Annotated in this window: 224 protein-coding genes, 23 tRNA genes, 3 rRNA genes, 2 pseudogenes, 1 riboswitch and 1 other annotated feature (3 of these 254 running past the window's edge); of the genes and pseudogenes, 216 read left to right on the top strand and 36 right to left on the bottom strand. The window is 47.0% G+C overall.

What is annotated here, in order from left to right; translation table 11 throughout:
* Both M8332_RS04900 and M8332_RS04895 read left to right on the top strand, forming a co-directional pair.
* Nucleotides 1-383 carry the end of a DEAD/DEAH box helicase gene (locus tag M8332_RS04900; RefSeq protein ID WP_252779720.1) on the top strand. It extends 907 nt beyond the left edge of the window, so only the last 383 of its 1,290 coding nucleotides appear in the window; its start codon lies beyond the left edge, outside the window; its stop codon occupies nt 381-383.
* A 46-nt stretch (nt 384-429) separates the two neighbouring features.
* Nucleotides 430-502 (top strand) — tRNA-Arg (locus M8332_RS04895).
* 79 nt (nt 503-581) lie between these two features.
* On the opposite strand, the gene M8332_RS04890 is transcribed toward M8332_RS04895, so the two are convergent.
* Nucleotides 582-1,514 (bottom strand): phosphoglycerate dehydrogenase, encoded by a 933-nt coding sequence (locus tag M8332_RS04890; protein ID WP_252779719.1) that lies wholly within the window; start codon nt 1,512-1,514, stop codon nt 582-584.
* Between the two features lie 162 nt (nt 1,515-1,676).
* On the opposite strand from M8332_RS04890, the gene M8332_RS04885 reads away from it, so the two are divergent.
* From M8332_RS04885 to M8332_RS07195, 6 genes are all read left to right on the top strand, one after another.
* The gene (locus M8332_RS04885; protein WP_252779718.1) at nt 1,677-2,282 is read left to right on the top strand and encodes a hypothetical protein; all 606 of its coding nucleotides are present in this window, start codon (nt 1,677-1,679) and stop codon (nt 2,280-2,282) included.
* Nucleotides 2,279-2,536 (top strand): hypothetical protein, encoded by a 258-nt coding sequence (locus M8332_RS04880; protein ID WP_252779717.1) that lies wholly within the window; start codon nt 2,279-2,281, stop codon nt 2,534-2,536. Before M8332_RS04885 ends, M8332_RS04880 begins: the two co-directional genes overlap by 4 nt.
* Before the next feature lie 463 nt (nt 2,537-2,999).
* Nucleotides 3,000-3,821, top strand: a complete 822-nt coding sequence (locus M8332_RS04875; protein WP_252779716.1) for a MetQ/NlpA family ABC transporter substrate-binding protein — start codon at nt 3,000-3,002, stop codon at nt 3,819-3,821.
* A 208-nt stretch (nt 3,822-4,029) separates the two neighbouring features.
* Nucleotides 4,030-4,368 carry a helix-turn-helix domain-containing protein gene (locus M8332_RS04870; protein ID WP_252779715.1) on the top strand — a complete coding sequence of 113 codons (339 nt, stop codon included), beginning with the start codon at nt 4,030-4,032 and terminating at the stop codon, nt 4,366-4,368.
* A 145-nt stretch (nt 4,369-4,513) separates the two neighbouring features.
* A complete protein-coding gene (locus M8332_RS04865; protein ID WP_252779714.1) occupies nt 4,514-5,038 on the top strand; it encodes a PadR family transcriptional regulator in 525 nt (174 codons plus the stop codon).
* 99 nt (nt 5,039-5,137) lie between these two features.
* Entirely contained in the window at nt 5,138-5,269 is a 132-nt protein-coding gene (locus M8332_RS07195; protein ID WP_289847008.1) for a hypothetical protein, read from the top strand.
* A gap of 86 nt (nt 5,270-5,355) precedes the next feature.
* On the opposite strand, the gene M8332_RS04860 is transcribed toward M8332_RS07195, so the two are convergent.
* Nucleotides 5,356-5,772: an iron chaperone gene (locus tag M8332_RS04860; protein WP_252779713.1), complete on the bottom strand. Its 417-nt coding sequence runs from the start codon at nt 5,770-5,772 to the stop codon at nt 5,356-5,358.
* 76 nt (nt 5,773-5,848) lie between these two features.
* On the bottom strand, nt 5,849-6,649 hold the full coding sequence (locus tag M8332_RS04855) for a zinc ribbon domain-containing protein (RefSeq protein ID WP_252779712.1): 801 nt from the start codon (nt 6,647-6,649) through the stop codon (nt 5,849-5,851).
* A 153-nt stretch (nt 6,650-6,802) separates the two neighbouring features.
* On the opposite strand from M8332_RS04855, the gene M8332_RS04850 reads away from it, so the two are divergent.
* Together M8332_RS04850 and M8332_RS04845 are read left to right on the top strand one after the other, a co-directional pair.
* Nucleotides 6,803-8,158 (top strand): gluconate:H+ symporter, encoded by a 1,356-nt coding sequence (locus tag M8332_RS04850; RefSeq protein ID WP_289847007.1) that lies wholly within the window; start codon nt 6,803-6,805, stop codon nt 8,156-8,158.
* 77 nt (nt 8,159-8,235) lie between these two features.
* Nucleotides 8,236-9,528 (top strand): AbiH family protein, encoded by a 1,293-nt coding sequence (locus M8332_RS04845; RefSeq protein WP_252779711.1) that lies wholly within the window; start codon nt 8,236-8,238, stop codon nt 9,526-9,528.
* On the opposite strand, the gene M8332_RS04840 is transcribed toward M8332_RS04845, so the two are convergent.
* The 3 genes from M8332_RS04840 to M8332_RS04830 form a co-directional block, all read right to left on the bottom strand.
* On the bottom strand, nt 9,525-10,724 hold the full coding sequence (locus M8332_RS04840; RefSeq protein ID WP_252779710.1) for an arginine deiminase: 1,200 nt from the start codon (nt 10,722-10,724) through the stop codon (nt 9,525-9,527). The genes M8332_RS04845 and M8332_RS04840 overlap by 4 nt on opposite strands.
* Nucleotides 10,725-10,882: 158 nt before the next feature.
* Nucleotides 10,883-11,632 (bottom strand): SDR family oxidoreductase, encoded by a 750-nt coding sequence (locus M8332_RS04835; protein WP_252779709.1) that lies wholly within the window; start codon nt 11,630-11,632, stop codon nt 10,883-10,885.
* A gap of 81 nt (nt 11,633-11,713) precedes the next feature.
* Complete coding sequence (locus M8332_RS04830) at nt 11,714-12,307, bottom strand: TetR/AcrR family transcriptional regulator (RefSeq protein ID WP_252779707.1); 594 nt, start codon at nt 12,305-12,307, stop codon at nt 11,714-11,716.
* Nucleotides 12,308-12,397: 90 nt separating this feature from the next.
* Between M8332_RS04830 and M8332_RS04825 the strand changes: the two genes are divergently transcribed.
* A complete protein-coding gene (locus M8332_RS04825; protein ID WP_252779705.1) occupies nt 12,398-12,688 on the top strand; it encodes a YciI family protein in 291 nt (96 codons plus the stop codon).
* A 69-nt stretch (nt 12,689-12,757) separates the two neighbouring features.
* On the opposite strand, the gene M8332_RS04820 is transcribed toward M8332_RS04825, so the two are convergent.
* Both M8332_RS04820 and M8332_RS04815 read right to left on the bottom strand, forming a co-directional pair.
* Nucleotides 12,758-13,186, bottom strand: coding sequence for a GtrA family protein (locus tag M8332_RS04820; protein WP_252779704.1), 429 nt, complete (start codon nt 13,184-13,186; stop codon nt 12,758-12,760).
* Nucleotides 13,186-14,124 (bottom strand): glycosyltransferase family 2 protein, encoded by a 939-nt coding sequence (locus M8332_RS04815; RefSeq protein WP_252779703.1) that lies wholly within the window; start codon nt 14,122-14,124, stop codon nt 13,186-13,188. Before M8332_RS04815 ends, M8332_RS04820 begins: the two co-directional genes overlap by 1 nt.
* Before the next feature lie 159 nt (nt 14,125-14,283).
* On the opposite strand from M8332_RS04815, the gene M8332_RS04810 reads away from it, so the two are divergent.
* Nucleotides 14,284-15,177, top strand: coding sequence for a YihY/virulence factor BrkB family protein (locus tag M8332_RS04810; RefSeq protein WP_252779702.1), 894 nt, complete (start codon nt 14,284-14,286; stop codon nt 15,175-15,177).
* A 19-nt stretch (nt 15,178-15,196) separates the two neighbouring features.
* Here M8332_RS04810 and M8332_RS04805 read toward each other — a convergent pair whose 3' ends face one another.
* Nucleotides 15,197-15,652 carry a flavodoxin gene (locus tag M8332_RS04805; RefSeq protein WP_252779701.1) on the bottom strand — a complete coding sequence of 152 codons (456 nt, stop codon included), beginning with the start codon at nt 15,650-15,652 and terminating at the stop codon, nt 15,197-15,199.
* A gap of 90 nt (nt 15,653-15,742) precedes the next feature.
* Here M8332_RS04805 and M8332_RS04800 point away from each other — a divergent pair, with 90 nt between their 5' ends.
* The 4 genes from M8332_RS04800 to M8332_RS04785 all read left to right on the top strand — a co-directional run bounded on the left by M8332_RS04800 (nt 15,743) and on the right by M8332_RS04785 (nt 20,749).
* Nucleotides 15,743-16,546: a RecX family transcriptional regulator gene (locus M8332_RS04800; RefSeq protein ID WP_252779700.1), complete on the top strand. Its 804-nt coding sequence runs from the start codon at nt 15,743-15,745 to the stop codon at nt 16,544-16,546.
* Complete coding sequence (locus M8332_RS04795) at nt 16,543-17,661, top strand: AI-2E family transporter (RefSeq protein ID WP_252779699.1); 1,119 nt, start codon at nt 16,543-16,545, stop codon at nt 17,659-17,661. Before M8332_RS04800 ends, M8332_RS04795 begins: the two co-directional genes overlap by 4 nt.
* 67 nt (nt 17,662-17,728) lie before the next feature.
* Complete coding sequence (locus M8332_RS04790) at nt 17,729-19,306, top strand: peptide chain release factor 3 (protein ID WP_252779698.1); 1,578 nt, start codon at nt 17,729-17,731, stop codon at nt 19,304-19,306.
* A gap of 18 nt (nt 19,307-19,324) precedes the next feature.
* The gene (locus tag M8332_RS04785) at nt 19,325-20,749 is read left to right on the top strand and encodes a C69 family dipeptidase (protein ID WP_252779697.1); all 1,425 of its coding nucleotides are present in this window, start codon (nt 19,325-19,327) and stop codon (nt 20,747-20,749) included.
* A 46-nt stretch (nt 20,750-20,795) separates the two neighbouring features.
* Here M8332_RS04785 and M8332_RS04780 read toward each other — a convergent pair whose 3' ends face one another.
* Together M8332_RS04780 and M8332_RS04775 are read right to left on the bottom strand one after the other, a co-directional pair.
* Nucleotides 20,796-21,575 carry a MucBP domain-containing protein gene (locus M8332_RS04780; RefSeq protein WP_252779696.1) on the bottom strand — a complete coding sequence of 260 codons (780 nt, stop codon included), beginning with the start codon at nt 21,573-21,575 and terminating at the stop codon, nt 20,796-20,798.
* Nucleotides 21,576-21,666: 91 nt separating this feature from the next.
* Nucleotides 21,667-23,682 (bottom strand): ATP-dependent Clp protease ATP-binding subunit, encoded by a 2,016-nt coding sequence (locus tag M8332_RS04775; RefSeq protein WP_252779695.1) that lies wholly within the window; start codon nt 23,680-23,682, stop codon nt 21,667-21,669.
* A gap of 166 nt (nt 23,683-23,848) precedes the next feature.
* On the opposite strand from M8332_RS04775, the gene ykzS reads away from it, so the two are divergent.
* The 30 genes from ykzS (at nt 23,849) to M8332_RS04625 (ending at nt 36,978) form a co-directional block, all read left to right on the top strand.
* Entirely contained in the window at nt 23,849-24,043 is a 195-nt protein-coding gene (gene ykzS / locus M8332_RS04770; protein WP_252779694.1) for a protein YkzS, read from the top strand.
* Between the two features lie 89 nt (nt 24,044-24,132).
* Nucleotides 24,133-24,399 (top strand): phosphocarrier protein HPr, encoded by a 267-nt coding sequence (locus tag M8332_RS04765; protein ID WP_252750443.1) that lies wholly within the window; start codon nt 24,133-24,135, stop codon nt 24,397-24,399.
* A 127-nt stretch (nt 24,400-24,526) separates the two neighbouring features.
* The gene (locus tag M8332_RS04760; RefSeq protein ID WP_252779693.1) at nt 24,527-25,690 is read left to right on the top strand and encodes a glycosyltransferase family 4 protein; all 1,164 of its coding nucleotides are present in this window, start codon (nt 24,527-24,529) and stop codon (nt 25,688-25,690) included.
* 7 nt (nt 25,691-25,697) lie between these two features.
* The gene (locus M8332_RS04755) at nt 25,698-26,747 is read left to right on the top strand and encodes a glycosyltransferase family 4 protein (RefSeq protein ID WP_252779692.1); all 1,050 of its coding nucleotides are present in this window, start codon (nt 25,698-25,700) and stop codon (nt 26,745-26,747) included.
* Complete coding sequence (locus tag M8332_RS04750) at nt 26,734-27,756, top strand: lysylphosphatidylglycerol synthase transmembrane domain-containing protein (protein ID WP_252779691.1); 1,023 nt, start codon at nt 26,734-26,736, stop codon at nt 27,754-27,756. The genes M8332_RS04755 and M8332_RS04750 overlap by 14 nt, the downstream gene beginning before the upstream one ends.
* Nucleotides 27,757-27,780: 24 nt before the next feature.
* A complete protein-coding gene (locus M8332_RS04745; RefSeq protein WP_252779690.1) occupies nt 27,781-29,841 on the top strand; it encodes an LTA synthase family protein in 2,061 nt (686 codons plus the stop codon).
* Between the two features lie 328 nt (nt 29,842-30,169).
* Nucleotides 30,170-31,745, top strand: a 16S ribosomal RNA gene (locus tag M8332_RS04740).
* Nucleotides 31,746-31,829: 84 nt separating this feature from the next.
* Nucleotides 31,830-31,904 (top strand) — tRNA-Ile (locus M8332_RS04735).
* A gap of 35 nt (nt 31,905-31,939) precedes the next feature.
* Nucleotides 31,940-32,012: transfer RNA gene (locus M8332_RS04730), tRNA-Ala, on the top strand.
* A 167-nt stretch (nt 32,013-32,179) separates the two neighbouring features.
* Nucleotides 32,180-35,095 (top strand): 23S ribosomal RNA (locus tag M8332_RS04725).
* Between the two features lie 69 nt (nt 35,096-35,164).
* Nucleotides 35,165-35,281 (top strand): 5S ribosomal RNA (gene rrf / locus M8332_RS04720).
* The 16S, 23S and 5S rRNA genes sit together here with 21 tRNA genes alongside, the layout of an rRNA operon.
* 6 nt (nt 35,282-35,287) lie before the next feature.
* Nucleotides 35,288-35,360 (top strand) — tRNA-Val (locus M8332_RS04715).
* Between the two features lie 4 nt (nt 35,361-35,364).
* A tRNA-Lys gene (locus tag M8332_RS04710) sits at nt 35,365-35,437 on the top strand.
* 22 nt (nt 35,438-35,459) lie between these two features.
* A tRNA-Thr gene (locus M8332_RS04705) sits at nt 35,460-35,532 on the top strand.
* A 4-nt stretch (nt 35,533-35,536) separates the two neighbouring features.
* A tRNA-Gly gene (locus M8332_RS04700) sits at nt 35,537-35,608 on the top strand.
* 14 nt (nt 35,609-35,622) lie between these two features.
* Nucleotides 35,623-35,708, top strand: a tRNA-Leu gene (locus M8332_RS04695).
* A 5-nt stretch (nt 35,709-35,713) separates the two neighbouring features.
* Nucleotides 35,714-35,787 (top strand) — tRNA-Arg (locus M8332_RS04690).
* 5 nt (nt 35,788-35,792) lie between these two features.
* A tRNA-Pro gene (locus M8332_RS04685) sits at nt 35,793-35,866 on the top strand.
* Nucleotides 35,867-35,910: 44 nt separating this feature from the next.
* Nucleotides 35,911-35,984, top strand: a tRNA-Met gene (locus M8332_RS04680).
* A 9-nt stretch (nt 35,985-35,993) separates the two neighbouring features.
* A tRNA-Ile gene (locus M8332_RS04675) sits at nt 35,994-36,068 on the top strand.
* Between the two features lie 59 nt (nt 36,069-36,127).
* Nucleotides 36,128-36,217, top strand: a tRNA-Ser gene (locus M8332_RS04670).
* Between the two features lie 10 nt (nt 36,218-36,227).
* Nucleotides 36,228-36,301 (top strand) — tRNA-Met (locus M8332_RS04665).
* A 4-nt stretch (nt 36,302-36,305) separates the two neighbouring features.
* Nucleotides 36,306-36,380 (top strand) — tRNA-Asp (locus M8332_RS04660).
* Between the two features lie 8 nt (nt 36,381-36,388).
* A tRNA-Phe gene (locus tag M8332_RS04655) sits at nt 36,389-36,461 on the top strand.
* Nucleotides 36,462-36,487: 26 nt separating this feature from the next.
* A tRNA-Gly gene (locus M8332_RS04650) sits at nt 36,488-36,558 on the top strand.
* A gap of 8 nt (nt 36,559-36,566) precedes the next feature.
* Nucleotides 36,567-36,641 (top strand) — tRNA-Ile (locus tag M8332_RS04645).
* Between the two features lie 3 nt (nt 36,642-36,644).
* Nucleotides 36,645-36,732 (top strand) — tRNA-Ser (locus M8332_RS04640).
* An 8-nt stretch (nt 36,733-36,740) separates the two neighbouring features.
* Nucleotides 36,741-36,812: transfer RNA gene (locus tag M8332_RS04635), tRNA-Glu, on the top strand.
* 13 nt (nt 36,813-36,825) lie between these two features.
* A tRNA-Met gene (locus tag M8332_RS04630) sits at nt 36,826-36,899 on the top strand.
* Between the two features lie 4 nt (nt 36,900-36,903).
* Nucleotides 36,904-36,978 (top strand) — tRNA-Asp (locus M8332_RS04625).
* Nucleotides 36,979-37,014: 36 nt separating this feature from the next.
* On the opposite strand, the gene M8332_RS04620 is transcribed toward M8332_RS04625, so the two are convergent.
* Nucleotides 37,015-37,524 (bottom strand): hypothetical protein, encoded by a 510-nt coding sequence (locus M8332_RS04620; RefSeq protein ID WP_252779689.1) that lies wholly within the window; start codon nt 37,522-37,524, stop codon nt 37,015-37,017.
* Between the two features lie 85 nt (nt 37,525-37,609).
* On the opposite strand from M8332_RS04620, the gene M8332_RS04615 reads away from it, so the two are divergent.
* From M8332_RS04615 to M8332_RS04600, 4 genes are all read left to right on the top strand, one after another.
* The gene (locus M8332_RS04615) at nt 37,610-38,350 is read left to right on the top strand and encodes an MBL fold metallo-hydrolase (RefSeq protein WP_252779688.1); all 741 of its coding nucleotides are present in this window, start codon (nt 37,610-37,612) and stop codon (nt 38,348-38,350) included.
* A gap of 77 nt (nt 38,351-38,427) precedes the next feature.
* Complete coding sequence (locus M8332_RS04610) at nt 38,428-39,066, top strand: adaptor protein MecA (protein ID WP_435370803.1); 639 nt, start codon at nt 38,428-38,430, stop codon at nt 39,064-39,066.
* A gap of 51 nt (nt 39,067-39,117) precedes the next feature.
* Entirely contained in the window at nt 39,118-39,663 is a 546-nt protein-coding gene (locus M8332_RS04605; RefSeq protein WP_252779686.1) for a competence protein CoiA, read from the top strand.
* Entirely contained in the window at nt 39,660-40,187 is a 528-nt protein-coding gene (locus tag M8332_RS04600; protein ID WP_252779685.1) for a hypothetical protein, read from the top strand. Before M8332_RS04605 ends, M8332_RS04600 begins: the two co-directional genes overlap by 4 nt.
* A 15-nt stretch (nt 40,188-40,202) precedes the next feature.
* Here the strand turns inward: M8332_RS04600 and M8332_RS04595 are convergent, their stop codons facing one another.
* The gene (locus M8332_RS04595) at nt 40,203-40,760 is read right to left on the bottom strand and encodes a DsbA family protein (protein ID WP_252779684.1); all 558 of its coding nucleotides are present in this window, start codon (nt 40,758-40,760) and stop codon (nt 40,203-40,205) included.
* A gap of 173 nt (nt 40,761-40,933) precedes the next feature.
* Here M8332_RS04595 and M8332_RS04590 point away from each other — a divergent pair, with 173 nt between their 5' ends.
* The 3 genes from M8332_RS04590 to M8332_RS04580 are packed head-to-tail and all read left to right on the top strand — an operon-like array spanning nt 40,934 to nt 43,276.
* A complete protein-coding gene (locus M8332_RS04590) occupies nt 40,934-41,572 on the top strand; it encodes a GTP pyrophosphokinase (RefSeq protein ID WP_252779683.1) in 639 nt (212 codons plus the stop codon).
* Nucleotides 41,572-42,381 carry an NAD kinase gene (locus M8332_RS04585; protein ID WP_252750432.1) on the top strand — a complete coding sequence of 270 codons (810 nt, stop codon included), beginning with the start codon at nt 41,572-41,574 and terminating at the stop codon, nt 42,379-42,381. Before M8332_RS04590 ends, M8332_RS04585 begins: the two co-directional genes overlap by 1 nt.
* Nucleotides 42,374-43,276 (top strand): RluA family pseudouridine synthase, encoded by a 903-nt coding sequence (locus M8332_RS04580; RefSeq protein WP_252779682.1) that lies wholly within the window; start codon nt 42,374-42,376, stop codon nt 43,274-43,276. Before M8332_RS04585 ends, M8332_RS04580 begins: the two co-directional genes overlap by 8 nt.
* 18 nt (nt 43,277-43,294) lie before the next feature.
* Here M8332_RS04580 and M8332_RS04575 read toward each other — a convergent pair whose 3' ends face one another.
* Nucleotides 43,295-43,876: a copper homeostasis protein CutC gene (locus M8332_RS04575; RefSeq protein WP_252779681.1), complete on the bottom strand. Its 582-nt coding sequence runs from the start codon at nt 43,874-43,876 to the stop codon at nt 43,295-43,297.
* Nucleotides 43,877-43,996: 120 nt separating this feature from the next.
* On the opposite strand from M8332_RS04575, the gene M8332_RS04570 reads away from it, so the two are divergent.
* Complete coding sequence (locus M8332_RS04570) at nt 43,997-44,521, top strand: tRNA (cytidine(34)-2'-O)-methyltransferase (protein ID WP_252779680.1); 525 nt, start codon at nt 43,997-43,999, stop codon at nt 44,519-44,521.
* A gap of 13 nt (nt 44,522-44,534) precedes the next feature.
* Nucleotides 44,535-46,874 carry a DNA translocase FtsK gene (locus M8332_RS04565; protein WP_252779679.1) on the top strand — a complete coding sequence of 780 codons (2,340 nt, stop codon included), beginning with the start codon at nt 44,535-44,537 and terminating at the stop codon, nt 46,872-46,874.
* A gap of 51 nt (nt 46,875-46,925) precedes the next feature.
* Here the strand turns inward: M8332_RS04565 and M8332_RS04560 are convergent, their stop codons facing one another.
* Entirely contained in the window at nt 46,926-47,048 is a 123-nt protein-coding gene (locus M8332_RS04560; protein WP_252750427.1) for a DUF4044 domain-containing protein, read from the bottom strand.
* Between the two features lie 89 nt (nt 47,049-47,137).
* Between M8332_RS04560 and M8332_RS04555 the strand changes: the two genes are divergently transcribed.
* The 28 genes from M8332_RS04555 to M8332_RS04420 all read left to right on the top strand — a co-directional run bounded on the left by M8332_RS04555 (nt 47,138) and on the right by M8332_RS04420 (nt 74,320).
* Nucleotides 47,138-47,533, top strand: a complete 396-nt coding sequence (locus tag M8332_RS04555) for a DUF3397 family protein (RefSeq protein WP_252779678.1) — start codon at nt 47,138-47,140, stop codon at nt 47,531-47,533.
* Nucleotides 47,534-47,654: 121 nt separating this feature from the next.
* Nucleotides 47,655-48,080, top strand: a complete 426-nt coding sequence (gene mraZ, locus M8332_RS04550) for a division/cell wall cluster transcriptional repressor MraZ (RefSeq protein WP_252779677.1) — start codon at nt 47,655-47,657, stop codon at nt 48,078-48,080.
* Between the two features lie 18 nt (nt 48,081-48,098).
* Nucleotides 48,099-49,043 (top strand): 16S rRNA (cytosine(1402)-N(4))-methyltransferase RsmH, encoded by a 945-nt coding sequence (gene rsmH, locus M8332_RS04545; protein WP_252779676.1) that lies wholly within the window; start codon nt 48,099-48,101, stop codon nt 49,041-49,043.
* Nucleotides 49,044-49,054: 11 nt separating this feature from the next.
* A complete protein-coding gene (locus M8332_RS04540; protein ID WP_252779675.1) occupies nt 49,055-49,429 on the top strand; it encodes a hypothetical protein in 375 nt (124 codons plus the stop codon).
* Nucleotides 49,426-51,573 carry a penicillin-binding transpeptidase domain-containing protein gene (locus tag M8332_RS04535; RefSeq protein ID WP_252779673.1) on the top strand — a complete coding sequence of 716 codons (2,148 nt, stop codon included), beginning with the start codon at nt 49,426-49,428 and terminating at the stop codon, nt 51,571-51,573. The genes M8332_RS04540 and M8332_RS04535 overlap by 4 nt, the downstream gene beginning before the upstream one ends.
* A 38-nt stretch (nt 51,574-51,611) precedes the next feature.
* Nucleotides 51,612-52,577, top strand: coding sequence for a phospho-N-acetylmuramoyl-pentapeptide-transferase (mraY, locus tag M8332_RS04530; protein ID WP_435370788.1), 966 nt, complete (start codon nt 51,612-51,614; stop codon nt 52,575-52,577).
* Between the two features lie 13 nt (nt 52,578-52,590).
* On the top strand, nt 52,591-53,967 hold the full coding sequence (gene murD, locus M8332_RS04525) for a UDP-N-acetylmuramoyl-L-alanine--D-glutamate ligase (RefSeq protein ID WP_252779672.1): 1,377 nt from the start codon (nt 52,591-52,593) through the stop codon (nt 53,965-53,967).
* A 2-nt stretch (nt 53,968-53,969) separates the two neighbouring features.
* A complete protein-coding gene (murG, locus tag M8332_RS04520; protein ID WP_252779671.1) occupies nt 53,970-55,076 on the top strand; it encodes an undecaprenyldiphospho-muramoylpentapeptide beta-N-acetylglucosaminyltransferase in 1,107 nt (368 codons plus the stop codon).
* 15 nt (nt 55,077-55,091) lie between these two features.
* On the top strand, nt 55,092-55,892 hold the full coding sequence (locus M8332_RS04515) for a cell division protein FtsQ/DivIB (protein WP_252779670.1): 801 nt from the start codon (nt 55,092-55,094) through the stop codon (nt 55,890-55,892).
* 96 nt (nt 55,893-55,988) lie between these two features.
* On the top strand, nt 55,989-57,335 hold the full coding sequence (gene ftsA / locus M8332_RS04510; RefSeq protein WP_252779669.1) for a cell division protein FtsA: 1,347 nt from the start codon (nt 55,989-55,991) through the stop codon (nt 57,333-57,335).
* 18 nt (nt 57,336-57,353) lie between these two features.
* Nucleotides 57,354-58,577, top strand: coding sequence for a cell division protein FtsZ (ftsZ, locus tag M8332_RS04505; RefSeq protein ID WP_252750417.1), 1,224 nt, complete (start codon nt 57,354-57,356; stop codon nt 58,575-58,577).
* A 19-nt stretch (nt 58,578-58,596) separates the two neighbouring features.
* Entirely contained in the window at nt 58,597-59,007 is a 411-nt protein-coding gene (locus M8332_RS04500; protein WP_252779668.1) for a cell division protein SepF, read from the top strand.
* On the top strand, nt 59,007-59,288 hold the full coding sequence (locus M8332_RS04495; protein ID WP_252779667.1) for a YggT family protein: 282 nt from the start codon (nt 59,007-59,009) through the stop codon (nt 59,286-59,288). Before M8332_RS04500 ends, M8332_RS04495 begins: the two co-directional genes overlap by 1 nt.
* Nucleotide 59,289: 1 nt before the next feature.
* Nucleotides 59,290-60,081, top strand: coding sequence for a YlmH family RNA-binding protein (locus M8332_RS04490; RefSeq protein ID WP_252779666.1), 792 nt, complete (start codon nt 59,290-59,292; stop codon nt 60,079-60,081).
* Between the two features lie 12 nt (nt 60,082-60,093).
* Nucleotides 60,094-60,750 carry a DivIVA domain-containing protein gene (locus tag M8332_RS04485; protein WP_252779665.1) on the top strand — a complete coding sequence of 219 codons (657 nt, stop codon included), beginning with the start codon at nt 60,094-60,096 and terminating at the stop codon, nt 60,748-60,750.
* A 220-nt stretch (nt 60,751-60,970) separates the two neighbouring features.
* Complete coding sequence (ileS, locus tag M8332_RS04480; protein ID WP_252779664.1) at nt 60,971-63,772, top strand: isoleucine--tRNA ligase; 2,802 nt, start codon at nt 60,971-60,973, stop codon at nt 63,770-63,772.
* Between the two features lie 79 nt (nt 63,773-63,851).
* Nucleotides 63,852-64,052, top strand: coding sequence for a cold-shock protein (locus M8332_RS04475; RefSeq protein ID WP_252779662.1), 201 nt, complete (start codon nt 63,852-63,854; stop codon nt 64,050-64,052).
* 53 nt (nt 64,053-64,105) lie between these two features.
* Nucleotides 64,106-64,660, top strand: coding sequence for an NUDIX hydrolase (locus tag M8332_RS04470; protein WP_252779661.1), 555 nt, complete (start codon nt 64,106-64,108; stop codon nt 64,658-64,660).
* A gap of 9 nt (nt 64,661-64,669) precedes the next feature.
* Nucleotides 64,670-64,927, top strand: coding sequence for a hypothetical protein (locus M8332_RS04465; RefSeq protein ID WP_252779660.1), 258 nt, complete (start codon nt 64,670-64,672; stop codon nt 64,925-64,927).
* A 24-nt stretch (nt 64,928-64,951) separates the two neighbouring features.
* Nucleotides 64,952-65,653, top strand: coding sequence for a 5'-methylthioadenosine/adenosylhomocysteine nucleosidase (locus M8332_RS04460; protein WP_252779659.1), 702 nt, complete (start codon nt 64,952-64,954; stop codon nt 65,651-65,653).
* Between the two features lie 12 nt (nt 65,654-65,665).
* Entirely contained in the window at nt 65,666-66,826 is a 1,161-nt protein-coding gene (locus tag M8332_RS04455) for a cysteine desulfurase family protein (RefSeq protein WP_252779658.1), read from the top strand.
* Nucleotides 66,826-67,170 carry a DUF1831 domain-containing protein gene (locus tag M8332_RS04450; RefSeq protein WP_252779657.1) on the top strand — a complete coding sequence of 115 codons (345 nt, stop codon included), beginning with the start codon at nt 66,826-66,828 and terminating at the stop codon, nt 67,168-67,170. The genes M8332_RS04455 and M8332_RS04450 overlap by 1 nt, the downstream gene beginning before the upstream one ends.
* A gap of 113 nt (nt 67,171-67,283) precedes the next feature.
* A complete protein-coding gene (gene mnmA / locus M8332_RS04445; protein WP_252779656.1) occupies nt 67,284-68,408 on the top strand; it encodes a tRNA 2-thiouridine(34) synthase MnmA in 1,125 nt (374 codons plus the stop codon).
* An 87-nt stretch (nt 68,409-68,495) separates the two neighbouring features.
* Complete coding sequence (locus M8332_RS04440; protein ID WP_252779655.1) at nt 68,496-69,152, top strand: histidine phosphatase family protein; 657 nt, start codon at nt 68,496-68,498, stop codon at nt 69,150-69,152.
* Nucleotides 69,153-69,162: 10 nt separating this feature from the next.
* Nucleotides 69,163-69,843, top strand: a complete 681-nt coding sequence (locus tag M8332_RS04435; RefSeq protein ID WP_252779654.1) for a tetratricopeptide repeat protein — start codon at nt 69,163-69,165, stop codon at nt 69,841-69,843.
* A 4-nt stretch (nt 69,844-69,847) separates the two neighbouring features.
* A complete protein-coding gene (recD2, locus tag M8332_RS04430; protein WP_252779653.1) occupies nt 69,848-72,316 on the top strand; it encodes an SF1B family DNA helicase RecD2 in 2,469 nt (822 codons plus the stop codon).
* Between the two features lie 53 nt (nt 72,317-72,369).
* Nucleotides 72,370-73,338 carry a ribose-phosphate diphosphokinase gene (locus tag M8332_RS04425; protein ID WP_252779652.1) on the top strand — a complete coding sequence of 323 codons (969 nt, stop codon included), beginning with the start codon at nt 72,370-72,372 and terminating at the stop codon, nt 73,336-73,338.
* Nucleotides 73,328-74,320 carry an aldo/keto reductase gene (locus M8332_RS04420; protein WP_252779651.1) on the top strand — a complete coding sequence of 331 codons (993 nt, stop codon included), beginning with the start codon at nt 73,328-73,330 and terminating at the stop codon, nt 74,318-74,320. The genes M8332_RS04425 and M8332_RS04420 overlap by 11 nt, the downstream gene beginning before the upstream one ends.
* An 85-nt stretch (nt 74,321-74,405) precedes the next feature.
* Here M8332_RS04420 and rnjA read toward each other — a convergent pair whose 3' ends face one another.
* Both rnjA and M8332_RS04410 read right to left on the bottom strand, forming a co-directional pair.
* Nucleotides 74,406-76,091 carry a ribonuclease J1 gene (gene rnjA, locus M8332_RS04415; protein WP_252779650.1) on the bottom strand — a complete coding sequence of 562 codons (1,686 nt, stop codon included), beginning with the start codon at nt 76,089-76,091 and terminating at the stop codon, nt 74,406-74,408.
* Entirely contained in the window at nt 76,091-76,309 is a 219-nt protein-coding gene (locus tag M8332_RS04410) for a DNA-directed RNA polymerase subunit epsilon (RefSeq protein WP_252779648.1), read from the bottom strand. Before M8332_RS04410 ends, rnjA begins: the two co-directional genes overlap by 1 nt.
* Before the next feature lie 155 nt (nt 76,310-76,464).
* Here M8332_RS04410 and M8332_RS04405 point away from each other — a divergent pair, with 155 nt between their 5' ends.
* Complete coding sequence (locus tag M8332_RS04405; RefSeq protein ID WP_252779647.1) at nt 76,465-76,941, top strand: hypothetical protein; 477 nt, start codon at nt 76,465-76,467, stop codon at nt 76,939-76,941.
* 35 nt (nt 76,942-76,976) lie between these two features.
* On the opposite strand, the gene def is transcribed toward M8332_RS04405, so the two are convergent.
* Nucleotides 76,977-77,537 (bottom strand): peptide deformylase, encoded by a 561-nt coding sequence (gene def / locus M8332_RS04400; RefSeq protein WP_252779645.1) that lies wholly within the window; start codon nt 77,535-77,537, stop codon nt 76,977-76,979.
* Nucleotides 77,538-77,713: 176 nt separating this feature from the next.
* Between def and M8332_RS04395 the strand changes: the two genes are divergently transcribed.
* From M8332_RS04395 to holA, 12 genes are all read left to right on the top strand, one after another.
* On the top strand, nt 77,714-78,646 hold the full coding sequence (locus M8332_RS04395) for a Rossmann-fold NAD(P)-binding domain-containing protein (RefSeq protein WP_252779644.1): 933 nt from the start codon (nt 77,714-77,716) through the stop codon (nt 78,644-78,646).
* Nucleotides 78,630-78,926 (top strand): UPF0223 family protein, encoded by a 297-nt coding sequence (locus tag M8332_RS04390; RefSeq protein WP_252779642.1) that lies wholly within the window; start codon nt 78,630-78,632, stop codon nt 78,924-78,926. Before M8332_RS04395 ends, M8332_RS04390 begins: the two co-directional genes overlap by 17 nt.
* Nucleotides 78,927-79,113: 187 nt before the next feature.
* A complete protein-coding gene (gene typA / locus M8332_RS04385; RefSeq protein ID WP_252779640.1) occupies nt 79,114-80,952 on the top strand; it encodes a translational GTPase TypA in 1,839 nt (612 codons plus the stop codon).
* A gap of 142 nt (nt 80,953-81,094) precedes the next feature.
* Nucleotides 81,095-82,288: an FtsW/RodA/SpoVE family cell cycle protein gene (locus M8332_RS04380; RefSeq protein WP_252779639.1), complete on the top strand. Its 1,194-nt coding sequence runs from the start codon at nt 81,095-81,097 to the stop codon at nt 82,286-82,288.
* Between the two features lie 14 nt (nt 82,289-82,302).
* A complete protein-coding gene (locus M8332_RS04375) occupies nt 82,303-82,554 on the top strand; it encodes a YlbG family protein (RefSeq protein ID WP_252779637.1) in 252 nt (83 codons plus the stop codon).
* Nucleotides 82,555-82,559: 5 nt separating this feature from the next.
* Complete coding sequence (rsmD, locus tag M8332_RS04370; RefSeq protein WP_252779635.1) at nt 82,560-83,123, top strand: 16S rRNA (guanine(966)-N(2))-methyltransferase RsmD; 564 nt, start codon at nt 82,560-82,562, stop codon at nt 83,121-83,123.
* Complete coding sequence (coaD, locus tag M8332_RS04365) at nt 83,120-83,602, top strand: pantetheine-phosphate adenylyltransferase (protein WP_252779633.1); 483 nt, start codon at nt 83,120-83,122, stop codon at nt 83,600-83,602. Before rsmD ends, coaD begins: the two co-directional genes overlap by 4 nt.
* Nucleotides 83,595-84,647, top strand: a complete 1,053-nt coding sequence (locus M8332_RS04360) for a SepM family pheromone-processing serine protease (RefSeq protein ID WP_252779632.1) — start codon at nt 83,595-83,597, stop codon at nt 84,645-84,647. Before coaD ends, M8332_RS04360 begins: the two co-directional genes overlap by 8 nt.
* 69 nt (nt 84,648-84,716) lie before the next feature.
* Nucleotides 84,717-85,382: a helix-hairpin-helix domain-containing protein gene (locus M8332_RS04355; RefSeq protein ID WP_252779631.1), complete on the top strand. Its 666-nt coding sequence runs from the start codon at nt 84,717-84,719 to the stop codon at nt 85,380-85,382.
* Between the two features lie 60 nt (nt 85,383-85,442).
* The gene (locus tag M8332_RS04350) at nt 85,443-85,925 is read left to right on the top strand and encodes a ComE operon protein 2 (protein WP_252779630.1); all 483 of its coding nucleotides are present in this window, start codon (nt 85,443-85,445) and stop codon (nt 85,923-85,925) included.
* A 50-nt stretch (nt 85,926-85,975) separates the two neighbouring features.
* A complete protein-coding gene (locus tag M8332_RS04345) occupies nt 85,976-88,189 on the top strand; it encodes a DNA internalization-related competence protein ComEC/Rec2 (RefSeq protein WP_252779629.1) in 2,214 nt (737 codons plus the stop codon).
* A complete protein-coding gene (holA, locus tag M8332_RS04340) occupies nt 88,167-89,201 on the top strand; it encodes a DNA polymerase III subunit delta (protein WP_252779628.1) in 1,035 nt (344 codons plus the stop codon). The genes M8332_RS04345 and holA overlap by 23 nt, the downstream gene beginning before the upstream one ends.
* A 23-nt stretch (nt 89,202-89,224) precedes the next feature.
* On the opposite strand, the gene rpsT is transcribed toward holA, so the two are convergent.
* Nucleotides 89,225-89,482 carry a 30S ribosomal protein S20 gene (gene rpsT / locus M8332_RS04335; protein WP_252750383.1) on the bottom strand — a complete coding sequence of 86 codons (258 nt, stop codon included), beginning with the start codon at nt 89,480-89,482 and terminating at the stop codon, nt 89,225-89,227.
* Between the two features lie 231 nt (nt 89,483-89,713).
* On the opposite strand from rpsT, the gene rpsO reads away from it, so the two are divergent.
* From rpsO to M8332_RS04295, 8 genes are all read left to right on the top strand, one after another.
* On the top strand, nt 89,714-89,983 hold the full coding sequence (gene rpsO / locus M8332_RS04330) for a 30S ribosomal protein S15 (RefSeq protein WP_252750382.1): 270 nt from the start codon (nt 89,714-89,716) through the stop codon (nt 89,981-89,983).
* A gap of 157 nt (nt 89,984-90,140) precedes the next feature.
* Nucleotides 90,141-91,847 carry a ribonuclease J gene (locus tag M8332_RS04325; RefSeq protein ID WP_252779627.1) on the top strand — a complete coding sequence of 569 codons (1,707 nt, stop codon included), beginning with the start codon at nt 90,141-90,143 and terminating at the stop codon, nt 91,845-91,847.
* A 69-nt stretch (nt 91,848-91,916) separates the two neighbouring features.
* A complete protein-coding gene (locus M8332_RS04320; RefSeq protein WP_252779626.1) occupies nt 91,917-92,816 on the top strand; it encodes a hypothetical protein in 900 nt (299 codons plus the stop codon).
* Between the two features lie 153 nt (nt 92,817-92,969).
* Nucleotides 92,970-94,157 (top strand): elongation factor Tu, encoded by a 1,188-nt coding sequence (gene tuf / locus M8332_RS04315; RefSeq protein WP_252779625.1) that lies wholly within the window; start codon nt 92,970-92,972, stop codon nt 94,155-94,157.
* A gap of 148 nt (nt 94,158-94,305) precedes the next feature.
* Nucleotides 94,306-95,622, top strand: coding sequence for a trigger factor (gene tig / locus M8332_RS04310; protein WP_252779624.1), 1,317 nt, complete (start codon nt 94,306-94,308; stop codon nt 95,620-95,622).
* 159 nt (nt 95,623-95,781) lie between these two features.
* Nucleotides 95,782-97,107 carry an ATP-dependent Clp protease ATP-binding subunit ClpX gene (gene clpX, locus M8332_RS04305; protein WP_252779623.1) on the top strand — a complete coding sequence of 442 codons (1,326 nt, stop codon included), beginning with the start codon at nt 95,782-95,784 and terminating at the stop codon, nt 97,105-97,107.
* Nucleotides 97,094-97,690, top strand: coding sequence for a ribosome biogenesis GTP-binding protein YihA/YsxC (gene yihA, locus M8332_RS04300; protein ID WP_252779622.1), 597 nt, complete (start codon nt 97,094-97,096; stop codon nt 97,688-97,690). The genes clpX and yihA overlap by 14 nt, the downstream gene beginning before the upstream one ends.
* Nucleotides 97,691-97,968: 278 nt before the next feature.
* Entirely contained in the window at nt 97,969-98,487 is a 519-nt protein-coding gene (locus tag M8332_RS04295; protein WP_252779621.1) for a TetR/AcrR family transcriptional regulator, read from the top strand.
* A gap of 123 nt (nt 98,488-98,610) precedes the next feature.
* Here the strand turns inward: M8332_RS04295 and M8332_RS04290 are convergent, their stop codons facing one another.
* On the bottom strand, nt 98,611-98,781 hold the full coding sequence (locus tag M8332_RS04290; protein WP_252779620.1) for an SPJ_0845 family protein: 171 nt from the start codon (nt 98,779-98,781) through the stop codon (nt 98,611-98,613).
* A 149-nt stretch (nt 98,782-98,930) separates the two neighbouring features.
* Between M8332_RS04290 and uvrC the strand changes: the two genes are divergently transcribed.
* From uvrC to M8332_RS04235, 12 genes and pseudogenes are all read left to right on the top strand, one after another.
* Nucleotides 98,931-100,739: an excinuclease ABC subunit UvrC gene (gene uvrC / locus M8332_RS04285; RefSeq protein ID WP_252779619.1), complete on the top strand. Its 1,809-nt coding sequence runs from the start codon at nt 98,931-98,933 to the stop codon at nt 100,737-100,739.
* A gap of 22 nt (nt 100,740-100,761) precedes the next feature.
* A complete protein-coding gene (gene obgE / locus M8332_RS04280; RefSeq protein WP_252779617.1) occupies nt 100,762-102,069 on the top strand; it encodes a GTPase ObgE in 1,308 nt (435 codons plus the stop codon).
* Nucleotides 102,070-102,592: 523 nt separating this feature from the next.
* Nucleotides 102,593-103,528 (top strand): ribonuclease Z, encoded by a 936-nt coding sequence (rnz, locus tag M8332_RS04275; RefSeq protein ID WP_252779616.1) that lies wholly within the window; start codon nt 102,593-102,595, stop codon nt 103,526-103,528.
* A gap of 6 nt (nt 103,529-103,534) precedes the next feature.
* A complete protein-coding gene (locus M8332_RS04270; RefSeq protein WP_252779615.1) occupies nt 103,535-103,909 on the top strand; it encodes a LapA family protein in 375 nt (124 codons plus the stop codon).
* A gap of 18 nt (nt 103,910-103,927) precedes the next feature.
* The gene (recJ, locus tag M8332_RS04265; protein ID WP_252779614.1) at nt 103,928-106,246 is read left to right on the top strand and encodes a single-stranded-DNA-specific exonuclease RecJ; all 2,319 of its coding nucleotides are present in this window, start codon (nt 103,928-103,930) and stop codon (nt 106,244-106,246) included.
* A gap of 15 nt (nt 106,247-106,261) precedes the next feature.
* On the top strand, nt 106,262-106,780 hold the full coding sequence (locus tag M8332_RS04260) for an adenine phosphoribosyltransferase (RefSeq protein WP_252779613.1): 519 nt from the start codon (nt 106,262-106,264) through the stop codon (nt 106,778-106,780).
* Between the two features lie 65 nt (nt 106,781-106,845).
* A tRNA-Ser gene (locus M8332_RS04255) sits at nt 106,846-106,935 on the top strand.
* Between the two features lie 290 nt (nt 106,936-107,225).
* Nucleotides 107,226-109,223: pseudogene (locus tag M8332_RS04250) on the top strand (HsdM family class I SAM-dependent methyltransferase).
* Entirely contained in the window at nt 109,210-110,301 is a 1,092-nt protein-coding gene (locus tag M8332_RS04245) for a restriction endonuclease subunit S (protein ID WP_252779612.1), read from the top strand. The pseudogene M8332_RS04250 and the gene M8332_RS04245 overlap by 14 nt, the downstream one beginning before the upstream one ends.
* Nucleotides 110,302-110,391: 90 nt before the next feature.
* Nucleotides 110,392-110,514: pseudogene (locus tag M8332_RS07225) on the top strand (helix-turn-helix domain-containing protein); the annotation flags it as partial.
* 57 nt (nt 110,515-110,571) lie between these two features.
* The gene (locus tag M8332_RS04240; protein ID WP_252779611.1) at nt 110,572-110,850 is read left to right on the top strand and encodes a helix-turn-helix domain-containing protein; all 279 of its coding nucleotides are present in this window, start codon (nt 110,572-110,574) and stop codon (nt 110,848-110,850) included.
* A gap of 37 nt (nt 110,851-110,887) precedes the next feature.
* The gene (locus M8332_RS04235; protein WP_252779610.1) at nt 110,888-111,709 is read left to right on the top strand and encodes an IS3 family transposase; all 822 of its coding nucleotides are present in this window, start codon (nt 110,888-110,890) and stop codon (nt 111,707-111,709) included.
* Nucleotides 111,710-111,809: 100 nt separating this feature from the next.
* On the opposite strand, the gene M8332_RS04230 is transcribed toward M8332_RS04235, so the two are convergent.
* Together M8332_RS04230 and M8332_RS04225 are read right to left on the bottom strand one after the other, a co-directional pair.
* Complete coding sequence (locus M8332_RS04230) at nt 111,810-112,163, bottom strand: DUF1516 family protein (protein WP_252779609.1); 354 nt, start codon at nt 112,161-112,163, stop codon at nt 111,810-111,812.
* 47 nt (nt 112,164-112,210) lie between these two features.
* Entirely contained in the window at nt 112,211-112,858 is a 648-nt protein-coding gene (locus tag M8332_RS04225) for a LexA family protein (RefSeq protein WP_252779608.1), read from the bottom strand.
* A gap of 154 nt (nt 112,859-113,012) precedes the next feature.
* On the opposite strand from M8332_RS04225, the gene M8332_RS04220 reads away from it, so the two are divergent.
* Both M8332_RS04220 and M8332_RS04215 read left to right on the top strand, forming a co-directional pair.
* Complete coding sequence (locus M8332_RS04220; protein ID WP_252779607.1) at nt 113,013-113,249, top strand: helix-turn-helix transcriptional regulator; 237 nt, start codon at nt 113,013-113,015, stop codon at nt 113,247-113,249.
* Nucleotides 113,250-113,492: 243 nt separating this feature from the next.
* The gene (locus M8332_RS04215) at nt 113,493-114,794 is read left to right on the top strand and encodes a 2-hydroxycarboxylate transporter family protein (protein ID WP_252779605.1); all 1,302 of its coding nucleotides are present in this window, start codon (nt 113,493-113,495) and stop codon (nt 114,792-114,794) included.
* 110 nt (nt 114,795-114,904) lie between these two features.
* Here M8332_RS04215 and M8332_RS04210 read toward each other — a convergent pair whose 3' ends face one another.
* Nucleotides 114,905-115,456 (bottom strand): DUF5067 domain-containing protein, encoded by a 552-nt coding sequence (locus tag M8332_RS04210; RefSeq protein ID WP_252779604.1) that lies wholly within the window; start codon nt 115,454-115,456, stop codon nt 114,905-114,907.
* Between the two features lie 183 nt (nt 115,457-115,639).
* On the opposite strand from M8332_RS04210, the gene M8332_RS04205 reads away from it, so the two are divergent.
* The 7 genes from M8332_RS04205 (at nt 115,640) to M8332_RS04175 (ending at nt 123,401) form a co-directional block, all read left to right on the top strand.
* Nucleotides 115,640-117,001, top strand: coding sequence for an FAD-dependent oxidoreductase (locus M8332_RS04205; protein WP_252779602.1), 1,362 nt, complete (start codon nt 115,640-115,642; stop codon nt 116,999-117,001).
* Between the two features lie 136 nt (nt 117,002-117,137).
* On the top strand, nt 117,138-118,322 hold the full coding sequence (locus M8332_RS04200) for an aminotransferase class I/II-fold pyridoxal phosphate-dependent enzyme (RefSeq protein ID WP_252779600.1): 1,185 nt from the start codon (nt 117,138-117,140) through the stop codon (nt 118,320-118,322).
* Nucleotides 118,323-118,446: 124 nt separating this feature from the next.
* Complete coding sequence (locus M8332_RS04195; protein ID WP_252779599.1) at nt 118,447-119,628, top strand: hydroxymethylglutaryl-CoA synthase; 1,182 nt, start codon at nt 118,447-118,449, stop codon at nt 119,626-119,628.
* A gap of 153 nt (nt 119,629-119,781) precedes the next feature.
* Nucleotides 119,782-121,071, top strand: coding sequence for a solute carrier family 23 protein (locus M8332_RS04190; protein WP_252779598.1), 1,290 nt, complete (start codon nt 119,782-119,784; stop codon nt 121,069-121,071).
* A gap of 110 nt (nt 121,072-121,181) precedes the next feature.
* Nucleotides 121,182-121,955, top strand: coding sequence for a transporter substrate-binding domain-containing protein (locus M8332_RS04185; RefSeq protein ID WP_252779597.1), 774 nt, complete (start codon nt 121,182-121,184; stop codon nt 121,953-121,955).
* A gap of 13 nt (nt 121,956-121,968) precedes the next feature.
* Entirely contained in the window at nt 121,969-122,664 is a 696-nt protein-coding gene (locus M8332_RS04180; protein ID WP_252779596.1) for an amino acid ABC transporter permease, read from the top strand.
* The gene (locus M8332_RS04175; protein ID WP_252779595.1) at nt 122,664-123,401 is read left to right on the top strand and encodes an amino acid ABC transporter ATP-binding protein; all 738 of its coding nucleotides are present in this window, start codon (nt 122,664-122,666) and stop codon (nt 123,399-123,401) included. Before M8332_RS04180 ends, M8332_RS04175 begins: the two co-directional genes overlap by 1 nt.
* 57 nt (nt 123,402-123,458) lie before the next feature.
* Here M8332_RS04175 and M8332_RS04170 read toward each other — a convergent pair whose 3' ends face one another.
* A complete protein-coding gene (locus M8332_RS04170; protein ID WP_252779594.1) occupies nt 123,459-124,154 on the bottom strand; it encodes a hypothetical protein in 696 nt (231 codons plus the stop codon).
* An 82-nt stretch (nt 124,155-124,236) separates the two neighbouring features.
* Nucleotides 124,237-124,319: riboswitch (SMK box riboswitch) on the top strand.
* Here M8332_RS04170 and metK point away from each other — a divergent pair.
* Both metK and M8332_RS04160 read left to right on the top strand, forming a co-directional pair.
* Nucleotides 124,317-125,510 (top strand): methionine adenosyltransferase, encoded by a 1,194-nt coding sequence (gene metK / locus M8332_RS04165; RefSeq protein ID WP_252779593.1) that lies wholly within the window; start codon nt 124,317-124,319, stop codon nt 125,508-125,510. (Overlaps the previous riboswitch by 3 nt.)
* A gap of 64 nt (nt 125,511-125,574) precedes the next feature.
* Nucleotides 125,575-127,035: an MDR family MFS transporter gene (locus M8332_RS04160; RefSeq protein WP_252779592.1), complete on the top strand. Its 1,461-nt coding sequence runs from the start codon at nt 125,575-125,577 to the stop codon at nt 127,033-127,035.
* Here M8332_RS04160 and mnmM read toward each other — a convergent pair.
* A complete protein-coding gene (gene mnmM / locus M8332_RS04155) occupies nt 127,032-127,589 on the bottom strand; it encodes a tRNA 5-(aminomethyl)-2-thiouridylate-methyltransferase MnmM (protein ID WP_252779591.1) in 558 nt (185 codons plus the stop codon). The two genes, M8332_RS04160 and mnmM, sit on opposite strands and share 4 nt — an antisense overlap.
* Before the next feature lie 84 nt (nt 127,590-127,673).
* Nucleotides 127,674-127,872, top strand: a binding site (T-box leader).
* A 70-nt stretch (nt 127,873-127,942) separates the two neighbouring features.
* On the opposite strand from mnmM, the gene leuS reads away from it, so the two are divergent.
* Together leuS and M8332_RS04145 are read left to right on the top strand one after the other, a co-directional pair.
* Entirely contained in the window at nt 127,943-130,363 is a 2,421-nt protein-coding gene (gene leuS, locus M8332_RS04150) for a leucine--tRNA ligase (RefSeq protein WP_252779590.1), read from the top strand.
* Nucleotides 130,364-130,420: 57 nt separating this feature from the next.
* On the top strand, nt 130,421-132,103 hold the full coding sequence (locus M8332_RS04145) for a putative polysaccharide biosynthesis protein (RefSeq protein ID WP_435370787.1): 1,683 nt from the start codon (nt 130,421-130,423) through the stop codon (nt 132,101-132,103).
* Between the two features lie 36 nt (nt 132,104-132,139).
* On the opposite strand, the gene M8332_RS04140 is transcribed toward M8332_RS04145, so the two are convergent.
* The gene (locus M8332_RS04140; protein ID WP_252779588.1) at nt 132,140-132,745 is read right to left on the bottom strand and encodes a TMEM175 family protein; all 606 of its coding nucleotides are present in this window, start codon (nt 132,743-132,745) and stop codon (nt 132,140-132,142) included.
* A gap of 201 nt (nt 132,746-132,946) precedes the next feature.
* Here M8332_RS04140 and M8332_RS04135 point away from each other — a divergent pair, with 201 nt between their 5' ends.
* Both M8332_RS04135 and M8332_RS04130 read left to right on the top strand, forming a co-directional pair.
* Entirely contained in the window at nt 132,947-133,381 is a 435-nt protein-coding gene (locus M8332_RS04135) for an ACT domain-containing protein (protein ID WP_252780806.1), read from the top strand.
* 29 nt (nt 133,382-133,410) lie between these two features.
* Complete coding sequence (locus M8332_RS04130; RefSeq protein ID WP_252779587.1) at nt 133,411-135,111, top strand: alpha-keto acid decarboxylase family protein; 1,701 nt, start codon at nt 133,411-133,413, stop codon at nt 135,109-135,111.
* An 84-nt stretch (nt 135,112-135,195) separates the two neighbouring features.
* Here the strand turns inward: M8332_RS04130 and M8332_RS04125 are convergent, their stop codons facing one another.
* The gene (locus tag M8332_RS04125; protein ID WP_252779586.1) at nt 135,196-136,236 is read right to left on the bottom strand and encodes a zinc-dependent alcohol dehydrogenase family protein; all 1,041 of its coding nucleotides are present in this window, start codon (nt 136,234-136,236) and stop codon (nt 135,196-135,198) included.
* A gap of 767 nt (nt 136,237-137,003) precedes the next feature.
* On the opposite strand from M8332_RS04125, the gene M8332_RS04120 reads away from it, so the two are divergent.
* Nucleotides 137,004-138,218, top strand: a complete 1,215-nt coding sequence (locus M8332_RS04120; protein ID WP_252779584.1) for an MFS transporter — start codon at nt 137,004-137,006, stop codon at nt 138,216-138,218.
* A gap of 61 nt (nt 138,219-138,279) precedes the next feature.
* Here the strand turns inward: M8332_RS04120 and M8332_RS04115 are convergent, their stop codons facing one another.
* Complete coding sequence (locus M8332_RS04115) at nt 138,280-139,122, bottom strand: NAD(P)H-hydrate dehydratase (protein WP_252779583.1); 843 nt, start codon at nt 139,120-139,122, stop codon at nt 138,280-138,282.
* Nucleotides 139,123-139,209: 87 nt separating this feature from the next.
* On the opposite strand from M8332_RS04115, the gene pepV reads away from it, so the two are divergent.
* The 3 genes from pepV (at nt 139,210) to M8332_RS04100 (ending at nt 142,991) form a co-directional block, all read left to right on the top strand.
* Entirely contained in the window at nt 139,210-140,610 is a 1,401-nt protein-coding gene (pepV, locus tag M8332_RS04110; protein WP_252779582.1) for a dipeptidase PepV, read from the top strand.
* Between the two features lie 365 nt (nt 140,611-140,975).
* Nucleotides 140,976-141,818, top strand: a complete 843-nt coding sequence (locus tag M8332_RS04105) for a MetQ/NlpA family ABC transporter substrate-binding protein (protein ID WP_252779581.1) — start codon at nt 140,976-140,978, stop codon at nt 141,816-141,818.
* Between the two features lie 15 nt (nt 141,819-141,833).
* Nucleotides 141,834-142,991 (top strand): ArgE/DapE family deacylase, encoded by a 1,158-nt coding sequence (locus M8332_RS04100; protein ID WP_252779580.1) that lies wholly within the window; start codon nt 141,834-141,836, stop codon nt 142,989-142,991.
* Between the two features lie 43 nt (nt 142,992-143,034).
* On the opposite strand, the gene M8332_RS04095 is transcribed toward M8332_RS04100, so the two are convergent.
* On the bottom strand, nt 143,035-143,670 hold the full coding sequence (locus tag M8332_RS04095; RefSeq protein WP_252779579.1) for a deoxynucleoside kinase: 636 nt from the start codon (nt 143,668-143,670) through the stop codon (nt 143,035-143,037).
* Nucleotides 143,671-143,787: 117 nt separating this feature from the next.
* On the opposite strand from M8332_RS04095, the gene M8332_RS04090 reads away from it, so the two are divergent.
* From M8332_RS04090 to M8332_RS04075, 4 genes are read left to right on the top strand one after another with little or no spacing between them, the layout of a single operon-like run.
* A complete protein-coding gene (locus tag M8332_RS04090; RefSeq protein WP_252779578.1) occupies nt 143,788-144,000 on the top strand; it encodes a hypothetical protein in 213 nt (70 codons plus the stop codon).
* Nucleotides 143,990-144,685: a CPBP family intramembrane glutamic endopeptidase gene (locus M8332_RS04085; RefSeq protein WP_252779577.1), complete on the top strand. Its 696-nt coding sequence runs from the start codon at nt 143,990-143,992 to the stop codon at nt 144,683-144,685. Before M8332_RS04090 ends, M8332_RS04085 begins: the two co-directional genes overlap by 11 nt.
* Before the next feature lie 17 nt (nt 144,686-144,702).
* Nucleotides 144,703-145,341, top strand: a complete 639-nt coding sequence (locus M8332_RS04080; protein WP_252779576.1) for a hypothetical protein — start codon at nt 144,703-144,705, stop codon at nt 145,339-145,341.
* On the top strand, nt 145,331-145,831 hold the full coding sequence (locus tag M8332_RS04075) for a phosphatidylglycerophosphatase A family protein (RefSeq protein ID WP_252779575.1): 501 nt from the start codon (nt 145,331-145,333) through the stop codon (nt 145,829-145,831). The genes M8332_RS04080 and M8332_RS04075 overlap by 11 nt, the downstream gene beginning before the upstream one ends.
* 356 nt (nt 145,832-146,187) lie before the next feature.
* Here M8332_RS04075 and lexA read toward each other — a convergent pair whose 3' ends face one another.
* On the bottom strand, nt 146,188-146,823 hold the full coding sequence (lexA, locus tag M8332_RS04070) for a transcriptional repressor LexA (protein ID WP_252779574.1): 636 nt from the start codon (nt 146,821-146,823) through the stop codon (nt 146,188-146,190).
* A 105-nt stretch (nt 146,824-146,928) separates the two neighbouring features.
* Here lexA and M8332_RS04065 point away from each other — a divergent pair, with 105 nt between their 5' ends.
* Both M8332_RS04065 and M8332_RS04060 read left to right on the top strand, forming a co-directional pair.
* On the top strand, nt 146,929-147,219 hold the full coding sequence (locus M8332_RS04065; RefSeq protein WP_252779573.1) for a DUF896 domain-containing protein: 291 nt from the start codon (nt 146,929-146,931) through the stop codon (nt 147,217-147,219).
* A 26-nt stretch (nt 147,220-147,245) separates the two neighbouring features.
* Nucleotides 147,246-147,464: a YneF family protein gene (locus M8332_RS04060; RefSeq protein ID WP_252750336.1), complete on the top strand. Its 219-nt coding sequence runs from the start codon at nt 147,246-147,248 to the stop codon at nt 147,462-147,464.
* A gap of 16 nt (nt 147,465-147,480) precedes the next feature.
* Here M8332_RS04060 and M8332_RS04055 read toward each other — a convergent pair whose 3' ends face one another.
* Nucleotides 147,481-148,116: a lysophospholipid acyltransferase family protein gene (locus tag M8332_RS04055; protein WP_289847006.1), complete on the bottom strand. Its 636-nt coding sequence runs from the start codon at nt 148,114-148,116 to the stop codon at nt 147,481-147,483.
* A 91-nt stretch (nt 148,117-148,207) separates the two neighbouring features.
* On the opposite strand from M8332_RS04055, the gene M8332_RS04050 reads away from it, so the two are divergent.
* From M8332_RS04050 to M8332_RS03920, 27 genes are all read left to right on the top strand, one after another.
* Nucleotides 148,208-148,957 (top strand): tRNA1(Val) (adenine(37)-N6)-methyltransferase, encoded by a 750-nt coding sequence (locus M8332_RS04050; RefSeq protein WP_252779571.1) that lies wholly within the window; start codon nt 148,208-148,210, stop codon nt 148,955-148,957.
* Complete coding sequence (locus M8332_RS04045) at nt 148,947-149,228, top strand: GIY-YIG nuclease family protein (protein ID WP_252779570.1); 282 nt, start codon at nt 148,947-148,949, stop codon at nt 149,226-149,228. The genes M8332_RS04050 and M8332_RS04045 overlap by 11 nt, the downstream gene beginning before the upstream one ends.
* A gap of 151 nt (nt 149,229-149,379) precedes the next feature.
* Nucleotides 149,380-150,129 (top strand): 30S ribosomal protein S2, encoded by a 750-nt coding sequence (rpsB, locus tag M8332_RS04040; RefSeq protein WP_252779569.1) that lies wholly within the window; start codon nt 149,380-149,382, stop codon nt 150,127-150,129.
* Nucleotides 150,130-150,212: 83 nt separating this feature from the next.
* The gene (tsf, locus tag M8332_RS04035; protein WP_252780805.1) at nt 150,213-151,070 is read left to right on the top strand and encodes a translation elongation factor Ts; all 858 of its coding nucleotides are present in this window, start codon (nt 150,213-150,215) and stop codon (nt 151,068-151,070) included.
* Nucleotides 151,071-151,191: 121 nt separating this feature from the next.
* Nucleotides 151,192-151,914, top strand: a complete 723-nt coding sequence (gene pyrH, locus M8332_RS04030) for a UMP kinase (protein WP_252779568.1) — start codon at nt 151,192-151,194, stop codon at nt 151,912-151,914.
* A 5-nt stretch (nt 151,915-151,919) separates the two neighbouring features.
* Nucleotides 151,920-152,480, top strand: a complete 561-nt coding sequence (frr, locus tag M8332_RS04025; RefSeq protein WP_252779567.1) for a ribosome recycling factor — start codon at nt 151,920-151,922, stop codon at nt 152,478-152,480.
* 14 nt (nt 152,481-152,494) lie between these two features.
* Nucleotides 152,495-152,893, top strand: a complete 399-nt coding sequence (locus M8332_RS04020; protein ID WP_252779566.1) for a hypothetical protein — start codon at nt 152,495-152,497, stop codon at nt 152,891-152,893.
* A 49-nt stretch (nt 152,894-152,942) separates the two neighbouring features.
* Nucleotides 152,943-153,683 carry an undecaprenyl pyrophosphate synthase gene (gene uppS, locus M8332_RS04015; protein WP_252779565.1) on the top strand — a complete coding sequence of 247 codons (741 nt, stop codon included), beginning with the start codon at nt 152,943-152,945 and terminating at the stop codon, nt 153,681-153,683.
* A 13-nt stretch (nt 153,684-153,696) separates the two neighbouring features.
* Nucleotides 153,697-154,485 carry a phosphatidate cytidylyltransferase gene (locus M8332_RS04010; RefSeq protein WP_252779564.1) on the top strand — a complete coding sequence of 263 codons (789 nt, stop codon included), beginning with the start codon at nt 153,697-153,699 and terminating at the stop codon, nt 154,483-154,485.
* Between the two features lie 19 nt (nt 154,486-154,504).
* Entirely contained in the window at nt 154,505-155,782 is a 1,278-nt protein-coding gene (rseP, locus tag M8332_RS04005; RefSeq protein ID WP_252779563.1) for an RIP metalloprotease RseP, read from the top strand.
* Nucleotides 155,783-155,802: 20 nt separating this feature from the next.
* Nucleotides 155,803-157,509: a proline--tRNA ligase gene (locus M8332_RS04000; RefSeq protein ID WP_252779562.1), complete on the top strand. Its 1,707-nt coding sequence runs from the start codon at nt 155,803-155,805 to the stop codon at nt 157,507-157,509.
* Between the two features lie 51 nt (nt 157,510-157,560).
* Complete coding sequence (locus tag M8332_RS03995) at nt 157,561-161,874, top strand: PolC-type DNA polymerase III (protein WP_435370786.1); 4,314 nt, start codon at nt 157,561-157,563, stop codon at nt 161,872-161,874.
* 114 nt (nt 161,875-161,988) lie between these two features.
* The gene (gene rimP, locus M8332_RS03990; protein WP_252779560.1) at nt 161,989-162,471 is read left to right on the top strand and encodes a ribosome maturation factor RimP; all 483 of its coding nucleotides are present in this window, start codon (nt 161,989-161,991) and stop codon (nt 162,469-162,471) included.
* An 18-nt stretch (nt 162,472-162,489) separates the two neighbouring features.
* On the top strand, nt 162,490-163,590 hold the full coding sequence (gene nusA, locus M8332_RS03985; protein ID WP_252779559.1) for a transcription termination factor NusA: 1,101 nt from the start codon (nt 162,490-162,492) through the stop codon (nt 163,588-163,590).
* Nucleotides 163,591-163,648: 58 nt separating this feature from the next.
* Nucleotides 163,649-163,930, top strand: coding sequence for an RNase P modulator RnpM (gene rnpM / locus M8332_RS03980; protein ID WP_252780804.1), 282 nt, complete (start codon nt 163,649-163,651; stop codon nt 163,928-163,930).
* A complete protein-coding gene (locus M8332_RS03975; RefSeq protein WP_252750321.1) occupies nt 163,917-164,219 on the top strand; it encodes a L7Ae/L30e/S12e/Gadd45 family ribosomal protein in 303 nt (100 codons plus the stop codon). The genes rnpM and M8332_RS03975 overlap by 14 nt, the downstream gene beginning before the upstream one ends.
* A gap of 13 nt (nt 164,220-164,232) precedes the next feature.
* On the top strand, nt 164,233-166,569 hold the full coding sequence (infB, locus tag M8332_RS03970; protein WP_252779558.1) for a translation initiation factor IF-2: 2,337 nt from the start codon (nt 164,233-164,235) through the stop codon (nt 166,567-166,569).
* Nucleotides 166,570-166,580: 11 nt separating this feature from the next.
* A complete protein-coding gene (rbfA, locus tag M8332_RS03965; protein ID WP_252750319.1) occupies nt 166,581-166,931 on the top strand; it encodes a 30S ribosome-binding factor RbfA in 351 nt (116 codons plus the stop codon).
* A 66-nt stretch (nt 166,932-166,997) separates the two neighbouring features.
* The gene (gene truB / locus M8332_RS03960) at nt 166,998-167,909 is read left to right on the top strand and encodes a tRNA pseudouridine(55) synthase TruB (RefSeq protein ID WP_252779557.1); all 912 of its coding nucleotides are present in this window, start codon (nt 166,998-167,000) and stop codon (nt 167,907-167,909) included.
* 6 nt (nt 167,910-167,915) lie between these two features.
* Nucleotides 167,916-168,863, top strand: coding sequence for a riboflavin biosynthesis protein RibF (ribF, locus tag M8332_RS03955; RefSeq protein WP_252779556.1), 948 nt, complete (start codon nt 167,916-167,918; stop codon nt 168,861-168,863).
* A 78-nt stretch (nt 168,864-168,941) separates the two neighbouring features.
* On the top strand, nt 168,942-169,979 hold the full coding sequence (gene hrcA, locus M8332_RS03950; protein ID WP_252779555.1) for a heat-inducible transcriptional repressor HrcA: 1,038 nt from the start codon (nt 168,942-168,944) through the stop codon (nt 169,977-169,979).
* 12 nt (nt 169,980-169,991) lie between these two features.
* Nucleotides 169,992-170,558, top strand: a complete 567-nt coding sequence (gene grpE, locus M8332_RS03945) for a nucleotide exchange factor GrpE (RefSeq protein WP_252779554.1) — start codon at nt 169,992-169,994, stop codon at nt 170,556-170,558.
* Between the two features lie 24 nt (nt 170,559-170,582).
* Entirely contained in the window at nt 170,583-172,430 is a 1,848-nt protein-coding gene (gene dnaK / locus M8332_RS03940; RefSeq protein ID WP_252779553.1) for a molecular chaperone DnaK, read from the top strand.
* Between the two features lie 131 nt (nt 172,431-172,561).
* The gene (dnaJ, locus tag M8332_RS03935) at nt 172,562-173,695 is read left to right on the top strand and encodes a molecular chaperone DnaJ (protein ID WP_252779552.1); all 1,134 of its coding nucleotides are present in this window, start codon (nt 172,562-172,564) and stop codon (nt 173,693-173,695) included.
* 113 nt (nt 173,696-173,808) lie between these two features.
* A complete protein-coding gene (lepA, locus tag M8332_RS03930; protein ID WP_435370802.1) occupies nt 173,809-175,629 on the top strand; it encodes a translation elongation factor 4 in 1,821 nt (606 codons plus the stop codon).
* Between the two features lie 197 nt (nt 175,630-175,826).
* Nucleotides 175,827-177,914: a DUF5978 domain-containing protein gene (locus M8332_RS03925; RefSeq protein WP_252779550.1), complete on the top strand. Its 2,088-nt coding sequence runs from the start codon at nt 175,827-175,829 to the stop codon at nt 177,912-177,914.
* Between the two features lie 168 nt (nt 177,915-178,082).
* Nucleotides 178,083-178,853 carry a (S)-acetoin forming diacetyl reductase gene (locus M8332_RS03920; RefSeq protein ID WP_252779549.1) on the top strand — a complete coding sequence of 257 codons (771 nt, stop codon included), beginning with the start codon at nt 178,083-178,085 and terminating at the stop codon, nt 178,851-178,853.
* Between the two features lie 111 nt (nt 178,854-178,964).
* On the opposite strand, the gene M8332_RS07220 is transcribed toward M8332_RS03920, so the two are convergent.
* Nucleotides 178,965-179,177, bottom strand: coding sequence for a DUF805 domain-containing protein (locus M8332_RS07220; RefSeq protein ID WP_353937861.1), 213 nt, complete (start codon nt 179,175-179,177; stop codon nt 178,965-178,967).
* 269 nt (nt 179,178-179,446) lie between these two features.
* Here M8332_RS07220 and M8332_RS03915 point away from each other — a divergent pair, with 269 nt between their 5' ends.
* The 10 genes from M8332_RS03915 to M8332_RS03870 all read left to right on the top strand — a co-directional run bounded on the left by M8332_RS03915 (nt 179,447) and on the right by M8332_RS03870 (nt 187,457).
* Entirely contained in the window at nt 179,447-180,745 is a 1,299-nt protein-coding gene (locus M8332_RS03915) for a Y-family DNA polymerase (protein ID WP_252779548.1), read from the top strand.
* Nucleotides 180,738-181,064, top strand: coding sequence for a hypothetical protein (locus M8332_RS03910; protein ID WP_252779547.1), 327 nt, complete (start codon nt 180,738-180,740; stop codon nt 181,062-181,064). Before M8332_RS03915 ends, M8332_RS03910 begins: the two co-directional genes overlap by 8 nt.
* Before the next feature lie 5 nt (nt 181,065-181,069).
* Nucleotides 181,070-181,438 (top strand): hypothetical protein, encoded by a 369-nt coding sequence (locus M8332_RS03905; RefSeq protein WP_252779546.1) that lies wholly within the window; start codon nt 181,070-181,072, stop codon nt 181,436-181,438.
* 96 nt (nt 181,439-181,534) lie between these two features.
* On the top strand, nt 181,535-181,924 hold the full coding sequence (locus M8332_RS03900) for a VOC family protein (RefSeq protein ID WP_252779545.1): 390 nt from the start codon (nt 181,535-181,537) through the stop codon (nt 181,922-181,924).
* 169 nt (nt 181,925-182,093) lie between these two features.
* The gene (locus M8332_RS03895) at nt 182,094-182,402 is read left to right on the top strand and encodes a hypothetical protein (RefSeq protein WP_252779544.1); all 309 of its coding nucleotides are present in this window, start codon (nt 182,094-182,096) and stop codon (nt 182,400-182,402) included.
* Between the two features lie 52 nt (nt 182,403-182,454).
* Nucleotides 182,455-183,333, top strand: coding sequence for a 50S ribosomal protein L11 methyltransferase (prmA, locus tag M8332_RS03890; RefSeq protein ID WP_252779543.1), 879 nt, complete (start codon nt 182,455-182,457; stop codon nt 183,331-183,333).
* Nucleotide 183,334: 1 nt separating this feature from the next.
* Nucleotides 183,335-184,075 (top strand): RsmE family RNA methyltransferase, encoded by a 741-nt coding sequence (locus tag M8332_RS03885; protein ID WP_252779541.1) that lies wholly within the window; start codon nt 183,335-183,337, stop codon nt 184,073-184,075.
* Between the two features lie 62 nt (nt 184,076-184,137).
* Nucleotides 184,138-186,360, top strand: coding sequence for a RelA/SpoT family protein (locus M8332_RS03880; RefSeq protein WP_252779540.1), 2,223 nt, complete (start codon nt 184,138-184,140; stop codon nt 186,358-186,360).
* A 15-nt stretch (nt 186,361-186,375) separates the two neighbouring features.
* Nucleotides 186,376-186,828, top strand: coding sequence for a D-aminoacyl-tRNA deacylase (gene dtd / locus M8332_RS03875; RefSeq protein ID WP_252779538.1), 453 nt, complete (start codon nt 186,376-186,378; stop codon nt 186,826-186,828).
* On the top strand, nt 186,825-187,457 hold the full coding sequence (locus M8332_RS03870; protein ID WP_252779536.1) for an HAD-IA family hydrolase: 633 nt from the start codon (nt 186,825-186,827) through the stop codon (nt 187,455-187,457). Before dtd ends, M8332_RS03870 begins: the two co-directional genes overlap by 4 nt.
* Here the strand turns inward: M8332_RS03870 and M8332_RS03865 are convergent.
* Together M8332_RS03865 and M8332_RS03860 are read right to left on the bottom strand one after the other, a co-directional pair.
* Nucleotides 187,428-188,300: a fructosamine kinase family protein gene (locus M8332_RS03865; protein ID WP_252779535.1), complete on the bottom strand. Its 873-nt coding sequence runs from the start codon at nt 188,298-188,300 to the stop codon at nt 187,428-187,430. The two genes, M8332_RS03870 and M8332_RS03865, sit on opposite strands and share 30 nt — an antisense overlap.
* Nucleotides 188,301-188,321: 21 nt before the next feature.
* Nucleotides 188,322-189,170, bottom strand: a complete 849-nt coding sequence (locus M8332_RS03860; RefSeq protein WP_252779533.1) for an N-acetylmuramoyl-L-alanine amidase family protein — start codon at nt 189,168-189,170, stop codon at nt 188,322-188,324.
* A gap of 394 nt (nt 189,171-189,564) precedes the next feature.
* Between M8332_RS03860 and aspS the strand changes: the two genes are divergently transcribed.
* From aspS to M8332_RS03840, 4 genes are all read left to right on the top strand, one after another.
* Entirely contained in the window at nt 189,565-191,346 is a 1,782-nt protein-coding gene (gene aspS / locus M8332_RS03855; protein ID WP_252780803.1) for an aspartate--tRNA ligase, read from the top strand.
* 95 nt (nt 191,347-191,441) lie between these two features.
* A complete protein-coding gene (locus tag M8332_RS03850; RefSeq protein ID WP_252779531.1) occupies nt 191,442-192,320 on the top strand; it encodes a YitT family protein in 879 nt (292 codons plus the stop codon).
* 41 nt (nt 192,321-192,361) lie between these two features.
* A complete protein-coding gene (locus M8332_RS03845; RefSeq protein ID WP_252779530.1) occupies nt 192,362-193,534 on the top strand; it encodes a CDP-glycerol glycerophosphotransferase family protein in 1,173 nt (390 codons plus the stop codon).
* Nucleotides 193,527-194,441, top strand: a complete 915-nt coding sequence (locus M8332_RS03840) for a deoxyribonuclease IV (RefSeq protein ID WP_252780802.1) — start codon at nt 193,527-193,529, stop codon at nt 194,439-194,441. The genes M8332_RS03845 and M8332_RS03840 overlap by 8 nt, the downstream gene beginning before the upstream one ends.
* On the opposite strand, the gene M8332_RS03835 is transcribed toward M8332_RS03840, so the two are convergent.
* On the bottom strand, nt 194,416-195,243 hold the full coding sequence (locus M8332_RS03835) for a pyruvate, water dikinase regulatory protein (protein ID WP_252779529.1): 828 nt from the start codon (nt 195,241-195,243) through the stop codon (nt 194,416-194,418). The genes M8332_RS03840 and M8332_RS03835 overlap by 26 nt on opposite strands.
* A 172-nt stretch (nt 195,244-195,415) precedes the next feature.
* Between M8332_RS03835 and rpsU the strand changes: the two genes are divergently transcribed.
* The 12 genes from rpsU (at nt 195,416) to M8332_RS03775 (ending at nt 207,264) form a co-directional block, all read left to right on the top strand.
* Nucleotides 195,416-195,616, top strand: coding sequence for a 30S ribosomal protein S21 (gene rpsU, locus M8332_RS03830; RefSeq protein WP_252750292.1), 201 nt, complete (start codon nt 195,416-195,418; stop codon nt 195,614-195,616).
* A 135-nt stretch (nt 195,617-195,751) separates the two neighbouring features.
* Complete coding sequence (locus M8332_RS03825; protein ID WP_252779528.1) at nt 195,752-196,714, top strand: PhoH family protein; 963 nt, start codon at nt 195,752-195,754, stop codon at nt 196,712-196,714.
* 9 nt (nt 196,715-196,723) lie between these two features.
* Nucleotides 196,724-197,206, top strand: coding sequence for an rRNA maturation RNase YbeY (gene ybeY / locus M8332_RS03820; protein ID WP_252780801.1), 483 nt, complete (start codon nt 196,724-196,726; stop codon nt 197,204-197,206).
* Nucleotides 197,190-197,588 carry a diacylglycerol kinase family protein gene (locus tag M8332_RS03815; RefSeq protein ID WP_252779527.1) on the top strand — a complete coding sequence of 133 codons (399 nt, stop codon included), beginning with the start codon at nt 197,190-197,192 and terminating at the stop codon, nt 197,586-197,588. The genes ybeY and M8332_RS03815 overlap by 17 nt, the downstream gene beginning before the upstream one ends.
* Before the next feature lie 16 nt (nt 197,589-197,604).
* Nucleotides 197,605-198,510: a GTPase Era gene (gene era, locus M8332_RS03810; RefSeq protein WP_252779526.1), complete on the top strand. Its 906-nt coding sequence runs from the start codon at nt 197,605-197,607 to the stop codon at nt 198,508-198,510.
* A gap of 27 nt (nt 198,511-198,537) precedes the next feature.
* Nucleotides 198,538-199,308, top strand: coding sequence for a DNA repair protein RecO (gene recO, locus M8332_RS03805; protein WP_289847005.1), 771 nt, complete (start codon nt 198,538-198,540; stop codon nt 199,306-199,308).
* A gap of 272 nt (nt 199,309-199,580) precedes the next feature.
* A complete protein-coding gene (gene glyQ / locus M8332_RS03800; RefSeq protein WP_252779525.1) occupies nt 199,581-200,552 on the top strand; it encodes a glycine--tRNA ligase subunit alpha in 972 nt (323 codons plus the stop codon).
* Nucleotides 200,552-202,630 carry a glycine--tRNA ligase subunit beta gene (gene glyS, locus M8332_RS03795; RefSeq protein WP_252779524.1) on the top strand — a complete coding sequence of 693 codons (2,079 nt, stop codon included), beginning with the start codon at nt 200,552-200,554 and terminating at the stop codon, nt 202,628-202,630. The genes glyQ and glyS overlap by 1 nt, the downstream gene beginning before the upstream one ends.
* A 27-nt stretch (nt 202,631-202,657) precedes the next feature.
* Nucleotides 202,658-204,490, top strand: a complete 1,833-nt coding sequence (gene dnaG, locus M8332_RS03790; protein ID WP_252779523.1) for a DNA primase — start codon at nt 202,658-202,660, stop codon at nt 204,488-204,490.
* Between the two features lie 17 nt (nt 204,491-204,507).
* Complete coding sequence (rpoD, locus tag M8332_RS03785) at nt 204,508-205,713, top strand: RNA polymerase sigma factor RpoD (RefSeq protein ID WP_252779522.1); 1,206 nt, start codon at nt 204,508-204,510, stop codon at nt 205,711-205,713.
* Between the two features lie 50 nt (nt 205,714-205,763).
* The gene (locus M8332_RS03780; RefSeq protein ID WP_252779521.1) at nt 205,764-206,468 is read left to right on the top strand and encodes a tRNA (adenine(22)-N(1))-methyltransferase; all 705 of its coding nucleotides are present in this window, start codon (nt 205,764-205,766) and stop codon (nt 206,466-206,468) included.
* Nucleotides 206,455-207,264 (top strand): Nif3-like dinuclear metal center hexameric protein, encoded by an 810-nt coding sequence (locus tag M8332_RS03775; RefSeq protein ID WP_252779520.1) that lies wholly within the window; start codon nt 206,455-206,457, stop codon nt 207,262-207,264. The genes M8332_RS03780 and M8332_RS03775 overlap by 14 nt, the downstream gene beginning before the upstream one ends.
* Before the next feature lie 37 nt (nt 207,265-207,301).
* On the opposite strand, the gene M8332_RS03770 is transcribed toward M8332_RS03775, so the two are convergent.
* Complete coding sequence (locus M8332_RS03770) at nt 207,302-207,490, bottom strand: DUF2929 family protein (protein ID WP_252779519.1); 189 nt, start codon at nt 207,488-207,490, stop codon at nt 207,302-207,304.
* Between the two features lie 134 nt (nt 207,491-207,624).
* On the opposite strand from M8332_RS03770, the gene dnaE reads away from it, so the two are divergent.
* Nucleotides 207,625-210,957 carry a DNA polymerase III subunit alpha gene (gene dnaE, locus M8332_RS03765; RefSeq protein ID WP_252779517.1) on the top strand — a complete coding sequence of 1,111 codons (3,333 nt, stop codon included), beginning with the start codon at nt 207,625-207,627 and terminating at the stop codon, nt 210,955-210,957.
* A gap of 113 nt (nt 210,958-211,070) precedes the next feature.
* Nucleotides 211,071-212,831 carry a pyruvate kinase gene (gene pyk, locus M8332_RS03760; RefSeq protein ID WP_252779515.1) on the top strand — a complete coding sequence of 587 codons (1,761 nt, stop codon included), beginning with the start codon at nt 211,071-211,073 and terminating at the stop codon, nt 212,829-212,831.
* A 112-nt stretch (nt 212,832-212,943) separates the two neighbouring features.
* The gene (locus M8332_RS03755; RefSeq protein WP_252779514.1) at nt 212,944-213,819 is read left to right on the top strand and encodes a CvfB family protein; all 876 of its coding nucleotides are present in this window, start codon (nt 212,944-212,946) and stop codon (nt 213,817-213,819) included.
* Nucleotides 213,812-214,699, top strand: a complete 888-nt coding sequence (xerD, locus tag M8332_RS03750) for a site-specific tyrosine recombinase XerD (RefSeq protein ID WP_252779512.1) — start codon at nt 213,812-213,814, stop codon at nt 214,697-214,699. Before M8332_RS03755 ends, xerD begins: the two co-directional genes overlap by 8 nt.
* A 15-nt stretch (nt 214,700-214,714) precedes the next feature.
* Nucleotides 214,715-215,074 (top strand): riboflavin biosynthesis protein RibT, encoded by a 360-nt coding sequence (locus tag M8332_RS03745; RefSeq protein WP_252779510.1) that lies wholly within the window; start codon nt 214,715-214,717, stop codon nt 215,072-215,074.
* Nucleotides 215,067-215,807, top strand: a complete 741-nt coding sequence (locus M8332_RS03740) for a segregation and condensation protein A (protein ID WP_252779509.1) — start codon at nt 215,067-215,069, stop codon at nt 215,805-215,807. Before M8332_RS03745 ends, M8332_RS03740 begins: the two co-directional genes overlap by 8 nt.
* Nucleotides 215,797-216,357, top strand: coding sequence for an SMC-Scp complex subunit ScpB (gene scpB / locus M8332_RS03735; RefSeq protein WP_252779507.1), 561 nt, complete (start codon nt 215,797-215,799; stop codon nt 216,355-216,357). Before M8332_RS03740 ends, scpB begins: the two co-directional genes overlap by 11 nt.
* Entirely contained in the window at nt 216,354-217,103 is a 750-nt protein-coding gene (locus M8332_RS03730; protein WP_252779506.1) for a pseudouridine synthase, read from the top strand. Before scpB ends, M8332_RS03730 begins: the two co-directional genes overlap by 4 nt.
* Nucleotides 217,093-217,659: an ECF transporter S component gene (locus M8332_RS03725; RefSeq protein WP_252779504.1), complete on the top strand. Its 567-nt coding sequence runs from the start codon at nt 217,093-217,095 to the stop codon at nt 217,657-217,659. The genes M8332_RS03730 and M8332_RS03725 overlap by 11 nt, the downstream gene beginning before the upstream one ends.
* Entirely contained in the window at nt 217,659-218,729 is a 1,071-nt protein-coding gene (locus M8332_RS03720; RefSeq protein WP_252779502.1) for a helix-turn-helix domain-containing protein, read from the top strand. Before M8332_RS03725 ends, M8332_RS03720 begins: the two co-directional genes overlap by 1 nt.
* Complete coding sequence (locus M8332_RS03715; RefSeq protein WP_252779501.1) at nt 218,698-220,110, top strand: RecQ family ATP-dependent DNA helicase; 1,413 nt, start codon at nt 218,698-218,700, stop codon at nt 220,108-220,110. Before M8332_RS03720 ends, M8332_RS03715 begins: the two co-directional genes overlap by 32 nt.
* Before the next feature lie 52 nt (nt 220,111-220,162).
* Nucleotides 220,163-220,825: a LysM peptidoglycan-binding domain-containing protein gene (locus tag M8332_RS03710; protein WP_252779499.1), complete on the top strand. Its 663-nt coding sequence runs from the start codon at nt 220,163-220,165 to the stop codon at nt 220,823-220,825.
* Nucleotides 220,826-220,838: 13 nt separating this feature from the next.
* Nucleotides 220,839-221,528, top strand: a complete 690-nt coding sequence (gene cmk, locus M8332_RS03705) for a (d)CMP kinase (protein ID WP_252779497.1) — start codon at nt 220,839-220,841, stop codon at nt 221,526-221,528.
* 83 nt (nt 221,529-221,611) lie between these two features.
* Nucleotides 221,612-222,820 carry a 30S ribosomal protein S1 gene (gene rpsA, locus M8332_RS03700; protein ID WP_252779495.1) on the top strand — a complete coding sequence of 403 codons (1,209 nt, stop codon included), beginning with the start codon at nt 221,612-221,614 and terminating at the stop codon, nt 222,818-222,820.
* A gap of 64 nt (nt 222,821-222,884) precedes the next feature.
* Nucleotides 222,885-224,192, top strand: a complete 1,308-nt coding sequence (der, locus tag M8332_RS03695) for a ribosome biogenesis GTPase Der (protein ID WP_252779493.1) — start codon at nt 222,885-222,887, stop codon at nt 224,190-224,192.
* Nucleotides 224,193-224,372: 180 nt separating this feature from the next.
* Complete coding sequence (locus tag M8332_RS03690; RefSeq protein WP_252750266.1) at nt 224,373-224,648, top strand: HU family DNA-binding protein; 276 nt, start codon at nt 224,373-224,375, stop codon at nt 224,646-224,648.
* A gap of 69 nt (nt 224,649-224,717) precedes the next feature.
* Nucleotides 224,718-225,983: a tetratricopeptide repeat protein gene (locus tag M8332_RS03685; RefSeq protein WP_252779492.1), complete on the top strand. Its 1,266-nt coding sequence runs from the start codon at nt 224,718-224,720 to the stop codon at nt 225,981-225,983.
* A gap of 94 nt (nt 225,984-226,077) precedes the next feature.
* Nucleotides 226,078-227,319, top strand: a complete 1,242-nt coding sequence (locus M8332_RS03680) for a CCA tRNA nucleotidyltransferase (protein ID WP_353937845.1) — start codon at nt 226,078-226,080, stop codon at nt 227,317-227,319.
* The gene (locus M8332_RS03675; protein WP_252779490.1) at nt 227,313-229,214 is read left to right on the top strand and encodes an ABC-F family ATP-binding cassette domain-containing protein; all 1,902 of its coding nucleotides are present in this window, start codon (nt 227,313-227,315) and stop codon (nt 229,212-229,214) included. The genes M8332_RS03680 and M8332_RS03675 overlap by 7 nt, the downstream gene beginning before the upstream one ends.
* Before the next feature lie 15 nt (nt 229,215-229,229).
* Complete coding sequence (locus M8332_RS03670; RefSeq protein WP_252779489.1) at nt 229,230-230,180, top strand: thymidylate synthase; 951 nt, start codon at nt 229,230-229,232, stop codon at nt 230,178-230,180.
* Between the two features lie 12 nt (nt 230,181-230,192).
* Nucleotides 230,193-230,686 carry the 5' portion of a dihydrofolate reductase gene (locus M8332_RS03665; protein ID WP_252779488.1) on the top strand. It continues 19 nt past the right edge of the window, so 494 of the gene's 513 nt are visible here — the first part of the coding sequence; its start codon is at nt 230,193-230,195; the stop codon falls past the right edge of the window.
* On the top strand, nt 230,686 holds a 1-nt sliver of the coding sequence (locus M8332_RS03660) for a YozE family protein (RefSeq protein WP_252779487.1). The gene runs 221 nt beyond the window's last position; a 1-nt sliver of its 222-nt coding sequence is all that appears in the window; the start codon is cut by the window's right edge — 1 of its three bases falls inside, at nt 230,686; the stop codon falls past the right edge of the window. Before M8332_RS03665 ends, M8332_RS03660 begins: the two co-directional genes overlap by 20 nt.

Genomic DNA, 230,686 nt, shown 5'->3' with positions numbered 1-230,686 from the left:
CCGTGATTAACTATGATTTACCGGGTGACGCGACGACCTACATTCACCGGGTCGGTCGGACCGGTCGGATGGGTGAACCCGGCTTAGTGATTAACTTTGGCGACGACCACGACCTGCGCGATCTAAAGAAGTGTTTGCGGGACACGGATTATGACTTACAACCGATTTACTACTACCGGGGGAAACTAGTCGATCACGTTGAGGCGCCGGCCGGAGCGAATCCGGCCCAGCCGAAACCAACTACCACCGCCACGCAACCGGCTTCGACCACGCGACCAGGAACACCTACTCAACCGGTGGTAAGTAACCCGCCTAAGCAACGGAAACGAAAGAAAAACCGGCGCCGGGACCAGAAGAACAAGGGTAAGCACTGGCCAAAGTAACCTTTACGAAATGTAGCTTTCGTGAGAAAATAGCAGGGAGTGACTTGGCCCCATAGCACAACTGGATAGGGCATCCGCCTCCTAAGCGGCAGATCTCAGTTCGAGTCTGAGTGGGGTCATCAACGAACCGCGTTCTCCGGTTAAAAAAATTAGCCCAACAAAAAGTCCGAAGCATCATGCTTCGGACTTTTTGTTGGGCTAATGGACGGGCCACTGGGGCTCCGCTCCTTCAGCGACGCGAATGATTTCACTGGCGGCGTCGGTCGCCATCCGGTTCGTACATTCAACTGTGTTGGATGCAATGTGGGGCGTTAATAACACGTTCTCGAGCTGATAGAGGGGGCTGGATTTGGGCAGTGGTTCTTGATCAAACACGTCTAAGGCGGCTCCTTGAATGACGCCGGTTTGCAGGGCGGTCACTAAATCAGCCGTATTAACGACCGCCCCGCGGGCAAAGTTAATTAAGACCGCGGAGGGTTTCATTAACTGAAATTCACGGGTGGCAATCGAATTTTTAGTGTCCGGACGAACCGGTAGGTGCAGGGTTACCACGTCTGATTCGCGTAGGAGCGTGTCGCGATCCACGATTGTTCCGTAGGCCGCAGTTGTGGCGTGGGGTGAGTTAATCAGGATGCGCATGTCAAGGGCGCTCATTTTTTGCTCGACCATTTTACCAATCCGACCATAACCAATGATACCAACGGTTTTACCGGCTAGGTCAAAGCCCAAGTGGGTTCGGGCTGCTGCCCACTCTCCGGCGCGCATGGCATTGGTAGCGGGAACTATGTGCTTGGAAAGGGCAAGCATCGCCGTTAGCGTGGTTTCTGCGACCGTTCCAGCGTTTGCAAGCGGCGTAATCGTGACTAACACCCCGTGTTGCTTTAGATACGGGACATCGAGATTATCGTAACCCACGCCATTTCTGGCGATGATCTTAAGGTTGGGCATCTGGTGAATGGTTTCCTTTGGGAAGGGGGCCGTTGCTAAAATAATTCCAAACGCATCGGGAGCAAGGTTGAGCAACGTGCTGACCTGTTGATCCGGGAGCTCAACGACGGTAAACCCGTGCTCGCGTAACTGTTGTTTGCCAGCCACAGCCAGGGTCTGGGGTACGGCAATTTTATAATCCATGGGAATCTCCTTTACCTAGTAACTTAGTGAACTTACTAGGTTTATTTTACTATTTTTTGTGACCGGAGGCGGGTTCACGGAGCCCGGGTTCGGCAACTTCCAGTACGCAATTAAGGGAACTGGTGCTATACTAGGGAAAAAACGGTAAAGAAGGTTAAGAACGTGCAGAAGTTAAACCAATATCGCAAGCCGATTGGCCTTGCAATCTTAGGGCTAATCGTCGTCGTGGTCGCTATTTTAACGGGGGTCAATCAGTATCAGTTGCACAAGACCCAAACGAAAGCTAGTAACTTACAGGTTAAGTACAAGATGCTGAAAAAATCGTACGATGAAATGGAGCCAGATGACGTTACGTACCAAGAAAACATTACGTACGAAAACATGAAAACGATTGCGAAGACCAATAACCAGGCGCTGACGGAAGCAATGCAGCTTACGTTTGGGAACTATCCGACGGTGGCGGCCAAGCAACAAGCAATCACAAAGTTACAGAAGCACTATCTGACCAAAACAGATGCCACCACCTTGGTAAATTCAGTGTTAGGTCCAACCCAATTGAATAACGTAGGGATTTACAATTACACTAGTTCAGAGGCGCGCAACGGCCATTACTACTATGCTAACGTGACCGTCACGTACTATGGCCGACACCATCGGCGGTTGCACACGAATCGCTACCTGTTTAAGGTGGATCTTAATCATGGAGATTTAAACTCGAAGCAGGTTCGGTTTCACTTAATTCAAGTTTTTAGGGAGGTAAAACGATGATGCAGCAACTAAAACACTTGCTCACTCCGACCAAACTAGTGGTGAGCGCCGCTGTCTTGATTCTTGCCGGGTTAATAACCTGGAATGTTTCCATTTTTTCACAGCGCCAGACGGCTGAAAAAAAGGTCCGAGCCACCCAACAAAAAATCGATAAGGTCAGTAAGGAATTTGTGCCCAAGTATAAGCAAACTGAGAAAAAAGCCAAACAGGAATTTCAAGCGACCCACCAGGATCCTTTGAATGCTAATGATTAAACAACCGAATTCCCCTCGTGGGGAAGTCGGTTTTTTTGTAAATTACTGCAATAATGGTGTGAAAATAAAAAAATGTTTGTGGTTTGCTGGCCAAGTGGTATACTTATTAAAAATTAGTAAAGGAGTGCCACGAATGCTATCGATGCGCCGAGCTTGTTGTTCAAAATGAGCATGATTAATGCGGAAATGAGGGAACTTTCGGATTGCTGTAGCTCGTAAGCGAATTTTTGGAGAAAATTCATATTGAACAATTACACGGGTTTCGTGGAGAGCACTACTGGTCACTACAAAACGGGTCACTGTCGGTATGAATTGATGGTGGTCCGTTTTTAGGTTGTAAAGGAGGGAAACATGAACCAGCGGTTAGTGGCACTACGCGGGAAGTACCGTGGTGGTCGCAGTTGTTAGGAGCAGTAATAGGAGTGGATAGTTAGAATGCAACTAACAAAGGAGCAGGACGATTATGAAGAAAAAGTACATTATTAGTGGCATCGTGGTGGTGTTTGCCATTCTCTTTATCGTTACGTTTATCATCAAACCCAAGCAGGATGACGGAAAAACGATTCGTCTAGCTTCGTCACCGGGTCCTTACAGTGAACTTTTCTTAAAGGGCGTGAAGCCGATTCTGGAGCAGGAGGGCTATCGGGTAAAAAACCAGTCCTTTAGCGATTTATCCCTAGCGGATGTTGCCATCAATAACGGCGAAGCGGACTTGAATGTGGATCAGCATACCGCGTACATGAACAACTTTAACCACGAAAAACACGCCCACTTAACGGCACTAACGAAGATTCCGACGGTGCCGACCGGGATCTATCCTGCCCAAAAGCACAGTTTGAAGGAAGTTGCGAAGGGGGATTCCGTGGCCATTCCGAATGACCCCTCGAACATGGCGCGGGCCTACAACGTGCTGGTTAAGGCCGGGTGGATCACGCTAAAACCGGGAGTTGATCCGATTAAAGCCACCAGTAAGGATATTGCTACCAACAAATATGATTTAAAGATTAAAGAAATGCAGGACGTGCAGATTCCGCGGTCGCGATCGGACTTTGCGTACGTAATCTTGCCGGGGTCGACGGCTTATCCAGCCAAGATTTCGACGAAGACGATGTTATTAGCAGAAGACATCAAACCAGATTACTACCTCGTTGTGGCAGTGGATCAGAAGAGCGCCAAGCAGAAGTGGGCGAAGGCAGTTAGCAAGGCTTACCACTCCAAGAAATTCAAACAATACCTGCAGGATCATAACAAGCAAAGCTTCTGGAAGCTTCCAGCTGGTTATTAAGGTACGCATAACAAGCATCGCAACCAATCGTTGCGGTGCTTGTTTCGTTGGGAGTAATTGAACTAGTTTGAGGGCACCTCAGCGGTGCGGGGTGGCAACTGAAACGGGCGGGGTTGCCCGGATTGGATGCGGAGCCCGGTCAAAGTTTGCTTTGCAAATTAGATTAGATTTGGTAATAATAAAACTAACCATGAAAGGAAGGATGCTCATGAAAAATAAATTTGCACAGCAATTAAAAAAATTACGGAGCAACCGGGGATTATCGCAGGCGGAATTAGCCGAGCAACTGTTTATTTCGCGCCAAGCAGTCTCCAAGTGGGAAGCTGGAACGGCAACTCCGGATCTTAACACGTTAATTAAATTAACGGAGTTGTTGGAGTGCTCGCTCGACGAGTTGGTGTCTGCCCAACCAAGCCCAGGTGAGCAACCTGTCCCAAGCCACCAGATGAACGGGTGGGAATTTCTCCACCGAGATTGGTGGTTGATTTTTCCGGTGGGTGGCTTTTTAGTCTGGGCGCTGAAAACCCTGGTGCCGTTTTTTTCGTAAGGGTGGTCATGAAGAAAAGGTGCGAATGGATTAGCCAATGGTGAGATTGAAATGTTTTTAAAAGTTCTAAGTTAAGAAAAAAGTTTCCCTTTTCTACGCAAAGTCGCTTATAATGACAGCAACGATAGTTATAGGAGGGCGAAGGATGAAGGGGAAAGAAATTATTTTGGGTCTACTAGAAACCCGGGGACCACTGACGGGCTATGAGATCAACGAAATTATTCAAAACCAGTTGAGTCATTTCTATGATGGCAGCTACGGGATGATTTATCCGACGTTACGGAAGCTTGAACAGGATGCTCTGGTGACCAAGCGCCAGGTTAACCAAACGGAAAAGCCCAATAAAAACGTGTTTTCAATCTTACCCGCCGGTCAAACTGCATTTCGCCAGGCGCTAACGTCAGAGCTTGCGACGGACACCTTTAAATCAGATTTCTTATTAAAAATGTACTTTGGGGATCAACTGACGCCAGCGCAAAAACGTACCTTAGTGCAACAAGAGTTGGATCTGAAGCAGTTAAAGTTAGATGCACTCCACGCTAATTTGACTGATTGGCAAGCCCGGGGGATGACGGAAAACCAACGCTTGACTGCCAACTATGGGATTGCAACGTACACGGCGCAAATTAAGGTTTTAAAGGAAGCATTACAGCAATTAACGAGAAGCTAACCAACGCCAAAGAGCCCCTCATCGGAATCGATGGGGGGCTTCTTGACAGTCATGATACAGGTTTAGTGGGGCATAGTTAGCTAACGGTGAATCCATTCGATGGCCATTTTTAAACTAGCCATTGAGGTGGTGAAGTTTCGGGTTGGAAAAATCCACGAGGGAGGCAAAGTCATTGCCAAAAATGGGATGTTCGGCAACGACCACGTCTGCATCAATCCGGGCTCAGGTTGAGGTCATAATGGTTTTGATTTAACTTATGAAAGTACGAAATTTCTACGGGACGAACTCCATTGGCGGTAATTTTAAACATGAGAGTGTTAAACCGAGCCGGAATCCGAGCCGGGTTGAAAGCGCTCCTTGGCAGGCAACCAAAAGGTGGTAACGTCTCGTTTTTGTTCCAACTGGTGTGTGATAATTGCCCGCAGGAGTTCAGTGGGAAGCGGATGGTCGTAAGGAACCCGGATGGTTTTATGGCCATATTGCAGTCCCAGTTGTTTTGCCAAGGGTAGAAAACGCCGGGTGATGGCCTGCCCTTCGAGACCAATTGAATAGTGCTGGGTGGCAGCGCTCAAGCCAATGATGTAGGTCCCATGGGCTAAAAACATCGGTTGGTTATATTTGATGACCAGGTCGAGTTGCGGAAAGTTAGTTGTGATCCACTGCAACACGGCTTGAAAGCTGGTCCGGTGAGCGGGATTAGAAATGTGCTTGAGGTATGCGGAAATGGTTTTCATGAAGGGCTCCTTCCTAATGAGTGGTGATAGAAAAACCTACTTCTCGGGATGAAAAAGTAGGTTTTGGATAAATGATTTATTGATCGCGACTATTTAACGACACGTTTCCCTTGTCGACCTGCAGAATTGGTTGATTGGTGTCGTTACGAACCACGCGAATGTTGGAGTAGTCATCTTGATTCTTGGAGTTACTATCGATGTCTTTGGAGATGGTTTGTAACGCTTTAACCAGCGCGTTCCAAACCTGTGGGGAACCGGATTCCGCACTCTTCACAATTGGAGAAGAGGCGGGCAGGTTCACGTTAACCGTTTGTGAGTTTGGATCCCACTTAACGTCTGAGCCTTTACTGTGTGGCACCTTTGCAACGATTTTTTCGACACCCTGGGCGGCATCCTGACCGGATTCATATTTGTTTGATTGAAAGTTAAAGAAGGCAAAGATTCGTTCAATTCCCTGGGGCTGTTTCTGGCCGGCTTGCGCAGCCTGATTTGCCTGCGAATTTTGGTAAGTGAAGAAGGCAATGATGGCCAACAAAATGATAATCAATAAAACGATCACATTACGCCAAAAGTGTGATTTTTTTCGCCGGGGACGTGGGCTAGTTGGATTAGTAGCAGCCGGTTTCGTGGGTGCTGGTTGTGACTGTGTAGCGTTAGCGCTGACCCGGGTTTGGGGTTCATCACAGTATGGACAGTAAGAAATGTCGTTGGGGAGAATATTTTCACAGCGTGGACAAAAGTGGGAACTAACGTCACTTCGCTTTAAATAGGTCGGATTGAGGGTGGGTTGCTTGGTATTGCAGTAGGGACAATACTGCGCGGTATTCGGGATCCCTTTCCCACAGTTAGTACAAAATTTGTTGTTTTCGTTATTCATAAAGAAACTCCTTTAGGTCTTTACCCTTATTCTACCATATTAACAATTTGCACAAAATTAGAAATAAAAGGCTTGAAATAAGCAATGAAAACGCATACAATGGTTTTTGTACTAAAAAAGTAACGATTAAATTAGAGAGAAGAGGAACTAAAGATGATGCCGTTTGTCGTTTTAATTTTAGGAATCATGTTGTTACTATTTTTAATCATCAAACTCAAGCTCAATACGTTTGTATCATTAATTGTGGTAGCAATTTTAGTGGCATTGGGACTCGGAATGAACCCGGCCTCAATCGCCAACTCCATCAAGTTAGGGATTGGAAACACGCTAGGAGAACTAGCGGTCGTCTTCGGGTTTGGAGCCATGATCGGACGCCTGGTTTCTGATGCCGGGGGTTCGTATCGAATCGCCCAGACGTTGATTCGTCGGTTCGGAAAGAAGCGGTTGCAGTTAGCAATCGTGGTGGCGTCCTTCATTATTGGGATGTCGCTCTTCTTTGAAGTTGGGCTGGTGCTCTTGACGCCCATCGTATTTGCGGTGGCCTTAGAAGCCGACGTTCCGTTCCTATACCTCGGCATTCCGATGGCTGCTGCCTTGTCAGCCACCCAGGGATTCTTGCCCCCTCAACCAGCTCCAACGGCCGTCGCAACGGCCTTGGGCGCTAACATCGGGCAAGTGCTCCTGTTTGGGATTATCGTGGCCATTCCATGTGTGATCGTGGCTGGTCCGCTATGGACGAAAGTAGTTCGGAAGTTTTTCCCGGATGCCTTTGTGGTAAAGAAGAGTTTGCCAGCCTTTGGGGAAGTGAAGGAATACGACTTAAAGGACACCCCAAGCTTTGGATTGTCGGCCTTGACTTCATTACTTCCAGCGATTTTCATGGCATTGAACACCATTTACCAATTGACGGTTAATGGTGGAAAAGAAATTAAGAATCCCCATGGTTTTGATGCCGTCATTTCCATGCTCGGGAATCCGATGATTGCGATGGTAATTGCCTTGCTCTTCGCTATCTGGTCCATGGGCTTTCACCGTGGTCGCGATATGAAACAAATCTCTGCAAGTATCTCCGAAGCCGTAAAATCAATCGCCATGCTCCTGCTTGTCATTGCCGGTGGAGGGGCTTTCAAACAAGTCCTGATTGACGGAGGCGTTGGTAACGCCGTTAAAGACATGATGATGCACTCGAACCTGTCACCCATCCTCTTAGGTTGGTTAGTGGCTGTAATCTTGCGGGTTTCCTTGGGATCAGCAACGGTGGCCGGAATGACGGCTGCTGGATTGGTAATGCCATTGATGTCCTCCTTGAACGTCAACCCCGTAATGATGGCCTTAGCCATTGGAGCTGGTTCCCTGGCGGCTTCCCACGTTAACGATGCGGGCTTCTGGATGTTTAAAGAATACTTTGACTTAGACGTTAAGCAGACGTTAGGAATTTGGACGAGTCTAGAAACCGTGATCTCGGTAACGGGACTGATTGTCGTGTTACTGCTAAATCTGGTAGTTTAGATTTAAAATAAAACAAGCAATCATAATTATGATTGCTTGTTTTTTATATCATTATCTTTAATTTTTAGGAGCATAAAATGAATAAGGAAAAAAATATTGTTATTATTGGTAACGGATTTGATTTGATGCACGACTTAGATACTTCATTTAAGAGTTTTGTTAAAACAACTTTTGATGATCATGATAAGTATATTTTAGAAAAAATTAGGCGTGAAGCAATTATCTTTAGAATAAAAATGTTAACTAAACTAAAAAGTCAAAAAAATCAAGAAAATCTTATTAAAAAAATTGATGATTATACTACTCAAATCCAAGGTGGAGATGATTGGTACGACCTAGAAACCATTCTTAGAGATTCAATGTTTTATGAATATCAATATATTGATGATAAATATGATAAAGATGGTAAAAAGAAAACTTTATCCTACGACAAAATAATAGATCAATGGAGAGAAAAGCTGAGGAAGTATCTAAAAGAACAAGAAAATGATAGAAAGTTTGAAAAAGTTGATAAAATTTTGCAAAATGCGGATAACATCCTCACATTTAATTATACAGATACTTTAGAAAAAAATTATGATGTTCCAAGTGAAAAGATTAATTATTTTCACGGTTCTATCGATGAGGAATTTGTTTTTGGATATTCACCGGATAAAATTCCTAGAAGTAACGGACGCAATTTAGATAAATTAAACGAAAATGATGATTATCAATATGAAAGTGTTAATTTATCGTCAGCTTTTAAATATGAAAATCCTGAGGAGATAAACATAGAAATGATATCTCCAATGAAAGCAGTCCAAAGATTTATTTTATGGGCAAAACGGAGTGAACAGTATAAAAATTTACTCAAAGAAGAACTAATTGAAATATTTTTCCCAGATGTTAATAATTCTGATAAGGGATATCGATATTTTTTAGAATCGATTAATAACGCCTTTATGATGGAAAACCCTTTCGAAATAAAACCTAGAACTTTGAATTATAATTTGGTTGAGACCTCTGATCAAATTACCAACAATAATATTGAAGAGCTTAAAAGCAAATTAAAAAAGGATAATAGAAATCTTGATATTTTGGATGCTTATTTTAAGGATAAACAAAGTTTAAACTTTGATAATGGAGATAATGTTACTATCACTATCATCGGACACGATTATGCCTCAGATGGTGATATAAAGATGTTCATTACTGAAGCAGTTAACCCTAATAGTATTAAGCGAATAGATTACTATTACTATATAAGTGAAGAAAATGATGGAAGTGTAAATGACAGTGAAAAGCAGAAAAAAATGAGGGAAAAACTTAGTAAACAATTCGATGTTGATGGAGGTATTATTAGAACTATAAACTTAAACTCTCTTATTTAAATATCATCCCGCCACAACGGCTGCGACATACAGCGCGCGCCACCCCGGCCCCGGGCTAGTTCTGAAGAGGGGATTTCGTGCACGATGAGACCGTGCTCGCGCATCAACTGAATCGAGCGGTAGTTGCGGTCGTAGGTGATCACTTCCCCAGGGGCGATCGCCAGGTTATTCGAACCGTCGTTCCACTGTTCACGAGGAGCAACGATGGCATCGCCACCACCCGTTTCAATTAGATCAATCTCACTTAGACCGAGGGAGGCTTGTAAGACGGGTTTTAAGTGGGTGGCCCGTTTAATAGCTACTCCACCGTGTCCGTCCGGGTGAAGCACTTCAATATTTAACCGGTAATCGTGGTCCATGATGCCGGGGAAAATGGTGAATTGCTCACGATTAACCATCGTGAACACGGTGTCTAAGTGCATCATGGCGTGGTTGTGCGGAATGTGAATGGCAATGATGGTTGTAAAGGAGGACGCTGGATTAGTAAAGAGGTGCTGGGCGAGGGTCAATGCGGCAGTTCGGGTGGTGCGTTCTGAAATCCCGAGGGCTAACGTTTGCCGATTAAGCACCAGCTCGTCACCGCCCTCCAAATGAGTCGGCAACGTGGGGGATAACCAGGTGGGGGTCGCCTGAAAGCGTGGGTGATGCTGAACAATCCACGAGAAGATCATGGATTCCGGTTTACGGGCGGCAAAGGTCATGGGATTGATGGTGACCCCGGTGCCCAGCGTGGCCTGGGGATCGCGCGTAAAGTAAGCGTTGGGAAGGGGCGGGAGTAGAAACGGTTGCTGGTAGTTTTCTGGCAACCCGACCGTGGCCCTTCGTAATCCTGCGTAAATGGTGTTGGTTAGTGCCGGGGCCGGTAATTGTTCCAGGTAGGTAGTCGTTTCCTGCTTTGGGAGCGGTGCCAGGGCAAATTGAGCGAGGTAGGCGGCGATGAACGCCGTTTTAGTGTTTGGCTCATTCAGAATCTCCGTCAGTAAGTGCTCAACGTAAACCGGTTCGATGTGATGCTGACGCAAAAGGTCAGTGAACTGATCGTGCTCTTGTTGCGCCACTTTCAAAAAGGGGACATCATCGAAAAGTAACTCCTGCATGGTAGCCGGAGTGATATTTTCTAGTTCGGCCCCGGGTCGGTGCACTAAGACCGTTCGTAAGGGGCCAATCTCTGAGTTAACCTGTAAGTGGTGATCCATAAAAGTTCCTCCTCGCTCAGTAGTTTTGCGCTTTGCGCTTAGCATAACGGAGTTCGGGGAAAAAGCCGAGGGTTAGTGTTAGGTTAAATGACATTAAAAAAGTGCAATCGCACGTTAGTTAAAAACTAAAGCACGATTGCACTTTTAAATTGGGAGGTTTAGAAGGCTTGACCCGTCGGCCGAACCATGATTTCGTTGATGTCAACGTTTTCCGGTTGGCTCATCATGAAGACCGCTAATTCAGAGATGTCATCAGCACTTAACCAACCGTTCTTCGTCGCGTTATTTGCAGCCATGATTTGGTCATGGGTAGCTTGATCGTTAATCGTGTTCATCAGGTTCGTATTAACGAAACCAGGGGACACAATTCCCGTCTTAATGCCGTTTTCGTGTTCTTCTTGCCGTAAGCCTTCCATGATGGCCTTGACGGCAAATTTAGTCCCGCCGTAAACGCCAAAGCCAGGAGAAACCTTGTGGCCGGCAATGGAGTCAGTTGCCATGATCAAACCATGACCTTGTTTGCGCATCGTTGGAACAGCTGCAGCAATTCCGTTTAATACACCCATCAGGTTGGTTGCAAGCAGCCCCTGCCAAACTGGTAATTTTTCGGCATCCGCAATCTTGCCCTTGGGCATAATGCCAGCGTTATTGTACATCACGTCGAGCTGACCAAATTGATCGAGGGCTAACTGAACTAGGGCTTGGACGTCACTAGCATTTGTGACGTCAGTGAGCTTGGTCGCAAAATTTTCCGGATGAGCCACTTCTGCTTGCATGGCATCGAGTTTGGCTTGGTTTCTCGATCCAATCACGACTTGGGCACCACGTTCGTTAGCTAACTTGGCAGTGGCAGCGCCCATTCCGGACGAACCACCGGTAATTACAATCACTTTATCTTTTACACTCATAAGTTTGAACTCCTTTTAGTTGAGATAAATTCATTGTACGCTTGCAATGGGCGCACAATGCAAATAATTAGCTTACGAAAGTTATACTAACGGGGCCAAAAAATCATGTAGCATTTGTTTCCCGGTGGTTTGAATGGCAAAGGAACCATTGGCAAAACACCAGCTCAGCATTAGACCACGTACCATGGTTTCCAATTCCAAAAAGAGGGTTGCTTCGTCACTCCGCTTAATTTCATGGGCAGCGATGGCCGCGTGGAGTTCGGCTTGCAGGCCAGTGGTAAAGGTACGTCGCTGAAAGTGGTTTCCGGGTGCGGTGAGGTTCGCATCCAGATTAGCAATGAAGGCCCGGGTGGTGATTTCAACACCCATGGTTGCAGCAAATTCAAATTCGGCCGCTACCAGGGTTTGTAATTTGGTGAGGGGCGACATTGATTGCGACGCAAGCTGAGTTAAAAGGGTTTGCATGGTCTGGTTTAAATGGTCGTAATAAACCTGGGAGATTAAGTCCTGTTTGGACTTGAAGTAGAGGTAGAACGTCCCGGTGGAAACGTGGGCGGCCGTAACAATGTCTTTAATTGAGATGTGCGTAAAGCCGTGTTCCTTAGTTAATTGGACGGCGGCCGTAAAGATTTTTTGTTGGGTGGCGAGTTTTTGCTGCGTTCGCTTGTTAACCATTGCCAGTTCCTTTCCATTTGGATTATAATGAAGATGTTCAGTGAATGTGTTCATTGGAATTAAAGAGCAGTAAAATGAGGAGGAAGCACCATGTTTATAATTGAATTAACGTATCAAAAACCACTGGCTGAGGTGGACCAACAGTTAGCGGCGCATAACGCGTATTTAGACCGCAATTATGCCGCTGGGAACTTTCTGTTGTCAGGGCGCAAGGAACCACGGGACGGGGGCCTTATTCTTGCAACCGTTGCTTCTCGAACGGAATTGGAAGCGATTTATCACCAGGATCCGTTTTATCAACACCAGCTTGCACAGTATCGCATCGTCGAGTTTCATCCATCCAAAGCGACATCCAGTTTACAGGCGTTCATCAACGCGTAAATTAAGCGACCCGATTACCAACTTGGTAATCGGGTCGCTTTTATAGTGGTGGCTGTAGTTAAGCACCAATTACGATTTTTGGCGAAATGAAACCCAAATGGCCCAGAAGTAGTTCAAGATGATGACGACTACGTTTTGGAACACGTTTACCAGGTTCTTCCCTAAATTGGAATCAAACTTTAGTACGCTGACCCCGAGAACTAAAAGGCCGGCTCCGATGAGGTAGGTTAACAAGCGGCCCGCGAAAAAGGTGACCAGTTGGTACCAAAATTCCCGGGTGGAATCGTGGTGATTGTGAAAAACAAAGTACTTATTGGTATAAAATGCGAATAACACCGTGATTACCCAAGCAACCGAGTAGTTAATGACGTAGTTTAAGCTGGTATATTGCGTCAGCAGGTAGAAGGTCACGAGGTTCACCACGGTGGCTGCGACCCCCCAAAAGAGGTAGAAAAGCACGTCGTGGTGGCGTTGATAAAGCGCTTGCAATCTTTTCATTAGGCCTGCTCCTCAATGATGTATTGGGGGCGACGCTTCGTTTCGAGGTAGATTTTACCAATGTACTTGCCGAGAATCCCCAGACAAAAGAGTTGAATTCCACCAATGAGGAGCATGATGGACACGAGGGACGGCCAGCCGGCCACGGCATCGCCAAAGTAGAGGGCCCGAATCACCACGATGATGATGCCAACCATGGCGAGGAAACAGGAAATCCCCCCGACAAAGGTGGCAAGGCGCAGCGGGGCATCGGAAAAATCAACGATGCCTTCGATGGAGTATTCAATTAGTTGCACCATTGACCAGTGGGTCTCACCGGCTGCGCGCGGACGACCCTGGTACTCCAGGTACTTGGTTTGAAAGCCCACCCAGCTAAAAATTCCCTTGGAAAAGCGGTTGTATTCGGTCAGTTCGTTGACCGCTTTCACGTACCGCCGGGTCATGAGCCGGTAATCGCGGACGTTGGGTTTAATTTTCACGTCCGAAAGGCTGTCGATGACCTTATAGAAACTAGCGGAAAGAAAGGCTCGGATGGGATTTTGTTTGCGGCTAGTTTGAACACAGCCCACGCAATCGTAGGGTTGTGTGGTGATAATGTGGAGCATCTTCGGGAGTAATTCGGGGGGATCCTGGAGGTCGACGTCCATTAACGCTACGTAGTCGCCCGTGGCATTTCGAAGTCCCGCTGCCATTGCCGCTTCCTTGCCAAAGTTTCTAGAAAAGGAAATGAAGTGGACGGTTTCTGAATGTTCATGATGTAAATCTCTGAGAATCTGGGCGGTGTCATCGCTAGATCCGTCGTTAATAAAGAGATAGTCCGGCTGATACTGGATGGTCGGCTGGTTCATGGTCGCAAAAACCTTTTCCACTGTATCGTAAAATAATTGGATTGATGCTTGTTCGTTATAACAAGGGACAATCAAACTGATTGTTTCCAAATTGGTTCCTCCTTGGTTGTTCAAGGTTAATCGAAAAGTAGCACTACTCTTTTATTCTAGCATTAATTTAGGGTAATTCGAAATGCTAATTTCTGCTACAATGAAACCAACCGATTTTACCAACGAATGAAGTTGTAACTTAGAGGAGGATGTGTAAGCATGGCAACCCGCAAACAAAAGGTGATTCAGTTTTGTAAACTGGTACTTAAGCGTTTTAACCTCGGGGAAGTTTCTGATTCAGCCGTGGTGTTCGCGTACTACGTGTTGTTCTCCCTCTTTCCCATCCTGATTATCATTGGTGGGATTATTCGCTTAACCAATTCCAACGTTAACCACGTGCTCGCCACGATTCATTCGATGGTACCAGGGTCGATTTACCAGGGGATTGCCCCGATTGCTAAGTCAATTTTTACCGGGAACGGAGGTAGCATCCTGTCAATCGGGATTATCATCGTGATTTGGTCGGCTAGTAGTTCGATGGCGGCGTTTCAACGGTCCGTCAATAAAATCTACGGAGTTACCGACCAGAGTTCGCTGATGAATCGGCTAACTTCGTTTGTATGGATGCTGTTGTTAGTAGTGCTCTTGTTTGTGCTCATCATCGTCATGGGCTTTGGTCGCGGGTTATTGAAATTTGCCCACCAAGAACTGCACGTGCCAACGAGCGTCGTGAATCTATTAAATGACGCACGCTTTCCCGTCACATTAGGCTTATCCATCGTTATTTTAACCCTGCTGTACTACTTTGTTCCCAGTGTGACGACCAAGTTTCGGTACGTGGTCTGTGGAGCAGTGGTCGCGTTGATCGGCTTACTGGTGTTAACCCAGGTCTTTTCGTTAATTATCAGTTCCTTTTTCAGTAGCATTTCGGCTTACAAAACCCTCGGAACCGTGATGGTCTTGATGCTGTGGCTAAACTTCATGGGGACGATTTTATTGTTCGGCGCTGTAATCAACGCCAGTTTGCAGGAGTACTGTGACGGCTCGTTGCCCGAGGCGACCACGCAAACGTCACTTAAATCACTGGTAAGCAAAAAGCCCCACACCAACTAGTGCGGGGCTTAGCGAATGGTTAGTCTGCTTGGGGCAGATGTTCAACCAGCGTTTTCGAAAATTGATCAAGGGTCTCAATGTCTGCTTCGTCTGGATCAAGATTAATCTTCACGTTCGGAGCGCCTTGGGTGGCGCCCGCTTGTTTCAGGGCAGTAGCGAATTTATCAACGGCAACGTTATAAAATTCTTGGTAAAAAACGTCGCCGGAGCCAGCGACCCCAAAGATTTTTCCGGTTAAATCCAAATCAGCGAGATCATCGAAAAAGTCGAGACCTTCTTCTGGCAGATTGCCTTCATCATAAGTGTAGGGACAGATTACGATTAAATCACTTGCGAGCAGTTCATCTGAGTCCGTTTGCGAAATCTCGGTTTCCTTTACCGTGAGACCAAGATCTTCTAATCCCTCGGTGACAATGTCCGCGATATCTTCGTTGTTACCAGTGATGGTGGCAAACACCACGTGTGCTTGAGTCATGGGCGCACTTCCTTCGATTTTTTCCTTAGTATAGCAGAAGCAGTGATAATTGTGAATTTAGAAAGGATGAGTACGATGGGAGCTGATGCAGTGACAGCGAAAGTCACCAAAGTGGTTGCGCAACAGCAAGCCGGGCGCTATAACGTTTATCTAGACGGTCAGTATGCCTTCCCGGTGAGTGAAGAAGTCCTAATTCAGTACCATGTATTTCAGGGACAGCAACTGACGCGCTCGTTAATTCAAACAATTCAATTGGCCGATCAACAGGCAAAACTGTACGCCAAAGCGGTTGACTTTATTTCGTATCAAAGTCGCACGGAGGCTGAAGTACGAACGAAACTAGCAACGTTAACTGATGATGAAGCGGCGATTGCTCAGGTGGTGGACCGGTTAAAACAGTTACAGTTGCTTGATGATCGCCAGTACGCGCAGCGGTATGTGCAGCAGGTGGTCTTGGCGGGGAAAAAGGGTCCCCAAGCGGCGCAACGGTACCTCCAACATAAAGGAATTGCGGAAGCTCTTGCCCAGACGGCGGTGGCGACCGATTATCCAGCCGACCAAGCGCTTAAAATTGCCATCCAGTTAGCGCAAAAGACGTTTGACCAAGCGCGACGTTACCCATATAATAAGAGAATTGAAAAGACTAAATTAGCACTGATGCGCAAGGGCTTTGCCTTTGCCACCATCGACGAGGCGCTCGCCGCAATTGACGATACGGTTGATGCAGATGACCAAGCCCGTTTGTTAGCACAAGCGGGGGAGAAAGCCTGGTATAAGTATCGCAAGCAACCGGGGCTTATCCGGGAACAAAAGGTCAAACAGGCCTTGGTACGGCGGGGCTTTGCCTTCGATGACATTGATCAGTTGATAGACGACATAAAGGGGCAGCAATGAAAACGAGCAACAGCAAACGCACACAGTTATTATTTTGGACCTTAGAAATTCTCCTAGTGGTGGCGATTATCTATGGATGTACCAAGATTGACTTCATGTTTCGACCAATCGGGGTCTTTATTTCCACCATCTTTGCCCCGTTGTTAATTGCCGGATTCCTCTATTACATGTTGAATCCAATTTTGGAATTATTAATGAAGATTCCCGTTTCAAAAACCAAGCGGATCAACCGGACGTGGGGAACCACACTCATCTTCGTGGTCTTTATCGGTCTGATTATTTTCATTTTTGTGTCTTTCTTACCCCGGTTAGTCGGACAAATTGCGAACATGGCGAGTCATATGCCCCAGTTTGCTGCGCATCAAGAGGAATCGCTCACGAAGCTTTCCAAGCACGGTTTTTTGAAAAACATTAACTGGGATCCCATTATTACGAAGGTCCAGAGTGAATATTCTTCATACCTGAAGAGTTTGTTGACCCACTTGTCCTCAAGTGCGGGGGACATCATTTCCATGGCGGCTAACATCGTGGTTACGATGATTACAGCCCCGATCATCCTCTTTTACATGTTAAAAGATGGAGACAAGTTCCTGCCTAGTATTGAAAAACTGTTTCCCGCGTTGTCAGAACGGCACCGGAAGCAAACAACGGCCTTATTAACTAAGATGAATCAAACCCTGTCCCACTACATTGGCGGTCAGGTGATTGAGTGTCTGTTTGTCGGGACCTTCACCACGATTGGGTACTTCTTAATCGGGCAAAAATATGCCTTGCTCCTCGGGGTCTTTGCCGGGTTCTGTAACTTGATTCCCTACGTGGGACCCTACATCGGGATTTTGCCCGCGCTCTTAGTGGCAATTACTGTGAGTCCCGCTCAGGCCTTCTGGACGATTGTGGTGGTCATTATCGTCCAACAAATTGATGGAAACTTTGTCTACCCGAACGTGATTGGGAAATCGCTCAACATCCACCCGTTAACGATCATTATTATTTTGCTAGCAGCCGGGCACATTGCCGGGTTGCTGGGGATGATTTTGGCGATTCCAATCTACGCGATTGTCAAAGTGATCATTAGTTTCTTTTACAACATTTGGCAACTTCAACACGAACAATAACCGAAAAATCCGGTCACCCGGATTTTTTTTATGCCGAGCTATTATATAATGAACGGAGGAGGAAGTTATGCAAAAACAACAATTACAACAAGAGGTGGATAAGCGCCGGACGTTCGCGATTATTTCCCACCCCGATGCGGGGAAAACGACGATTACCGAACAATTGCTGTTGTTTGGGGGGATTGTCCGCGAAGCCGGAACGGTCAAGGCCAAGAAGAGTGGCAACTTTGCAAAGTCCGACTGGATGGAAATCGAACAAAAACGGGGGATTTCCGTGACGAGTTCCGTGATGCAGTTTGATTACGATGATAAGCGGGTTAACATTCTGGATACGCCGGGACACGAGGATTTTTCTGAAGATACGTACCGGACGTTAATGGCGGTTGATTCGGCCGTGATGGTGATTGATGCGGCAAAGGGGATTGAGCCTCAAACGAAGAAACTGTTTCAAATCTGTAAGATGCGGGGGATTCCGATTTTTACGTTCATGAACAAGCTTGATCGGGATAGTCGCCCACCGATGGAGCTGGTCGATCAACTAGAAGAGGTCCTGGGGATTGAAGCGTACCCGATGAACTGGCCGATTGGCTCGGGACGAATTTTCAAGGGGTTATATGATCGTTACAACCACCGGGTTGAAAAGTTTCAACCGGAATCGGAAGGCCGGACCTTTATCCCGTTGGATGCTGATGGGCAGCTGGCCGAACCCAGCGAGTTGGCTGATGACGACATTTACTTAGAGGCCAAGGACGAAATGGATTTAATTACGGAAGCCGGGAACCAGTTTGACCGCGAGAAAATTGCGCACGGAGACCAAACGCCGGTCTTCTTTGGTTCGGCGCTGGTCAACTTTGGAGTCCAAACCTTCTTAGATGCTTATCTAAAGCTAGCTCCTGCTCCTGGCCCCCACGAAACCACGACGGGAGCAGAAGTTGCCCCGACTGATCCCGAATTTTCGGGGTTTGTCTTTAAGATTCAAGCTAATATGAACCCGCAACACCGGGATCGAATTGCGTTCGTACGGATTTGTTCTGGCGCCTTTGCCCGGGGAATGGACGTGACTTTGAGTCGAACCAACAAACCGATTCGGTTATCGAACGTGACTGAGTTTATGGCCAACACTAGAGAGAACGTGCAAACCGCCGTTGCTGGAGATATCATTGGCTTGTATGATACCGGAAACTTCCAGATTGGCGATACGATTTATACCGGCAAGCAAGCCTTGCAGTTTGAAAGCCTGCCTCAGTTTACGCCAGAGCTATTTATGCGGGTTTCGGCGAAAAACGTGATGAAGCAAAAGTCCTTTCACAAGGGGATTCAGCAGCTGGTGCAAGAAGGAGCGATCCAGCTCTATACCACTTATGATACTGGGCAATACATCTTAGGAGCGGTCGGCCAGTTGCAATTTGACGTCTTTCAGTTCCGGATGCAAAATGAGTACAATTCGGATGTCGTGATGGAGCCCCTCGGCCATAAAATTGCGCGTTGGATTGATCCCGACCAACTAGACGAAAAGATGTCGTCATCACGGAACATTTTGGTGAAGGACATTCACGGGGATCCCCTGTTTCTGTTTGAAAATCAATTTGCAGAACGTTGGTTCCAGAGCAAGTATCCGGACGTTAAGTTAACGGCCAAACTGTAAGCACCAAGGAGGTTAATTATGAAGCAGTTGTCAGCATGTACGAGTGTCTTAGTCGGAAAAGCGGCGAGCGTTGATGGGTCAACCATGATTGCGAGAAACGACGATACCTTTTTACCGTTGACCCCCCAACGATTTACGGTGGTGCCCGCTTACCAACAAGCGGGTCGCGAATGGCACTCGGGACAAAACGACCTGCGGATGCCGTTACCAGACACCGGTTATCGGTATCTCGCGACGCCCAACGCTGACGTAGACCGGGCTGGCGTCTACGCAGAAAGCGGATTTAATGAAAAGAACGTTGCGATGAGTGCCACGGAAAGTGTTTACGGAAATCCCCGGGCCCTCTCACACGATCCCTGGATCCCAAACGGGATTGCAGAGGATTCGTTGCAGTCGGTCGTCTTACCTTACATTGATACCGCGAAAGCTGGGGTTCAATACCTGGGAAACCTCCTAAAGCAGTATGGGTCTCCGGAAGGAAACGGGGTTTTATTTGCGGATGCCAATGAGGTTTGGTACATGGAGATTGTGACCGGACATCACTGGGTCGCCCAGCGCATCCCAGACGATTGTTATGCCGTTGTTGCCAACCAGGTTGCGATTCAAGAAGTTGACTTTGATGATTCCGACCAATTTCTGCATTCGGAGGGGATTGAGGAATTCGTTCGGCGCTACCATTTAAATCCAGCCGAGGACGGGTTTAACTTCCGGCAGATTTTTGGGACCAGTAACGAAAAGGACCGTCACTACAATACGCCCCGGGTTTGGTACGGACAAAAGTTATTTAACCCAGAAATTGAGCAATCCCCAGTTGCAAACGATTTGCCGTTCATTCGCAAGGCAAGTCGGAAGTTGACCGTGATGGACGTGGAAGCAGTATTGAGTTCGCACTATAACGAAACGGAGTATGATCCGTTGGGGAACGGGCCGAGTGAGTTAAAAACAAAGTTTCGGCCCGTTGCCATGAATCGGACCCAAAATTCACACGTGCTCCAAGTTCGCAACGATGCGGAAAATCCGCAGTGGGCCGCAATTATGTGGTTAAATTTTGGGGTACCGGCCTTTAGTCCCTACGTACCGTTTTTTGCGAACGTGGCCCGGACCCCGGCTAGTTACGATCAAACCCCGCTGACGATGGATGATCACAGCGCGTACTGGATGTATCGGAAGCTTTCGATGCTTGCGGAAACGCACTATCCACAGTTTATCCAAACGGTGCGGGACTTTAAGACGGAAGCCAACCAAATGTTTTTGACGCATCTAGAAAATACGATTTATCAGGCACGGCACCTAAGCGAAGCCCAAGTGCCAGCGTTTTTGGAGAGACAGAATCAGAGTTTAACGAACGAGATGTATGATCGGGTGCATCAACTGATGAATACGTTAATGGCAAAGGGGCTAACCCTCTCTAAACTGACGTATGATATGGATCGCAATCTATAAAAAAGACTTGTAGCAACGAACGGTTGCTGCAAGTCTTTTTTAATGGTTATTTATTTTCTGGCAGCCGGGTGGCGACGGTGGCTTGAATCCATTCGTTACCGCCAAGTGATAACCAGGTGTGTTCGTGCACTTGGACTTCTTTGAAGACCTTCCAAACGGAGCCGGCGGGCAGGGCCTCCGGATAGGGATTAGCAACGTGGGGCTTTGGATAGACCGCCGTGCGATGCTTAATCCGGACGCGATAGTAAACGGGTTGCACTAGCCGCCAATGTTCGTGGCGGTAGTAGGCGACTAAAGTTTGGGTGGTATCTGTAAAGTTTCCGTTCCGGTCTCCCGCTAGCAAGTGCAGTTGGTAGCCCGGGATGTGGGGAAGTTCGATGTGATAGGGTTCGTCCCGGTTCCCATCGATAAAGTGGGGGGCACCTAACAAGCGGTTTGTGTCGTAGTCAAAGCAATAAATCGCCACTGGGGCCGCTTTCGTGGGCGCATAAACTAACTGAACCACCTGGTTGAGACTGGTGACCCGGGTTGTAAGCCCGGTCAGGGTGATGAAGGTGTAGTTTGGAATAACCGGGATGTGAAGGGACAGATAGGCGCCGAGCCTGGTCTTCATGATTACTGCCGGGCGCAGGGTCTTGCCCTGGTTAGTAACGAATTGAACGAGTACCTCCGCTTCGCGCTCCGGGCGCGGGGGCTTTGATGGTTGGGGAGTGGGAACGGAACCGCTGGCAGGGGGCTCCGTTTCCGGATTCGGGGCCGGTGTGGGCTCAGGTTGATGTGGAGTTGCGGGTTTTGATTGAAATAGATTCTGCAAGAATTTGAACATTGGTTGAACTCCTTCCTCATGGCTTAATTTTAGCATGGAGGGGGAAAAAAGAAACCCCCCGCTACCAGAGCGAGGGGTTTTGAAGCGCTGCTTATTGTGCTGAAACGTGAAGCTGGTGTTGTTCATCAACGTCAGCTACCAATTTCTTAACATTAGGATGGTCTAACAGGTAACTAGCGGTCGGATCCTCAATTTGGTCTTGAATGACCCGCCGTAAGGGCCGAGCCCCCATGGCGGGATCGTAACCAAGTTCAACCAGTTGTTGCTTAGCCGGCTGGGTCACCGCTACGTTGATGCCAGCGGTTTGTAAGTTTTGGTTCATTTCATCGAGCATTAAATCAACAATCTGAAGCAGATTGGATTTTTGCAACTGGTTAAACTCGACGATGCCGTCAAACCGGTTCAGAAATTCGGGTTTGAAGTAGGCGCCTAACTTGTTGAGGACCGAGTGGGTCTTGCCGTGGGCGGCTGCCCCGAACCCCACGTTTGATTCTGCGTTTGAACCGGCGTTACTGGTCATGATGATGACCGTATCCTTAAAGGAAACCGTTCGTCCTTGCGAATCAGTTAAACGTCCGTCGTCAAGCACCTGTAAGAAGGTGTGTAAAACATCGGGATGGGCCTTTTCAATTTCATCGAAGAGGATCAGGCTGTACGGGTGGCGTCGGACCTTTTCGGTTAACTGACCAGCTTCATCGTATCCAACGTAGCCTGGTGCTGCTCCGATTAGCTTTGCTACGGATTGAGGTTCTCGGTATTCAGACATATCGAACCGAATCAAGGCCTCCTTAGAGCCGAAGAGTTGGTTTGCTAACTGCTTGGCCAACTCGGTTTTTCCCACTCCGGTTGGTCCAACGAACAGGAAGGATCCAATTGGACGGCCAGACTTATTAAAGCCAATCCGGTTCCGTTGAATGGCTTTGGCAACTTGGTTCACCGCCTCATTTTGGCCAATCACGTGTTCTTCAAGGTTGTGGTCCAGTTGTTTTAGTTGTGCCTTTTCTTGTTCCTCTAAGTCACCAACCGGGATGTCGGTAATTTCTTCAACCACCTGTTGCATGTCCTTTTCGGTGACCGTGTTGTTATTAGTGTTGTAGTTACGTGCCCCTTTGTCCCGCTGGGCTTCTAGTTGTTTTTCCTGGTCACGGTAGAAAGCAGCTTGTTCATAATCTTCCTTGTGGAGGGCCGCTTCCTTGTGGCGTTCGGCCTGGGCAATCTCTTTTTCAATGGCCTTCGGATCGATAATGTTAAGGGTCAGGTTCTTTCGGGACCCAGTCTCGTCGAGTAAATCGATGGCCTTATCCGGAAGATACCGGTCATTGATGTACCGGTTCGAAAGGTTAACCGCTGCTTCAATTGCTTGATCCGTGTAGTGAACGAGGTGATAGTCCTCGTAGTTCTTTTGTAAGCCCTTCAAAATTTTTACGGTTTGCTCTGGACTCGGTTCGTTCACCATGATGGGCTGGAACCGGCGTGCCAATGCCGAATCCTTTTCAATGTCACGGTATTCTTTCAGGGTTGTGGAACCAATTAACTGGAAGTCTCCCCGGGCCAGTGATGGTTTTAACACGTTTCCGGCATCGAGACCGCCTTCAGAATTGCCGGCGCCCATGATTTCGTGAATTTCATCAATGAAGAGGATGATGTTTGGATCAGCCTTAACTTCTTTAATGAGTTGTTGCATCTTCTTTTCAAATTGACCCCGAATCCCAGTTCCTTGAATGATTGAAACCATGTCAATTTGAATGATCCGTTTGCTTTGTAATTTTTGGGGGACCGTTCCATCAGCAATTTTTTGCGCGAGTCCTTCAACAATCGCCGTTTTTCCGACGCCGGCTTCCCCAATTAACACGGGGTTATTTTTGGACCGGCGGTTTAAAACTTCGATTGCCCGTGCCGTTTGCTCGTCTCTTCCAATGACGGGATCGAGGTTTCCCGTCCGCGCTAGTTTGGTTAAATCGGTTCCGTAAGTTGCTAAAATTCCTTTTTGACCGTGGTTGCCGTTAGAACCTTGTGTTCCGGCAGCCCCGTTTTGATTGTTTCCTTGCATGGAGCGAATTAAATCGTCTAGATTTCCAAATCCGTATGCACCTTGTTGTCCTTCCATTGGTACAACCTCCTTTATGGTTCTGGTCTTTTTGACCTTTGTTGACTAATTCCGTGTGATTATTATTATACTCACCTCAAAGCGGGTTTCAAGTAATTACACTGCTCCCCTTTGCAACGTGATTTATGATAGAATGAATGAGAAGAACAGAAAGGAAGCGAAGCCAATGGAACCAACCAAGGAAGCGTTTACCGCCCAACTAGAACAGCTGCAAAATGGGGATCTCCAGGAATTGACCGTGCAACCTGATCAGTTTTTTATCTTTCAACAGGCGTTTATGGATTATCCCACGCGGAAACGGGTGGTTGGGACCGCCCAAGAAAATGGCGTGGTTGTTTATCACTATGCTAGTGCTAACTAATCACGGGAACGAGGGCGCAAACGCTTGTATTTTGATGAATATATTGGTAGGCTTAGACTATAAATATGGTTACAAAGGGGTGCGTTGATATGGAAAAACGTCAATTTAAGATCACTGCGGAAACTGGGATTCATGCTCGTCCAGCCACTTTTTTGGTTCAAACGGCTAGTAAGTTTGATTCAAACATTACGTTGGAATACGAAGACAAGACGGTTAACTTAAAGTCAATCATGGGAGTGATGTCACTCGGAGTCGGCCAAAATGCGGTTATTACAATTACGGCTGATGGTGATGATGCAAAGGATGCCCTAGAAGCAATTGCTAAGACCATGAAGGATGAAGGCTTAATCGAATAGTAGTCGATTGGGGGTTAAAAGAGTTGCTACGGCAACTCTTTTTCTTTACCGGTATGATTTGCAAAGGATGGGCGAAACCAATATAATTCTAGTTGTTTATCGTCATTTGGAAAGGGTGGACCGGCAGTTGAAGATCGGCTTATTTACAGATACATATTTCCCGCAAGTAAGTGGGGTAGCAACTTCCATTAAAACGCTGCGAGAGGAATTGGAACGGCGTGGGCATCAGGTCTACATTTTCACGACTACGGATCCAAACGCAAACGAAGACCAAGAAGCAGGCATTTACCGATTTTCTAGCATTCCCTTTATTTCGTTTACAGAACGGCGTATTGCGGTTCGGGGCCTATTTCAGGCCACTCAAATTGCGAAGAAGTTAGGGCTGGATTTGGTGCATACCCAAACTGAATTTTCGATGGGAATGATTGGGAAGTTTGTGGCCCGGAATTTAAACCTTCCCTGTTTGCACACCTATCACACGATGTATGAGGATTATCTGCATTACGTGGCGAACGGGCGGTTGTTAAAGCCAATTCATGTGAAGGAAGGAACGCTAGCGTTTTGTCATCACTTGGACGGAATCGTGGCCCCCAGTAAACGGGTGCTCGATAAGTTAACGGACTACGGGGTCAAAAGCCCCATTCGGATTATTCCGACGGGAGTTGACTTACAACACTACGAGGCGGCTACAACCGGAGACGTGCGTGCTGAGTTGGGCTTAACTGCTGACCAACCTGTGTTGCTATCCCTGAGTCGGTTAGCCTACGAAAAGGACGTTGACACCCTAATTGATCAGATGCCGACGATTTTAGAGGCCGTTTCTAACGCGCACTTGGTGATTGTTGGGGACGGACCCGCGGCGGATGATTTACATGCCGAGGTGGCTCGCTTAGGGTTGCAAGCCCACGTGACCTTCACGGGCGAAATTAATAACCAGAATGTAAATGCGTACTATAAAATGGCCGATTTGTTTGTTTCCACCTCAAACTCAGAATCACAGGGATTGACGTACATTGAAGCGATGGCGGCTGATACCAAGGTGGTTGTAGCGTCCAGCCCGTATACGGATGATTTAATCAATGACCCCTCCCTGGGCAAAACCTTTACAACGTTGTCGGAATTTAGTGCTGACGTGATTGATTACTTACAACACCCGGCTGCCTTTCCTGACAAACCAGAATTGCGCCAGCAAAAGCTGCATGACATCTCGGCTGCTTACTTTGTTGATCAGGTGAGCGCCTTTTACCAGGATGCGGTTTCCCGCTACGTGGCGACGGAAAATAAGGAGTGATATGGTCATGCTGAAAATTGATATGTTTTCAACGGCGACAAAGGTCAAAGGTCAGGGAGTGGGGAGCGCGTATACCGAACTAATTCGGTTGTTAAAAACCCATTTTCCCAACGAATTTGCAATTGAAATTAATCGTTATAACCAGGCAGACATCAGTCATTACCATACGATTAATCCAACCTTTTATCTGTCGACCTTTAGCCATAAACGCGGCCGCAAGATTGGTTATGTGCACTTTCTGCCGGAAACTTTAGAAGAAAGTTTGAAGCTGCCGGTTGGACTAAAACAGTTATTTTACCGGTATGTAATTGCGTTTTACCGGCGCATGGATCAAATTGTCGTGGTCAATCCGACCTTTATTCCGGAGCTCGAAAAATACGGAATCCCCAAAGACCGGATTACCTACATTCCGAACTTTGTAAGTAAGAATGAGTTTCACCCGGTTCCAACGACGGAAAAGCACCGCTTGCGAACACGATACGATTATTCGGAACGGTTTACGGTAGTTTGTACGGGACAAGTGCAGACCCGCAAGGGCGTTTTCGACTTTGCTAAACTAGCGCAAGCTAATCCGGACTACCAGTTTATCTGGGTCGGGGGTTTTTCATTTGGTAGCATGACCGCCGGGTACAGTGAACTGAAACACCTGGTGGAAAATCCGCCCGCTAATTTGAGTTTCCCGGGGATTGTGGAACGGGAGCACCTGGTGGATTACTATAATTTGGCGGATGTGTTCTTGCTCCCGTCATATAACGAATTGTTTCCAATGTCAGTTTTGGAGGCTTTTTCGTGTGGGTTGCCAGTTATTTTGCGTGATCTACCGTTGTACCAACAAATTATTGCGGGGTACTATGCCCCTGCCCAGACCGGAACGCAGATGAACGACTGGTTGCACCGGTTGGCCACGGACCCAATGGAGTGGGAACGGTTTCATCAAAAAGCAGTGGCGGCGTCTGACCGTTATTCAGAAGACCACTTAGCGCACATTTGGCATGATTTTTATCTGCAGCAAGCGCAGCTTGAGAATGCGAAAGGAAAATCCCATGTCGAGAAGTAATAAAATTTCACTCCTGATCATGCTTGCCATTGGTGTATTGATTTCTTGGTACGCAGTGCGTGACATTCAATTCAGCGTTTTAATTCATGATCTCTCATCAATTAATCCTGGGTGGTTGTTAGTAGCGCTCGGATGTATTTTGCTCTACTTTTTCTTGGAGGCGGTGGTAACCTACGTTCTCGTGAAAAGTAGTACCCCGAACTTTTCGTTTCGCAATGCGATTCGGGTCCCCTTGGTAGAACAACTCTTTAACGGCATTACGCCGTTTTCTTCTGGCGGACAACCGGCGCAGCTGGTAGTGCTCTTACAAGCCGGCGTGGATGGAGGTAAAGCTAGTTCCGCTTTACTGATGAAGTTCGTGATTTATCAAGCCATGATTGTGCTGAACTTTGTCATCAGTCTGCTCATTGGTTTTCACTACCTGATCGACACGGTGCACTCGTTGGCAATCTTTGTGTTGTTTGGATTTTTAATCCACTTGGTGGTGATTGTTGGCCTGTTAATGATTATGTACTGGTATTCAATGACCAAAAGGGTGATTAACTGGTGTTTTAAAATCGTTAGCTGGTTTGTAAGCGAACAAAAGTACCGGTCCTGGAAGCAAACGTTAAACGAAAAAATTGATAATTTTCACCATGAAAGTGTGCGGATCGCCCACGAATGGAAGTTGATGGGGAAGGTTTGTGGAATAACCTTTCTCCAGCTGGTCTTTTATTACCTAATTCCTTACTTTGTGATGCTCGCGTTGGGCTATTACAATGCAAACGTGGTGATGGTAACCAGTTTAGACGTTCTGATTTTCCTAGTGATTTCGATCTTTCCAATTCCCGGTGGGGCTGGGGGCGCTGAATATAGCTTTGAAAAGTTGTTTGGCAGTTATATCCACAGTTCCAGTAAGCTGGCGCTCGCCATGATTCTGTGGCGCTTATTGACTTATTATTTAGGGTTAGTCTTAGGACTCGTAGCGTTGATTGTTAAGCCGAAACCGGCCAAAGTTAAACATGATTAAGCGGAAAAAATGGAGGAAACAAGCATGACTGCTTTTTTGAAACGAATCCGCCAATTTTTTAATACAACGATTGGGTTTTACTGCCTGGTTGTATTTCTTTTTTGGCTAAAAACCTATTATTGCTATAAGACGGACTTTACGTTGGGGGTTTCCGGCGGGATGCAAGAATTCTTGCTGGCCGTCAATCCCATCCCGTCAGCAATGTTGCTGTTTGGAATTGCCCTGTATTTTCGGGGCAAGCTCTCCTACTGGTTGATGCTGATTATCGACTTTTTACAGTCAACGTGGATTTTTGCAAACATTCTGTACTACCGTGAGTTTTCCGACTTCTTATCGATGGGGATTATTCAAGGGACGGGCAACGTCCAGAATAATTTGGGCAAGAGTTTTTTAGAAATTTTGAAACCCACTGACTTCATTGTGTACGTTGACATCGTGATTTTGATTCTGTTGTTGCTCTTCCGGGTCATTAAAATTAGTAAAAAGCCCCTCAAATTGCGATACGCCGTGGGGATTACCATTTTGTCATTGGTGCTAATGTTTGCAGAATACAACGTGGCAAATGCCGACCGGTCGGGTTTATTAACTCGGACCTTTGATAATAACTACATCGTTAAATACCTCGGTTTGAACGAGTATGCGGCCTTTAGCGCTTACCAAACGCACCAAGAGTCAACGACTAGATCGAAGGCGAAGGCGGCTGATTTAAAGAGCGTACAAAAGTTTGTAAAGAATAACTATGCTAGCCCTAACGTTAGTTACTACGGTAAGGAAAAGGGGAAGAACGTCTTCATCATTCACCTGGAAAGTTTCCAGCAGTTTTTAATTGATTATAAGGTGAATGGCAAGGAAGTAACCCCCAACATCAACAAGTTTTATCACGATCAGCACACCTTGTCGTTTGATAATTTTTACCACCAGGTGGCCCAGGGAAAGACTTCTGATGCCGAGATGATGTTAGAAAATTCATTGTACGGATTACCCCAGGGTTCGGCAATGGTTACCTATGGGGGTCAGAATACCTACCAGGCAGCGCCGTCAATTCTAGACCAAAAGGGATACACAACGGCAGCCTTTCACGGGGATGTTCCGACCTTTTGGAACCGGAATAATACCTATAAATCATGGGGATACGATTACTTCTTTAGTGAAGCTTACTATCAAAACAAGCCGAACTACAACATTGGATACGGAATGAAGGATAAAATCTTCTTCAAACAAAGTATTCCGTACATTCAGCAACTCCCACAACCATTTTATGCGAAGTTAATTACCCTCACGAACCACTATCCGTATGAAATTGATAAACAAAACACGGATTTCCCCGCCACAACGACGGGAGATAGTACCGTGGATCCTTACGTTCAAACCGCGCACTACTTGGATCAAGCGTTTGGGGAGTTTGAAGCCTACTTGCAAAAGAGTGGCTTGGCTAAGAATAGTGTAGTGGTTCTGTATGGGGACCACTACGGAATCTCTAATAACCACCGCCCAGCGATTGCTAAGCTTCTGAACAAGAAGAGTGTGAATAAGTATGACCTGGCAAAGTTCCAAAAGGTGCCGTTTATGATTAACGGTGCAAACATTCAAGGGGGCCTTGACCATACCTACGGCGGAGAGATTGATGTCTTACCAACCTTGTTGCACCTATTAGGGGTTAACAACCAGAACATGATCCAATTTGGTCAAGATTTAACCAGTAAGGATAATAACCAGATTGTGCCCTTCCGAAATGGGGACTTTGTCAGCCCGAAGTACACTAAGGTTGGCTCAACCGTTTATGACACCAAAACGGGAACGGAATTACGACCGAATGGGGAACAGCAACGCGAAATTGCCAAGATGCAAGCCTATGTAAATGGCGCTTTATCAAACTCAGATAAGGTTGTTTATGGTGACTTATTACGGTTCCACAAAATTAAGGGCTATCATGATGTCAATAAGAAGTCCTTTAATTACAGTAAGAAACCAGCATTAAAGAAGCTAAAACAAACTGATGAGAAAGAGAAGACCGATTTAGTTGATCAAAACGGTGGTAAATCGACTGTGTCTGATTTTCAAACGGACGCACCAGAGCTTAAATAATTAGGCTTCAGACCTGCTTTAACTAGCGGGTCTTTTTTTATTGAAAAGTATTGACGAACCTTAGGGAAGTTGATATGATTATTCATGTCGTTAAGGGCGGTCATCTGTTAGTTCCAAACGAGTTGAAAAAACAGTTGACTTTTAAACTTAATCGTTGTATGATAATAAAGTTGTCAAGTGATTGACGACGGAGTAGTTCTTTGAAAACTGAACAAGATTTTGATTACAAAAGTGTAAGGAATTTTTAAACGTGAGTTTAAAAATTAAACAATTGCGAAGTCAATTCGCTTAAAGTAACAAATCAAGGAGAGCTAGTAAAGTTCTCATTTAAAATGAGAGTTTGATCCTGGCTCAGGACGAACGTTGGCGGCGTGCCTAATACATGCAAGTCGAACGCGGTCTCCTAATTGACAAACCGTGCTTGCACGGGTTGGATTTTAGATCGGACCGAGTGGCGAACTGGTGAGTAACACGTGGGTAACCTGCCCAGAAGTAGGGGATAACACCTGGAAACAGATGCTAATACCGTATAACAACTAAAACCACATGGTTTTAGTTTGAAAGCTGGCCTTGGCGCTAGTGCTTTTGGATGGACCCGCGGCGTATTAGCTAGTTGGTGAGATAATAGCTCACCAAGGCGATGATACGTAGCAGACCTGAGAGGGTAATCTGCCACAATGGGACTGAGACACGGCCCATACTCCTACGGGAGGCAGCAGTAGGGAATCTTCCACAATGGACGCAAGTCTGATGGAGCAACGCCGCGTGAGTGAAGAAGGGTTTCGGCTCGTAAAACTCTGTTGTTAGAGAAGAACGACTGTGAGAGCAACTGCTCACGGCGTGACGGTATCTAACCAGAAAGTCACGGCTAACTACGTGCCAGCAGCCGCGGTAATACGTAGGTGGCAAACGTTGTCCGGATTTATTGGGCGTAAAGCGAGCGCAGGCGGTTTTTTAAGTCTGATGTGAAAGCCTTCGGCTTAACCGAAGAAGTGCATCGGAAACTGGGAAACTTGAGTGCAGAAGAGGACAGTGGAACTTCATGTGTAGCGGTGAAATGCGTAGATATATGAAGGAACACCAGTGGCGAAGGCGGCTGTCTAGTCTGCATCTGACGCTGAGGCTCGAAAGCATGGGTAGCAAACAGGATTAGATACCCTGGTAGTCCATGCCGTAAACGATGAATGCTAGGTGTTGGGAGGTTTCCGCCTCTCAGTGCCGGAGCTAACGCATTAAGCATTCCGCCTGGGGAGTACGACCGCAAGGTTGAAACTCAAAGGAATTGACGGGGACCCGCACAAGCGGTGGAGCATGTGGTTTAATTCGATGCTACGCGAAGAACCTTACCAGGTCTTGACATCTTCTGTTAGCCTAAGAGATTAGGTGTCCCCTTCGGGGGCAGAATGACAGGTGGTGCATGGTTGTCGTCAGCTCGTGTCGTGAGATGTTGGGTTAAGTCCCGCAACGAGCGCAACCCTTGTCTTTAGTTGCCAGCATTCAGTTGGGCACTCTAGAGAGACTGCCGGTGATAAACCGGAGGAAGGTGGGGATGACGTCAAATCATCATGCCCCTTATGACCTGGGCTACACACGTGCTACAATGGACGGTACAACGAGTTGCGAAACCGCGAGGTCAAGCTAATCTCTTAAAGCCGTTCTCAGTTCGGATTGCAGGCTGCAACTCGCCTGCATGAAGTTGGAATCGCTAGTAATCGTGGATCAGCATGCCACGGTGAATACGTTCCCGGGTCTTGTACACACCGCCCGTCACACCATGAGAGTTTGTAACACCCAAAGTCGGTTGGATAACCGTTAGGAGTCCGCCGCCTAAGGTGGGACAGATGATTAGGGTGAAGTCGTAACAAGGTAGCCGTAGGAGAACCTGCGGCTGGATCACCTCCTTTCTAAGGAATAATACGGAACCTTACACCGATCAAAGTCTTGTTTAGTTTTGAGAGGATTACTCTCACATGATATTCGCGCTTTTTGGGCCTATAGCTCAGCTGGTTTAGAGCGCACGCCTGATAAGCGTGAGGTCGGTGGTTCGAGTCCACTTAGGCCCATCGCCGACGGGTTCGGCATTACAATTTAACCTTTTGGGGAATTAGCTCAGCTGGGAGAGCACCTGCTTTGCAAGCAGGAGGTCAGCGGTTCGATCCCGCTATTCTCCATTGGTACTGATTTTAGTACCACTTGGTTCTTTGAAAACTAGATAATATTATTTTCTGTAAGAATTATATTGTTAATATAATTTCAACCGAGAACAACCATTGTGTAATTTGAGTTTTTTAATGTGTTTGATCGCTAAACTCAATGATTTATAATCCTACGGATTATAGGTTAAGTTAAGAAGGGCGCATGGTGAATGCCTTGGTACTAGGAGCCGATGAAGGACGGAACTAACACCGATATGCTTCGGGGAGCTGTAAGTAAGCTGTGATCCGGAGATTTCCGAATGAGGAAACTCGATTAGTGTCATGACTAATCACTGCGTAGTGAATTCATAGCTGCGGAGAGGTAGACGTGGGGAACTGAAACATCTAAGTACCCACAGGAAGATAAAGAAATTTCGATTCCCATAGTAGCGGCGAGCGAACTGGGAATAGCCCAAACCGAACCTTCGTGGTTCGGGGTTGTAGGACTGAACATTTGAGTTACAAAAGAATTTGATAGCTGAAGCAGTTGGGAAGCTGCACCAAAGAGAGTGATAGTCTCGTAAGCGAAATTGAATTCCCTCAGTTCAGGATCCTGAGTACGGCGCCACACGTGAAACGGCGTCGGAATCCGGGAGGACCATCTCCCAAGGCTAAATACTCCCTAGTGACCGATAGTGAACCAGTACCGTGAGGGAAAGGTGAAAAGCACCCCGGAAGGGGAGTGAAATAGTTCCTGCAACCATGTGCCTACAAGCAGTTAGAGCCCGTTTATGGGTGATAGCGTGCCTCTTGTAGAATGAACCGGCGAGTTACAGTTGCATGCAAGGTTAAGCCGAAGAAGCGGAGCCGTAGCGAAAGCGAGTCTTAAGCGGGCGAATTAGTATGTTGCCGTAGACCCGAAACCAGGTGATCTATCCATGTCCAGGATGAAAGTGCGGTAATACGCACCGGAGGTCCGAACCCGTGTACGTTGAAAAGTGCTGGGATGAGGTGTGGATAGCGGTGAAATTCCAAACGAACTTGGAGATAGCTGGTTCTCTCCGAAATAGCTTTAGGGCTAGCCTCGGAATTAGAATCATGGAGGTAGAGCCACTGTTTGAGCGAGGGGTCCGTCTTGGATTACTGAGTTCAGATAAACTCCGAATACCATTGATTTATGTCCGGGAGTCAGACGATGAGTGATAAGATCCATCGTCGAAAGGGGAACAGCCCAGACCGCCAGTTAAGGTCCCTAAATAGATGCTAAGTGGAAAAGGAAGTGGAGTTGCTTAGACAACTAGGATGTTGGCTCAGAAGCAGCCACCATTTAAAGAGTGCGTAATAGCTCACTAGTCGAGTGATTCTGCGCCGAAAATTTACCGGGGCTAAGCATCTTACCGAGACTGCGGACGCAACTACGTTGCGTGATAGGAGAGCGTTCTAAGGGCGATGAAGGCAGACCGGAAGGACTGTTGGAGCGCTTAGAAGTGAGAATGCCGGTATGAGTAGCGAAAGATCAGTGAGAATCTGATCCACCGAATGACTAAGGTTTCCTGGGGAAGGCTCGTCCTCCCAGGGTTAGTCGGGACCTAAGCCGAGGCTGAGAAGCGTAGGCGATGGATAACAGGTTGAGATTCCTGTACTAGTTAATTATGTTGGAACGATGGAGGGACGCAGAAGGCTAGGTTTAGCATACGATTGGAAAGGTATGTTCAAATCGTAAGTCAGGTGAGGAGTGAAATGCTTCTGACCGGGTTGACAAGCGATGATGAGGATCGAAATTAAAGTAGAGAAGGAACCGATGTCACGCTGCCGAGAAAAGCTTCTAGTTAGTAATTAACTACCCGTACCGCAAACCGACACAGGTAGTCGAGGAGAGTATCCTCAGGTGAGCGAGAGAACTCTCGTTAAGGAACTCGGCAAAATGACCCCGTAACTTCGGAAGAAGGGGTGCTGACCGTCAGGTCAGCCGCAGTGAAGAGACTCAAACGACTGTTTATCAAAAACACAGGTTTATGCAAAATCGTAAGATGAAGTATATGGGCTGACGCCTGCCCGGTGCTGGAAGGTTAAGTGGAAAGGTTAGCTTCGGCGACGCCTCGAAATGAAGCCCCAGTAAACGGCGGCCGTAACTATAACGGTCCTAAGGTAGCGAAATTCCTTGTCGGGTAAGTTCCGACCCGCACGAAAGGCGTAACGATTTGAGTACTGTCTCAACGAGAGACTCGGTGAAATTAAGATACCTGTGAAGAAGCAGGTTACCCGCGACAGGACGGAAAGACCCCATGGAGCTTTACTGTAGCTTGATATTGGGTGTTTACATAGCTTGTACAGGATAGGTAGGAGCCATTGAAACCGGGACGCTAGTCTCGGTGGAGGCACCCGTGGGATACTACCCTGGCTATGTGAACACTCTAACCCTGAGCACTTAGCGTGCTCGGAGACAGTGTCTGGTTGGCAGTTTGACTGGGGCGGTCGCCTCCTAAATAGTAACGGAGGCGCTCAAAGGTTTGCTTAGAATGGTTGGAAATCATTCTGTAAGTGTAAAGGCAGAAGCAAGCTTGACTGCGAGACTGACTAGTCGAGCAGGGACGAAAGTCGGACTTAGTGATCCGGTGGTACCGTATGGAAGGGCCATCGCTCAACGGATAAAAGCTACCCTGGGGATAACAGGCTTATCTCCCCCAAGAGTTCACATCGACGGGGAGGTTTGGCACCTCGATGTCGGCTCATCGCATCCTGGGGCTGTAGTTGGTCCCAAGGGTTGGGCTGTTCGCCCATTAAAGCGGTACGCGAGCTGGGTTCAGAACGTCGTGAGACAGTTCGGTCCCTATCCGTCGCGGGCGCAGGAAATTTGCGAGGAGCTGTCCCTAGTACGAGAGGACCGGGATGGACATACCGCTGGTGTATCAGTTGCGCCGCCCGGCGCATTGCTGAGTAGCTATGTATGGATGAGATAAACGCTGAAAGCATCTAAGTGTGAAACTCGCCTCAAGATGAGATTTCCCATTCCTATATGGAAGTAAGACTCCTGAAAGATGATCAGGTCGATAGGTTAGAAGTGGAAGCGTAGTGATACGTGAAGCGGACTAATACTAATCAGTCGAGGACTTAACCAAAGAAGTGCAATGGTGACTCAGCAGGAAATAATATTAGCTAGTTTTGAGGGAACGAAGTTCACTCAGTCGTGTGGTGGCGATAGCCTAAAGGATACACCTGTTCCCATGCCGAACACAGTAGTTAAGCTTTAGCACGCCAAAAGTAGTTGGGGGATCGCCCCCTGCGAGGATAGGACGTTGCCACGCGGTTTTGGAAGATTAGCTCAGCTGGGAGAGCATCTGCCTTACAAGCAGGAGGTCACAGGTTCGATCCCTGTATCTTCCATATTGAGCCGTTAGCTCAGTCGGTAGAGCATCTGACTTTTAATCAGAGGGTCGGCAGTTCGAACCTGCCACGGCTCATTATTTTAATAGTTATGCATATGCCGACTTAGCTCAGTTGGCAGAGCACCTGTCTTGTAAACAGGGGGTCGGAGGTTCGAATCCTCTAGTCGGCATTATGCGGAAGTAGTTCAGTGGTAGAACGCCACCTTGCCATGGTGGAGGTCGCGGGTTCGAATCCCGTCTTCCGCTTTGTACCACCTTTTGCCGGGGTGGCGGAATTGGCAGACGCACAGGACTTAAAATCCTGCGGTCAGTAATGACCGTACCGGTTCGATCCCGGTCCTCGGCATTTATGCACCTATAGCGCAATTGGATAGAGTGTCTGACTACGAATCAGAAGGTTGCAGGTTCGACTCCTGCTAGGTGCATTTTTCGGGAAGTAGCTCAGCTTGGTAGAGCACCTGGTTTGGGACCAGGGGGTCGCAGGTTCGAATCCTGTCTTCCCGATTAGATATTTTAATATCTATTTTAGGTAATGATTACCTATCAATCGCGGTGTAGCTCAGCTGGCTAGAGCGTTCGGTTCATACCCGAGAGGTCGGGGGTTCGATTCCCTCCGCCGCGATTAGGTCTTGGATCTTTAGCTCAGTTGGTTTAGAGCAGACGGCTCATAACCGTCCGGTCGTAGGTTCGAGTCCTACAAGATCCATTGGTCAAGATTAACTTGACGGCCGTATTTTTCGTGTGTTATAATTGCTTTTGTTTGATGGAGGATTACCCAAGTCTGGCTGAAGGGAACGGTCTTGAAAACCGTCAGGCGAGTCAAATCGCGCGAGAGTTCGAATCTCTCATCCTCCTTTTTAATTATCGCGGGGTAGAGCAGTCTGGTAGCTCGTCGGGCTCATAACCCGGAGGTCGTTGGTTCAAATCCAGCCCCCGCAATTTTGGTCCGTTGGTCCAGTCGGTTTAAGACGCCTGCCTGTCACGCAGGAGATCACGAGTTCGAGTCTCGTACGGACCGCTTACCATGGCTCGGTAGCTCAGTTGGTAGAGCAACGGATTGAAGCTCCGTGTGTCGGCAGTTCGATTCTGTCCCGCGCCACTTGTTTCATTATTTTAATATGTTATGCGGGTGTAGTTTAGTGGTAAAACCATAGCCTTCCAAGCTATTGTCGCGAGTTCGATTCTCGTCACCCGCTTTTGTTTTGGGCCTATAGCTCAGCTGGTTTAGAGCGCACGCCTGATAAGCGTGAGGTCGGTGGTTCGAGTCCACTTAGGCCCATATGGAGAAGTACTCAAGTGGCTGAAGAGGCGCCCCTGCTAAGGGTGTAGGTCGCGTAAGCGGCGCGAGAGTTCGAATCTCTCCTTCTCCGTTTTTTATGACCCGTTGGTCAAGTGGTTAAGACACTGCCCTTTCACGGCAGTAACATGGGTTCGAATCCCGTACGGGTCATTTTTTTAATTATCGCGGGGTAGAGCAGTCTGGTAGCTCGTCGGGCTCATAACCCGGAGGTCGTTGGTTCAAATCCAGCCCCCGCAATTTTGGTCCGTTGGTCCAGTCGGTTTAAGACGCCTGCCTGTCACGCAGGAGATCACGAGTTCGAGTCTCGTACGGACCGTCCAAAAAGAGAGATGAATTACTTCATCTCTCTTTTTTATGCTTTTGGTTGAAACCGTTGGTACCCGACTTCGTGATAGTCGGCTCCAAGATCGTTTTTAAAGTTATCGTAGGCAATGAACGCATTTTGGGTACCATCTTCCCATTGAAGACAATCATAATGATCGTTCCATAGGGTTAACAGAATTCGGCTATCACTGTTATTAGCAGCAGTGAGGTAGTAGACCCCTGTTAGTCCCTTGGGGGTAGCTGGGTTACTCATAAAGTTACTGACCTGGGCATCAAGCACCTGACGTTGCTCCTTTCCTGGGTTAACTTCGATGTAGTCAATGTAGTGAGTCCAGTCATCGGTCCCTGCATGGGCATTTACCCGGTACACCACGGGGGAAGTAAAGATCGAATCTAATCCAGAATAATCAACTAGCTGCATTCCGTGAGCGTTTCCAGCTGCTGAAAAAAGTGCCAAGTTTCGTTCGGGATACTTGTACATAATCTGTTCTAGAATGGCCTGGGAACCAAAGGTAACAGAAATTTGTGAAATCATCATAATCCTCCAATCATTTAATTACTTTTAGTTTAGAATAAAGTAGGTTAAGTTAAAAGGGAAAAGAATTTTAAGTGAGGATGAAATAATGAAATTAACGGTTTTAGGTTATTATGGTGGCTATCCATTTGACCACACGGCAACGAGTGGGTACTTGTTACAAGCCGGGGAGTTTAACCTGTTGTTGGATTGTGGAAGTGGGGTCTTGCTAGCGTTAGAGGACGTCTTAGATCCGCTGAAACTTGATGCGGTGCTATTATCCCATTACCACGCCGATCACGTTGCTGACGTAGGAGTTTTACAATATGACTGGCAGCTTCACTCTGAACGGTATCATACTGATCTGCTCCCAATTTACGGTCATTCGTTAGACCAGACGGCGTTTGCAGCCCTTGATTGGCCCGGTGCCACCGAAAAGCATGCCTTTCAGCCGGATCAAAAGAATGAACTTGGGCCATTTGAACTTACATTTTTACGGACCGAACATCCAGTGCCGGCCTTTGCGGTTCGAATCAAAGAACGTGACACAGGAAAAGTTTTGGTTTATACTGCTGACTCAAAGGATTTTCCAGCCCTCGGGGACTTTGCTCGTGGTGCCGATTTATTAATCGCTGACACCAATTTTTTTGCCGATCACACGGGTACCATGTGGCATATGACTACCACCCAAGTTGGGAAATTAGCCCTAAATGCGCAGGTTCATGACCTGTTGATTAGTCATTTACCCCAATCAACAGATCGGGACCGTTTGCAACGGGAGACCATGGCGGCCAGTCACAATCAAATTCCGGTACACCTACCAGAAACTGGTTTAGTCATTAATATTTAAATTAGTAAAGAGGGATCGTTTTGAAATTTGAAAAAACAAATGAAAATACGATTAAAGTTTGGGTAACCAATCAGGACCTGAAGGATCGGGACGTTAATTTACTGGAATTAATGGACAATCAAGCGGAAGTCGAACAATTTTTCTACCAAATCCTTGAAGAAGTTGACGTGGACCATGAATTTCAAAATAACGATTTAGTGTCGTTTCAGGTATTGCCAGCCCACAATGGGTTTGAAATGATCATCAGTAAGGACGACCGCTTGGTTTCCAAACTGACGGAAGCAAACGTTAACTTTGCGTCTGATGAATCGAAGGAGAAATTTGAAAAGCTCAAGGAAAAACATCCTGCTGTGGATGTTTTTGACACGGACAATTTGACCCGTGTCGTTCCAGTTGAGTTTGCCAGTTTTGAAGATTTACTTAGTGGAATTCATGCGGTCAAGCAGCCCCTGCAAATTCATGGGGTTACCGTGACCACGTCCCTGTATAAACAGGACGCCCGGTATTACTTAGTCTTGCATTATCAAATTTTGCCGGACAACGTGGCGCCCAGTTGGGATGAGATTAAAGTTCAACTGGAGGCCATTGACGATCAACTCAGTTTGTTTTATGAATTCGGAAAATTAAGTCCGGTAGGTGCTGACCAGCTGGAGCAAGCGGCAACTCCCATTATTCAACAACGGGCGGTTAGTACCTTAACTAAATATTTTCAGTAAGGAATCAGGTCTGGGATTCCTTTTTTCGTACCTTAACTAAGGGTGCTGATTGTGTTAATTGCGTTGCAAAATGGTCACCGGGTCTTAGCGACCCAAGCTGCATCAGGGTCTAACTATGTCTGTCCAGGGTGTCAGACCCCGGTAATTTTAAAGCGGGGTCGGATTAAAATCGCTCACTTTGCCCATCGGACAGGCCAGGCTTGTTCTGGTGGGGCTCCAGAGACGTTCGAACACCTGCAGGGCAAGCTCTTCTTGTGGCACCAAGGCGGTCGTTGTACCAGGGCAGTGCTGGAATGGTATTTACCGACCATCAAACAGCGTCCGGACGTGTTCTTGTCGCCCGGCAACGCCCTTGAATTTCAATGTAGTCCGATTTCACTGACGCGTCTCACAGAGCGGGTGCAGGGCTACCAACAGTGTGCCATTCATTCTGAATGGATCCTCGGGCGTGCCTATTGGCAACGCCGGCCGGAAGCCCCCAGTGTGTTAAAATTTGTGGCTTACCGGCGGACAATTGGGTATTATTTATTGTTCTTGTTAGTTCACGAACAGCGATTCGTGGTTCGGTACCACTTAAGCTGGGTTGACACCGGTTGACGTTTCAAGAGCGCCAGTTTACCACCTGGCACGCGTTGACCACTTTTTGGGAGCAACCCCAGGCGGTGACCTGTTATAATCCGTCGCTAAGCGTGGTTAGCCGGTGGATCGGGCGACAATTGGCCTGGAAGCGATCTCCCTGGTTGGCCGTGCAAACTCGCTGTTATCAAGCTCATCACTTATTGCAAGGCTGCCCAGTCGCATGTCATTATCCCCGCCGGGTGCCCCCGTTTCAGACCTATGCCTGGTGGCTTGGCTGGCGGATCGAGTGCGTGTTAGCCTTAGAACAGCACACTCTTGATTTAACCGTGGTCGTGGACGAGCTTGCACGGGCTGTGCAGGTGCCCCTAGTCAAAGCGCCACGGTCAGTCCTGAAAGCCATGGTGCTGGCCTTGATTGGTGCACTCCAGCACCAGCAAGTTATTCGGTGGCAGGGAACACAGGTGCACCAGATCCGGCCGATAACCTGGTTTGGAACTGAACAACAGAAGGAACGAGCAATTAGGGCAAAAGAAAAAGACTAGCATGCGCTAGTCTTTTTAAAGCACCCGTAGGTTGGGATTATCTGTTGCCGGTTGCATTTGCTGTTCCATCTTGTCACAGAGTTTATGTAAATGAGCATAATCTAAATCCTTAACAAGTAAACCGTTGGCACAGCTAGAGCAGTTAAAAATAACCAAATTATCGTGGCTGGGGACGTTCATTTCACGGATGAGGGCTTGGTCTGATTTGAACGCCGATAGCGGTAAATCAGAGTGGCGGTCTTCCTGGAACATTTCTAAATCCAAGTGAGTGGCTTGTGCAGCGGCAGTAACCAACGTTGCAGAATAAGCCTGATTTTGCTTCATGATTTGGGTTTGTAAGTGTTGGAGGAACATCCGTCCCTTTTTACACCCTTGAAAGAGCGCTGCTTTGTAATCTAACATTATTTGGTAATCAATTTGTTGCTCGGAATTGTTAATGACACCAAGTTGTAGATAGGGAATGAACTTGACGCGGACTTTCTGTGTTAAGCCGTCAGCTACTTTGGTAACTGCCCGTTCCGCTGTGAGACAGCTCGGACAGGTCGGCGCAACAAATAAGTACATTTCAATCATCCCGAACGCTCCTTTCTGAATTTTTAAGGTTTTTAAGACAAACTTTATAATATAGATGCATTATCAAGAATACCAAATTTTGCCCAAAATTCAATGATTTTGTCTCTGAAAGTTAAAAGCGCGCGGGGTGGGTATGGTATCATGACATTATCAACTGTAAATGAGGTGGTTTTGTGTCGCAAAATTGGGAATTACTCTTGTTTCCCTACCAACAAGCCGCAAAAGAATGGAAAGTAAAACTACGCGGAATTCGGAAGGAGTTTCAGCTCCAAGATGAGCACTCGCCGATTGAATTTGTCACGAGTCGGATTAAATCGGTGGCAAGCATTCAAGAAAAAATGAAGCGGCGTAACATTACGCCGGAACGTTTGACGGAAGATATGGAAGATCTCTGTGGCCTACGAATCATGTGCCCCTTTTTAGATGATGTCTATGAGGTAGTGCAACTACTGCGCCGTCGTAATGACGTCGAGATTGTGTCGGAACGAGACTACGTGAACAACGAAAAGGAGAGTGGGTACCGCTCGTATCACATCGTGTTTCGGTACCCGTTGCAACTGGTGACGGGGCAGCGTGAGATCCTCGTGGAAATTCAGATTCGGACCCTCGCCATGAACTTCTGGGCAACGTTAGAACATTCACTCAATTATAAGCATCCGGATGTTTTCCCCCCCGATGTGCATCAACGGCTGCAGGCGGCCTCTGAGACGGCGTTTAAACTCGATGAAGAAATGTCACAAATTCATCATGAACTAGCGGCTGCGGATGCAGATGAGGATGAAGCAATAAAGGATGATAAAGGAGAACAATGATGCGCATTGCAATTTTTGGTAATGACAATCCGACGTCTACAGAGGTAGCAACGTCATTATCTAACCTAATTAATAACTCCCAACAATTGCAACTGGATGAGTTAAATCCCGAGGTTGTAATTTCGGTTGGCGGGGATGGAACCCTCCTATCGGCGTTTCACCATTATAAAGACTTGGTAGAAAAAATTCGCTTTGTGGGGGTGCACACGGGGCACCTAGGGTTTTATACGGACTGGCGGGATAACGAGGTAGAGCAGTTGGTTTCCAGTTTGGAACGGGATAACGGGCAGAGTGTTAGTTATCCGCTCCTAGACATTAAGGTGGAGTATTCAGACCAGGGTGAACCAGATTACATGCTGGCCCTAAATGAATCCACGGTGAAAAAACTGTTTGGAACGATGGTCGGAAAGATTTACATCAAGGACCAGTTATTTGAAAACTTCCGGGGCGATGGGCTCTGTATTTCTACCCCCACCGGTTCGACCGCTTATAATAAATCAGTGGGTGGGGCGATCATCTCGCCGAAGTTTAATGCGGTGCAAGTGGCCGAAATGGCCTCGATTAACAACCGGGTCTTTCGAACGATTGGTTCTCCAATCATTATTCCGCCTTCAGAAGAACTCACCATTGTGCCGAATGTTTCTCTGCACAACGTGTTAACCTGTGATCAATTATTAGTTAAAGACCGACCCATTAAGGCGATCACCTACCGTATTTCTGAGCGGCGGATTTACTTTGCTAAGTACCGGCACACGCACTTCTGGAAGCGGGTTGGGAATTCCTTTATCGGGGAAGATCTGAATGACTGAGTTTCACTGGGTTAATCACCAATCCACCCCGCTGAAATTACACACCTTTTTGAAGCATCGTGGCGTGACCCGTTCACAATTAAAACGCATCAAGTTTCATGGAGGCACGATTTTGGTTAATCAGCACCCCCGGTATCCCCACACGATGCTACAGCCTGGGGATCAGATTACCCTCTGCTTGCCTCCCGAACCCCAAAATCCCCACTTGCAGGTGTCACACCATCCGGTGCAGATTTTGTTTGAGGATGATAACTATTTAATCGTAAACAAGCCCGCTAACGTGGCAACGGTGCCTTCCCACCTGTATCCTAACGACACACTGGTGAACCGGGTGCTCGGGTATTATTGTCGCCAAGAAACTGAAAATCGGGTCATTCACGTCGTGAACCGATTAGACCGGGGGACCAGTGGACCCGTGATCTTTGCAAAGCATAGTTTTGCGCACTCTTTGGTTGACCGGCAGTTACAGCAACATCGTGTGCGCAAGGAATACGTAGCTGTGGTAACGGGGCGGATCGTCAACGAGCATGCTTCCATTGTGTTGCCGATTGGGCAAAAACCGGGGTCGTTTTTAGCCCGGATGGTCTTGGCGACCGGCCGGTACTCACGAACTGAATTTTGGCGGGTTGCAAGAACTGGTCAGCACACGCTGGTTAAAATTCGCCTGCACACGGGGCGAACCCATCAGATTCGGGTTCACTTTGCCGCCCTTGGATTACCGTTAGTGGGGGACTGGTTGTATAACCCCACCAACCACGAGTTAGACCATCAGGCGCTTCACTGTTACCGGATGGCCTTTTGGGATCAGTTAGGGCAGCAAATGATTGCGGTTACCACCCCGTGGCCAGCCGAGTTGCGGCAGTTGATGCAACCAAAAAAGAGCTTTCCCGGTTAGGAAAGCTCTTTTGTTTCATCAACGAAGGGGTGTGATGATGCGTTGGGGGTGTAACTGGTTATTAACGGTTGCCTGCTCCGCCTCGCTTGCAACCAGTGGAATTAATTGTAAGGTCGGAAATGCGGTGAGGGCCTCGGCTAACGCGGCTAAATGATCTGCGGCAACGATGCCACTAAACTGTTGCTCGCTCAGCCACGCAAAGGCAGTTTCCCATTCGGATTCCGGAAGTTGGGTGATCGCCGGTGAAAAGAAGAGTTCCATGCCGTCAGCGGCGCCAATTAAAACGGCTAAGCCTTCGTAATCAAGCTGGCCGGTCTTCGTGGTCGCCCCAATGATGACACCGTCTGCGCCGAGTTCCTGACAGGTAAACAGGTCTGACTCCATCAGGTTTAATTCGGCATCATTCCACGCACTGCGCTCAGGAGCAGCGCTGACCAGGACGTCTAAACTAGTTTCGTGTTCGTGAAGATACCGGACGGTTTCAGCAATTAACCCCCGGCTGGGAGTTAACTGGTGGTTAGCGAGTGCCACCCGAAGCGTTGCGGTGGTTGTTGCTGCGGGCACTTCTTGAAACGTGGTAATTAAAGGTTCAATTTGCATTTTAATCATCCTCCTATTGCCATCATATCATGATGCCTCGCTACTTGCGGTTGTGACGAAACAAGGCGAACAAGTGTGCTATAATAAACCCCTAAAGTTTAGATAGAAAGAGTAGAAATCATGACGAATCACATTGTTTTATTTGAACCCCTGATGCCCGCGAATACCGGAAACATTGCGCGGACCTGTGCCGGGACTGATACCGTGTTAGATCTTATCAAACCCCTTGGTTTTTCCGTTGATGATAAGCATTTGAAACGCGCTGGCTTGGATTACTGGGAAAAAGTTGACATTCGGTACCACGAAAACCTGCCGGCGTTCCTGCAAACGGTGACCCAGCCAGAGCACATGTTTTTAATTTCGAAGTTTGGGACAAAGACCTATACGGATCCGGATTATCACGATCCCAAACCGGATTACTACTTTATCTTTGGTAAGGAAACCACGGGCTTACCGGAACGGTTTGAACAGCGCTATGCTGAGCAGGCCCTGCGGATTCCCCAAGATGACCAACACATTCGGGCTTTGAACCTGTCCAATACCTGTGCCATCGTTATTTATGAGGCCTTGCGGCAGCAATCGTTTGCGGGGTTAGAACGGGTCCATACCTATGAACACGATAAACTAAAGGATTTTAAGGAGTAAGTGAGGGATTCTGGTGGCGGCTAAACAAACAACGCGCAAACGAACAACACGCAAGAAAACAACCCGACGTAAACCAACCAAACGGACTCCCAGTAGCTGGCACCGGTTAGCAACGGTGGTTGCAAAGGACCGGAAAAACTGGCTTGGATTACTAATTTTTGCTTTAGCCGGGTTAGGGATCTTCAAGCTGGGGCTCGTGGGGGCATTGGTAGCTAATTTAACCCGGTTGGCGGTCGGCAATCTCTATCCCGTGTTCTTAATTGGGATAGCACTGGTGGGAATCTGGTGGTTGTTGGCAATTCCCCGCTTGAAGATTAGTGGGCGAAGTTGGCTGAGTTTGCTTTGTCTTAGTGCCGGGAGTTTGTTAGGAGCGTCCCTGTTACTGTTCAACGGGTTAGGGATTCACGTCCAACTTGTCCAAATTACGTGGGAAACCGTGCTTTCCGACCTAATGCGGGGTCAAGTGCATGCTAATGCAGGGGGTGGTTTAATTGGGACCGTCCTGCTAGCTGGCTGTGTTAAATTATTTTCCTGGCTCGGGGCAACGATCATTGCGGGCCTATTGATACTAACCGGGGTTCTCTTACTGTTCCGGGTTAATGTAGTTCAGGTGGGGCAGGTGGTGGCAAAGTGGGTCCATGCCTGGCTAAAGGCCAGTCAATCCGCTTGGCACAGACACCAGCGCGCCCGGCAAACTGCCCGGACGTCTGCCAAATCACAGCCGTCTACGCCGGAACCACCGGTAACGCCCCAGCCGACCACGTCCGCTGACGAACCACATCTTGCGGACCAGAATGTAGCTGTTCCTCCGATGGCTCCTCGCATTCAAGTTGCTAGTGAAGTGCAACCCCAACCAGCAGTCCGTGACAAACCAGCTCCGCCCGTTGCTACTGCGAATGTGGATGCGCCGACTACCGAGTATCAATTGCCCACGGTAGATCTTTTAGACCAGGTTCCACCGGTTAGTCAAAAGCAGGAATCACAAACCGCTACTCATAATACTGAAATACTCCACTCGACCTTGCAGAGCTTTGGGATTGATGCCCAGGTGAAAGACGTCCGGATTGGGCCATCGGTGACGGAATACGAATTGGAACCGGCGATTGGGGTGAAGGTCAGTAAGATTGTTAACTTAAGTGATGATCTGGCGCTGGCTTTGGCCGCCAAGGACATCCGGATTGAGGCGCCCATTCCTGGGAAGTCTTTGATTGGAATTGAAGTTCCCAACCAAAAAGTCGCCACCGTCTCCTTTCGGGAGGTCTTTGAACAGCAAACGGCGGCTGACCAGCAGCGGATTTTAAGCGTGCCCCTTGGCAAGGATGTCAACGGTCAGGTGATTTCTTGTGATCTGACGCGGATGCCGCACCTCTTAATTGCGGGATCGACGGGGAGCGGTAAGTCAGTTGCCATTAACGGAATGCTGACCAGTTTGTTATTAAAAGCCAATCCCGATCAGGTCAAACTGATGCTCATCGATCCCAAACGGGTAGAACTCGGGGTTTACAACGGGATTCCCCACCTGCTGGCGCCGGTCGTTTCCGATCCGAAGAAGGCAGCGCGGGCGCTGAATAAAGTTGTCAACTTAATGGAACAACGGTACGAACTGTTTGCGAATAACGGTCAGCGTAAGATTGACGGTTATAACGAGATGATTCGGAAAAAGCGTCAAACAGAAGCGACAACCGAAACGGAATTACCGTACATCGTCGTGGTCGTTGACGAACTGGCTGATTTGATGATGACCGTTTCCAATGAGGTGGAAAGTGCCATCATCCGGCTAGCTCAGATGGGTCGGGCGGCCGGGGTGCACATGGTGCTCGCGACCCAGCGACCTTCCGTTGATGTGATTACGGGGTTAATTAAGGCGAACGTGCCCTCCCGGATTGCATTTGCAGTTTCCAGTGGAACCGACTCGCGAACGATTTTAGATGCCAACGGGGCGGAAAAACTCCTGGGACGTGGTGACATGCTGTACCAGCCAATTGGACAAACCAAACCCAACCGGGTCCAGGGCTCATACATTTCGGATACCGATGTAGAGGCGGTGATTGCTGCGGCTAAAAACGAGGGTGCTCCCGAGTATGATGAGAACCTCGTGGTCACGGATGCAGAACTTGAGGCCGAATCGGAGGCCGAAGAGCAGGATCCATTGTTTGATGAAGCGCTAGCCTATGTGGTGCATGAGCGCAAAGCTAGCACCTCAATGTTGCAACGGCGCTTTCGGATTGGCTACAATCGGGCGGCTCGGATCATTGATGATTTTGAACAGCGAGGCTACGTGAGCCCCCAACGCGGAAGTACGCCGCGCACGGTTTATAAACAGCCCCCTACTGATGAATCGTCTGCAAACTAAAAAGGACTGAAGGGGTTTCAGTCCTTTTTAACTAGCATTAGGTCTGGATGGTTAACTTCCGAATAGGGTAAGTGCTGATCCTAAAACCACCCCGGCTAGGGTGACAATAATCATGATCCAAACGAACACGTACAGAATTTTTTGAAAGGTTGTTTTATCTCTCCACTTTGTCAAAGTTGACCCTCACTTTCATTAAGAATGGTTCTGTTTAATTCTAAAGGTGTCGGGCAGTCTTTGCAAATGGGATATGAAGGAGGATTTTCATGAACTTGGTGCAAGTTCCCCAGCAAATTGGTAGCTTGTTTCAGGCGCAACTCGTCCCGGTTCTGGGCTTGATTGGCGCGCTTTTAATCATCAGTCTCGTACGCCGGTTGTTGAAACGGCAGGTACTACCGCGGCTGCGACTGCTGGATCTGTGGCCACTGTTTGCCATGGTTGTAATGCCGACTTTGACCATTGATGAGCATGGCAATACCTGGCTTCCAGCCCTACTTTGTGGCTGGTGTGTAATTGGAATGGTTGTTCTATTGGGGCAATTATTCAAAGATGGTGAAGTTTTGTTCAAACATTTTTTTATAATTTGGTGGCGGATTGGAGATTTATATTGGCTCCTTGGTTACGTGATTGCCCTCTTTTATGAAATTGGAATTCGGCTCTAAGTAGCATGAGAACACATGTTCTCATGCTACTTTTTTTGTGGGAAAGAATTTAAATTAAGTGGTTGCAAGTGGGAGATTGTGGTAGACTGAGATTAGTTTTAGGGGATTGGGGGTCTTACTAGTGCTACTTGGTGAATATCGTCACAATATTGACACGAAAGGACGCCTCATTATTCCCGCTAAGTTTCGTGAACAGCTTGGTCCGCAGTTTATGGTCACCCGCGGACTAGACGGCTGTCTCTTTGGCTACCCACCGGCAGAATGGGAGCAGGTGCAGGCAGAAATTGACCATCTGCCGTTTAATAAGCGGGATGCCCGGACCTTTGCGCGACTCTTTTTCTCCGCAGCGACGGAGTGTGAGCTGGACAAGCAGGGTCGGATTAACCTCCCGGAACCCCTGATCAAGTATGCCAAGTTGCAAAAACAGTGTGTGTTAACCGGAGTTTCAAAGCGTTTTGAAATTTGGGATGCGGAGCGATGGGATCGCTATAACGACCAAGCTCAGGATGACTTTAACGAAATTGCTGAGAATTTATTGGATTTTTAACCGTAGGAGTTAGGATTAATGACGGAATTTAAGCACGAGACAGTATTATTAGCGGAAGCGGTGGATGGCTTGCAAGTCAACCCCGCTGGAACCTATGTGGACTGCACCCTTGGGGGTGGGGGTCATAGTGCTCGGCTCCTTTCGCAGTTAAATACCGGCCATCTGTACGCCTTTGATCAAGATCAAGCCGCAATTACCTACAACCAAACTCACCTACAAACGGATTTAGAGCGCCAGGCAGTGACCTTTATTCATGATAACTTTCGTAATTTGAAACCGGACCTGGCCAAAGAAGGAGTCACAGAAGTCGATGGGATTATTTATGATTTAGGGGTTTCTTCCCCCCAATTTGATGATGCAGAACGCGGGTTTAGTTATCAGCGCGATGCCCGCTTGGATATGCGAATGGACCAACGCCAGACTTTGGATGCTTACCAAGTCGTTAATCAATGGCCATATGCTGATTTGGTTCGGATTTTCTTTCGGTATGGCGAAGAAAAGTTTGCGAAGCCAATTGCCAGAAAAATTGAACGGGTTCGCAGTGAACACCCAATTGTTACCACGACGGAATTAGCCGCGTTGGTGAAAACCGCCATTCCCGCTGCCGCCCGACGCCACGGGGGCAATCCCGCTAAACGGGTGTTTCAAGCCATTCGCATTGCGGTGAACGATGAGTTAGGGGCCCTCGAGGAATCCCTTGAGCAGGCGTTAGAACTGTTAAGTGTACAGGGGCGGCTCGCAGTGATTACCTTTCAATCGCTAGAGGATCGTTTGGTAAAACGGTTATTTAAAGAAGAAACCGAAATTGTGGATTTACCGCCCAATTTACCGGTGATCCCCCCCGAGTTACAACCCCATTTTCGACTGGTGCAAAAGAAACCGATTTTACCCAGCAGCACGGAGCAAACGGAAAATCATCGTTCGCATAGCGCCAAGTTACGCATTATCGAAAGAATTAGATAGGAGGAAGTACCGTGTCACAGAATGGACTCTTGGAACAACAAAGTACAAGTACATATTCACGAAAATCGTTTCAACAGCAACGAGCACAACGAGAACGCCAGGAGGCACAGGGTCATCTCCGGCTTTCGCCGTTTGAAAAAACCATCATGGTTGTTGGCGTAGTACTCGTCGTTTTCATGATGGTGGCGGTGGTTAGTGCCAAGAATAATTTAAATGCGGCCCAGCGCTCGTTGCAAACCGTAACGACCAAGAGTTCCCGCATTAATCAGCAAAACCAGAGCTATCAGCAGGAACTAGATGGGAAACAAATGAAGGCCATTGACCACGTGGTGAAGCAGGATCAGCTTTCAATCGCAGATGCAACCGTAAGGAATGTTAGTCGATGAGTGAGAAACAAACAGAGATGAATAATCAACGAAGGGCGATCAAAACACGACGTCTGGCGGGGAAAAGCCTGCTGGTGTTTGTGGTGGTTGTGTTTGGATTGATTGTCATCTTTTTTGCGCAAAAGGCCATTTTTAAAACGGCCAATGGGGTTAACCTAGCGGATCGGACTCAGAAACTTTATAATCAAACTAGTGTGATGCATGCCCGGCGCGGGACCATTTACGACCAAACGGGACAGCCGTTAGCAGAAAATACCAACACCTATTCCCTCTATGCCGTGTTAGACCATAAGCAAAAGAGTCTAACGGGGCAGCCGGAGTACGTGCAGGATAAAGCGAAAACGGCCCGGGTGCTCGCAGCCAACCTGCCCATTTCATACGAAAAAGCCTACCGAGTGTTAACGCCCAAGCACAAGAGTTTCCAAGTTGAGTTTGGGGCCGCGGGGCAAAACATTTCGCTGTCAACTAAGCAAAAGCTTCAGGCAGCCCGGCTTTCCGGACTGAACTTTGTGTCACAACCGGCCCGGATGTATCCGAACGGGATGTTTGCCGCCCACTTGATTGGCCTGGCTAGTGCGAAGGTTGATCAAAAGACTAAGCAACCGCAGTTAGTCGGACAAATGGGGATTGAGCGGACCTTTGAAAAGGACCTGAAGGGGCAAGATGGCCTAAAAAAGAGTCAACACGATAACTACGGGTACCAAATTCCGTCCGAAAAAGCCACCGAGAAAAAGCCTCGCAACGGTAAGAACGTGCATACCACGATTGATCCGAGTCTCGAATTATTGCTAGAAAACCAAATGAGTCAGGTTGATAGTGATGTCCATCCCAAGGTTCTAAATGCTATGTTAATGGATGCCAAGACGGGGAAAATCGTTGCCGCCGCCCAACGGCCCTCCTTTAATCCCCAAACCGGACAAGGACTAGGTAAGGTGTGGCGGGACACGTTAACGCAGGACTTGTACGAACCGGGTTCGACCATGAAGATCTTCACGATGGCCGCTTCAATTGATAGTGGTCATTACCGGGGTTCTGATACTTATCAATCGGGAATTTATCACATTGGGAATCAAATTGTGCCGGACTGGAATCGGAACGGTTGGGGAACGATTACTTATGACAAGGGCTTTGCCTTGTCGAGTAACGTTGCCATGGCTCACTTAGAAGAGAACATGGGACCAAAGACCTGGAAAAATTACATTAACCGGTTCCAGCTATTGCAAAATAATACCTCTGACTTTGACCAACAATCGCATGGTGTAATGCAGTTTGAACGCCCAATCGAACAGGCCAATACGGCGTTTGGACAGGGGATTCAAGTAACGGCGCTGCAAATGATGCAGGGCTTTACGGCCATCGCTAATGATGGGACAATGATTCGACCGCGCTTAGTTGATCAGGTCACGGATGCCAAAAATCAAAAAGTGCTGAAACGGTATCCGAAGAAAATCGTCGGCCATCCAATCTCGGCTACGACGGCGCAACAAATGCGTAAGCACATGGAAGATGTTGTGTACAAGAATTATGGAATTGGGCATGACTTTCAAATCGATGGCTATCGGGTTGCCGCTAAGACGGGGACCGCGCAAGTTACAGATGCTAATGGTCAGTACGAAAACGGTAACGATAGTTATCTGTATTCAGTCGCCGGGATGGCGCCAGCTAAACATCCGCGCTACATCATGTACGTGACGATGAAGCAACCGCAATTGGGTTCCCAGAGTGCTACCAAAGAAATTGCCAAGATTTTTAACGTTGTCATGAAAAAAGCGCTCGATAATGAGCGTGCGAAACAAAAGCTGACACCGTTACCAGACGTTACCAAGCAACCGGTTGCTGCGGCCCAGGCGACATTACAAAAACAAAAGGTGAATTCCGTTGTGATTGGCACGGGGGCGACCGTTCAGCAACAAAGCCCGGCGCCGAAAGCCCCAGCGGATTTGAGTTCCCGGGTGCTGTTACGCACCGACGGCCAAATGAAAATGCCTGATTTGACGGGCTGGAGTAAGGAAGAGGTCGAAGAACTGGCCCAGCTCGTTAACCTGCAAGTGAATTACAATGGTACGGGACACGTAAAGGATCAGAGTATTAAACCAAACCAGGATTTTGCCGAGCATGCCACTCTGGATGTCGCCCTTAACTAAGGTTAATAACGAACAGAACAAGAAAGGAATGGAACGCAATGGAAATAACGGATGGATTGATTCCCCTCGTGATGGGTTTTTGTTTAACGCTCGGGTTTACGCCGGTGTTAATTAAATACTTTCGCGCTAACAAAGAGGGCCAGATGATTCGCGAAGAGGGTCCCAGTTGGCACGAAAAGAAGAGCGGTACCCCAACCATGGGAGGCTTAGGCTTCGTGACCGCCATTATTTTAACGGGGGTAGTAATTGGATTCTTCACCCACCAATTGACCTCGATTCTGTTGATTTTATTGTTTGTGTTGTTGTTCTTTGGTTTAATCGGAATGTGGGACGACAGTATTAAACTGTTTCGGCGTCAAAACGAAGGGTTTAAGGCGTGGCAAAAATTTGCCCTGCAGGTTTTTGGTTCCCTAGTGTTTGCGGCCGGTTACTACGTCGCTGGCTTTCCAATGTCATTACGCTTTATGGGCGCTGGAGAAATCAGCCTCGGCTTGCTCTACGTCGTGTTTGTAGTAATCTGGTTAACCGGTTTTTCTAACGCGGTTAACCTGACCGATGGCTTAGATGGCTTGGTCAGTGGGTTAAGTGCGCTTGCGTTTGCCGCATACGGAATTGTTGCCCAAGTTCAGGGACAGTACGAAGTCGAACTGTTTTGCTGGGCTGTCGTGGGCGCCGTGTTAGCCTTCTTAGTTTTCAACCACAAGCCCGCGCAAATCTTTATGGGTGACATGGGCTCCTTAGCATTGGGAGCTGCCCTCGCAGCCGTTTCCATTTTGCTACACCACGAATTATCACTGTTGTGGGTCGGACTCGTGTTTGTGTTGGAAACTTTGAGTGTCATTTTACAAGTAGGTTCGTTCCGGTTGACCGGAAAACGAATCTTTAAAATGACCCCGATTCACCACAGTTTCGAGATGCTGGGCTGGAGTGAATGGAAAATCGACCTCGTCTTTTGGGCCGTTGGTTTATTTACGGCGGTAACTGGCGTGTTAGCAATGATTTAGGTAGGAGCGGCAGATGCGAAAGATTAATACTTATCAAGATAAACAGGTGCTCGTGTTTGGGGCTGGAATGAGTGGGACCAACGCAGCGCTATTATTGGTGCAATTAGGCGCCCGCGTTACGCTCACGGATGCCAAACCAGCTGCAGAAATTGCTGATTATCAGCAGCTGGTGGCGGCCGGAGTTCAGGTGGTTGCCGGGGAGTCACCAGTTTCGTTGGTAGAAGATGCCGACGTGATGGTCAAAAACCCAGGAATTCCCTATTCGGTTCCGCTTGTCCAAGCGGCGCGGCAAAAGCAGATTCCCATTATTTGTGAGGTCGAACTTGCAGCAGAAGTTGCAAGTGCGCCCATTGTGGCTGTGACTGGAAGTAATGGTAAGACCACTACAACTACCATGATTACGGAGATGCTAGCGGCCGGGAATCTGCATGGAACAGCGTATCGCGCTGGAAACATTGGCATTCCGGCCACGCAGGTGGCGCAACAGGCAACGGCTAACGACGACATTGTCATGGAACTGTCGAGCTTTATGCTGTTAGGCGTGCCTACCATCCATTCCCACATTGCTGTAATTACGAATATTTATGCTAATCATCTAGATTACCATGGAACCCGGGCGAACTACGTCGCTGCTAAGTTGCAGATTACGAAAAACCAAACCGCGGATGACTTTTTGGTAATGAATTTTGATCAACCAGAGTGGCGCCAACTGAGTCAACAAAGTGCCGCCATGGTGGTCCCATTTTCCGCCCAGGGGAAGTATGAAGATGGCGCGTACCAACGCAATGGGAAGTTGTATTTTCGCGATGAATTGATTATGAAAACCGCTGACATGCGGGTGACCGGAGAACCGAACGTTGAAAACGCCTTAGCAGCGATTGCAGTTGCTAAACTAGCTGGGGTTGCAACCGAAACCATTGTTGCAGTCCTCCGCAACTTTGGCGGGGTGCGTCATCGGAATCAGTACGTTTTAAGTGCCAATGGCCGGGATTTTTACAATGATTCCAAGGCTACTGACATTGAGGCCACCCAGATGGCCCTCGCCGGAATGCACCAACCAGTGGTCTTAATTGCCGGTGGGTTAGACCGGGGCTATACGTTTGAAAAGCTCGAACCGGAGTTGCATGACCACGTTCGAGCCCTCGTTGTCTTTGGAGAAACGGCAGCTTTACTAAAACAAGCCGGACAAGCGGCCGGGGTGAGCGAGATCCAGGTGGTTTCGAATTTAGATGAAGCCGTTTTGGCCGCCTACCAGTTAAGTCGGTCCGGCGATGTGATTTTACTCTCACCTGCGAATGCCAGCTGGGATCAGTTTACTAACTATGAAGAACGGGGCGATCGCTTTATTAGCGACGTCGAACGCTTAACCGGCAAACAGGAGGGAAAATAGTAATGAAAATGATGATCTCTGGCGGTGGCACTGGTGGCCACATTTATCCCGCGTTAGCTCTGGTTGCAGACTTGCAGCGCCAAGATGCGGGCGCTCAAGTGCTCTACGTGGGTTCAAAACGGGGACTAGAGAAACAGATTGTTCCGCAAAAGGGAATTGCCTTTCGGGAGTTAAAGATTCAAGGATTTAAACGCAAGTTGTTCTCTCTCTATAACTTTGAAACGGTCTATCTCTTTTTACAGAGTGTACGGACTGCCAAACGAATGATTAAAACGTTTCAACCGGATGTTGTGGTTGGAACCGGGGGGTATGTTTCCGGAGCAGTGGTCTATGCCGCGGCTAAAATGGGAATTCCGACGGTTATTCACGAACAAAACAGCGTGGTCGGCTGGACCAACAAGTTTTTGAGTCGCTACGTTGATAAGGTTGGGATTTCATTTTCAGAAGCCCGCGCCCAGTTTCCGGCTGCCAAAGTGGTGTTTACGGGGAATCCCCGGGCCCAGCAAGTTGCTGAAGTTGACAGTCAGTTTAGTTGGACCGAACTGGGGTTACAAGCGGAAACACCAACGGTTCTTGTCTTTGGGGGTAGCCAGGGAGCACTTAAGTTAAATCAAGCGATGGTGGCCGCCATTCCGAAGTTTAATGACCGTGATTACCAGGTGGTCTTTGTAACCGGAGAACGGCGGTATGAAGAAGTCATGGAACAGTTAAAAAAGGTGCCCATTAATGCTAACGTCAAAGTGCTGCCGTACATTAATAACATGCCAGAGGTGTTGCCCAAGGTCGCTTTGATTGTGGGGCGGGCCGGGGCCACGAGCTTAGCTGAAATTACGGCCGATGGGATTCCATCAATCTTGATCCCGAGTCCGTACGTAACGGCCGATCACCAAACGAAGAATGCGATGAGCTTGGTTAAGCAGCACGCCGCTTTGCTGGAAACGGAAGCAGATTTAAGTGCACCATCGTTATTAAGTAAGGTTGATCAACTGATGAACCATCCGGACCAGCGCCAAACAATGGCACAGAATGCTAAAAAAATGGGCGTTCCGGATGCTGCCGATCGGTTGCTTGACGTGTGTCGCACAGCGATTCAAATGCACCACGAATAAACAAGGACCAAGACCATGGATGAAAAAGAGCAAGATCAGCGCCTTAACGAACAACTACGGGCCGATCACGTCCAAAAATGGCAACATCGGCGGTTCCGGGTGGGTCGCAAAAATCGAGCCATCAAGCGCCGGCGCTGGCACACCACCGTGCGGGTGGCGGGTCCATTACTGGTGTTATTACTCAGTGGCTGTTTGTACTTTGGCTATCTAGCTTCACCGGCCAGTCGGGTGCAAACGGTACGGGTCACGCCCCAACCGGCCCGGAACCAGCTTCCCCAGCAACTGCCAGTGCAACCAGGCGATAATTTGCAAGTGGTGCAGCGGAAGCGGTCTGCTTTAGAACGGCAGTTGCAACGGCAAAATGACAAGGTAAAGCAGGTCAACCTTCAGATGACGGGCAACCGGGTACAAATCCAGGTGCAGCTGGAAAAACCACTAGCGATGATTGAACACCAGCGAGTTTTTCACGCCCTGTACTCTTCCGGTAAAATTGCGCACCAAGCAACCAAACAGGTTGATCAACAACGAACCTGCGTCATTCAGGGGATTAAGCAACGTGGCGAGCTGCAACTAATTGGCCGGCAGTTGGGAAAGCTCGCGCCGAACTTGGTCGCAGAGATTCAAACCATCCACCAAGAACCCAGTCAACCAGGAATGGAAAAAGTCCGGTTACAGATGCGAGATGGCAACCAGGTGGTCACGTTTACGAACCAGCTTGCCAAGCAACTGACATATTATCCCAAGCTCAAACCAACTTTAAAGCAACCAAGTGTGCTTAAGATGGAATTTGGGGCATATGCGACCCCCTTAAATTAGGTCGCACTTTCGCATTTTTGGCTTTATATGGTAGACTGATAACAAATATTAACTAACAATGAGCAGGATTAACAAGTAATCGGGAGGCTCCGCATTATGAACGAATCGGATATTTATGTTGGCCTAGACATTGGGACCACTTCAATTAAAGCAATTGTAGCGCAGACCATCGATGGGCAAACGAATGTGATCGGCGTGGGCAATGAACCATCTGCAGGCGTCAGTCGTGGCATTATTGTTGACATTGAGAAAGCTGCACAAGCCATTCGCAAGACGCTCGATCAGGCCGAAACTAAGTCGGGAGTCGAAATTAGTAGTGTGGTTGTGGGCTTGCCAGCGGACTTGATCAGTATTGATCGTTGTTCAGGAATGATTAGTTTACAGGACCAAGCAAATGAGATTGACAACCAGGACATCATGGAGGTTGCCCGGACAGCGATTTCAAACAACCTGCCCCAGGAACGCGAAGTGGTCAACTTGATTCCCGAGGAGTTCAAAATTGATGATTTCGATGGAATTGCTGATCCCCGGGGCATGGTTGGCTCGCGGTTGGAACTAGAGGGCCGAGTGATTACCGGTCCAAAGACCATCATTCACAACGTGCGCAAAGCCGTTACCAAAGCGGGGGTTACGATTGACCAACTAGTGGTCGGTGCCGAAGCGGAGGGTAAGACCATCCTGTCAGATTCAGAGCAAGACTTTGGGACCATTCTCCTTGATTTAGGGGGTGGGCAATCGACGGCCGCCGTGATTCATGATCATGAATTGAAGTACATTGATGTTGATCACGAAGGAGGTCAATACATTACGAAAGATATTTCATCCGTTTTAAATACATCACTAAAGGATGCTGAAAGTATCAAACGGGAATATGGAATTGCCGACGCGCAAGCGGCGGTAGCTGATAACGAATTTCCGGTTGAAGTGGTCGGGCAGAGTCAACCCCAAAAGGTCAACGAAAAGTTGTTAGCTGAGATTATTGAAGCCCGTTTGGATCAAATCCTGGGTCGCTTAAAGGATAAACTTACCGCTGCCAATGCCCTAGGCATGCCCGGCGGAATCGTATTGACTGGTGGGGTCGCTTCCATGCCGAAGCTGGCGGAATTAGCCGCTAACACGTTTGGCATGAACGTGCGCGTGTACATTCCCGATAAAATGGGGCTGCGGCACCCGTCCTTTGCGTTGGGACTAGCCTTAGTAAACTACGCAACTGGGTTGAGCGAGGTTGATCAGGTGATTCGCACCGTCTTCTCGGTGGACGCACCGTTGCCGAGTCAAGCTGACCAAGCGGTTGAGCAGCCGGCTACTGACCAATACCAAGCTCCTACTCCAGCCGAGGAGGAAGGCGGACTCTCACTCTTTTCCCGGCGCAAGCAACCGAAAGAACCCAAACAACGTAAAAAGGATGGCTTTAATTTCTCTTTCAAGAATTTCTTTGAATAACCACGGAGGGTAAAAAGGATGGATTACGCAATGGATCAAAATGCAGGAACTGGTGCCAGCATCAAGGTAATTGGTGTTGGGGGCGGGGGTAACAATGCTGTGAACCGCATGATTGAAGACGGGGTTGAAGGGGTTGAATTTATCGCCGCTAATACCGACGTACAGGCCCTGGATGCCTCTAAGGCGGAAACAAAAATTAACCTAGGTCCTAAGCTGACCAAGGGACTCGGGGCGGGCTCTAACCCCGAAGTGGGAGCAAAAGCCGCCGAAGAAAGCCAAGAAGATATTACAAATGCGCTCAAGGGTGCTGACATGGTCTTTGTGACGGCCGGAATGGGTGGTGGAACCGGAAACGGAGCTGCTCCCATCATTGCTAAGATTGCGAAACAAGCTGGAGCCCTCACGGTGGCCGTGGTCACGCGGCCCTTTACCTTTGAAGGACCAGCCCGGGCACATAACGCCAGCGAAGGGCTCGCCGCACTTAAACAAAACGTGGACACGATGGTTGTAATTTCAAATAATCAAGTGTTAGAAATGGCTGACAAAAAGACCTCCTTTTTAGGGGCGTTACACGATGCTGATAACGTTTTACGGCAAGGGGTGCAAGGGATTTCTGATTTAATTACGCGCCCTGGGTACGTGAACTTGGATTTTGCAGATGTTACGACCATCATGAAGGATAAGGGAACCGCTTTAATGGGCGTGGGCTCTGCAAACGGTGAAAACCGGGCTGCAGAAGCAACGAAGAAGGCCATTAATTCACCGCTATTAGAGGTTTCCATTGACGGAGCTAGACAGGTCTTATTAAACATTACCGGGGGTCCGGACCTGGGAATCTTCGAAGCGCAAGATGCGGCGAACATCATTCGCGATGCCACTTCTGATGATACAAACATCATCTTTGGGACGTCCATTGACGAAAACATGGGAGACGAAATCCGCGTTTCCGTGATTGCAACGGGAATTGATGATGATTCTAGTGACATTACGGACGTCCAAAGCATTCAAAGTGCAACGCGTTCGAGTGAAACGGTGGTTCAACCCAATGAAGCTAGTCAGGTCGTGCAACCAGATCGGGCTCCGAGTCAAAGTGCGGAACCAAGTCACCGTGCCGAACCAGATCAACGCTTTCAAAACGTTGAAAAACAGGAATTTGAACCATTTAACGCCGGTAATCAACAGGATGATGACGATCAAAATGATGATATTCCGCCGTTTAACTTTAAATATCGGAATCAATAAAAAGAAAGGGTGAACACCGATGGCAAAGGGTATTTTTAATAATTTTTTTGGGGCTAGTGAGGAAACTGATCAAGAGCGTTACCCCCAAGATGCAAATCCGCAATCGGTCAGGGTTAACCCCCGAAAGGTCTTACCAATGAATGATAACCGGCTTCCAGACAGTAAAATTAACATCGTTGAACCCCGAATTTTTGCGGATGCCAAAAACATTTCGAAGAAGTTGATTAACGGGGATGCTGTGTTAATTCGAATGGAAAACGTTGACAGTACAACGATTCGCCGGATTGTCGACTTCGTGAGTGGAACCGTGTACGCCATTGAGGGGAACTTGCAGCAAATTGATGAGAAGGTCTATCTCTGCGCTCCCCAAAACTACGTTGTGAACGGGGACGTTAAGAATCAATTTTACGATCGGTCGGAGAAGAAGTAATGGCGAACGTAATTAGTTTAATTGCAGTGACGCTGGGCTACCTGATTGACATCTATAGCTATCTCATCGTGGCGTGGGCGTTAATGAGTTGGCTTCCCGGGGCGAGTGAATCGAAGCTGGGTCAACTAATCACCCGCTTGGTGACCCCGTTTGTCAGTTATTTTAACTTTGCCCGGATTGGGATGATTGGCTTCGCGCCGGTGCTTGCGATTCTAGCCCTGTGGTTCATTAGATTAGGGGTAAACGGGATTGCTAATTTTCTAATTGGACTGGTTGGCTAAGATGGGATTAACGTCGAATGTCACCCAGCACTTTCGAGCGAGTGAACGACCGTTTCTGCACCAAGCCAGTGACTGGTTAGTCCAAGCCCGAACCGAGTATCGTCCCATTTTGACGGGTTTTTTAAACGAACGGGAACGGTACTTGGTGCAAACGTTGGTTAATCGGGAACCAGATGTGCATTTTGCGGCAAACGGAGGCTACCCGGAAGCCGAGATGCAACGGGGACTGCTGTATCCGGAGTATGTTACGCCAGCCGAAACGGACTTTGAGATCGGCTTAGTGGAAATCAGGTATCCCGTCAAATTTGCTACGTTACAACATCGTCAGGTGCTCGGGGCCTTACTCGGGAGTGGAATTGAACGAAACGTAATTGGTGATTTGATTACAGATGGAAAGCGGTGGCAAGTCATCACGCAACTAACGATGATGGAGTACCTCGAACGAACCGTGACAGAAATGGGGAGAACGAAGGTGCAACTTCTCCCCCAGCCATTGACAGAACGGCTACCGGTTCATGATGACGGTCAGGTCGTACACGTCACGTTGCCCTCGTTACGGCTGGATGTCGTCATTGCAACCCTGTTTCGGATGTCTCGGGCCGGCGCCAAGGCGTTAGTAGCGCATGGTAAGGTGCGCTTGAATTGGTTTACGTACGATCAGCCGGATTATGAACTAGCAGTGCACGATTTGATTTCCGTTCGGGGGTTTGGCAGAATTAAGTTTGACGAGCAGAGCGGGGTTTCAAAAAAAGGGAAAATTAAAGCAGCGTTTGATGTGATAAAAAACAAGTGATGGAGGCTTACCATGGTACTTTCTGCAGAAGACATTCATAACAAAAAATTTGGCACCAAGATGCGGGGTTACAACATTGATGAGGTTAATGACTTTTTGGATCAAATCACGAAGGATTATCAAATTCTCCGAGCCGAAAACACCTCGTTAAAACAAGAGCTCGAGCAAACGAAACATGATTTGGCTTACTATGATGATTTGAAGAGCTCGTTAAACCAGTCTATTTTGGTGGCCCAAGAAGCCGCGGATAACGTTAAAAAAACGGCGGATGCTGATGCAGAGGAAACGCTTAAAACGGCGCGCCATAAGGCCAACCAAATCGTAGCCGAGGCCACGCAAAAAGCCCAAGCCACGGTCGAACAAGAAGCCCAAAAAGCCGCTGCTTTAGCCCTAAGTACCGACGATTTCCGAATGCAGATTAAGCAGTTCCGGCAAAAGTTAATCGGGATGTTGGAAAGTCAACTTGAGTACGCCCACCAATCCGCTTGGACGAAGTTACTTGATGGGGCTGACTACCAAGCGTTCCCAGAGATTAAAGCGGTGGTGGAGAACCTTGACAATCACACAACGGAGAGAGTAAACTCAAACAGTAATCGGACGTTGACGTCTGATAAATACGAGCAACCGACCATCATGTTTTATCCAGACGGCCGGGTTGAAAGCTTATAATAAAGCCAGCAAGCTCCTTGAAAATACCACAGCGAAGCGGGGACGGTGGAAGCCTGCTTGTCACTTTGAAGGGCGGAGATCACTTTATTATGATTAGGTTAATAACAAACAACGAGAGGAGTCTGACTGAACCAGCTGGACTTCTGAACTTGGGTGGTACCACGAAGACTTCGTCCCGATTGCGACGGAGTCTTTTTGTATAGCAGGAGGAGGAATTTGGATGCGGATTAAAGATACTTTGAACTTGGGAAAAACCAAGTTCAAAATGCGGGGAAACCTTCCCGTCAAAGAGCTCGAACGCGAGCAGGTGTGGGAGACTAACCACTTGTACCAACAACGGCAACGGTTAAATGAAGGCAAGCCCACGTTTGTGCTTCACGATGGCCCGCCATACGCTAACGGTGATATTCACATGGGGCACGCCATGAACAAAATTACCAAGGACTTTATCGTGCGCTATAAGTCCATGAACGGGTTTCGGGCACCGTTTGTTCCCGGCTGGGATACCCACGGCTTACCGATTGAACAACAGCTCAAAAAGGCCGGCTATGACCGTAAGCAGATGTCAACTAACGAATTCCGGAAGCTTTGCCATGACTATGCGTTAGAACAAGTTGACCGCCAACGGACGGAATTTAAGCGGTTGGGAGTGCAGGGGGACTGGGACCATCCGTACTTGACGCTGCAACCAGAGTATGAAGCCGCTGAAGTTCGAGTCTTTGGGAAGATGGCCGAACAGGGCTTGATTTACAAGGGCCTGAAGCCCGTAATCTGGTCCTGGTCATCCGAATCTGCACTTGCAGAAGCCGAAGTTGAATACCATGACGTTGAGTCACCGTCTGCGTTCTACGCGGAACAGGTGGTTGATGGCAAGGGCGTCCTTGACAACGAGCACACCTACATGGTGGTTTGGACGACGACGCCGTGGACGATTCCAGCTTCAGAAGGAATCACGGTGAACCCCGACTTTGATTACGTGGTGGTCCAACACGATGATGATCCGAACCAGTACGTGTTGGCCGCTACTTTAGTGGCAGCCGATGCCGAATTATTTGGCTGGCAAAACGTGCGGACCGTCAAGCAGATCAAGGGCCGCGATTTAGACCGGGTCTTAGCCACCCATCCCTTTGATTCAGAGTGGCAGTTAGTAACGATGCTCGGTGATTTTGTAACGGCAGATGCCGGAACGGGACTCGTGCACACGGCCCCTGGTTACGGGGAAGATGACTACAACATTGGAAAGCAGTACGACTTACCAATCTTTGCCCCGGTCGATGACAAGGGGTACCTGACTGCCGATGCCGGTCCTGACTTTGCTGGGGTCTTTTACGAAGACGCGAACCAAATTGCGTTGGATAAACTAAAAGCCCAGGGACAACTGCTCCACTACATGCCGTATGAACACAGTTATCCCTTTGACTGGCGGACGAAAAAACCAGTGATTTACCGGGCAACGCCCCAGTGGTTTGCATCGGTTACAAAGATTCGGCAACAAATTTTGGATGCCATTGATACGGTTAACTTTGATCCGGAATGGGGGCACCAGCGGCTCTATAACATGATTCGGGATCGGGGGGACTGGGTCATTTCTAGACAACGGGTCTGGGGGGTACCGCTTCCAATCTTCTACGCTGAAGATGGCACGCCAATTATGACACCCGAAACGATTAATCACGTTGCGGACCTGTTTGCAGAGCACGGGTCGGACGTGTGGTTTGAATGGGACGCCCAGGACCTGCTGCCAGCCGGCTTTACCAGCTCCCATTCTCCCAACGGGGAATTTACGAAGGAAACGGACATTATGGATGTCTGGTTTGATTCCGGTTCTTCCCACCAGGGCGTGCTTGCCGAGCGGCCGGAATTGACCTATCCAGCTGATCTTTACTTAGAAGGGTCCGACCAGTACCGGGGTTGGTTTAACTCCAGTCTGATTACGAGTGTGGCCACGGCCGGAATTGCGCCGTACAAGAACTTGTTGTCGCAAGGATTCACCCTCGATGGCAAGGGTCACAAGATGAGCAAGTCCTTAGGGAATACAATTGCCCCCGCAGATGTGATCAAGCAAATGGGGGCCGATATCATTCGCCTCTGGGTAACCAGCGTTGACACAGCTGCCGACGTGCGCGTTTCAATGGGGAACTTCAAGACGGTGGGCGATAGCTACAAGAAGATCCGGAATACGGTGCGCTACCTGTTAGCCAACACCAGTGATTTCGATCCTCAAACGAACTCGGTGGCCTATGCGGACCTGCCTTCGGTCGACCAGTTCATGCTGATTCGGTTAAACGACTTAGTGCGGGAAGTAAAAGCCGCCTACGATCACTATGATTTTATGACCATCAACAAAAAGTTAATGCAGTTCATGACCGTTGATCTATCGGCCTTTTACCTGGATTTTGCCAAGGATATTTTGTACATTGAACCGGAAAATGGCCCGCGGCGCCGGTCAATGCAAACGGTGTTGTACCAATCCTTAGTAACGTTGACAAAACTGTTAACGCCAATCATTCCCCACACAACGGAAGAAATCTGGCAGTTCTGTCAGGAACCCGAAGAATTTGTGCAGTTGGCAGACATGCCGTCTGTGCGTGAACTTGCTAATGAAACGGAAATTCGCAGCGAGTGGGAGGCCTTCCTAAAACTGCGTAAGGATGTATTAAAGGCGATGGAAGCAGCGCGGACGGATAAGATAATTGGAAAACCGTCCGAAGCGAAGTTGATTCTTTACGTTAACGGAACGGTCAAACAACTGCTGAACCAGTTAGACGTTGATCTGGCTCAGATTCTGATGGTCTCAGACTTAGACATCAAACCAATTGAAGCAGCGGAAGATGGCGTATCCACCTTTGGTGATCAGTTGGCAATTGAAGTTCAACACGCAGACGGAACGGTTTGTGCCCGGTGTCGGTTAATTAAACCGGACGTCGGGAGTGATCCAGACTATCCGGAATTCTGTGCCCGGTGTGCTAAATTAGTGCGGTCCGAGTATCCAGCAACGGCAACGACCGGTTTTGAAGAATAAGAACGATAAAAGTCGAGATGTTAGTCTCGGCTTTTGTTATGATGAGAGTGAGAAACCGGATGAAAAACAGGAGGATGCAATGCAGGGAAAAGTAAAACAGTACGATCAACACCGGGGATTTGGCTACCTGATTGATCCGGCGGGGCAGGACGTGTTTATGCACATCACCGGGATCATTCATGGAAATCCAAAGGCAATTCGGCCCGGCGATCCAGTTGAATTCGTCACGGCACCAGGAAAACACGGCATTCAAGCTGCTAAAATTCGGTTGCCCCGGTAACCACTGGTGACCGCTAGGAGTGATGACAACCATGAGGATGGAGGAACAATCGAATGACAGATAAAGAGTTAGCAGAAACAGAAATCAAAAGCGAGCGAAAGTACGACGGGGAAATCATTCGCGTTGACCAAGAAACGGTGCGGCTCGCTAATGGCAAACTGGCTCATCGTGACGTCGTCCACCATGCTGCAGCGGTGGCAATGCTAGTCCTGACGGATGAGAACCGGATGGTGTTAGAAAAGCAGTGGCGAGAACCGGCCAAAGCAGTCATGTTAGAAATTCCTGCGGGAAAGCTGGATGAACGAGATCGTGGCAATGAAATGCATGCCGTTCAACGCGAGCTAAATGAAGAAGTGCGTTACCAAGCAGCAACGATTCAGCTCCTTTCCTCGTTTTACACATCCTGTGGCTTTACCGATGAATACATGTATCTGTACCTCGTGACGGATTTAACGCCCGTGACCACGAAACTCCCCCGGGATGCAGGTGAATTCCTGGAGCTTGGGGAGTATACGCTCGCAGAGGCGAAAGAATTACTGGCGACGGGTCAGATTCAGGATGCGAAAACCATCATGGCCATTCAAGCCTGGGAACTAATGCAAAAGTAGGTTAAAACAATGGATGATAAACAAACAAAAGCCGCTCCCGAACCAGAACTAACGCGGGCGGCCTTTCGCCGCCAACAACGGCACCGGTGGGGACGGCCCACCACGGAGGACGCCGCGGCCCCGGAAACAGACCTACCGTTACGCCGGACGGAGGTTAATGATCCAGAACGCCGGCACCGGCGGACCGCACGGAAGTTAGATGTCGTGATCGTAATCTTAGTACTGTTAATCATTGCCGTGTTAGCAATCATGCGGTTTGTGGACTAATTAAAAAAATGGGAGAAGAACAGAATGAAAACCTTTGGAATTATTTGTGCAATGGACGAAGAAATTAAAGCCCTGTTGGATGCGTTAATGGGTGAGGAAACCACGGTCATCGGGAACGTGACCTTTTATGCCGGGACGATTAGTGGGCAGCGGGTTATTTTAGTTAAATCCGGGATTGGAAAAGTCGAAGCCGGGATTACCGCCGCGTTACTGTTAACGAACTTTAACGTGGACGTGCTCATCCACTCCGGCTCGGCGGCTGGGATTGGCGCCGGCTTACAGGTCGGAGATATTGTCATTGCGACCGAAACCGCTTATCACGACGTTGATTGTACGGCGGATGGTGAGGTCTTTGGCCAGTTACCGAATCAACCAGCCCGGTTTCCGGCTTCAGAAGCTTGGGGCAACCAAATTGCCGCTGCTTCTGCTGACCAGGGGCTAAATGTTCACCACGGTTTAATTGTGACCGGGGACCAATTTATTGCTGGAAAAGTCATGATTAAAAACATTTTGACCCACTTTCCAGATGCCCTCGCGGGGGAAATGGAAGGCGCCGCTGTTGGTCAAGTGGCCAACCAGTTTGAGGTTCCCTACGTAGTGGTGCGGGCGATGTCAGATACGGGTGACGAAGACGCCAATCAGAGTTTTGGTGAATTCATCGTGGCTGCGGGGCGCCAGTCAGCCGAAATGCTCCTCCGTTTGTTTGCAAATACCGCCGCACAATAAGGAGGCCCGGCGATGAGGGAAATTTATTTGGATCATGCCGCCACCACTCCAATTTTCGCACCAGTGCTTGCGGAATTAATGCACCAATATCAGACTACCTTTGGGAATCCATCCACACTTTATCAGATCGGACGGGCCGCCAATCAAGTCCTAGAGGATAGCCGCCACGTCATGGCAGCAAGCATCAACGCCCAGGATAGTGAGATTGTTTTTACCAGTGGGGGAACGGAAAGTGATAACACGGCTATCATTCGGACGGCCGAAGCCCGCCAGGAATTAGGCAAACACTTGATTACGACGGCAATTGAACACGAGGCCGTTTTAAAGCCAATGCAGTACCTCGAACGCCACGGCTACCAAGTTACCTACCTTCCGGTTGATGAACAGGGGATGATTCGACTCGCAGACCTAGAAGCAGCGTTAGATGAGCAAACGACCCTCGTGTCAATCATGAGCGTGAACAACGAGGTGGGGAGTCGCATGCCGATTCATGAGATTGGGACCTTACTTCAGGATCACCAAGCGTGGTTTCATACCGACGCCGTCCAGGCCTATGGATTAGATGAAATTGACGTGGAACGTGATCACATTGACTTGTTGTCAACGTCCGCCCATAAACTATATGGGCCGAAATCCCTCGGCTTTTTATACCGGCGCGGAAGTCTCCGGTTGCCCAGCTACATCATGGGTGGTGACCAGGAAGATAAGCGCCGGGCCGGCACCCAAAATGTCCCGGCGATTGCGGGGTTTGCAACGGCGGTGTTGGAACTGCCGAGCGCGAAAAAACAGGAGTTGCGCGCCCGGTTTGTGGCTTTTCGGGATCAGCTTTTAGCCGGCTTTGCCGCCCAGAACGTTGAAGTCCACGTTAATGGACCCGCGGCTGGTACTGGTTCGCCCCACGTTTTGAACCTTTGGTTTCCCGGTGTGTCCACTTACGTACTCCAAAATAACCTGGATTTAGCTGGCATTGCGGTCTCTGGGGGCTCTGCTTGTACGGCCGGGAACTTAGAACCATCCCACGTGTTACGGGCAATGTTTGGGGCAACGAGTCCGCGCTTAGCCGAATCGATTCGGGTGAGCTTTGGTCAGGACACGACGGCCACTGAAATCGACCAATTCGTGACAACGACGAGTAAAATTATTCACAGATTAGCACAGCGGAGGAAACAGTAATGGCATTCGCAGACCAAGTTCACTTAGCTGGTGATTCAGCCACCTATCGGGTAAATCCGGCGGTTAAGAAGTATACGCTGAGTGATTTAAACTTCAAAAAAACGAAGCTTCAAAACTATGAACTAACCCAGGCGTTGCAACCGTTAAACGTGAAGGGGAAGGGAGCCGTTCAGGTAAAGCTGAGCATTAGTGCTGACTTACAGCAGTTGAAACTAGCGATTCTGACCGGCTCGGGCCTGCAAACGGTTAATATTTTTACTGGAGACCAGTTTGCAGCCGCCCGCGAACAATACCATTTTTTGATGCAAAATCTAATCATCCGACAGGTTTTAACTAAAAACTAGCCGGGTGTGCCGAACGCTTGCCAAGCCCAGTTCAGGTGGCGTATCATGATGAATACTGGAATTACGACCTTCAAATCGTGGATTTCTGAATCTATAAGAATGATGGTGATAAAATGCAAGATAACAGTCAAACCCGCGTGGTAGTCGGGATGAGTGGTGGTGTGGATTCGTCCGTGGCCGCTTACTTATTGAAACAGCAGGGCTACGACGTTGTTGGGGTGTTCATGAAAAACTGGGACGACACCGACGCAAACGGAGTTTGTACCGCAACGGAGGACTTTAAGGACGTCGCCCACGTGGCGAACCAACTCGGGATTCCCTACTACTCTGTCAATTTTGAACAGGAATACTGGGACCGGGTCTTTAAGTACTTTTTAGCTGAATACAAACGGGGGCGGACGCCGAATCCCGATGTGATTTGTAACACGGAGATTAAGTACAAGGCCTTCTTAGAATACGCAATGGATCTGGGTGCAGACTACATTGCCATGGGTCACTATGCCCAACTCAAACGGGATGAAAATGGGAAGAATCACTTGATTCGGTCAACGGACCTTAACAAGGATCAGACCTACTTTTTGAGTCAACTGTCAGCAGACCAACTTGACCGGGTGATGTTTCCGGTGGGTGGCATGACCAAGCCGGAAGTCCGGCAAATTGCGCACGATGCGAACCTGTACGTAGCCGATAAAAAGGACTCCATGGGCGTTTGTTTCATTGGACCCAATAACTTCGATCACTTTTTGAGTCAGTACCTGCCCGCGCAGTCCGGAAAAATGATGACCCTTGATGGAGAAGTCAAAGGCGAACACGCCGGCTTGATGTACTACACCATCGGTCAACGACGGGGACTAGGCATTGGGGGCGACGGTCAGGATAACCGGCCGTGGTTCGTGATTGGCAAGGACCTCGAAAAGAACGTTCTCTACGTGGGCAAGGGGTACGAAAACCCCTACCTGTACGCGGATTATCTGACGGCTTCCGACCTCTCGTTTGTTGATGGCAACACCCGTGGGCAAACCTTCCACTGTACCGCGAAGTTCCGGTACCGGCAAAAGGACGTCGGGGTGACGGTGCAGATTGACGATGATCAAAACCACGTCAAGGTGACCTTTGACGAACCGGCTCGCGCTGTGACACCCGGTCAGGCCGTGGTTTTTTACGACGGAGCGGAATGTCTGGGCGTAGCCACGATTGACGCTGCTTACAAAAATGAAGCCAAGTTACAATACGTTTAAAAAAGTCTGACGCTTGAGTCAGGCTTTTTTGCGTCGTTAGGGGGAAACTGGCATAATAACAGTAGATTATAAACGAGGATGAAGACCATGAAATTATACTTTGTGCGCCACGGCAAAACCGAATGGAACCTAGAGAGTCGCTATCAGGGCGCGGGTGGGGACTCCGAGTTACTGCCAGCTAGTTATCAAGAAATGCAGCTCGTGGGGAACTACCTAAAGGACATTGTCTTTGCCCATGTGTATGCGAGCCCAATTAAGCGGGCCCGGGTTACGGCAAGCGTAATTCAAAGTCAGTTGCACCATCCAGCCCCGCTGAGTTTGGATAATCGGTTGGAAGAATTTCGGCTCGGTAAGTTCGAAGGAATGAAATTTACGGACGCTGAAGCTCAATATCCGGAGACGTTTAACGATTTTCGCAATCATCCGGATCAGTACGATCCCACACCGATTGGGGGCGAATCCTTTCCAGAATTGATTAAGCGGATGCGAAGTAAAATGAATGAGATTACCACGAATTTTGATAATGATGCGAATCTTTTAATTGTCAGTCATGGGGCGGCGTTAAACGCCTTGATTAACTCGTTACTGGAAATTCCATTAAAGGATTTACGGAAACGGGGGGGCTTGGCCAACACCAGTACGACGATTTTAGAAACTACCGACCACGGTCAGAAGTTTAAATTATTGGATTGGAACGACACCAGCTACTTGAACCACCCGGTGCGGGATTCAGATTTAGTGTAGGAGGACAGCAATGGCAGAGCATGCAGAAGCAGACGAAAAGCAGGAGCGGGCCACCGCCACGTTGCACCAGTTAATCACGGACATTGATGAACACCCAAACGATTATCGACCCTACTACGACCTCAGTGCGTTCTTGATTGAACTCAAGAGCTACGCGCAGGCCGAAGAATTACTGATGAAGGCGCTCGGGTTGTTTGCGGATCGCAGTCAAACGGCCAAAAACACGCTGACCTATGGACTCGGAAACGTGTACTACGCTGCCGGGGAATTTACGCAGGCGATTCAACAATTTCAACAGGTGACGGACCCTACTTTAAAGCAGGATGCGTACATCATGTTGGGACAAAGTTACTATGGTGAAAAGAACTATGGCAAGGCGTTGGCCTTTTTAATTACCGCCCATGACCACGCGAAGCAGGATCCGGAACTGAATCGCTTAATCGGTGATTGTTTACTGGCGAGTGGCGATTTAAATGCAGCCGCTGATTTTTACCAGCAGACGGTAGTCGCGAAGCCAAACGATGCGGCCGCGCACTTTAACTTGGGTGTAATTGCACTAAGCAACGGCCAGCGCGAGCAGGCGGAGTCCGAGTTTGAACAGTCCCGCGCGCTGGATGAACATTACTTTATGATTCATCGGGAACGCATTGCAGACATTGAAAAAGGGCTGCGTAAGCGGCCAAAGGAGTAACCCTGTGGCACAGTCAATCAGTCTTTTTGATGAGCACCACCCAGAGGACCAACCAACCACCGCACAGTTAACTGGCAAGGTTGCCACGACCTTTTTTGAAGGAAATGATAGCTTTTATAAGGTGTTATTGGTCCAGGTGGAAGAACACAATTTTCAGTGGGATGAACCAGAAATTGTGGTAACGGGTGACTTTGCTGAAATTAACGACGAGCTGAGTTACCGGTTTAGCGGGAAACTGGTGGATCATCCCAAATATGGGAAGCAGTTTCAAGCCAGAAACTATGAACGGGCAACGCAAACCTCGACCGCCGGTTTGATTAAATACTTATCCGGGAGTGATTTCCCGGGGATTGGTCCAAAGACTGCTACCAAGGTCGTTAACCAGCTGGGAACGGAGTTAATCCCGAAACTATTAAAGGATCCGGACGCTTTAAACGGCTTGGGGTTAAAACCCCAGCAGCGGGACACGATTTTACAGACCATCCGGCAAAATAACGGAGCCGAACAGGTGATTGTCGGCCTCAATAGCTATGGGTTTGGCAGTTCGTTAGCAGCCGCGATTTTCAAAAAGTATCATGAACAGGCACTAGAGATCATTGAAACTGATCCGTATCGGCTAGTTGAAGAGATTGCAAACATTAGCTTTAAGCGGGCCGATCAAATTGCCCAACGAGTAGGGATTGACTATAACAATCCGGGCCGGTTACGGGCGGGGTTACTAACCACCTTGGACCGGTTGTCGGTTAGTAGTGGGAATACCTACTCCACGACGACGGAAGTGATGAACGCCAGCTTTCAAATTTTAGATACCGATCCGAACCAAACGATTGACGACCAGCAACTAGCCACGGCGTTAAAACAACTGGTGCAGGACGGTAAGGTGCAGGTCGATCAGGACCGCATTTACCTAAAAAACCTCTTTCAGGCGGAATGGCAAATTGCTGAGAACGTGCACCGCATTTTACAGGCGGCGGATGCTGCTCCAGCTGATCCTAAACAATTGATTAGTCAGGTGGAACAAGCGAGTCACATTCAGTACGACGTTTCTCAGGTTCAGGCGATTGAATCAGCACTGAGTCATGCCCTGTTCCTCCTGACCGGAGGACCCGGGACTGGAAAAACGACGATTATTAATGGGATTGTGCAGGCCTATGCCACCGCCCACGACTTATCGTTAGATCCCCATGACTATCGTGGGGATGATCCCTATCCCATCTTGCTAGCAGCTCCTACCGGCCGGGCGGCTAAAAAAATGGGGGAAGCGACGGGCTTACCGGCCAGCACCATTCACCGCTTGTTAGGATTAAACGGCGACGACACGGAGGCCACTGGAAACGCCCTTGACGGAGAGTTATTAATCATCGATGAGATGTCCATGGTGGATACCGAACTGTTTACTAAACTCGTGCAGGCAATTCCAACCGGGATGAAGGTGATTTTGGTCGGGGATCAAGACCAGTTGCCATCCGTTGGACCGGGCCAGGTTTTTTCGGATTTAATTCGGTCCCAGTTGATTCCAACGATGCAGCTAACGCAAATTCACCGGCAGAGTCGGGATTCGACCATTATTACCCTAGCCCACCAGTTAAAGGACGGGCTTGTTCCTCCCGATTTACTGACTAAAAAACCGGACCGGAGTTTCATTCAGTGTGACGTGCGCCAAGCAGTATCAGTCATTGAACAAATCGTTAGTAAGGCGCAGGCGAAAGACTTTCAAGCCACTGATATTCAAGTTTTAGCTCCCATGTATCGAGGTGAGGTGGGCATTGATCACCTCAATCAAGCAGTCCAAGCCATTTTTAATCCACCCAGTGCCGAGCGCAAACAGGTGGAAACGGCTCGCGGTTGCTTTCGAATCGGGGATAAGGTCTTACAACTGGTTAATGATCCGGAACATAACGTGTTTAACGGAGACATTGGCAAAATCGTGGGCCTCACCATTAATTCCGAAGGCAAGCAGTACCTCGATAAACTAACGGTGGCCTTTGACCAGACGGAAGTAACCTATCCCAGAAATGACTGGAAGCAGTTAACTTTGGCGTACTGTACTTCGATTCATAAAGCGCAGGGAAGCGAGTTTCCAATGGTGATTTTACCGGTCGTTTCACCATACCGCCGGATGCTTGATCGGAACTTGTTGTACACGGCAGTAACTCGGGCGGCCAGTAAACTGGTCCTCGTTGGTGATGCCAGTATTTTTCAAGCGGCGTTAGCCAAAGAGGCGAGCCGTCGCAAAACCGGATTACCTGACCGCCTACGCTCCGCGTTTCAAAGTGAACCGGAGTCCGCTACCACCTCACCAGCAACCACCACGACCACTGCAGCCATGGAGCCCCAACCAGTGGATCCAGCAACGAATGCGGAGCAGGACGCGGTGTTAACGATGGCCGCCATTGAACGGCAGGCCATCGATCCCATGATTGGGATGGCAGGGGTGACGCCCCAAAATTTTCTTGATGCTAAATCACAGTGAATTGATTATAATTAAAGATGACATCACCCTTAGTTTGGAAAGGAACGGACATCTTGACCACAAAACCGCAACCAATTATTTTTGCTTTAAACGCCAACCGCCCCCTTGCCGAAAAAATCGCCCAGGTTAGTGGGATGCCAATCGGGCAAGCCACCATTAACCACTTTAGTGATGGAGAGATTAAGATTTCGATTGACCAAAGTGTCCGGGGCAAAGACGTGTATGTGATTCAATCCCTTTCTAATCCTGTTAACGATAACCTGATGGAACTGTTGATTATGATCGATGCCCTGCGCCGGACCAGCGCCCGCCAGATTAACGTTGTCATCCCGTACTACGGCTATTCTCGTTCTGATCGCAAAGCCCGGGCACGAGAACCCATTACTGCCAAGTTAATTGCCAGCTTTTTGCAAGCTAGTGGGGTAAATCGAGTGGTGACGCTTGATTTACACGCGGCGCAAATTCAAGGTTTTTTTGATCTTCCTGTCGATCATTTACAACCCAGTCGTCTCATTAGTAACTACCTCCACGAGCATCACTTAGATGACGATGCGGTGGTCGTGGCGCCGGATCATAACGGCGTTGGACGGGCGCGGGCGATTGCTAATCGCTTGGAGCTCCCCTTGGCAATTGTGGACAATCGGGAACCGGATACGTCAGATCAAGTTCCAGAAACCGTGATTGGTTCCGTCGCGGGAAAAACAGCCCTGGTAGTGGACGATTTGATTGTCACCGGTCGCAAGATGCAGGTGTCGGCGGCGGCGCTACGGCAGGCAGGCTGCCAGCGGGTGATTGTGATTGCCACGCACCCAGTCTTTTCTGCGGAAACTCCAGCTAAGCTAAACGATCAAAACATTGACCAGGTGATTGTGACGGATTCAATCGTTATTCCCCACCCGGAACAAATTCCCACGTTGACCATCATTTCGGTTGGGGGATTATTTGGGGATGCGTTAAAATTAATTCAGGAACAAAAATCCACACACCGCTTATTTAGAGGAGGAACTTCGGATGGTATATAAAGCAAGTGAACACCGTTACGATCAAATGAAGGTACGTCGGGCCGGCAACTCTGGTTTACAACTACCAGCACTCTCGTTTGGAACCTGGCACAGTTTTGGTGACGATGCGAACTTTCAGGATAGTGAAAAGATCATGTTAGCCGCCTTTGACCGCGGAATTTTCAGTTTTGACCTTGCCAATAACTATGGACCGGGTTCGGGAGCTGCCGAAAGAATGTTTGGGCAAGTTTACCGGCGCGATTTAAAACCATACCGGGATGAATTAATTATTACCACCAAGGCGGGCTTTCACATGTGGCCAGGGGTGTATGGAAACTTTTCTTCGAAAAAGACTCTGGTCGCTGCATTGGACCAAAGTTTAAACCGGATGGGCTTGGACTACGTTGATATTTATTACAGTCACCGGTTTGATCCGAATACGCGATTGGAAGAAACTGCGGAAGCGTTAGACGGGTTGGTTAAAGCAGGAAAAGCACTTTACATTGGGATTTCTAACTACGATGGTCCGCAAACGGCAAAGATGATTGAACTCTTTCAAGAATTGCACACGCCGTTTGTGGTTAACCAGAGTTCTTACAACATGTTAAACCGGACCCCGGAAATGGATGGAACGTTGCAAACGTTAGCTGATGCCCATGATGGGTTGGTAGCGTACGGGCCTCTGGCCGAAGGGTTACTAACGGATAAATATTTAAACGGGATTCCGGATGACATCCACCTGCACTTTACGAATAACTTCATTCTGGAAAAAGGGGAGGCCACGGCGATCAAGAAGTTAAATCAACTGAACGAGCTCGCCCACAACCGGAACCAAACCCTCGCGCAAATGGCAATGGCCTGGTTATTGAATAATCCAACCGTTACTAGCGTAGTGACGGGGGCTTCCAAGGTGGAACATTTGGATGATAACCTCAAGGCCTTGGACAACTTGGACTTTACTAACGATGAATTAGCAGCGATTGATAAAATCGTGAAAGAATAACGAATTAAAAAAACGAGCTGGTAAGCTCGTTTTTTTAGTTGACTTAGGAAAAATAAAAAGGAACGCCACTGGCATTCCTTTTTGATTACTTCGTGTTATTCATAATTAGCATGGGGAGGACCAACGGGTGGCGTTCCGTCTTTTCGTAGAGGAAGTTGGATAACTCTTTGACAACGGCCTTTTTAATCGTTTTTTCACTGGCGTTTTTGTTATTCATCGCCCGCCGGATGGTCCGAAAGACCAATTTACGACCTTGATCGAGCAGTTCGCCGGATTCACGCATATAAACAAAGCCCCGGGAAAGAAGATCGGGACCAGATTGAATTTCCTTGTCCTTCAAATTAATGGTAGCAACGACCACCACGAGGCCTTCTTCAGAAAGCAGTTGCCGGTCTTCAATTACCTGTTCGGTAACCGTATCAACCCCATTACCATCAATGTAAACGTCTCCGGCGGCAAAGTTACCTGCCATCCGCGCACTGTCCCTAGTCAGGGCGAGCACGTCTCCATTTTTCAAGATAAAGCAGTGATCCTTGGGAATCCCACACTGTTCGGCAAGCCCCATGTGAATTTTTTGCATCCGGTATTCACCATGAATCGGCACGAAGAACTTCGGCTTCATGAGGCGAATCATCAATTTTTCCTCTTCTTGGCCCCCGTGACCAGAAGTGTGGATGTGATTAGCATAACCCTTGATGACGGTGGCGCCCGCTTCTTCGAGTTCGTCAACTACCCGGTTCACACTTAAGACGTTTCCGGGAATGGGGTTACTGGAAAGGACTACAGTATCGCCCGGCTCAATTGAGATCTGCCGGTGGGTACCGTTGGCAATTCGGGACAGGGCGGCCATTTGTTCGCCTTGAGAACCGGTACATAGAATCATGACCTTATCGGCCGGGAGGGATTTAAGTTGGTTAGCATCGACAAAGGCCTTATCAGGGACCTTGATGTAACCGAGTTCCCGGCCGTTGACAACGGCAGCTTCCATGCTTCGCCCAAACACGGCAATTTTACGGCCGTTTTGGTAGGCGGCGTCAATCGCCGTCATCACCCGGGAGAGGTTTGAAGCAAAGGTTGCAAAAATAATCCGCCCCTTCACCCGTTTGAAAATTTTGCGAACCGAATCACTAACGTAGCGTTCGGACTTGGTCCACACTGGTTTTTCGGCGTTGGTACTGTCAGCCATCAGGCACAGGACGCCTTCTTCACCGAGCTTGGCCATCGTTTGTAAGTCAGGCGGTGTGTTGGTCACCGGGGTCAGATCAAACTTATAATCACCAGTTTCGACAATCACCCCATCGGGAGTATGAACCGCGACCCCCAGCGCATCAGGGATCGAGTGCGTAGTCCGAAAAAACGAGACGCTGGTCTTTTTAAACTTTAAGACGGTGGTTTCATCAATGGCATGTAACTCGGTTTGTTTTAACATGCCGTGTTCTTCTAATTTACCTTTAATTAACGCGAGGGCGAGGGGACCGGCATACACCGGAACGTTAATAGCCTTGAGGATAAAGGGAATCCCACCGATATGGTCTTCGTGACCGTGGGTGATGACTAGAGCCTTAATCTTATCTTGGTTTTCGACCAGATATTGATAATCTGGAATCACGTAATCAATCCCGAGTTGGCTGCTTTCCGGAAACTTAATTCCGGCATCAATGAGAATGATTTCATCTTGGAACTGAACACCATATGTGTTTTTTCCGATTTCACCTAGACCACCAACGCCATAAATCGCCGTTTCGTTGTTTTTGACGTTTAGTTTACTCATTATTTATTAAACTCCGTAATTTTAAAATCAGGTTCTTGTTGTTCGAATTCAAGGTGTTTACCCGCGAGCGGTTGAATGAATTCCACGGTGTATTCCGTATTTTCAGCAATTAAATCACGAACTTCTGCCTGGGTTTGCGCCTCGACGTACAGTGATTTAGTTGCTTCCCGCTTCGGATTTTCCTTAGGATTTGCTTGATATAAGACTTTGTAAATCAAAATGATTACTCCTTTATAAATAAATTAATTTTTGTGTCGAACTGTTCGTTGGTACACCAACTCCTAACACAATTTTATCATAGATTAAGATGCAAGTATATATGGAGCGTTTTCTGGTAGAATAAAGCCAGCCTAGCTGAGGAGGGGAAACACGCATGCAGTTTGGAATCGAATTAGTCATTGGAATTGGAGTGGCGTGCTTAATCTATAATGTCCTGCATCATTTTTTAGTAACCGTTCCCAATCAACGGCACCAATTGGCGGTGCAACGGGGGGTGAATCGGGAGGTAGCGCGCGCCGTGGCACATTTGCAAACGGCGCAGGGCACACCACTGGTTGGAAAAATCAACCAGGCTCGGATTCTTGATGCAGTCTGGGGTCGGGGCATCATGGTTTTTGAATATCGCTGTCAGTTGGAGTCCCAGTTGTCTACTACGGAAATGCAATCGCAATTAAATCAGGTACTGGAACAACAGGTTCGTGCCGATCACTTTGTAACGGAAACCGGGGCGCCCCGGTTGGTTGTGACGGATGCTTGGATTCAACAGCAACAATTGTATTTTGACGTTGCGGACGTTGCCAATCGCGCAACCCAGGAGTATGTAACTGATCTAGAACGTTTAGATGACTAAAAGAGCACCCGGTCAAAGGACCAGGTGCTCTTTAATTAGTCGATGAAAATTTCGTTGGGTTCTCGTGCAAAGGGATCCTGTTGGTTGATGTGATCGTAAAACAGGGTGCCATGCAGATGGTCGATTTCATGTTGCACGATGATGGCTGGGTAGTGCTTTAACCGAACCCGGTGTTTGGTCCCCGTTAAGTCTTGATACTCAACCGTAATTCGGTCGGAACGCGGTACGTAGCCTGGCACGTCTTTATCAACGGATAGACAACCTTCGCCGACTGTCAGTGCCGCTGGTTGGACCGAGTTCGAAACGATGACGGGGTTGATGAGAATCGCTTTAAATGGGGATGGTTCGTCTGCTGCTTCTGGGGGGGTAAGGACGGCGGCCATTAATTTGGAAACTCCAACTTGCGGGGCCGCTAATCCGACTCCAGCGCGAAGGTGATACTTTTTGCAGAGCGCTTCGTCTTGACTGACCTCTAAATATTCCATCATTTTTTCGCCGAGTTCCCGATCTTCGTCACTAAGGGGAAATGGGACCGGTTGTGCTTGTTTGCGCAGGACTGGATTTCCATCTCGCGTGATATCTTTCATTAAAAACACGATGTTGCCTCCATTCGTTGTCAGTATCATCTAGTTATTATATGGCATCAAGCCGGCAGTTGTAAATCAGGGATTCTTGATTAGGTTTTGCAAAACTTTGCAAAATCTTAACTTAATGTTAGGTTATTACTGACTTATAAACTTAATTTCAAGCTAAATTTTAGGAGATGAAAACCATGCAAGCCCCAATCTTAATTAAGGGAGATCCCGAGCGGGTGCAACAATTAACGGCTGCGTTGGCCATTTTGGATCTACCGGTAACGTTTTTACAGGATGCAGCTGACGTGGCAACCATCCCAATGTTTGATCAGGCTTGTCGCCACTTCAGTGTGCGCGAACTGGCTCCCGATGAAGATTTACGCAATGTAGCTGCGTTGGTGTACCTACCGGCAGTTGATTTTTACCAAGCAACGGACTCCGCAGCCGAGCAAGTGGCCGAAAAGGTTGCTCCGGCTATCGATCAGATGCGTCCGTTGATTAACGACCTAATGGCGCGGGCATTTCAGGGAAAAATTGTGGTGGATGCGCCCCACGATGAGGTGTTTTTGTACTTTATCGCGGCGTTTTCCGGCTTAGACGTAAGTAAACTTGTGGGAGTAGGAAACGTCCCGGTGGGCTTGACCCTGCGCGAACAGTTGGTGCGGAACTTTAAGGTTGCCAACGAAGACATCAACGTGAGTGTTTGTGGGTTAAACACCCGGTGTGTCGTCCCGTGGAATCGTATTTACATTGGTGCGATGCCATTACTTTCATACGTTGCGCGTCCAGATAATAACTACGATACGGAACTGATTGGCAAGGTTCAACAACTCGTTTCCAATCCGGAGTTAGTGGTGAATCCGACGCTCCAAATTCAAGCACTGCTTAAGGTGTTGCGCTGCTTATTGGGCTGGCAATCTGAATTATATTCCGTGGTTAGTTTGACCAAGAAAAGTGATCAGTTAGAGTTAAACCTCATGCCAAAGATTATTAATCAGGGTGGTTTGTCGCATGAGTTTGATTTAAAGTTATCAGAGACAGAAGTCGCAGACATTACGGCCGCCCAAACCTGGGCAATGGACATCATTCAACAAATAAAAAAAGGAAGGCATCATGAAACAGAAAGCTAAATCAACCTATAGTTACCCGATTGTAGCGGACTGGTCAGTCGCTGAATTAGTCGCCGTCACTGAGTTTTTTCAAAACATTGAGCGGGCCTACGAACAGCCCCAGGGGGTCTTGCGGGCGGATTTAATGGCGAGTTATGCTGACTTTCAAACCATTAATCCGGCTCGGACGGAACAAAACCAGTTGCGGCGTGAGTTTGAACGGTCATCGGGATTCGATATTTACGCCGTGTTACAGGCCGCGGCAGCCCAGCCAACGGCCAAGTTGATTAAACTCAACTAGTTTGACTGAATGTGCCAGTTTGTGTTAAAATTAAAAACAGTTTTGACAGCGAATAGAAGAGCACCAACCGATTTTGACATTGTTAATAAGGGATGCACGGAGGCTGTGACAGTGTCACGGCCTTTTATCTGACGTTACGATTGAATTGAGTTCTCGCTTTTTTACTGCTTTGAAGGAGGAACTATTTTTGAAAACAAGAGATGACATTAGAAATATTGCGATTATTGCGCACGTTGACCACGGAAAGACAACCCTGGTGAACGAGCTTTTAAAGCAATCTGACACGTTAAATGGTCACGAACAAATTCAAGACCGGGCCATGGATACTAACCCCATTGAACGGGAACGGGGAATCACCATTTTGTCCAAGAACACGGCCGTTAAGTACGATGGCAAACAAATTAACATCTTGGATACTCCTGGACACGCCGATTTCGGTGGAGAAGTAGAACGAATCATGCGAATGGTTGATGGAGTTTTGCTGGTGGTGGATGCCGCTGAAGGAACGATGCCCCAAACACGGTTTGTGCTGAAGAAAGCCTTAGATCAGCACTTAACTCCGATCGTGGTGATTAACAAAATTGATAAGCCCGGGGCCCGGCCTGACGAAGTGGTTGACGAAGTGTTGGACCTGTTCATCGAATTAGGAGCTGACGAAAGTCAATTAGACTTTCCAGTTGTCTACGCCTCTGCTATGAACGGAACTTCCAGTTTCGATTCAGACATTGATACGCAGGAACACACGATGAAACCAGTGTTCGATACGATCCTCAAAAACATTCCTGCGCCCATCGATAACTCTGACGATCCACTGCAATTTCAAGTTGCCATGCTGGATTACGACGATTTCGTTGGTCGAATCGGAATTGGTCGGGTCTTTCGGGGCACCATCAAAGTCGGTGACAGCGTTGTGGTAATGAAGCTCGATGGTTCCCAACAAAAATTCCGGGTAACCAAAATCATGGGCTTTGTTGGTTTGAACAAGGTTGAAATTACGGAAGCCAAGGCGGGGGATTTGATTGCCGTATCCGGAATGGAAGACATTAACGTCGGAGAAACGGTGGTAGATCCAAATGCTTTGGAACCACTTCCAATTCTGCGGATTGATGAACCAACCATGCAAATGACGTTTGGAACTAACACGTCCCCATTCGTTGGGAAGGACGGGAAGTTCGTTACGGCCCGGCAATTGATTGACCGGTTGGAACGCGAGCTGCACACTGACGTTTCGTTGCGGGTCGAAGAAACCGACGATCCAGGGGCTTGGTTAGTGTCTGGTCGTGGGGAACTTCACTTATCAATTTTGATTGAAACGTTACGCCGGGAAGGCTACGAACTACAGGTTTCACGTCCCGAAGTAATTTATAAGGAAATTGATGGCGTAAAGTGTGAACCATACGAATCAGTGCAAATTGATACGCCGGAAGAATACTCCGGTTCCATTATTGATACCCTTTCCCAACGAAAAGGGGAAATGCAGAACATGGAGAGCGTTGGGAACGGGCAAACGCGCTTGACTTTCTTAGTTCCTTCTCGTGGTTTGATTGGGTACTCTACCCAATTCTTATCTCTAACCCACGGATACGGAATTATGAACCACAGTTTTGACAAGTACGCTCCGGTAGTGAAGAACTGGGATCCAGGCCGGCGCAACGGAACCTTGGTTTCAATTAACACTGGAAAAGTAACCACCTATGCCATTATGGCGGTTCAGGACCGGGGTAAGATTTTTACTGATCCGGGAACGGAAGTTTACGAAGGAATGATCGTGGGTGAAAACGCCCGGGATAATGACATTTCGGTTAACATCACGCGGGGTCGGAACCAAACGAACGTCCGGGCCGCTGGATCTGAAGACATTGCAAAGGTTAAAGCCCCCGTTCATTTAACGCTCGAAGAATCCTTGGAATTCTTGAATAGTGATGAACTGTGTGAGGTTACGCCAGAACATGTTCGCCTTCGGAAACGGATTTTGAATACTAACGAACGGGAAAAGGCCGCTAAGAAGCGGAAAAACAACCGTTAATTAGAATGAACAAGAGCCACTGTGATAGTGGTTCTTTTTCTTTGGAGAAATTTGGAGCTGCAGGATGGCTTGATTGCTGAAACTGAAGTAGTTTATAGTACAATGGACATACTGAAGCAAAAAGAAAGCCGGAGAATGTGGAATGAAAAAGTTTATCAAGGGTTTGGATTGGTATTTATTTTTCCCATACCTGTTGTTATGCGGAATTGGGATTGTGATGGTGTACTCTGCCAGTGCGGGGATTGGGTTAACGCACGGAGGCTTTGCTCCCGATTACCTGGTGAAGCAAGCAGCGTTTGTGGCAATCAGTTTATTACTACTGGTCCTGGTATATCGAATGCGGTTTGCTGTCTTTCAAAGTAAGTTTTTCCTAGGGTTTTTAGAAATTACGTTGTTAGTACTCTTAATCTACGTGAAGTTTTTTGGAACTAAGGTGAACGGCGCCGCTGGCTGGATTAGTCTTGGCTTTATTAAACTGCAGCCGGCAGAATTGTGTAAATTTTATTTTATTATTTACTTTGCCAATCTGTTTAACAAACGTTCCCGGTTGATTACGCAGGAGGGCATTGTACGAGCCACGTTCCACAATTTAAGTCCACTACTGATTCCAGTCCTGTGCCTATTTTTAATTTTCATCCAACCGGATACTGGTGGTTTCGCGATTAACTTGTTCATCATCTTGGTCATGTTTTTAGCGGCTAGTACCGCTAGCAAATTAGTGCCTTGGATTGTGGGGCTGGGCTTAGTTCTGCCCCTGTTTTTGATTCACATTGGCAGTGGGGTGATTGCCCACTTTGTTAGTAATAGTCAGAACTACAAACTCCAGCGGTTTGTGGCGTTTGCCGATCCGTTCCTGCACGCCCAAACCTCCGGGCAACAACTAATTAATTCTTACTATGCGATTAGTAACGGGGGGATTTTTGGTCGCGGACTGGGAAATTCCATTCAAAAGATGGGATATCTTGCGGAACCGAATACCGATTTTATTTTGCCGATTATCTCTGAAGAACTCGGATTAGTTGGGGTGGTGCTGATTCTTGCCTTATTATGCATCCTCATTGTCCGCACGATTGACATTGGCTTTCGGACCACCAACCTGTACTTTAGTTCGGTGTGCTACGGAACGGCGGCCTACCTGACGATTCAGACGTTGTTTAACGCCGGGGGTGCGGTAGGCTTTGTGCCGTTGACCGGAGTGACCCTACCGTTTATTAGTTACGGGGGTTCTAGCATGATTACGTTGAGCCTGTGTTTAGGCTTAGTAATGAAGATCAGTAGTAAAGAACGCCAACTTAGTTCACAACGCCAACCAGGAATCCAAATTCCGCGACAGTAAGGAGAGATGGTGCCATGGAAGCACGCACAGAGTTATTAGTATCGCTTTTTTCGGTTAAACAGGCCAAACAGTTGCACCGATTTGGAGATGTGCACTACGTTTCGCGACGGATGCGGTATGCCATTTTGTTTGTGAATCAAGCCGAAACGAGTAAAAGCATCCAGGACTTAACAAAACTCCGGATGGTGAAAAAAGTGGAGGTGGCTCCCACCCAAACGTTAGCCCACCAGTTTGCAGCTTTAAACGAAGCAACTGAGGGGGACTAAGTGCCATGCGAATTATTTCAGGAACTTACGGAGGACGAAAGCTGCAACCCGTGCCGGGGACGAAAACTCGTCCCACCACGGATAAGGTGCGAGAATCGTTGTTTAATATGATCGGTCCCTATTTTACAGGAGGCAGTTTTTTAGATTTGTTTGCGGGCTCGGGAGCAGTGGCCTTAGAGGCGCTTTCCCGGGGAATGCAACGAGCGGTCCTAGTTGATCGCCAGTTTGCGGCCGTAAAGACCATTAAAAAAAATGCGACCATGGTAACTGAGCCAGATCAGGAAGTAGTGGTTTGGAAGCTGCCGGCTGAGCGGGCCTTAACTAGACTGACAGAACAGCATGAGCAGTTTGAGGTCATTTTTCTTGATCCGCCATACGCTGCCCAACAAATGGTCAAGCAGTTGGCAGAAATTCAAAAACTGCAGCTCTTGAAACCACAGGGATTAGTGATTTGTGAAACCGACCACACGGCCGAGTTAGGGGCCCAGCCCCACTATCAATTGCTCCGGCAAAAGGATTACGGGTTAACCATGATTTCAATTTATCAAGGAAAAGAGGAAACCACATGAAAACAGCCGTTTATCCGGGGAGTTTTGATCCGCTGACGAATGGTCATTTGAATATTATTAAACGGGCGAGCACGATTTTTGATCATGTGATTGTTGCGATTGGGACTAATCCCAGTAAGCAGACCCTCTTTTCGGTAGCAGAACGCATTCAACTGATTCAAGCCAGTACCCAGGAACTCGATAACGTTGCGGTAACTAGTTATAGTGGTTTGACCGCTGAATTCGTAAAGTCACAACATACGAACATTGTAGTGCGGGGAACGCGTGATTCCCGCGATTTTGTGTACGAGCAAGAAATTGCTAATTTAAACGGATTATTGGATGAACAAATTGAAACAATTTTATTATTTGCGAATCGGGATTACGAGTTAATTTCTTCTTCGATGGTTAAAGAAATTAATGCCTTTGGAGGCGACGTCAGTAAGTTCGTTCCGGCTCCCGTAGCCCGTGCTTTACAAGAAAGGAGTAACCATGCGTAAATTTTGGCAAAAAAATCGCAAAACCAGCCTCGCGTTTTTAGTGGTGGCATTATTAATTGCGATTCTGTGGTTCTTTTTTTGGCCTCTGAACCGAGTTGTGGAAGCTCCCGGTGAAGCGGTGAACATTCAACCGATGGTGAAAATTGCGGGGAAACAACCCCTAAAACAGAATGAATTTATGATTACGGCGGTTTCAATCGCCCCGGCGCGGCCCGTTTCTTACGTGCACCGCTTGTTTGATCCCCACATTGATATTCAAAAAACGAATGATGTGACCGGGGGGCAAAATAACGCTGATTTTAACAACGTGCAGAAGGTCTACATGCAAAGTGCCATTAACAATGCGATTACCGTTGGCTTCCAACACGCTAACCGACCGGTAACCAAGCAGTATCATGGTGTTTACATTCTCAACGTTTTCCCCCAGTCCGACTTTAAAAATCGCTTGCGGCCCGCTGATTTGATTGAATCAATTAACGGCCAGCAGCTGACCAAGAGTACGGAATACGTAAATTACATTAAGAGCCTGCCCAAAAACGCTCCACTTAAGATTATGTTTAAGCGCGACGGGCGGCAAATGATGGTTTCTGGTCATAAACATGACATCGTCAAGGGATTCAATGGGATTGGGATTACCATGATCGATGACATGACGATTAAAACCGCTCCAAAGGCCCGCATCGATCCCGGCCAAATTGGCGGACCATCTGGGGGACTAATGTTTGCCTTGCAAGTTTACAGTCAGTTAACCCAGCAACGGTATCAGTTGAAAAAAATCGCTGGAACCGGAACGATTACCAGTGATGGGCAAGTTGGTGAAATTGGGGGCGTAGATAAGAAAATCATTGCGGCGCACAAGAGTGGCGCGCAGGTCTTCTTCTGTCCCTACGTTAAACCAACCAAAACCAATTTAGCGCTCGAACCCGGGCACCAAACGAACTACCAGGTGGCCAAAGCAACGGCGCAAAAGTATGCACCAGGGATGAAGGTTGTCCCCGTTACCTCATTTGATCAAGCCGTACACTATTTAAAGACACATCAATAACTAAAAGCTGAATTCCGTAATTGGAATTCAGCTTTTTTGCGTATTTAACGAGGAGAAAGGGGTGGAACAATGGAAAGGATCAGAACAAGTTGGGAAGCATTAGCAGGTAAGTGGAAAATTGGCCTAATTGGAGGGCTGATCAGTTTGATAATCATTGGAATTGGGGGCGCTTGGTGGTTCCAGTCAGCAGTAGCACCCCCAGTGGCAGTGAAAGCCGCGCAAAAGCTTGAACCCGCCACCGTAAAACCGAACCAGACCAAGCCTAGGTCCAGTTCGAGTTCTAAAAATAAGGCACCTGATCGGGTAGTTGTTGACGTGAAAGGAGCGGTCAAGCAACCCGGAGTTTATACCGTTGCTACCAATACCCGGGTTGATCAGGTGATTCGGTTAGCCGGCGGTTTTTTACCGAGTGCGGATGCAAACCAGGTTAACCTGGCGCAAAAGGCCACTGACCAATCAATTCTCTACGTTCCAAACCAAGGAGAGAAACCACCGATGGGTCCAAACGAGCAGTCCGCTTCACCGGCAGGACCGACGAGCGACCGAAAGGTTAATTTAAATCAAGCGGATGCTACCCAATTACAAAGCGTTTCTGGAATTGGGGCGAAAAAAGCCGAAAAAATTGTGGCCTACCGGCAACAAACGGGGAATTTTAAAACCGTGGATGAGCTAAAAAACGTCCCGGGCTTTGGAGCCAAGACGGTTACTCAACTGGCAAGTTCGTTAACGGTTTAAGTATCACGTGAGGAGTTTTCCTGCTATACTGAAAGCATTCTAATTGGGAGGGGAATGCACATGGCTAAAAAGAGAATTCCGTGGGATCAATATTTCATGCTGCAAGCAATTTTAATCTCCAGTCGGAGTACTTGTGAACGGTTGTCAGTGGGGGCGGTCTTAGTCCGCAATAAGCGCGTAATTGCCTGTGGTTACAATGGCTCAGTGTCTGGAGCCGACCACTGTACTGAGGTGGGCTGTTACCTCGTGAACGGTCATTGTGAACGAACCATTCATGCAGAAATGAATGCCGTATTGCAGTGTGCGAAGTTTGGAGAATCCACCGATCACGCGGAAATTTATGTAACTGATTTTCCCTGTTTACAGTGTACAAAGATGTTATTGCAAGCGGGGATTAAAAAGATTAAGTATCTGCGCGAATATCACAATAATGCATATGCGGAACAACTATTACAACAAGAAGCCGTTGAGGTGAAAAAAATCACTCTTGATCCCCAACGGGTTGCTGATCTACCGTTTGCTGATTATCTTTCCATTGAGTAACGATTAGACGAAACTTTGGAGTTTTTCCGGCTGTGTTGTGGGCCCTTGTTTTGTGGACACTGCTGGTCGACGGGTGGAGTGGCAGTTTGCTGACCGGGTTGTGGTTAATTCGCTTGTGGCGGCTCCAGCTCCGCCGGTTTTTAATTTTAAATCTAATTAGTCTGGTGCTTCCAATTACCGTGGGGTGGCATACCCAACACGTTGTTCAGGTGAATGAACGTGCGATTGCGCAAGCAGGCAATCAGGTTCAAACGTGGGATTTAGTGGTACTGCCGGACCAGGTGGTTAATACGAAGACGAGTATGCACGGAAGCGGACAGTTGGAAAGTCACCAGCGGGTCTCATTTCATGGGCAACCGCTCATTAATCAAGGCGAACGCCTGCATCATTGCGTGCGGCTTCGTGTCCAAGGAAGTTTGACGCCCAATCAACCGGCTTCTAACTGGGCAGCCTTTGATACCCAGTCCTTTGCCCGGGGTCACGGACTTAGCGGGGACCTCCGGATCACAAAAGTTGCAGCGGTTCAGCGGATGCGCCCACCGACGATAGCGGCCTGGTTTCATGAGGGGCGGGCGCACGAGTTACGCCGGACCAACCAACTTCCGCCCCAGTTACGCGTGTATGTCCAAAGCCTCCTGTTTGGCGTGCGGACCGCGGACTTTCAAGCTACCAGCACGGGATTTAAACGCTTAAATTTGATTCATTTATTTAGTATTGCCGGGTTACATGTTTATGTATTACTTAACCTGTGGTTCTTTCTGGCAACGGTGGTTCGCATGCGCAAAGCACATGCGGAACTTGGGGCGATGTTATTGCTCCCCCTGTATGCAGGGGTGGCCGGCGGAGCCATCGGCCTAGTTCGAGTCATTCTAATGGTTGAACAACGTTACTGGGCCAAGCTAGGAAACTGGTCGCGTAGCGGTCTTGATTATTGGGCCTTTGCACTGATGATTTGTGTGCTGGTTAACCCATGGCTGATTGGTCAACTTGGCTTTCAGCTCTCTTTTTTGTTGTCATTTACCATTTTCTATTGTCAAGGAACTACCAATGTGCTGAAAACGGTCATGTTAAACTTAGTTAGTCTACCGCTGTTATTAGCTTATTTCTTCGAGTGGCATTGGCTATCAATTATTGCTAATTTAGTCGTCGTGCCGTTCTTTACGATTGGGATTTTTCCGTTAATCATCAGCAATTATCTCTGCTATTTAATCTTCAAAGTCCCGATTTGGGGGACGGAGCCATTGTTGCGGTGGTTGACGCAGGTTACCGATCAAGTTGCTAGTCTACCAGGCGGGTTGCCGTTCGGACAACCACCGTGGTTTCTGGTCTTGTTGTTAGTGGGTACGACGTTGTTATTGATTGAATCCTGGACGTGGAAACGCCTAAGCTGGCTTTTAGTACTCTATGGTGTGAGTTTTTTAATCATTCATTATCCTTTGAATGGGGAAGTGAGCTTCTTTGACGTCGGCCAGGGCGACAGTATCTTAGTTCGTGAGCCCCTCAATCGGACTGTGACGCTAATTGATACCGGGGGCAACCCCAATTTTTTTGCCCGGCAGGGACAACCAACAATCCACCTGGCCCCGACGATGACGATTCCCTATTTAAAAAGTCAGGGGATTAGTCAGCTTGATAATCTTTGTTTGAGCCATCAGGATGCCGACCACATTGGGGATCTAACCTGTTTTTTAAAAACCATGAAGGTAAAACGTGTGTTAATTCCGTGGGGGATGGATCGCAACCAGCATTTTATGCATAAAATTCGTCCTGAGCTTCACAACACCCAGTTAATCGGAGTTAAGGCCGGTCAGATTGTCCCCGGAACCCACCTCCGGATTCTTCATCCGTTTCATCCGGGGTTAGGAGAAAATCAAGATTCAATGGTTCTCTGGGGGCAAATGGGTGGCCGAACGTGGTTATTTACGGGTGATTTACCCAAAGCGGAGGAACGGGAGCTTCTCCAGCACGAGCCGCAACTTCGGGCGAACGTGTTAAAATTAGGACATCATGGTAGCAAGACGGCTTCTGATGACCGGTTTATTGCGAAATTGGCACCACAGGTGGGAATTATTTCCGCCGGTCGGCAAAATCGATATGGGCATCCTAATCAGGAAACGTTGGTAACCATGAAGCGACATCATGTCCAGCTGATCAGTACCCAGACGGCCGGAATGATTCGGTATCGGTATGGTTGGTTTGCATTCCGACCGAAATTTGAAACAAAGTGGAAGGACATCCAGCATGGCAGTGAACCAAGCAATTGAACAAATTAGTCAAAAGCCCCAGCCGGTGTATCTAGTGCTAGGCAGAAATGAGTATTGGGAAAGCCGAATTATGCATCAAGTGCAACAACTCATCCCAGAAGCAGAACGAACGATGAACTATGCTACGTATGATTTAGAGGAAACGCCCCTAGCCGTGGCTTTGAATGATGCCTGGTCGGTGCCTTTTTTTGGTGACCGGCGGGTGGTCGTTATGCAGAACGCTACGTTTTTGACGGGCGCTAAGCCAAAGATGAGCGGGAAACACGATGTTGATGAGCTAATTAAGTACCTGCAGGCGCAACCAGCGGAGACGGTGTTGGTGATTTTTGCTCCCTACGAAAAAATTGATAACCGGAAAAAGGTGGTTAAGCAACTCAAGAAAAGTGCCACCGTCATTGATTTAAACGCGGTTTCTGAGCGTGAAACAACGCAGTTTGTCCAACAGTTTATCGAAAAGCAGCAGTATCAAATTGAGCCTGATGCCCTCACGGAGTTGTTAGCCCGAACGCAGGGGGACTTAGCTCAGATTATGAATGAGCTCCAGAAATTACTGCTCTTTTGCCAGGATGAGCGGACCATTACCGCGACGGTTGTGGATCAGTTGGTTCCAAAGTCCATGATGCAAAATGTGTTCGAACTCGTGAACGACCTATTAGCTGGTAAAACCAACGCGGCCATTCAGTTTTACCACGATTTGGTAACCCAACGTGAGGAGCCTTTAAAAATTAATGCCATTTTGGAGGGCCAATTTCGGTTGTTACTACAGGTTAAGATTTTGCGAGGTCAAGGACAGAGCCAGAGTATGATGGCGCAGAAATTAAAGGTCCATCCATATCGAATTAAACTGGCCGAACGGTTACTTAATCGGTTTACCCGGAAGTATTTGGAACAAGCGTACCTCGCGTTGGTTGCCATTGAGCACCAACTAAAAAGCAGCTCGGCTAATCCAGAGCTGCTCTTTGAAATGTTTGCAATTCGTTTTAGTCAAACAAAGGCGAAAAAAAACACTTAGCAAGTTTGCTAAGTGTTTTTTGTTTATAAAGCGTTTTTAACCCGAGCCAAGTGTGCTTTTTTCCGGTTAGCGTTGTTAGCCTTGATCAAACCTTTGGATTTAGTGTGGTCAATGGCAGCGATTGCCTTTCTGTAAAGGCTGTCGATGTCTTCAGCATTATTGACGCTCGCTTTTTCAAACTTTTTGATGGCACTACGCATTTCGTTCTTTTCAGAAGCGTTGCGTTTCCGTGCAATTTCGTTGGTTTTCATCCGTTCGATTGCTGATTTAATAACTGGCATGTTTTATTCACCTCCACTTAGTGAAATAAGCTCATCTATTTCACAGTTTAACAAGCCTAATTATACAAAAAAGCCAGTATAAATGCAATACCCGCGTTGACTAACTAATGTCAGGGTTGTTTTAGCTTGCAAAAGAGTGTATAGTGGTGTCTGGAACTTATTCTTAGTTTTACGAGTCACTGACGTAACACTCAGAATAAGGGATGAGAGCATAGAAAGGTGGAAAATAAGATGGCTTTAACTAAGGAACAAAAGACAGAAATCATTAACAAGTACGCTAAGCACGATGGCGATACTGGTTCGACGGAAGTTCAAATTGCAGTTTTAACTGCTGACATTAACGAAATCAACGACCACATGAAGACCCACAAGAAGGATTTTCATTCCCAACGGGGCTTGATGAAAAAGATTGGTCACCGGCGGAACCTCCTTGGTTACCTACGGAAGAAAGACGTGCAAAGTTACCGAGAGTTAATTAAGAGTCTGGGTCTTCGTCGTTAAGATTCGACAAGAAAAGGGTTGCGCACCAGGTGCGGAACTCTTTTTTTCTGCCTAATTTTCTTTAAGTATGTTACACTGATTACTAGTTAGACTAGGGACGGCTAGAAGCAGGTGCTTCTGAAAAGAAATGAAACTAGTAATTTGAGGTGTACAGATAATGAAAAAAAACGTCAAAATTATTCCACTTGGTGGAGTGCGTGAAGAGGGGAAGGATCTCTTTGCGGTTGAAATTAACAACAGTAGTATTTTTATCTTAGATTGTGGATCCAAGTTTCCCCTGGATGAAATGCTCGGAGTGGACTACGTGATTCCAGATTTTACCTACTTACGGGAAAATCAAGACAAAATTGTGGGGGTCTTTTTAACCTCGGGACAGCTAGATTCAATTGGCTCGTTACCATATTTGCTGAGCGAATTTGACGTGCCGGTGTTTGGAACTGAGTTAACCATTAAATTGGCCGAACAATTAGTAGCTAAAAATAAGCAAGCAAAACATTTTCACGATTTTCATATCATTAGTGACAGCAGTGAAATTGTGTTTGATGATGGGACGGTGAGTTTCTTTAGCGTAACCCACTCAATTCCGGATGCGGTCGGAATTGCAATCCAAACGAAGCTTGGGAGTGTGGTTTATTCCGGAGATTTCAAGTTTGATCAAACGGTGCCTGCAGAATACCGGGCCGATTATTCGGCAATTGCCGCCGTCGGGAAACATAAAGTCTTGGCCTTACTGTGTGATTCCCGGAACGCTGAGGATCACGGAACGGTGGCCGAGGAACAACAGGTTCAAGATTATCTAATCGATGTGTTTGATTTTCAAGCCAGTCGGATTATTGTTACCTGTTTAGCGGATCACTTACTTCGGCTGCAAGAAATCATCAACGCCGCTGCAACGACAGGGCGAAAAATTTTCTTTGCAAATGACAAATCAAAGTCAATCTTAGAAACGGCCCTTGCAACTGATAAAGTGAAAAATCCGGATCCAAACCTTTTTATTCAATCTGAAAAAGAGTTAAACCAGTTAGCGCCTGAGGACGTTATCATTTTGCACATTGGTCAACCGGGCGAGGCAATGCGTTCCCTAGCTGACATGGCCAGTCAACGTAATCCACGCGTGCAAATTCAGAGTGGGGACCTGGTGCTCCTAGCGACCACCCCATTCCGATCAATGGATAACGAGTGGGCTCGGACCCGCGACTTAATTTATCAAGATGATGCTACGGTAACCAGCATTAGTGACAGTCTAAACCTTGCTAGTGACGCAACGCGAAGTGATATCCAAATGATGACTAGTTTGACGCATCCAAACTACTTTATTCCGGTGCAAGGGGAGTATCGGCAACTTCAGGCAGCGGCAGAAGCCGTTTATGCAACTGGAATGCCCGCCGATCGGGTAATCATTCCGGCCAAGGGTGATGTAATTGAGTTTGACGAGAAGGGGATGCAGTTAGCCCAAGCCGTTCCTGCTTCCGACACCATGATTGATGGCATTGGGGTGGGTGACATTGGTAACATTGTGTTGCGCGATCGAAGCGTGCTCGCCCAAGATGGGGTCTTCATTGCGGTTGTCACAATCGATCGAAAGAAGAAGCTAATTGTCGAAAAACCAAAGGTCACCTCACGCGGCTTTATTTACGCGAATTCGAACCAGACCTTGCTTAATGAAGCTTCGGAGGTAGTCGAAAAAGCGGTGCGGAGCAACCTTGACAATCAAGACTTTGATTGGGGCTTTTTGAAACAGGATGTGCGTGAAAAGCTCAGCTCGTTTCTATACAAGAAAACGGATCGGCGGCCGGTGATTCTTCCGGTAATCATGGAAGTTAACCAACACCACCGGCGCTCTAAAAACAAAAAGAAGAAATAAATCGTGAAGAATTGGGCGTGCCCAGTTCTTTTCTTGTTTTTCGGGTTAGGAGCGAAAGGAGAACCAGTCATGAACGACCAACAACGAAAACAACTACAAACGGCTCAAGCTCAAGTTAGTGCTGGTCACTACGCGAACGCCACGCCAACGCTGCTTAGGTTGTATGATGAAAGTGACGATGAAGCTGTGTTAGCGCCCTTAGCGCATAGTTTCCTCGGTCAGCACCAAATTATCGAAGCCAATCGGTTAGTTGATGAACATTTTGCTTTTTTCGTGACCCAGCAGTTGGGGCTGTTAACGGACGTCTTGCTAGCCAATCGGCGGTTTGTCGAACTGCACATTCTGCTAGCGCAGTTACCGGCCGCGCAAACTGAAGCAGCACGAACCAAGCTTCAGACGGCCGAAACGACGGGCACTAATTTAGACGAAGCAGGGGAACGCCAGTTTAAACACTTGGGAGCCTTTACTCCTCAAGCACAACAGGCCATCATTGCACAGGCCGAACATCTCCCGCTAGCTAACTATGTAGCCGCGACGGTTACTAACCTACAGGATCCTGATGTCCATCCAATTTGGCGATTACAATTGCTGAATAACTTAATGCGGTTACGGATTAAGACCCCGGTGTCGTTGCTGTGGATTGACCAGCAAACCTACACCGTCCAACCTGATCAGTTAGCAGAAGTTACCGAAACAACTGCTTATCAACAACTACAACGATTAGTCACCGCGAAGTACGGACAAGTGGACCCGATTAAGCAAACGCAACTGATGAGCTTGATGCAGGTTGAACTGCAAAACTTATACCCATTTCTGGATCGAATCATGACGGATCCCAAACTATGGTTAGAGCAGTTGGAACGGCAAAGCCAGGGCGAACCACTCGAATCAGCCAAGCCATCAGTAACCAATTGGCTCACGTTAATTGAAAAATTAATGGCAGGATTAATTAGTGAAAAAGAAGCGTAAGTGTTTACAAATTAAGGCACAGTGGATATAATATGATAGTGAATTCTTTGAGGGAATACCCTTTATCTTTTCCTATAATGTTGTATAATAGGTGTAAAGATACTTTGGTGTTTATCAAAGGACGTCTTACGAAAATCATAGGAGGGTTTCATAATGGCAAAAGAACATTACGAAAGAACAAAGCCCCACGTTAATATTGGTACTATTGGCCATATTGACCACGGGAAGACTACTTTAACTGCAGCAATTTCAAAAGTATTGTCAGAAAAAGGGTTGGCAAAAGCCGAAGACTTCTCTGATATCGATGCTGCTCCAGAAGAAAAAGAACGTGGTATTACTATTAATACTGCCCACATCGAATACGAAACTGAAAAGCGTCACTACGCTCATATCGATGCTCCTGGACACGCCGATTATGTTAAAAACATGATTACTGGTGCTGCTCAAATGGATGGTGCAATCTTAGTTGTTGCCGCAACTGATGGTCCAATGCCACAAACTCGTGAACACATCTTGTTAGCTAAACAAGTTGGAGTTGATCACATTATCGTCTTCTTAAACAAGACTGACATGGTGGATGATGACGAACTGATTGACTTAGTTGAAATGGAAGTTCGTGAACTACTGTCAGAATACGGTTACGATGGTGACAACGTTCCAGTTATTCGTGGTTCTGCTTTGAAGGCCTTAAACGGGGACAAAGAAGCTCAAGAACAAATTATGAAGTTGATGGACACTGTTGACGAGTACATCCCAACTCCTGACCGGGAAGAAGACAAACCATTCTTGATGCCAATTGAAGATGTATTTACGATCACTGGTCGTGGTACTGTTGCTTCAGGTCGTATCGATCGTGGTACTGTTAAAGTCGGTGACGAAGTTGAAATCGTTGGGTTAGTTCCTGATATCATTAAGACGACGGTTACTGGACTTGAAATGTTCCGTAAAACGCTTGACCTTGGTGAAGCTGGGGACAACGTTGGTGCCTTACTTCGTGGTGTTAACCGTGACCAAGTGGTTCGTGGACAGGTGCTTGCTGCCCCTGGTTCAGTTAAGACTCACGAAAAGTTCACTGCCGAAGTGTACATCATGACCAAAGAAGAAGGTGGACGTCACACTCCATTCTTCTCAAACTACCGTCCGCAATTCTACTTCCACACTACTGATGTTACTGGTGTGATCGAATTAGACAAGGACAAAGAAATGGTTATGCCTGGTGATAACGTTACGTTCCACGTTGAATTAACGAAACCAGTTGCCATTGAAAAAGGAACTAAGTTCACTATTCGTGAAGGTGGACACACTGTTGGTGCCGGTACTGTTACTGAAATCGACGACTAATTGTTCCTACGTAAAAGGGTCGAAGACAAGGTCTTCGGCCTTTTTATATTGGCGGTAAATGTTTACATTTAGGGATGGATACGTTAGAATAGGAACGTATCTTAATTACTTGAAGAAACGTTCGTTTTTTCATGTTGGAGGAATATAAATGGCAGAGTGGAAAAAAAAAGAAGCAAATAAAGGTGAATTAACGTTCGAAATTGGTCCTGATCAAATTAAATCAGGATTAGACCAAGCCTTTCAAAAGAACAAAAAAAACTTGAATGTTCCTGGATTTCGGAAGGGAAAAGTTTCCCGTCAAGTTTTTGATCAAATGTACGGTGAAGAAGCTTTATATCAAGATGCCTTAAACATTGTGCTTCCTGAAGCATACGCTGGTGCCGTTGCTGACGCTGGCATCGATGCCGTTGGTCAACCCCAAATTAGCGTTGAATCAATGGAAAAAGGGAAACCATGGGTATTAAAAGCAGAAGTAAGTGTGAAGCCAGAAGTTAAACTGGGTCAATACAAGGGCGTTTCCGTTCCCAAGCAAAACACCCGGGTTTACAAAAAAGACGTTGATGCTAAGTTAGATTCATTACGGCAAAGCCAAGCCGAATTAGTGTTAGTTGATCGTCCGGCTAAAGAAGGCGACACGGTTACCATTGATTTTGATGGATCCGTTGATGGGGAGCACTTTGAAGGTGGCAAAGCCAATAACTACGCCTTAGAATTAGGGTCTGGTTCCTTTATCCCCGGTTTCGAAGACCAACTGATTGGTCACAAGGCTGGCGATGAAGTCCAAGTTAAGGTTACGTTCCCAACTGATTACCAACAAAATGATTTAGCTGGAAAAGAAGCGCTCTTTGCTACCAAAGTCCATGAAGTTAAGGAAAAACAACTACCGAACCTGGACGATGAATTTGCCAAGGACGTTGATGAAGATGTTGATACCCTTGACGAATTGAAAGAAAAAACGAAAAAAGAACTCAAGGAACAAAAAGAAGCTAGTGCTCACGATACGGTGCAAAACGATGCCATCAAGGCCGCCGTTCAAAACGCTACGGTTGAAGATATCCCACAAGCTATGTTGGATGAAGACATCCAACGGCAAATGGATCAGTACCTAGCTGGAATTCAACAACAAGGGATTTCTGCTGACATGTACTTCAAGTTAACGGGGACGAGCCAAGCTGACCTGAAGAAACAGTTTGAAGCCGGGGCACCAGAACGGGTTAAAACGAGCTTAGTCTTAGAAGCCATTGTTAAGGCAGAAAAGATTGAACCCACTGATGAAGAAGTAGCACAACAAGTTAAAGACCTTGCGGAACAATACGGAATGAAAGAAGCAGCTGTCCGCGGGGCATTATCTGATGACATGTTGAAACATGACATTGCGATTGAAAAAGCAGTTGATTTGGTAACTGATAGTGCCAACCAAGTTGCTGAAACTGATAGTAACGATGATGACCAGGACAACAACTAGTTCGGCTGGTTACGGGAAAAAGATCATGTTGATGGCTATTCAACATGGTCTTTTTGTATAAACAAACCTTTTTGCAAGCCCCGGGCTTTATGGTATAGTTTGAAAGGTACTTTTTTTGACTTAGATGAACAATTAATGAAGAAGTAAGGGGACAGAATCATGTTTGATGACGACGAAAATAACAAAGCGGTTCGCTGTTCATTCTGTGGCAAAACTCAGGATCAGGTTAAGAAAATTGTGGCTGGTCCCGGTGTGTACATTTGTAATGAATGCATTGATTTGTGCGAACAAATTATTAGTGACGAGCTTCGTAATCAAGGTGGTAGTGAGGACATTAACGTGTTAACGCCACAGGAAATCGTGGAGCGGTTAGATGACTACGTAATTGGACAAACGGAAGCGAAAAAGACCCTCGCGGTGGCGGTCTACAATCACTACTTACGGATTAAGGATCTCGACCACGATGAAGCCGAAGACACTGATGGCGAGCAAGCGGCTTATCAAGCGGTAGAAGCCGACACCGAGATTCAAAAGAGTAACATTTGTATGATTGGGTCAACCGGGTCGGGAAAGACCTACATTGCCCAAACCCTAGCTAACATTATCAACGTTCCCTTTGCAATTGCGGATGCAACGACGTTAACGGAAGCCGGATACGTCGGCGAAGACGTAGAAAACATTCTGCTGAAATTATTGCAGAACGCCGATTTTGACGTGGAACGAGCCGAAAAGGGCATCATTTATATCGATGAAATTGATAAAATTGCCAAGAAAAGTGAGAATGTCTCCATCACCCGGGATGTTTCCGGGGAAGGAGTGCAACAATCCCTCCTGAAGATTTTGGAAGGGACGGTTGCTAACGTGCCCCCAAAGGGCGGGCGGAAAAATCCCCAACAGGAATTTATTAAGATTGATACCAAGAACATCTTATTTATCGTTGGGGGGGCGTTCCCAGGCATCCAAAACATCGTCAAGCAACGCCTTGGAGATCAAACTATCGGGTTTGGCTCGAAGCACCATGAAGTTCTAAAGGAAAGTGATGATGAGCTCATGCAGCAAGTTATCCCAGAGGACCTCATGAAGTTTGGGTTAATTCCAGAATTCATCGGTCGGTTACCAATTCTAACGGCCTTAAACAAGCTTGATGAACACGACCTAATCCGGATTCTGACTGAACCTAAAAACGCCTTAGTTAAGCAGTATCAAAAGCTGTTGGCACTACAAGGGGTTAAGTTAACCTTTGAAAAGCCAGCCCTTCAAGAAATGGCCCAGGAAGCAATTAGCCGTAACACCGGGGCCCGGGGGTTGCGCTCGATTATTGAAAGCGTGATGCGCGATATTATGTTTATCATTCCGAGTCGTGATGACATTGCCGAAGTAATCGTAACCAAAGCCACGGTTGTGAACCATTCGGAACCAAAGCTAGTTTTAAAAGCAAAGGTGAAGGAGTCTGCCGGAAAGGACCATGCAGATGAAAGTAACTGATGTTGAATTAACCATCAGTGCGGTTGATCCGAAGCAGTATCCCACGACGGGCTACCCGGAAATTGGGTTTTTAGGTCGGTCGAACGTGGGTAAATCCTCTTTGACGAACGTGCTGATGAATCGAAAGGATTTTGCGCATACCTCTGGGCAACCGGGAAAAACGCAGACCTTAAATTTTTATGCGATTAACCAGGAACTCTACTTTGTAGATGTTCCCGGTTATGGCTATGCTAAGGTATCTAAGCAGGAACGGGAAAAGTGGGCTACCATGATTGAAACCTATTTGACCCAACGGAAAACCCTCCGCGGGGTCATTAATTTGATTGATGGTCGGCACCGTCCGAGTGACTATGATCTCCAAATGCGTGATTGGCTGGATTTTTATCACATTCCAGTTTTATACGTTGCCACTAAAGTAGATAAGCTTCCGAAGAGCAAGATTGCTCAGCAAAAACAGTTACTGCGGCGCGAGTTGGAACTCGAAGCGGAGGAACCGCTGGTGATGTTTTCCGCTAAAACCAAGGTCGGTCAAGCTGAAATTGAAGCGTGGATTACTCAACAAATTCAATCAGCAAGCCAATGAAGGACCCCATAAAAGGTGGTCATGCCATTGATTCAGTTTTTAAGGATTTATTCCGATATTCAATCGGGGTAAGTCCTTTTTTGTTGCCTGAAGGTTAAGCCACCAGTTTTAACGGAAATTAGGAAAAAGCGGCGCTTTTCACAATTTTACATTGCAATGAAATATTACACAGTAGTATAATAAAAGGTGTAAATAATGCAACCACACTTGCAATCATGCCACCCCTTGATTGAAATAAAAAACCGGTTAACGATTGTTAACTAGTAAAAGGAGAAATCATGGCAACCGATCGAAGAATTTTAAAAACCCAAGCTGCCATTGAAGCAAGCTTTAAACATCTATTGGAAACGAATGATTTAGAGCACATTACCATTAAAATGATTTGCGATGAAGCCAACATTGGAAGAAAAACGTTTTACCTGCACTTTTCGGATAAGTACGAGCTGATGGACCAGTTCTTAAACCACTACCTAGAGGACCTATTTGCGGCCTGTCAGGATTTAGAGATGAATAATGTAGAGGACAAAGCCCGCATCTGGGTTAATTTTTTCCAAGAAAATCAGGTTTTTTTCTCAAGTTTGTTTCAAAGTAGTGCTTCCTATCTCTTTCGCAAGAAATTTTACGAATTTACGCGAAAATCGCTCATGGACAAAGATCTCAAGCTTGATGCCACTGAAGTCGATTTTATTGACTATGGAATCGATGGCCTCATGGAAGAAGTCGTTGTGGAAAATAAATTTGCTGATTTACCGCAGCTAGCCCATAAAATTGCTGAGATTCTGCTGAAGTTTTATTAGGCAGGGTTCTTGGCAGCCGAGCTTGACAAGTCTGTGGGAACCGTCCATAATTAAAATCCTTGTGGCCAATGAATCTTAAGTCAAACAAAAAAGGGGGATTGACTATCTAGTAGTCAATCCCCTTTACTTATGGTTTTTTTTGAAGAAGCGATCATGACGTTCTGCTTCGGCATCACGATCTTCGGTTTCGTCTTTTTTTAAATAATCACTGCGCTGATTATTTTTTGGATTAATCTTGGCAAATTTATTCAACATTTCATCCAAATCAGCTTGTTTATTAATGTGTAAGCCCATTGCGTTCACTCCTTTTGCTCCCATGATAGCAAAAAGAGAGCTGCTTGTCATTTAGTTACTTAGGTAAGTACGGACGTTTGGTTATACAAATGAAATTAATTTATTTATAATTAAATTTGAGCACTTTTGGTTAGAAAGGAGGAACGCTAGTGGCCTCTGAACACATCGAAAATAAGTTAAAGCTCCTGCCGGAGAAGCCAGGAGTATACATTATGAAGGATCAAAACGGCAAGGTCATTTATGTCGGGAAGTCTAAGAACTTAAAGAATCGAGTCCGCTCCTATTTTAAGAGTCGGCAGACCGGTCGGCGGGCGAAGTTGGTGAAAAACATTGCTGATTACGAAACGATTATTACTGCGACCGATAAGGAATCATTTCTCCTAGAAATTACGTTGATCCAAAAGTACCGGCCGTACTATAACGTTCGGTTGAAAAACGGAACGGGCGGTTATCCGTACATTAAGATTACCAACGAAAAGGATCCGCGGATGTTGGTAACGAGCTACATTAAAAATGATAATGCTTATTACTATGGTCCGTATCCAAATGTGTACGCCGCCGATGAAACTCTGAAGTTCTTGCAAAAAATGTATCCGTTACGCCGGTGTAATGGCTATCAGGGGCGGGCGTGCTTGTATTATCACATGGATCAATGTCTCGGTGCGTGCTTCCGGGAGGTTCCAAAGTCCGAGTACCAGGCCCAGATTAAGAAGATTAAATCATTTTTAAACGGAAACGTGACGGAAGCCAAACAAATTTTGACGAAGCGCATGAACAGCGCCGCCGCCAACTTGGAGTTTGAACGGGCGGCAGAAGTGCGGGACCAGTTAAATTACATCCAGGCTACGGTCGAAAAGCAAAAAATCATTTCCCATGATTATACGCAACGCGACGTCTTTAACTTCTATGCCAACAATGGCTGGTTGTCGATTCAAGTCTTTTACATTCGCCAAGCCCGCTTGATGAAGCGCACTAAGCGCCTGTTCCCGATTTTAAGTACGCCAGAAGAAGAACTAACTAATTTTATCGTTCAGTTTTATGATCAGCAGGGGAAGGTTAAGCCGCGAGAAATTTTGGTACCAGCGGAGATTGACACGGATGTGATTACCGAACTAACTGGAATTCCAGCTCGTACCCCGGTCCGCGGTCAAAAACGAGCTTTACTCCGGATGGCGCGTGAAAATGCGAAGTATGTATTAGATGAAAAGTTCCGGTTGTTAGAAATGAACCAGAAAAAAACGGTGGGGGCCGTTAAAGAACTTAGTCAAGCGTTGCAGCTCCCGCCGGTGAACCGCATCGAAGCCTTTGACCACTCGCACATTGATGGAGCGGACCTCGTGTCGGCCCTAGTCGTTTTTGAAGCCGGGAAACCGAATAAGAACATGTACCGAAAGTATAAACTTAAGACGGTCGATCATGCGGATGAAGCGGCTAGTACCCGTGAAGTGATTCGGAGACGGTATACCCGGTTGCTCAAGGAACACGCTGAATTACCCGATCTGATTTTGATGGATGGAGGTGAGATTCAGTTAAATGCTGCCCGCGATGTCTTAGAGAATGAATTAGGCTTACAGATTCCGGTGGCTGGGATGGTAAAGAACCTGAAACATAAAACTGCTGACTTGTTGTACGGTGATAACGACCAGCACGTTGATTTAGATCCGCACAGTCAGGCCTTTTACCTCGTTCAGCGAATTCAAGACGAAGTGCACCGGTTCGCAATTAGTTTCCATCATGACTTACACAGTAAAAATTCGATGACCTCGCGATTAGATAGTATTAAAGGGGTGGGACCGAAAACTCGCAATAAACTGCTCCGCACGTTTGGGTCCATGAAAAAGATTGAGACTGCCTCGGTTGAGGAGCTACAGGCGCTTGGAATTTCTAAGACGGTGGCACAAACCATTCACTATTCATTTGCAACCCAGGTTGCGACCGGGCAGTCAGTCCTAAAATAGGTAAACACAGAACGGAGAAAATATGTTTGTAGATCAAGTTAACTTTAAAGTAAAAGCGGGGAAGGGCGGCGATGGAATGGTCGGCTTTCGGCGCGAGAAGTACGTTCCAAATGGCGGTCCCTCCGGTGGTGATGGGGGCCATGGTGGCGACGTCGTGTTTCAGGTGGATTCTGGAATGAGTACCCTGATGGACTTTAAGTATAAAAAATTGTTTAAAGCTGACAATGGTGGAAACGGCGCTAACAAAAAGATGACGGGCGCGAGTGCCGCTGATTTAGTAATCAAGGTTCCAGAAGGGACCACGGTTTATAATCAAGCCACGGAGCAACCGATCGCCGATTTAACCGAACCCGGCCAAGAAGTGGTGATTGCGCACGGTGGTCGCGGTGGACGTGGGAACGTCCACTTTGCAACGGCGCGTAATTCAGCACCAGAAATTGCTGAAAATGGCGAACCCGGCGAAGAGATGGAAGTTAGTCTCCAACTGCGATTGCTAGCTGACGTTGGTCTGGTTGGATTTCCCTCCGCAGGAAAATCGACCTTATTAAAAACGATTACCAATTCTAAACCCAAGGTCGCGCAGTATCACTTTACGACCCTAGTACCGAACCTTGGAATTGTTCAAAACGATGCGGGTAATGACTTTGTGATCGCGGATTTACCGGGATTGATTGAAGGCGCATCGCAGGGAGTCGGGCTCGGGTTTGAATTCTTGCGCCACATTCAACGGACGCGGGTGATTCTCCATGTCGTTGATATGAGTGGAGTTGAGGGTCGTGATCCATATGTAGATTACCAAAAGATTAACGCCGAGTTAGCAAATTTTGATCCGCAGTTATTGGAGCGCCCCCAGATTATCGTCGCCAGTAAAATGGATCTGCCTGAAAGTGCTGCTAATTTGCAACACTTTCAGGCAGAGTTAGCAAAACACGGTGACCACCTTGCCCGCAAAGTGGTTCCGATTTCGGCCGTAACGCATCAAGGCTTACAAATGTTGATTCGCGACACCGGCGAATTACTGGCTCAGACGCCGAAATTCCCAGTGATTGCTGCTGACGAAACGGAAGCAAGTGAGGCAACGATGTATCCGGGTCCTGAAGCCCAGGAAGCACCGTTCACCCTTCACCGTGATGAGGAAGGAACGTGGGTCATTAGTGGTCCAAAAATTGAACGGCTCTTTAAAATGACCAATACGGATCATACGCAAAGCATGATGCGGTTTACCCGTCAGATGCGCAGTATGGGAATTGATGATGCCTTGCGCGCTGCTGGAGCTCAGGATGGCGATCTTGTTCGCATTTTCGATTTTACGTTTGATTACGTAAATTAAAAAAGTAGTTAACTACCGTTAACTACTTTTTTAGCCAAAAATAAGTTGGTGCGGTTGTAAGCGATAGCCAAACAACGGTTGGGGGGCGCTTGGATTGATAAATAGTCCAAGGTGGCTTGAAAGTTGCTGGGTTCGGGCCTCAAACTGTTCGAGGGTCAACGGTTTAGTCGTGGCATCACTCGTAACTAAAAAGAGGCGCTGGGCGTGGAACTGAAGTTCAGTTACCGGCCAGAGTTCGTGCTGGATTTCGACAAAGAGGAACCGGTACGGATCAAGGTCAACCGCTGAAACGTTGAATTGGGAAAGCTTGATATGATCACCTGCTTGCTAAAGACTGGATTTAATTGGTCTTATTTTAGCACAGTTTGCGCCAGCCCTCGGGGCAATAGTATGATTAAAGCAGTTAACGAGGGATTGTAGGACTGCAACCCGCTATGATTTTTTAAGGCAAATAGGCTACAATTAGAATATGAGTTTAGGCGCTTACAGAGTTGGATGCGTCCGTAAAGGAACGGTAAAAAATATGCAGTTAGAGTTTTTTGGTACCGGAGCTGGGGTACCGGGTAAATTTAGAAACGTTTCCAGTGTGGTACTCCGCCTTCTGGATGAAGCCAATGAAGTTTGGATGTTTGATTGTGGCGAAGGCACCCAGCAACAAATTCTCCGCTCGACTTTAAAGCCACGCAAGATTAACAAAATTTTCATTACGCATTTACACGGGGATCACATTTTTGGGCTCCCAGGGCTATTGTCCAGTCGTTCGTTTCAGGGTGGCAATGAGGACTTAACCATTTATGGACCGGTCGGGATTAAACGTTACGTGCAGACGGCGTTACAAGTTAGTCAAACCCGGCTTGCATATCACATTCATTATGTGGAGCTAACCAGTCCCGGGGTGATTTTTGAAGATGCGCAATTTACGGTCAAGGCGGCTCAGTTAGACCACCAAATCGAATCCTGGGGGTTTCGAGTGGAAGAACATGACCATCCGGGTGAATTAATGGTCGACAAATTGCAAGAGCAGCATATCCCGGCGGGGCCGGTTTATGGTAAGCTTAAACTGGGACAACAGATCACGTTAGCTGATGGGCGAACCATTAATGGTCAAGACTTTATTGGAGCGCCCCAGCCCGGCCGGACGGTAACGATCCTTGGTGATACGCGCAAGACAGGCAACATCGCCGCCTTAGCAGACCACGCGGACGTTTTGGTGCATGAAAGTACGTTTGGAAAAGGGGAAGCCAAGCTCGCCCATAATTATTTCCATTCGACTAATATTCAGGCTGCCCAGACGGCGGAACAAGCCCGGGTGGGGCGGTTACTACTAACGCACATTTCCGCTCGGTATACGGCTAAAATGGCACGTGAACTGCAACAACAGGCCCAACAGATTTTTCCCCGCAGCAAGGTAGTTAAAGACTTTGATGTGATTGAGATTCCATTTCAAAAGAAGGAGTAACTGAGCATGAAAAAACAAGTTGGAGTAATTACAGCGCTAGTCCTAATCATTATCATGGCGCTCTTTGTATTGATGAACATGACGAGTACCAAGATTAATTTTGGGTTTACCACGGTCGAATTCCCCCTGATTTTGATTATTTTGGGGAGCTTATTTGTCGGAGCGATTTTGATGTTTCTCTTCTCATCGTTCTCCACGTTGAAGAAACACCGGGAATCAAAGGCGGCCACGAAGGAAATTAACGCTTTGAATAAGGAAATTTCATCCTTAAAGGATCAGCTTTTAGACCAAGATCAGGATCAGTTGGCGAACCAAAAGGCAGCTGCAGTGGCGAACCAAAATGAACAACCGACGCCGCCAACTGATTCAACCAAAAACTAGCGGGAAAGAGGGATTGTGGTGCTTTCCGCAAAATTTGATTGGAACTTAAACCAGACTCCGGTAGCGGCAGAGCAGGTAGCGGAGTTGAGTGAGACCTTCGGATTACCGAAGTTAGCAACGGAACTCCTGATCAAACGGGGGCATACCGATGCGGATGAAGTGCAACATTTTTTACATCCAGATGAGTCTGATTTACTTGATCCATGGTTGTTACACGATATGGAAACCACGGTTGAACGAATTCAAACGGCCATTGCGAATGATGAGCAAATTACGGTTTACGGGGATTATGATGCTGATGGATTAACCAGTACCGCCATTTTATACGAAACCCTCCTAGAAATGGGAGCTCGGGTAAATTATTACATTCCTAATCGGTTCGTCGATGGTTATGGTCCGAACGTGGCGGCGTTTGAAAAATTGATTAACGCGGGGACCTCGTTAATTGTAACCGTTGATAACGGAGTGGCGGGTGCCACTGCGATTGCCCGGGCACACGAGTTAGGTTGTGCAGTACTAGTCACAGATCACCACGAACTGCCAGATGAGCTGCCTCCCGCGGATGCAATCGTGCATGCGGAGCTGAGTCCCGATTATCCCTTTAAGCAGCTTTCGGGAGCTGGAATTGCCTTTAAGGTTGCCACCGCACTAATGGATGAGCTTCCCCAGGAAAAACTCGATTTAGCTGCGCTTGGAACGATTGCTGATTTGGTCTCGCTGACTGGTGAGAACCGGGCACTAGTGCAATTTGGTTTGAACGTGATTCATTTAACGGAGCGGCCCGGGCTCAAGGCCCTGGTTAAGCAAGCCAAACTAAAGCTCCCTCAGGTTGATGAAGAAAAGATTGGATTTCAAATTGCGCCCGCGTTAAATTCAATTGGCCGGATGGGGTCCGCCGCGCCCGGAATTGAATTATTAACGACGGATGACGATCAGGTGGCAACGAAGTTAGCGAAGCAAACGATGCAAACTAACGAGGAACGGAAACAGTTGGTCACGACCATCACTAAGCAAGCTGAGCAACTGGCTATAGCTCAACCTGAGCAACCCGTGTTGGTATTAGTTGGAACCGATTGGCACGAAGGCGTGCTGGGCATTGTGGCAAGTCGAATTCGGGAGCAGTTTCAAAAACCGACCTTAGTTCTGACGAACACGAAGACCGGATCTTTAAAAGGATCAGGCCGGAGTGTCCCCGGGTTTGATTTGTTTCAGGCGCTGAATCCAGAGCGCGACCTTCTAGAAGCCTTTGGTGGTCACGCCATTGCGGTTGGATTAACGCTTTCACCTGACAAGCTGACGTCCTTTAAAGAGCAATTAGCGACAACTGCGCGCAAGCAGGGGTTACAACTGGGGCAACGTGCTGAACTAATGATTGATTATGAAATTAGTCCAGATGAAATCACTCCAACGCTGTTTGCTAGTTTGCAGTTGTTGGGTCCCTTTGGGGTTGATAATCCGAAGCCAGAATTTGCGCTTCGACCTGCAACCGTAACGGGCCTCTTTGCAATTGGAGCTGGAAAAGAGCATCTCAAGTTTGACCTGGTTGGCAAGCAGCAAAAGGTGGGGGCAATTGCATTTGGCTGGGGTCCATGCCTTGGTGAATTGCGCCAACTTACTGATAATCTAAAGGTGGCGGGGACCATTGGAAAAAACGAGTTTCGTGGGCAAACGCACTTTCAGGTGATGGTAGATGATTTAGCGCCAGCTGGTCAAGTAATTGAGGACCGGCGTACGGCTAAGTTGGTGGAACAAATGTTTCAGCCCACGGCGACTTATTTATTTTTTGACCCCAAGCGTCGCGAGCAGCTGGCTACGCATCTAAACGAGCAGTCGGAGAGTCTCTTGTTTGCAGAAGCCGACTTTCAGCACAGCCAGTTTCAACACTTAGTAATTGTGGATTTTCCTGCGCAGTTGACTGACTTGCAGGCGGTTATGCAGCACGCACAAGCCGCGGTAATCACGTTATATCTGTATAAGAAACGCCGGTTGCAAGCAGAAGGAATGCCGAGTCGGGAACAATATGCTAAGTTGTTTAAGTTTTTAGCCAAGCAACCGACCTTTACGGTTCGCAATCAATTGGTTAAACTGGGGCAACAATTGCACATTGATCCTCGTGCCCTCGGGTTTATGATGCAGGTGTTTAGTGAATTAGGGTTTGTGACGATTCAGGATGGGATCGTGCACAAGGTCGCTAATCCGCCGCACCAGGCACTTACGTCAGCCACTTGTTACCAACAACGCGAAACGGCTTTACGGATGGAAAAGCAGCTGTTGGGAAGTAGTCACCAGCAACTAATGCAGTGGCTTCGTTCCCTCCGTACACATGATGAGGATTGAAAGAAGGATTAATTAATGACATTAAACTTAAAAGATTACGTAGCTAGCTATCCCGACTTTCCTGAGCCGGGCGTCTTATTTCGCGATATCTCGCCTCTGCTCGAAAACGGGGCGGCCTACCACCAAGCGACTAACCAAATTGTTGAGTATGCCAAACAGCTTAACGTTGACATGGTGGTTGGTCCAGAAGCACGCGGGTTTATCGTTGGGTGCCCGGTTGCGTACGACCTAAACATTGGCTTTGCACCAGCCCGTAAGAAGGGCAAATTACCAGGCCACACGGTCAAAGCCACCTATGGCTTGGAGTATGGTGAATCATCCTTGTACCTTCACGATGATGCCATTAAGCCTGGCCAACGAGTGCTGGTAACCGACGACTTGCTGGCAACCGGAGGGACGATTGCTGCGACCATTCAATTAGTCGAAGATCTTGGGGGCGTTGTGGCCGGAACCGCCTTTTTCGTTGAACTACTGGATTTGAAGGGGCGCGATCAGATTAAGGGTTACGACATGCTTAGTTTGATGCAATATTAACAAGACCGTTGCTATTCAGTTTGCAAAATCGTGGATTTCTGGTTATAATTGAATAGTAACATTTTGGAGAGTTGGCAGAGTGGTAATGCACCGGACTCGAAATCCGGCGAACCAAGCTTATACTTGGCGCGCAGGTTCAAATCCTGTACTCTCCTTTCTAGTCCATTTTATTTCAAGTTAAAAAGGCGTCAAACTTTGATTTGATGGGATTCTTTGAAAAGTAAAAAGGAACCGAAAGGAATAAAGGGGAACTAAATGTGTATGGATTGTTTACACGAACGAAAGACGTCAGTTAGTGCTGGCGTCTTTTTTGTTTCTTTGGTCATTCCATTTAAAATTGATTCAATGTATCGGCTTTTTTGTAGAGTAAATAATTTATCATTGTGGTATCATTAAAAAATTGAGTTGCTTGTTAGTTTAAACAAAATTACAGCGAGGTGTTTATATGCCGAAAAGTGAGGAAAATACTAATTTTTGGGTTAAAGAAAGACTGGATGAATTAAATGTTCCTTATACAGTTGAGTCTGATATGAGCGACTACATGAAAGAATCTTTGAAAGGTGCAGCCAAGACAACCAGCAAGTCTAATTTTGGTAAACCTGATTTTGAAATAGAAAAATATAATGTTCCGGTTATTATTGAAGATAAAAGTGATATTAAACATTTAGTGTCTGAAAATAAAGATGGAATAAAATTAGATGATAAGAGTGTTAGTAATTATGCCGTGAATGGTGGGCTTAACTATGCACAGTCAATGATTAGATCAGGTAAATATGATCAAGTTGTTTTTATAGCAGTTGCCGGTGTTGATGAAAATATAGAAGTTAAAGTTTACTATACTTTTGATGGAAACTCTCAACCAAAGTTAATGGAAAATTATCGTAACTTTAACTTTTTAGAGAATAAAGACGTTTTTGACGAATTTATTAATAATGCCAAACTAACTAGCGCAGAAAAGCATAGAATTTTAATTAAAACTCGTTCTGATTTAAATAAACAGGCCAAAAATTTAAATAAGTTAATGAATAATTTGAACATAACTGCTGATAATCGAGTAATCTATGTTTCTGGCGCTTTGTTGGCAATGCAACCAGTAGAACAAAGATCTACTGGAAGAATTATTGGGCAGGGTTTAACTCCAAATGATTTAACAGGATCTGAATTATATGGGAAAAAAGATGGTCAGCAAATTGTTAATCAAATTGAAAGTTATTTAAATGCCCGTGAAATTCCTAATTCTAAAGTTGACTTGATGATGATCTCTTTTAATATGATTAAATCTGACCCTGATCATGATAGAAAAACTAATCTTGATAGAACTGTTTCTAAATTAATTAATGGTGAAGCTTCTGTAAATAAACAGATTTTCACTTTTATTTATGAAAATATTTTTAAATCTATTGATGCCACTAAAGGTGTTTTAGATATTATGGGTGAAATGTATTCCGAATTTCTTAAGTATGCCTTAGGTGATGGAAAGGGTATTGGAATTGTTCTAACGCCACCATATATCACTAAGATGATGGCTGAAATTGAAGATGTCAATTTAGATAGTCACGTTATGGATTTAGCCACTGGATCCGCAGGATTCTTAATAGCATCAATGAGCATTATGATTGATGATGCTAACCGAAAGTTAATTAAAAATAGTTCTCAAGCAAAAGATAAAATTGAACATATTAAACACTAACAACTACTTGGGGTTGAACTCAATCAAAAAATGTTTACTTTAGCATCGACTAATATGATTTTACGTGGTGATGGGTCTACTCATATTATTAAGGGAGACACATTTAAACCTGATTCACCCAATCTATACCACGACTTTAGGCCTGACAAGTTGCTTCTTAACCCACCGTTTAGTGCCCCAGAAAACGGAATGCCATTTATTGAATATGGAATGCGATGGATGGATAAAGGGGGAAAGGCAGCAATTATCATTCAGGATTCAGCTGGCTCTGGTAAAGCAGTTCAAACTAATAAGAAAATCCTTAAAAATAATACATTGCTATGTAGTATTAAGATGCCCATTGATTTGTTTGAACCTAGTGCTGGTGTTCAGACTTCAATTTATGTATTTGAAACAGGTATTCCACATGATTTTGATAAAACAGTACGATTTATAGATTTTAGAAATGACGGGTATAAGCGGACTGCTCGTGGAATGCGTGAAATTGATCATCCGGTGGAACGTTATGACGACATAATTAAAATTGTTAAGGCAGGTATAAATGCTAGACTTGATGATCATGAACATTTATGGAATTTAAAAGAACAAGTATTTGATGATCAAATTGATGATTCTGGAAAAGACTGGAACTTTGAACAACATCAGGTTATTGATACAATGCCTACAGAGGAAGACTTTATGAAAACAGTTGGTGATTATATTAGCTGGGAAGTCGACCAAATTCTTAAAGGTGATAATGATGACAAAGTTTAAGAAATTTAAAGTAAGCGATTTATTTGAAATTAAAAATACTTTATCTTTTAATAAAGATTCAATTAAACCCAATGGTAATAAGATATACGACTATGTAACAAGAACGTCTGATAATAGGGGAATACTTTGTAAAACTGGATTTGTTAATGATAATAATATAAATAGTGCAGGAACATGGAGCCTCGGTTTATTGCAGATGAATTTTTTTTACAGAGATAATCCATGGTACGCAGGTCAATTTGTTAGAAAAGTAATACCAAAAATAAATATTTGTAAGAATGATAAGTTATATTTTGAAACTGTTTTAAATAAATTATCAAAGTGTATGATGTCTGGTTTAGTTAGAGATGTAGATGAAAAATTTTTAAACAGTATAATTGTCATTCCTGTAAATTCTAACGGAGATATTGATCATGAATATATAGATAATTATATTCAACGTATCAAAGCTCAATACGTTGCACGTATCAAAGCCTATTTAAAGACAATGGGATATCCAAATGTTGAATCTACAAAGTTAACTGACGAGGATAAAAAAGTACTTGTTGATTATAGAAATAAAATATTTAAGAAATATAATCTTTCATATATTTTTGATTCTTTAAAAAGAGGAAAAAGATTAAAATCTGATGATCGTATTAAGGGTAAAATTCCATTTATAACAGCTGGCACAAATTTGTTTGGATTATCAGACTATGTGGGAAACAATATTAATGTTTTTAAGAAAGATAGTCTAACGATAGATATGTTTGGAAATACTTTTTATAGAGGTTATGAATTTGGAGCTGATGACCATATTACTGTTTTAAATAGTAAAAATAAAAATTTAAATAGATTTAATATCCAATTTATTCAGACCATTATTGGCAAATCAATATATAATAAATTTAGTTATGGTAAAAACTTTTATCCAAAAGATGTTTATGATATTAATATCAAACTTCCTTGTAATGATTCAGGTATACCAGATTATGACTATATGGAAAAATATATTAAAGTTATACAAAAGAAAGATATTCAAAAATTAATTCAAGAATTTAATAAGAAGTATGATTTATATAAAGACGTATCAAATTAAATACTTTGAGCAATCACTGTAGTGCCCCATAAAAGTTAGACAAAAATCTAATTTTTATGGGGAATTTTTTATGACCAAATATAATTCAAAATAGAAGTAGTTGAATTTTACTTAAATAACTCGGTTTCCGTTAATGAAACCGCTATAAAATTTAACATCAAAGCTAATGGTGATCTACTACAATGGATTAAAATTTATAAATCAGCAGGGCCGTCAGGCTTAAATGTTAAGCAATCACATAAAATTTATTCCAGAGAGTTTAAGCTAGGCGTGGTAAACTACTATAAAACTCATGAAACTAGTACCCGTCTTACATCATTAGAATTCAAACTTAATCCCAGTCAAGTGAAAAACTGGATTTATCAATTTAATCATTTTGGTGCTAAGGGGCTATTACCAAAAAGGCATGGTAGAACACCAATGAAGAAAAAATATGAAGATCAATCCTTACCAAAAGATAAAGAATCAGCTTATTTAGATGAAATTTCTAAATTAAAGATGCAAATTAATGAAAATCAGATGGAGATTGACATCTTAAAAAACATCTAGCCTCGAAGTACGGAATCGTACTTGGACAAAACGACAATTGGAAGCACAAGTCATAAATACTTTGAGGCCTAAATACCCGCTTAATCAGCTTTTCCATTACTTTTCAATGGCACGTTCAACCTTCTACTGCAATCTCAAACGAGCCAAACAACCAGATAAATATCAACAAGTTAAATCAGAAATTAAATCCATTTTTAGTAAAAATCTGGAAACCTTCGGTTACAGAAGAATCTGTTTGAGATTGGTTAAATTTGGAATTAGAATTTGTCAAGAAACAGTTAGAAAATTGATTACTAAATTAGGCATTAAAACTAAAGTATATTCTAAGTCAACTAGCAAAAGATATAACTCGTTTCTTGGCAAGGTGGGAAAAATTGCGCCTAACTTTTTAAAGCAACATTTTAATGAAAAGATAACGTTTAAAGTGCTTCACACTGACATTACACAAGTTCAATTAGCTGATGGTAAGAAGGCTTATATTTCAGCCATTATTGATGAAGCTTCAAGTGAGGTCATCTCTTTAGTAGTGGATAGCAATGAAAAATTCCAATTAGTAAGCAAAATGTTAAATGAAACTAAGTTCAAAAAAAATTTAAAGCAAATAATAATTCACTCAGATCAGGGATTCCATTATCAAATTACATCCTATCAAAGCTGGATTAAAGATAATCACATCATTCAAAGCATGTCTAGAAAAGGTAATTGTCTTGATAATGCACCGATTGAAATTTTTTTTAGCTTGTTAAAACGAGAATGTTTAAATCGGATTAAATTAACCTCTTTAACTTCGTTAAAGCAGGTCTGCGAAGAATATGTTAAGTGGTTTAACGAGGAAATAATTTCAGGTAACAAAAAATGACTTACTCCGATTGAATATCGGAATAAATCATTAAGAACTGAATAAATAACATGTCCAACTTTTATAGGGCAGTACAGTTGCGGAACTGTTTTTTTATGGTTTACAAGGGTTTTCCGTGCGTTAAAAAGAGTCCATAAGCAGCTACAACAATTAAGAGGCAACCTACCACCAGCATCAGTAATTTTGATAACTGGTGGTGGCGCTTACGGGCAAACGCAATTTCTAAACTAGCAATGACGGCTAAGCCCATGACCACCTTGATGGTAGTTAGTCCCGGATGAAGCTGCCACCCAGTTGGTAGCAGCAAGATTCCAGTCCCAATGGCCACTAGATAACAAAAGCGAGAAACCATCATGGCTACCCGACTGATTTGAGGCCGGGTGCTGACTAACGCTACTACGGCGGCACTTAACAATCCGATCCAATTCAGAAAATGAATCCACATATTTAACATCGAGTTGCTTCCTTTCTTTTGGGTTCAGCTTAATTTAAACGGAGTGGCTACAACTTAAATTGAACTTGAATGGCTTTGCCAATGATCTTGGCGGGATTATGCCGGTTAATGATGATTGGCTGAAATGCGGGGCTGGGGTTATCAGGTAACAAAATAACCTGGTCATCCTGATACTGGACGCGTTTCAGAGTCGTTTCGTTCTCATTTAGAAGAATCGCGGCAATGTCGCCACTTTCCACCTGATACTGTTGGTGAATTAAGACGCAGGCTCCGTTTGGAATTGTGGGAGCCATCGAATCACCACGGCACTTGAGGTAAAAGTTAGTCCCCGCTGGGAGTTCACTTTGTTCAGTGGGTAAGTATGCTTCAATGTTTTCTTGGGCCACGATTGGCCGTCCACAGGCAATTTCGCCCACCACCGGAACGGACACCAACTGGTGCCGATCGACCGGTTGAAATTGAGAGCCGGGTTCTTGTAACCCTGCTAGTTGAAAAATTTCTTTAACGGGAACCCGCAGTCCCTTCGCTAATTTTTCTAGGGTGATCGGTTTTGGGACGTTAACTAAGCCGTTTTCAATCTGGGAAAGGTACGAATTAGACATCTGCGCTTGGAGCGCTGTTTGGCGAACCGAAAAGCCCTTGGCTTCTCGCAGAGCTTTGATACTTTGACCAAATTTTTTATTTTTTTCTGTCATGGTTATTAAATCACCTTCTATGTTAAATTAGTATAACAAAAAGGGTGTGGAATTGTTATAAAAAAAGAAAAGTGTGGTCGTGAACTGATTGAAAAACAGAAACGCTATGCTATAGTAAATAATAATGATTTTATTGTGAAAGGCGGAGTGGGAGATGCTGAGTTTACGCTTGAAGAATCCAGAGGAAGTTCGCAAGGAGATCTCGTTGCGGGGTTATTCGATTAACGGTTTTGCCCGTAAGATTAATTCGAATCCGGGTTACATCGGTAAGGTGCTCGATGGGAAACGGAATCCATATCCACCGTTAGCTAAAAAAATTGCGGATGGGTTGGATATGGACATCCGGGATCTTTTTTTCGTTGCTGATGGTCGAAAAAGGAAAACAGAGTAGCAAAAAATTAAAAAAAGTAACACAGTAAACGAAGACTGACCATTTGAACTTGTTCATGAGTGATCGAATTCCTGATGGGTTACCGCAAAACCCAAAGTTTGCATAATTACTCACATTGTAATTAAGTGGATTGGGCGCGATTAAGTGCTTTTTTGCTAAAACCAGTAAAAAACAATTGAATTTTGTGAAAAGTATCATATACTTGTTATTGTGAAATATAAAGAAAAGGGAGTTTTGTAACTCATGAAAAAAGCACAAAATGGTCTGTTAGGCCTGATTAGCCGACTGGACAATTTTAAAATTGACGGAATTGGCTTAGCGGTTTACGCTTTGTTGGCCGTAATCTTAATTGTTGTAGTTAGCTTAAACATCCTGCCCCAGGGGATTTTTGGGGCGTTATTTGTCATGGTCATCATGGGAAATATCTTCTACTGGCTTGGTGCGCACCTACCAATCTTTAAAAGTTACCTTGGTGGGGGAGCGGTATTTGCTCTCTTTGCACCCGCATTGCTTGGCATTGCAGGAGTAATTCCTAAGACGGTCATTAAAACGGTTGATAGTTTTATGACAAGTACCGGTTTTATTGACTTCTTCATCATTTCATTAATCGTTGGAGCCATCTTAGGAATGAACCGGGAGATGTTATTAAAAGCATCCGTCCGGTTCTTGCCGGTGGCCTTCTTATCAATGGCAATTGCCTTTTTAGCAGTTGGGTTGGTTTCCATGTTAATTGGAAAAGGCTTTAACTATGGGGCCTTGTATGTAGCCTTTCCCGTCATGGGTGGGGGAATTGGAGCGGGAGCCATTCCGCTTTCAAAAATTTACCACGAAGCCTTTGGTGGCAACACGGATTTTCTTTCCATGTTACTTCCGGCCGTGATTTTGGGGAACGTGTTTGCCATTATCGGAGCGGGGTTAATTAGCAAGTTATTTGCTAACAGTAAGTGGAACGGACACGGGAAGATGTTGCCCGGAAACTTTGATGACGTAGCTAAAGACAGCATTAAAATTACCTACCAAAAAATGGGAGTCGGCTTAATGATTGCGGCTGCTTTCCTAATGATTGGATTGACGTTAAACCACTTCATTCCGATGGTAAATGAATATGCTTTTATCATTTTATTGGTTATCATCTTCAAGGCCTGTGGTTGGATTCCTAAGTACTATGAAGAATCGGCCGTTACCTTTAGTAACTCGATTACTAAGAACCTGACGCACGCCCTATTGGCAGGAGTTGGGTTGACCAAGTTGGACCTACCAGTTCTCGGTCATTCATTGACGTGGCAGTTTGTCGTGTTGGTCTTAACCAGTGTGATTGTGATTGCGCTGGCGGCCGGGTTCATTGGAAAACTCTTTGGACTTTATCCAGTGGAATCAGCAATTACCGCCGGGTTGGTTAACAACTCGATGGGTGGAACTGGGAATATCTCGGTTCTGGCTGCCTGTAACCGGATGAACTTGATCGGATTTGCCCAAATGGGGAACCGATTAGGCGGAGCGATTATGCTAGTGATGGCGGGAATTTATATCTCGATCTTTGGATAGCAAATTTAAAAGGAGGCGTCTTTAGACGTCTCCTTTTTGAATGGATTTAACCAGGAACCGTAGTGCCTAACTTAGAGGTGGTGGTTCCTGGTTTAGAATTTAATGACTAGTTATTTGTTAATGGCAAAGGTTTGTGTCCCGAGATCCGTCCCGTCAATTTGTTGGTTAGCATTTTGATCGATCGGGTTGGAATTAATGCCCTGGCTTGCATTGATGGAAATTGATGCTTTGGGACTCTGCAATTGATAAACCACTGAGCTTTTAACGGTTTGTCCCTTAGCAATCGGTTCATCTGAATTTTGGGGCAACGTTTTGTCACTGAAGGTCGTTTCTTTGAGCTCCTGCTTGTTCTGAGCAACTTTCATATTTTCGTTCCAAGCTTGCTTTGGCGTCAGGGCTCGCTTGGATTTGTTTGTGACTTGATAAATAAACGCCACCATCGATGGTTCGGTTTCGTTCGGTTGCTTAATTGTTTTGACCCCTTTAATCCGAATCGTTTTATCGGTTAACTGGGCCACGTTGTTACGAAAGGACGGCTGCGTCGTTTGACTCGTGGGGGCCGCCTTAGATTTAGCGTTATTCGCATGGTGGCCAGGGGTGGAACAACCAGCCAGTCCCAGGGCACAAATGGTGACCATGCCTAGAATGATTTTTTTCTTCACAATGAGGACTCCTTGTCGTGATATCGTTAGTTCACTTCTTATTGTACAATAAAATCATTTGATAATAAACGGAACAAAATAGTGGACAAATCGCTCGTCCTTATTTATAATCAGTACAAACTGGTTTGTTGATGGAAGTCAATTAAGCAGCAAAATGTTTTCATTTTAGGAGGAGTTATGCATATGAAAGTAGCAGTAGTTGGATCATCTCACGGTGGTTACGAAGCAGTTCGCGGAGTTTTACAACAATTTCCAGATGCGCAGATTGATTGGTACGAAAAGGGTGACTTCATTTCGTTCCTGTCCTGTGGGATGGAATTATACCTCCAAGGAGTGGTTAAGGACGTTAACTCAGTTAGTTACGCCACCATTCCGGAAATGGAAGATAAGGGTGTGCACGTGCACATCAATTCAGAAGTAACTAACATTGATCCCGCTGGGCACAAGCTGACGGTGGTTGACGTCCAGAATGGGGAATCACAAACCACTAGTTACGACAAGTTAATTTTAAGTGTCGGTGCCGTTCCGTTCCAACTTCCGGTTCCCGGGAAAGATTTACAAAACATTTATGCAATGCGGGGGCGTGACTGGGCAATTAAGTTACGAGCTGCCGAAGTTAAACCAGACATCAAGAACGTAACGGTTGTTGGCTCTGGTTACATTGGAATCGAAGCAGCGGAATCCTTTGCTAAGGCTGGAAAGCACGTTACCATCGTTGATACGAACCCGACCATTTTGGGGACTTACTTGGATACTGAATTCACGGAGATCCTCGCTGAAGAATTGAAAGCTAAGAACGTTGATCTTCGGTTGAGTCAATCGGTGAAGGAATACATTGGGAATGCTGACGACCAAGTAACTGCCGTAGTTTCGACGACTGGGGAAACTTGGGATGCCGACCTAGTAATTGAAACCGCCGGCATTCGGCCGGCAACTAAGTGGTTAGCCGGGATTGTCGACCTCGATGACCATGGCATGATCAAAACTGACGAATACCAACAAACCAGTCAACCTGATATCTTTGCCGTTGGGGATGCTACTGAAATTGAATTTGCACCAACGGGCAAGAAACAATTGATTGCCCTTGCTTCTAACGCTCGGCGTCAAGGTCGGTCCGCTGCTGCTAACTTAACTGGACACAACCGCAAGACCACAGCAGTGTCTGGTTCATCGGCACTCCACGTCTTTGATTACAAGTTCGCATCAACGGGAGTTAAAGATGTGACTGCGGATAAATTAGGCGTTACGGTTGATTCTGTCTTTGTCACTGATACGAAGGTTCCGCCGTTTGTCCCAGCTGAATACAATGCAGAAGTGTTCTTCAAGTTAACGTATGATCCAAAGACCCGCGTAGTAATGGGCGCTCAGATCATGTCGAAGTTAGACACGACCGCGAACATTAACGCCATCTCGTTGGCAATTCAACAACATTTAACGGTTGATGATTTGGCATATGCAGACTTCTTCTTCCAACCTGGTTTCGATCGGCCTTGGAACATTATGAATGTGGCTGCCCAAAAAGCCGAACAAAAATTAGATAAATAATCATTTTTTTCGAAAAAACTTCAAGTTTACCGCTTGAAGTTTTTTTATTTTCCGGTAAACTGGGGTTTGAATTATTGCTCGCGTGGCTCGAGAGGTTAACGACGCGGGAAAACGGAAAATTTGGGGGAACCACATCATGCCAGAGTTAGATGAGCGTTTACAAACTGTTTATAACCATCGTTTAGATACAATTACACCGTCACAAATTCGGTCCTTTTCCAAGGAAATTCAGGATATTCCTGGGTTAATCAGTTTGAACGTGGGGGAACCGGGGTTCAATACGCCGGAACACGTGAAGGAAGCTGCAATTCAGAGTATCGCCAATAATCAATCCCATTATTCGCCCCAAAATGGGTGGTTAAAACTGCGCGAAGCGATTAGAGGGTACTTACAGCGGCGGTACGACCTTAATTATGATCCCGAAACCGAAATTACGGTCACGGATGGGGCGACTGAAGCGCTTTCGAGTAGTTTTTTAGCCACTCTAAACCCGGGCGACGAGGTCTTGATTCCCATGCCGGGGTATCCTGCCTACACTTCCTTAGTTGAGCTAGCTGGTGGCGTTCCCGTGGGAATGGATACGAGCGCCCACCAGTTTAAACTAACTCCCGAGCAGTTAACGGCGACCCTAGCCGAACATCCGCAAGCTAAGGAACTGGTCCTAAACTACCCGACGAATCCGACGGGGGTTTCGTATTCGCAAGCTGAACTAGCCGAGTTAGCCGCCGTTGTAAAGGCGCATGGACTCTTGGTCATTGACGATGAGATTTACAGCGAGTTGGTGTATGACGGCGAGCACGTTTCTTTTGCCAAACTACTGCCCGCGAATACGCTGCTAATTAATGGGCTGTCTAAGTCTCATGCGATGACCGGCTACCGGCTCGGCTACGTGGCGGGGCCCGCTGCCATCGTTAAAAACGTGAATAAGGTCCATGGCTATCTCGTTACCTCACCATCAAACCCAGCCCAGTACGCGGCCATCGAGGCCTTAAATAACGGTATGGATGATCCAATTCCCATGCGCAAGGCGTACCGGGAACGGCGCGATTTAATGACCACGACCTTACAGCAACTTGGGTTTGGAATTGTCAGCCCTGAGGGGGCCTTTTACATCTTCGCCAAAATTCCGGCGCAGTTCTCCGAAAACTCTCGGGAGTTTGCCCTCCGCTTGGCTAAGGAAGCGAAGGTCGGAGTTACGCCTGGGAGCGCCTTTGGACCGGCCGGAGAGGGGTACTTACGGTTATCTTACGCGGCAGATTTAGCCCAAATCAAACAAGCCTTAGCCCAAATTACCGCCTTCATCAAACCAACCGAAGATTAATGATTAAGCCCGCTGGATGCGGGCTTTTTTGCTGTTTCCGGCACCAGAGCTACCGTCTTTTTTGCCATTGGGAGCATTTATCGGTAGAATTAAGGTATTTAATCAAAGCGATGGAGTGATCAAAATGAACGTGGGAATTGATAAGCTGGGGTTTTATACTCCGGCCTACTACTTGGATTTAGTTGATTTAGCGCGGGCTCGGAACGAAGACCCGCAGAAGTATCTAGTGGGGATCGGCCAGGCGCAACAAGCGGTGATTCCGCAGTCCCAAGATGCAGTCACCATGGCTGCCAATGCGGCGAGTCCCATTTTGGATGCGACCAATCGGCAGCAGATCTCACTGATTATCTTTGGAAGCGAAAGTGGGGTGGATAACTCCAAGTCGGGCGCAATTTACCTGCAAAACTTGTTAGGATTACCACGGAGCGCCCGGGCCTTTGAAATCAAACAGGCCTGCTATGGAGCAACCGCGGGGATCCAAATGGCGAAGGAGTTCGTGAAAAACCACCCCGACCAGCAGGCGCTAGTGGTTGGAACGGATGTCGCTCGGTATGGTCTGCAGACTGCCGGCGAAGTAACGCAGGGAAGCGGGGCCGTTGCCATGACGATCAGTGCTAATCCCCGGACCCTTGCCCTGAGTACTAACAGCAGTGTTTACTCTGATGACATCATGGACTTTTGGCGCCCCTTGAACCGGAAGGAAGCCCTGGTGGATGGTCACTATTCCAACGATATTTACCAGCAGTTCTTTTTAAAAACGGTTCATGCTTATTGTGAGCAGGAGCAGTGTTCGTTAACTGATTTACAGGCGTTAACGTTTCACTTGCCCTACACCAAGCTGGGGTTAAAAGCCCTCCGAACGCTTTTACCCGAAGTTTCTGCTGCCCAACAGACGCAGTGGTTGAGTGAATTTGAAGCCAGTCGGGTTTATAACCGGCAGGTAGGAAATCTATATACTGGCTCGCTGTATCTAAGTCTGCTCTCACTATTAGACCAGACTACGGGTCTCTCGGCCGGGGCAAAGGTTGGACTGTTTAGCTATGGCTCTGGTGCGCAGGGTGAATTCTTTGTAGGGACCGTCCAACCAGGATTTCGTGATACGCAACGGCGTAGCCGGATTGAAGCAGCCCTCGCGCAGCGCACCCGGTTGGATGTTGATCAGTATGAGGAATGGTTTACTCAGTGGCCGACCTTTAATACCGCGAACGTAACCATTGATCCCGCTCCGGATGGAGCTGAATTTGTGTTTACCGGCGTGGTTGACAACAAGCGGCAGTACCAGCGCCGACTGGAAAATGCAGATTGACAGGCTTCTAAGAAACAGTTAAATTAGTTTTAAAGATGGAACTTTAAACTGGCCCAGTGAGACCGTAAGTGATGAATGGTGAGTAATCCAGCGGAGCTGGATTCGAATCCGGTTGTCACTGGCAACCGGATTTTTTAGTAGGAGGAAGTTGCCGTGAAAAATGAGGAAATTAAGTTAGACATTCATGATAAACCGAGTGGCCTAGCCTGGATTGGGTTGTCTTTACAGCACATGTTTTCAATGTTTGGAAGTACGGTGATCGTCCCGCTGTTAGTGGGTCTGAGTCCTAGCATCGCCCTCTTTGCCTCGGGGATTGGGACGCTGTTACACATTCTCATTACAAAGGGGAAAATTCCTGCGTACATGGGATCGAGTTTTGCGTTCATTACCCCGATGCTGGCGCTTATGAAAACGACCGGGATTGCTGGAGTGCAACAGGGAGTGATTGCGGTTGGGGTGGTATATCTCATCGTGGCGGCGGTCGTGTGGTTGCTTGGAACCAACTGGATTGACCACCTGTTACCTCCAATTGTTGTGGGACCAATTGTCATCGTAATTGGGCTGTCGCTTGCCGGAGCAGCTGCCCAGGATGCCATGCTGAAAAACAATCACTATGATCTGACTTACTTTCTGATTGCGTTAGCAACGCTCTGCTTGGCGATTTTCTTTAACATGAAACTGAAGGGCTTTTTGGGAATGATTCCAGTTTTACTAGCGATTGTCGTAGGGTATTTAATTTCCATGGCCTGCGGGCTAGTTGACTTACATGCAATTGCTGCTGCTCCCTGGTTCAGGGTTCCACACTTTGAATTACTAGGGACGGAAAAGGGGTTCCACTTAGAATGGAACGCCATCTTAGTGATGGCACCGATTGCCTTTGTCACCATGACAGAACACATGGGACACCTGATGGTTCTGGGCGAACTAACCCAACGGAACTTCTTTAAGGATCCCGGATTAAATCGGACGTTGGCTGGGGACGGGGCTGCTTCGCTAGCAGCGGGGTTACTGGGCGGCCCCGCTGTAACTAGCTATGGAGAAAACATCGGAGTGATGGCCATTACAAAGGTTTACAGTGTCTATGTAATTATTGGAGCCGCCCTCTTTGCGATGGCCTTTGCGTTCGTGAATAAGTTGAACGTGTTGATCATGCAGATGCCGCTGCCGGTAATCGGTGGAATTAGTTTTCTCCTGTTTGGAACAATTGCTTCCAGTGGAATTAAGGTAATGATTGATAATCACTTGGATTTAAACCAAAAGCGGAATTTGATGATTGCATCGGTCGTCTTAGTCATCGGGGTGGGGAATGCCTACCTGCAACTGGGTACGTTCCAGTTCACGGGGGTCGCCTTAGCAACCGTGATGGGAATTGGGTTAAACTTAATTTTGCCCCGCACCAATTCCCCCGAAGCTCCGGCTGCAACTACGAAAACGACAAAGTAACAGGCAACTTCTTTGGAAGTTAGCTGTTATAGGAAGTTAAAAATGGTAATTTGTGGTTAGATTCGGTATAATCGAGCACGTACAAAAAATAAGTAAATGGAGTGTGAATCATGAAAAAGAAATGGTCTTTAATTTTAATGGCAGGTTTATCTGCATTAGTCCTCGCGGCTTGTGGACAAAAGCAAGCGGAAACAAAAACGCCGAACACCCTGACCGTTGGGTTGGAAGGAACCTATGCTCCTTATTCTTACCGGCAAAACGGCAAGTTAACTGGGTTTGAAGTTGATTTAGCCAAGGAAACGGCTAAACGAATGGGCTTGAAACCGAAGTTTGTAACGACCGGCTGGGATTCGTTGATTGCTGGTTTGAATTCAAACAACTATGACGTTATTTTCAATAACATGGCTGAAAATCCGGATCGGCAAAAGAAGTTCCGGTTTGCAACGCCGTACATTTACTCGAAGTCCATCTTGATTACCAAACAGGACGGTCCCATTAAGTCTGCTAAGGATTTGAAAGGCAAAAAAGTTGCTGAAGGAACGGGAACCGATAACTTTAACAACGCGAAGAAACTAGGCGCAACGCCGGTGTCTTCCCCCGACTTTCAAACATCAATGGACATGATTGACCAGGGCCGGGTAGTTGGAGCCGTAAACTCCCGCGAAGCATTTGAATACTGGAAGAAGAGTCATCAAGATACGGACTTAACTTACAAAGTAATTCCTGATAGTGAAATTAAAACTAGTGCCATCGCTCCAATGATGAATAAAAAGAACGCTAAGTTACAAGCGAAGATGGACAAAGCCATCAAGTCCGAACGTAAAGATGGAACTTTAAAACGGTTGTCCATGAAGTACTTCGGGACTGATATTACAGAAAAGTAGGGGTTGATTAAGGATGCTTGAGATTATTACGTCATCGCTCCCCAGTTTGTTGACGGCGATGGTGAAGTTCACGATTCCCTTAGCACTGATTTCCTTCGCATTTGGGATGGTTATTGCATTTATCGTCGCTTTGATTCGAACGCTAAAACCGAACCTGGGACCAGTTGGCCATGCGGCCTGGGTTTCGTTTCGGGCAGTAATCAGTTTTTACGTATGGGCCTTTCGGTCAACGCCGTTACTAGTTCAATTATTTATCATTTTCTTTGGACTCCCGTCAGTGGGGATTAAGTTAGCACCATTCATTGCGGCGCTGATTGGTTTTTCGCTTAACATGGGGGCCTACGGGTCAGAAACCATTCGAGCTGCGTTACAGTCGGTTAATGAGGATCAGTGGGAAGCAGCCTACACCTTGGGCTTTTCAACGCCCCAGACGTTGTGGCATTTCATCATTCCCCAGGCGCTACGGACGGCTTTGCCACCACTTTCCAACGAATTTATTGGTTTAGTCAAAGATACGTCGTTAGCAAGTACGATTACGATTGCCGAAATGTTTCAAGTTAGCCAACAGATTGCAGCGCAAAACTTTGAACCGTTGTTAATGTACATGGAAGTTGCGGTTCTGTATGCCATTTTGTGTTCGATCTTAAATGTCCTGCAACACTACTTGGAAAAACGGTCATCACGTTATCTGAAGGGGGCTGCCAACTAGTGTTTAAAATTAATGACATTCAAAAAAATTTTGGGTCGAAACCTGTGTTACAGGGGATTAGTACCGAATTTCCCGAACACCAAACCACGGTGATCGTGGGCCCATCGGGATCGGGAAAGACCACCCTACTCCGGTCATTAGACCTCTTGGTTCAACCAGATGCTGGGACTCTAGCACTGGATGACCTGCAGGTTGATTTTGCCCGACCGGTTGATAAAAAGACTAAGCACGAACTTCGTGATCAAACTAGTATGGTGTTTCAAAATTGGAATCTCTTTCCTAATTTAACGATTCTCCAAAATATCACGGTGGCTCCAATTTACGTGCAAAAGGTGCCAAAAGAGCAAGCGGAAACGCAAGCCCGGGCGTTATTGAAGGAAGTGGGGCTCGCTGACTATGCGGATGTTTATCCCCAGGAGTTATCGGGAGGGCAGCAGCAACGGATTTCAATCTGTCGGGCGCTCGCGGTTCATCCCAAGTACATCTTGTTAGATGAACCGACCAGTGCGCTAGATCCAGAGATGGAAACGCAGGTTTTAAAGATGTTGGAACAATTGGCTGGTGAAGGGCAATCGATGATTGTCGTAACTCACAACATGCAGTTTGCCAAGAATGCGGCCGATAAGATTCTGTTCCTAGAAGACGGGCAACTGCAGTTTGATGGTTCCTGTGCTGATTTCTTTGCCCATCCCACTCCACGGGTAACTAATTTTTTGCAGGGAATTTCTTTGAATTAGCGTGAAATAAAAAACCAGCAGTCCCATCGAGGACTGCTGGTTTTAGTTTGTCAAAATTTAATTGATGAATGCGATTAAGGCAATGACAAAGAAAGCTAATAAGCAAATCCGCTGGCGCTCGTTACGGAGAAAGATTTGGCCCCCGTAGGCCAGGAGCACGAGGGCAATTAATAAACTGTCCTTTAGGAGCGGAAAGTTTGCTAGGATTAAGCCTGCAAACCAGAAAATGAAGAGGACGTTACTAGGATGTGCCAGTTCGTTCGTAAAGCGTAGGGCGTAAAAGAGGAAGTACAGGGTCAGGAGAATTCCGATGTTTAAGAGGGTACTTCGCTCTAAATATTGACTGGTTAACAAGTTTAAGGACGCTGCCGGAATAACAGCGTTGATCAGGGCGAAACAGAACAAGCCGTACTGGTTATGAAGCGCCAGGCGTGGAACGCGTAGGGCCACGCTAACCACGGCATAAAACATGGTTGCCCAAATCAGAATCCCCGGCAAGCGGGAGAGCAACGCCAGCAGGACGGCGCTGCCGGTCAAGATGATGGTGAGGCGGACGTCCCATTTGCGTAAGAAAACTAGGCAACTGCCAGCCCAGGCCAGCTCCATGATCAGAAAACAACTCGTCTGAAAGGTCGGGGCCGAACTCGAAGGGCGGTTGGCCGCTAGGTTCCAAACGATGATGGTAAGGATGAGATAGAACAAATTTTCCCACCACCAGCGGTAGTGCATGCAGAAATTTACGTATTTTTTCATAGTATTTACCTCAATAACTTAATCTTAGTGGACTTTTTCGTGGGCTTCAACTACTTATTTAGGAAAACTTGTGATAGGATAAAATAGTTATGAGTATGTTCCCGATAGGATTCACGTAAAGTGAAGCTGCCTTGTAACCAAAACCATTAGGGGGAAAATCAGATGAGTGAAAAACATTTATTTACTTCTGAATCAGTTTCAGAAGGACATCCAGATAAAATTGCCGATCATATTAGTGATGCGATCTTGGATGCTATTTTAAAACAAGATCCGCAAGCCCGAGTGGCCTGTGAAACGTCGGTTACTACGGGGTTAGTGTTGGTCTTTGGAGAAGTCTCAACGACCGCGGATGTTAATATCCGCGAAATTGTGCGCGATACCATCCGCAAGATTGGGTATGACAACCCCGCGTACGGCTTTGATGCTGATAACGTTGCGGTGTTGGTTTCAATCGACGAACAATCACCAGACATTGCGCAGGGGGTTGATGAATCCGAAGAAACCCGGGCTGGCCAAGCTGATCCCCTGGACCAAATTGGGGCCGGGGATCAGGGAATTATGTTTGGGTATGCGACTGACGAGACGCCAGAATTGATGCCTTTACCAATTTCGTTAGCGCACCAATTAATGCGTAAAACAGCCCAGGTCCGTAAAAGTGGCGAACTAAGCTACTTGCGTCCGGATGCGAAGGCCGAAGTGACGGTCGAATTTGACGAACAGGGACAACCACTGCGGGTTGATACGGTGGTATTGAGTACCCAACATGATCCAGACGTTTCGCAGGCGCAAATTCGGACGGATGTGATTAATAAGATTATCAAACAGGTGATTCCTGCCCAGGATTTGGATGCCGAGACGAAATACCTGATTAACCCAACCGGGAAATTCGTGATTGGTGGACCAAATGGGGACGCCGGTTTAACCGGTCGTAAAATCATTGTTGATACTTACGGTGGCTCCGCCCACCACGGTGGGGGAGCCTTTTCTGGAAAGGACGCCACCAAGGTGGATCGCTCTGCTAGTTATGCCGCTCGTTACATTGCTAAGAATTTGGTAGCCGCTGGGTTGGCCCATCGGGTAGAAATTCAGTTGGCATATGCAATTGGGGTCGCCGAACCGGTGTCGATTGAAGTTGACACCTTCAATACGTCTGATTATTCGGAACTAGAGTTGATTGCTGCAATTCGCCAAACCTTTGATTTACGGCCTGCGGGCATTATTAAGATGTTAGACTTGCAACGACCAATCTACGAACAAACTGCTACTTATGGTCACTTTGGTCGCGATGATATTGATTTACCATGGGAACACACTGACCGGGTTGCACAGTTGCAGGATGCGGTAAAAAAGAATTAAGTTAAACTAAGAAAGTCGATCCGAGAGGGTCGTTTTTTTAGTCAGAAAGGAGTGAAGTAGTCGAATGAAAAAACGAGTCACAAACGTTCGGGTGGTGACAATTGCCCTCTTCATTGCCACCTTTATGAGTGCCGTGGAAGGGACAATTGTTGCGACGGCCATGCCTACCATTGTTGGTGATTTGCACGGAGTTTCCTTAATGAACTGGGTCTTTTCCATTTTCCTATTGACCAACGCAATTGCGACCCCGATTTACGGAAAGTTAGCCGATCAACTGGGCCGCAAACGGGTCTTTATTTTTGGGCTCATCGTGTTTACGGTTGGATCCATGTTTTCTGGGATGTCCGATCGGATGATCACCTTAATCATGTGGCGGGCGGTGCAAGGAGTTGGCGCGGGAGTCATCATGCCGGTTTCATTTACGATTGTTGCGGACCTCTATCCCTTTGAGCGCCGGGCGGACGTGGTCGGGTTACTAGGTTCGGCCTGGGGAATTGCATCGATTGTAGCTCCCTTATTAGGGGGCTTTATTGTAGACCAGTTATCCTGGCACTGGATTTTCTTTGTGAACGTACCGATTGGGCTGGTGACGATTGGGTTAATTTGGTGGTTCTTGGTAGAACCGGTTACCAAACGAACCAGTCGAATTGACTACGGTGGGGTCGTGTTGATCGCCATCGTGTTATTAGCCATCATGGAGCTCTTTCAATTGTTAGGGGAACAACCACTGAACTGGGCCTTGATTGCTGGATGCATCGTGGTGGCAACCGTGGGCTTGGGGTGGTTTGTTCGCCAGGAACGCCGGGCAGCCGATCCCATCATCCCCCTCGCCATGTTTAAGCAGCGGACCTTTGTTACTCAGAATTTAATTGCAGCACTGATTAGTGGATTTATCTTTGCTTATGAAGTTTACCTTCCTGATTGGACCCAGGGAATCCTCGGATTACCGGCAACCATGGCCGGCTTTGCGATTACCCCGAGTTCGATTATGTGGATCATTGGATCATTTTGGACTGGTAAGTTACTGGTGAAATTCCGGCCCCAACTGATTACCTATCTAAGCCTGATTTTCATTGGGACTGGGAGTCTTGCGTCGATCGTTGCGCCGATTACAACCCCCTTTTGGTTATTTTTCATCATCTCTGGGGTGTTAGGCATTGGGTTTGGGCTGTGCATTACCAATGCATCTGTAACCGTACAAAATGAGGTTGCTGATGATCAAATCGGGGTTGCTTCGTCCTTTAATACTTTGAGTCGGACGCTCGGGCAAACCTTGATGATCTCAGTGTTTGGAATCGTAATGAATACCTCCATGAGCCATGGAGTAGCAACACACCCGCAAACCAGTCTAAAGTTAATGAACGAACTGATTAACCCCAAAACGGCTAAGCATTTAGCAGCTCACTTACTGCCACAGCTCAAGGAAATCTTGTATGGGGCGTTACACAACGTCTTTCTGGTTGCCGCGCTTTTAGTGGTTGCTGCTGCGGTCGTTAACTGGTTGGACCATCGGCCCCGCATTTAGCGCTTCTGAATTGCTAACAGGATTGGTGGTTCATGCACTTGATTAAGGAATTGATACTGCAAGACGTTAAATTCAGCTTGGGGCAGCTGGGCGGCCCAGGCTAGGACGGCCGTTTTTTCGGTGGCCCCACCCGGATGACCATAATAGCAGACGACCACCACGACGCCTTTTGGAGCTAACAGCTCGAGACATTTTTGTAGGGCGTTGAGGGTAGTTTTTGGTTGGGTAATGAGGGCATGGTCGCCGCGAGGGAGATAACCCAGGTTAAAGATGGCGGCGGTAATGGGACCTGCAACCATTTCGTCGAGCTGTTCATGCCCCTGTTGGAACACCGTAGCGTTGTGATAACCCGCTTCCGCCAGCTTGGCTTTGGTGGCCATGACTGCCGGAGCTTGGATGTCAAAACTATAGACGTGCCCAGTGGTTCCGACCAACTGCGCTAGTTTGAGGGTATCGTGACCCATTCCAGCCGTGGCATCGACTACGATGTCACCGGGATTCACGACTTGTTCTAAGAGCGTATGGCTAAATTGTAAAGCTGATTGTAATTGCATGATAAACCGTCCTTTCCATAGTATTATAGCAATAAAAACCTTGTGTTTTGCCCCGTAGTTTGCTATCGTGGGGGTAACCAAATGATTAAACTAAAGAAGCAGAGTAGTAGTGGTACAAAAGTTACCAGCGACTAAGCGGATGGTGGAAGCTTAGAACTTTTTGCGACGAACTTGCTGTGGAGGTTTCGTTAATCGTACCGATTAACCGTTTTCCGCGTTATGGACTTAAGGGGTTCCCCGGGTGGGGAAAAATTAGGTGGTACCGCGGAAATTCGTCCTATAGAATTAATTTCTATAGGCTTTTTTTATGGCGTGAATAACCAGCAACCAGTCAGGTTAAAGGAGTGAATGACATGGGCTACAATCACCAGGAAATTGAACAAAAATGGCAAAAATATTGGGATGAGCACCAAACCTTTCGAACGGGCGATGATCCAAATAAGGAGAAGTACTACGTCTTAGACATGTTCCCATATCCATCCGGGCAGGGACTCCACGTGGGTCATCCAGAAGGGTATACTGCAACGGACATCATGGCGCGGTTCAACCGGATGCAGGGTAAAAACGTGTTGCATCCGATGGGTTGGGACGCCTTTGGCTTGCCAGCCGAACAGTATGCGATGAAAACGGGGAATAATCCCGCGGACTTTACCAATCAAAACATTCAAAATTTTAAACGGCAGATCAAATCCCTCGGGTTTTCTTACGATTGGAGTCGGGAAGTGAACACGACCGATCCAAAGTATTACAAGTGGACCCAGTGGATCTTTGAACAACTTTACAAACAGGGCTTGGCTTATGAGGATGAAATTGAAGTTAACTGGGCTCCAGACCTCATGGGGGGGACAGTGGTTGCGAACGAAGAAGTGGTCAACGGTAAGACCGAACGTGGTGGCTACCCCGTGTACCGAAAACCAATGAAACAGTGGGTGTTGCGGATTACTGCTTATGCAGAACGGCTCTTGGATGATTTGGATGACCTAGACTGGCCGGAAAGCATTAAGCAGATGCAGCGGAATTGGATTGGAAAATCAGTGGGAGCCAGCATCAAGTTCCCGGTTGCTGACCAAGCTGATGCCACCATTGAAGTCTTTTCAACCCGGGCCGATACGTTGTTTGGAGCAACGTACCTAGTGCTTTCACCAGAACATCCCCTGGTGGATCGAATTACTACCCTTGATCAAGCTGGGGCAGTTCGCGATTACCGACAGGAAGTTGCTTCAAAGTCAGACCTGGAACGGACCGATTTGAATAAGGATAAATCAGGTGTGTTTACGGGTGCCTACGCAATCAATCCGGTAACCGGGGAAAAACTACCCGTTTGGATTGGGGACTACGTTCTGCCTTCGTACGGAACGGGAGCCATTATGGCTGTGCCGGCTCATGACCAACGGGACTACGAATTTGCACAAAAGTTTAACCTGCCTATCGTACCGGTGATTGCCGGCGGAGACATTAGTAAAGAAGCCTACACCGGCGATGGAGTGCACATTAATTCTGGGTTCCTCGATGGCATGGAAAAAGCCGAAGCCATTCCAACGATTTTAACCTGGTTGGAAGAACATGATGCCGGCCAAAAGAAAGTTAACTACAAACTCCGGGATTGGATCTTTTCTCGGCAACGGTACTGGGGGGAACCAATTCCCGTAATCCACTGGGATGATGGCAGTACCTCACTTGTACCAGAATCAGAATTGCCTCTGCGACTCCCAAAAACCGATAACATTAAGCCATCTGGAACCGGGGAAAGTCCGCTAGCAAACCTGAGTGACTGGATTAACGTCACGGATGCAAACGGTCGTCACGGTCGCCGAGAAACCAACACGATGCCCCAGTGGGCCGGGAGTTCGTGGTATTACCTCCGTTACATTGATCCTCACAACGATCGGATGATTGCCGATCCAAAGAAGTTAGACTACTGGTTGCCAGTTGATCTCTACGTTGGTGGAGCCGAACACGCTGTTTTGCACCTCTTGTACGCCCGGTTCTGGCACAAATTCCTGTATGACCTAGGAGTCGTGCCAACGAAGGAACCCTTCCAGCGTTTGGTGAACCAGGGCATGATTCTCGGGACGAACCACGAAAAAATGTCCAAATCAAAGGGAAACGTGGTGAACCCGGACGACATTGTTAACGAGTATGGGGCTGACACCCTGCGGTTGTACGAAATGTTTATGGGTCCGTTGACAGAATCAAAACCTTGGAGTACCGAAGGAATCACGGGTGCTAACCGGTGGATTAAGCGGGTTTTTCGGATGTATGTTGGTGATGACGAACAAATGACGAGTTTGGTGGTGCCAACCAACGATGGGAAGCTTGCTAAAGTTTATAACCAGACCGTGAAAAAAGTGACCGATGACATCGAAAAGATGCGGTTTAACACGGCCATCTCCCAAATGATGGTATTTGTAAACGAAGTTTATAAGCATCAGGCGCTGCCTAAGGAATATGCGGAGGGGCTAATTAAGTTGCTCGCACCAATTACCCCGCATTTAGCCGAAGAAATTTGGCACCGGTTGGGGCACGATGAAACGATTGCATACGCGAGTTGGCCAACCTACGATCCCGCGCAATTAGAGGCGGATGAGGTGCAACTGGCCGTTCAGGTGAACGGAAAAGTGCGGGCCCGGATTTCGGTTCCAGCGGATGCTGATCGGGATGCCATTCAAGCAGCTGCGCTTGCTAATCCAGATGTCATTGCAAACCTGGACAACCAAACAATCCGCAAGGTGATTGTGGTTCCTGGAAAGATTGTTAATATTGTAGCTAATTAGCCTAGTTTGTGTTAGATTAGTTGTTTAAGATTTTTAGGGCGAAAGTAGGTTATTTTAGTGGATAACGATGTTGAAAACAATCAGTTAGAAGAGCAACAACAATTTGCGGATTCGCAACGGGCCAAGGGCCAAATGCTCAAGGGCTCTGCCTGGATGACGATTGGGAGTATCCTGTCGCGGATTCTCGGGGCGCTTTACATTATTCCCTGGCGGCTCATCTTTGGAGCCTCCTTATTCCCGATTGCCAACTCACTGTATACCCAGGGTTATAACATTTACAGTTTTGTTTTAATCGTGGCCATTGCTGGGATTCCCTCTGCCATTGCCAAGCAAGTAGCCCACTATAATGCGTTAAATGAGTATGGAGTCGGAGTGCAACTGTATAAAAAGGGGATTAGCCTGTCAATTTTGATGGGGGTCCTTAGTGCCCTCCTTTTATGGTTTGCCGCGCCGTTGCTGACGAATGGAGATCCCAATGTGATTCCGGTGATTCACTCGTTAGCCTGGGCGGTGCTGATTATTCCCGCGATGAGTTTAACCCGAGGGTACTTTCAGGGATACGAAGACATGGCGCCATCTGCGATTTCCCAGTTTGTGGAACAGTTGGCCCGGGTCATTTACATGTTGGCCTCAGCCTTCATTATCTTAAAGGTGCTCCACGGTAACTGGGTGACGGCGGTGTCGCAATCAACCTTTGCGGCCTGTATCGGAGCCATCTTTGGGTTCTTAATTCTGGGTTGGTATTACTGGAAAAGGCGTCACTACTACCATAATTTGGTGGCACACAGTAATAACCAGCTCCAGGTCCCAACCAACCAGTTATACAGAGAAATCATTAGTCAAGCGGTGCCATTTGTGATTTTAGGGGCGGGAGTTACCATCTTTTCCCTGATTGATCAGTTTACTTTCTTTGACATTATGCGGCTAGCAACTAACTTTTCCGAACGAGCATTACAAGTGGACTATGCCGTCTTTGCCGGAAATGCCAACAAGCTGACTATGATCGTGATTTCTTTAGCGTCGTCGCTGGCTATCACGGTGGTTCCGTTACTGTCCACGGCCTTTACGAAGCGAAATCGGGCTATGATGCGGGATCAACTGTCGAACACCATGATTTTGTTTGAGTTCGTGATGTTACCGGCTTCCTTGGGAATGGCCGCGGTCGCAGGACCATTGAACCGCACTTTTTATGGAACGGCTAACATGGACTTTGGGAGTAACGTGTTAACTTTCGCGGCGATTACTGCAATTCCAATTGGCTTGTTTGTGGTTACCTCTGCCGTGATGCAGGGAGTATCGCAAAATCGACGGGCTGTGAAGTACTTTGTGATTGGAACGATTGCAAAGGTCATTACCCAATTTCCACTGGTTTATTGGTTTGGCGCGTTTGGGACCTTAATGTCCACGGTCGTTGGCTTTACCATAGCAAACCTGCTGATCATTCATTCCTTAAACCATGACTTTGGGTTTGAGGTCCATAAAATGTTGATGGATTCGGCCGATTTAATTGCGTATACGTTAGTCATGTATGTAATTACATTAGTTATGGTTTACGCCTTGAACTTTTTGATTGGGCTAGTTGGAAACCCCTATAGTTCACTGATGAGTTTGGTAGTTACTGGTGTTTCCGCCTTAATTGGAGGTAGTGTATATATGTACTTAACTTTGAAGAGTCGACTGGCCGATCAAGTTTTAGGAGCTAGGGTAGCGCGATTACGGATTATTTTTCACATTAGTTAGTAAAAAACAGCACTGCATTTGCAGTGCTGTTTTTTACTAATCATCGGGACCCTCTAATTGATCACTATCGCTAGTAGTGTAAATCCCGTTAATGATGATCTCAATTAAACTAAAGACTAGCCCACTCGGGGGGAAAATTAGAATGGCAATTGCGGTTACAATGATTAGGGCTGGAAATTTCCAACTAATTAAAAATTGGTAACTGCACATGTTTTTGATTTTCTTGATGCCGGTTTGGTCATCCTCCCGTTTCATTTCGTTTAAAATGACCTTACTAAGAAATAAATAAGCTAAATTCCAGGCGGTGAAAAAGAGTAAGTAGAACAGCTGGGGAGCGACAGCCGTCATAAATTTTCCCACCCAAGCGGAAACTACTGGAATCAATGACATCGTGAAGATCCAGAGGTTATTTGCCCAGTAAACTTGTTTGGTCACGCGACGAACTAAATAAAACATGTAATGCTGATTGTACCAGGCCACACCAATGAACCCGAAACTAACGATGTAAGCAAGTAATTCGGGAATGCTGTCGAAAATTTCATCAAAGTGCGGCGTAGCTGGAATTTTGAATTCTAACACCATGATGGTAATGATGATTGCCACAATGGCATCCGTCAGGGCTTCAACGCGAGCTTTTTTCAAACGAAGGACCTTCTTTCAAAAATTATTATTACGGACATTAATTATAGCATAGGGTTCTAACATTAAAATTTTTGAGCCAGTTGGACATGGCTTTATTTATCAGCGGGTAATTGGTATGATTAAGAAAATTTACGAGGTTTGGGATTAAATACGCACGGATTAGTCTGGGACAACGGGGCGTAAACAGGGGAGTTGAGTAAAATTAAACAGTATTACATTGTAGATCAATCATTATTACCAGAAATGTTTGGCAAGGTGATTGCCGCTCGTCAGTTATTAGAAGAGGGCAAGGTTGCGAACATTAGCGAAGCGGTGAAGGCCGTTGGTATCAGTCGGGGGAGCTACTATAAATATAAGGATCTGGTGTATTCAACTGACGAAGCAACGTGGAATCGGAAAGCGGTGATTTCACTGATGTTGAACGATCGTCCAGGGGTATTGTCACAAGTTTTGAAGCAGGTGGCAGAGAGCGGGGCCAGTATTTTGACGATTAACCAAAACATTCCGATTCATCAGATGGCGAGTGTGGTGATTTCAATTGATTTAAGTCACATTACGATCACGATTGATGATTTATTGGAAAACTTTAAACGAGTAGCGGGGACGAGCCAAGTTCACCTGGTTTCAATCGAATAATGGGCTGATAATGTAAGGATTTTAACGGTATGGTTAAAGTGGGGCAGGGGCCAATGGGTTTGTATACGATTTCTGATTATCTTTTAGACGTTTTGCACTACGGTCAAATTCGAGAGGTGTTCGGGGTTCCCGGCGATTATAATTTAAGGTTTCTAGATCACATCCTAACCCGGTCGGACCTGGAGTGGTGTGGAAACGGCAACGAGTTAAACGCTGCATACTTAGCAAACGGATATGCCCGGCAGCTGGGCTTGGCGGCGTTTGTAACGACGTACGGCGTCGGTGAATTAAGTGCCATTAACGGGTTTGCCGGCAGTCAGACCGAGGGGGTTCCGGTTTTAGAAATCGTCGGGTTACCGACCACGGCGACCCAGCAGCAACAAAAACGGGTGCATCATAGCCTTGGAGATGGTCAGTTTGATCATTTTCAAACAATGCACCAGGAACTCGGGATTATGACCGAGGTGGTCAGTTCGAACCACGCGGTTGCCGCGGTAAACCGGGTAATTAGAAAGCTGGTGACCACCAAGCAACCGGCCTATTTAGGGTTGCCGAGTGATCTAACCGAACTCCCGGTCCATCCGACGTTTAAGCAACTGATTCCAACGTTGTTTACGGCGCCGAATGCAACTCCAGTGCCTACGGTTCCGTTCCAATTAATGCAACAGGCTGTCTATCAAGCAGAGCACCCGCTGGTGGTGATTGGGCAAGCACTTGCTCAGTTTCACTTAGGCGCAGCGGTGCAGGCGTGGCTGGCAGCGCAGGGATTTCCGTTTGTCGATTTGATTGAAAGTAAGGGGGTCGTCACGGAATCCATGTCCCAGTTTAAGGGCACCTATCACGGGAAAATCGCGAACGCTGCCCTACAAGCCCAAGTTGAACAGGCTGACGTGGTCTTCTTGCTTGGAAGCTCTCTTTCTGATGTTAATACGGCTGGCTTTACCCACCAATTTGATCCCGAACACACGATTACTATGACTCCCGGCGTAATTTCAATTTATGGTGAAACGTTGGTTGAGCAGTCGCCGGAGCACTTTCCAACGTGGATTCAGCAACTGTGTCAGTGTCAACGCGCGACGCCCATGCCGTCATCGGCGCCAACTGTTCCAGTTCGACCAGCTGAACCGGTGCCACAGCCACAGCAACCGGTCACCCAGGCCTTTTACCAAGCGGCCTTGGCGCATTTTGTGCAACCAAACGACGTGGTGATTACCGAACAAGGCACGTCCCAATTTACGGTTGAAGATTTACGGTTACCAACTGATGCCGAGGTCATCACGCAACCGTTGTGGGCGTCAATTGGGTATGCTTTCCCAGCAGCGTTGGGAAGTCTACTGGCTAACCCCAACCGGCGGCATCTGCTGAGCATTGGAGACGGCTCCTTTTTATTAACGCTGCAGGAATTGGGCTTTGCAATTCAGCACCAGCTGACCCCCATTATTCTGTTGCTTGATAACCAGGGTTATACAATTGAACGGGTCATTCATGGTGAACAGGCTCGGTATCATGATGTTCCACAACTTAACTACCAACATTTACTAATGGCCTTTGGGGCTACTCCTGAAACATACCGGTTTGCTAAGATAACCACAGAAACAGAGTTAATCACGCAGTTTCGAAACCTGCAACACGCTACCCCCAAATTAACGCTGTTACAAATCCGGTTGCAAAAGTTGGATGCGCCAAAAACCCTGCGCAAGTTTATAAACCTACTATACGATGATGAATAATTAACCAGAACTAAAAATCGCTCCACTGATTAAAGCAATCGAGTGGGGCGATTTTTAGCAATTAGAGGCTGGAATCAGGATTGTTTAGGCATCAATCAGTAACAGGGATTTGATGGCTTGACGGTGATCCATGGCTTCGTAGGCAGCTTGGATTTCATCCAGACTAAATTGCTGTGTAAAGACTTTGCCAGGATTAATTTTTCCGTCTAAGACGGCTTGTAGCAATTCTGCTTGGTCATACGTAGTAACGGAAGCAATGCCACCACGTAAACCGGTGTTGTTGTAGAAGAGCTCGTTAGTGTTCATTTCCGCTTTTTGGGGAATCCCCACGCGGCCGATGACGGCGCCGGGGCGAACAATTTTAGTGGCAGTATCCACAGATTGTTCTGTTCCTACACATTCAAGAACAGTATCGACACCGGTTCCATCCGTAAGGTCCAAGACGTGTTGGACGGCTTCGTCACCTCGTTCGGGGACAATCTCAGTTGCGCCAAATTCACGGGCTAGCTTTTGTCGATCTGCATGCCGACTCATGGCGATGATGCGGGTGGCCCCTCGGAGTTTGGCAGAGATGACTCCACACAAACCAACGGCACCGTCCCCCATGACGGCGACGGTAGCACCTGGTTTAACTTCAGCAGTAGCAGCGGCATGGTAACCGGTGGCCATAACGTCTGAGAGGGTGACGAACGAATTCAGCATGTCATCAGAGTAGTCAGCTGGTTGCCCAGGGATTTTAACAAGCGCCCAACTAGCGTTTGAAAACCGGAGATATTGGGCTTGGTAACCGTTGTTAATTCCTGGTTCACGGTTCATGCAGTTACCATCAAAACCAGCTAAACAAGCGGCACAGTGACCACACCCGTGGGTAAAGGGGGTAATGACAAAGTCACCCGGTTGAACGTTTTTGACTGCTGATCCAACGGATTCAACGATGCCGATTCCTTCGTGACCAGTGCCAGAGCCATGTTCCCGCTCGGAAATGCCCCGGTACCACCATAAATCTGAACCACAAACACTGGCTCGGACCATTTTGATGATGGCATCAGTTGGTTTTTCAATGGTTGGCATGGGGGCGTCTTCGATCCGTATTTCCCCGGGTTGAATAAATTTTGCTGCTTTCATATTTTTGCTCCTTTTCAATCAATTAAAATGTTGCTTTATTATTAACCAAATATTAAAGCAACTTACTTTATTATAGTGGTGTGAAATTTAATTTTCTAACATTTGGCTTATCACTATATGTTTTTTGGCTTCATTTTACATTAATAATAGAATTTTATTTTCAGATTATTTATTGTTTAGGATAATTTATTATGTTTTTCCATTATGATATAATTCACACATTAATTATTGATTGATTAAATATAACGTAGGAGATTTTTATGAAATTGTTTTTTAGCTGGTCTGGAGATTATCGTAGAAAATTGTCGACTGAATTCAAAAAGTTTTAATTAAAATTTTCAAAGATAAGAATATCGATATTTTTATTTCATCTGAAGATATAGAATTGGGAAAAGATTGGTATGAAAATATTAATAGTACTTGGTTAAATTTTGAAGCCGGTGTTATTTTCAAACAAGAAAAAATGATCGCGGCATAACCCCGATCCTTTTTAATGATTATAAAAAAGAAGATAGTAAATTAATAAATAACACTTTTATTGGTAATTTTAATTTAAGTTATGTAAGTCTAAATCCATATGTTGTTACTGAAAAATTTGATTTTTTTGGGACTGTCATATCAATAAATAATGGTATTTTTACTACTAAAGTTTTTAGTCCTGATTTACAGCCATTACTTAGTAATGAGTATGTACCGTTTTATAGTTCAGCAATTGATAATGATAATAATAGAGAAAAAAGAAATAAATATAGGGGGTGTCCTTTTATATGAAACCAATTAAACAAGTGGCTCTGAATGATTTAGCGAGCTCGATTGCTACGCAAGCTTTTAGTATCTATACGTTCTGGTACATTGCTAGCCACCTGCACAACCAGGGCTTAATCTCACTCCTCGGGGGCTTGGAATTACTAACCGTCTTACTGGCACCAGTGGGCGGAGTGGTGGCAGATACTTGGTCACGGGTGAAAATTATGCAAATCATTACTGTAATGCGAACGGGGTTGTTGTGTGCTTTCGTGATTTTATTGGTTGTAACTAGGCAATTAAATTACTTGCTAATTGCAACCGGAACGGGGCTTAGTATTTTAGCGGCCTTCTATGGACCGGCAGTTGAAGCAATTATTCCAGACTACGCGACTTCAGAGGATGAATTGGTCCAAAACAATACGATTGTGAACGTTGCCAACCAAATTGCTACCATTGCGGCTTCGGTGGTCGCGGGTTTGTTTACCTTTTTACCGAGTAATTTAATCGCGTATAGCTTGTTGTTATTGTTGTTGGCAATGGCAACGATTAGTATTCTTCGGTTACAAGCTCATTCTCACCGTCAACCGGTAACCAACCCATGGAAAAACTTTCAACTTGCCAAATTGGTGAGCGAGTTTCGGACCATTGGAAAAATTCCAGTTATTAAGGTCTTATTGCCCTATGCAATTATTTTGAATCTCAGTTTTTGGAGCTTCTGGTTTTTAACACCGTTGTATCTGACTACCTACTTACATCGCTTTCGCATTGCTTTTTCGCTCCAAGAACTTTTGATTGGGGTAGCCGCAATTAGTTGCGGAATCGTAGTTGGTAAATACACAGGATGGTTATCCAAGTTAATCATTTACTATCCAGTTTTTTTACTGTTTCAAGGTAGTGGCTTTGTAATCTTTCTTTTGGTAATGCAAGTAAGGTTAACCTTGGTAATGCAAATTGTGAGTTTTTGTGTGGCATGGTTGCTGTATGGCGTCTTTAACTTTTTAACCGGGTTGATGTTTGTCACGGCCGTCCAAAGAAAATTACAACCAGATCAAATGGGGAAGACCCTGGGAACGATTTTCTCAATCTTTGGGATTTTAGCGCCCCTGGCTTCACTGATTACGGGAGTGATTAAGCAGCCAACGACACCGTTAATGTTGCTACTAGTCTGTCCGATGCTACTAGTGCCATTGCTGATGCTATTTGATCCACGGGTAAACCGGGCTTTACGAGCTTAAAATTAAAAGAGCGACCTTTCCATTTTAATGGAAAGGTCGCGCTTCTTTTTTCAAAATAAAATTAGGAAGCTTGGTGTTCGTGCATAAACCGTGGTAATGCCGCTGAAATTTGGTGGGGTAACACTACGTACTGCTGTTGGGCTAGCTGGTCAGCAACCGCGCTGTGGGTATAGACGGCTGCTAACACCGCGGCATCGAGATCGGCAAATTGGGCTGCAAAGCCACTGATGATTCCAGCCAGAGTGTCACCCATTCCACCCGTAGCCTGCGCGGGCGTGCCCGTCGTATTTTGAAAGGCTCCGGTGGGGGTAAACACCTCGGTTTGTGCTGACTTAACGACCGCAATCAAGTGGGGTTGGGTAGCGGCTAGCTGGGTGTAAGCCTGTTGATTGGTTTCCGGATTTTGATCCGCTAGTTTGACGCCGGTGAGCCGTTCCCACTCCATTTGGTGGGGGGTAAGAATGATGTTCGCGCTTGGAAGTTGCAGGTGGTTGCGGGCGATCAGGGTTAGCGCCGAGCCGTCCAGTAACAGGGTCTGATGGGGAGTTACCAGGTCAAAGACGGTGTGAATGAGCTCTAAGGATTGCTGATCGGTTCCGAGCCCGGAGCCCAGGCTAATCACGGTCATTGTGGGCAGGAGGTGCTGGAGTAAAGTTTGGTCCTGGTAGTCGGCAAACATGGCCTCCGGAATCCAGGCGTGGAGACTACTTTGGTTGCTGGGGGCAGTGAAGGTTGTCGTCAACCCAGCTCCTGCAGAAACGGTGCCTAAGGTACTCATGATGATAGCCCCACCGTAGTTTTGATTACCTCCGATGAGGGCGACTTTGCCATAGGTGCCCTTAAAACTGTTAACTGGGCGTTTTCGAATTACTTTTGGTAGAATGGATGCTGTAATTAGTTTCAATTTATTCACCTCGGGGCTATTATAGCATTTAGAGGGTTGATTCATGGTAAACTTAAAGTACGTTAATTCGCGAAAGGATGAACAGACATGACAGATTGGAAAGCAACGGCAGCCAAGTATCAAGATCAGTATCTGGCTGATTTAAAGCAACTGGTTGCAATTGACAGTGCCCGCGATGTAGCAAATCAGACGGATGAATTTCCCCTGGGCCCAGGACCTGCCAAGGCTTTGGACCAGTTTTTGACGTTTGCGGACCGCGATGGCTTTACCACGAAAAACATTGATAACGTGGTCGGGTACATTGAATACGGAACTGGTGACGACTACTTTGCCATTTTAGGTCATGCTGATACGGTTCCCGCTGGCAATGGCTGGGACACAAACCCCTTTGAACTATTAGTGGAAGAGGGACAAGCCATTGGCCGGGGGACTTCTGATGATAAAGGACCGGCATTAGCAGCCTATTATGGACTACGAATTTTAAAGGACTTAGGCATTCAACCAAAGTTGAAAATCCGGCTAATCATTGGAACCGATGAAGAAACCAATTGGACCGGGATGAACCGGTACTTTGAAACTGAACCGGCACCGAAAGCCGGGTTCTCGCCCGATGCTGAATTCCCACTGATTAATGGAGAAAAAGGGAATGTCACTTTTGAAACCCACTTTGATGGAGCCAGTGCCATTGCCGAACAGCAGTTATTATCCTTTAATGCGGGTCTGAAAGAAAACATGGTGCCCCGTGATGCCGAAGCCTTTGTAACGATGGAAGATCCCGATACGGTGATTCAGCAATTTGATACCTTTATCGGAGCGAGTCCAGTTAGCGGTTCGGCTAGTATCGTTGGAAAACAAGTTCACTTTGAAGTGGTTGGTAAAGCGGCCCACGGGATGGAACCGCGTAACGGGATTAACGCCGGAACCTACTTAGCAATGTTTCTAAAACAACTACCATTAGATCAGGCGGGCGCAAACTTCATTCGTTTCATTACGAATAACCTGCATGATGATTCCCGTGCCGAACAATTAGGGTTACAGTTTCACGATGACGTGATGGGGGATCTTACCATGAACGTGGGCTTGATGACCTACGATGCCGAAACGGGTGGTGTGATTAATACGAACTTCCGTTATCCAAAGGGAATTGAACCGGAGACAATCCAACAACATTTAGAGCAGGCAGCGGGTCCTTATCTAGCAACGGTAACCCAGGGCAGCAATATGAAACCCCACTTTGTTTCCGCTGATGATCCGTTAGTGACGGATCTAATGGCCGTTTACCGCGAACAAACCGGACAGGCAACCGCCAAACCAGAAGTAGTTGGTGGGGGAACGTTTGCCCGACTCATGGAACACGGAGTAGCCTTTGGAGCCTTGTTCCCCGGGGCTACTGATACCATGCACCAGGCCAATGAATTTCAACCGGTGCGCGATTTGATGTTGGCAATGTCCATTTACGCCCAAGCGATTTTTACGGTGACAAAGTAAAATTTGTTAACGCGATTGGGAATTGACAGCTAGTTGGATTCGTTATATAGTGTAGCCAATTAAAATAGATATGACTGAAGGGTTGAGTATGTAAGCAACCATCCCAGCGAGTTTCCGGATGGTGTGAGGAAATGATGGGGGCTTACAGAAGATGGACTTGGAGTCTTTCCTAGTGAGGGAAACCGAACTAGGAACGAGGTTGTGGTCGTTATTACCACTGGGTTTCAGTCGCAAGCATGGGGCTTGAAACTCACAGAGATTAGCGTAGTGATACGTTAACAAAGTAAGGTGGTAACGCGGAGCATCCGTCCTTTTAAAGGACGGATGCTTTTTTATTGCAACGAGTGGTTAAAGGGGGAGAGCGAATGTCAAAACGAGTTAAAACGGGGCTGTGGGCCGCCATCATCATTTTTATCGTGTTCATGGGCTACTTAAGCTTTGGACGCGGGGGTGCCGAACAAAAGAATACGATTACAGTCGGCATTATGGCGGGTTCCAAAGCAGAACAACAGATTTGGGATTCAGTTGCCAAAACAGCCGCGCAAAAATACGGCCTCAAGGTTCAATTTCAACGGTTTACGGATTACAGTCAGCCTAACGCGGCGCTTGCCAATCACAGTATTGATGTGAATGCCTTTCAAAATTATCCCTTTTTGGACCTCTGGAACCAAAAACACCATGATCACATTGTTGCAGTTGGAGAGACCATCATTGAACCAATGCGGATTTACTCTTATAAACACCGCGAACTTGCTGACTTGGCAACTGGAAGTACCATTACGGTTCCCAATGATGCCAATAATGAGTCCCGGGCCCTGTTCGTGCTCCAAAGTGCGGGCTTGTTAAAATTAAAGCCGCACACTAAGCTGGCGGATGTCCGCTCAATTGTGGCTAACCCCCGGAAGCTAAAGATTAAAGAGGTTGATGCTAGTCAAACGGCGCGTTCCTTAAATGATGTGGACGCAGCCGTGGTGAACGGGAACTACGCCCAGACGGCCGCTTTGAATCCAAAGCAAGCAATTTTTACGGAACCGTTTAACCACCAATCGAAACAGTGGATTAACTTTATCGCGGCTAACCGGGAGAACCGCACTGATCCGCGGATTAAGAAGTTAGTTAAAGCCTACCAAACAAAAACGACGACCCGCCAAATTAAAGCCGTCTCGGGGATTAACCAAATTCCTGCTTGGAACTTAAACTTAAAGTAGAAAGGATTGCTAGGCATGGAACCGGAAGCAAAAATCCAAATTTTACGGGATTTGATTCAAATTCCGACCGTTAATGGAAATGAAGGGGCGCTGACGGAGTACCTCGTGCATCTTTTAGACCAGCATGGCATTGCCAGCCAGGTTACACCATTAGCCACCGATGCCAACCGGACGAACCTAATCGTGGAAGTTGGCACGGGAAGTACTGACCAAGTTCTAGGATTTACTGGACACCAAGATACGGTTGCCGTCGGAGACGAAGCGGCTTGGCAATTCCCACCGTTTGCCGCAACGGTGGTTGGTGACAAATTATACGGTCGGGGAGCGGCAGACATGAAAAGCGGCTTGGCTGCGGAAGTAATCGCGCTCATCGAACTCGTAGAAAGTGGGGCCCCGCTTCCAGGACGGCTTCGCTTAATCATCACGGCGGGAGAAGAGTTTGGGGCGCCGGGGGCTTATCAAGTGGCGCCTGAGTTGCTAACTGATTTGGATGCCCTCGTCGTGGGGGAGGCTACTGATGGAGACGTCACCTACGCGCACTCCGGAAGTTTTAACTACCGGATCATTAGTAAGGGCAAGGCCGCGCATAGTTCGGTGCCAACCCAAGGAATTAATGCCATTCAGGGACTTGCCCACTACATGGCCAAAGAAGCGCAACTGTTTACGGACTTACCGGTTGATGACCAGCTCGGAAAGGTCCAACACAGCGTAACGGTGATTCAGGGAGGCGAACAGATCAACACGATTCCAGACGCAGCCACATTACTTGGAAACGTGCGGCCCACCTTGGCCTTTGATAACCAGTCCGTGCGCAACCTAATCCAGCAGGCGATTGACACCATCAATCGCACCACTGACTATCAGTTGGAATTACAGGTAATTCATGATTTCTATCCCGTGGAAACTGTTAAGCAGGCTTGGTTAGTTCAAACGGCCGTTGAAATTGCCCAGGCTGCTTATCCAGACCGAAACGTTCAAGCCGGAATTGATAACGGAGCGACCGATGCGAGTGTGTTTGTGCAACATCAGCCCGATTTACCGGTGATTGTACTGGGCCCCGATAAAGCTGGAACGTCCCATCAAATTAATGAACATACCACCATTAGTAGCTTTTTAACGACCATTGAGATCTACAAGCACCTCGCGGAGCAATTTTTTGCAATTACTAAATAAAAGAACAAGGGCACAACGAGTTATAGTCGTTGTGCCCTTGCGATTATTGCGATAAGGTTTTGATTTTAGCGTCAATTTGGTTCAAGATAACGGCGGTATTGTGTGGATCTTGCAGGTCGTAAGTTTGTAAGTCAATTTTCATTTTGGGACTAACGTCATAGTCTGCGTACCATTGCTGGTATGCTTGCCACATTTTATGGTAGTAATCTTCCAATTCGGGATTGTCATCGAATTGTTCGTAATCCCGGCCCCGTTTTTTAATGCGTTTGAGAATCGTGGGGAAGTCTGCATCGGCGTAGACCAGCAAATCTGGGCGCGTTTTGGGCATGTCGTTTAGTTCTGCCATCATGTTATCGAGGAGGGTGAGGTAGACGGATAGTTCAACGTCAGAAATGTTACCAGCAGCGTTGTTTTCCTTGGTAAACAAGGCGTCCTCATAAATCGAACGGTCCAACACGTTGTTATCGTCAGCTAACGCCCGCTTAATCATGGCAAATCGTTTGTTAAGAAAATAAATTTGGAGCAAAAACCCATATTGCTTTGGGTTCTTGTAGTATAAAGGTAACACGGGATTATCGCCCACTGGTTCGTAAAAGGGATTGGTCCCCAAGTGCTTTGCAATTTTGCCCGTTAACGTGGTCTTTCCCACGCCAATCATTCCAGCCGTAATTATCACCATAAATAACTCCTTCTTCTGTAATAATCTTAGTATAGCACGCTCACGAAATTCGAGAAAATAACGAAGCCGGTTGCTAAATTATGGTATCCTATTAATAATCAAAATTAGTGATGGTGAATGATGAAGCGTTTATGCGAAATAACAGTGGCACTATGTGGTCTGCTCCTTGGAGCTGGTTATTTTGAATCCGGAAAACTCCGCCTTGGACTTTGGTTACTGGGGCTTTTAGTGGGATTACAGGGGCTATTAATGGTGGTCGTAGTGCTCCTGCGGCTGCGTAAGGTGCGGCGCTATTCAGAAAAGGATGATAAACAAGGACATGAAGATTAGGGAAGTTTGGCAATTTTTGCTCCGACTGATGCTGTTCATTGGTTTAATTGGGTTAGTATTGATTGTTCCGATTCCAGTGATTTTATTGCAAGCCCAGCATGTCAATTGGCCAGGGACGATTGTAGTGGCGGCCGTTTACTTCTGCTTGTATCTGGGCTCAATTTGGTTAGCTTGGCGGTCCTTTTCCCAGGTCTGGCACAATCCACGCGGGTGGCTAACAAAAGCGGATTGGAAATTAATTGGGGCTGCCCAGTTGGCAATTTTTGCAGCTGAGATTGGAATTGGAATTATGGGGCAGGTACTTCATTTGTCCAGTACCAGTGAAAACAACCAGATTATTTATCGGTTATTGGCAAGTAACCCAGTGGTGTTGATCTTATTGAGCACCGGGATGGTCTTGCTGACCCCGATTTTAGAGGAACTCGTCTTTCGGGGTTACTTAATTCGCGGGGTAATGAGCTGGGCACCCATGTGGTTAGCAATGATTACAAGTGGAATCGTGTTTTCAGCTGGGCACGCGAATTCGAACTGGTTAAGCTTTTTGACCTACGCCGTGATGGGGATGATCCTTGCCCGGGTGTACGTGAAAACTAATCGGATTCAAGTCGCCATTACCCTCCACTTGATTAATAATTTGGTCGCAACCGTGATGATGGTGATTTCCATTGTGGGGAATATGCACTAAAGGAAAGGATGGTAAACGTGGACATTACAGAATTTAACTATTACCAAAATTTGAAGAGTCGGTTAACCAAGGTCCAAGCCGAACTAAAAGAAGAACAAACAGCTTATTTAAAGCAAATGGGGAATTTGAAACAGCTTTACAATGATTACGATGTCGCAACGACGGAGCAACTGGCGAATGCCTTAAATCAAGGGGATGACGATCAGTTTACGGCAGAAATTGCCACGGCTTTGGATGAGCATGACCAAACGTTCCTGTTAGCAAACGTCCAAACCTTGAATCCGAGTGAAGCCCAGCAACTAGCGGCCATCAGTGCTGAAGCAAATGACGTGGAAACGGAATTAACCCGGGTGGAAAAGTTCTACCAAGAATTTGCGTTACCGCTCTTAGACCGGTTAAAAACCAATCGGATGCTCCACGTTGAACAATTAACGACCTCTGGAAGTGACTGTGACACGGTGGTGGAAATTAATTACTTTTCAACCTTTGATGACTTCAAAGAGGACTTTAACGGGGCCGCGTATGTGGGTGAAGTGATTGAACAACATCTTCAGGATCAAAAACCGATTAGTGTGATTGTGACGGATCAAAATTACCCTAACAAGTATGATGTAACGTTGATGCCAACTGATGAGGAGAGTGACGATGGTCGATAAACGAGATTACAAATATCCAGATACCCAGGCCTATGACAAGGTGATTGAGTTTCTAAATCAAAATGGGGTCACCGTTCGCGATATTTCTAAGGTGACCTATAATTTACAAAAACAATTTATTAGCATTCCCAGCATGGAGTACGTGGATAAAATTGTGATTGACGTCCTCCACAAGCGGGAAGTGTTGAATAATGCGTTGGTGGGAATGGAAATTGACCGCTTGGCAACCGCTCACCAACTATCAGAACCGCTCCAGAGCATTGTGGAACATGATTTAGGCGTGTTTGGGGTCGATGAAACGCTGGCATTAGGAATTGCAAACATCTACGGGACGATTGGAATTACGAACTACTGTGGCTTAGATACCAATAAGCAGGGGATTGTGAAGGAATTAGACCAGGAACAGTCCCGTGTGACGACGTTCATTGATGACATTGTGGGCGCCGTCGCTGGAGCGGCATCCGCTAAAATTGCCCACGAAAATTCGTAATTAAAAAGACCCAATCCATTTTGTACGGCCCTATAAAAATTAGACTTGCTCGGGATTCATTTTTTAAGGATTTATTTCGATCTTCAATCGGAGGAAATCCTTTTTTGTTACCTGAAATTCTTCTCATGAGGGTGCTAGTCGTTTATCACGTTTAATTTAAATGCTTTGAATAAGTTCGCTAGGTCTGCCTAACTTTCAAGCCTAACGGACCTCAGATGATTCAAATAAAATTCAACTGCTGCAACTTTTGCTTTCGGGCGGTGTTTAACCATAAAAAATACCCCATAAAAATTAGCTTCTTGTCTAACTTTTATGGGGTAGTATATTAGATTGGTTCTTTTTTAGTGGCAACGCTTCTATTCAATTTCACTCCGGTACAGGCCGACGACCTTACCCAGCACCACACAGTTCGTGAGGATGATCGGGGCCATGTCGTCATTTTCGGGCTGGAGCCGAAAGTGATCACTTTCCTTGTAGAAACGCTTGCAAGTGGCCTCGCCATCATCATTCATGGCAATCACAATTTCTCCGTTTTCCGCGGTTGGTTGCCGTTTGACAATCACCTGATCTCCATCTAAAATGCCGATGTTAATCATACTTTCGCCACTAATGGTTAACATGAACAGATCCGCCCGTTGATAGCGTAATTCGTTAGGAATCGGGAAGTAGTCAGTGGCCTCTTGCACGGCTAAAATCGGTTCTCCAGCGGCCACCGTTCCTAAGAGGGGCATTTCATTTTCCGTCGTATTGGGTTGCACACCAAGCGACCGAATGCCATCCTCGGTAATTTCTAGTGCCCGTGGTTTCGTCGGGTTTTTAGCAATGTACCCCTTCTTTTCTAACCGAGCAAGATGCCCGTGCACCGTGGACGTCGAAGAGAGACCTACGTGCTTGCCAATTTCTCGGACGGTGGGGGGATATCCGTGATCGAGGACATTTTCGTAGATGAATTGGAGAATTTCTTGCTGCTTTGTATTGACTTGAGAAGACATGTGAACACCTCAGATTCGTTTACTATCAATGCTGTTAGCGTACCATAAAACGGGAAGTTTGCAAACGTTAGTTCGCCCGCTTGCTATTTAATTATCAGCAGTTTCATGCTATTATGGAAGAAATCAGAAAAAGGAGTGGGAAACGTGGCAGATGACGAAAAGTTAAAACAGCTAATTCCCCGCATTAATGAGTTAGCCCATAAGGCGCAGGCCGAAGGTTTAACTGATGAGGAAAAAGCAGAACAAGAAAAGTTACGTAAAGAGTACTTAAAACGGTTCAAAGCCAACTTTAAAACGCAGTTAGAAATGACGCAGTTGTATGATAAGGATGGTAATGAAGTAACTCCCGAACCGGTTAAAGAAGTGCAACGGAAAAAGAATTTACGGGATGACTAATTAGGACAGAAAGGAGAGCGTTGACAATGGCAGCCTGGATTTGGATTTTATTAATTATTTTAGCCCTCGTCGCTGGAGCAGTAGCAGGGTTCTTCTTAGCTCGGAAGTACATGGAAAAGTATCTGAAGGATAACCCGCCAATTAACGAGGAACAGCTAAAGGCTATGATGTTGCAAATGGGACAGAAACCTTCCAAGAAGAAACTGAACCAAATGATGATTGCAATGAAACGCAATGCTAAATAAGCTAATAAAAAAACCACTATGACTTAGTGGTTTTTTTCGTGTGGTCGTGGTAAACGTAATTGGGATTAAGCTCCCGATCAAGCGTGGCAAAGGCTGCGGCCATTTGTGCTTCCACCGCTACCTGATCGGCATCGGTTAGTTTATTTGATTTAGGAACGTAAATTGGTTCACCAAAGTTAATGTGGGCTCGCTGGCGTAAAAAAACTGCTTTCAGGGTCAACGGTCCTTGGTACACAACGGGAAGCATGGGCACCTGGGCCATCTTTGCAATGAGGGCGGCTCCTCCCTTTAACTTGGTCGAGTGTCTAGTCCCGGAGGGGAAAATTAACACCGACAGGTCAGTTTTTTTTAGGACCTTGACCGGGTTTTTAATAACGGAAATCCCGGGATTGGTACGATCGACTGGTTCAACGTTACACTTGCGCAGTCCCCAAGCCACAATTGGGTTTTTGAACAGCTCTTTTTTAGCGATGAAATAAAAATGCTTTGGTAGCAGAAATGCACCAAAGTAGAGCATGTCAAACCAGGTGCGGTGGGTGGCAATCAGGACGTAGTTGCCAGTCGGAATGCGTTGCTGATTCTTGAGCTCTGGTTTACCGTTAAAAATCAGAATGATCCATTTAATGATGGAGAAGGCCACTGTATAAAACAATCTTCTCATCCTTTCTATTGAGAGGTAAAATTAACATCTAATAGTATACCATTTATGTGCGGACCGAGTTTTGCAAAGAAGGAGGAAGTTTATGGAGCACGTCGAACTCTTGCCGGGAGAACGAATCGATCAGCTGTATCAAAACCACATTCAAATCATTCAAAGCGATGAAGTTTTTTCCTTTTCACTCGATGCGGTGCTCCTTGCTAATTTTACCCAGGTTAAGCAAAGTGCGAAAACTCAGATTGTTGATTTGTGTGCTGGTAACGGAGCGGTTGGCCTCTTTTTGAGTCCCAAAACGCGGGGCCAAATTACGGAAATTGAAATTCAGGCGCGCTTATGTGACATGGCGCGCCGCAGTGTCCAGTTAAATCAATTGGAAAACCAGGTGCACGTCAAACATGCGGATTTAAACCAAAGTTTGCGATTTTTTGGCAAAGAAACGGTTGATACTGTCACCGTCAACCCACCGTACTTCCCAGTCCAAGCGACTAGTCGGAAAAATCCGAATGAGCACCTTGCAATTGCCCGGCACGAGTTAAAAACCAACCTGGACGAAGTTGTAACGATGGCGAGTGAATTACTGAAACCATGGGGTAAACTCTTTATGGTACATCGTCCTGACCGGCTCTTAGAGATTTTGACCACCTTGCAAAAGCAGCGGTTAGCGCCCAAGCGGTTGCAGTTTGTCCATCCGCGCGACAACCGGGCTGCCAACATGGTTCTGATTGCGGCAAGCAAAGATGGTCAGGCCGCTGGATTAAAGGTCCAACCGCCGTTAATTGTGTACGATCAGGATCACTATACGCCGGCAGTAAGGAAGCTTTTATATGGAAACTAAACACTTTTATTTTTACGTGCTGTTGTGCAATGATGGCTCATTTTATGGGGGCTTTACCACTGACGTCGTCAGGCGCTTCGCTACCCATCAAGCTGGAAAGGGGGCCAAGTATACTAAAGCTCATCGCCCCGTTTCCTTATTATTCTCAGCCGAATATCCGAACCGCCACACCGCTTTGCAAGCGGAATATTCCTTTAAGCACCAATCACGTGCACAAAAGGAAGCCTTTTTACAGAACCAGGGAGTTTCGCCGCAACAGTGGCACGCCTAGAGAACCGTGGTTGCTTTTTAGCGGGGAAACCTGTATACTAGATTTCGGTATTAAATTACTAATACACACCCAAAAGGTTTTACCTGGTAGTGCTCGTTGAGTCCCAGGCCTAATTTTGGGGAGGAAAAAACTATTTTAATGGAGGCTGATTATGGCTGTAGTAACAATGAAACAATTATTAGAAGCTGGGGTTCACTTTGGACACCAAACTCGTCGTTGGGATCCGAAGATGGCAAAGTACATCTTTACGGAACGCAACGGAATTTACATCATCGACTTGCAAAAGACGGTGAAACTGTTAGGAGTTGCTTACAACTTCATGAAGGATTCGGCTGCTGACGACGCCGTCGTTCTCTTCGTGGGAACTAAGAAACAAGCCCAAGATTCCGTTGAAGAAGAAGCAAAACGGTCTGGGGCTTTCTACGTTAACCACCGTTGGTTAGGGGGAACCCTAACCAACTGGAACACCATCCAAAAACGGATCAAGTACTTGAAGGATCTGAAGAAGATGGCTACCGATGGCACGTTCGAACGGTTACCAAAGAAGGAAGCTTCATTATTAGTTAAGCAAACTGAAAAGTTGGAACGTTTCTTGGGCGGAATCGAAGACATGCCGAAAGTTCCAGATGTAATGTTCATTGTTGATCCTCACAAAGAACAAATTGCTTTGAAAGAAGCTCAGAAGTTAAACATTCCAGTAATTGCGATGGTTGATACGAATACTGATCCAGATGGAATCGACTACGTAATTCCTTCTAATGATGACGCCATTCGGGCAATCCGTTTGATTACTTCAACGATGGCTGATGCCATCATTGAAGGTCGTCAAGGTGAAGATGACGTTAGCGAAGCCGCCTTTGAAGACCAAAGTGACGAACCAGCTGCTGACAACGAAGAATAGTTAATTACCTGGCTGACTCTGCTTAGACCACTTCGGCCTAGAAGGGTCAGCTTTTTTAACCACTAAATAAGAAGGAGAATCGGATTATGGCTGATATTACTGCTAAGCAAGTCAAAGATTTACGTGACAAGACCAGTGCCGGAATGATGGATGCAAAGAAGGCGCTTGTTGAAGCCGACGGTGACGAACAAAAGGCAATTGAAATTTTACGGGAAAAAGGAGTTGCCAAAGCCCAGAAGAAGAGTGGCAACACGGCTGCAAATGGATTAACGCAAGTTGCCATTGATGGGGACCAGGCTGCGATCGTTGAAATCAACTCGGAAACTGACTTTGTGGCTGCTAACGACGACTTCAAAAACCTCGTGGATGCCGTTGCAAGTGTAATTGCTTTAGAACAACCAGCTGATGTTGCCGCAGCTTTAAAGTTATCATTAGGAAATGACACGGTTGAAGATGCCATCATTCACACGAGCCAAATTACGGGGGAAAAGATTACCCTCCGGCGCTTTGCTACCATGACGAAAACGGCTGACCAAACCTTTGGGAAGTACCTACACAACGGTGGAGAAATTGGCGTGCTCGTAAAGATTGACGGTGCAAACGAAACGGTAGCAAAGGACGTTTCCATGCACGTGGCGGCTGAAAACCCTGAGTTCTTAACTCAAGCTGACATTTCGGCTGACCGGTTGGATCACGAACAGGAAGTGTTGAAGAAGGAAGCCCTTAATGAAGGTAAGCCTGAAAGCATTGTCGAAAAGATGGTTGCCGGTCGCTTGCACAAGTTCTTGGCTGGCATTTGTTTAGCCGACCAACCATTCGTGAAGGATCAAGACCAAACGGTGGCTCAATACGTGGAAGCCAACGATGGTAAGTTAGCTGCTTTCGTTCGTTACCAAGTTGGTGAAGGAATCGAAGAAGTTAGTGAAGGCGCAACTGAATAATTGATTAGAAAGGACTAGCAATTCGTTGCTGGTCTTTTTTTCTGCGCTGAATGAGCCTGTTGTTAGCGGGTCATTTATGCTAAAATTAACGTAACAATTAATGCTTTCAGGGGGAAATTTAATGGCTGATGTGAAATATAAACGGATTGTTTTAAAACTAAGCGGAGAGGCGTTAGCTGGTTCGAAAGGTTTTGGAATTAATCCACCCGTAATCAAAAAAATTGCCGAAGAAATTCGTGATGTCTACAACCAAGGCATTCAAATTGCAATTGTTGTTGGTGGCGGGAACATGTGGCGTGGCGAAGCCGGCGCCGAAATGGGGATGGAACGTGCCCAAGCGGATTACATCGGTATGTTGTCCACCATCATGAACGGCCTTGCTTTGCAGGATAACCTGGAATCAGCTGGGGTGCCAACCCGGTTGCAAACGTCGATTGAAATGCGCCAAATTGCCGAACCATACATTCGCCGAAAAGCAGTCCGTCATTTGGAAAAGGGGCGGGTCGTAATTTTCTCTGGAGGAACCGGGAATCCGTACTTTTCGACCGATACGACGGCGGTGTTACGAGCGGCGGAAATTGATGCCGATGCCATTTTAATGGCTAAGAATGGGGTAGACGGGATTTATTCAGCTGACCCCAACACCACTCCGAGTGCCGAAAAGTTTGCGAAGTTAACGCAAATGGAAATTTTGAGCAAGGGCCTGCAGGTGATGGATTCAACGGCCAGTTCACTTTCGATGGACAATAACATCCCGTTGGTAGTGTTCAATTTAAACGAACCAGGGAACATTAAACGAGTCGTTGAAGGCCAAAACATTGGAACAATTGTGGAAGGAAAATAAACACGATGAATACTAAAGAACTGACGCAAGAAACAAAACGTAAAATGGACAAGGCGCAATCAGTGTTAGAAAGTGAGCTCGGGCAAATGCGAGCTGGGCGCGCCAACGCTAGTATTTTGAAACCGGTCGTGGTGGACTACTACGGCGCCCAGACACCCTTGGTTCAGGTGGCGTCTGTTTCTGTTCCGGAACCCCGGATGATTATGGTCACCCCCTACGATAAAACCGCCCTTGAAAACATTGAAAAGGGAATTTTAGAAGCTGATTTGGGCTTAAATCCAATGAACGATGGGGATAACATCCGGATTCAGATTCCGCAACTAACAGAAGAGCGGCGCCAAGAAATTGCCAAAAAAGCCAAGGCAACGGGAGAACAGAGTAAGGTGGCAGTTCGGAACGTGCGCCGGGAAAGCATGGATGCCATTAAACAAGCCAATAAGGCAGATGAAATTAATGATGATGAGGCTCACCAAGTTGAAGATCAAATTCAAAAATTAACTGATGCGGCGATTAAGGGGATTGACCAGATTGTAAAAGACAAACAAGCTTCGATTTTAAACGACTAAGGAGCGGGATTATAATGGCAGAGCAAGACATTACGCCGGGCACGCCAGAGTTTGATAAAATGGTGTTTAAATTAGCAGGGCCGATTACGGCTGCTAATCAAACGGCGTTTAAGTTTAAGGACGAACCACTAACTGAGATTCAACCGGGGGTCTACGTATTACCAGTTTTGTTGCAACCGGAGTTTAATTTATTTTTGGTGGGCGCCCAACTAGTCGGTGAGGATTGGGTCCTTGGCTTTTCACAAGCTACGATTGAAAACGACAATGAAGTGACGGATTTAACCGAGCCAGAGACTACGGGTCAGGGCTTAAACCAACTGGGGTTCCGGGATCCGCAAGTTGCCAACGAGTTACTCCAGTACTTTGAACGGCTGTTAACGGCCGGACTAGGCGAATGGAAATTAATTAAGTAAAGGGTGAGGGTGCTCATCCTTTCTTTACTTTATGGAGTGAGGTCAATTAATGGAAACGAATGAAGTAGATCGCGAGCGCGTTCCCAAACACGTGGCGATCATCATGGACGGGAACGGCCGGTGGGCGCAACGCCGCCATTTACCGCGAATTGCTGGACATAAACGTGGGATGAATGTCGTTGAAGACATTACCATGGCTGCGAGTGATTTGGGGGTGCGGGTGTTAACTTTGTATGCCTTCTCGACCGAAAACTGGAAGCGCCCTACAACCGAGGTTAAATACTTAATGAGTTTACCCAGCCGGTTTTTTAATAAGTTTGTTCCGAACCTGATTGCCAATAACGTGCAAGTTCGCACCATTGGTGACAGTTCGCAACTTCCGGCAGAAACACAGCGGGCGGTAAAACAGGCCCAGCTGGATACGGCAACGTGTGACGGGATGATTCTCAACTTTGCCCTTAATTATGGGTCTCGGGCTGAAATCACGACGGCTGCCCAACGAATTGCAACTGAAGTGCAGGCCGGCGACCTTGATCCGGCAGTGATTGATGAACAAGTGCTCAGTGAGCATTTGAACACCGCCTTTTTAGGGAACGAGGCTGATCCAGAGTTGTTGATTCGAACGAGTGGTGAAGAACGGCTCTCGAATTTTTTACTGTGGCAGCTAGCCTACAGCGAGCTAGCCTTTACGGATAAACTCTGGCCAGATTTTACGCCAGCTGATTTTCGGGCTGAAATCATGGCATTTCAACAGCGCCACCGTCGCTTTGGTGGGCTGAACAATAAGTAGGAGAATAACTGAGATGAAACAAAGAATTATTACGGCAATCGTAGCCCTCGCAATCTTTATTCCCATTATTTTAATGGGAGGTTGGTTGATTGAACTTGCTGCAGTTGCCTTGGCATTGGTAGCAATGGCAGAAATTTTCATTATGAAGAAACAGATCATTATTTCGGTGGAAGCACTGATTGCGTTTATCGGAGTAGCAGCGCTGGTGTTACCGAACCTAGCGACGGGTCTATTACCAACCCACCTGACGCCGAGTGTTGCCTTTTACGGGCTCGTCTTGTTATTACTCCTATGTACCGTCTTCTTTCACAAGAGTTTTAACTTTGATGATGCCGGGGTTTACACCCTCGCAATACTTTACATCGGATTTGGCTTCCATTATTTTGTCGTTGCTCGTCATGATGGATTGGCGGTCCTCTTTTACGCGTTGTTAATTGTGTGGTGTACCGATACCGGAGCGTACTTTGTGGGAAAATACTTGGGCAAGCATCAGCTGGCTAAGTACGTTTCGCCAAACAAAACCTGGGAAGGCTCCGTTGGTGGAGTGGTGATTGCGACGGTTGTTTGTTCGCTCTACGTGAGCTTCTTCCCCATTAGTCCCGCAGGGTTAATCCCCATAATTGGGTTAACTGTCATTCTATCGGTAGCAGGACAACTGGGTGATTTAGTTGAATCAGCTTTGAAACGGTACTATGGGGTAAAGGACTCCGGAAAAATTTTACCAGGACATGGTGGCATTCTTGATCGGTTTGACAGTCTTTTGTTTGTTTTACCGGTTCTCCATCTCTTAGGAATCGTTTAGGTGAAAGGGAGGTGGTTCTTTGGTAACCACGATTATTAGTTTTATTCTTGTTTTTGGAATTTTGGTCTTTGTCCACGAGTTTGGGCATTTTATTGTAGCGAAACGCGCTGGAATCATGGTGCGTGAGTTTTCGATTGGAATGGGACCGAAGCTCTTGTTCTACCGAAAGAATCACACGACCTATACCATTCGCTTACTTCCTCTTGGGGGTTACGTCCGGTTAGCGGGTAGTGGTGATGATGACGATGATGATTTGAAACAAGGCACCACGGTCAAGTTACAACTGAACCACCAACAACAAGTTACAAAGATTGATCTAAGTGATAAAAGTAATTTGTTTCAGGGCATCCCAGTCCAAGTAACTAATGCGGATTTGGTCCATGACCTTGAAATTACGGGATACGAAAATGGCGATGAGAGTGAGTTAAAGCACTTTAGCGTTAATCACGACGCGGTGATTGTTAACCGGGAGGGCATCGAGTTGCAGATTGCCCCGGCTGACGTACAGTTTCAAAATGCACCCGTTAGCAAGAAACTAATGGTGAATGCCGCTGGGATTGTTAATAATATCTTGCTGGCCATTGTGGCCTTTACGCTGCTTTCCTTTTTACAGGGAGGCGTCCCCCAAAATTCAAATCAAATTCAGTTACCCGCGCACCAACCGAGTGTGGCGCGCCAAGCCGGTTTACAAAGTGGAGATCGGATTATCGCTGTTGATGGGCATTCCACTCCCACCTTTAATGCGGTGGCCGAACGGGTGAGTGCCAAGCCGAACCAACGCATTCGCTTGACGGTGGTTGACCACGGTCGTAAGCGCCAAGTGAACCTGAAAACGACGAGTCAAACGGTCCAGAAACGAACGGTTGGGTTGATTGGCGTAACGAAGTCCGTAGATTCCAGTTTCACTGCTAAGTTGACGTCGGGCTTTAGCCAAACTTGGCAGAGTACTAAGCAACTAGGCGCCGCGTTATGGCGGATGGTTGCTGGGCACTTCTCGCTCAATGACCTCGGTGGACCAGTGGCGATTTATGCTAGCACCTCCCAGGCCACAACCTATGGCTTGGTTGGGGTGGTTTCATTGTTGGCCTGGCTTTCGATTAACTTAGCAGTGGTGAACTTGATTCCGATCCCGGCCCTTGACGGGGGAAAAATTTTGCTTAATTTGATTGAGTTGATCAGACGGAAACCTCTGTCAGAAAACGTCGAAACAGCAATTACGCTAGTGGGGTTTGCCTGCCTAGCAATTTTAATGATTTTAGTAACTTGGAATGATATAATGCGGTACTTTATTCGTTAATAGTAGGAGTGATGAACTAAATGAAACAATCAAGAATGTTAATCCCCACCCAAAAACAGGATCCAACGGGCGCGGAAGCCCTAAGTCACCGGATGCTACTGCGGGCCGGATATATTCAACAGGTCTCGGCTGGAACGTATGCCTACCTACCATTGGCGTATCGGGTGTTAGAAAAAATCGAACGGATCATTAAGCGGCACATGGATGCGGCGGCTGCCTGTGAAATGCTCGTTCCAGAAATCATTCCCGCTAAATTTTGGCGGGATTCGGGGCGGTATGAAACTTATGGAGACGAACTTTTTAAGTTGCAGAACCGCCATGATACCGAATTCATCCTGGGCCCAACGCACGAAGAAACCTTTACAGAGTTAATCAAGGCTTCGGTGAAATCCTACAAGAAGTTACCGTTAAATTTATATCAGATTCAAAGTAAATTTCGCGATGAAGATCGGCCCCGTTATGGACTCTTACGAAGTCGCGAATTCATTATGTTGGATGCCTATTCATTTTCAGCTGATGATGCAGACCTAGATCAAATCTATAAAGAAATGCGGACGGCCTTTGAAGCCATTTTCAACCAAATTGGTCTGAACTACCGAGGTATCATTGGCGATAGTGGTAGTATGGGGGGCTCTGATTCCATGGAATTTTCCGCCCCCGCTGCGGTTGGAGAGGATACAATTGTCTATTCTGATGACAGTGAGTATGCCGCTAACCTAGAAATGGCCACTAACTTATTTGTGCCCCAAAAGTCTCATGCGGAGATGGAACCCTTAGAGTTGGTTGCAACGCCGGACGTAAAGACGATTACGCAAGTCACAAAGTTTTTCGATGTGCAACCAGACCAAGTTGTAAAAAGCCTCCTCTACGTGGCGGATGGACAGCTGGTGGTCGTTTTACTGCGGGGTGATCAGGTCGTCAATGAAGCGAAACTCAAACATGTCCTCGCGGCGGACACCCTTGAGCTAGCAACCCCCGACCAAGTGGTAACGAACTTCCACGTTCAGCCGGGTTCCGTGGGACCATTTGAGTTGCCAGTGGGAACGAAGGTGGTGGCGGATGAATACGTGCAACCCCTCGTGAATGCCGTGGTGGGGGCGAACCAAACTGATCACCACTACCAGGGCTTTAACCCCACTCGGGATCTACCTGACCTTGAGTACGTAGACGTACGGACCGTCCGAGAAGGAGACATTTCTCCAGATGGAAGTGGTGAATTGCAATTTACCAAGGGGATTGAAATTGGCCACATTTTCAAACTCGGAACCCGCTACTCCAAAGTATTGGGGGCTGACATTTTAGATGAAAATGGCCGGCAACAACCAATGATCATGGGTTGCTATGGCATTGGGGTGAGCCGGTTACTATCAGCGGTTGCCGAACAGCAAGCAGATGAAAACGGGTTGGTATGGCCAACTGCCATCGCGCCGTTTGATGTGCATGTGATTCCAACGAACGTGAAGAAAGCAGAGCAGGTCGAACTAGCGACACAAATTACCCAGGTGCTCGAAGCAGCCGGGTATGATGTGCTCGTTGATGACCGCAAAGAACGGGCCGGAGTTAAATTTGCCGATGCCGATTTGATTGGAATCCCAGTTCGAGTGACGATTGGGAAAAAGGCTGATGAAGGCATCGTCGAAGTGAAGATTCGCAAAACCGGTGAAACCGTTGAAACCAAAGTTGATGATTTACAAAATACCATTACTATTTTAGCTAAAGAGATGTAACCAAAAGACCAGACGAGACTGGTCTTTTTTGTGCAAATGAGGAGGATACCAGTGTCACTAACCAAAGAAGAACGTTTGCAAAAGTTACTGGATCAAATTGGTTGGTCGGATTCTGAACGCGCTGAATTTAACCACGGGCAGATTACAGCAGTTACTGTGCACCAACAGTCTAACCGGTGGGAATTTACGTTTCACTTGGAACGAATTCTCCCCTTTGGGCAGTTTCAAAAATTGCTAACCAGCTTGCAGCAAGCCTTTCAAGAAATTGCACAGGTGGATGTTACGATCAATACGGATCAAACGACGGTGCCCAACCGCGAACTTGGTGACTACTGGGAGTGGGTCGTACGACACGCGGGGCTACACTCCAATTTAACCCAGGAACTGTTAAATAACCATGTTCCGACGGTGGATGACGGCCGGGTTAATTTTTTGGCGGTCAATGAAATTGCCAAGGATTACATGACGAATAAGGCACTGGGACCGATTGAAGCGACCTATCAACAGGTGGGCTTTCCCCAATTCACCATTAATACTATGGTTGATGAGTCGGCCTCCCAGGCTAAAATTGCCGAACTGAAAGCCGAGAAACAGGAACGGGACGAAAAACTGGCTCAACAGGCCCGGGCGGCCATGGAAAAGAGCAACGCGCACAAGGAAGCAACGCAGCACACTGGTTCGCAACAAATTGGTCGCAAGATCGCGGATAGCAGTGAAGTTACCCAGATGGTCGATATTACAGAAGAGGAACGGTCCGTTGTGATTAACGGGTACGTGTTTAATAAGGAAGTTCGCGCCCTGCGTTCCGGGCGGCAGTTGTTAATTCTCGAAATTACCGATTACAGTTCGTCGTTAACCGTGAAAAAATTCTCGAAAAATGATGAAGAAGCGGCCCAATTTGCTAACCTCGCAGCCGGTAGTTGGTTAAAGGTACGCGGGAGTATTCAAGAGGATAACTATTCACACGAGTTGGTGATGAATGCCTACGATTTGATGCCCGTTGAACACGAAACCCGCTCCGATCTCGCCCATGCTGATGAAAAGCGGGTGGAATTGCATTTGCATTCGAACATGAGTCAAATGGATGCAACCAATTCAATTTCAGACTACGTCAAACGGGTTAAACAGTGGGGGCAACCAGCCCTCGCTGTCACGGATCACGACAACGTGCAAGCCTTTCCGGAAGCCTACCAAGCTGGGCAGCAAAATGACGTTAAGATGATCTATGGAATGGAAGCGAACGTAGTTGATGATGGAGAACCAATCGGGTTTAATGACCAGCACGTGCGGTTAAAGGATGCAACCTACGTGGTGTTTGATACGGAAACCACCGGACTGTCAGCGATTTATGACCGTGTGATTGAACTGTCAGCGGTTAAGATGCAGGGGAATAATGTGATTGCGGAATTCGAAGAGTTCATCGATCCCGGGTTTCACTTATCAGAAGAAACAACGAACCTGACTTCCATTACCGATGAAATGGTCGCCGGTTCTAAATCTGAAGCGGAAGTCTTTCAGCTTTTCCGCGACTTCTGTGGCGATGCCATCATCGTAGGGCATAACGTCACCTTTGATATTGGATTCATGAATACCGGCTATGCCCGGCACCAAATGCCAGCGCTTGCCAACCCGATTATTGACACGTTAACACTCGCACGCTTTTTATACCCGAATTACAAGAGCTACCGGCTGAACACCCTAGCCAAGAGATTTAACGTGGAGTTGGAACACCACCACCGGGCCATTTACGATGCGGAAACAACTGGCCATCTCAACTATTTGTTTCTAAAGGATGCAAAAGAGCAGTATGGAATTGAGTATCACGATCAGCTCAATGAACACATGACTGACAATGATGCGTATAAGCACGCGCGACCGTTCCACGTCATTTTACTGACGAAAACGCAAGCCGGGTTAAAGGAATTATTTAAATTAGTCTCTTTAGCTCACATTAAGTATTACTATCGGGTTCCACGAATTCCCCGCAGTGAACTCGAAAAGCACCGGGAGGGTCTACTGGTTGGATCAGCGTGTGCTAGTGGCGAAGTGTTTACTGCGCTGATGCAAAAGGGACAGTCGGAAGCACTGGCCAAGGCTAAATTTTATGACTACTTAGAAGTTCAACCGCAAGCAGCCTACCAGCCGTTAATTGATAGTCATCTGATTAGCGACCGTGGAAAACTGCAAACAATTTTAAAAAACATGGTGACGGTTGCGGATGACGCTCAATTGCCCCTCGTGGCGACCGGTGATGTTCATTATTTAGACCCCCATGATTTTATCTATCGTAAGATTTTAATCAATTCCCAGGGAGGCGCGAACCCGTTGAACCGGCAGGCATTGCCGGACGTGCATTTGCGGACGACCGACGAATTGTTGCAAGATTTCCGATTTTTAGGGGAAGCAACGGCGCACAAAATTGTGGTTGAGAATTCCCAAAAAATTGCGAACGAAATTGAAACCGTGCATCCCTTAAAAGATAAGTTGTATACACCAAAAATGGACGGCGCTGAGGATGAGATTGAACGTCGGACCATGGATAAGGCGCATCAGTTGTATGGTGAAACTTTACCGGACATTGTGGAAAAGCGCCTAAAGCGGGAACTGAAGAGTATCATTGGGAACGGCTTCTCAGTTATCTACTTGATCTCGCAGCGGCTGGTAGCTAAAAGTAATAAGGATGGGTATTTAGTTGGCTCCCGGGGTTCGGTTGGGTCCAGTTTGGTGGCTACGATGACCGGGATTACCGAGGTGAATCCCTTACCGCCTCACTACCGGTGTCCCAAATGCCAGTATTCTGAATTTTTCACGAAGGGGGAATACAGCTCTGGATTTGATTTACCAGAGAAAAAGTGTCCGCATTGTGGCGCCGTCATGGTGGGAGATGGGCATAACATTCCGTTTGAAACCTTCTTGGGATTTAAGGGGAACAAGGTTCCGGATATCGATCTGAACTTTTCGGGAGACTATCAAGCAATTGCCCATAACTATACTAAGGTCCTGTTCGGGGAAAAGAACGTTTTTCGGGCCGGTACGATTGGAACGGTGGCTGACAAAACCGCCTATGGATATGTGAAGGCCTACGAACGTGACCAGGGGAAAAACTTCCGGAATGCGGAGATTGATCGGTTAGCCCAGGGTGCGACCGGAGTCAAGCGAACGACCGGCCAACACCCGGCTGGGATTATCGTTGTTCCCGATTACATGGACATCTACGACTTTACCCCGATTCAGTTTCCGGCAGAGGACCAAAATGCGGCGTGGAAAACGACCCACTTTGATTTCCATTCCATCCACGATAACATCCTGAAACTCGATATTCTGGGCCATGATGATCCAACCATGATTCGGATGTTACAGGATTTATCCGGAATTGATCCTTATTCTATTCCAATGAACGATGCGGGAGTAATGAAAATCTTTAGTAGTCCAGAGGTGTTGGGCGTAACTGCAGACCAAATTTTCTCCAAAACGGGAACGCTGGGAATTCCAGAATTTGGAACCCGGTTTGTCCGGGGGATGCTCGAGGAAACTAATCCGCAGAATTTCTCTGATTTACTCCAAATCTCAGGACTATCCCACGGTACTGACGTGTGGTTAGGGAATGCCGAAGAATTAATTAAAGAAGGAATCGCCACGATTTCAAACGTAATTGGGTGTCGGGATAACATCATGACCGACTTGATTAATTACGGGGTGGATTCTGAAACTGCCTTTCAAATCATGGAAAAGGTCCGGAAGGGAAAGGGCATCAAGGACGAATGGCAGGCCAAAATGCGTGAGTCCAACGTTCCCGAGTGGTACATTGACTCCTGTCTTAAGATTAAGTACATGTTCCCCCGGGCGCACGCGACGGCCTACGTGTTAATGGCCCTGCGGGTGGCCTATTTCAAGGTATACTTCCCGCTGGTTTATTACGCTGCTTACTTCTCAGTGCGCGCCTCTGATTTTGATGTTGAAGCGATGGCACACGGTAAGGAAGCCGTGAAAAACGTGATCAAAACGATTGAAAGCAAAGGAACGGAAGCCTCTGCAAAGGAAAAGAACCTGCTGACCGTGATGCAGATTGCAAACGAAATGTTAGAGCGGGGCTTTCGGTTTGAAATGATTGATTTGGAGCGCTCGGATGCCTCGGAATGGTTGATGGATGGGCAACAGTTAATTGCGCCCTTTAGTGCCGTGCCCGGATTGGGTTTGAACGTGGCTAAGCAGATTGTTGCTGCCCGAGAAGATAAACCGTTCCTGTCCAAAGAGGATCTCGCTAACCGGGGGGGAGTCTCTAAGACCATTATTGAATTTATGAATCAAAATGGGGTTTTGAAAGGACTTCCGGACGAAAATCAACTGAGCTTGTTTGATTTATAAGGACATTGCGACCGACTAGCGATTATGCTACAATTATGGTAGTAATTGAAAACTCTTTTGGGAGTGAGCAGCGATGCTCGCTCTTTTTATTAGAACCATTTGGGAGGGAAATAGTTGAGCGAAACAAGCGAGATTATTGCGAAAGTCACAGCAACGGTGGAACCAATCCTATCCACTTTGGGCTTTTATTTGTATGACATTGAATTCGTCAAAGAAGGCGGCAGTTGGTACCTGCGGGTTTACGTTGATAAAGAGGGTGGGATTACCCTAGATGATTGTGTGTTAGTTAGCGATCAACTAGGAGAACAGCTGGATGAACTCGATCCGGATCCATTTGCTGAACCCTATTTCTTAGAGGTTTCGTCTCCAGGGGCCGAACGCCCCCTTCGCCGTGAGCAGGATTATCAGCAAGCGTTAAACGAATATGTGCACCTCTCGCTCTACCAAAAATTAGATGGTAAAAAGACGTATGAGGGTACTTTAACCCAGTTAAATGAAACCACTTTAACCATTCAGGTAACAGACAAGCAACGGGATCACGAAGTCGAGATTCCGCGGAAGCTAATCTCAACCGCCCGCTTGGCAATTAAATTTTAAACAGGAGGAAGCAGCACAATGAGTAAAGAACTGGTGACAGCGCTCGATGAATTAGAACGCGAAAAAGGGGTCAAAAAGGAAGTTGTGATTGAAGCCTTGGAAGCGGCGTTAATCTCAGCTTACAAACGAAATTATGACCAGGCGCAAAACGTAGACGTTGAGTTTGATGAACGACAGGGAAACATCAATGTTTATGCCGTTAAAAAGGTCGTTGAAACGGTGGTGGACCCCCGCCTTGAAGTGAGTTTAGATGAAGCCCTCCAAATTAACCGGGGGTATGAACTGGGGGATGAAATTAAATTTAAGGTAACCCCCAAGAACTTCGGTCGAATTGCAGCTCAAACTGCCAAACAGGTGATTATGCAACGGGTACGAGAGGCGGAACGCCAAAACGTGTATGACAAATACAGCAAGTATCAGGATGAACTGGTCACTGCTGAAGTGGAACGTCAGGACAATCGGTTTGTCTATCTAAACTTAGACGGGGTTGAAGCTGCCATGGGGCATAACGATCAAATGCCGAATGAAAATTATCGGCCGCAAGATAAGCTCAAGGTTTACGTTACGAACGTTGACGATGCCGCGAAGGGACCCCAGGTGTTTGTTAGTCGGACGGCTCCCGGACTGTTAAAACGGTTGTTTGAACAGGAAGTGCCAGAAGTTTACGACGGCATCGTGGAAATTGTGTCGATTGCTCGGGAAGCCGGCGACCGGTCGAAGGTAGCCGTTAAATCAAACGAAGCAAACGTTGATCCGGTAGGGACCACGGTGGGGCCCCGGGGGCAACGCGTGCAAGACATTGTGAACGAACTCGGAGGCGAAAACATGGATATCGTCCAGTGGGATGAAGATCCGGCCCAATACATTGCCAACGCTTTAAATCCGGCTGAGGTGGTAGATGTAATCTTCAAAGACGGAGAAGACAAAGCTTGTACCGTGGTCGTTCCCGATGATCAGTTGTCGCTAGCAATCGGGAAGCGGGGTCAAAATGCCCGCCTGGCAGCTCGGCTCACTGGCTACCGCATTGATATTAAGGCAGAGTCTGAGATGAACGATCAGGAGCAAGCAGATGTTGAACCTGCTTCGGTTAGCGACGATGAAAGTGAAGTAACCGACTAGTAACGGCACAACACAGCAAAGGAGTGGAGCGAACTTGAAAAGGCAGAGAAAGATTCCGATGCGCAAGGACGTCATTTCCGGAGCAATGTTTCCGAAAAAGGATTTGGTCCGCATCGTGCGCGATAAGGAAATGAACGTTAGCCTAGATCCAACCGGGAAAAAGGCGGGCCGCGGTGCGTATGTGCGGATTGATGTTGACGCAGTCAAACAGGCGCGGGATGCCAAAATGCTAGAGCAGGTTTTTTCCGTCACTCTGGATCCGGCGTTCTATGACCAGCTAATTGCGTACGTTGATCACATCCAAGCTAGACGGGAATTGATGCAAAATGACCAATTATAAGCAAACGCTTAATTTGTTGGGAATTGCCCGGCGAGCTGGTAAAATAGTTACCGGAGAGGCACTGGTTTTAAGTGGAATTCGGAGTCATCGAGTTCAATTTTTATTCTTAGCCAGTGACGCTGGAACAGCGACTGCGAAGCGCTTTTTGGATAAAAGTCGCTTTTATACCGTTCCCGTGAACCACCAGTTAACCAAAGCCGAATTAAGTGCGGCGATTGGACAACCACGAACAATCATTGGAATTACAGATCAAGGCTTTGCGAGGAAATTAAATGAGATAAACAAGTAAGGAGCGTGGTTTCATGGCCAAAAAAAGAATCTATGAACTAGCAAAAGAATTAAACGTTCCCAGTAAAAAAGTACTGGGGGTAGCACAAGCAAATGGGATTAGTGTGAAAAACCACATGTCATCGTTAGATGCAGCCCAGGAAAAGACGGTACGAGGTGCAATGACTAAAAACGGGAAATCCCAGGCAACGAGTAACAAGCAAGCCTCAGCTTCCAAACAGAGCCAACCAGCGCGAGCAACTGGTAAGCGTCCCGAACACCACCAGGCCGCTGCAACAACGAAACCGAACAAACCTACGCATGCTAATCACGATAAAGCGATCAATCAAGGAAAGTCGAAGCCGGGAACTCCAAAGCAGCCAGCCCGTACCGCTAAACCAGCTGGGAAGCAAACAACTACGGCGAAAGCTAAAGCAGGTGCTGGTAAATTCGGTGGTAGTTTAAATCGAAACAACAACAGCAATAATAATAAAAACAAGAAGAAGCGCCGTAATAATCGTAACAACCGGTTTGCGAATATGTACTCGAAAAACCAACGGATTCGGCAAAACCACAAGAAAAAGGCGCCAACGGTTCGGAAAAATCGGCCGTTACCAGAAGTTTTGGTCTATGAAGATGGGATGAACGCTCAGGATCTGGGAAAGATTTTGCACCGCGAACCAGCCGAAATCATCAAGAAGTTATTTATGTTGGGCATGATGGTTAACCAAAACCAGTCACTTGATAAAGATGCCATTGAATTACTGGCTGAAGATTACGGGATTAAAGCCCAAGAAAAAGAACATGTCAACGTTTCTGATATCGATAAGTTCTTTGAAGAAGAGGAAAATAACACGAGTTATCAAGCACCGCGTCCCCCAGTAGTGACGATTATGGGTCACGTTGACCACGGGAAGACGACTCTGCTTGATTACCTGCGTCATTCGCACATTACGGCGGGAGAAGCCGGGGGAATTACCCAGGCAATTGGGGCGTACCAGTTACAACAAGACGATCATTTAATTACGTTCTTGGACACGCCCGGCCACGCTGCCTTTACCGAAATGCGGGCCAGAGGGGCCAACATCACGGACATTACGGTGTTAGTTGTTGCTGCTGATGACGGAGTTATGCCCCAAACCATTGAAGCAATCGACCATGCTAAGGAAGCAAACACGCCCATTATCGTGGCGGTTAACAAGATTGACCGTCCCAACGCTAACCCGAACCACGTCAAGGAACAATTAATGACCTATGGGTTAGTTCCTGAAGATTATGGTGGCGATACCATCTTTGTTGATATCTCAGCTAAAAACGGAACCAACGTGGATGAACTGCTGAATATGATTTTATTACAGGCCGATGTGATGGAATTACAGGCCAACCCGAAGCAAAATGGAGCCGGCTCGGTAGTTGAAGCCCGGCTAGACCGTGGGAAGGGTCCAGTGGCAACGTTGTTAGTCCAACAGGGAACCCTCCATCCTGGTGATCCAATTGTGGTTGGTGATACCTTTGGTCGGGTGCGGACGATGACGAACGAAGCCGGGCAAGAATTAGACGGGGCTACGCCATCGACTCCGGTTGAAATTACGGGGCTGAACGCCGTGCCAGAAGCTGGGGACCGCTTTGTCGTCTTTAATGACGAAAAAACCGCGCGGGCGGCCGGAGAAGAACGGGCCAAGGAAGCGCAGATTGAAGAGCGGAAGCAAAATAACCGGGTGACCCTGGATAACCTGTTTGATTCCATGAAACAAGAAGACATGAAGCAGGTTAACGTCATTATTAAAGCGGACGTGCAGGGTTCAGTAGAAGCGTTAGCCGATAGCTTGAAGAAGATTGATGTTGAAGGTGTTAACGTTAACGTTATTCATGCTTCCGTGGGGGCGGTTAACGAAAGTGATATTGCCCTAGCAAAGGCTAGTAACGCGATCATCATTGGATTTAACGTTCGGCCAACTCCCCAGGCAAAGGTCCAAGCCGAAACGGATAAGATTGATGTGCGGCTGTACCAAGTAATTTACAATGCGATTGACGATGTTACCGCGGCGATGAAAGGGAAACTTGACCCTACTTACGTCGAAGAGGTTACAGGAAGCATTGAAGTGCGCCAGATTTACAAGGCCTCGGCGGTCGGAACCATCGCTGGGGGCATGGTCAGTGATGGGTACGTTCGCAACGACAGTAAGGTGCGGCTCGTCCGCGATGGGGTTGTGAAGTACGACGGTGAACTGGGGAGCTTGAAACGCTTTAAAGACGATGTTAAAGAAGTTAAACAGGGTCATGAATGTGGGTTGACGATTGCTAACTACAATGACATTAAGGTTGGTGACGTCATTGAAGCTTACCACATGAAAGAAGTCGCTCCTAAGTAAGGAGGAAAGCAATGGCACAACAATATCGAGTTGGACGGCTCCAACAAGAAATTCAAAAAGAAGTTGACGATATCCTGTTGAAACGAGTGCGGGATCCCCGGGTTCAAGGAGTTACAGTGACGGGGGTGAAAGTAACTGGTGATTTACAGCAGGCCACGATCTTTTATAGTATTTTATCTAGCGACCCAGCTGAACAAGAAAAGGTTCAGCAGGGTCTTGATAAGGCAACGGGGTTAATTCGGGGTGAATTGGGACATCGGTTGAGTATTTATGTTACACCGGAAATTCACTTTGAGCGCGATGAGTCAATTGAGTACGGAAGTAAAATTGACCAGCTGCTAAACAACCTAAAACGCCAATAAAAAAATGACTGAGAAATTTTTTCTCAGTCATTTTTGCGTAGTTAGTAATTAGTAAGGAGTGATGACATGGTAAATGGGATTATTCCCCTCTATAAACCGGTAGGGAGCACCAGTTTTGATTGCGTGAGTCAGGTGCGTAAGATTGTACACCAAAAAAAAGTTGGGCACAGTGGGACGTTGGATCCCAGTGTCGACGGGGTCTTGCCGATTTGCCTTGGGAATGGGACCAAGGTGGTTGACTACTTAATGGCATCGGGAAAGACCTATCGTGGGTCAATTACGCTTGGCTTTGCGACAACCACGGAGGATCTTGACGGAGAAATTATTGCAGAACAACCCCATTTTCAACCGCTCACGCAAGCCCAGATTAAACACGGGTTACACCACTTTGTTGGAACCATTCACCAGATTCCACCCATGTATTCGGCGGTGAAAGTAAACGGACGCCGCTTGTATGATTATGCTCGGCGGGGGGAAACGGTCACGCGTCCACAACGAACCGTGCAGGTTACGGAATTTACCCAACTTGGCGAAGCCATCGTTGACGAAGCAACCGGCACCCAAACCATCTTTTTTGAGGTTCACTGCGGAAAAGGGACCTACGTGCGCACTCTGGCCGTTGATTTCGGTCGGCTATTTGGACTTCCAGCCGTCATGTCCCAGCTCACGCGGGTGGCGAGCGGTGGCTTTGACATTCAACAAACGGTTTCCTTTGCTACCCTAGCTGCTGCTCAAGCAACTGGTCACCTAGAGGACCTAGTTTATCCGATTGATCATGCACTGCAGGCCTTTGCGCAGGTTGAGCTGACAAACGAGCAGTGGCAGCGAGTTCAGCACGGCGGCTTTCTCGCTCCCAGTGAATTGAACAGCACTGAAGCAGAGGTGGTTTTACGGTATAATGGGGAAGATAAGGCGTTATACTACTACAATGAAAAGCACCACCAGTATCAACCACAAAAAATGTTTAGTTTGGAGTAATCACTAATGCAGATTATGCAGTTAACCTATCCGCTCGCACCTGACGTACAGTTTTCCACTCCCGTAGTGTTAGCAATGGGCTTTTTTGACGGGGTGCACCAGGGACATCAGCAGGTCATCGAAAGAGCGCGGCACCTGGCTGAGCAACGGAACTTACCGTTAGCAATCTTAACTTATGATCACCATCCCGCCCTAGTTTACCAAAAATTGACCGGGGACGAGGCGCGCTATCTAACCCTAACCACAGCGAAGTACGAACGCTTTGCAGCCTTAGGGGTTGATTATGTTTACGAAGTGAACTACGACTATTCCTTTCAGGCGCAGACCCCGCAAGAATTTGTGGATAATTTTATTATTCGCATGCAGGCTCAGGTAGTGGTCGCCGGTTTTGATCATACCTACGGGGAGCGGGAGGCGGCCATGAATAATCTGACTGACTACGCCCAGGACCGCTTTACGGTGGTGACGGTGCCAGCGACTACCGTTGATGGGAAGAAGGTCAGTTCGACCCGCATTCGGCGGAATCTTAGTGCCGGTCACATTGAAACCGTGAACCGGCTATTACAACGTCCATTTCAAATTACGGGAACCGTGGTTCATGGGTTAGCCCGGGGACGGACCCTCGGCTATCCGACCGCAAACGTCCAATATGACGACCTACAACGGATGCCGGCTTTAGGTGTTTACCTGGTTAAGATGCAGATCAACGAACACTGGTATCCGGCCATGGCTTCGATTGGTAAAAACGTGACCTTTGGTGATCAAAATCCGGTGACCTTAGAGGTGCATTTGTTCGATTTTAATCAGAATCTATATGGAAAGCAGGTTGCGGTTCAGTTTTTAACCAAGACGCGTAACGAGGTTAAATACCAGGGCCCGGAAGCGTTGGTCACCCAGCTACGACGTGATGAGCAGGAAGCAAGAAAGTTTTTTAAATTGGAGCGTAATTCTTGACCTGCATGGTTATCCTTGGTACAGTATAAATGTACCTTAGCACTTGTTGATTGAGAGTGCTAAAAAGAGGTGGTGAAGATGCTCACTGAGAGACAAAATCTGATTTTGAAACACATCGTTGACGCATATTCACAAACCGGAGAACCAGTTGGTTCAAAGTATCTAGCCGATCATTTACCGATTAAGGTTAGTTCTGCGACCATTCGCAATGAAATGAGTGTGCTTAGTCACAATCATTTCATTGAACAGGTACACACTTCTTCCGGACGGGTTCCCTCTTATAAAGGATATCGCTACTATGTTGATTACCTGACGGAACCGATTCCACTAGAAATGAAAGCACGCGACTACATCACGGAAACGTTAGATGATTCGGTTAAACAGATTGATGACATCGTGAAGCAGTCAGCTGATTTGTTATCACAAATTACTGATTACACGGCGCTAACCTTTGCCCCCACGTTGCAATCTCAGGATGTGGTTGAGTCGTTTCGTCTAACTCAGATTAATCACCTGAATTTTATGGCGATTATGATGATGAAAAGTGGCTTAGTGCAGAGTCAACCGTTTCTAACCGAAGCGGCGTTGACGCCAAGTAGTAGTACGAAAGTGGAAGCTTGGTTAAACCAGCACCTACGGAATCAACCGTTAGCAGTGGTTACCCGGAGCTTGGAAAATGAAGTAGCCCATGGTGGGCAGCCCTTGGCGGACTTTACGCAAATTGTAGATGCCTTCATGATGGTTGCTAGTAAGTTACAGCATGACCAGTTCTTTGTGAGTGGTCGGAGTAATTTATTCCATGGGATGGGGGCCGAAGCCTTTGCTAACTTGAAGCCCCTCTATTCATCTTTGAGTTCCGCCGCTGACTTGGCGACAATTTTACAGCCCAGTGGTCGGGATGTTTCCGTACGCTTGGGCTTTGAATTGCCCAACGATCTATGGCGAAACTATAGTATTATTAGTGGAACTTATGATGCTGGGGAACATGGAACTGGTCGCATTGCGGTAATTGGTCCAACCCGGATGTTTTATCCCCGGGTAATGGGGCTAGTTGATGCGTTTCGTGATGAATTACAAACAAGAATTCGTAGTTATTACCATGACTACGACCAATAAAGGAGGGTTAGCATGGCCAAAGAAAAAAAGCAGCCAGCTGTCGAAGCAGCCCAAGCTGACCAACCAACTGCTACTAATCAAGTAGACCAAGCGCAACCGGATGCGGCGGCGCCAACCGAAGCTTTACAGGCCGAAGTTGATAAATTACAGCAACAGTTGGATGACAGCCAAAATGATTATTTACGGTCCCAAGCAGAGCTTCAAAACATGCAAAAACGGAACCAAAAAGAACAAAGTGAGTTGGTTAAGTATGGCTCACAAGCACTGGCTAAGGACATTGTACCCGCTTTGGATGACTTGACCAGAGCACTAAACGTGCAGGTAGACGACGAAAGCGGGCGGCAGTTAAAGACTGGGATTGAGATGGTGGTTAAACACCTGCAAAAGGCGCTCACCGACAATGACATCCACGCGATTGATGAGGTGGGAGTTAAGTTTGATCCTGAAGTGCACCAGGCAGTGCAAACCGTCCCAGCTAGCGATGAGCATCCAGCTGATACGGTCGTTCAGGTGCTACAAACCGGTTACCGACTAGCTGATCGAATTATTCGGCCGGCAATGGTAATCGTCGCACAATAAAGAAAAATAAAAGGAGAGACAACAATGGCAAGTAATAAAATTATTGGAATTGACTTAGGTACCACTAACTCAGCTGTAGCGGTTATGGAAGGTGGCAAACCCAAAATCATTACGAACCCAGATGGGTCGCGGACTACTCCTTCAGTAGTGGCTTTTAAAGACGGTGAAACTCAAGTTGGGGAAGTTGCTAAGCGGCAAGAAATTACAAACCCGAACACGGTTCGTTCCATCAAGAGTCACATGGGTGAACAAGGCTACACAGTTGACATTGACGGCAAGAAATACACGCCACAACAAATTTCAGCGATGATTTTGCAATACATTAAGGGCTATGCTGAGGATTACCTTGGTGATACGGTTACTGAAGCCGTTATTACCGTTCCAGCTTACTTTAATGATGCCCAACGGCAAGCAACTAAGGATGCCGGAAAGATTGCCGGATTAGATGTTAAGCGGATCATCAACGAACCGACGGCTGCTTCCTTGGCATATGGTTTGGACAAGCAGGATAAAGATGAAAAAATCCTGGTTTACGATTTAGGGGGTGGAACGTTTGATGTTTCGGTCCTAGAATTAGGGGATGGAGTTTTCCAAGTTCTTTCGACTAATGGTGATACACACCTTGGTGGAGATGACTTTGACCAACGGATCATTGACTGGTTAGTTGCTAACTTCAAACAAGAACAAGGCGTTGACTTATCCCAAGATAAGATGGCTTTACAACGTTTGAAGGATGCAGCTGAAAAAGCTAAAAAGGAACTTTCTGGGGTTAACCAAACTGAAATTAGTTTGCCGTTCATTGCTTCTAATGACAATGGTCCATTGCACTTGCAAACCACTTTAACGCGGGCTAAGTTCAATGAATTAACTTCTGACTTAGTTGATAAAACGAAGGTTCCATTTGAAAACGCATTGAAGGATGCTGGTTTAAGTACAAGTGACATCGATGAAGTAATCTTAAACGGTGGTTCAACACGGATTCCTGCTGTTCAAGAAGCCGTTAAGAACTGGACGGGTAAGAACCCGAACCACTCCATTAACCCTGATGAAGCGGTGGCTTTAGGGGCTGCTATTCAAGGTGGAGTTCTGACTGGAGACGTAAAAGACGTTGTGCTGTTGGATGTTACCCCACTGTCCCTTGGAATTGAAACGATGGGTGGAGTGATGACGAAGTTGATTGACAAGAACACGACGATTCCAACTTCGAAGTCGCAAACCTTCTCAACTGCTGCTGATAACCAAACGGCCGTTGATATCCATGTTCTTCAAGGTGAACGGCCAATGGCTGCTGATAACAAATCATTAGGTCGGTTCCAATTAACTGATATTCCAGCTGCGCCGCGTGGGGTTCCCCAAATCGAAGTTACCTTTGATATTGACAAAAACGGGATTGTAAACGTTTCTGCTAAGGACAAAGGAACTGGTAAGGAACAAAAGATTACGATCAAGGACTCCAATGGTCTGTCTGATGAAGAAATCGATAAGATGATGAAAGAAGCCCAAGCTAACGAAGAAGCGGACAAGAAGAAGAAAGAAGAAGTTGACTTGAACAACGAAGTTGACCAATTAATCTTCCAAACTGACAAGACTTTGAAGGACGTTGAGGGCAAGGTTTCTGAAGCAGAGATTAAAGAAGTTAAAGATGCTGAAGAAGAACTGAAGCAAGCGAAGGCTGACAACAACCTTGAAGACATGAAAGCTAAGAAAGATGCTTTGAATGAAAAGGTACAAGCAGTTGCAGTTAAACTTTACCAACAACAAGCTCAAGATGGACAAGCTGGCGCTGGCAAAGATGCTGATTCAGCTAAGCAAGGCGATGATCAGACCGTTGATGGTGACTTTCACGAAGTAAACGACGACGATCAAAAATAATTAAGCTCGTTTTAAGTTCCTAATCAGTGGGAGCTTGCCTGCCAAATGGGTGGGTAATCAAAAAGCCAAAGCCATTGTGAACGCTTTGGCTTTTTGTTTTAGAACGGGGCAATCAAACGAGGAGGATCATAATGGCAGCGAAAAATTATTACGATGTCTTAGGCGTTTCAAAGGATGCGACCGAAAAAGATATTAACCACGCCTATCGCCACCTATCCAAAAAATATCACCCGGATATTAATAAGGAGCCAGGAGCTGAAGCCAAGTTTAAAGAAATCACTGAGGCTTATGAAGTTTTAAGTGATCAGCAAAAACGGGCAAACTACGATCAATATGGTTCCGCAGATGGTCCGCAAGGCTTTGGCGGTAGTGCCGGAGGCGGCTTTAATGGCGCTGGCGGTGCTGGATTTGGGGACTTTTCGGATATCTTTAGTGATTTGTTTGGGGGCGGAGGTCGGCGTCGAGCTGATCCAACGGCCCCCCAACAAGGTGAAGATTTGCAGTACCAAATGACGTTGACCTTTGATGAAGCAATTTTTGGAAAGACAACGAAAATTAGTTACCACCGGGAGGCTGAATGTCCGGATTGTCATGGTAACGGGGCTAAACCAGGGACCCACCCAGAAACCTGTCCGGATTGTCACGGGTCTGGCCGAATTGCGCGGACGGTTAACACCCCCATGGGCCAAATGCAAACCCAAACCACTTGTCCGCAGTGTGAGGGAACTGGGAAATTAATTAAGGAAAAATGTCCAAAATGTGGTGGAACTGGGAAGATAGAAGAAAACCACGAGGTTGAAATCAAAGTTCCAGCCGGTGTTGAAGAAGGACAGCAGATGCGCCTACAGGGCCAAGGAAATGCTGGCCTTAATGGTGGACCCTACGGAGATCTGTTTGTAGTCTTTCGGGTGCTGCCAAGTCAAGACTTTCACCGGGATGGTTCCACGATTTACTACAACAAGGAAATTTCGTTTGCGGATGCAGCTTTAGGAAATGAAGTAGACGTCAAAACCGTTTATGGTGATGGCAAACTGACGATTCCAGCGGGAACCCAGACCGGGACCGTCTTTAAGCTTAAGGGCAAAGGCGCCCCCCGATTGCACAGTGATAGTAAGGGTGATGAAATGGTGCGCGTAACCGTTGTGACCCCCAAGAAATTATCGCCAGAACAAAAGTTAGCGATGCAAGCCTTTGCGGAAGCGAGTGGGGAACATCCCATTCCTGAAAAAGGATTTTTTGAAAAGTTAAAGGATAAATTAAAATAACTAGTAGAGCGAGATGGTGGTCTCGCTCTATTTGTTTCTGCGGCAACCCATTGGTATAATTAAGAAAAAACGATCGAAGTAAGAAAGCGGGAAATAACGTGGATTATAAAGCAATGCAAACTGCCCAACGCAAGATTCGGAATTTTGCGATTGTGGCCCATATTGACCATGGGAAGTCGACCCTGGCTGACCGCATTCTAGAGTTAACTGACACGGTATCGAAACGGGAGATGAAAGATCAACTATTAGATAACATGGACTTGGAACGGGAACGTGGGATTACGATTAAGTTGAATGCGGTTCAACTGAAGTACCACGGAAAAGATGGGGTTGATTATGTCTTTCATCTAATTGATACCCCGGGGCACGTTGACTTTTCGTATGAAGTTTCACGTAGTTTAGCTGCCTGTGAGGGCGCCATTTTGGTCGTGGATGCGACCCAGGGAATTCAGGCCCAAACCCTTGCCAATGTTTATCTAGCCCTAGACGACAACCTAGAAATTCTGCCCGTGATTAATAAGGTTGACTTACCGTCTGCCGAACCAGATCGGGTTAAACAGGAAATCGAAGCTGTGATTGGGCTAGATACCAGCGATGCGGTTGAAATTAGTGCGAAGACCGGGCTGAACGTTGACCACTTGTTAGCAGAAATTGTGGCGAAAATTCCGGCACCAACCGGTGAAATCGAGGCGCCCTTAAAGGGGCTGGTTTTTGACTCCATTTATGATGATTATCGGGGCGTGGTGCTTAGCGTCCGGATTTTTGCTGGAGTCGTTAAAGCGGGGGACCGGATTCGGTTGATGAACAGCGGGAGCGAGTACGAAGTGACCGAGGTAGGGGTTAACTCGCCCAAACCACTGCCGCGGGATTACCTGATGGCGGGGGACGTTGGTTATTTAACCGCTAGCATTAAGGATATTACCCAAACCCGAGTGGGAGATACGATTACGAACGTCGACGAACCGGCAGCCCAGGCTTTACCCGGGTATCGGGAAATGATTCCGATGGTTTACGCGGGGCTTTATCCAACCGATAACGCGAAGTTTGAAGATTTACGTGAAGCCCTGGAAAAACTTAAGTTAAATGATGCGTCCTTGGAATTTGAACCAGAAGTTTCTGAAGCCCTGGGTTTTGGCTTTCGGTGTGGCTTTCTGGGCTTGTTGCACATGGATGTGGTGCAAGAACGCTTGGAACGCGAGTTTAACCTTGATTTAATCACTACGGCGCCTTCGGTTACCTACCACGTAAACCTAAATGGGGGTGGCATGGTTGAGGTGGAAAATCCCGCCGAAATGCCGGATGTTTCAAAGATTAAAAACATTGAAGAACCATCTGTAAAAGCAACGATTATGGTACCGAATGACTACGTTGGGGCGGTAATGAAACTTTGTCAGGCGCGTCGAGGGAACTTTGTAACCATGGAATATCTTGATGATGCTCGGGTGAACGTTATTTACCAGATGCCCCTGTCAGAAATTATTTTTAACTTTTTCGATAAGTTAAAATCCAGTACGAAGGGTTACGCTTCCCTTGATTATGAAGTGGATGGCTATCAAGTTAGTGACCTAGTAAAGGTGGATATTCTCTTGAATGGGGATCAAGTTGACGCCCTGAGTTTTATTGCGCACCGTCAGTTTGCAGAGGATCGGAGTCGCGAGATTGTACGCAAGTTAAAGGAAATTATTCCGCGCCAAAACTTTGAAATTCCAGTTCAAGCTGCGATTGGATCCAAAATCATTGCCCGGACGAACATTAAAGCTTACCGGAAAGATGTAACGTCCCGGATTCACACCGGGGATCCCGACCGGCGGGCTAAGTTGTTAGAGAAGCAGAAACGAGGTAAGAAGCGGATGAAGGCCGTTGGAAAGGTCGAGATTCCCCAGGCGGCCTTTATGACAGTCTTGCAATCTGATACAGAACAAAATGGCGATTAAGCACAAAACCACTGACTAGGATGCTAGTCAGTGGTTTTTTCGTTAGGCCATTTTCAATGGTAATTTGGATTTCGAATTAAAAGGACACAATTAAATTTTATTACATAGTAAACCTGAAATTATGATAATTATTTTTTTGTGGTATACTGAGGGCGTTAATGATTTCTTAATAAGTTTAGTTATCGGAGTCCTGTTTTATGAAGTACAAATGGAAAATTATCTTTAGTGGGTTTGTGGTAACCCAGATGTTAGTGGCGTACCCAAAACTGATGAACGCTGACTCGGTGGCTACCCCCGCCGTTAGCGCTGCTACGACTCAGGATCAAATATCTGATCACATTGTCAATGGATCATTTGAAGATCCAGTTTTGGCTGCAAACAGTGTAAGCATCGCTTCACAAGATACGGTCCCTGGGTGGTCAACGACCGCTAGCGATCATGATATTGAGATGATGAACGGAACCGGCGGTAAGTACCATAATTTTAAGGCGGCCGTTGGTAATCAGTGGGCGGAAATTAATGCCAATGAAACTGGGGAATTATATCAAGTAGTTAAATCAACCCCCGGAACGATTATGCACTGGAGTCTATACCACGCTGGTCGAGATCAAACCGATACCATGGCTATCAACATCGGAACGTTAGCTAACCATAGCGCGGTTAGACAAGTCTCTAGTCCTGATCGAACTTGGACGCGGTATGATGGTTACTATGAAGTTCCGGCGGGGCAAACCGAGACGTACTTCGGGTTTAAGAGTGTCGCTAGTAAAGCGCCTTCGTATGGGAACTACATTGATGGGGTAGACTTTAGTGTTTATTCTAAGACCCCAATGCAACCAGTGAATGCTAAGAATGGAGAGGTTATTCCTCCTAGTGAAAATAAATTTGATTTCCCACCGGTTAACGGAAATGAAGGGGATCAAATTACGATTGATCCGAAGAACCTCCCGGATATTCCAGGTTACGATAAACCGACGGCACCGTTTACGGTGACGATTCCGGCAGAAGGAACCCCAATTGACATTCCGTACACACCGACACCGGAACCAGAAACCCCGAGTCAACCGGTGGACCAGAATGGGAACGTGATTCCCCATTCTGGGACCGACTTTCCACAATTCCCGGGTAAACCAGGCGAACAGGTGACGATTGATCCGAAGAACCTTCCTGATATTCCAGGTTACGATAAACCGACGGCACCGTTTACGGTGACGATTCCGGCAGAAGGAACCCCAATTGACATTCCGTACACACCGACACCGGAACTAGAAACCCCGAGTCAACCGGTGGACCAGAATGGGAACGTGATTCCCCATTCTGGGACCGACTTTCCACAATTCCCGGGTAAACCAGGCGAACAGGTGACGATTGATCCGAAGAACCTTCCTGATATTCCTGGTTACGATAAACCGACGGCACCGTTTACGGTGACAATTCCGGCAGAAGGAACCCCAATTGATATTCCGTACACGCCGACACCGGAACCAGAAACCCCGAGTCAACCAGTGGACCAAAATGGGAACGTGATTCCCCATTCTGGGACCGACTTTCCACAATTCCCGGGGAAACCAGGGGAACAGGTGACGATTGATCCGAAGAACCTCCCGGATATTCCTGGTTACGATAAACCGACGGCACCGTTTACGGTGACGATTCCAGCAGAAGGAACCCCAATTGACATTCCGTACACGCCGACACCGGAACCAGAAACCCCGAGTCAACCAGTGGACCAAAATGGGAACGTGATTCCCCATTCTGGGACCGACTTCCCACAATTCCCGGGGAAACCAGGGGAACAGGTGACGATTGATCCGAAGAATCTCCCGGATATTCCGGGTTACGATAAACCGACGGCACCGTTTACGGTGACGATTCCGGCAAACGGATCTCCGATTAACATCCCGTACACGCCCACTGCAGAACCAAAAACGCCAAGTCAACCGGTGGATCAGAATGGAAACGTGATTCCACATCCAGGCATTAACTTCCCGCAGTTCTCTGGCAAACCAGGGGACTGCATCACGATTGATCCAAATATTCTGCCCGATATACCTGGATATGCTAAACCCAAGAGTCCATTTACGGTGACGATTCCAGCTGCCGGAAGGGTGATTAAGTTACCATACATGCGGTCGCTCAAACAACCTGTAGTTAACCAGCACCAGCCTCAGGCGAACCAACCGATGATTCCCCAATTAGGGGATCACCGCTCGCAGTTGGTAATCACAATTGGCTTAGCATTGCTCTTGCTAGCGTTCGTAATGCTATTCTTGTTGGGATCTTAATCGAAAATCGTTTAGTGGTGGAGACTACTAAGCGCTTTTTGGTTTAGGTTTGAATGAGCAGGCAGTAGAAAATGGCGCTCATTTTTATTGTGCAGTGTTGAACAATTAGGAGTATAATCAAAGGGGATTTGTTAATTAAATTTTTAAGCTTAGAAAGTGGAGTAGAAGATGAAAAAAGTTGCCTTAATTACCGGTGCCGGTCAGGGAATTGGTGCCGCCATTGCAAAGCGGTTACATCACGATGGGTTTGCAGTGGCCCTCGTCGGTCGAACCTTAGATAAGGTGGAAAACGTAGCGCATATCATTCAAAAGGATCATGGAGACGCCCTTGCAATCAAAGCTGACGTGGCCAACCGGGAAGAGGTTTTTGCAGCTGTTCAAACTGCCTATGACCACTTTGGTGATTTGAACGTGATGATTAATAACGCGGGGGTTGCTCCCACAACGCCCATTTTAGAGGTCACCCCGGAAGTGCTGGCAGAAGCAGAACGGATTAACGTGGGTGGCACCGTGTGGGGAATTCAAGCGGCGGCGACCATGTTCAAACGGCTCAAGCACGCCGGAAAAATTATTAATGCGTCTTCACAGGCTGGGATGACCGGTAATCCGAATCTAACGGTTTACGGATCCACTAAGTTTGCGATTCGGGGGATTACGGAAACCACGGCAAAGGAGTTAGCCGATGACGGCATCACCGTGAACGCCTTTTGTCCGGGAATTGTCGAAACGCCAATGATGAATGAGATTGCCAAGCAGGTAGCGGAAAAAGCCGGCAAACCATTTGCATGGGGCATGGAACAATTTGCCAAGGACATCGCCTTGAAACGGCTTTCGCAACCAGAAGACGTGGCAGGGTGTGTTTCGTACCTTGCGGGTCCTGATTCTGATTACATGACCGGCCAATCACTCTTGATTGATGGGGGCATGGTCTTTAACTAACTACAATTAAAAAAGCTGATCCAATTTTTTTTTGGATCAGCTTTTTTTAATTCGGCGAGCTTAACGCCACCAACTCCGGCAAGTCCCCGGTAAAATTAACAAAATGAGGAGTCACAAAGTTCCAATCACCAGAATCAACTGAATCCAAAACCACCAACCAGAGTGATTGGAGTCGTGGAGCCGGCCCCTGGTAACAAAAAGCTGACCCACCCGGGCGAGGGCAACCAGAATCAGATAAACATCCGAAGCTACTTGCCCCAAAAGTGTATCTGCTAGGTTAGTAATTAGCCAGGCCGGGATTAACGCGAATAGGTAGTTAAAAATTAGGGGAATTCAGAACGCAATTAACGTTGCTGTTCCGGAAAAGTTAAAGGGGTTGTGCCCAAAATTTCGATAGGCTTTAAACATGCTCCGCCTCCTGCAAACTGGGTTTATGGTTAGTTGGGCTTCATAATTACGTACGGACTACGCCGGCACTTGTAGGATGAATCTAATTTCGTTAGATCAAAGTTGGTCAAAGGAAAAACACGTTTACAAACAGCACTAAGCACAGTACAATAATAACCGAACAAGTGTTCGGGAGGTGTGCGAACGTGAATTATCAAACCGAACCCCGCGGGGTTTATCTCTTCATTGATAACAAATCTTTTTATGCTAGTTGTGAATGTGTGGCCCGGGGCCTAAACCCGTTAACTGCGGTTCTCTGTGTTATGTCAGAAACCGCCAGTACGAACGGTGGCTTAATTCTAGCAGCCTCACCACGGGCGAAACAGTTATTTGGGTTGCATAACGTGAACCGCCAGTACGAGCTCCCCCATGACGAACGCCTCTTGTTAGTGCCACCACGAATGAATTTTTATCTGCAACAAAACTTAAAAATCAACCGGATTTTTAGTGAATTTGCCGCTGAAGCAGACATTTTACCATATTCGATTGATGAATCGCTGTTAGACGTTACGCATTCGTGGCAGCTAGCTGGGAATACGGTTCGCGAGGTTGCCGAACGGATTCAACGGGAAGTGCGTCGACGCTTAGGACTGTACGTTACGGTTGGGATTGGTGATAATCCGGTCCAGGCCAAGTTAGCACTTGATTTATATGCGAAACATGCTGCTGATTTAATTGGCGAGATTCACTATCAAGATGTGCCCACGAAGATTTGGACCATTCGGGATTTAACTGCCGTATGGGGAATTGGAACCCGGCAGGCGCAGCGACTACACCGCTTGGGCATTAATTCGATGGCGGATTTAGCTGCGGCGAATCCGTATGCACTACAACAAGAACTTGGCATCATCGGCTCTCAGTTATTTGCGACCGCCTGGGGCATCGATCGTAGTAATCTCCACGAACAATATCGACCCCGGCACCGGAGTTATAGTAACGGACAGGTACTTCCCCGTGATTACTGGCAGGCTGCTGAGTTAGAAGTAGTTTTAAAGGAACTCGCGGAGCAAGTTGCTGCCCGAATTCGCGCGCACCAACTGCAAGCAGGGTCGGTCGCCCTTAGCCTAGGGTTAGCCACTGCAAGCCGAACGGCGGGAGTACGTGGTCGGTTAGCCAAAACTCGTCGGATTGCTGCTACCGACCAAACGGCCGATTTGACGGCGACCGTGTTGGCTCTGTTTCATGAACTCTGGCAGGGTGAGGGGATTCGGCGGATTAACTTGGCGTATGGTGATTTAACCAAGGCCACCGGAATGCAGTTAGAGCTATTAGCCAATAATCAGCAACGGGTGAGACGACAGCGATTAACGCAAGTAACCGATCAAATCCGGCAACGCTTTGGGGTCAGTGCCATCTTTCACCCGCACAGCCTGTGTCCAGGTGGGACTGCGCTGCAACGTGCTGGACTAGTTGGGGGTCACAGTGGGGGAAATAGTTATGAATAAACAGTGGCTTCGGCACCAGGCTAACCAGCTCATTCAGCAAATCGGACGGGAATTTCACCCGCAACACGGGATGCGGTATTTACTGGTGATCGTTAGAGATCCCTATGCTCAGCGCTTTAATTGGTTTTTAAACGTTCAACATCCACATCAAAATCAGCGGTCGCACCCAATTGGGGTGGTACCAACCCTTGATTTACCAACCCTAGAAGCAGTTCAATACTTAGTCCGCCGGCGGTATCAATTTACGGTTGTCTATCGAAACTTTAACCAGCTGCGGTGGCCAACGACGGGCCAGTTAATTAGCCGGTCCAGGAGGTGATGTCAATGGCAATGGATGAACGACTAGCAGAACAGTTTTTCGCCCATGATTATCATGACCGGGGGATTCAGAAATGGCAGGGCTATTTTTTATCTGATCATACTCAATTATTACACCAACAACGCTGTACGGCGGTGCAACAGCAAAGGTGGGCACAACTGCCTCCTTCCGAACCAGTGCAAGTAGTGCAGACGCTCCAGCAGGCCTATCGGCATAACCAAGTGGTGACGATTACCTGGCAGCAATTCAGTGGCTTTGAAGCTCACTATCAGCAAATCCAGGGGAGAATTACCGGTTGGCAGGCAGGCAGGCTGCGGATTGGGCAGCAGTTTATTCCTCTCAATACCGTGTTAAAGTGTGATGTAAAAAAGTAGGGAGGGACCCTTTATTCTTGAAAAAAAGTAGCTTATAATGATGGTGTTCACAGTTTCACATAGTTGACATGAACTAAACCTAAAGGAGAGATAAAAATGGCATTAGATAATTACTTTACCGGAATTCAACACGTTGGAATTCCAGCCACAGACTTAGATGAAACGGTTGCTTTTTACGAAAAATTAGGCTTTGAAAAGGCCGGTGAATTTTTATACCAAGGTAATCGGTGTGCATTTATGAAGTACGGTAACTTATTGATTGAAACGTGGGAAGGTGACGAAACCGCGAAAGTTGATGGAGCCATTAACCACATCTCATTAAACACTACGGATGCCGCTGCTGCTTTACAAGCAGCCAAGCAAATGGATTTAAACTTAATTGACACGGAAATTCAAACTCGGCCATTCTGGGACAAGGGAATTAAGTTCTTCAACATCTATGGTCCGAACCACGAAAAAATTGAATTCTGTGAAATTGTAAAATAAGGGAATTCCAGAAAGCAGGCGTAGTCAATACGCCTGCTTTTTTCTGAGTTGGGTGCATTGTTTTTAATGATTATTAGGTAAATTAAATAAATCTCCTTGCCATTTTCAGATTGCTCCAGTACCATGGATAATAGGTTTAGACGAATTTTGGAAAATGGAGGTGGATAACGTGTTAGCAATGACGAAAAAGTTTTTGCGGGACAATGGTTATCATTACAAAAAGGGTTACATCCGCCCATTAATGACTCCAGAGAGTGTGTACATTTTCCGGTTTGGGAAAGATGAATTGAATAACCGGATTATTTTACGTTATGGACACGGATGGACAGGACGCCAAAAAATTAAGGAAATTGACTTGCGCTTACACAAGCAAAAACATCCGCGGATTTTCAAAACCGAGCGGATCCTGTTGAAGTATTTGAAGTCACATCTTCCGTATCACGAAGCGAAGCTGCAAAAAGCGAAAGAAGAACATTAACAAGTGAAGCATCCTCAACAGGATGCTTCTTTTTGTCAGAAGGGAAGCACACATGAGTTTAACCAAGATTCAAGTAACCACCACGAATGAAGCCGTCGCAGCGGTTAGTAATTTGCTAGTTGAGTTAGGTGCCCAAGGGATTCAAATTGAGGATCAATTACCGGGGGACCAAGTGGTCGTGGAGACGTATGTAGCTGCAGATGTTGACATCCAACCGTTGCTTGACCGCATTCAGCAAGCCTTAGCCCAGTTTGCCGATTATGGCCTTGATGCGGGAGCCGCAACGGTCACCACGCAACAAGTTGATGATCGCTGGACCACCGAGTGGGAGCATTATTATCATGCCGAACGGATTACGCGCTATCTAACGGTGGTTCCCAACTGGGAGGATTATCAGCAAAACCAACGTGATCAGCAGCTGATTCGCTTGGATCCCGGGATGGCCTTTGGAACGGGAACGCATCCAACGACCAAACTAGCGCTCCAAGCCTTAGAAATGAGCCTGCGGGGTGGTGAAACGCTCTTTGACGTGGGGACTGGATCAGGCGTGCTCAGTATTGGGGCTCGTTTATTAGGTGCCGGTGCCATTCGGGCTTTTGATAATGATCCGGTGGCGGTCGCTTCTGCCCAGCAAAATGTGGCCGCGAACTCCGGGATGCAAGATATTGAGGTCGCCACCAATAGTCTCCTTGATGGCATTTTGGGGACGGTGGATGTCATTGTTGCAAACATGTTAGCAGAAGTGTTGCATGCCTTGCTCCCACAGGTGCCGAGCCATTTAACGGAAACTGGACAGCTAATTTTATCGGGAATTTATGCTGATCAATTGGCGGGCATTCTAGCCCAACTGGACTCCCTAAAGCTAGACGTTCAGCTAACGCTGGCGCACGAGAACTGGCGGGCCTTGGTAGTAAAACGGAAAGGACAATAACGTGCAACATTATTTTAGTGAACGTCCCTTAACGGTGGGCGAAGAAGTCCCGTTATCCGCAGAAATTAAGCAACACTGGTTGCGGGTCTTACGCGCTACCATAGGAACGCAGGCCGAGTTTGTGGATGACCAGCAGCAGGTCTTTGTGGGCGAACTGGTCGATGAGCAGCAGGGCATAATTAAAATTGTGGCTGCAACCACGCAGAATGTCGAACTGCCGGTGGCGGTCACCATTGCCTGTGGCTTACCGAAAAGTGGGAAAGCCGAGTTAATTGTGCAGAAAGCTACGGAACTCGGAGCGCAAACCATTATCTTCGTCCCAACCGATTGGTCGGTCGCAAAGTGGTCCCAGAAGGCCACTAAAAAGATTGCGCGTTTACAAAAAATTGCGCGCAGTGCGGCCGAACAGTCGCATCGAAACGTGATTCCGGAAGTTCGGTACTACGAAAACCTGACGGCGTTACAGACGGTGGCGGCAGACGCAGACCAGCGGGTAATAGCATATGAAGAAGCAGCCAAACAGGGGGAGACCAGTCGGCTAGTGCAACTGGGCACGCAGCTTCACCCGGGCGACCGAGTGATAGCCCTCTTTGGTCCTGAAGGGGGCCTGCGCCTTGAGGAAGTTCAGGACTTACAAGCCACTGGGTTTCAGGTGGTCGGCTTAGGCCCCCGGATTCTACGCACGGAATCGGCACCGTTGTACTTTTTGAGTGCCATTTCTGTACTTTCCGAACTTAAATGATAAAATATGATTAAAATAACTTAAATCACGAATGATCTGATGATTAAATGGAGGTGACAACGATGGCAAGCCTCAAACAATGGCAACCAGCTGAGGTATTTACTAAAATTCAAAGTGAAATGAGCCCTGACCAGGTCGCAATGGTTAAGCGCGCGTACCAAGTTGCTCGGCACGCGCATGGAACGAAGCAACGGGATTCGGGGGAGCGTTACATTGATCACTCGACGAACGTGGCTGGGATTTTAGCGGACCTTAATATGGATGCCGTGGCCATCACCGCCGGTTTTTTGCACGATGTGGTTGAGGATAGTGACATGCAATTGATTGACGTCCGCGAGCAGTTTGGTGCTGACGTGGCCCTGATTGTCGACGGGGTTACTAAGATTAGTAAGATTAAGTATAACTCGAGTCGGGAAGCGCTGGCGGAAAACTACCGGAAGTTACTGCTAGTGATGTGCAAGGACATTCGCGTGATGATTGTGAAACTTGCCGACCGAATGGATAACATGGATACGTTGGGCGCCCTTTCCGCCGACTTTCAAGCGCGGTTTGCCAAAGAAACCCTTGATGTTTATGCGCCCATCGCCGACCGCCTGGGGATGGGAACCGTAAAGTGGGAACTGCAGGATATGGCGTTACGCTATCTGAATCCCGAAGCCTACTACCAAATTGCGCATTCGATGAAGTCGAAACGAAACGAGCGGGAATCTTACATTCAGGATGCCATTCGCGAAGTGCGCCGGGCCATTGCGGACTATCACATTCCAGCGGAAATTTACGGGCGGCCCAAGCACCTCTATTCCATTTACAAAAAAATGGTTGACAAGCACAAAAAGTTTGAAGAAATTTACGATCTGTCAGCCATTCGAATTATCGTGGACACGGTTAAGGATTGCTATGCCATTTTAGGCGCAGTGCACGCGAAGTGGCCCCCGATGCCGGGACGGTTTAAGGATTACATTGCCATGCCCAAACCCAACCTCTACCAGTCGTTGCATACAACTGTGATTGGACCGGAAGGCAAACCACTGGAGATTCAAATCCGGACCAAAGAGATGCACCGCATTGCAGAGTATGGGGTTGCAGCCCACTGGGCCTACAAACAGGGGCAAACGGACGTCGTTGCCAATGATGACAATAACGTGCAGTTAAACTGGTTTAAAAAGATTATTGAAATTCAAGAAGAAACCGATAATGCGGCTGACTTTATGGACAGTGTCCAAGGGGAACTGTTTAGTGACCACGTATATGCCTTTACGCCGAACGGCGATGTGTTAGAACTCCCCCAGGGAGCGGGTCCGCTCGATATGGCATATGCCATTCATACGCAAGTGGGTCATCGTGCCACGGGGGCCCGCGTAAACGGCAAAATGGTGTCGCTTGATTACCAGATTAAAAACGGGGACATCGTGGAAATTATTACCGCTGCGAACGCGACGGGCCCTGGAAAGAACTGGTTAGATTTGGTGCACACCAGTAGTGCCAAGCACAAGATTAATCAGTTTTTCAAAAAGCAAAACCGGGAGGATAACATTAAAGCTGGGACCGAACTCCTGCATAATCAGCTGGCGGAAACGGGGTACGCGCCGAACGAACTATTGACGCCCGAAAACTGGGAACGGGTGCTCAACGAACTCCATTACCGGACGGAGGATGACCTGTTGGCCGCCCTTGGCTTTGGGGACGTTCACGCGGTGGGAGTAGCTAACCGCTTTACCAGTGAAATTCGGGATGAACAACAAAAGGAACGGGAACACCAGACTGAACAAGAGCTCCTGGAACACTCTCAGACGTTATCAACGAAAAAAAGCACGTCCCAACCCCGGGGAAACCGGCCGGCTGATAACGTGGCGGTCGATGGGATTGATAACGTGTTGGTGCGGTTAAGTCACTGTTGTTTGCCCCTTCCTGGTGATGAAATTGTCGGTTACATCACCAAGGGACGGGGGATCTCGATTCACCGGGTTAACTGTAATAATTTTAGTAACGCCGAGCCTGGCCGAATCATTGCGGCCCACTGGCGGGAAGTTGAAAATAATCAGGTTAATTATCCAGCCAAGTTACGCTTTGAAGCTGATAACCGCAATGGAGTGTTAAACGATGTCATTAAACGGTTTAATAACAGTCCTGCCCAGTTAACGTCGATTAACGGGCGCGTTCACGATGACACGGGTGTGACCATTGATGCCGTTGTGGATGTTCACAATGTTGCTCAAGTTGAGCAGGTAATGGAAACCGTTAAGATGGTTCCCGGAGTGGCGACCGCCGAACGAGTTTTAAACTAAAGGAGTTAATTAACTATGAAGTTAGTATTACAACGAGTCCAGCGGGCTACGGTGCGGATTGACGACCAGGTGGTGGGAGCCATTCAGACGGGCTTATTAATTTTTGTCGGTGCCGAAGCTGGGGACGACGAGGTTACGGCCCAACGGCTGGCCGCCAAAGTGGCTAAACTACGAGTTTTTGCCGATGAGGCGGGGAAAATGAATCGCAACATTATGCAAGCAAAGGGCGCAATTCTCTCTGTTTCGCAGTTTACACTTTTAGCTGATTTACACCACGGGAATCGGCCGTCATTTCAAGCCGCAGGAGATCCACAAGCAGCTTACCAAGTTTACACCGCCTTTAATGAGGCACTGGGAGCCCAGGGACTATCAGTGGCCACCGGGCAGTTTGGAGCGGATATGCAGGTGGAGCTCGTAAATGATGGGCCGGCCACGTTCCTGTTGAATGATCGGGAGTCTGCACAATGATTAACTTACTTTGGGATTTTGATGGGACCCTGTTTGATACGTATCCATACATGGTAAGTGCGTTTACAAAGGCGCTCCAACGGGTTGGTATTGATGAATTTGAAATTGATGGGGACGAAATCTATCGGCAAATGCGGGGGCATTCCCTTAATTCGGCCATTACGAAGTTTAGCGCCCGTTTCCATGTTGACCCGCAGCAGTTGCAAACTGCTTATCGGGAGTTTGAAGCCCTAGAAATTCAGCTAGCCCAGCCGTTTGCGGGCGCGCCTGCAGCACTTCAAGCGGTAGTTAAGCATGGGGGTCAGAACGGGTTGGTAACCCATCGCGATCAAGCGGCGGTCACGTTACTGGCTCAGGCCAATTTAACCTCCTTGTTGACCGGGGTCGTGACCCGTGAACAAGGATTTCCACGCAAGCCGGATCCGACGGCCCTGCAGTTCTTACTGGACCAAATGCAATTGGATCCCGCACAGACGGCGTTTGTGGGGGATCGTAAACTAGATGTGGATGCCGCCAATCGGGCAGGAATTAAGTCGATTTTGTTTGACCCGGATTATGTAATTGAAATCCCGGGGACGCCTAGCGTTACCATTCATGATTTAACTGAATTGTTGCCCCTCATTCAATAGTTTTGAACTGATTTGGTCAAGATAAGTACCGTAGCTCTCACCAAAGAGGACGACGTGCATCAAAACGTAGTAAAAGCGATACCAAGGTAAGCGAGCTTCTATTCCCGGACGGCATGGGTAGACTGATTGATAGCCACTGTAAAACGCGGCGGTAAAGCCCCCAAAGACGGTGGTAATCCCGAGATCAAATTCACGGTCACCATAATAAACATCCGGATCAATGAGCAGGGGCTGGTGCTGGTGGTTAAAGAGCGCATTCCCTGCCCATAGATCCCCATGTAAGAGGCTTGCTTTAATTCCATGAGTGGTTGCATAAGCTTGCAGTTGCTGTTTAATCAGAGTTAAAGCCGCGGAACGGGGTTGGTTCCAGCGGCCTTTTTGCTGGGCTAACTGCGCCAGCGGCTGTAACCGTTGCTGAATAAAAAAGGTCGCCCAGTTACTTTGCCACTGATTAACCTTTGGAAACCGCCCTAAGCGAAAATCATGGTCGAGACCAAAGCGCTGTTCTTGTTGCTGGTGAACGTGGGCCAGCATTTGACCAAGCTCAAACTGGTCACCGTTGCCAGTTTCAATCCATTGCAAGATCAGATAACCATCCGTTTCAATCTCGCCACTCGCAATCACGGTTGGCACGGTGGCGACTTGGCCAATTAAGTCTAACCCTTCCACTTCATGATCAAAAAAGGCTTTACCACGTCCTGGTTGGACCTTTAAAAAGTACCGGGCACCGCGCTTGGTGGTCAGCTGGTAGGCCTCATTAATGTCCCCACCAGAAACGGGAGTAACGGTCTGGAGCTCCTGCAGGGGCAGTTGTTGTAACCAAGCAGGCGTTAGTTTTTTCATGGAAACCTCCTAGGGATTAGTTTAGTAGTTAGTCTTGAGATAGCGTTGCAAGCCCGCGGTTACCTCGTTCGCAACCCTTTGTTGGTAAGCTTTGCTTTTAATTTTTTGAAAGTCCGTTTGGTTATTGATGTACCCCATTTCTAATAAAACGGCTGGCACGGTCGTGTCCCGAATGACGAGATAATCGCCAAATTGAACGCCCTTATTTTCTAAACCAAGGCCGGTTAGTTGCAGATTAACCGCTTGCGCCAGTTGTTTAGAGTGGCCCGGATGGTAGTAATAGGTCGTGAATCCGGAAGCTGATCCCGGCACGGTGGAGGAGTCAAAGTGAAAACTCACAAAGAGGTTGGCCTGCGCCTTAGTTGCAAAGCCCGGTCGCCGCTTTAACGCCACTGTTTGGTCGTGATCACGAACCATGGTAACGTTTGTCCCCGCCGCGCGTAAGCGCGCCGCAACTTGTCGTGCGAGGGCTAAGGTGTAGCGTTTTTCTGGTTGGTTCGAATTAGAGAGGGCGCCGGAGTCAGACCCTCCGTGACCAGGGTCTAAAACAATGCTCGCTTCCGCCAGTGGACCAGCGGTTTTGAGGTGGGGATGACCGCTTAATAACCAGTTCGGCACCCAACCAATTTTTTGGTGTTGATAGACAACTTGGGCCCACTGGTGTTTTTTGGTAATGATTTGCACCCGATCGCCCCGGTTAACAGTTCCAATGGTAGTGGTAGCTAAGTTGGGGCCGGCTTTAATTTGGAGGTTATTCGTGTGAACGGCGACGTTGTTTCGTAAGAGCATGATGCCGATAATGAGACAGGTACAGCAGGTTACGACCAGGGTAAAGGCCAACCCACGGCGATTTCTGATTGTAAAGGGCATGATTTTTCCTCACTACTTCCTAAAGTACTAGTTAATTAACATCATATAACTTTTTCGGGATTCTAGCAGTAAATCCAGCGGATCTCCTTGACTTTCTCCCGGTTTTTGATTAGGGTAAAATTGTTAGAAATAGTTCAATGATAACGAAGAGTACCGGGAAAGGCCGTTTCTCAGAAAGCGTTCGGGAGTGCAAGAACGTAGCGGGCGTTCCGGAAAGACACGTTTAGGACTGGTTTAATTAAAAATGAAAACCTCATGAAGTAATAAAAAAAGGTGGTACCGTGCACTTGCGCCCTTGGAGCAATTTCGCACGGTTTTTTTCTGGCGTCAGGAAGGCTAAGTCGTAGTTGGAACGACGGCCCGATTAATTGCTGGATTGGAAAGGATGATAATGATGAAACGAACTACATATGCTGGGAAGGTCAACGAACAGGATTTAGACCAAACGGTGACGTTGGATGGTTGGATTGCCAAAAAACGAAACCTCGGGAGCTTAATGTTTATTGATCTTCGCGATCGAGCCGGAATTGTTCAGTTGGTCTTTAACGAACATGAGAATCCGGCGGCTTTTCAAGTGGCCGAAACGGCAAAAAATGAATTTGTGCTCGAAGTTACGGGAAAAGTGGTTGCCCGGGCGGAAACGGAAGTTAATCCCGAGCTATATACGGGGAAGGTGGAAGTCCATGTGACGGCGGCCCAGATTTTGAGTACCTCCAAGCCAGTCCCCTTTGAAATTAAGGACGACACCAACGCTAACGATGACTTGCGATTGAAGTATCGGTATCTGGATCTGCGGCGTCCAGAGATGCAACGGGGGCTCTTGGTCAGAAACCGGATTTTACAGGCAACGCACCGCTACCTAGATCAAAACGGCTTTATTGACATTGAAACACCAGATTTAACGGCATCAACTCCGGAAGGAGCGCGGGACTACTTGGTGCCATCACGGGTGTATCCCGGTTCCTTTTATGCCTTACCACAATCCCCCCAGCAGTTTAAACAAATGCTGATGGGAGCCGGTTTCGATCGCTACTATCAAATTGCACGCTGCTTTCGGGATGAGGACTTACGTGGAGACCGGCAACCCGAATTCACGCAGATTGACTTAGAAACGTCCTTTATGAGTGCCGAAGATATCCAAGCCATAACAGAAGGCCTGATTAAAGAGGTCATGAAGGACGCCGTTGGTTACGACGTCAAACTGCCATTTGACCGGATTACGTGGCAAGAATCCATGGATCGCTTTGGGACGGATCAGCCTGACACCCGATTTGGAATGGAGCTAAAGGATGTTTCGGACCTAGTGGCCGATTCTGACTTCAAAGTGTTTAGTTCGGCAGTTGCTGCCGGAGGCCAAGTCAAAGCAATTGCCGTCCCCGGGGGAGCAGATCAGTACTCTCGCAAAGACATTGATCGGTATACCGATTACGTAAAGCGGTTTGGTGCGAAGGGACTGGCCTGGCTGAAGGTTACAGCGGATGGATTTGCTGGCCCCATCGCAAAGTTCTTTAAGGATACTGACCAAGTTGCGGCGCTTGAAGCACAAACGGGCGCCCAACCCGGCGATTTAGTGCTCTTTGCTGCTGACCGAGCTAAGGTCGTGGCTGATACACTTGGATACCTGCGGGTGGCGATTGGAAAGGAACAAGACCTGATTCCAGCTGACCAGTATAACTTCTTATGGGTCGTTGATTGGCCGTTGTTTGAATATGATGAGGGGGCACAACGCTGGACCGCCGCTCACCACCCGTTCACGATGCCAAATGTCGGCGATGAACATTATTTGGATGAGGGCGAAGATCCCCACCAGGCGCACGCACAGAGTTATGACATCATCTTAAATGGACTAGAACTCGGGGGTGGCTCAATCCGGATTCACACCCGGGAGTTACAGGAGAAGATGTTTCGGGCCCTCGGCTTTACGCCAGAAAGCGCCAACGCCCAGTTTGGGTACTTTTTGCGGGCCTTAGACTATGGGTTTCCGCCACACGGTGGCTTGGCAATCGGTTTAGATCGGTTTGCGCGGCTGTTAGCCCGGCGGGGCAACATTCGTGATGTAATCGCCTTTCCGAAGAATTCGAAGGCCATTGATCCGTTAACGAGTGCCCCAACGCCCGTTGCACCCAAACAACTTGATGAATTAGGAATTGAAGTGGAAAAACCAACTGATAAATAAAGCTAAAGGGGGACGTTACGCGCAATGCGTGGCTTCCTTTTTTCGTGTTATACTATGATGGAATAATTACAAGAATTGAAATTAGAGGGTTGTTTATGGACGATGTACACAAAGTCATTCGCCGGCACCAAATTATTACGAAGCTATCAACCGCGTTTATTTATGCGACGTTAGTTTCGATTGCGATGAATTTCTTCTGGACGCCGGGGCACATTTATTCCTCTGGAATTACCGGATTTGCCCAGTTACTTAACACGGTTTCGCAGCGGTACCTGCCGTTTACCTTGTCAACGGCCCTAGCACTACTACTGCTGAACCTCCCGCTTCTACTATTAGCTTGGAAACAAATCGGGCACCAGTTTGCCATCTTTACCTTTATTTCGGTTTTGCTCGCTAGTTTTATGATTAAAATTTTGCACCCGCTAACCCTGACATCCGACCCGTTGATTTGTGCCCTCTTTGGGGGAGCTGTCAACGGATTTGGGACCGGATTAGCCCTGAAAAATCAGATTTCCACTGGGGGATTGGATATCCTTGGGATTGTGATTCAACGAAAAACGGGGCATTCGATTGGAAACATCAACATTCTCTTTAACTCGTTGATTATTCTGTCAGCCGGGTTCATGTACGGATGGCCGTATGCCTTTTATTCTGCAATTGGATTGTTTGTTAATGCGAAAGTAATGGATTTAACCTATACTAGACAGCAACGGATGCAGGTGATGATCGTGACGGATTTTCCAAAAACAGTCGTAGATAGCATTCAAAATCACATGCGACGCGGGATTACGATTGTCCATGACGCGGAAGGGGCCTATCACCATGACCGTAAAGCAATCCTCTTTACCGTAATTTCTCGATATGAAAAGAATGAACTGGATGCAGCGCTCCACGAATCTGATCCCCATGCGTTTGCAGTGGCAGTGGACGTGGATGAGGTGTTTGGACACTTTTACGAAAGTAAACCGAAATAACGATCACAGAGCAACCTTAGAAAGTGGCGGGATAAGATAAAATGAAAACAGTATATGTTTGGTTGGTTCGCTTCCTCTCCGTACTATTTTACTTTAGAACTAAAAAGAACGTTTATTACCTGATGAGTTACAGTAACAACCTCCACATGATTAAACGGACGGCGGCTGAGTTGCCAGCGGGACAAAAATTGGTGGTAATTTATAATCCACGCACGTTGGCGGCTGCTTATGACCTCAAGGCCTTTGGGGTTAAGGCAATTCCGTTAAAAATGAGTATCCCGTTTTTACTGCAGCGCATTCCGCAGTTAATGACGGCTCGGTTAATTTTTTGTGATAACTATTACGCTCTGTTAGCTGGCTTAATTCGGCCCCGGACGAAAATGAAGATCATTCAACTGTGGCATGCGGATGGCACGATTAAGACGTTTGGTTGGGAGGATCCTAACCAACGGCGAACCGGATGGTTCAAACGCCGGCGCCATCAACTTGTATATAACCAGTTTGATGACTATGTGGTGGCGTCTAAAGCCATGGGAAACGTTTTTCAACGCAGCTTTGCCCAACCGGCGACTAAAATGCAGGATTTGGGCATGCCGCGCTCTGATCGGTTGTTTAGTGCGAACTGGTTAGATACGGTACGGCAGCGGGTTTGGTTGGCGGCGCCCGAGTTAAAAAACAAGCGGGTGATTTTATACGCCCCGACTTACCGGAGTGCGAGCCAACTGAACCCGCCCACTGGGACGATTGAGGCCTTAGCGGCCGATCCTAACGCGATTGTAGCGGTTAAGCTCTACCCAGAGATTGATCGTGAGAAACTCGAAATGGAACAGTTTAACCATCCAAACGTCAAAATTTATGACGAATTTACCACGACCGATTTGATGACGCTAGCGGACACCCTAGTCACTGATTATTCGTCGTTCATTTTTGACTTTAGTTTGATGCCCCAGGCCCGGTCGGCGATTTTCTTTATGTATGATTTGCAAGCATACGCCGAACAGCGCGGGGTTCAACCGGACTTAAACCGGTGGTTACCAACGCCACCAGTTAAAACAGTTGAGCAGTTACGACAAGCAATCCAGGCCAATCAACCAGTTGACTTTACGGCCTTTAACGATTGGTGGAATACTTATAACGATGGAAAAGCGTACAAGCGGGTGATTGACAAATACGTCATCGGCCGGCATAACGCTGCGGAGGATAATGATGAGTGAAGAATTATTGCTAGGTTCCCACGTCGGAATGAAAGCACCCGACATGTTTTTAGGCTCAGCGAAAGAGGCGGCTGCAAACGATGAAACCGCCTTTATGGTGTACACCGGAGCGCCCCAAAATTCACGCCGCAAGCCCCTGGATGAATTAGAAATTCCGGCGGGGAAAGACTACATGCACCACCACGGGTTACGAGAAGTGGTTGTGCATGCTCCCTACATTATTAACCTGGCGAACACCAAAAAACCCCAAAGTTTTGGCTTTGCGGTTGATTTTTTACGCAAGGAAGTGGAACGTTCCGAAGCAATGGGAGCAACCCAGATTGTATTACATCCTGGTTCCCACGTGGGCGCTGGGGTTGATGCGGGGTTACAACAGATTATTAAGGGGTTAAACCAGGTGATTGACCCCGAACAACAAATTCAAATTGCGTTAGAAACGATGGCCGGCAAGGGAACCGAGCTCGGGACTAGTTTTGAACAACTCCATACCATCATTGCCGGAGTGGAGCATCCAGAAAAACTCTCGGTAACCTTTGACACCTGTCATACGTACGATGCAGGCTATGACGTAAAGGAGGACTTTGCGGGCGTCCTAGCTGAGTTTGATCGGGTTATCGGGCTTGAGCGGCTCAAAGTCATTCACTTGAATGACGATAAAAATCCACTGGGAAGTCACAAAGACCGTCATGAAAACATTGGCTTTGGCACGATTGGTTTCACGGCGTTAAACGCCATTGCCCACGACGAAAAACTGGTGGCAGTTCCCAAAATCATGGAAACGCCCGCCATTAAAGTTAACGATAAGGTAAAGGTGGATCCGCATGGTGCGGAAGTTGCGATGCTCCGGAACCAACAATTTGATTCGGAGCTGATTCAAAAGCTTACGACGGCGGCATTGGCCGATTAGCCTTTGGTAGGCTTTCGGTAATAATGGAAGCCGTTTCTTCGATTGACTTGTCGGCAACGTTAATACAGAGACACCCGATTTTTTGGTAGAGGCGCTGAGCGTAGTCCAGTTCCTCCTTGATGTTTGCAGCGTTTGAATACCGGGTATCGTTTTCAATTCCGTATTCCTTCATCCGTTGGGTGCGAATCTCTTGCAGTTTTGTAATCGAATTGGTTAAGCCAAAAATCTTTTTGGGATTTAATTGCCAAATTTCATCTGGCAGTTGAATGTTGGGCCCCACGGGCACGTTCGCCACCTTATAGCTTTCGTTGGCGAGGTATAACGATAATGGGGTCTTCGAAGTCCGCGAAACCCCTAAGATCACGATGTCAGCTTGCTTTAGTTTTTCGGGATGGCGACCGTCGTCGTTTGCGACCGTAAATTCAATGGCGTCGATGCGTTTGAAGTAGGCAGCGTTTAAATTGTGGACTAATCCAGGAACCGCTGCTGAAGATTCGTGGAGCCGGTGAGAAATTAATTCAATCGGGGTCTGGATACAGTCAAAACTCGACAGGCCATTTTCTTCGGCATACTGCGTTACCATGTCACTGAGCTCGGAATCCACTAGGGTATGGAAGATAATCGCTTGATTTTCCTTGGCTAGCTTTAAAATTCCAGTGAGAATTGCCTTGGTTTGGATGAATGGATACTGACTGATGTTGGCATGGGCCTCTGGAAACTGCGCCGCCGCTGTTTTAGCAATCGTGGTTCCGGTTTGTCCACTTGAATCAGAAATGACAAATACGTTATAAATGGTTTTCATAAAGAACTCCTTTCAAAAAGCTCGTTGCTCTTATTATAGCTTAATTGCAGGACTTTCACGGACCAGAACAAAATCTTAATTCGGTCGTTGACGTGAATTTTAGCATAAGGTATAATTGTACTTGTCAGATAGTAGCGCTGGCACTATTTAAGCTCGGAGGGAGGGATTTTACATGTCAAAAACCGTTGTTCGTAAGAACGAATCTCTTGAAGATGCTCTTCGTCGCTTTAAACGGACTGTTTCAAAAAGCGGAACTCTCCAGGAATTTCGTAAACGTGAATTTTACGAAAAGCCTAGCGTTAAACGTAAATTAAAATCAGAAGCAGCAAGAAAACGTAACAATAAAAAGAAAAAGCGTCGTAACAACTTCTAAACAAGTTCAAACGTAAAAAACACTCCAAAGGTTGATCTTTTGGAGTGTTTTTTAGTTGGCAAACTGGGTTTCCCTTTGGAAAGCCCGGGGGATATGCTAAAATTTAACCAAAACGCATTAAGGAGATATATTTGATTGATTGAAAATTTTGAATATCAAAAACAATTACCGTTGAATAATCCAAACGATCAGGCGCTCTTATTTGGAACTCAAGACGCGCTCGTCAAAATTATTGAAGATGAATTACACACTTCGATTCGCTTTTTTGAGGGAATGATTAAGGTTGAAGGACATGACGAACAGGCAGTCCAGTTAAGTTATGACATTCTCTTGAATATCTTAAAACTGATTCACGCCGGGATTCATCCAACCGCGAGTGATTACGTAGCGGCCGTTAACCTAGCCCGCCAGGGGCGGATTAGTTCCTTACCGGATTTGTATAACCAGGTATTAATTAAGGACAACAAGGGCAAACCGGTGCGGGTGAAAAACTTTGGCCAGTGTCAGTATATTCAAGCAATTAATCAGCATGACATTACCTTTGGGATTGGTCCTGCCGGAACCGGAAAAACCTATTTAGCCGTGGTGATGGCGGTGGCCGCCTTGAAAAAGGGAAAAGTCGATAAAATTGTCCTCACGCGACCAGCCGTGGAAGCTGGAGAAAGCCTTGGATTTTTACCAGGTGATTTGAAGGAAAAGGTCGATCCCTATCTGCGCCCGTTGTACGATTCTTTGTACGCAATTTTAGGCAAAGACCACACGGATCGGCTCATTGAACGGGGGGTAATTGAAATTGCTCCCTTAGCCTACATGCGGGGTCGGACGTTAGAAAATGCTTTTGTCATCCTGGATGAAGCGCAGAACACGACTAATCCGCAGATGAAAATGTTTTTAACCCGGTTAGGGTTTGGTTCCAAAATGATTGTAAATGGTGACATTCAACAAATTGATTTAAAGGGTAACGTGACGAGTGGGTTAGTTAGTGCTCCCCACGTGTTAGCGGCGATTGATGACATCGCGGTGATTCGGCTCACGGCTGCCGATGTGGTCCGAAATCCAGTTGTAGCTAAGATTATCACGGCCTATGAAGCTGAATAAGGAGAAATGATGGATCTAGAAATTTATGATGAAACCACCCCGCAGGTTTCCGATGCCAAAATCAAACTAATTAAGGGCTTATTAGACTATGCAGCGCAAACATTGGGATTAGCTGAGAATACGGAAATGTCTGTGACGCTCGTGAATAACGAGCGCATTCAAGCCATTAATCGTGAATATCGCAACGTAGATCGGGCAACTGATGTGATCAGTTTTGCCCTCGAGGATGATGCCGAGGCTGATCTTCCCCTCATCATGGACGATGAGTTACGCGCTGAGATTCCGGAAAATCTGGGGGACATCTTTGTGAGCATGGATAAGGTTCAGGAACAGGCTGATTTTTTGGGACATTCTACGGACCGCGAGTTAGGCTTCTTAGTTGTTCACGGCTTTTTGCATCTCAACGGTTATGATCACATGGAACCCGAGGACGAGGCGGTGATGTTTCCCCTCCAACGAAAGATTTTAGATGGCTATGGACTCAAAAAATAACCGGCAGATCACCAAAAATAAAAACTTTGCCCAAGCCTTCGGTCACGCCTGGGACGGGTTCTGTTTAATTTTTTTTCGGGAACGGAACTTTCGTATTCACCTGCTCGGCATGTTCGTCGTTATCGTAGTGGGGTTGGCGCTTCACGTGGATGCCCGTACCTGGCTCTGGTTATTATTAGCCTGTTTTTTGGTTCTGAGTGCTGAGATTGTCAACACATTGGTCGAATACCTAGTGGACCTAACCGTGGGACCACACTTTGATCCGGTTGCCAAAAAAGTGAAGGATATCGCCGCTGGAGGCGTGTTATTTACCGCCGGAATGGCTTTAGTTATCGGGATAATTGTATTGTTTCCCTATGTCACTGCACTGCTACCGTTTTAAGAGATGAGGAAAAGATATGAGTACAGGATTCAAATCCGGCTTTGTGGCCATTGTTGGCCGTCCAAACGTCGGCAAGTCAACGTTTTTAAACCGGGTGGTGGGTCAGAAAGTGGCCATCATGAGCGATAAGGCTCAAACCACGCGTAACAAGATTCAGGGAATTTACACGACGGGTGACAGTCAAATGGTGTTTCTCGACACCCCTGGAATCCATAAGCCTCAAAATAAACTGGATGAATACATGGATCAGGCGGCGTTATCAGCTCTAAAAGAGGTGGAAGCCGTGCTGTTCATGGTTAGTGCAACCGAAACGCGTGGGGCCGGGGATAATTACATTATTGACCAGTTAAAGCAGATTGAAGCCCCCGTTTACCTAATCATTAATAAGATTGATGAGATTAATCCGAACCAACTCCTGCCGATTATGGATCTGTACCGCAAGGCCTACCCGTGGGCCGAGGTTTTTCCCATCTCAGCGTTACGAGGGAACAACGTGGATGAGTTACTGCAGTCCTTAGTACAAACCCTTCCGGAAGGGCCGCAATATTATCCGGATGATCAAATTACGGATCATCCCGAGCGCTTTATCGTGCAAGAAATCATTCGGGAACAAATTTTAGCCAATACGCGTCAGGAAATTCCCCATTCAGTGGCTGTCTATGTTGAATGGATGCGTCCCAATGAAACCGGCAAGCTCCAGATTGAAGCTTCAATTATTGTCGAACGAAATGGGCAAAAGGGCATCATTGTGGGGAAGGGCGGCCAACGGCTTAAATATATCAGCGTGGGGGCCCGACGTGAAATTGAAAAACTGCTCGGAACGAAGGTTAACTTAAAACTATGGGTCCACGTTCAATCCGGGTGGCGTGATAAACCAACCGCCTTAAATAACCTGGGATATAGTGCCAAAAATGATTATTAAGGTGGCTGACACCAAAGGGGTGTAAGTGTGGTTAATACCAAGAGTCGCCCTTTCCACGGGATTTTAATCTACCGCCAGAATTATCGTGAACACGATATGCTGGTGAAGTTTTTTACCGCGGAAGCGGGCAAAAAGATGTTTTTAATTCGCGGGGCGCGTCGGCCTAAGTTTAAAATGACAGCGGATTTGTTGCCGTTTAGTTACGGAACCTACGATGGAACGCTAAAAAAACAGGGGTTATCCTACATTGCGACGGCCGATCACGTGAAGCATTTTAGCCAGATCAGTGCTGATTTAATGTTGAACGCTTATGCGACCTATATTATGGGGCTTCTTGACGCTGCCTTTCCCGATGGGGTAGTGGTTTCTCAGTGGTTTGATAAATTATTTTATGCCCTAAACCTGATTAATAACGGCTTTGATCCGGCAATTATTACAAACATCGTGGAGGTCCAGTTGTTGCCGGTTTTGGGAGTGGCTCCAGAATGGCATCACTGTGCGGTTTGTGGTCGAACGACCACGACTTATGATTATTCCGAACAGTTCGGTGGTTTGATTTGTGAGCGCCACTTTGCCGCTGATCCTCACCGGTTGCACTTAGCGCCACGAACGCTTTACTACCTCCAGTTGTTTTCGGCGGTTGAGCTTGCCAAGATTGGTAAAATTCAGGTAAATCAACGGACTAAGGCCCAACTACAGCAGACCCTAGATCAAATCTATGATCATGACGTGGGATTGAAACTAAAGAGTAAGCGGTTTTTACAGCAAATGAAGCAGTGGTCGCTTACACCGAAGTGATTGTCGTTGACGTTTGCAAACCAGCCCACTATAATGGAATTAACTAAATATTTGACACAGACAAAAGAGAGTAACTGAAGGTTACAAGGCAGCGAAGCCATGATAGTGAGAGATGGCACTTGCATTCAGGGACTGGCGCTTTTCGAGTCAATGCGTTTCGAGTTGCTGATTAAGTTCAGAAGTAGGGTGGAACCGCGACGACCTCGTCCCTATGTAAGAGTTTTTACTTTTACATAGGCTTTTTTATTTGTTTGAGAAATGGAGGAATTAACATGACAAAAAAGCTCTCAATGCAAGCAATTGCAGCCACGCTGAAAAAGTATTGGGGTCAGCAAGGGTGCATGGTAATGGATGCGTACGATACCGAAAAAGGGGCTGGGACGATGAGTCCGTTTACCTTCCTGCGGGCCATTGGACCAGAACCGTGGAACGTCTGTTACGTAGAACCATCGAGACGCCCGGCAGATGGTCGGTACGGAGAAAACCCGAATCGGTTGTACCAACACCATCAGTTTCAGGTCCTCATGAAACCCTCGCCAGACGACATTCAAAATCTGTACATTCACTCCCTAGAGGAACTGGGGATTAATCCCTTAGAACACGACATTCGGTTTGTGGAAGACAACTGGGAAAACCCCTCAATGGGTTGTGCCGGAGTTGGTTGGGAAGTCTGGCTCGATGGGATGGAAGTAACGCAGTTTACCTACTTCCAAGTCGTGGGAGGCTTACAGATGGATCCCGTGGCCGTGGAAATTACCTACGGGTTGGAACGACTAGCGTCTTACATTCAAGCCGTTAACAACGTTTTTGATCTCGAATGGTCGGATGGGGTTAAGTATGGCGATATCTTCAAAGAACCGGAGTACGAACACTCTAAATATAGTTTCGAGGAAAGTAACCAAGTTATGCTCCATCAATTATTTGATGCATACGAAACGGAAGCACAACGGTTGATTAAACTCGGCTTAGTGCATCCCGCCTACGACTACGTTTTAAAGTGTAGTCATACTTTTAACCAACTGGATGCCCGCGGAGCCGTTTCGGTGACGGAACGGGCCGGGTATCTTGCCCGGATTCGGAAAATGGCCCACGGAATTGCCCAGGCCTTTGTAGAAGAACGCCGAAAGTTAGGCTTCCCGTTGATTAAGGATCCACAAACGCGGGCTGCCGTACTCGCTGAATATACGAAAAAACACGAAGCAACTGTGCACCAACAAGCAAAACAAAAGGGGGAGGCAAAATAATGACACGTGATTTTCTATTAGAGATTGGCTTAGAGGAAATGCCTGCGCACGTTGTAACCCCAAGCATCCACCAGCTAATGACCAAGGTGGAACAATTTCTGCAAGCCGAACGCATTAGTTACGAACACATTAAACCCTTTTCGACGCCCCGGCGGTTGGCCCTTCAAATTACTGGTTTAGCCACTAAGCAGCCCGATATTGATGAAGAGGTCAAGGGGCCGGCCAAGCGAATCGCACAAAATGAGGACGGTAGCTGGAGTAAAGCGGCCCTTGGGTTTACAAAGGGCCAAGGAGTTACGCCAGACGCCATCACCTTTAAAACGGTCAAGGGAACGGACTACGTGTTTGTCAATAAACACGTCACCGGTAAGCCGGTGGGGGAGGTCTTACTCGGGTTAGTCGACGTGATTAAGTCCCTTAACTTTCCAACCATGATGAAGTGGGGGACGAACCACTTTCAATTTGTTCGACCCATCAAATGGTTGGTAGCCCTCCTCGATGAAGAGGTCTTACCGTTAGAGATTGTAAACGTCCGGGCGGGGCGGACAACCTACGGACACCGCTTCTTAGGTAATCCGGTTGCCTTAAGGAAGGGCTCCGATTACGAACCGGCTTTAGAACAAGAATTTGTCATTGCCGATGCGGCCAAACGCAAAGTTAAAATCAAAGCTCAAATTGCGGCTATTGCCGATGAACATGATTGGCAGATTCCCGTCGAAACTGATTTATTGGAAGAAGTTAATAACTTGGTGGAATGGCCGACCAGCTTTGCTGGTGATTTTGACCCCCGCTTTTTAGCCATTCCGAAGGAAGTTTTGATTACTTCCATGCGCAATCACCAACGGTTCTTTGCCGTGGAGGATCAAGCCGGTAACTTATTGCCCCACTTTGTTTCCGTTCGTAACGGAAACGGTGAGTACCTTGATAACGTCATTACGGGAAACGAAAAGGTTCTGGCTGCTCGTTTGTATGATGCGGAATTCTTCTACCAGGAAGACCAGCAACATGACCTCGATTACTTCGTGCAGAAGCTCAAGGACGTGACCTTCCATGATCAGATTTCATCGATGTATGCCAAAATGCAACGAGTTCAGGTGATTGCCCGTTTAATTGGTGAACGGGTGGGGCTCACGAAGCGCCAGTTGACCCACCTCGACCGGGCCGCTTCCATCTATAAGTTTGACCTTGTAACTGGGATGGTTGGTGAATTTTCTGAATTACAAGGGATTATGGGGGAGAAGTACGCGCTGTTACAGGGTGAGGATCCAGAGGTCGCTCAGGCCATCCGGGAACACTATCAACCAATTGCTGCGGATGGTGCCCTACCGGCATCCCCGGTCGGAGCGGTGTTAGCGGTTGCTGACAAGTTGGATAGTATCATGACCTTCTTTGCTGCTGGAATGATCCCCAGTGGGTCTAACGATCCCTATGCACTTCGACGCCAAGCAACTGGAATTGTGCGCATCGTGACGGATCGACAGTGGACCCTACCACTGCATCCGTTATTAGAAGCGATTGTGACAGCGGAAACAGAGCAGGCTGTCCTGCCTAAGGTTGACCAAACGCCCGTCTTTACTGACGTGATTGCGTTTATTAAGGAACGGATTAAAAAGGAGCTCAAGGATACAGGGGTCAGTTATGACCTTGTCAATGCGGCGGTTGCGGCTACCAGTACCGACATTAACTACAATGAACAGAGTGCGCTAACGTTACGAACTGCACATGACCAGGCTGATTTTAAAGCAGTCATTGAAGCCTTGACCCGGGTAACTCGGATTGCAGCACAGGCCGATGCCCCATTAGCTGATAACGAGGTTAATCCCGCCTTGTTTGAAAACGAAGCTGAACAAGCAATGGATACCGCAGTCAAGCAACTCCAGCAGAATTTTGTTACCCTGCCAGCCGCAGCCGCTTATGCAGCGTTGGCAGATTTGCGAACCGTGATTGCCAGTTATTTTGATGCAACGATGATCATGACCAAGGATCCGGCCGTTCGGCAGAATCGACTAACGGAAATGCAGCAATTAGCGGCTTTAATTCAGCATTTTGCTGACGTAGAAGCGGTCATGGTAAAGTAAAAAGCCAAGTGAAGGATGGTGACCAACATGCCAAAGTTGCCAGAAGACTTTGTTGAACGGGTGCGGACCAGTACCAACATTACGGACGTGGTCAGTAAGTACGTTCAGTTAAAAAAAGCGGGGCAAAACTTGTTTGGCTTATGTCCCTTTCACGAAGAACGGACCGCCTCGTTTTCGGTAAATGAAGGCAAACAAATTTTTCACTGTTTTAGTTGCGGTCGGGGGGGGAATGTTTTTACCTTTTTAATGGATTTAAAGGGGCTCTCCTTTCCCGAAGCAGTGGAAGCAGTGGCGAAGGATGATGGAATTGAGTTGCCAGCGGGGGTCACGACCCAAGCACCCAATCCGAAACACCAGCAGCAACAACCGTTAATTGCTGCTCATCAGGAAGCCGCCCAGTTGTATCACCACATCTTGGTTAATACGAAACTGGGAGAATCAGCCCGGGCTTACCTAAAAAAGCGCCAGATTAGTCCGGAAATGATTGACCGTTTTAACCTGGGGTACGCGCCCGGCAATCAAGTGCTCCAGTCCTTCTTTGCCGAACGGAAAACGGATTATCAAACGTTGCGCAAGACCGGGATGTTCGTCGAAGATCAACAGGGGAATTTGAAAGACCGGTTCTCGAACCGGTTGATGTTTCCAATTGCGAACCTAACCGGAGCCATCGTGGGCTTCTCCGGGCGCCTGTTGCAACCGGATGATAACGCGCCAAAGTACTTAAATAGTCCGGAAACGGCAATCTTTAACAAGCGGCGGGTTTTATATAACTATGCGCCAGCCCGCCAGGCAGCGCGGCAAAAACACCGGCTGATTTTGTTTGAGGGTTTCATGGACGTGATTTCTGCGACGCAGGCTGGCATTGAGAACGGAGTAGCTTCCATGGGAACCAGTCTGACCGAAGAACAAATTTATGATTTGAAGCGGGTCACCGATCACATTGACATTTTTTACGATGGTGACACTCCCGGACAAAAAGCAATCGCGCGGGCGGTAACTCTATTAGAACAGACCAAGCAATTCCAAATTGGAGTCATTCAGATTCCAAATGGGATGGACCCTGATGAATACCGGCGTGAATTTGGGGCGGCTGGCTTTCAAAGCATCGTCAAAAGCGGTCGGGAACCGGTCATTAAATTTCGCTTGCGGTACTTACGGACGCAGTTCAACCTTAGCAATGAAGCAGAGCGGATTGACTATGCCCAACAAGCAACGCGGTTAATTGCCAGGCTGGATAGTTCGGTGGAACGAACCGTCTACCTAAAGGACTTAGCTACTGATTTGGATTTGGGGCTTGCTAGCCTGCAAGAGCAGTGTGATCAAGACCGCCAGCGCTTAGAACATGAACAACGGCCCGCTCATGCAAAGGACACCCCGCCACGAGCTACACCCCAGCAGCGGGAACAACCCCGGTATTCGCGGGTTGAAAACGCCGAACGGCAGCTATTAACGGCGATGCTCCATGATTCAAACGTGTGGACCCAGGTGATTAATCGGCCCGAATTTAACTTCGTACACGATGATTATCAACAACTCTACTTGTTTGCGCAGGAATTTTTCCGCCAGCATGCTGAATATGATTCTGCTGAGTTTAACGATTTTGTGGGGGAACGGCACCTACAATCGGTCTTAGCGGAGTTAGAAATGACACCAGCTTACGATTACTATAGTGCCCAGGCAGTTGCTGATTGTGTTAAAATAATACAACAGGATGCGCCGTTAACCGCGCAAATCAAGACTTTAAAACATGAATTTGCAGTTGCCGAGCAAACGGGGAATGAATTACAACAACTCAAACTCGCGACCGATTTGATTAAGCTCCAACAAGAGTTAGATCGGCTCAAGGCAACTGACGATTAAACCGGGGAGGAATTTAAATGGCAGAACGAAAAGCACGTAAAAACGCAGAACTAAAAAAAGCGACTCCCAAAGCAAAAAGTACCACCGCTGCAAAGCAGGAACGACTGAATCAGGATCTGAAAAAAGAGTTTGATCAAGACGGGTACCACAAGGTTTACCAAGCTTTAGTGAAGAAATATAAAAAAATTGGGCATGTCACGTATGCAACCTTGGAATCAGAACTTCAAGTTCCCTTTGATCTGAAGAAGAAACAAATGAATGAGTTGTTAGAAAAGGTCGAAGACGATGGAATTAGCATCGTTGACGAACACGGAGAACCGGATCCCCGGGCCTTAGAAGCCGCTAAAAAGGTTACCCAAAAGGAACTGAAGAATGCCTCGAGCTCGCAAGGGGTTAAGATCAACGATCCCGTTCGGATGTACCTGAAAGAAATTGGGCGGGTCCCATTGCTAACTGCTGACCAAGAAGTGCAGTTAGCCCTTCGAATCGAAGAAGGCGACGAGGAAGCCAAGCAGGAGCTCGCCGAAGCCAACTTACGATTGGTTGTTTCGATTGCTAAACGTTACGTTGGTCGGGGTATGCAGTTCTTAGACTTAATTCAAGAAGGAAACATGGGTCTCATGAAGGCCGTTGAAAAGTTTGATTACCGCAAGGGTTTTAAATTCTCAACGTATGCTACTTGGTGGATTCGCCAGGCGATTACCCGGGCGATTGCTGATCAAGCTCGCACGATTCGGATTCCAGTCCACATGGTTGAGACCATTAACAAGTTAATTCGGGTCCAACGGCAGTTATTGCAAGACCTTGGTCGCGAACCACTTCCCATTGAAATTGGCGCAGAAATGGACATGCCAACCGCCAAGGTTCGTAACATTCTGAAGATTTCTCAGGAACCCGTATCCTTAGAAACGCCGATTGGGGAAGAGGATGACTCCCACCTTGGCGATTTCATCGAAGATAAAGAGGCTACCAGTCCCGAAGACCATGCTTCGTATGAACTATTGAAAGAACAGTTAGAAGGGGTTTTAGACACTCTTACGGACCGAGAAGAAAATGTCTTACGACTTCGGTTTGGGCTTGACGATGGTCGGACCCGGACGTTAGAAGAAGTTGGTAAGGTCTTTGGGGTAACGCGAGAACGAATTCGGCAAATTGAGGCAAAGGCGTTACGCAAGTTACGGCACCCATCTCGCAGTAAACAATTGAAAGACTTTTTAGATTAATTAAAAAACAGAGATCCATGGGGATCCCTGTTTTTTTGCCGGGAGGAAGTATGACAATTCAACACCTATCCAAACGATTGCAAGCGGTGGCCGCCTTAGTTCCGTCGGTGCCTAAGTTAGTGGACATTGGCTCTGACCATGCTTATTTACCGGCCTATTTGTTGCAACGCCAAGTGATTCAGACGGCGATTGCGGGCGAGGTCCGCCAGGGCCCGTTAGCAAACGCGCAGCGCGAAATTACCAAACTAGGTTTAGAAGCCGTAATGCAGGCGCGGTTAGGGGACGGACTAACAGTCCTTGCTCCCGACGAACAGGTGGACGTGATTGTAATCGCCGGCATGGGGGGCGAACTGATTACGGAAATCCTGACGCGAGGCCAAGCGCAGTTACGGCAGCATCCGGTCTTGGTGTTGCAGCCAAATGTCGATGAAAACGTCTTGCGCCGGTGGTTGCAAGCTAATCACTATCAGATTACGGCTGAACAACTCGTCGAAGATGCTGGGCACTTTTACGAAATGTTGCGGGCTGAATTTTTGCCTAATCCACCCGCATTAACCAAAACGGAGTTGGAGTTTGGCCCGTACTTAGTTAGGGAACGGAGTGCGATTTTTCGCCACAAATGGCAGGAGCGGCTCCACAAGAGTGAACTTATTTTGCGGCGGTTGCAAGCTTCTCGAAAGCAACCCGTGGCTAAAATGGCGGCGATGCAAGCTCGCATTACAGCCATTCAGGAGGTACTTAATGACAAAGGTTAGTGAAATTATTGACCGCTTTGAACAATTTGCCCCGTTAACGTTTAAAGAACCAGGGGATCCTACCGGTTTTCAGTTAGGTGATCGAGAGGCTGTGGTACATCAAATGATGACAACGCTCGACGTGCGGCCAGAGGTGGTACAAGAAGCCATCGTTTGCAACGTTGATTTTATCTTTGCCCACCATCCGGTAATGTTTCGGCCCGCCACGAATTTAGATTTGGCTAACCCCCAAAATGCAATGTATGCGGAGTTATTAAAGCATAATATTACGGTTTATGCGGCCCACACCAACCTGGATAATGCACCGGGGGGCATGAATGATTGGTTAGCAGCCACTCTGGGATTAGAGCAAACGACGGGTTTGGTTGAACACGAACAACAGGATGACGAACCAGAACTTGCTATGGGGCGGGTCGGCATGTTGCCCCAGCCCATGACCTTAACGGAACTGGCAACTCGCTGTCGGGAGCGGTTTAACCTGCGTGGGATCCGGGTCGTAAGTTTTGATCCAAAGCAAGTGGTGCAGCGGGTGGCCATTTTAGGCGGTAGTGGGGGTAAATTTTATCCAGCGGCTCTGGCCCAGCATGCGGATGTTTACATCACGGGCGATCTGTTTTACCATACGGCACAGGATTTGTTAGCCACGGGCTTAACGGCGCTTGATCCGGGACATCACATCGAAAGCATCTGCAAACCGCGTCTTCGTGATTTATTTGACCAGTGGAAAGCTGAGGCACATTGGGAAATTACGGTCTTAGAATCGGAACTTAATACCGATCCGTTTCAATTTCAATAAAAAAAACCTGGAAATTAATTTCCAGGTTTTTTAATAGTTACGGTTTCATCACGAATTTGATAACGTTGACCCCGATCAGGGCAACGATGGCTCCTACAATTGCCACATCGAGTGCGACCGTTGTCGTAAACGGAGTTTGCAACAGGGCGGCTCCGATGTACCCAATGACTTCACCGTAGAGCACACCCCATAAGAGCGTTGTTAAATTTGTAGCAATAATGCGCATTGATATCCACTCCTTTATTCACTAGTAGTGTATCACTAATTATTAAAATTGCAATTAGGAGACGGGAGAAAAGGAAGTTCGCGGCGGTCTGCTATAATTAAGAAGAAGCAAATTAACGAAGGGAGCGGTCGCTGATGGCGTATGCACCATTACAAAATATTAGTTCCTACAGCTTATTGCAAAGTACAACTAAGCTACCAGACCTAGTTTCCGCTGCAAAGAAGCAGGGTTATAACGCTGTGGCGTTAACCGATCAAAACGTGATGTACGGAGCTGTCGCGTTTGAAAAGGAAGCCCGGCAGCAGGGGTTAAAACCAATCATCGGGTTAAAGCTAACGGTTCAGGGAACGGTTTTGACGGAGCACCAGTTCGAACTGGTGCTATTGGCCAAAAATCAAACCGGTTATCAAAATTTAATGCAGTTGTCGTCACTTGCGATGACAAAATCAGACGCGCTCACACTGGACCAAATGGCCGACTGGTTAACGGATCTGTTTGTGTTACTGCCAGAGAGTAGCGAAGCACTATCATTGCTAGACTATGACCGGCCCGCCGATGCCATTCAAGTCGTCCAGACCTTAACCGCCCTTGCCGATCCGGAGGCCGTCAAACTCGGCCTCCCAATGGATGCCACTGCTGCTGTGATTACTGCCCGGCAAGCCGTGGCAGATGCCACGCAGACCGAGTTAGTGGCCTTAAATGCCGTTGATTACTTACAAGCTACCGATTACTTTGACGTGCGGGTACTACGTTCCATTGATACGGGGACTCCACTCGGTTCAATTCCAGAACAACAGGCCCTGTTAGGCAAGCACTGGCTCCGACCAGCTCAGGAAGTGGAACAAGCCTACCAACAGCAATCCCTTCAGGCGGCGTTGACAGTTAACCAAAAAATTGTGGCCGCCTGTGACGTGCACATCCCCAAGCAAACACCGCATCTTCCGCGGTTTGAAACGCCTAATCAGGAGTCAGCAATTGCGTACCTCCAGGAGTTGTGTACGAAGGGCTTAGCCGACCGACTGCACCAGGCTCCCCCCGCGGCCTATACCGAGCGGTTGCAACATGAACTGGACGTCATTGACCGGATGGGTTTTAGCGACTACTTTTTGATTGTGTGGGATGTCATTAATTTTGCCCACCAGCAGCACATTATTACGGGACCGGGTCGGGGCTCTGCCGCGGGGTCGTTAGTGGCCTATGTTTTACGGATTACCGATGTCGACCCAATTAAGTACGACCTGCTGTTTGAACGATTTTTGAACGAAGAACGGGCCCAAATGCCAGATATTGACATGGATATTCCGGATGACCAACGTGATGAAATTCTGCAGTACGTGCATGATCGTTACGGTGACACCCACGTAGCCCAAATTATTACCTTTGGGACCCTCGGGGCCAAGCAAGCAATTCGCGATGTGGGCCGGGTGTTTGGAATGCGCCCCGAACAAATGAACCAGTGGAGCGCCGCGATTCCCAATCATTTGCACCAAACCCTAAGCAACGCTTTACAGGAGTCCCAAAAATTACAAAACCTAATTGCAGATCAACCGCTGAACGCGACCCTGTTTAAAACGGCCCAACAGTTAGAGGGCTTACCCCGTCACTACTCGACCCACGCAGCCGGGGTCATCTTAAGTGACCAACCAATCGTGGAAAAGGCGCCGGTTCAGGCCGGAAACGAAGGGTTACTAATGACCCAATACTCAAAGTACTACGTTGAAGATGTGGGCTTGTTAAAAATTGATTTCTTGGGGTTACGGAACCTCTCCATCATGGCGAACATTTTACAAATCGTGCACAACCAACTGGATGCCGATTTTGACGTGACTAAAATTGACCTTAATGATTCGCAGACTATGGAGCTATTTCAAGCCGGTCGAACCAACGGCGTGTTCCAGTTTGAATCCAGCGGGATTAAACAAGTACTGCGCCGAATGCACCCGGACCGCTTTGAACTAATTGCGGCGGTTAACGCCTTGTATCGTCCGGGTCCCATGGAAAACATTGATACCTTCATTAAACGGAAAAATGGGCAAGAAGAATATCATTACCAAAATGCGGCCATTCAAAAGATTTTGGGCGCAACCTATGGCATCATTGTTTATCAAGAACAAGTAATGCAGTTGGCCGCCACGATGGCCGGCTTTTCACTGGGACAAGCTGACGTGTTACGACGAGCCATGAGTAAGAAGCACCATCAAGAAATGGAGTCGATGCGGGAACGCTTTATTTCAGGATCCTTGCACAATGGCTATTCACAGGAAACGGCGGAGCAGACGTTTGCTTACATTGAACAGTTTGCAAGTTATGGTTTTAATAAATCCCACGCGGTTGCCTACAGTAAAATGGCGGTTGAGCTGGCCTATTTGAAGGCTCACTTTCCTGGGCCCTTTTTCACCGCTCTCTTGAATTCAGTCCTAGGTAATCAGGTTAAGATCAGAAACTACATTCAAGAAGCCAAGGACGATGGCATTTCCGTGTTACCGCCAGACATTAACCGAAGCGAGCTTGATTTTACGTATCAAGATCAAGGAATTCGGTTTGGTTTGCGAGCGGTGAAGGGGTTACGTTCTGATTTGATGCAAGCCCTCATTACGACGCGCAGAGAGGAAGGCGACTTTCGTGATCTAAACGATGTGATCCAACGGCTGCCTCAGAAATTTCGCAAGGTGGAACCCTTACAAACCCTCGCTGCAGTGGGGGCATTTGATCAGTTTGGTTATAATCGGCGGGAATTGAGCGAAGCGATTCCAAAGTTTATCAGTGCTGCTGATTTATCGGGCTCCCTGTTAGCTTCAATTCCAGGCATGGAGGTTGAGATTCAACGCAAAGCGGATTGGCCTGCTTGGCAGAAAATTAACTACGAAAGTGAGTACTTAGGGACCTTTTTGTCTGGGCATCCGGTGGAACGGTATGACCAACTAAAACAGAGGCAGAACGCCTTACGTAGCAACCAATTAAGTGCGGGACAACAACACGTTAACCTCGTGCTATTAGTGAATCACATCAAGAGCATTCGGACTAAAAAAGGCCAACTAATGGCCTTTGTGACGGCCTCTGATCAATTTGGGGAGGTGGATTTAACCCTCTTTCCGAACGTTTATCAAGCGGCACAGGAGTGGCTGCAACCAAACCAAGTAGTCCTGGTTACGGGTAATGTCGAAGAACGTCGGGGCTTACAGGTGGTGGTGGACCAACTCCAACCAGCTGCAAACGTTGTGCACCAGCAAACTACCGGTTCAAAACGGCTCTTTTTACAAATTCTCCCGACCCAAGAGCAACCCACGCAATTGCAACACTTACAGGCACTGTTGCAGGCACATCCCGGATCGGTCCCCGTGATTTTATACTGGGCGAGTTCTAAGCAACGGCAACTGTTGCCAAAGGCATGGCAAGTCAATCCCAGTTCGGACGTTATGGACCAACTACAGGCGTTGTTAGGGACGAAGAACGTGGTCTTAAAATGATTTTTAGTTGAATACAGACAGCGCACGTGAAAAGTGATACAATGAGAACGAAATTCAATAAAGGCAAGTTAAACTGGAGACAGTTTGCTTACAAAAAAGGAGAGCTTTTACTTATGAAGAGAACAAAAATCGTAAGTACACTTGGACCAGCTTCAAACGACGTTGATACGATTACAACGTTGTTGAATAGTGGTGCAAATGTTTTTCGTTTCAACTTTTCCCATGGAGACCATGAAGAACACCTATCACGGATGAACATGGTGAAAGAAGCTGAAAAGAGAACTGGAAAGATTGCTGGGATTCTCTTGGATACCAAGGGAGCCGAAATTCGGACGACGAAACAAGCCGATGGCAAGATTGAATTCAAGACAGGTGATCAATTCCGGATTTCTATGGATGATAGCCTCGAAGGTACGAAAGACAAGATTGCCGTAACTTATCCAGGACTTTACGATGATGTTAAAGTTGGTGGTCAAGTTCTCTTTGATGATGGTTTGGTCGGAACGAAGATCCTGGAAAAGGATGACCAAAACCGTGAACTAGTAGTGGAAGTTACGAACAACGGGGTTTTAGGTTCCCGCAAAGGGGTTAATGCTCCCGGAGTTTCCATCAACTTACCAGGAATTACCGAAAAGGATTCGGATGACATTCGCTTCGGTTGTGACCAAGGCATTAACTACATTGCCGCTTCATTTGTACGGAAACCCCAAGATATCATGGATATTCGGGCTTTGTTGGAAGAAAAAAACATGCAAGACGTCCAAATCTTTCCTAAGATTGAATCCCAAGAAGGAATTGACAACTTCCCAGAAATTTTGAAGGTTTCTGATGGATTGATGATTGCCCGGGGTGACATGGGAGTTGAAATTCCCCCCGAAAATGTTCCCGCAGTACAAAAACGGTTGATTAAGATGTGTAATGAGGCTGGTAAGCCAGTGATTACTGCAACCCAAATGCTGGACTCAATGCAGGACGAACCACGCCCAACGCGGGCCGAAGTTTCTGACGTAGCTAACGCCGTTTACGATGGTACGGATGCCACGATGCTGTCTGGTGAAAGTGCCAACGGTGACTACCCAGTCGCTTCCGTTTCAATGATGGCTCGGATTGACGAAGTTTCAGATGGACTATTTAATGAATTTGGAACTCCGCGTCCGGTCTTTCAAGATGGCGATGTAACTGAAGCACTCGGTGAATCAGTCGCTCGGATTGCAAAGGACATGGGAATTCACACGATTGTTGTTGCTACTGGTTCCGGTTACACAGCGCGGATGATTTCTAAGTATCACCCAGATGCTAACATCTTAGCTTTAACCTTTGACGATCGGGTTCGGCGTGGCTTAACGGTTAACTGGGCCGTTAACCCGGTCTTGGTTGAAAAGCCAGAATCCGCAGAAGCAATGGTGAACTTAGCTGTTTCTAAGGCAGTTGAAACTGGCTTAGCCCAAGAAGGCGAAGAAATCATCGTTACTACCGGGGTTCCATTAGGTGACGAAGGAACAACGAACACGGTGCGCGTTCAATTAATCGGAACCAAGCTTGCTCAAGGGCAAGGAATTGGGGATGACACCGTAATTGGTAAGGCGGTGGTTGCTGACAACGCCCAAGCTGCTGATGCGAACTCTGTTGAAGGTAGCGTACTGGTAGTTAAAGACACCAATAAGGATTACCTGCCAGCAATGAAGAAGGCAAGTGCCATTGTGGTTGAAACCGGTGGCTTAACTTCTTACGCAGCGGTCATTGGAATTTCGTTAGATGTTCCAGTAATTGTTGCTGCTCACAATGCTACGTCCACGATTACCGATGGTGAATTGGTAACGGTTGATGCTCGGCGTGGAGTGGTTTACCAAGGTAACCAAGTTAAAAATGATTAATTAAATTTTATTTAAGAAAAAGGTCGCTGAATTTTTTCGGTGGCCTTTTTCTTTGGTATAATTAAGAAAATTAACTGATCTTACTGAACGGACGCATAAATTGGAGAACAACATGAATAAGCAACTGGGAACTGTCATTACGACCAAGGTAACTGACGAAAATGCGACGGAATATTTTGTCCAAAGCGAGGGGCTAACCTATTCCTTGGCGAAATCAGAAATTAACAAGCCACTAAAACTGGGAAGCACCTTTCGCGGGTTTGCCTATGAAAATGAACAGCATCACCTGCGGATTACCCGGCAAAGTCCTGCGATTGGGTTTGATCAGTATGGCTGGGGAACCGTGGTAAGCAAAAAATTTGGTCTGGGCGTGTTTATTGACCTAGGGCTCCCCGACAAGGACTTAGCCGTCTCGATGGATGATTTACCCGCCATGCGTTCCCTCTGGCCGGACGTCGGGGATCAGTTATTAGTAGCCTTACGGCGGGACAGTAAGGGGCGATTGTGGGGCGAATTGGCCGATGAAGAAGTCTTTAAAGCAATTTCACAGCCAGCAACTAATCCAAAGTTAAAAAATCGGACCATCAAGGCCCGGGTAATCAACCCGAAAAAAATGGGGACCCAGGTGTTAACCGACCAGTATCAGTTGGGGTTCATTGACCGTTCTGAAGTGGAGCAAGAACCCCGGTTAGGTGAATTAATCACCGCTCGAATCATTGGAATTCGCCCCAATAAAACCGTCTACTTATCGATGCGGCCCCGAGCTTACGAGGCCATTTCCGATGATGCTGAAATGATTTATCGGACGCTTGCAATGCGGGCGGATCATTTTTTACCGTACAACGATCATAGTGATCCAGAAGCCATTCAAACGTACTTCGGAATCAGCAAGAGTCAGTTCAAGCGGGCGCTGGGGAACTTATTTAAACGCCACCAAATCAACATTACCGCTACTGGAATTCAACTCGTGGAGGACCAGCGTGAATGAGCAACTGGAAAATTATTTACATTATCTCGTGGTCGAACGGGGGCTCTCGGATAACTCGATTAAGAGTTACCGCCAGGATTTAACCCAATTTGCTACGTATTTGGCTGACCAGCAGGTGACTAGCTGGGCGGCAGTGGATCAGTTTACGGTGTTAAGTTATTTAGAACAGGAAAAGCAGGGGGGGAAGGCTCGGAATTCGGTGATTCACAGTGTTTCCTCCCTGCGGAAGTTTTTCCAATATTTGATGCGCTTACAGGTCATTACGGTTGATCCAATGCAAAAAATTGCCACCCCCAAACGAGGCACCCATCTGCCGTCCGTTTTGACCGAACAAGAAACGGATCGCTTATTGGCAGTTCCACTAGTTAATCGCAAACTCGGAAAGCGAGATCGGGCCATCCTCGAGGTGTTGTATGCAACTGGACTCCGGGTTTCTGAGCTGGTTAACTTGAGGTTGCAGGATTTGCATTTGGAAATGAATTTAATCCAAACGTTAGGGAAAGGGGATAAGGAGCGCATTGTGCCGATTGATGCTGTCGCCATTCACTGGCTAACCACATATTTAGAAACCGTCCGGCCCGAGCTGTTAAAACAAAAGCGGAGCCCCTATGTGTTTTTAAACGCCCATGGGGGACAATTGAGTCGGCAAAGTGTGTGGAAATTATTAAAGCAGGCGGCGGCGCAGGCGGGAATTCAGAAAAACATCACGCCGCATACGTTGCGACATACGTTTGCCACCCGGTTGTTAGAGCACGGGGCCGACTTGCGTACGGTTCAAGAGTTGCTGGGCCATGCTGATCTATCCACCACCCAAATTTATACCCACGTTTCGCATGAGCATTTGACGAGTGAATACCAAAAATACCATCCACGTGCGTAATTAGAGGAGGTCGCAATGCTATATAAATATCGCCCAGAACATGAAAAAGTGATTCTAGGCATTTTAACGTTAACCCGGCGGACCGAACAGGTGCACTACCTTCCAGAGGAGCTTGCATGGTACGCAGACAGCAAGAAGCGAGCTCTTTACCTGTGGAAGGATCAGTTTGATAACTGGGCGGGGGTGATTGGAGTGGAGGTTACTCACCACTGTTTGTTGGTACGAAAGATTATTCTAACCCCGGATGCGGAGACTTATTTCAACGTTTTTCGGATCTTAGATAACATTCGTGAGTTATATCCGAATCAGCCGGTGATTGGAACCCTCCAAAACCAGGAAGTAATTACCCGGTGGGAGCGCACGACAAATGAGTAAGGACACTTTAAAACTGCATTTGACAGATTTTGATGGCCCGCTTGAGCTGTTACTACATTTGATCAAAGAAGCTCAAATGGATATTTATGACATTAACATTAAAGACATCACCAACCAGTACTTTCAATATCTGCAACAAATGAAGCAGATGCAGTTAGAAATTGCCGGTTCGTTTTTTGTCATGGCGGCCAATCTGATGCGAATTAAATCGCAATGGTTGCTAGCAGAAGAGATTGATGATGGCGAACCAGAGGAAGATCCGCGAGAGGATCTGGTCAACCAGTTGTTAGAATACCGACGCTATCAAAAGGCCGCGCACACGCTTCACCAGCGTGAACAACACCGGCACCGCATTTATTCAGTTCCAGCGGTCCAGAGTACCAATGACGTTGAAATTCAACCGAACGAATTTGAAGTGGCCAGCTTAGTGGGAACTTGGCAGCGAATTTGGCACCGGCACCGCCGAACGGCCGTGGGTCCGGTCAATCAAATTGAAGAGTGGCAGTTTAGGATTTCTACCCAGGCCGCTCAGATTGTGACCCGGCTTAACCAGACGAGCAACCGGCGGCTAGCCTTTTCCGAGTTATATGCGCCCACGGCGGGGTTAGAAGAAGTGGTGACCGACTTTTTGGCGTTGTTAACGTTGGTTAAACGGCAGTTAGTGCGGGTCACGCAACCGGTGGGGCGCAATGAAATTATGATTGAAGGTGACAACGCACGCGATGAGCATTAGAGGAAAATTAGAGGCCCTGATTTATGCCGCTGGTGGGGCGGGAATTAAAATTAGTAAATTAGCCGAACTAACGGGACTTTCGATGGCGGTCGTGCGCGAAAACGTGGTGCAACTCGCACAGACCATGGCAACCGATGACCATGGCGTCATGCTTTACCAAACTGGAGAATTAGTCTGGTTAGGAACGAAACCAGACTACGCTGATGTGGTGCAACAATTGACCGATCAACCGGAATCGTTATTGACCCCCGCTATGCTAGAAACCCTCACAATCGTTGCTTACCAGCAACCCATTACCCGGGTGCAGGTGGATGAAATTCGGGGGGTCAATAGCGTGGTCTCGTTACGTAATTTACAGAGTTTAGGGTTGATTATCGTTAGTGGGCAAGCCGATGAACCCGGACAACCTAATTTATATCAAACCACCGATTTATTTTTACAGGCGTTTGGGTTGCAAACCCTGCAGCAATTGCCTTCGCTACCGGAGAGTGAACCGACTCCTGAGGCGGGGATGTACCAGAAAGATACCGATAAAGGAGATCAGGAATGAGTGAACGATTACAAAAAGTAATGGCCCATGCGGGAGTGGCTTCTCGACGCGCCAGCGAACAACTAATTCAAACGGGCCACGTGCGGGTGAACGGTCAGGTCGTAACCACCCTCGGGCAAAAAGTTGAACCAACTGACCGCATTGAGGTTGACCATAAGCCGATTCATCAGGAAGCGTTAGTCTACTTTTTGCTGAATAAGCCCCGGGGAGTGATTACGTCGGCTGCTGATGAAAAACACCGCAAAACCGTGTTAGATTACTTTAACCATCAAGTTTCAGAACGGATTTATCCGGTTGGTCGACTAGATTACGATACAACCGGAGCATTATTACTTACAAACGACGGGGAACTGGATTATCGCTTAACGCATCCGAAACATGAAATTCCCAAAACGTACGTTGCCAAGGTGACTGGGATCCCGGATGCGACTGATTTTGACCGCTTACGATCCGGAGTCAAACTTGATGCCAGCCACCAAAGTGCGCCGGCTGAAGTCCGCTTGGTTAAGAAAGCGGGTGCAACGGGGCAAAATGCTGTGATTGAGGTTACCATTCATGAGGGCCGGAACCATGAGGTCAAAAACATGTTTCAAGCCATTGGTCATCCTGTTGAAAAACTGAAACGGATTGCCTTTGCAGAACTGAAGTTAGCTGATTTGGAGCCGGGTCAGTGGCGGCCCCTGAATAAACGGGAGCTACGGAACTTATTTGAACTTACTGAAGGAGGAAGTCGGAATGAAAACTAATAATCAAGAATTAAAGCGAATGGTAGCAATTGCCATGCTCAGTGCGATTGCCTACTTATTAATGTTTGTTTCGTTTCCAATTTTGCCCTACGTGCCCTTTTTAAAGTTAGACTTTGCCGACGTGCCCATTTTACTGGGACTGCTGTTATTAGGACCGGTCGGGGCCGTAGAAATTACCCTGCTCAAGCTGTTTTTATACTGGATGACCATGGGTTTTTCTGTCATTGAACTGGTGGGGTTAATGGGTTCCTTAGTGGCGTCCTTGCTCCTCATTGTTAGTTTTACTTGGTTAAAGAGCTGGCTCTTTTCGGGTAAGTACAAGACGGTGGCAGCCATTGCCATTAGTGCCGTGGTACTCGCGCTGGGAATGGGATTGTTAAACTACTTTATCCTGATGCCAGTTTATCTGCATGTGGCTGGCTTTCAGCTGTCTATTTCACTGCCCAAGTTGATTTTAATTGGGGTCATTCCGTTCAATCTGATTAAGGGAGTCCTCGATGGAACCCTCCTCGTATTAATTTATGGACGTTTTCGTCATTGGATTGCGCACCGCTAATGCTGACAATTGAGCAAGCACTGGCCCTGGTGCTGTTAGCTAAAAAGCAACCCCGGCGCCCCCGGTCGTTAACTAATTTAGTCCGGGGTAAACGGACCGTTGCGACCCTCTACTGGGGCTTTCGCTATCAGTGGCTGGGGATGCTAGGGATTGGGCGCTATCTCGCAATCCAAGAGTTACCCTTTGCTAGTTTGCGGCACCAGCAACTGGTGGCCGTTGATCACGAACAGGACTACCTAACGACAGCTGGGTTAAACCAACAACAAGCGCTTTTCCAGCACCTTCCTTTGCAGTGGCAAGCAGAATTTCAAACCACTGATTTACAGCGGCTCAAGAGCCGGTTATTATTATTAACCCAGGTAATTTCTGAATTTGATCATCATGAAAACCATTATTTTGCGGTGCGGACCCCAATGCGGGAACGGGTCTGGGTTAAGAATTATTTTTTTCAATTAGTTCACACAAAACGATTGGCGCAGTTTCAGGCCGATTTAACGGCTTTTTTAGCTACGTTACCAACGCCAGCAGCCCAAGTCGTGAGCCATGAACTAGTTGGCTATCACAATAACGGGTGGACGCGGGAGCAAATTGCCCAAGCACTCCGGTTAAATCCACTGGCAGTCGCTTTTATTGAGCTAGCTGCATTGGCTCAACTGGTTCGTTGGAATCGAAACCAGCCGGCCGGGACCCTGGCGCCACTTAGTCAAGGACTGCAAAAGGATTTGATTACGAAAAAGGCACGCCAGACGTTACAGCTTTATCAAACCTGGCACGATGTAAAGCGGGTCGCAGCGCAACAACACATTAAGTCGTCAACCGTAGACGAGCATTTATTAGAAACCGCCATCTATGTGCCCCTTGCCCAGTTTCCGTATTCTGACTTTGTGAGTCCCAAAGAAGTGCAGCGGTTGGTTAAGCAGGATGGAAATAACGTGGATGACTGGCAGTTTCAGTCCGAGCAAGCGGGCGGATTATCCTTTTTTCAATTTCGGTTAATTCAGATTTGGTTAACGAAGTTAGCCCGAAAGGAAGCAGGTCATGGATCAGCTAACGCAACTGTTACAGAATAAATTTGGGTTTTCCCGCTTTCGTCCCGGTCAGCGAGAGACGCTCGAACGGTTACAGCACCGGCAATCGGTACTGGCCGTTTTGCCAACGGGAGCGGGCAAAACCTTGATTTACCAGTTGTACGGCGCATTGCTTGACCGCCCCGTGATTATTGTTTCGCCCTTATTATCGCTCATGACCGATCAAGTAGAGCGGATGCAGTATGGGGGTGAAAAACGGGTGGTAGCCCTTAATTCCCAGCAAAGTTGGGCAGAACGGCAACAAACGCTCGCGGACCTTTCGCAGTACCGGTTTATCTTCATTTCTCCTGAAATGTTGGCCAATCAAACGGTGCTTCGCGCACTCCAGCAGTTAGACATTGGCCTCTTTGTGATTGATGAAGCTCACTGTATTTCTCAGTGGGCGGTTGATTTTCGCCCCGATTATTTAGACCTTGGCAAATACTGGCGGGCGTTAGGAACGCCACAGCTCTTGTTATTGACCGCGACGGCGTCACAACGAGTTCAGGATGATATCATCAAGAAATTACAGGCCCCAGCTGTGCAAAAGCTGGTCTGGAACGTTGACCGGTCAAACATTTTTCTAGCGGAACAAACGCTGGCAACGGAAACCGCTAAGCAGGATTATCTGGTGAAATTCGTGCAACAGATTACCGGGCCGGGGATTATTTATTTTTCCAGCAAAAAGGTTGCCAATCAAATGACCGCAAAACTCCAGGCAGAAACGGATCTGCGGGTGGCGGCCTATCACGCCGATTTAGATACCGCGGCGCGCTTCACGATTCAACACCAGTTTATGGATGACGAGCTCCAACTAATTTGTGCCACTTCTGCGTTTGGAATGGGGATTGATAAAGCTAACATCCGGTTTGTAGTTCATTACCACTTACCCCAGGATTTAGAAAGTTACATGCAAGAAATTGGACGAGCTGGTCGGGATGAACACCAGAGCCTTGCTTTACTCCTCTACGTTCCCGGTGACGAACAGTTAAGCTTAACGCTCGTGCAACGGAGCATTCCAACGGAACATGAGTTGGAATTGTTTGAACAGCATCAATCCGCTACTTTGAATGACCAGGTTCGGCGGTTGTTGCAGTATTATCAGGATCACAACGTTGACCGGACGACGCTGTTACAGGTCTTTCAAGCGGAACGAAAGCGCAAGGAACAGGCCATTTTACTGGTGGTGCGGTATGCACTGACCACCGAGTGTCGGCGCACGGCATTGCTCAGTCGTTTTTCTAGTACCAAAACCGCTGACATAACCTGGTGTTGTGATAATGAGCAACCGGACTGGACGGTTGACCAGTTAGGATTAGCGCCCACAGCACCCGTGGCCGTTAAATTTCGGGATTGGCGGCAAATTATCGCGGAATTATTTTAAGGCTTAAATAACATGATATAATTAAGACATTCAAGAAAGGGAGGCATTTTAATTGGATAAGCAAGAAAAACCGCAAGAACCATGGGATCAATCTTTTGATGGGAAACCAAGTCAAACGAGTACGAACCAAAAAGCCATGCCCGCTTCGTCACGGATGGCGCGCCGTAAAAAGCAGGGGAACATTAAGGTGATTGTGACTATTTTGGCTTCTGTAGTTGTGTTAATCGCGTTGTTTGCGTTAGCCTTTGGGATGTCAAAGCAGGGCGATTTGAATAGCTCCGCTAAGCCAGCTACCGAAAAGCAAACGAAACCGGCTAAGCACAAGCAAGCAGCTAAAAAGCAATCCAAACCGGCGAAAAAATCAGCTACCAAGCAAACTGATTCCACTGCTGATCAGGCCGACCAAACTGGGGACCCGACCTCAAGTAATGCTAATGCTGCTGAGGCTGATAATCAGACTGCTCAAAACAATCAACCAGCGGCAGCAACTACCGCGAATAGTTCTGAACCAGCTAATTCAGCAACGACCACAACGAGTCAGCAGTCGCAAGCAAACAACCAGGCAGCGCCTAAAGACTACGTTGTTGTTCAGCAGCATGAAGGAATTTACCGGGTAGCTAAAAATGCCGGAATTAGCATGCAAGAACTGGAACGGTTGAATGGGTTGACCTCCCAAAGTGTGATTGTTCCCGGTCAAAAATTACGAATCAGATAAGGATTGATGAGGAATGCAGCCACAAGGATTACAAGTTGCCATTGATGGTCCAGCCTCGGCTGGAAAAAGTACCGTTGCTAAAATTGTTGCACGTAAGTTTGCGTACGTGTATGTCGATACCGGAGCAATGTATCGGACGGTGACCCTGCGGGCCTTACAGGCGCACGTGGATTTGACGAATGAGGCTGAAGTACTGGCGGTTTTGCAGCAAACCAAGATCACCTTTACCCCAGGAGATCCGGTGCAACACGTATTTGCGAATCAGGACGAGGTGACGGAAGAAATCCGGTCTGAAACGGTTACTAACCATGTTTCGACGGTTTCTGCTTTACCAGCCATTCGAGCCGCATTAGTGAAGCGACAGCAAGAACTCGCCAAAGCGGGGGGAATTGTAATGGATGGCCGAGACATCGGCACGACCGTTTTACCACACGCAGCCGTCAAAGTTTTTCTAGTTGCCAGTGTCAAAGAACGCGCCGAACGGCGGTATTTAGAAAATCAGGCCAAGGGGATTACTACTAGTTTAAAAACGTTGCAGCAAGAAATTGCGGAACGAGACTACAAAGATTCTCACCGGGCCGTATCGCCCTTACGAAAAGCCCCCGACGCCACTGAGATTGATACAACCGCGCTGTCAATTGCTGAAGTGGTGGAGCGAATTGCCGACTTGATCCGGCAAAAACAAGACCGCACTCAAAAATAAGTGTGGTTCGTGATGTTTTGCTGGTATTCTCTCATCAATTAAGATAGAATGATGATAGAGTAGTTTCAAGGAGGAAATGTTTGATGAGTGAAAATGAAAACAAACAGTTGTTAGATGCGCTTGATAATATCAAGCAGGTAAACGTTGGAGACGTCGTTGATGGTGAAATTTTAGCCGTTGATAACGATCAACAACTAATGGTTGGAATCGAAGGAGCCGGAGTGGAAGGAGTTATTCCTCGTCGCGAAGTTTCTGGTGATCCTGATGAAAACATTGCCAACAACTACAAGGTTGGCGATCAAGTCAAAGTAGTTGTGGTTTCTAAAATTGGTGATGACAAGGAAAACGGTAGTTACTTGTTGTCGATCCGCCGGTTAGAAGCTTTGAAGGTTTGGGATGAAATCAAAGACAAAGCTGAAAAAGACGAAACCATCACGGTTAAGGTTACTCGGCCCGTTAAGGGTGGGTTAGTTGTTAACGCTGATGGAGTTCGTGGCTTTATCCCAGCTTCCATGATTACGGATCACTTCGTTAGTGATTTGAATCAATACAAGGGTCAAGAGTTAGAAGTTAAGATCATCGAAGTGGTTCCGGAAGAAAACCGTTTAATTCTTTCTCACCGGGCAATCGCTGAAAAAGACCGGGCTGCTGCTCGTGAAAAGATTATGAGTTCCATTAAACCGGGTGACGTGATTGAAGGAACAGTAGCGCGCTTAACGAACTTCGGGGCCTTTATTGACCTTGGTGGGATGGACGGTTTAGTACACATCTCTGAAATCTCCTACGACCACGTTAGCAAGGCCGCTGATGTCTTAGAAGTCGGCGAAAAGGTTAAAGTTAAGGTCTTATCAGTTGATCCAGAACGTGACCGGATTTCGCTTTCCATCAAACAATTACAACCTGGTCCTTGGGATGATATCGAAGAAAAAGCTGCCGTTGGCAGTGTCTTAGACGGAAAAGTTAAACGGTTAGTTGACTTTGGTGCCTTTGTTGAGGTCTTTCCTGGCGTGGAAGGACTAGTCCACATTTCCCAAATTTCACACAAACACATTGATAAACCAAGTGACGTGTTGAAGTCTGGCGATGACATTAAGGTGAAGGTGCTTTCCATCGATCCAGAAGAACACCGGTTAGCATTATCAATGAAGGCTTTAGAAGAAGCTCCTGCTGAAGAAGCAAAGCAAGCTCCAAAGCGGAATGTTGATGATAACTCAACTGCAAATGCTCCTGAAGAAGAAAGTGGTTTTACTTTAGGTGATATTTTAGGTGAAGACATTAATTCGCAAGACTAATTAACTAAAAAAATCCTTCATTTGTTAGAATGGAGGATTTTTTTAGTTTCAAGGAGGAATGAACATGGCAGATCCAACGGTAGCAATTGTCGGGCGCCCGAACGTAGGGAAATCGACGATTTTTAATCGCATTGCTGGGGAACGAATTTCAATCGTAGAGGACACGCCGGGGGTCACCCGTGACCGGATTTATGCCCACGGGGAGTGGCTGGGTCATAACTTTAACTTAATTGATACAGGTGGAATTGAAGTTTCCGACCAGCCGTTTATCCAACAAATTACGGCTCAAGCGGAGGTCGCAATTGATGAAGCAGACGTGATTATTTTTATGGTTAACGGTCGCCAGGGGATTACCGATGCTGACGAACGGGTGGCACAACTTCTGTACAAGGCCGACAAACCGGTGGTGGTAGCGGTCAATAAAATTGATAACTTTGAAAGTCGGGCCGACGTGTATGATTTTTATGCACTGGGATTTGGCGATCCCTATCCCATTTCTGGAGCACACGGCCTCGGCCTCGGCGATTTGCTTGATGAAGTCATCAAAAACTTTCCTGAAGTTCCAGATCCAGCTCCTGACGACAGTATTCGCTTTAGTTTAATTGGACGGCCTAACGTCGGTAAATCATCCCTAGTGAACGCGATTTTAGGCGATCAGCGGGTGATTGTCTCAGAGGTGGCCGGAACGACTAGGGACGCGATTGACACCAAATTTGTACACGATGGGCAGGAATTTACGATCGTTGACACCGCGGGAATTCGAAAACGGGGCAAGGTCTACGAAAAGACGGAAAAATACAGTGTGATGCGAGCAATGAAGGCCATTGACGATAGTAACGTGGTGCTGGTTGTATTAAACGCTGAAGAAGGCATCCGGGAGCAGGATAAGCGCGTGGCGGGTTATGCCCATGAGGCCGGCAAGGGAATTATTATCGTGGTGAACAAGTGGGACACCTTAAAGAAGGATAATTACACGCAACAACAGTTTGAGGCCCAGATTCGCATGGAATTTAAGTATTTGGACTATGCTCCGATTATCTTTGTTTCGGCTAAAACCAAGCAACGGTTACAGCAGTTACCAGCTTTGATTGAACGCGTTAATGATAACCACGAAAAACGGATTAGTTCGTCAACTCTAAACGAAGTTATTTTGGACGCCGTGGCAATGACCCCCACGCCCACGATCAAGACCCGGAAGCTCCGGATCTACTACGCGACCCAGGTGGCGGTTGCTCCGCCCACGATCGTTATTTTTGTGAACGACCCGGAACTTCTCCATTTTTCGTATAAGCGGTACTTAGAAAACCAGATTCGGAAGAATTTTGACTTCACCGGAACGCCAATTCACATTATTGCCCGTAGTCGGAAATAAGGGTTGATTTTACTAAAACTCTTAAGAATGTATTAAAATGGCGTTGCAATCGGCGTTTCCGTGTGCTATCTTTAAATACGAGATGATGCTTGTTTTGTATCATCTGGCGTTCTGATTTGGATGAGAGCGCTTAGAAGTCGATGTTTGAATTCAAACATCTTTTCAGGAGGTGAATCACTCATGGCCAACAAAGCAGAATTAGTAGACGATGTTGCGCAAGCAGCTGGGTTAACTAAAAAGGATGCTACGGCAGCAATGGACGCTGTTTTTGATGCAATCCAAGCACAACTTGCAAAAGGTGAACGTGTTCAATTAATCGGTTTTGGTAGTTTTGAAGTTCGTGAACGTGCTGCACGTAAAGGACGGAACCCACAAACTGGTAAGGAAATTGAAATCCCTGCAAGTAAAGTACCTGCCTTTAAACCTGGTAAAGCTTTAAAGGATGCTGTTAAATAATTAGTTATTTAACGGGAGTCGGTTCGCATGTGCGAACTGGCTTTTTTTGTTGGAAAAGAGAGGTTGACGATGCGTTATTCAGAACAAGCACTAACTGCCTTACAAAATAACGATTTAGATAGTTATCAAAAAAATTTAAGCCTGGCGAAGGAGCACGATGATAGTGAACTATTGTTTTCATTAGCAGAAGAGCTTTATGCGCTCGGCTTTGCCGATGATGCGCTACAGCTTTACCGTCAGTTGTTAGCACAATATCCAGCTGAAGATCAACTTCGAACTTATATTGCTGATATTCTCATCACTCAGGATGAAACCGACGCGGCTCTAGATTATCTTCACCAGATTCAGCCAGACTCCGAGTTTTATTTAAATTCCCTGTTAGGCCAGGCTGATTTATACCAAACCCAGGGCCTAACGGTGGTTAGCGAGCAGAAGTTAAAGGAAGCCCTGCAACTTGCTCCGGATGAACCAGTGGTTAAATTCGCCCTGGCAGAACTGTATTTCTCAGAAGGGAAATACGCCGAGGCGATTCCCTTGTACCTAGCTTTGATTAAGGAGGGGGACCTCAACCTCTCCAACGTTAATTTAGTGGAACGAATTGGGGTGGCCTATGCCAACGTGGGTAATTTTGAAAACGCGATTGGCTACTTAGAACAAATTGAACCTGGTGCGATGTCTCCAGACGTCCAGTTTGAAACCGGGTTTACCTATTTCCAACTTGGGGACTTTAAAAAAGCGATCGAACAATTGGAACAATTACGGGCAGTTGATCCCCAGTATAGCTCGCTCTATTTGTACTTAGGCCAGGCACTAGCAGCAGAGCAACAGCCAGAAGCCGCCCTTCGAACTTACCAAGAAGGACTCGGCATTGACGAGTACAACGTTTCCTTATACCTGAACGCCGCCAGTCTAGCAGCGAAGCAGGGGCAACCAGCGCAGTCGCTGGAGTATCTGCAAAAGGCGCACCAAACTAATCCAGATCAATTAGCGGTCGTAACCCAGTTAGCAGCAGCTTACTTACAGTCCGATCAAAACCAGGCCGTAGTGGACTTATTGACACCTTACCAAACTGATCATGAAACGGATGCCCAGTTGGAGTGGGATTTAGCGCTCGCCAATTCGCGTTTAGATCATCTAGATGAGGCGCTTCACCAATACCAAGCTGCCTATCCGAGTTTTCAGGACGACCCTGACTTTTTGAAGGAATATATTCTTTGTTTACGAGCGGCGGGGCAGGTTCAAGCAACGCTACCGTTATTGCAACGCTACGTAAAATTAGCTCCGAACGATGATGAAATGATTTACATGTTAGAAGACCTCGAAGACCAATTTTAAGTTCAGAAACTCATCACAGTGGTGGTGGGTTTCTTTGTTTAATTGTTCGATTTAGCCCAGTAAGGTAAAATTTGTTGGTATAATTGAACCAAAGATGAGAAAGAGGGAGCAACTGGTGCGCATTGAAAACCTACCGGCGGCCTTTGTGGACGCCCAACGAGTATTACAAGTAATCGAACAACATGGCTATGAAGCGTACTTTGTGGGGGGCAGCGTCCGGGATACGTTGTTACACCTGCCCATTCACGACGTAGATTTAGCCACCTCGGCTTATCCGGCCGAAGTAAAGCAACTCTTTGCTTGCACCATTGATACCGGAATTGAGCACGGCACTGTAACGGTTCGCTATCATCGCCATAGTTTTGAAATTACCACGTTTCGAACGGAATCAGGGTATCAGGATTATCGCCGGCCTGATCAGGTCACATTTGTGCGCTCCTTACAGGCCGATTTAATGCGGCGTGACTTTACGGTCAACGCCCTTGCGATGCGGGAAAATGGAGAAGTGATTGACCTGTTTCACGGCCTTTCCGACCTTCAAGCTCACATTATTCGTGCCGTTGGGGATCCAGACCACCGGTTTCGGGAAGATGCACTGCGGATGATGCGAGCGGTCCGGTTTGGAAGTCAGTTAGATTTTACGATTGAGCCGGTTACCCTAGCGGCCATTCAAACCAACCGGGCGCTACTAGCCAAAATTGCAATCGAACGAATTCACGTGGAATTTGTCAAAATGTTACTGGGTCTAGCTCCATTACGGGGTCTACAGCAGATGTTGACGACCCACTTGTTAGACTATCTACCCGTGTTAAACCAATTTGGTAAGCAACTCACGGAGGTCGTTAATCGTCCGCTGGCGCAGCAACTGGCAAATGAAACGCAAGTTTGGAGTTGGCTAGCGGTTAACTTGGGATGGGAAGCCCCCCAAATTCAAAGTGCCTTACACGCCTGGAAGAGTTCCAAGCAACTGACGCTGGCGGTGACGAAGGTGACCGCTGCCGTTCACGCGCTCTTAGAGCAGCACTTAACCAACTGGCAGTTGTACCAAACAGGCGCTGTTAGGTTAACGGATGCGGCGCAAGTAGCCGTTGCACTCGGTCATCCGGATCAAACCACCGCATTACAACAGCGTTATCAAGAACTTCCCATTCACAGTAAGCACGACCTGGCCATTAATGGAAACCAGTTAATTCAATCCGGAATTAAGCCCGGTCCGGCGTTAGGGCACCTGTTAAATTCGTTAGAACATCAAGTGGTGGCTGGGACGATTGCAAACGAGACAAAGCAGTTGTTGGCGGCTGCTAACCAACAAAGTGAGGCAAAAAAAGCATGGTAGAAACGTTACGAGCCGAACATTTAACCAAAACGTACGGAGAGAAAACCCTCTTTCAGGACTTGAATTTTATCATCAATGAGCATGATCGAATTGGGTTAATTGGAACTAATGGGAGTGGGAAATCCTCACTCTTAAATGCGATTGCGCAGGTTGATCATGACGTAACGGGCGAGATTGTTACTTCCAAAACCTATACAATTGGGTATTTAAAACAGCAGCCGGACTTGCCGGGTGATAAAACGGTGTTAGAAGCGGTTTTTTCCGGCAATCAACCGATTTTCCGGGTGATTCGGCGCTATGAAGACACCCTGGCGGCTTATTCCGCCCATCCCGAATCTGCCGATGCCGAACGGGCTTACCTTGCCGCGGAAGCAAAGATGAATGAACTGGATGCGTGGACGGCAGAGAGCCAGGTCAAGACGATTTTAACCCAACTTAAAATCACTGATTTACACCAAACGATTCAGACGATGTCCGGAGGAATGCAGAAGCGCGTGGGCCTAGCCCAAGTTTTAATTCAATCGCCGAACTTGTTGTTATTAGATGAACCAACGAATCATTTGGATTTTGAATCGATTGCCTGGCTAGAGCAGTATTTGAGCCGGTATCACGGTTCTTTAATCGTGGTTACTCATGATCGGTACTTCTTAGATCAGGTAACTAACCACATTTGGGAACTTTCGTTGGGGAAATTACACAAGTACGACGGTAATTACCAAACTTACGTGGCGCAGAAAGCCGAACGGGTTGATCAAGAATTAGCAGCAGGGCATAAACAGCAACAACTGTACAAGCAGGAATTGCAGTGGATGAAAGCGGGTGCCAAAGCTCGCTCGACCAAGCAAAACGCACGGATTGAACGCTTTCAAGCCCTGAAGCAGGAAGTTGACCAGGGAACACCAGTGGAAAGCGACGTTAACATTAGCATGGGCCAACAGCGTCTGGGGAAAAAAGTGATTGAAATGAAGGACGTTAATCTCACCGTCGCTGATCATCCGATTTTACGGGACTTTAATTTGATTGTCCAAAACGGTCAACGACTCGGAATCAGCGGGGAAAACGGGACTGGAAAATCCAGTTTTTTGAATGCGATTGCGAAGACGTTACCGCTTGATTCCGGTATGATTGAACTGGGAGCGACGGTAAAATTAGGCTACTATACCCAGCAAATGGAACCAATTCCGGATGATCAGCGAGTGATCAATTACCTCACGAATGTAGGGCAAAAAGTGATTGATAAGGACGGCAATCAAATCAGTGTCACTAACTTGCTAGAACAGTTTCTATTTCCCAAAGCTACTCACGGTACCTTGATTCGGAAGCTTTCGGGGGGCGAAAAACGCCGCCTCTACCTCTTAAAACTCCTAATGGAACAACCAAACGTCCTGTTACTAGATGAACCCACGAACAACTTGGACATTGGGACGCTCACCGTTTTAGAAAATTACATTGAAAACTTCAACGGCACAACGATTACAGTGTCTCACGATCGGTACTTTTTGGATAAGGTTGCCGATCAATTGTTGATGTTTAAAGGCAACGCCCAGATTGACCGGTACACGGGGTCTTTAAGTAGCTACTTAGCAAAACAACAGGAAGCCAAGGGCACTTCTAATCCAGCTGAGCCAACGGCAGAAAAATCCCCGAATGCGTCGAAGCATCCCGCGGAAAAAACGAAGTTAACCTACGCGGAAAAATTGGAGTGGGGTCAGTTGGACCCAAAACTAGCTGACAATGAGGCTGCAATCAGCGCCGTGCAAGACCAAATGCAGGCGCATGCAGCTGATTACAATAAATTGGCCGAACTACAACGACAGTTAGACGATTTGAATGCCGAGGGGGACCAACTGGTCGCCCGCTGGGAATATCTAAGTCAGTACGTTGATGAAGACTAGGCATGGAGGAATGGCATGTTAGAAGAGCAATATTTGAAGTTAGCGCGGTTTGTGCTCGAAAACGGACAACCGAAGGGTGATCGCACGGGAACCGGGACGTTAAGTACCTTTGGGTATCAAATGCGCTTTAACCTAGCGGAAGGGTTTCCCTTGCTGACCACCAAGAGCGTTCCCTTTCGGCTAATCAAAAGCGAGTTGTTGTGGTTTTTGCGCGGTGATACAAACATTCGGTATTTACTGCAGCATAATAATCACATCTGGGACGAATGGGCCTTTAAAAACTGGGTTGAATCCGCGGAATACCAGGGACCGGACATGACCGACTTTGGCTTACGGTCACAAACTGATCCGGAGTTTAAAGCAGCGTATCTGCAGCAAAAAGAGTGGTTTTGTCAACAAATCTTAGCAGATGCGGACTTTGCAGCGCGGTACGGCGACCTGGGCTTGGTCTACGGGAGTCAATGGCGTAGTTGGCAAACTACCAATGGCCAAACCGTTGATCAAATCCAAAAGGTGATTGACCAAATTAAAACCAATCCGAACTCGCGGCGGTTAATTGTATCGGCTTGGAATCCGGGGGACGTTGATGAGGTGGCTTTACCACCGTGCCACACGCTGTTTCAATTTTATGTCAACGACGGCAAACTGAGTTGTCAGTTGTACCAACGCAGTGGAGACATCTTTTTGGGAGTTCCGTTTAACATCGCGAGCTACGCCTTACTGACGAGTTTGATTGCGAAGGAATGTGGCTTAGTTCCAGGTGAATTTATTCATACCTTGGGAGACGCCCATATTTACCAAAACCACATTGAACAGGTCAAGACCCAGTTAGCGCGAACCCCATATCCAGCGCCCACCCTGTGGTTGAATCCGGCTAAAAATAGTATTTTTGACTATGACATTGATGATATTCAAATTAAACATTACCAGCACCACCCACGGATTAAAGGGGCGGTGGCCGTTTAGGAGGCAAGTCGCATGTTAGCATTTATTTGGGCGGAGGCCCAAAACCAAATAATTGGCAACCAGGGAACGTTACCGTGGCATCTGCCAGATGACATGCACTTTTTTAAGGAGCAGACGACAGGCCATCCCATTTTAGCGGGAAGTAAAACCTATGCCAGTTTTGGGCGACCGTTACCACACCGGCAAAATCTGGTGTTAACCCACCAACCAGCCACTAATTTCCCGGCAGAAGTACAAGTTTTTCACACCCCTGCCAGCTTTTTGCAATATGCAAAAAGGCATGATGATGAGCTGATTTTTGTGGTTGGGGGCAGTCAAATTTTTCGGTTATTGCTCCCTGAAGTGACTTGGTTGTATCGAACAGTTATTGCCGCAGACGTCGCTGGGGATACTAAGATGCCTCCAATTGACTACCACCAGTTCACGTTGGTTAAGGAACGACCTGGAGCCACGCCGGCCGAATATCCGCACCACTTTGAAATTTGGCAGCGAAAAGAGGATGAAGA

The sequence above is a fragment of the Fructilactobacillus ixorae genome (assembly GCF_024029915.1).
In the GTDB taxonomy this organism is placed as follows: Bacteria; Bacillota; Bacilli; order Lactobacillales; family Lactobacillaceae; genus Fructilactobacillus; species Fructilactobacillus ixorae.
This window is presented reverse-complemented; position numbering and strand designations above follow the sequence as displayed.

Excerpts from the sequence above, each read along its gene's own strand:
- M8332_RS03730 (WP_252779506.1), top strand. The coding sequence starts at position 216,354 with ATGAGTGAACGATTACAAAAAGTAATGGCCCATGCGGGAGTGGCTTCT.
- M8332_RS03840 (WP_252780802.1), top strand. The coding sequence starts at position 193,527 with ATGAGTGAAGAATTATTGCTAGGTTCCCACGTCGGAATGAAAGCACCC.
- M8332_RS03870 (WP_252779536.1), top strand. The coding sequence starts at position 186,825 with ATGATTAACTTACTTTGGGATTTTGATGGGACCCTGTTTGATACGTAT.
- M8332_RS04290 (WP_252779620.1), bottom strand. The coding sequence starts at position 98,781 with ATGGGCTTACACATTAATAAACAAGCTGATTTGGATGAAATGTTGAAT.
- M8332_RS03775 (WP_252779520.1), top strand. The coding sequence starts at position 206,455 with ATGACAAAGGTTAGTGAAATTATTGACCGCTTTGAACAATTTGCCCCG.
- M8332_RS04160 (WP_252779592.1), top strand. The coding sequence starts at position 125,575 with ATGAAAAAACGAGTCACAAACGTTCGGGTGGTGACAATTGCCCTCTTC.
- M8332_RS04810 (WP_252779702.1), top strand. The coding sequence starts at position 14,284 with ATGGCAACCCGCAAACAAAAGGTGATTCAGTTTTGTAAACTGGTACTT.
- rpsU (WP_252750292.1), top strand. The coding sequence starts at position 195,416 with ATGTCAAAAACCGTTGTTCGTAAGAACGAATCTCTTGAAGATGCTCTT.
- yihA (WP_252779622.1), top strand. The coding sequence starts at position 97,094 with ATGAAAGTAACTGATGTTGAATTAACCATCAGTGCGGTTGATCCGAAG.
- rpsO (WP_252750382.1), top strand. The coding sequence starts at position 89,714 with ATGGCTTTAACTAAGGAACAAAAGACAGAAATCATTAACAAGTACGCT.
- M8332_RS04775 (WP_252779695.1), bottom strand. The coding sequence starts at position 23,682 with ATGGAAGGACAACAAGGTGCATACGGATTTGGAAATCTAGACGATTTA.
- rsmH (WP_252779676.1), top strand. The coding sequence starts at position 48,099 with ATGACGGAATTTAAGCACGAGACAGTATTATTAGCGGAAGCGGTGGAT.
- uppS (WP_252779565.1), top strand. The coding sequence starts at position 152,943 with ATGGAAACGAATGAAGTAGATCGCGAGCGCGTTCCCAAACACGTGGCG.
- M8332_RS03975 (WP_252750321.1), top strand. The coding sequence starts at position 163,917 with ATGACCAATTATAAGCAAACGCTTAATTTGTTGGGAATTGCCCGGCGA.
- M8332_RS03780 (WP_252779521.1), top strand. The coding sequence starts at position 205,764 with ATGACAATTCAACACCTATCCAAACGATTGCAAGCGGTGGCCGCCTTA.
- glyQ (WP_252779525.1), top strand. The coding sequence starts at position 199,581 with ATGACAAAAAAGCTCTCAATGCAAGCAATTGCAGCCACGCTGAAAAAG.
- M8332_RS04390 (WP_252779642.1), top strand. The coding sequence starts at position 78,630 with ATGAAACAGAAAGCTAAATCAACCTATAGTTACCCGATTGTAGCGGAC.
- murD (WP_252779672.1), top strand. The coding sequence starts at position 52,591 with ATGCGAAAGATTAATACTTATCAAGATAAACAGGTGCTCGTGTTTGGG.
- M8332_RS04840 (WP_252779710.1), bottom strand. The coding sequence starts at position 10,724 with ATGGATCACCACTTACAGGTTAACTCAGAGATTGGCCCCTTACGAACG.
- aspS (WP_252780803.1), top strand. The coding sequence starts at position 189,565 with ATGAAACGAACTACATATGCTGGGAAGGTCAACGAACAGGATTTAGAC.
- rsmD (WP_252779635.1), top strand. The coding sequence starts at position 82,560 with ATGCGAATTATTTCAGGAACTTACGGAGGACGAAAGCTGCAACCCGTG.
- era (WP_252779526.1), top strand. The coding sequence starts at position 197,605 with ATGAGTACAGGATTCAAATCCGGCTTTGTGGCCATTGTTGGCCGTCCA.
- M8332_RS04350 (WP_252779630.1), top strand. The coding sequence starts at position 85,443 with ATGGCTAAAAAGAGAATTCCGTGGGATCAATATTTCATGCTGCAAGCA.
- M8332_RS04795 (WP_252779699.1), top strand. The coding sequence starts at position 16,543 with ATGAAAACGAGCAACAGCAAACGCACACAGTTATTATTTTGGACCTTA.
- truB (WP_252779557.1), top strand. The coding sequence starts at position 166,998 with ATGGTAAATGGGATTATTCCCCTCTATAAACCGGTAGGGAGCACCAGT.
- M8332_RS04750 (WP_252779691.1), top strand. The coding sequence starts at position 26,734 with ATGTCGAGAAGTAATAAAATTTCACTCCTGATCATGCTTGCCATTGGT.
- M8332_RS04090 (WP_252779578.1), top strand. The coding sequence starts at position 143,788 with ATGATGAAGCGTTTATGCGAAATAACAGTGGCACTATGTGGTCTGCTC.
- M8332_RS04230 (WP_252779609.1), bottom strand. The coding sequence starts at position 112,163 with ATGTTAAATATGTGGATTCATTTTCTGAATTGGATCGGATTGTTAAGT.
- M8332_RS03715 (WP_252779501.1), top strand. The coding sequence starts at position 218,698 with ATGGATCAGCTAACGCAACTGTTACAGAATAAATTTGGGTTTTCCCGC.
- pepV (WP_252779582.1), top strand. The coding sequence starts at position 139,210 with ATGACAGATTGGAAAGCAACGGCAGCCAAGTATCAAGATCAGTATCTG.
- M8332_RS04225 (WP_252779608.1), bottom strand. The coding sequence starts at position 112,858 with ATGACAGAAAAAAATAAAAAATTTGGTCAAAGTATCAAAGCTCTGCGA.
- mraY (WP_435370788.1), top strand. The coding sequence starts at position 51,612 with ATGGAAATAACGGATGGATTGATTCCCCTCGTGATGGGTTTTTGTTTA.
- M8332_RS04790 (WP_252779698.1), top strand. The coding sequence starts at position 17,729 with ATGCAAAAACAACAATTACAACAAGAGGTGGATAAGCGCCGGACGTTC.
- M8332_RS04180 (WP_252779596.1), top strand. The coding sequence starts at position 121,969 with ATGCTTGAGATTATTACGTCATCGCTCCCCAGTTTGTTGACGGCGATG.
- M8332_RS04755 (WP_252779692.1), top strand. The coding sequence starts at position 25,698 with ATGCTGAAAATTGATATGTTTTCAACGGCGACAAAGGTCAAAGGTCAG.
- M8332_RS04100 (WP_252779580.1), top strand. The coding sequence starts at position 141,834 with ATGGAACCGGAAGCAAAAATCCAAATTTTACGGGATTTGATTCAAATT.
- M8332_RS04465 (WP_252779660.1), top strand. The coding sequence starts at position 64,670 with ATGGATGATAAACAAACAAAAGCCGCTCCCGAACCAGAACTAACGCGG.
- M8332_RS04875 (WP_252779716.1), top strand. The coding sequence starts at position 3,000 with ATGAAGAAAAAGTACATTATTAGTGGCATCGTGGTGGTGTTTGCCATT.
- M8332_RS03910 (WP_252779547.1), top strand. The coding sequence starts at position 180,738 with ATGAATAAACAGTGGCTTCGGCACCAGGCTAACCAGCTCATTCAGCAA.
- M8332_RS04125 (WP_252779586.1), bottom strand. The coding sequence starts at position 136,236 with ATGAAAGCAGCAAAATTTATTCAACCCGGGGAAATACGGATCGAAGAC.
- M8332_RS04835 (WP_252779709.1), bottom strand. The coding sequence starts at position 11,632 with ATGAGTGTAAAAGATAAAGTGATTGTAATTACCGGTGGTTCGTCCGGA.
- M8332_RS04780 (WP_252779696.1), bottom strand. The coding sequence starts at position 21,575 with ATGTTCAAATTCTTGCAGAATCTATTTCAATCAAAACCCGCAACTCCA.
- M8332_RS04870 (WP_252779715.1), top strand. The coding sequence starts at position 4,030 with ATGAAAAATAAATTTGCACAGCAATTAAAAAAATTACGGAGCAACCGG.
- M8332_RS04820 (WP_252779704.1), bottom strand. The coding sequence starts at position 13,186 with ATGAAAAGATTGCAAGCGCTTTATCAACGCCACCACGACGTGCTTTTC.
- ileS (WP_252779664.1), top strand. The coding sequence starts at position 60,971 with ATGCGGATTAAAGATACTTTGAACTTGGGAAAAACCAAGTTCAAAATG.
- dnaK (WP_252779553.1), top strand. The coding sequence starts at position 170,583 with ATGGCAAGTAATAAAATTATTGGAATTGACTTAGGTACCACTAACTCA.
- ykzS (WP_252779694.1), top strand. The coding sequence starts at position 23,849 with ATGGAACCAACCAAGGAAGCGTTTACCGCCCAACTAGAACAGCTGCAA.
- M8332_RS04395 (WP_252779644.1), top strand. The coding sequence starts at position 77,714 with ATGCAAGCCCCAATCTTAATTAAGGGAGATCCCGAGCGGGTGCAACAA.
- ftsA (WP_252779669.1), top strand. The coding sequence starts at position 55,989 with ATGAACGAATCGGATATTTATGTTGGCCTAGACATTGGGACCACTTCA.
- M8332_RS07195 (WP_289847008.1), top strand. The coding sequence starts at position 5,138 with ATGGCCATTTTTAAACTAGCCATTGAGGTGGTGAAGTTTCGGGTTGGA.
- M8332_RS03815 (WP_252779527.1), top strand. The coding sequence starts at position 197,190 with ATGGACTCAAAAAATAACCGGCAGATCACCAAAAATAAAAACTTTGCC.
- grpE (WP_252779554.1), top strand. The coding sequence starts at position 169,992 with ATGGCCAAAGAAAAAAAGCAGCCAGCTGTCGAAGCAGCCCAAGCTGAC.
- M8332_RS04120 (WP_252779584.1), top strand. The coding sequence starts at position 137,004 with ATGAAACCAATTAAACAAGTGGCTCTGAATGATTTAGCGAGCTCGATT.
- M8332_RS04490 (WP_252779666.1), top strand. The coding sequence starts at position 59,290 with ATGGGATTAACGTCGAATGTCACCCAGCACTTTCGAGCGAGTGAACGA.
- hrcA (WP_252779555.1), top strand. The coding sequence starts at position 168,942 with ATGCTCACTGAGAGACAAAATCTGATTTTGAAACACATCGTTGACGCA.
- dnaG (WP_252779523.1), top strand. The coding sequence starts at position 202,658 with ATGCCAAAGTTGCCAGAAGACTTTGTTGAACGGGTGCGGACCAGTACC.
- M8332_RS03745 (WP_252779510.1), top strand. The coding sequence starts at position 214,715 with ATGCTATATAAATATCGCCCAGAACATGAAAAAGTGATTCTAGGCATT.
- M8332_RS04045 (WP_252779570.1), top strand. The coding sequence starts at position 148,947 with ATGGAAACTAAACACTTTTATTTTTACGTGCTGTTGTGCAATGATGGC.
- M8332_RS03880 (WP_252779540.1), top strand. The coding sequence starts at position 184,138 with ATGGCAAGCCTCAAACAATGGCAACCAGCTGAGGTATTTACTAAAATT.
- M8332_RS04585 (WP_252750432.1), top strand. The coding sequence starts at position 41,572 with ATGCGCATTGCAATTTTTGGTAATGACAATCCGACGTCTACAGAGGTA.
- M8332_RS04580 (WP_252779682.1), top strand. The coding sequence starts at position 42,374 with ATGACTGAGTTTCACTGGGTTAATCACCAATCCACCCCGCTGAAATTA.
- M8332_RS04570 (WP_252779680.1), top strand. The coding sequence starts at position 43,997 with ATGACGAATCACATTGTTTTATTTGAACCCCTGATGCCCGCGAATACC.
- M8332_RS04060 (WP_252750336.1), top strand. The coding sequence starts at position 147,246 with ATGGCAGCCTGGATTTGGATTTTATTAATTATTTTAGCCCTCGTCGCT.
- M8332_RS04450 (WP_252779657.1), top strand. The coding sequence starts at position 66,826 with ATGGCATTCGCAGACCAAGTTCACTTAGCTGGTGATTCAGCCACCTAT.
- M8332_RS04830 (WP_252779707.1), bottom strand. The coding sequence starts at position 12,307 with ATGGTTAACAAGCGAACGCAGCAAAAACTCGCCACCCAACAAAAAATC.
- M8332_RS04405 (WP_252779647.1), top strand. The coding sequence starts at position 76,465 with ATGCAGTTTGGAATCGAATTAGTCATTGGAATTGGAGTGGCGTGCTTA.
- murG (WP_252779671.1), top strand. The coding sequence starts at position 53,970 with ATGAAAATGATGATCTCTGGCGGTGGCACTGGTGGCCACATTTATCCC.
- M8332_RS04270 (WP_252779615.1), top strand. The coding sequence starts at position 103,535 with ATGAAAAAACAAGTTGGAGTAATTACAGCGCTAGTCCTAATCATTATC.
- M8332_RS04485 (WP_252779665.1), top strand. The coding sequence starts at position 60,094 with ATGGTACTTTCTGCAGAAGACATTCATAACAAAAAATTTGGCACCAAG.
- M8332_RS03920 (WP_252779549.1), top strand. The coding sequence starts at position 178,083 with ATGAAAAAAGTTGCCTTAATTACCGGTGCCGGTCAGGGAATTGGTGCC.
- M8332_RS04435 (WP_252779654.1), top strand. The coding sequence starts at position 69,163 with ATGGCAGAGCATGCAGAAGCAGACGAAAAGCAGGAGCGGGCCACCGCC.
- M8332_RS04105 (WP_252779581.1), top strand. The coding sequence starts at position 140,976 with ATGTCAAAACGAGTTAAAACGGGGCTGTGGGCCGCCATCATCATTTTT.
- coaD (WP_252779633.1), top strand. The coding sequence starts at position 83,120 with ATGAAAACAGCCGTTTATCCGGGGAGTTTTGATCCGCTGACGAATGGT.
- M8332_RS04095 (WP_252779579.1), bottom strand. The coding sequence starts at position 143,670 with ATGGTGATAATTACGGCTGGAATGATTGGCGTGGGAAAGACCACGTTA.
- M8332_RS04420 (WP_252779651.1), top strand. The coding sequence starts at position 73,328 with ATGGTATATAAAGCAAGTGAACACCGTTACGATCAAATGAAGGTACGT.
- M8332_RS04745 (WP_252779690.1), top strand. The coding sequence starts at position 27,781 with ATGACTGCTTTTTTGAAACGAATCCGCCAATTTTTTAATACAACGATT.
- M8332_RS04865 (WP_252779714.1), top strand. The coding sequence starts at position 4,514 with ATGAAGGGGAAAGAAATTATTTTGGGTCTACTAGAAACCCGGGGACCA.
- M8332_RS04075 (WP_252779575.1), top strand. The coding sequence starts at position 145,331 with ATGGTCGATAAACGAGATTACAAATATCCAGATACCCAGGCCTATGAC.
- M8332_RS04860 (WP_252779713.1), bottom strand. The coding sequence starts at position 5,772 with ATGAAAACCATTTCCGCATACCTCAAGCACATTTCTAATCCCGCTCAC.
- M8332_RS04020 (WP_252779566.1), top strand. The coding sequence starts at position 152,495 with ATGGCAGAGCAAGACATTACGCCGGGCACGCCAGAGTTTGATAAAATG.
- M8332_RS03740 (WP_252779509.1), top strand. The coding sequence starts at position 215,067 with ATGAGTAAGGACACTTTAAAACTGCATTTGACAGATTTTGATGGCCCG.
- scpB (WP_252779507.1), top strand. The coding sequence starts at position 215,797 with ATGAGCATTAGAGGAAAATTAGAGGCCCTGATTTATGCCGCTGGTGGG.
- M8332_RS04260 (WP_252779613.1), top strand. The coding sequence starts at position 106,262 with ATGACATTAAACTTAAAAGATTACGTAGCTAGCTATCCCGACTTTCCT.
- M8332_RS04085 (WP_252779577.1), top strand. The coding sequence starts at position 143,990 with ATGAAGATTAGGGAAGTTTGGCAATTTTTGCTCCGACTGATGCTGTTC.
- nusA (WP_252779559.1), top strand. The coding sequence starts at position 162,490 with ATGAGTAAAGAACTGGTGACAGCGCTCGATGAATTAGAACGCGAAAAA.
- M8332_RS04575 (WP_252779681.1), bottom strand. The coding sequence starts at position 43,876 with ATGCAAATTGAACCTTTAATTACCACGTTTCAAGAAGTGCCCGCAGCA.
- M8332_RS04320 (WP_252779626.1), top strand. The coding sequence starts at position 91,917 with ATGAACGACCAACAACGAAAACAACTACAAACGGCTCAAGCTCAAGTT.
- holA (WP_252779628.1), top strand. The coding sequence starts at position 88,167 with ATGGCAGTGAACCAAGCAATTGAACAAATTAGTCAAAAGCCCCAGCCG.
- M8332_RS03835 (WP_252779529.1), bottom strand. The coding sequence starts at position 195,243 with ATGAAAACCATTTATAACGTATTTGTCATTTCTGATTCAAGTGGACAA.
- M8332_RS04195 (WP_252779599.1), top strand. The coding sequence starts at position 118,447 with ATGAACGTGGGAATTGATAAGCTGGGGTTTTATACTCCGGCCTACTAC.
- mnmA (WP_252779656.1), top strand. The coding sequence starts at position 67,284 with ATGCAAGATAACAGTCAAACCCGCGTGGTAGTCGGGATGAGTGGTGGT.
- M8332_RS03670 (WP_252779489.1), top strand. The coding sequence starts at position 229,230 with ATGTTAGAAGAGCAATATTTGAAGTTAGCGCGGTTTGTGCTCGAAAAC.
- M8332_RS04845 (WP_252779711.1), top strand. The coding sequence starts at position 8,236 with ATGAATAAGGAAAAAAATATTGTTATTATTGGTAACGGATTTGATTTG.
- pyk (WP_252779515.1), top strand. The coding sequence starts at position 211,071 with ATGAAGAGAACAAAAATCGTAAGTACACTTGGACCAGCTTCAAACGAC.
- rnz (WP_252779616.1), top strand. The coding sequence starts at position 102,593 with ATGCAGTTAGAGTTTTTTGGTACCGGAGCTGGGGTACCGGGTAAATTT.
- M8332_RS04440 (WP_252779655.1), top strand. The coding sequence starts at position 68,496 with ATGAAATTATACTTTGTGCGCCACGGCAAAACCGAATGGAACCTAGAG.
- M8332_RS04785 (WP_252779697.1), top strand. The coding sequence starts at position 19,325 with ATGAAGCAGTTGTCAGCATGTACGAGTGTCTTAGTCGGAAAAGCGGCG.
- M8332_RS03845 (WP_252779530.1), top strand. The coding sequence starts at position 192,362 with ATGAAAACAGTATATGTTTGGTTGGTTCGCTTCCTCTCCGTACTATTT.
- M8332_RS04535 (WP_252779673.1), top strand. The coding sequence starts at position 49,426 with ATGAGTGAGAAACAAACAGAGATGAATAATCAACGAAGGGCGATCAAA.
- M8332_RS04170 (WP_252779594.1), bottom strand. The coding sequence starts at position 124,154 with ATGAAAAAATACGTAAATTTCTGCATGCACTACCGCTGGTGGTGGGAA.
- rnjA (WP_252779650.1), bottom strand. The coding sequence starts at position 76,091 with ATGAGTAAACTAAACGTCAAAAACAACGAAACGGCGATTTATGGCGTT.
- M8332_RS04010 (WP_252779564.1), top strand. The coding sequence starts at position 153,697 with ATGAAACAAAGAATTATTACGGCAATCGTAGCCCTCGCAATCTTTATT.
- M8332_RS03720 (WP_252779502.1), top strand. The coding sequence starts at position 217,659 with ATGCTGACAATTGAGCAAGCACTGGCCCTGGTGCTGTTAGCTAAAAAG.
- M8332_RS04855 (WP_252779712.1), bottom strand. The coding sequence starts at position 6,649 with ATGAATAACGAAAACAACAAATTTTGTACTAACTGTGGGAAAGGGATC.
- M8332_RS03900 (WP_252779545.1), top strand. The coding sequence starts at position 181,535 with ATGGCATTAGATAATTACTTTACCGGAATTCAACACGTTGGAATTCCA.
- M8332_RS03725 (WP_252779504.1), top strand. The coding sequence starts at position 217,093 with ATGAAAACTAATAATCAAGAATTAAAGCGAATGGTAGCAATTGCCATG.
- ribF (WP_252779556.1), top strand. The coding sequence starts at position 167,916 with ATGCAGATTATGCAGTTAACCTATCCGCTCGCACCTGACGTACAGTTT.
- obgE (WP_252779617.1), top strand. The coding sequence starts at position 100,762 with ATGTTTGTAGATCAAGTTAACTTTAAAGTAAAAGCGGGGAAGGGCGGC.
- M8332_RS03860 (WP_252779533.1), bottom strand. The coding sequence starts at position 189,170 with ATGCCCTTTACAATCAGAAATCGCCGTGGGTTGGCCTTTACCCTGGTC.
- M8332_RS04890 (WP_252779719.1), bottom strand. The coding sequence starts at position 1,514 with ATGGATTATAAAATTGCCGTACCCCAGACCCTGGCTGTGGCTGGCAAA.
- M8332_RS04185 (WP_252779597.1), top strand. The coding sequence starts at position 121,182 with ATGAAAAAGAAATGGTCTTTAATTTTAATGGCAGGTTTATCTGCATTA.
- M8332_RS04455 (WP_252779658.1), top strand. The coding sequence starts at position 65,666 with ATGAGGGAAATTTATTTGGATCATGCCGCCACCACTCCAATTTTCGCA.
- M8332_RS04515 (WP_252779670.1), top strand. The coding sequence starts at position 55,092 with ATGGATGAAAAAGAGCAAGATCAGCGCCTTAACGAACAACTACGGGCC.
- metK (WP_252779593.1), top strand. The coding sequence starts at position 124,317 with ATGAGTGAAAAACATTTATTTACTTCTGAATCAGTTTCAGAAGGACAT.
- ftsZ (WP_252750417.1), top strand. The coding sequence starts at position 57,354 with ATGGATTACGCAATGGATCAAAATGCAGGAACTGGTGCCAGCATCAAG.
- M8332_RS04205 (WP_252779602.1), top strand. The coding sequence starts at position 115,640 with ATGAAAGTAGCAGTAGTTGGATCATCTCACGGTGGTTACGAAGCAGTT.
- M8332_RS04050 (WP_252779571.1), top strand. The coding sequence starts at position 148,208 with ATGGAGCACGTCGAACTCTTGCCGGGAGAACGAATCGATCAGCTGTAT.
- lexA (WP_252779574.1), bottom strand. The coding sequence starts at position 146,823 with ATGTCTTCTCAAGTCAATACAAAGCAGCAAGAAATTCTCCAATTCATC.
- rpoD (WP_252779522.1), top strand. The coding sequence starts at position 204,508 with ATGGCAGAACGAAAAGCACGTAAAAACGCAGAACTAAAAAAAGCGACT.
- M8332_RS04295 (WP_252779621.1), top strand. The coding sequence starts at position 97,969 with ATGGCAACCGATCGAAGAATTTTAAAAACCCAAGCTGCCATTGAAGCA.
- dnaJ (WP_252779552.1), top strand. The coding sequence starts at position 172,562 with ATGGCAGCGAAAAATTATTACGATGTCTTAGGCGTTTCAAAGGATGCG.
- M8332_RS04065 (WP_252779573.1), top strand. The coding sequence starts at position 146,929 with ATGCTATTATGGAAGAAATCAGAAAAAGGAGTGGGAAACGTGGCAGAT.
- glyS (WP_252779524.1), top strand. The coding sequence starts at position 200,552 with ATGACACGTGATTTTCTATTAGAGATTGGCTTAGAGGAAATGCCTGCG.
- rpsT (WP_252750383.1), bottom strand. The coding sequence starts at position 89,482 with ATGCCAGTTATTAAATCAGCAATCGAACGGATGAAAACCAACGAAATT.
- M8332_RS03675 (WP_252779490.1), top strand. The coding sequence starts at position 227,313 with ATGGTAGAAACGTTACGAGCCGAACATTTAACCAAAACGTACGGAGAG.
- M8332_RS04495 (WP_252779667.1), top strand. The coding sequence starts at position 59,007 with ATGGCGAACGTAATTAGTTTAATTGCAGTGACGCTGGGCTACCTGATT.
- M8332_RS03770 (WP_252779519.1), bottom strand. The coding sequence starts at position 207,490 with ATGCGCATTATTGCTACAAATTTAACAACGCTCTTATGGGGTGTGCTC.
- M8332_RS03685 (WP_252779492.1), top strand. The coding sequence starts at position 224,718 with ATGCGTTATTCAGAACAAGCACTAACTGCCTTACAAAATAACGATTTA.
- M8332_RS04375 (WP_252779637.1), top strand. The coding sequence starts at position 82,303 with ATGGAAGCACGCACAGAGTTATTAGTATCGCTTTTTTCGGTTAAACAG.
- M8332_RS04880 (WP_252779717.1), top strand. The coding sequence starts at position 2,279 with ATGATGCAGCAACTAAAACACTTGCTCACTCCGACCAAACTAGTGGTG.
- M8332_RS04000 (WP_252779562.1), top strand. The coding sequence starts at position 155,803 with ATGAAACAATCAAGAATGTTAATCCCCACCCAAAAACAGGATCCAACG.
- dtd (WP_252779538.1), top strand. The coding sequence starts at position 186,376 with ATGAAGTTAGTATTACAACGAGTCCAGCGGGCTACGGTGCGGATTGAC.
- M8332_RS03850 (WP_252779531.1), top strand. The coding sequence starts at position 191,442 with ATGGACGATGTACACAAAGTCATTCGCCGGCACCAAATTATTACGAAG.
- M8332_RS04325 (WP_252779627.1), top strand. The coding sequence starts at position 90,141 with ATGAAAAAAAACGTCAAAATTATTCCACTTGGTGGAGTGCGTGAAGAG.
- M8332_RS04615 (WP_252779688.1), top strand. The coding sequence starts at position 37,610 with ATGAAATTAACGGTTTTAGGTTATTATGGTGGCTATCCATTTGACCAC.
- M8332_RS04500 (WP_252779668.1), top strand. The coding sequence starts at position 58,597 with ATGGCAAAGGGTATTTTTAATAATTTTTTTGGGGCTAGTGAGGAAACT.
- M8332_RS04460 (WP_252779659.1), top strand. The coding sequence starts at position 64,952 with ATGAAAACCTTTGGAATTATTTGTGCAATGGACGAAGAAATTAAAGCC.
- M8332_RS04360 (WP_252779632.1), top strand. The coding sequence starts at position 83,595 with ATGCGTAAATTTTGGCAAAAAAATCGCAAAACCAGCCTCGCGTTTTTA.
- M8332_RS03865 (WP_252779535.1), bottom strand. The coding sequence starts at position 188,300 with ATGAAAAAACTAACGCCTGCTTGGTTACAACAACTGCCCCTGCAGGAG.
- M8332_RS04220 (WP_252779607.1), top strand. The coding sequence starts at position 113,013 with ATGCTGAGTTTACGCTTGAAGAATCCAGAGGAAGTTCGCAAGGAGATC.
- infB (WP_252779558.1), top strand. The coding sequence starts at position 164,233 with ATGGCCAAAAAAAGAATCTATGAACTAGCAAAAGAATTAAACGTTCCC.
- M8332_RS04245 (WP_252779612.1), top strand. The coding sequence starts at position 109,210 with ATGACAAAGTTTAAGAAATTTAAAGTAAGCGATTTATTTGAAATTAAA.
- M8332_RS03755 (WP_252779514.1), top strand. The coding sequence starts at position 212,944 with ATGAATAAGCAACTGGGAACTGTCATTACGACCAAGGTAACTGACGAA.
- M8332_RS04850 (WP_289847007.1), top strand. The coding sequence starts at position 6,803 with ATGATGCCGTTTGTCGTTTTAATTTTAGGAATCATGTTGTTACTATTT.
- rnpM (WP_252780804.1), top strand. The coding sequence starts at position 163,649 with ATGCGCAAGGACGTCATTTCCGGAGCAATGTTTCCGAAAAAGGATTTG.
- M8332_RS04620 (WP_252779689.1), bottom strand. The coding sequence starts at position 37,524 with ATGATGATTTCACAAATTTCTGTTACCTTTGGTTCCCAGGCCATTCTA.
- M8332_RS04130 (WP_252779587.1), top strand. The coding sequence starts at position 133,411 with ATGGTTAAAGTGGGGCAGGGGCCAATGGGTTTGTATACGATTTCTGAT.
- dnaE (WP_252779517.1), top strand. The coding sequence starts at position 207,625 with ATGGCGTATGCACCATTACAAAATATTAGTTCCTACAGCTTATTGCAA.
- M8332_RS04825 (WP_252779705.1), top strand. The coding sequence starts at position 12,398 with ATGTTTATAATTGAATTAACGTATCAAAAACCACTGGCTGAGGTGGAC.
- M8332_RS04555 (WP_252779678.1), top strand. The coding sequence starts at position 47,138 with ATGAACTTGGTGCAAGTTCCCCAGCAAATTGGTAGCTTGTTTCAGGCG.
- M8332_RS04380 (WP_252779639.1), top strand. The coding sequence starts at position 81,095 with ATGAAAAAGTTTATCAAGGGTTTGGATTGGTATTTATTTTTCCCATAC.
- M8332_RS04805 (WP_252779701.1), bottom strand. The coding sequence starts at position 15,652 with ATGACTCAAGCACACGTGGTGTTTGCCACCATCACTGGTAACAACGAA.
- M8332_RS04595 (WP_252779684.1), bottom strand. The coding sequence starts at position 40,760 with ATGATTGAAATGTACTTATTTGTTGCGCCGACCTGTCCGAGCTGTCTC.
- frr (WP_252779567.1), top strand. The coding sequence starts at position 151,920 with ATGAATACTAAAGAACTGACGCAAGAAACAAAACGTAAAATGGACAAG.
- pyrH (WP_252779568.1), top strand. The coding sequence starts at position 151,192 with ATGGCTGATGTGAAATATAAACGGATTGTTTTAAAACTAAGCGGAGAG.
- rbfA (WP_252750319.1), top strand. The coding sequence starts at position 166,581 with ATGGCACAACAATATCGAGTTGGACGGCTCCAACAAGAAATTCAAAAA.
- clpX (WP_252779623.1), top strand. The coding sequence starts at position 95,782 with ATGTTTGATGACGACGAAAATAACAAAGCGGTTCGCTGTTCATTCTGT.
- der (WP_252779493.1), top strand. The coding sequence starts at position 222,885 with ATGGCAGATCCAACGGTAGCAATTGTCGGGCGCCCGAACGTAGGGAAA.
- ybeY (WP_252780801.1), top strand. The coding sequence starts at position 196,724 with ATGGATCTAGAAATTTATGATGAAACCACCCCGCAGGTTTCCGATGCC.
- M8332_RS03905 (WP_252779546.1), top strand. The coding sequence starts at position 181,070 with ATGGCAATGGATGAACGACTAGCAGAACAGTTTTTCGCCCATGATTAT.
- M8332_RS04200 (WP_252779600.1), top strand. The coding sequence starts at position 117,138 with ATGCCAGAGTTAGATGAGCGTTTACAAACTGTTTATAACCATCGTTTA.
- tig (WP_252779624.1), top strand. The coding sequence starts at position 94,306 with ATGGCAGAGTGGAAAAAAAAAGAAGCAAATAAAGGTGAATTAACGTTC.
- rpsB (WP_252779569.1), top strand. The coding sequence starts at position 149,380 with ATGGCTGTAGTAACAATGAAACAATTATTAGAAGCTGGGGTTCACTTT.
- mnmM (WP_252779591.1), bottom strand. The coding sequence starts at position 127,589 with ATGCAATTACAATCAGCTTTACAATTTAGCCATACGCTCTTAGAACAA.
- M8332_RS04215 (WP_252779605.1), top strand. The coding sequence starts at position 113,493 with ATGAAAAAAGCACAAAATGGTCTGTTAGGCCTGATTAGCCGACTGGAC.
- M8332_RS03925 (WP_252779550.1), top strand. The coding sequence starts at position 175,827 with ATGAAGTACAAATGGAAAATTATCTTTAGTGGGTTTGTGGTAACCCAG.
- M8332_RS04765 (WP_252750443.1), top strand. The coding sequence starts at position 24,133 with ATGGAAAAACGTCAATTTAAGATCACTGCGGAAACTGGGATTCATGCT.
- M8332_RS03680 (WP_353937845.1), top strand. The coding sequence starts at position 226,078 with ATGAGAAAGAGGGAGCAACTGGTGCGCATTGAAAACCTACCGGCGGCC.
- tuf (WP_252779625.1), top strand. The coding sequence starts at position 92,970 with ATGGCAAAAGAACATTACGAAAGAACAAAGCCCCACGTTAATATTGGT.
- M8332_RS04355 (WP_252779631.1), top strand. The coding sequence starts at position 84,717 with ATGGAAAGGATCAGAACAAGTTGGGAAGCATTAGCAGGTAAGTGGAAA.
- prmA (WP_252779543.1), top strand. The coding sequence starts at position 182,455 with ATGAGTTTAACCAAGATTCAAGTAACCACCACGAATGAAGCCGTCGCA.
- cmk (WP_252779497.1), top strand. The coding sequence starts at position 220,839 with ATGCAGCCACAAGGATTACAAGTTGCCATTGATGGTCCAGCCTCGGCT.
- M8332_RS04470 (WP_252779661.1), top strand. The coding sequence starts at position 64,106 with ATGACAGATAAAGAGTTAGCAGAAACAGAAATCAAAAGCGAGCGAAAG.
- M8332_RS04475 (WP_252779662.1), top strand. The coding sequence starts at position 63,852 with ATGCAGGGAAAAGTAAAACAGTACGATCAACACCGGGGATTTGGCTAC.
- leuS (WP_252779590.1), top strand. The coding sequence starts at position 127,943 with ATGGGCTACAATCACCAGGAAATTGAACAAAAATGGCAAAAATATTGG.
- M8332_RS03690 (WP_252750266.1), top strand. The coding sequence starts at position 224,373 with ATGGCCAACAAAGCAGAATTAGTAGACGATGTTGCGCAAGCAGCTGGG.
- lepA (WP_435370802.1), top strand. The coding sequence starts at position 173,809 with ATGCAAACTGCCCAACGCAAGATTCGGAATTTTGCGATTGTGGCCCAT.
- rpsA (WP_252779495.1), top strand. The coding sequence starts at position 221,612 with ATGAGTGAAAATGAAAACAAACAGTTGTTAGATGCGCTTGATAATATC.